Consider the following 228,180-nt stretch of genomic DNA (forward strand, 5'->3'; position numbering starts at 1 on the left):
CCGGCGCAGGCGCTCGGTGAAGAAGGTGAAGCCCCCGGACACCAGGATCGTCTTCAGGCCATGCGCGCGCGCGACCTCGATCAGGCGCTCGGCGCCCGGGTTCAGCCGCAGGCGTTCGGTGAAGACCCGCTCCAGCGCGGTTTCCGGCACGCCGCGCAGCAGGGCCACGCGGCGGCGCAGGCTCTCGGAGAAATCCTTGATCTCGCCGCGCATGGACGCCTCGGTGATGGCGGCGACCTCGGCCTTGCGACCCACCGCGTCGGCGATCTCGTCGATGCACTCGATGTTGACCAGGGTGGAATCCATGTCCATGGCCAGCACCCGGCAGTCCGCCAGGCGATGCACCGTGTCCAGCCAGGCCGCGTCCATGCGCGCGGCGGCGGCCTGGGCCAGGGCCTCGTCCCGGCAGTCCGGATCCACGTCCAGCAGGCGCACGGCAGTCGGTCCCAGTTCCTGGACCCCGCCCGCGCAGGCCACGGCCGCGAGCCGTTCGATATCCGCCGCCATCAGGCGCGGGGCCTGCAGGATGATGTGTGCCATGTGGAAAGTCCTCGGGATTCAGCGCGGCCATTTTACCGTCTGCCGGCGGCCCGCCTCGCGCCCGCCCGACGCGCGGGGACGCGGGGACGCGGGCGGCGCCGTTGCGCGCCCCGTCCCGGCGACTCTGTGGCATCCTTCGTTTTTCACTCCACGATCCGGAACCGCCCATGACCGCCCCCCTCTGCGCCCAGGACTACGCCGATCTGGCCCGCGCGCGCCTGGACCCGGCGACCTGGGCCTGGCTGGAATCCGGCGGCGCGGACGAGCTCACGGCCCGGGCCAATCTCGACGCCTGGCCGGCCCTGCGGCTGCGCGGCCGCGCGCTGCGGCCGCTGGCCGGCGCCCATACCCGCCTGGAACTGGGCGGCCAGGCCCTGGCGCACCCGATCCTGATCGCCCCCACCGCCTGGCACGGCCTGGTCCACCAGGACGGCGAGACCGCCACCGCCCTGGCCGCCGCCGCCACCGGCACGCCCTACGTCCTGAGCGCCCAGTCGGGCACGGCCATCGAGACCCTGGCCACCCTGCCCGAGCCGCCCCTGCTGTGGTTCCAGCTCTACGCCCAGGCCCGCCGCGGGGACACCCTGGCCCTGGCGGCCCGCGCCCTGCGGGCCGGCGCCCGCGTCCTGGTGCTGACCGTGGACGCGCCCGTCAACGGCGTGCGCAACGCCGAGCAGCGCGGCGGCTTCCGCGTGCCGGACACGATCCGCTCCGTCCACCTGGAAGGCCTGTCGCCACCCGCCGCCCGGCCCGCGCCCGCGGGCGGCAGCCCCCTGTTCGGCAGCGGCCTGCTGGAATCCGCGCCGACATGGGACGACGTGGCCTGGCTGCGGGAAAACCTGCCCGCCGGCACCTCCCTGTGGCTCAAGGGCATCCTGGATCCGGAGGACGCGCGCCTGGCCCTGGCGCACGGCATCGACGGCCTGATCGTGTCCAACCATGGGGGCCGCTGCCTGGACACCCTGCCGTCCACCTGCGAGGCCCTGCCGGCCGTGGCGCGGGCCGTGGCGGGCCGCATCCCCATCCTGGCCGACGGCGGCATCCGGCGCGGCACGGACATCCTCAAGGCGCTGGCGCTGGGCGCCCGGGGCGTGCTGATCGGCCGACCCGTGCTGCACGCCCTGGCGGCGGGCGGCGCGCCCGCCCTGGCGCACCTGATCCAGGTGCTGCGCGGGGAACTGGAAGTGGCGATGGCCCTGACGGGCTGCCGCACGCTGGCCGATGTGGACGCGGGCGTGCTCTATTGAAACCTAAAAGGCATAGCGCAGTCCGCCGTTGATCGAAGCGCCGCCGACCCCATTGCCCCCGATCTCGTGCCGGTACGCGACGCTGGCATGGAACGACAGCCTGTCCGAGGTCTTCGCATCGATCCCGAGCCGGCCTTCGAGCGACGTGCCGTAGTGGCCGAGCTGGAAAGCGTCGCCCAGGAAAATCCTGCCGCCGCCGCTCAAGCCATGCAGCACGTCCGCCTTGGCATACGCGGTGACGAGGCCGCCGCGGCCGGCCGCGAAATCGCGCGACAGCCGGGCCCCGAGACGGCCGGTCCACTGGTCCTGATTACCGAGATCGACCACGAAGCCATCGACATCGGATTGGCGATCGAACATCAGCCGCTGGTAGACGAGCTGCGCCTGCGGTTCGAGCACGAAGCCGCCGCCCAGCCGGACCGGATAGCCGGCCTCGAGCGAAGCGGCGAGGCTCGTACCCTTCAGGCTCGCGGTGCGCCCGCGCAGGCTGGTCGAGACGTCGCCGTCGAAAGCGCCCGCCGAGACGATGCCATCGACATACCCTCCGCCGGCATGCAGCCAGGTCGCATAGGCGGCCACCGACCAGGTATCGAAATCCCCCGACCCCGCGCCCTGGACATGCTTCGGGCGGTAGGACAGCGAGCCGATCGTGCCGGCGATGCCGAAGCGCGCGATGCCGGCGTCGTTCCCGAAAGCGAACAGGTTGCCGCCCATCTGCGCGGCGGAATAATCGAAGTCCGCATCGTAGCCATAGTCGGCCGCGCCGCGGTTCGATGAATAATCGTGCCGGCCGCCGTAGGCCCGCAGGAAGAACTCGCCAGTGTCCGCGCCGCTCCCGGCCGGGGCGCCCCGGCGGATCTCTCCCAGGCGGCTGTGCAGGTTAGAGACATCCTGCAGGCCGGCATCGAACAACGCCGTCGGCGCAACGATGTAGGCCGGCACCTGCGGCGCGACCTCCCGGGTGTGCTCGCCCGTGAAGGCGCTTTGCAGGCGATAGTCCCAGTAGGGCGAGGTGCCCGCCACCAGCCGCTGGCCGTCATCGGCGGCCCCGTGCTCCGAACCGGGCCCGTAGGCGTAGAGCCTGTACTGGTAGGGCATGCCGTCCAGGGCGACGTAATCGCCGCGCAGCCGGAACGACGTGGCGGTGGCGTTGCCGGCCACCTGGATCAGGGAGATGCCCTCGTCGGCGCGGTTGCCGCCGTCGGGGGACGTCGCGCCGCCCGGGCTGCCGGCCACGCCGTTCACCTCGACCTGGGTCGTGCCGGCCACATCGCCATTGATCAGCAGGCGGTCGGTCCGCTGGTTGGACAATGCGCCGCCCTCGTTGAGCCAGGTGTTCATCCGCAACGTCGCGCCGTTGGCGATGTATTGCGCCGTGCCGCCCGTGTTCCCGCCGCCTACCGTCAGGGTCTGGAAGGCGCCGGCCGCGGGCCCGGCGAAGGCGATGGCGCTGTGATCGACCGTCAGGTTCGACACCGCCGATTCCACCGACCCGTCCGCCGCCGCGGTCAGGGTCCACAGCGTGCCGTTGCGCAATTCGACGTCGGACCGCGACACCGCATCGACACGCGCCCCGCCGGTGAGCCTGGAGGCATCGGCCCTCATCCTGAAGAAGGCCGGGTTGACGACGGAGCCCCCTTCGGCGACATCGAACAGGGTCCCGTTGCCGGAAATCGTCGTGCCCGCCAGGGTCAGCGTATTGTCGGCGCCGCGCGCGGAGATCGCCGGCGCATCGGCGGCCCGGAGCACGCCGCCGGCGACGTCGATGGTATTGACCTGGCCCGCGTTGCCGAGCAGAACCAGCAGGCGGCCGCCCGCCCCGCTCGTCGTCGCATCGACGTTCTCGAGCGTGATGCCGCCGCCGTAGCTGGCGACGACGGCATACCCATCGGTACCGTGGGTCTCGATGGTGCCGTTGCGCATCGAAATCGTGGAACCGCCATAGGTGCGCAAACCGAAAGCCGATTGGCCGAGGGTCTTGACGCCGACCCCATCGAGAGCGATCGACGATCTCGGCATCGACGTCATGATGGCGGTAGCGCCATCGCCCGTCGTCTCGACGGCGCCATTCGTCAGGGAGATCCTGCCGCCCTGGTCCGCATACAGGCCGAAGGCGACATCGGTTTCGACCCGGGTATTGGTCAGGTCGACACTCGCCACCATGGCGCTGGAAGTGGCGGTGGCATAGACGCCATGGGCATTCAGGCCGGAGGTCTTGATGGCGAGCCGATCCCCCTTCACCACCGCCGCGCCGCCGGATGACGAGCCCGCGGCCCAGATGCCCGAGGCATAGGTTCCGCGCGTGGTGATGGTGCCGTTTTCCAGGTACGTGGTGCTGCCTACGTTGGCATTGACGCCATAGGCGCTGGCTCCGGTCGTATCGAGCGAGAAATTCTTGAGGTCGACATATCCCTGCAGATTGTGCACCGCCGTGCCCACCGAGTTGATCGCCACGCCATCGGCATGGATCTTTCCGCCCGATTGGGCGCTGACACCGAGCCCGGACGACGTGAGGGTCGAACCACCCAGGAAATTGATGGTGCCATTGTCGTATGCGAGCACTGTCTGGAAAGAGGTGCCGCTGCTGACCATGGCGACGCCATCCAGCGTCACCTGGCCGCCGCCGTGGGCGTAGACGGCCTGCCGCGAGGCATTGATCGTCCCGCCCACCATGCCGATCTCGCTGCCGGCGCCCTGGGCGCGCAATCCGTTGGCGCCGGAAACCGTGGTATCGCCGCCGAGGTGGATCTTTCCGCCGGACATGGCATGGACCGGAGTGCCGGAATCGTACCCGCCATCGGTGATGTCCAGGTTTGCGCCGGTGATCGTGCTGCCACCGCTCGCAAAGACGGCCGAGCCGGACGGCAGGTTCGACACGGAGGAAAAACTGCCGCTGCTGGCGGACGAGCTGCCGCCATCGGTCTTCGACAACTGGGCGGAAAGGGCCGGGCCCGACAGCAGAAGGATTCCGGCCGGCACGGAAGCGGAAAGAAGGAGTTTGTCTTTTAGTTTCATCGGGCTCTCGCGGGAAACGCGGATCCCGGAGGCTGCGATCCGCAAGGAACCGCGATGCGCAGGCCGGGTCCGGCACCCATGAGAGGCTAGGCGATGGATTCGACGTATTCGATAGGAGGATTCCGATTCGGCGGGTCCGGCCGACATGGATCAAGCGCTTGCCGGCATCGGGATACGGCGCCCCGCCGGCGGGCCGTCCATGAAAAAAAAGCCGGCAACCCTTTCGGGCGCCGGCGATTCAACAGGACGGTCCGGAGCGGTTCGCGCGTGGGCGCGCCCCGCGCGCCGGGCCCGATCGGGCGATGTGACTCAGGCGATCAGCGCGGATGGCGGCGCAGCATGTAGCGCCAGACGAAGCCGGGATAGCCCAGCACCAGGAACAGGGCCAGGGTCACGGCATAGAATTCCCAGCGCTGCGGAAAGGCGTTGCCCAGGTTCAGTTCCAGGGCGAAGCCCAGCGTGCCGACCAGCACGTAGCCCACCAGGACTTCCAGCAGGCGGTCGAAGAAGGACTTGACGCCCGCGCCGCGCGGCCGGGCGCCCGAATGGCGCGCCGCGGCGGCGCCAGCCGCCGCGTTTTCGGACGAGTCCGCCGCCGTCCGGCGCCAGCCCGGCAGCGCCAGCAGCAGGCCGGCCACCAGCAGGCTCGCCAGCAGTTTCAGGAGGAACAGCCCCGTCGTCGCGCCTCCGCCGGCGAAGGCTCCGCCCACCAGTTTCAGCGTGCCCCAGGACCACAGGGCCAGCCCCGCCAGGAAGGCCAGGCCCAGGCCCCAGCGCGCCAGGCCGGGCAGCGTGCCGCCCGGCGCCCAGGGCCAGGGGGCCAGCCGCCGCTCCAGCAGGAACGGCAGGTTGGCCATGACCAGGGCGCAGAAGATGACGATCCAGACCGCCGCCGTCAGGGACATGAAGACGGGCGCCCGTTCAGAAGGCCAGCGACTGGCGGATGACGTCCACGCACAGGGACATCAGGCCGCCCGGCAGGATCCCCAGGCCGATCACCAGCAGGCCGTTGATGGACATCACGCCGCGCGTGGCCAGCGTGCCGGAACCCAGCGTGACGCTGTCCTCGGGCTCGTCGAAGTAGGCCGTCTTCACCACGCGCAGGTAGTAGAAGGCGCCGATCAGCGAACACATCACCGCGAATACGGCCAGCCAGACATGGCCGGCGCCGACCACGGCCTGCAGCACGACCAGCTTGGCGTAGAAGCCCGACAGCGGCGGGATGCCCGCCAGCGAGAACATGGACAGCAGCAGCACGCCGGCCAGCAGCGGATTGCGGCGGTTCAGGCCCTTGAGATCCGAGATTTCCTCGCATTCGAAGCCCTGGCGCGACAGCAGCAGGATCAGGCCGAAGGTGGACAGCGTGGTCAGCACGTAGATGACCACGTAGAACAGCGAGGAACCGTAGGCCGCGGCGCTGGCGCCGGCCTGGCCTTCGTACACACCGGACATCAGGCCCAGGAACACGAAGCCCATCTGGCCGATGGTCGAGTAGGCCAGCATGCGCTTGAAGTTGGTCTGGGCGATGGCGACGATGTTGCCGATGGCCAGCGACAGCACGGCCAGGATCAGCAGCATCGGCTGCCAGTCCACCGCGATGCCGTGCAGGGCCTCGATCAGCAGGCGCAGCGTGATGACGAAGGCGGCGAACTTCGGGGCCGAGCCCACCAGCAGCGTGACCGTGGTCGGCGCGCCCTGGTAGACGTCCGGCGTCCACATGTGGAAGGGCGCGGCCGTCATCTTGAAGGCCAGGCCCGAGACGATGAACACCACGCCGAACACCAGCGGCATGCGGTCGGCGCCGCCCTCGCGGATCACCTGGGCGATCTCGGCCAGGCCGAGCTGGCCGGTGGCGCCGTAGATCATGGACATGCCGTAGAGCAGGATGCCCGAGGCCAGGCAGCCCAGCACGTAGTATTTCATCGCGGCCTCGGTCGAGGCCAGGTGATCGCGGCGCAGGGCCACCAGGCCGTACAGGGCGAAGGACATCAGTTCCACGCCCAGGTACACCGTCAGCATGCTGCCGGCCGAGATCATGACGAACTCGCCCAGCAGGGTCAGCAGCGCGAGCGAATACATTTCGCCGCCGCGCGCCACCATGTCGCGCTTTTCGGCGTAGGCGCGGCCGTAGATCAGCGTCACGCCGACGGCGATGGCCGACAGGATCTTCAGGAAATGGCCCAGCGAGTCGGCCACGTACAGGCTGCTGAAGGTGCGGCCCTGCGTGGCTTCGCCCCACTGCCCCCAGGACACCAGGATGACGACCAGCAGCGTGCCCATGGTCAGCATGAAGGTCATGCGCCGCGTGGGATCGTTGCCGAAGGCGTCGATCAGCAGCACGGCCCCGGTCAGCACCAGCAGCACGATCTCGGGAGTCGCCAGCGCGAAGTCGAAAAGATTTTGCATAGTGGTTCCGGCCTACAGTTTCGAGATGGACACGTGCTGCAGCAAGGCTTGCACCGAGGGATGCATCAGGTCCGTGAAGGGCTTGGGATAGATGCCCATGAACAGCGTCAGGATGGCCAGCAGGCCCAGGATCAGGAATTCGCGGCTGCACAGGTCGGACATGCCGTCGACCTGCTCGTTGGCCACGGGGCCGAAGGCCACGCGCTTGACCATCCACAGCGAATAGCCCGCGCCCCAGATCAGCGCCGAGGCGGCCAGCAGGCCGATCCAGAAGTTGTACTGCACCGCGCCCAGGATCACCGTGAATTCGCCGATGAAGCCGCTGGTGCCCGGCAGGCCCGCGTTGGCCATGGAGAACAGCACGAAATACGTGACGAAGCGCGGCATGCGGTGCACCACCCCGCCGTAGGCGTCGATGCGGCGCGTGTGCAGGCGGTCGTACATGACGCCGATGCACATGAACATGGCGCCCGACACGAAGCCGTGCGAGATCATCTGGATGATGGCGCCTTCCAGGCCGGTGACGTTGAACAGGAAGAAGCCCAGGGTCACGAAGCCCATGTGAGCCACGGACGAATACGCCACGAGCTTCTTCATGTCGTCCTGGACGATGGCGACCAGGCCGATGTAGATCACCGCGATCAGCGACAGCGCGATCATCAGTCCGGCCAGGCTGTGCGAGGCGTCGGGCGCGATCGGCAGCGAGAAGCGCAGGAAACCGTAGGCGCCCAGCTTCAGCATGATCGCCGCCAGCACGATGGAGCCGCCCGTGGGGGCTTCCACGTGGGCGTCGGGCAGCCACGTGTGCACCGGCCACATCGGCACCTTGACCGCGAAGGCCGCCAGCAGCGCCACGAAGATGAAGACCTGCTCGGTGTAGCTCAGGGGCAGCTTGTGCCAGGTCGCCACGTCGAAGGATCCGCCCGAGGCGTGCCACAGGTAGATGAAGGCGATCAGGGTCAGCAGCGAACCCATCAGCGTGTAGAGGAAGAACTTGAAGGCCGCGTACACGCGGTTCGGGCCGCCCCAGGCGCCGATGATGATGTACATCGGAATCAGGGTGGCCTCGAAGAACACGTAGAACAGCATGCCGTCCAGGGCGCAGAACACCCCGATCATCAGGCCCGACAGGATCAGGAACGCGGCCATGTACTGGGCCACGCGGGACTTGATGACTTCCCAGCCGGCCAGCACCACGATGATGGTGATGAAGGCCGTCAGCAGCACGAACCACACCGAGATGCCGTCGATCCCCAGGTGGTAGTTGAGGTTGAAGGCCTCGATCCACGGCGTCTTTTCGACGAACTGCATGTCGGCCGTGTCCGGGTTGAAACCGGTGTACAGGGGGATGGTCACCAGCAGCCCGGCGATGGAGCCGACCAGCGACAGCACCCGGGCCGGTCCCGGATTGTCGTCCCGGCCGACCAGCAGCACCAGCAACCCGAAGAAGATCGGGACGAAGATCGAGAGGGTCAGCCAGGGGAGTGTAGAGGACGCCATTTCGCTAGCCATCAGTGAACCATCAAGACGAAGAAAGTGAGAAACACCATGATGCCGATGATCATGGCGAAGGCGTAGTGATAGATGTAGCCGGACTGCAGCAGGCGGGCCGTGGCGGCCGCGGCCCCCACCAGCCGCGCGCTGCCGTTGATGATCAGGCCGTCGATCAGGCCGCGGTCGCCGCCCTGCCACAGGCCGCGCCCCAGGGCGCGGGCGAAGCGGGCGATGACGTTCTCGTTGAACCAGTCGAAGTAGTACTTGTTGTCCAGCAGGCGGTAGATCGGAGCCAAGCCGCGCGCGAACGCCGCGGGCACCGACGGGTTCACCAGCCAGCAGTACCAGGCGACCACGAAGCCGGCCAGCAGCAGCAGGAACGGCACCGAAGTGAAGCCGTGCAGCGCGAAGGCCACCCAGCCGTGCCATTCGTGGGCCAGTTCGGCCATGGCCGGATGATGGGAAGCCACCGTGATGGCCTTGCCGAAATAGCCGTCGAACAGCAGCGGATCGATGAACCAGACCCCGGCCACCACCGACATCACCGCCAGCAGCACCAGCGGCAGCGTCACCACCCAGGGCGATTCCTTGGGCAGGCCGCCGCCATGATGGTCGTCATGGCCATGACCGTGATCGTGGCCATGCGCATGCGTATCGTGGCCGTGGGCCGCCAGGGTGCGGCCTTCGTCATGATGGACGTGGGCCGGGCCGTGCACGGTGTCGAAGCGTTCCTTGCCGTGGAAGACCAGGAAGTACAGGCGGAAGGAATACAGCGAGGTCACGAACACGCCGCACAGCGTCGCGTAGTAGGCGAAGTTCGCCCCCCAGACGTTGGCCGCGCCGGCGGCCTCGATGATGTGTTCCTTGGAATAGAAGCCGGAGAAGAACGGCGTGCCCACCAGGGCCAGCGTGCCGATCAGCATGGTGATCCAAGTGATCGGCATGTACTTGCGCAGGCCGCCCATGTGGCGCATGTCCTGGTCGTGGTGCATGCCCAGGATCACCGAACCCGCGCCCAGGAACAGCAGCGCCTTGAAGAAGGCGTGCGTCATCAGGTGGAAGATTGCCACCGGGTAGGCCGAGGCGCCCAGCGCCACCGTCATGTAGCCCAGCTGCGACAGCGTGGAATAGGCCACCACGCGCTTGATGTCGTTCTGCACCACCCCGAGGATGCCCAGGAACAGCGCGCCGAAGGCACCGATCACGATGATGACCGACAGCGCCGTGGGCGACATTTCGAACACGGGCGAGAAGCGGGCCACCATGAAGATCCCGGCCGTCACCATGGTGGCGGCGTGAATCAGGGCGGAGATCGGCGTCGGACCTTCCATGGAGTCGGGCAGCCAGACGTGCAGCGGGGCCTGGGCCGACTTGCCCATGGCGCCCACGAACAGCGCCAGGCAGACCACGGTCAGCAGGTGCCATTCGGTGCCCGGGAACAGCAGGCCGGAGAGCCGGTCGACCTGGGCGAAGACTTCCGCGTAGTTCAGGCTGCCGGTGTAGGCGTACAGCAGGCCGATCCCCAGCACGAAGCCGAAGTCGCCCACGCGGTTCACCATGAAGGCCTTCAGGTTGGCGAACACCGCCGACGGACGGCCGTAGTAGAAGCCGATCAGCAGGTAGGACACCAGGCCCACGGCTTCCCAGCCGAAGAACAGCTGCAGCATGTTGTTCGACATCACCAGCATCAGCATGGAGAAGGTGAACAGCGAGATGTAGGAGAAGAAGCGCTGGTAGCCCGGATCGTCGGACATGTAGCCGATGGTGTAGATGTGCACCATCAGCGACACCGAGGTCACCACCACCATCATCAGCGCCGTCAGCGGATCGATCAGGAAGCCGATCTCGAACTTGACCGAGCCGATCATGGACCAGGTGTAGACCGTGCCTTCGAAGGTCTGGCCGTCGAGCACCTGCTGCAGCACCAGCAGCGAGCCGGCGAAGGAAACCGCCACCCCCAGGATGGTCAGCAGGTGCGAGCCGCGGCGCCCCAGCCACGACCCGAGAAAGCCCGTGCCGAAGAAGCCGGCGATCACGGCGGTGACCAGCGGCGCCAGGGCGATCAGGAGATACAGGTTTTGTGCGGACATGGCGTGACTACCCCTTCAGCGAGTCGAGCTTGTCGACGTTGATGGTGCTGAGATTGCGGAACAGCAGCACCAGGATCGCCAGCCCGATGGCGGCCTCGGCGGCGGCCACGGTCAGCACGAAGAACACGAAGATCTGCCCGGCCGGGTCGCCCGACCCGATGGAGAAGGCGACGAAGTTCATGTTGGCCGCCAGCAGGATCAGTTCGATCGACATCAGCAGCACGATCAGGTTGCGGCGGTTCAGGAAGAAGCCGAACACGCCCATGGCGAACAGGATCGCCCCGACGATCAGGTAATGGCTCAGGCCTATGGTCATTTTTCGGCTCCTTCGGATTGCGCGTCGGCCGTCTCGACCTGCGCGGGCATGCTCACCAGGCGCACCCGGTCGGCGGCGCGCACGCGCACCTGCTTGCCCGGATCGGTGCGCTTGTAGTCGGCGCGCTTGCGCATGGTCAGGGCGATGGCGCAGATCATGCCGACCAGCAGCACCACCCCGCCGATCTCGACGGCGTAGGCGTACTGGGTGTACATCGCCGTGCCCAGGGCCAGGGTGTTGTCGAAATCATCGGCCGGGACCGGCAGCGCCGGGGCACCGCCCCAGGAGCGCAGCAGCACGAAGGCCATTTCCAGCACCATGATCCCGCCGATGGTCAGGCCCAGCGGCAGGTAGACCTTCAGGCCCTGCTTCAGGCCCTCGGTGCGCATGTCCAGCATCATGACGACGAACAGGAACAGCACCATCACGGCGCCGACGTAGACGATCACCAGCACCAGCGCCAGGAATTCCGCCTGGATCAGCATCCACATCATGGAGGCGGTGAAGAAGGTCAGGATCAGGTGCAGCACCCCGGTCACGGGGCTGCTCGCCGTGATGACGCGGAACGCCGCCACGACCAGCACGATGGCCAGCAGGTAGAACAGAACGGTATCGAAACTCATGGTCGGGTTCCCGGCATCAACGGTAGGGCGCGTCGGCGGCGCGGCGGGCCGCGATTTCCGACTCGTAGCGGTCGCCCACGGCCAGCAGCATGTCCTTGGTGTAGTACAGGTCGCCGCGCTTTTCACCGTGGTATTCGTGCAGGTGGGTCTCCACGATGGCGTCCGTGGGACAGGCTTCCTCGCAGAAGCCGCAGAAGATGCACTTGGCCAGGTCGATGTCGTAGCGCGTGGTGCGGCGCGTGCCGTCCTCGCGCTGGTGCGATTCGATCGTGATGGCCAGGGCCGGGCAGACGGCTTCGCACAGCTTGCAGGCGATGCAGCGTTCCTCGCCGTTGGCGTAGCGGCGCTGCGCGTGCAGGCCGCGGAACCGCGGCGAGGCCGGCGTCTTTTCCATCGGATAGCGCAGCGTGATCTTGCGCTTGAAGAAGTATTTTCCCGTCAGGCGCATGCCTTCGAGCATTTCCTTCAGCATCAGGCTGCCGAAGAAATCCTTGATCGCTTCCATCTCGTACCCCTTACTGCCAGATGTTCCAGGGCGTCTGCATCCAGATCGCCACCACCACCAGCCAGATCCCCGTCAGGGGAATGAAGACCTTCCAGCCCAGGCGCATGATCTGGTCGTAGCGGTAGCGCGGGAACGTCGCGCGGAACCAGATGAACATGGACACCACCACGAAAGTCTTCAGGCCCAGCCACAGCCAGCCCGGCACCCAGGTGAAGGGCGCGAAGTCCAGCGGCGCCGCCCAGCCCCCCAGGAACATGATCGAGGCCATCGCCGACAGCAGGATCATGTTGGCGTATTCGCCCAGGAAGAACAGCGCGAAGCCCATGCCGGAATATTCCACCATGTGGCCCGCCACGATTTCCGATTCGCCTTCCACCACGTCGAAGGGGTGGCGGTTGGTCTCGGCCACCGAGGAGACGACGTAGATCACGAACAGCGGCAGCAGCGGCAGCCAGTTCCAGGACAGGAAGTTCAGGCCCATGCCGGCGAAGTGGCCGACGGTCTGGCCCTCGACGATGCCCGACAGGTTCAGCGTGCCCGACACCAGCAGCACCGTGACCATGACGAAGCCGATGCCCAGCTCGTAGGACACCATCTGCGCCGAGGCGCGCAACGCGCCCAGCAGGGCGTACTTCGAGTTCGACGCCCAGCCGGCCATGATGACGCCGTAGACTTCGATCGAGGTGATGGCCAGGATGAAGAGCAGGCCCGCGTTGACGTCGGCCAGGACGACTTCCGGCTGGAAGGGGATCACGGCCCAGGCCGCCAGCGCCGGCATCAGCGTGACCACGGGGGCCAGGATGTACAGCACGCGGTTGGCCTTGGACGGAACGATCAGTTCCTTGGTCAGCAGCTTGAACACGTCGGCGAAGGGCTGCAGCAGGCCGCGGTAGCCCACCCGGGTGGGCCCCAGGCGCACGTGCATGGCGCCGATCATCTTGCGCTCCCAGTACGTCAGGTAGGCCACGCACAGGATGATGGGCACGGCGATGACGACGATCTTCACCAGCGTCCAGACCACCAGCCAGGGGGTCTCGCCGATCAGGCCCGTGCCGAAGGCGTTGAGGGTGTTCAACCAGTCCATTAGCGACGCTCCACCTGGATTGCGCCCGAGCCCATGCCCAAGGCGGCGGTCTGTTCAAAGGCCCCGGCGATGCGCACGGCCCCGTCGGCCACCGTGTCGTCCAGGGCGGCTTCGAGTTCGGCCGAGCCGTGGACCGTGGACACGCGCACGGCGTCCCCGGCCGACAGGCCCTGCGCCCGCAGCGTGGCGGCGTTCATCGCCGCGCGCGGCGGCGCGGAATTGACGTGCTCCTGCAGCGGCTGCGAACGGCGCACCAGCGCGTCGGTGCGGTAGATGGGCAGCTCGGCCACGCGTTCCAGGCCGTCGGCCGGGGCCGGCACGGCCGGCGCCAGGCGGATCTCGTTGGACAGGCGGCCGTCCAGGCCCCCCACCATCACGGTGTCGCGCACCGATTCGGAGGTCTCGTCGTCGAAGCCCTGCAGGTCCATCAGGTTGCCCAGGACGCGCAGGACCTTCCAGGCCGGGCGGGTGTCGCCCACCGGGGCGGCCACGCCCTTGAAGCTCTGCACGCGGCCCTCGGCGTTGACGAAGGTGCCGGACGTTTCGGTGAAGGGCGCGATCGGCAGCATCACGTCGGCCCAGTCCTCGGCCGCCGAGCGGAAGGCCGTGAACGCCACCGCCATGGCCGAGCCCTGCAGCGCGCGCACGGCGCGCTCGCCCAGGTCGCTGTCCAGGCGCGGTTCGGCGTGCAGCACCAGGTAGGCCTTGAGGGGCTCGCCGCCCAGCATGCGCCGGGCGTCCAGGCCGCCGTCGGCCGGCACAGCACCGGCCAGGTAGCCGCCCACGGTGTTGCCGCCGGGGGTCAGGAAGCCGAAGCGCCCGCCCGCCAGCGCGGCGATGGCCTGGGCGTTGGCCGCCAGTTGCGCGGCCTGGTCATCGGCCAGGGCCAGGTTGCCCATCAGCACCGCCACCCGCTCGCCGGAGGCGAGGCTGGCGGCGATGGCGCGGGCCTGTTCGCCCGGCTGGACGCCGGACAGGCCCTCGGGCGCGGGCTGGGATTTGATTCCGGCCAGAGCGACGGCGATCTCGGCCAGGGCGGACGCCAGGGCGGAGGGCTTGACCGTCAGGCGACCGGCGACCGGCACCAGGGGATCGGCGGCGACGCTGTCCACCAGGGACAGCTGCATGCCGTGCTTGGCCGCCTGGCGCAGGCGCTGCGCCAGCAGCGGATGATCCTTGCGCAGGAAGGAGCCGACCACCAGGGTGCGGTCCAGGGTGTTCAGGTCGGCGATCGGCATGCCCAGCCAGGGGGCGCCCGTGCGCACGGCGTCGAAGGCCGCGCCGTCGCCGCGCAGGCGGAAGTCGATGTTGTCCGAACCCAGCGCGCGCGTCAGGCGCGCCAGCAGGGCGAGCTCTTCGAGCGTGGCGGTCTCGGTGGCCAGGGCGCCGATCTGGGCGCCGCCGCCGTCCTCACGCACCTGCTTCAAGCCGGTGACCACGGACTGCAGGGCGTCGGACCAGGAGGCCTCGTGCCACTGGCCGTCGCAGCCGCGCACCATCGGGTGCTGCAGACGGTCCTCGGTGTACAGGCCGGCGTAGGAGAAGCGGTCGCGGTCGCTGATCCAGCATTCGTTGACCGGCTCGTTCTCGAAGGGCACCACGCGCAGCACGCGGTCCATCTTGGTCTGCACCACCAGGTTGGCGCCCACGCTGTCGTGCGGGCTGACCGAACGGCGCCGGGCCAGTTCCCAGGTGCGGGCGTTCATGCTGAAGGGCTTGGACAGCAGCGCGCCCACCGGGCAGACGTCGATCATGTTGCCCGACAGCTCGGATTCCACGGCCTCGCCCACGAAGGTGGTGATTTCGGAGAATTCGCCCCGGTTCAGCATGCCGATTTCCATGTAGCCGCCGATTTCCTGACCCACGCGGATGCAGCGGGTGCAGTGGATGCAGCGCTGCATCTGTTCGGCCGAGATCAGCGGGCCCATGGGCTTGTGGAAGACCACGCGCTTGGGCTCCTTGTAGCGCGAGGCCGATTCGCCATAGCCCACGGCCAGGTCCTGCAGCTGGCACTCGCCGCCCTGGTCGCAGACCGGGCAATCCAGCGGGTGGTTGATCAGCAGGAATTCCATGACCGCGCGCTGAGCGTCGATGGCCTTGGGCGAGCGGGTGTGCACCACCATGCCGTTGGTGACCGGCGTCGCACAGGCCGGCAGGGCCTTGGGGGCCTTTTCGACTTCGACCAGGCACATCCGGCAATTGGCGGCGATGCTGAGCTTCTTGTGATAGCAGAAATGGGGGATGTACAGGCCCGCCGCGTGGGCAGCCTGGATGACCATGCTGCCTTCTGCGGCTTCGACCTTAAGCCCGTCGATGGTGAGTTCTACCATGGCGTGTCCTGACCCTACAGATACTTGGCAACCACGCAGTCCTTATGGTCCACGTGGTGCACGAATTCGTCGCGGAAATGCTTGATGAAGCTGCGCACGGGCATGGCGGCCGCGTCGGCCAGGGCGCAGATCGTGCGCCCCATCATGTTATGCGCCACGGAATCCAGGGTCTCGATGTCCTCCATCGTGCCCTGGCCATGTTCCATGCGGTTCATCATGCGGTACAGCCAGCCGGTGCCCTCGCGGCAGGGCGTGCACTGGCCGCAGGATTCCTCGAAGTAGAAATACGACAGGCGCATGAGCGACTTCACCATGCAGCGGGTCTCGTCCATGACGATGACCGCGCCCGAGCCCAGCATCGAGCCCGCCTTGGCGATGGAATCGTAGTCCATGTTGGTCTGCATCATGATGTCGGCCGGCAGTACCGGAGCCGAGGAGCCCCCGGGGATCACGGCCTTGAGCTTGCGCCCGCCGCGCATCCCGCCCGCCAGTTCCAGCAGCTTGGGAAACGGCGTGCCCAGCGGGATTTCGTAGTTGCCGGGGCGCTCGACGTCGCCCGAGATCGAGAAGATCTTGGTGCCACCCGCCTTCTCGACGCCGAGTTCGGCATAGGCCTGGGCGCCCATGCGGATCACCCAGGGCACGGCCGCGAAGGTTTCCGTGTTGTTGATCGTGGTGGGCTTGCCGTACAGGCCGAAGCTGGCCGGGAACGGCGGCTTGAAGCGCGGCTGGCCCTTCTTGCCTTCCAGGGATTCCAGCAGCGCGGTTTCCTCGCCGCAGATGTAGGCGCCGAAGCCGTGGTGCGAGTGCAGCTGGAAGCTGAAGCCCGAACCCAGGATGTTCTCGCCCAGGAAGCCGGCCTCGCGGGCTTCTTCCAGGGCCTGCTCGAAGCGCTGGTGGATCTGGAAGATCTCGCCGTGGATGTAGTTGTAGCCCACCGACGCGCCCATCGCGAAGCCGCCGATGATCATGCCTTCGATCACGGCGTGCGGGTTGTAGCGCAGGATGTCGCGGTCCTTGAAGGTGCCGGGCTCGCCTTCGTCCGAGTTGCAGACGACGTATTTCTGGCCGGGAATGTTGCGCGGCATGAAGGACCACTTCAGGCCCGTCGGGAAGCCCGCGCCGCCGCGGCCGCGCAGGTTCGAGGCCTTCAGTTCGGCGATCACGTCGTCGGCCGTCATGCCCGACAGGACCTTCTTCAGGGCTTCGTAGCCGCCGCGCGCCATGTAGTCGCGGATGCCCCAGTTGTGCCCGTCCAGGTCGGCCAGGATCTGCGGCTGGATGTGGCGGCCGTGGAAGATCATGCTGCGGGCGGGATCCCCGCCCAGATCGGGCGCGAACGCGTCCGTGGAGAATTTCTGCAGTACGTCCAGAGCGCTCATGCGGATTCCTTCAGTTCACCGATCAGGGCGTCGATTTTTTCCGGCTGCATGCGGCAGCACATGTGCGTGCCGTTGGCCAGCATCACCGGCGCATCGCCGCAGGCGCCCATGCATTCGCCCTCGATCAGGGTGAACAGGCCGTCCGGCGTGGTTTCATGGAAATCGATGCCCAGCGTGCGCTTGAGGTGTTCGGCCGCCTGCGTGCCACCCTGGAGCGCACAGGGCAGATTGGTGCAGATGGTCAGCGTGTAGCGGCCCACCGGCTTGGTGTTGTACATGTTGTAGAAGGTCGCGACTTCCTGGACGGCGACCGGCGGCATGCCCAGGTAGGCGGCCACGTCGCGGATCACGTCCGGCGACACCCAGCCTTTCTCGCCCTGGGCGATCGTCAGCGCCGCCATCACGGCGGACTGCTTCTGGTCCGCCGGATATTTGGCGATTTCCCGGTCGATGTTCCGGTAGGCTTGTTCGGAAAGCAGCATAATCAGATTCCCTGTGATGTCCGCGCGGCTAGCGATCGATCTCGCCGAACACGATGTCCTGGGTCCCGATGATGGTGACCACGTCGGCGATCATGTGGCCCTTGGACATTTCTTCCAGCGAGTGCAGGTGGGCGAAGCCCGGCGCGCGGATCTTCAGGCGATAGGGCTTGTTGGCCCCGTCGGACACCAGGTAGATGCCGAACTCGCCCTTGGGGTGTTCCACGGCGGCGTAGGCTTCGCCTTCGGGGACGTGCATGCCCTCGGTGAAGAGCTTGAAATGGTGGATCATGTCTTCCATGCCCGACTTCATGCGCTCGCGCTTGGGCGGGGCGACCTTGTGGTTGCCGGTGATGACGGGCCCGGGATTGTTGCGCAGCCATTCCACGCACTGGCGGATGATGCGGTTGGATTCGCGCATTTCCGCGATGCGGCACAGGTAGCGGTCGTAGCAGTCGCCGTTCTTGCCCACGGGGATGTCGAATTCCAGGCGATCGTAGACTTCGTAGGGCTGGTGCTTGCGCAGGTCCCATTCGATGCCCGAGCCGCGCAGCATGGGGCCGGTGAAGCCCAGCGCCAGCGCGCGTTCCGGCGAGACCACGCCGATGTCCACCAGGCGCTGCTTCCAGATGCGGTTGTCCGTCAGCAGGACCTCGTATTCGTCCACACAGGCCGGGAAGCGGTTGGTGAAGTCCTCGATGAAGTCCAGCAGCGAGCCCGAACGCGATTCGTTCATGGCGCGCAGTTCCTTGTCGGAGCGGTACTTCGAGCCCTTGTATTGCGGCATGGTGTCGGGCAGGTCGCGGTACACCCCGCCCGGGCGGTAGTAGGCCGCGTGCATGCGCGCGCCCGAGACCGCCTCGTAGCAGTCCATCAGGTCTTCGCGTTCGCGGAAGGCATACAGGAACACCGCCATGGCGCCCACGTCCAGCGCGTGCGAGCCCAGCGACATCAGGTGATTCAGGATGCGCGTGATCTCGTCGAACATGACGCGGATGTACTGCGCACGCAGCGGGATTTCGATGCCCAGCAGCTTTTCCACGGCCATGCAGTAGGCGTGCTCGTTGCACATCATGGACACGTAGTCCAGACGGTCCATGTAGGGCAGCGTCTGCAGGAAGGTGCGGGTTTCCGCCAGCTTTTCGGTGGCGCGGTGCAGCAGGCCGATGTGCGGGTCGGCGCGCTGGACGACTTCGCCGTCCAGTTCGAGCACCAGGCGCAACACCCCGTGCGCGGCCGGGTGCTGCGGGCCGAAGTTCAGGTTGTAGTTCTGGATTTCTGCCATGTCAGTACCGTTCTATGCCGTAGTGGTCTTCGCGCACGACGCGCGGGGTGACTTCGCGCGGTTCGATCGTGACGGGCTGGTAGACGACGCGCTTCTGCTCGGGGTCGTAGCGCATTTCCACGTGCCCGGAAATCGGAAAGTCCTTGCGGAACGGATGGCCGATGAAGCCGTAGTCCGTCAGGATGCGGCGCAGGTCGGGGTGGCCTTCGAAGACGATGCCGTACAGGTCGAAGGCTTCGCGCTCGTACCAGTTGACCGAGGGCCAGATGTCCACCAGCGAGGCGATCACCGGGAAGGCGTCGTCCGGCGTGTACGCCCGCACCCGCAGGCGCCAGTTGTGCGTCACCGACAGCAGGTGGATCACCACGGCGAAGCGCTGGGGATGCGGAGCGTGGGAAGCGTCGTAGGTGGGCGCCTTCCAGGCGGAATAATCGACCCCGCAGAGGTCGATGCAGGTCTCGAAGCGCAGGCTGGCGTGGTCGCGCAGCACGCGACAGGTTTCCACCCAGGTGTCGGCGGGCACCCGCAGCGTGAGTTCGCCCCGGTCCTCGGTCAGATCGGCCGAGGCCCCCAGGACCGCGCGCAGATTCGTGTCTAAAGTCTGTAGCCGTGTCATAGCGGTTGTATCAGCGGTGTTGGACGGCGCCGGGCGGGGCCTAGCGGGCGATGGTGTTGGTCAGGCGGATCTTGTTCTGCATCTGCAGCAGGCCGTAGACCAGGGCCTCGGCCGTGGGCGGACAGCCCGGCACGTAGACGTCCACCGGCACGATGCGGTCGCAGCCGCGCACCACGGAATAGGAATAGTGGTAGTAGCCGCCGCCGTTGGCACAGGAGCCCATGGACACCACCCAGCGGGGCTCGGGCATCTGGTCGTAGACCTTGCGCAGGGCCGGGGCCATCTTGTTGCACAGCGTGCCGGCCACGATCATCAGGTCGGACTGGCGCGGGCTGGGGCGGAAGATGATGCCGAACTGGTCCAGGTCGTAGCGCGCCGCGCCGGCGTGCATCATCTCGACCGCGCAACAGGCCAGGCCGAACGTCATGGGCCACAGCGAGCCCGTCTTTGCCCAGTTCAGGAACTTGTCCGCGCTGGTGGTGATGAAGCCTTTGTCCATGACACCTTCGATAGCCATGATGTACCCCCGTTTATTCCCAGTCCAGCGCGCCGCGCCGCCATTCGTAGATGAAGCCGACCGTCAGCACGCCCAGGAAGATGGCGACCGCCCAGAAGCCCGTCATGCCCACCGTGCCATTGGCCATGGCCCAGGGGAAGAGGAAGGCGATTTCCAGGTCGAACATGATGAACAGGATGGCCACCAGGTAGTAGCGCACGTCGAATTTCATGCGCGAATCGCCGAAGGTCTCGAAGCCGCACTCGTAGGCCGAGAGCTTTTCGGGATCCGGCACGTTCCTGCCCAGCAGACGGCCCGCGCCCAGCAGGGCCGCGCCGATCAGCGTGGCGACGATGATGAAAAGCAGCACGGGAAAGTACTGTGCCAGATTCATGAGCAGCCCCTGTTCCAGAAGATCAAACTACAGGATTGTAGCATTTCGACAAGCCCGATCGCCGGGAAAACCCGGGGTGGAAACATATCGGAGATCAAGAATTCAGAAGATCACAGGAACCCTTTCAGACGCCTGAAAACGCGCATCCCGCCTGGGAAAGCGGGATGGGGACGCGCGACGGACGAGCAGCCGGGCACAGCCGCCGGCGAGGCGTGACCGGTGTGCGGTCGGGGCGCCAGGTGTCACCCGGGCGAGACACCGCCGGGACGGCCTACGAACGTCCGTGGCGCGCGACGTCCGATTCCAGCAGCATGCGCACGTAGCGGGTGTAGGGAATGCCCCGGGCTTTCGCACGGGCCTTGACCGCGTCGAGCAGCGCGGCGGGCAGGCGCATGTTGAGCGACGCGGATTTGGGTTCGAGTTCGAAGCGCATGGGCTTGAACTGCGACAGGTCGTACTCCGACAGATCCTGGTCGAGAAACGCCTCTGCCTCCTCATCGCTGCGAAACGTGGGGATCGATTTCAATCTGGCGCTCATAGTGCGTAACCTCTTTTTCGTGCATGTACCGAGCACTGATCGGGCGTATTTTCAGCTGCCCGCCCGCCGTCCGCAGCACGAACACCAGGAAGACGTACCGTCCGGCGCGCGTCCTCCCGATTGCCCGCTGGCGCGGCTCGTCGGGCCAGGGGTCCGGCATGCAGGCAGGCGCTCCGGACATCACCTGCTCGATTTCTTCCCGGGACACGCCATGCTTGCCGCATTTCGGCCAATTCCCGGCATCCCAATCGAAACCTGCGATCTTCATTTCAGCTTACGCCTTTGTGTAGACAAAAGCAAAACAAACCCGCATGGGGTCAGAAGCGTCATGATGGCCGGATCGCAGGCGGGCGGCCAGATCGCAAAACTACGATGGAATGAAAACGTCCTATCCTCGCAGCCCGTATTTCCCCGCCATGGATGCGGTGCATGAAGGCGCCCGCGACCTGCATCGTCTGGGGTTCATCGACAAGCGCAAGATGCAGAAGTACGACCTGCTGTGCCTGGAACCGGTGCGGGACTACGATGCCGCCAGGATCAAGGCGCTGCGTGAGCGCCTGCAACTGAGTCAGGCCGTTCTGGCCTCGGTCCTCAATACCAGCCCGTCCACCATCCGAAAATGGGAAGTGGGCGACAAGCGCCCCAGCGGCCCGTCGCGAAAGCTGCTTGATCTCATCGAGCGCAAAGGACTGGAAGCCGTGCTCTGAATCGCATGGGCTCCTCGCGATGTCGAGCAATGACGCGCTGTGCGGCGCAACGCGGCGCTACCCTTGTGGGCGCGCCGCGCGCGGCGGCGAGCCAGGACTCAGAAGCTGTGGCTCAGGCCGACACCGGCTTCGGTGCCCTTCAGGTCCTTCACGTAGGCCAGGTTCTTGCCGTACGTGCCGTAGGCATAGACGCTGGTGCGCTTGGACAGCGGGTACACGTAGTTGAGGTGGTAGGTGCTGATGCTGCCGGAGAGGTCGCCGGCGGCTCCGCCCGGGGCCAGGTCGTCGGCGTTCGAGGTCGAATAGCCCCAGCCCGCATACACCGTTCCGCCCGCCACGGGCGCGCTCAGGCCCACGTGATAGTTGTTCGACTTGAAGTCCGTGCCGAAGAAGTTCCCCAGGCCCAGGCCCGCGAAGTCGGCGAAGTCTTCGACGCTGCCGCCCCAGCCGATCTTGCCGTGGCGGTCCTGGCCATAGGCCAGCGACAGCTTCACGACTTCGAAATCGTAGGCCCCGTTGACCTGCCAGTTCGTGGCCGCGCTGGCGTCACCCCCGTTCAGGTCGTTGCCGTACACGCTCTGGCGGTCATAGCTGGCGCCCGCGCTGATCGGCCCGTTGGCATAGAGCACGCCGACCGAGACGCGGGATCCGCGATCGTCGAACGACACGCCATTGGCGCGGCCCACCGTCGTCGAAGCCTCGTAGCCGTCGGCCGTCAGCCTGCCGCTGTCGCCCGTCCCATACATCACGATGGCCTGGAAGCCCGACAGGCTGGGCGTCGTGTACTTGAAGGAATTGTCGACGCGGTTGCCTTCGTTCATGCCCATGGAGCCGAAGACCTTGTCGGCATCGCCCATGTTGAAGCCGTTGTCCACCAGGAAGGTGTCCACCCCGGCGGAATACTGGCGGCCCATGGTGAACGTGCCCCAGGCGTCGCTGGACAGGCCGGCGAAGGCCTGGCGATGGAACTGGCGATCGCTGGAACCCTGGCCGGTGCCGATGTCGAAGCCCTGCTCCAGCTGGAAGACGGCGCGGAGGCCGTCGCCCAGGTCTTCGGAGCCCTTCAGGCCGAAGCGGCTGCCGTTGAGGGTCCCATCGCGCAGGCCCGAGGATTTCGAAGTGGCATCAGCGCCACCATGATCGTACTTGTAGTTCTGGTAGCCGTAGCCGGCATCCACGATGCCGTACAGAGTGACGGAGGTCTCAGCCCCCGCCGCGCCGCTGAACCCGGCCAGCAACGCCGCCACCAATAAGGTTTTCTTCATTGTTCAAGACTCCTTCCAGGCCTGGCGACATGCGTGAGCGGCGTGCGGGATCCCATCGTCAGGGCATCAACACAATAAACGGCACGGCGCTCTCCCGCTCGCCTGCCGCGAAATATATGACATCTCAAATATTAATGAGAATCATTCTCTAATTATACAGGTTCCACCGAATCCGCAGCGGGAAAATGCGCCGGAAATACCGGCGGCGGCACGGATCCGGCCCGCGAAAAATACGCGCGGCGCAGCGCGCTCGGAAGACACTCGCGGAAAGCAAAAAACCACCCCGGAGGGTGGTTTTTTGCATCGGGAGCCGAAGCCCCCGTCGTTCGTGACGGCCCGGCGAACCAGGCCGCATCGCAAGCGTGGACGAGCCACGCGAGGCGATTAGAACTTGTGGTTCAGGCCGATACCGGCTTCGGTACCCTTCAGGTCACGCACGTAACCCAGGTTCTTGCCGTACGAACCGTAGGCGTAGACGCCGGTGCGCTTGGACAGCGGGTAGAAGTAATTGACCTGATAGGTGCTGATGTTGTCAGCGTTGTCACCCCACTTGTCGCTGTCGTCCAGGTTGGACGTGGAGTAGTTCCAGCCAGCGTACAGGGTACCACCAGCCAGAGGAGCGCTCAGGCCGACGTGGTAGTTGTTGGACTTGAAGTCCTTAGCCAGAGCGGGGTTGGCATCGATACCAGTCAGATCACCGGCGGCACCAGCCCAGCCCAGCTTGCCATGGCGGTCTTGGCCATAGGCCAGGGACAGCTTCACGACTTCAAAGTCGTAGGCGGCGTTGACGGTCCAGTTGGTGATGGCGTCTTCGTTGGCGGTCCGGCCGCTACGGTCATAGCTAGCACCGGCGCTGATCGGGCCGTTGGCGTACGTGGCGCCCAGGGACACACGCGACGTGCGCTCCTTGGAACCAGCTTCGGCGTCAGTGATCTCACCGGTAAGCGGATCGAAGGTAGCCGGGGTCGCAGCCCAACCTTGTCCATTCGCGCGCTGAATCGTATCGTCGCCTTCAGAGCCGTACAGGGCGATGAACTTGAAGCCAGCCAGATCCGGCGTCACGTACTTGAAGGAGTTGTCGATGCGGTTGGCATAGCCATAGGCACCAAAGACCTTGTCCACGTCGCCCATGTTCCAGCCGTTGACGGTCATGTCGCCAACCATCACACCGGCGGAGTACTGACGGCCCATCGTGAAGGTACCCCAGGCGTCGCTGGACAGACCGGCGAAGGCTTGACGATGGAATTGACGGGAGGAAGAACCCTGACCGGTACCCAGGTCAAAGCCTTGTTCCAGTTGGAAGATGGCGCGCAGGCCGTCGCCCAGATCTTCGGAGCCCTTCAGGCCGAAGCGGTTGCCGTTGACGGTACCGCTGCGCAGACCGGAGGTCTTGGAGGTGGCGTCAACGCCATCACGATCCAGCTTGTAGTTCTGGTAGCCGTAGCCGGTGTCCAGAATGCCGTACAGCGTCACGGACGTTTCCGCTTGAGCAACGCCAGCGGTGGCAAAGCCGGCCAGCAGAGCAGCAGCGAGCAGAGTCTTTTTCATGTAAGAAATCTCCGTAGATTTGTGTGAATCAGAGCAGGCCAACAACATCCTTTGCTGCTGCTCTTCCAACTCCGCGATGGGAAGTTGTAGGTATTGCATCAAAAATCCGGAGCGAGCGCCACGTTGGGCGGGACAAAACGGCCAGTTTCCCAGGAAGCCGTTGCATGTCCGCAACATCGGTCCGAATGATCAAGACTTGAGTCGGGGATTACCCTGATGTTGTATCGGGATGTATGGATTGGATTCAGTCAGAGCCTGCCTTCGGCGACGGCTTCCTCGATGAGCCGATGCAGCCGGGACTGCCAGCCCTTGCCCGTCGCGCGCAGATACGCCAACAGCCGGGGATCCATCCGCATGGTCAGCGCCTGCCGACGCGCGGCGACGGGCGGCCGCCCCGGGCGACGCACGACAGCATCCACCGAATTCCAGTACGCCGCTACGGCGTCCGGATCATTGGGATCGTAGGGATCGACATCTGGATCGTAGACAACGGGCTTGTCCATCCGCACATCCTCCTGGACTCGCTTCCAGTTCGTCCGGGAATCAACTTTCCGTGTGTTCACGATATAACCTCCGCTCGACCTTTGAGGCACGCCGCAGTGAAATGGGTCGCAATGCGTCGCCCCGGACGGCATACACCAACATCAGGACGCCCCCGCACTTTCTACATGCGCAATGTCCATCCAGCGATGCTCACCATCACGCATGGTCGGCATAGTGACTTTTACTGGTGCGTCGTGCACCAGCAAGGCATCCGCCAAAGACAGGCCATGCTTAAGCACGTTGATTGCGTCCTTTACCGGGTCGAATTCAATCGCCTTCATTTATTGTATGTGCATCTATTATCTCCGTCCATCCATGGTGATGTGGCGGCAGCCGATCATCCGTCATGGGCCAACCCTCATCCTGCCGGCCTCGTCCCTCGGGGACCATTCGTACTTCATACAGACGACTGAAATGTCCGCCTGCCCTGATCGCGTCGTATCATCTCGGCCATTCCCCCCGCCTTCCGGAGCCTTCCCTTGCCCGCCCTGAACAAGATCACCTGCGTCGAGGATTTCCGCCGCATCGCGCGGCGCCGTGTGCCGCGCATGTTCTACGACTACATGGATTCCGGGTCCTGGACCGAGTCCACCTACCGCGCCAACGAGTCCGACCTGCAGGCGCTGAAGTTCCGCCAGCGGGTGGCGGTGGACATCGCCCGGCGCAGCCTGCGTGCGCGCCTGCTGGGCGAGGACGTGGCGATGCCGCTGGCCCTGGCGCCGACCGGGCTGACAGGCATGCAGCGCGCCGACGGCGAGATCCTGGCCGCGCGGGCGGCGGAGCGTTTCGGCGTGCCGTTCACGCTGTCGACGATGAGCATCTGCTCGATCGAGGACGTGGCGGCCCGCACCAGCCGGCCGTTCTGGTTCCAGCTGTACGTGATGCGCGACCGGGACTTCATCGGCCGGCTGATCGACCGGGCCCGCGCGGCGCGCTGCTCGGCCCTGATGGTGACGCTGGACCTGCAGGTGATGGGGCAGCGGCACAAGGACATCAAGAACGGCCTGTCCACGCCGCCGCGCCCGACGCTGGCCAACCTGGCGAACCTGGCGCTCAAGCCGCAGTGGTGCCTGGAGATGCTGCGCACGCCCCGGCGCGCGTTCGGCAACATCGTCGGACACGCGAAGGGGGTGGCGGACATGCGCTCCCTGGCGTCCTGGACGGCGGAGCAGTTCGACGCCACGCTGAACTGGGACGACCTGGCCTGGATCAAGGAACGCTGGGGCGGCACGCTGATCGTGAAGGGCATCCTGGACGAACAGGACGCCCGCCGCGCGGTGGACGCAGGCGCGGACGCGCTGGTGGTGTCGAACCACGGCGGACGCCAACTGGACGGCGCGCCGTCGTCGATCGCCGCCCTGCCCGCCATCGCCCAGGCCGTGGGCGACCGCATCGAGGTGCTGATGGACGGCGGCGTGCGCAGCGGCCAGGACACGCTGCGCGCCCTGGCGCTGGGCGCGCGCGGCGTGCTGATCGGCCGGGCGTTCCTGTACGCCCTGGCCGCCTACGGCGAAGCCGGAGTGCTGCGCTGCCTGGAGCTGATGGCCAACGAGCTGGACGTGTCCATGGCCTTCTGCGGCCGCACGCGGATCCAGGACGTGGACCGCCGCGTGCTGGTGAATCCGGAAGCCGCATGCTGAACATCCTCTGGCTCGGGTTCTTCCTCGTCGCGGCGGCCGCGGCGCTGTTCCAATGGCTCGTCCTGGGCGATCCGGGCGTGTTCGCCCGCCTGATCGCCAGCCTGTTCGACATGGCGGACCTGTCGGTCAAGCTGATGCTGCTGCTGTTCGGCACGCTGACGCTGTGGATGGGCTTCCTGAAGATCGCCGAGTCGGCCGGGCTGGTGGCCGGCCTGGCGCGGCTGCTGGGGCCGCTGTTCCGGCGCCTGATGCCGGAGGTGCCGGCCGGGCACCCGGCCCTGGGGCTGATCACGCTGAACTTCGCCGCCAACGCGCTGGGGCTGGACAACGCCGCCACGCCGATCGGCCTGCGGGCCATGCACGCGCTGCAGACGCTGAACCCGGAACCCAAGTTCGCCAGCAACGCGCAGATCCTGTTCCTGGTGCTGAACTCCTCGTCGCTGACGCTGCTGCCAGTGACGATCTTCATGTACCGGGCGCAGCAGGGCGCGGCCGATCCGACGCTGGTGTTCCTGCCGATCCTGCTGGCGACCTCGGCCTCGACGCTGGTGGGGCTGCTGTCGGTGGCCTTCATGCAGCGGCTGCGGCTGCATGATCCCGTGGTCCTGGCCTGGCTGGGCTGCGGCGCGCTGCTGCTGGGCGGCTTCATGGCGCTGCTGGCGTCCATGAGCGCGGCCGCCGTGGCCGCCCTGTCCTCGCTGCTGGGCAATCTGGTCCTGTTCGGCGTCCTCATCGCATTCCTGGCCGCCGGCGCGTGGAAACGCATCCCCGTCTACGAAAGCTTCATCGAAGGCGCCAAGGACGGCTTCGACGTCTGCAAGGGCCTGCTGCCCTACCTGGTGGCCATGCTCTGCGCGGTGGGCGTGCTGCGCGCCTCCGGGGCGCTGGACGCGCTGCTGGAGGGCATCCGCTGGCTGGTGCACGCGGGCGGCCTGGACGCGCGTTTCGTCGACGCGCTGCCGACCGCCCTGGTGAAGCCGTTCTCCGGCAGCGCGGCGCGCGCCCTGATGATCGAGACCATGCAGCACAGCGGGCCGGACAGCTTCCCCGCCCTGCTGGCCGCCACCGTCCAGGGCAGCACCGAGACGACCTTCTACGTGCTGGCCGTGTATTTCGGCGCGGTCGGCATCCAGCGCGCGCGCCACGCCGTGGGCTGCGCGCTGCTGGCGGACCTGGCGGGCGTGCTGGCCTCGATCGGCGTGTGCTATTGGTTCTTCGGGTAGGGTCAGGCTGCGACCGTGATCCCGGGTTCATGCGACCGTCGCACCGGCCGCACCACGATCTCGACCCGCTGGTCGAACGCGACCAATGCTCGCATCAGTCGTTCCAAAGAGATGTTCTGAAGCTTGTAGCGACGGACCTGAGAGACCTTGGACTGAGTCATGCCGGTGACCGCCGCGACCGCCACCTGGCTCAGGCCGCGCTGATCGATCAGGGCATTGAGCTTGAGGGCCAGCGCCGCCTTGGCAGTGAGCTCTTCCGCATCATCAAAACCAAGATCCAGCAAAACATTATCCGTGCCCCCGGAAAGCGTGTCGAAACTCATGACGTCCTCTCACCCGCCCCATGACGGGCCAATACGGCCTGCAGCCGCTTTCTGATCAGCTCCACACCGGGCCGGGGCGTGGCAATACCCGACTTGGACTTTTTCTGGAATGCATGGAGCACATGCACCGCATCGCCCAATCGGACGCTATAGACGGCCCTGAACGCATCGCCCCGATGACCCTCCACCAGCTCGTACACCCCCGGCCCCAGCCCTTCCAAGGCTTGACGGAATCCGGCGTCCCGCCCATCTGGACAATGAACAACGCCACACCCATGTCTTTTTGAACGTCCAGGGGAAATGTCTTGAAATCCTTCTTCGAGGATCCTTCCCAGTACAGGAGTTTGCGGCGCTGACCCATGATTATATCCGTTCGGATATAGATATCCAGAGATTGGAACTCGCATTCTGGATAAAGGGTCAGCCCTGCGCTAGATTGGAATTCTCACAATGGATGAAAAGATCCCGGTCCAGCACTGATCAAGCCCGCCCCGGCACCCCGACGCTGGCCAGCGCCCGCAGCGGGCCGGCGGTGCGGATGGCATCGATCTGGGCCGGGTCGCGCACGTAGATCGTGCCGCCGAAGGACAGGGCGTTCAGGGACACGCCCTGGAAGTGTTCCCGGCTGCGCGGCAGCACCAGCATCCAGCCGTCGCCCACCAGCATGTTGCAAGGCGGGAGCAGGCCATCCGCGCCGGGGCGCAGGTCGAGCGCGGCGCAGGCCTGTCCGAAAGCGATCAGCATGGCCCGGGCGCTGGCCCCGGCGTCGGCGCCCAGTCCGGCGTCCACACGCACGAAGCAATGCGCCAGGTCCAGCGCGGGATGGCGGACGATGGCGCCCTGCGCCCGGTCCGCCGGCAAGCCGGCCCCCAGGGCACGCAGCGAGGCGTTGCCCGGCGCGTCGGGTATCCACTGCACGTGCTTGTGCCGCTGGCTGGCGCCCGCGGCCGCGCCGCCGTTGTAGAAGCCCAGGCCGCCTTCCCTCGACAGGATGAAGGCCAGGGCCTGGAAGTCGATTTCTTCCAGCGGCGAGAGCTGCTCGGCGAACGCCCGCCGGGCCAGCACCAGGTGATGGAAGCACACGGGAAACTTGTTGAGGATGGCCGCGTGGTGTTCCCCCACCGGACCGACGAGCAGGGCGGGGTCGGGGTTCAGGAAGGGATTGAAATCGGGATCGCGCGGCCCGCCCGGCAGGATGATGGCCTGGTTTCCCGCGGATCGCGGCTGTCCGGCCGCGCCGTCCCGGGCCGCCGCGTCCTTGGCGGCCAGCGCGGCCACCCAGCGGACGATGAACGGCAGGCCCCGGTCCTCGATCACGACCTGTTCGGCCTCGATGGGTTGCAGGTCGCCCGAGGCGATGGCCTGGTCGCTGCGTGCGCGCACGGCATCCATGAAGTTAGAATGCATGTTCCTCCCCCTGCATGGGCGGTTCTCGTCCCGCCGGCCGCGCCGGCGGGTTTCGGATCTCGACGGCGAATTTCTCCGATTGTAGGAGATCACCGCAAAAGATGCCCGATCGGGGGATGAAAACCGCACATGGAGGCGTTTCATGTTTTCCTGCCCACGCATGCGGACATTCGTCCGAGGCGCCCTGGCGACGGGCGCGGGCCTCTGGCTGGCGGGCTGCGCCAATATCGCCGCCACCCCGCCCGGCACGCCGCTGGCCCAGGTGACGGCGCAATTCGGCGCGCCCACGCTGCAATGCGTCGACCGCCAGGGCCATGACCGCGTCGTCTGGTCGCGGCAGCCCCTGGGGCAATACGCCTGGGGCGGCACGGTGGACGCCCAGGGCCGCGTCCAGGGCATCGAGCCCATCCTGACCGACGAGCATTTCCAGGTCCTGAAGCAAGGCGAGTGGACGGCGGACCAGGTGCGCTGCGAATTCGGGCCGCCGGCCATCATCGACACGGCCGGCCTGCCCGACGTACGCCAGATCGTCTGGAGCTACCGCTACAAGCAGGACCACGTCTGGGACTCGCTGATGTACGTGTTCCTGGGCCCCGACGGCGACCGGGTGACGAAATTCCATCCAGGACCGGATCCGATGTACGACCAGGAAGATTCGTTCCCCAGGCACTGAGCCCGAATCCGACGCGCGCCGCCGTCAGCCGCCGGCCAGGGAAAAAACCTTGAGCGCCCAAGAAAAAACCCGCGGAATCAGGGTTCGGCGGGTTTCATGGGGTCCGGCGGGCGGGCGCCGGGATCTTGCTGGCGGAGACGGAGGGATTCGAACCCTCGATGCGGGTATAAGCCGCATGCTCCCTTAGCAGGGGAGTACCTTCAACCACTCGGCCACGTCTCCAGCAAGACCGGCATTCTAGCACAGGACACGGCGGAAGCCGGCAAGGCGCCACCGCGCCCGGGGCGCCCGGTCAGGCCTCGGCCTGGACGGATTCCTGGTCCAGTTCGAAGGCCTTGTGCAGGGCGCGCACGGCCAGTTCCATGTACTTGTCGTTGATCAGCACGGAGGTCTTGATTTCCGAGGTGCTGATCATCTGGATGTTGATGCCCTCTTCGGCCAGGGTGCGGAACATCAGGCTGGCGACGCCGACGTGGCTGCGCATGCCGATGCCGACGATGGAGACCTTGGCGACCTTGTCGTCGGAGACGATCTCGCCGGCGCCCACGGCCGGGCCGATCTGGTTCTTCAGCAGGTCCAGGGTGCGGGCGAAGTCGTTGCGGTTGACCGTGAAGGAAAAGTCGGTCATGCCCTGCTGGGAGATGTTCTGCAGGATCATGTCCACGTCGATGTTGGCGGCGGCGACGGGTCCCAGGATCGAATAGGCCACGCCCGGGGTGTCGGGGACGTTGCGCAGGGTGACTTTGGCTTCGTCGCGGCTGAAGGCGATGCCGGAGACAACGGCGGTTTCCATTTTCTGGTCTTCCTCGAAAGTGATGAGCGTGCCCGAGTGCATTTCCTCTTCGACCGGGATCATGGGATCGGTCAGCGAGGACAGGACCCGCAGCGGCACCTGGTATTTGCCGGCGAATTCGACGGAACGGATCTGCAGGACCTTGGAGCCGAGCGAGGCCATTTCCAGCATTTCCTCGAAGGAAATGACGTTCATGCGGCGGGCTTCGGGGACGACGCGCGGGTCGGTGGTGTAGACGCCGTCCACGTCGGTGAAGATGAGGCATTCGTCGGCGCCCATGGCGGCGGCGACCGCCACGGCCGAGGTGTCCGAGCCGCCCCGCCCCAGCGTGGTGATGTGGCCTTCGTCGTCGATGCCCTGGAAGCCGGTGATGATGACCACGCGGCCCGATTCCAGGTCGGCCCGGACCCGGGTGTCGTCGATGGAGCGGATGCGGGCCTTGGTGTAGGCGCTGTCGGTGCGCACCGGGACCTGCCAGCCGGCGTAGCTGCGGGCGGCCACACCCTGGCGCATCAGGGCGATGGCGAGCAGCGCGCTGCTGGCCTGTTCGCCGGTGGCGGCCAGCATGTCGAGTTCGCGCGGGTCGGGCTGGGGGGAGATTTCCTTGGCCAGGCCCAGCAGGCGGTTGGTTTCGCCCGACATGGCCGAGGGCACGACGACGACCTGGTGGCCGGCGGCGTGCCATTTGGCGACCCGCCGCGCGACGTTCTGAATGCGTTCGACGGAACCCATCGAGGTGCCGCCGTATTTCTGGACGATTAGCATGATGCCCTGACGAAGGTTGAAGCCCGGTGAACCAGCAAAACGGATTATTCTACCTGGGTTTTCGGAACGCAGAGGACGCGGCCGCGCCGCACCATGATCCAGACGTCCTCGTGGCGCAGCCGCACGGCGCGGTCGTGCCCCAGGGCGTGGACTTCGCGCAGCTGGCGCAGCCAGGCCCGCAGGCGGGCCTCGGTGGGCATCCGCAGGCCCAGGCCGCGCAGCCAGCAGCGCAATGCGGGGGCCTGGCGCGGGGCCGGCAGCGCGCGCCAGGCGGCGAGCGAGAATTCCCGCCCGTCGGGCGAGGGATCCAGTCCCAGCCAGTCGGCGCGGGCGGCCTCGTCCACCCAATCCGACAGTTCCCGCGCCTGGGCGGCATGGCGGGCCAGGGTCCGGCGCCAGGCGGGCCAGCGCGCGTCCAGCGCCGGGGCCAGCCCGGCGCGCAGGGCGGCCCGGGCATAGCGGTCGTCGGCGTTGCTGGGATCGCTGACTGGCCGCCAGCCGCTCAGCGCCTCGAAACGCCGGGCGCAATCCAGGATCGCGGCGCGGGGCTGGTCCAGCCAGGGCCGGATCCAGACCAGGCCGTCGCGCTCCGTCACGGGACGCATGGCCGCGAGGCCCAGCGGCCCGGTCCCGCGCAGCAGGCGCAGCAGCACGGTCTCGGCCTGATCGTCCTGGTGATGGGCCAGCAGCAGGTGTCCGACACCGGCATGGGCGGCCAGCTCGACCAGGGCGGCGTAGCGGGCATCCCGGGCGGCGGCTTCCATGCCCCGCCCGTCGACGTCCACGGCCACCCGGCGGCTGTGGCAGTCCGCCTGCAGCAGCCCCGCCAGCCGATGCGCCCGGACCAGCCAGTCGTCGGCGCCGGCCTGCAGGCCGTGATGAATGTGGAAACAGTGCAGGCGCCGGCCGCGGCGCCGGGCCGCGTGGGCGGCATGCAGGGCCAGCATGGCGGAATCGGCCCCGGCGCTCAGCGCCACGCCGGCGGGCGAGCCGGCCGGCAGCGCCGCCAGGGCGGCGTCGACCGCCCGCAGCAGCGCCAGATCGAGCGCCGTCCGCCAGGGGTCGGAGTCATCGTCGGACGCGGCGGCGGGCCGCTTCGGAGGGCGCGGGGCGGGCTCGTCCGGCGGCCGCGTCCCGCTGGCGCGCGTCGCGGGGCTAGCGGGCTTCCTGGAAGCGCCCATAGGCGGAGACGCGTTCGAGGCGGCGGCGCAGCAGCTCGTCCACGTCCATGCTGGAGAGCTCGCGCAAGGCGTCGGCTAGGGCGCGCTGGAGCTGGCGGGCCATGGTGGCCGGATCGCGGTGGGCGCCGCCCACGGGCTCGTTGACCACGCGGTCGATCAGGCCCAGGTCCTTCAGGCGCGGCGCGGTGATGGCCAGGGCCTCGGCCGCGACGGAGGCCTTGTCGGCGCTGCGCCACAGGATGGAGGCGCAGCCCTCGGGCGAGATGACGGCATAGGTGGCGTACTGCAGCATCATGACCGTGTCGCCCACGGCGATCGCCAGCGCGCCGCCCGAGCCGCCTTCGCCGATGATGGTGACGATGATGGGCACTTTCAGGCCGGCCATGGCGTACAGGTTGTGGCCGATGGCTTCGGACTGGCCGCGCTCTTCCGCCCCGACGCCGGGATAGGCGCCCGGGGTGTCGACGAAGGTGAACACCGGCAGGCGGAATTTCTCGGCCAGCTTCATCAGGCGCAGGGCCTTGCGGTAGCCTTCCGGCAGCGGCATGCCGAAGTTGCGCAGGGCGCGTTCCTTGGTGTCGCGGCCCTTCTGGTGGCCGATGACCATGCAGGGCGTGCCGTTGAAGCGCGCCAGCCCGCCCACGATGGACTGGTCGTCGGCGTACATGCGGTCGCCGTGCAGTTCGTGGAAATCCGTGAACAGCGCCTGGACGTAGTCCATGGTGTAGGGCCGCTGGGGATGGCGGGCCACCAGCGCGGTCTGCCAGGGCGTGAGCTTGGCGTAGATGCTCTTGGCCAGGGACTGGCTCTTCTGCTGCAGGCGGTTGACCTCTTCGGAGATGTCGACGGCGGAATCGGTCTGCACGTAGCGCAGTTCCTCGATCTTTTGGTCGAGCTCGGCCAGAGGCTGTTCGAATTCAAGAAATGTGTTTCGCATGGGAGCAGGGGTCCTAGGACGGAATTTCGGGATTCGATCAGTACTCGACGGCGGCGGCATCCATGCTGCGCCACAGATACCAGCTGGCGACCGTGCGCCACGGCGCCCAGGCCTGGGAGACTTCGCGGGCCTCGAAGCGCGAGACCGGCTCGCCGCTGAAGTAGTGATGGGAGATGGCCTTGAGCAGCGCCGTGTCGTCCAGCGGCAGGACGTCCGGCCGCCCGAGGAAGAAGATCAGGAACATTTCCGCCGTCCAGCGGCCCACGCCGCGGATGTCGCACAGCAGCGCCATCACGGCCGCGTCGTCGCGGGATTCCCACCAGGCCGGATCCAGGCGGTCGGGCTGGGCGAAGAATTCCGCCGCGTCGCGCAGGTACTGCGCCTTGCGCAGGGACAGGCCGAGCTCGCGCAGTTCGGCCTCGGAGAACCGGGCGATGCAGCCGGGCCGCATGTCGTTGCCGCAGGCCTGGACCAGCCGGGCCCAGAGCTTGCGCCCCAGGACCAGGGAGATCTGCTGGCCGACGATGATGCGGATCAGGGTCTGGAAGGGGCTCTGGCGCGCCTGGATGGACTCGTGGCCGTAGACCGGGATCAGCTTGCGCAGGATGCGGTCGCGCTGCATCAGGTGTTCGCAGGCCTGCGTCCAGTAGACGGGCCGCAGCGCGGCGGGGCTGTGATGCTGCATGTCCATGGTCACACCCGCCGCCATTGGGTGGCGCCGCCGGCCGCGTCGGCCAGCTCGACGCCCTGCTCGCGCAATTGGGCGCGGATGGCGTCGGCCCGGGCGAAATCGCGCGCGGCCTTGGCCCGGGTCCGCTCGGCGACCAGGGCCTCGATGGCGTCGGAGGACAGCGTGTCCGCCCGCGCGCCGCCCGCCAGGAAACGGGTGGGGGATTTCAGGTAGGCCCCGGGATCGGTCTGCAGCAGGCCCAGGATGCCGCCCAGGGCGCGCATCAGGCCGCTGGCCCGGGCGCTGGATTCGCGGTTGGCCCGGCCCGCCAGGTCGAACAGCACGGCCACGGCGCCGGCCGTGTTGAAGTCGTCGTCCATGGCGGCGCGGAAGGCCTGCGCGGCCGGATCGTCCCAGTCGACGGCGACGTCCGCGGGCGGCACGCTGGCCAGCGTCTGGTAGAGCCGGTCCAGGGCGTTCTGGGCGTCCATCAGGTTGTCGGGCGCGTAGTTCTGGGCGCTGCGGTAGTGGCTGCGCACCAGGAAGAAGCGCAGCATCTCGGCTTCGCGCGGGTTGACGGCGTAGTCCGCGCGGTCGTCGGCCGCGTCCAGCGCGACCGTGTCGCGGATGCGCCGGAAATTGCCCAGGGACTTGGACATCTTCTCGGCGTCCACCATCATCGGGCCGCAGTGCATCCAGGTCGTGGCCAGGGTGCCGCCGAAAGCGCCCTCGCTCTGGGCGATCTCGTTTTCGTGATGGGGGAATTTCAGGTCCGGGCCACCGCCGTGGATGTCCAGCGGCATGCCCAGCAGCGCGTGGCTCATGGCCGAGCATTCGATGTGCCAGCCCGGGCGTCCCGGCCCGTAGGGGGAATCCCAGCGGGTGTCGGCGGGTTCGTCGGGCTTGGCGGATTTCCACAGCACGAAGTCCAGCGGATCCTGCTTGCCGGCCGACACGGCGACGCGCTCGCCCGCGCGCAGGTCGTCGAGCGACTTGCCCGACAGCTTGCCGTAGCCGGGGAACTTGCGCACCGGGAAGTTGACGTCGCCGTCCGCGCCCTGGTAGGCCAGGCCCCTGGATTCGAGCGTGCGGATGATGTCGAGCATGCCGGCCACGTGTTCCGTGGCGCGCGGCTCGTCGTCGGGCGGCTGGACCCCCAGGGCGCGCTCGTCGGCGCGCATGGCGTCGATGAAGAATTCCGTGAGCGCGCGGATCGTCACGCCGCGCTCGACGGCGCGGCGGATGATCTTGTCGTCGATGTCGGTGATGTTGCGCACGTAGCGCACCCGGTAGCCCGAGGCCCGCAGCCAGCGCTGCACCACGTCGAAGCCGACCAGCATCCGCGCATGGCCCAGGTGGCAGAAGTCGTAGACCGTCATGCCGCAGACGTACATGCGCACCACCCCGGGCTCCGCCGTGCGCAGCGGAATTTTCTGGCGTGTCAGGGTGTCGTGGATATGGAGCATGTCGGACCGGATGAGACGAGCAAACCCGCCGCTCCGGACCATGCGGGCAGCGCGCGGGGATGTAAAATGGACTGACAAGTATACCGTCCCTAGGGAACCTCTGAACACGTCGGTTCCTTAGACCAATCCCAGAACCCCACCCATAGGCGCCCCGAGACGTGACCCGCCCCTTCCTTCCTGTTTTGGCCCTGTGCGCCTGCCTGGCGGCGGGTCCGGCCCTCGCGGCATCGCCGGGCGCCGGCGCCGACGCGGGCCCTTCAAGCCTGAACTACAACCCCGAGACCGGGGCGTTCACCGAGGTCCCGCCGCCGGAACGCGGCTGGCAGGCCTTCGCCGACCTGCTGAAAAAGGCCACGCCGTCGGTGGACACGGCCATTCCGCTGACACCCGCCCAGATCGCCGACCACGTGGCCGCGCTGATCGACGCGGGCCGCGCCGAGGAAGCCCTGGACATCATCGCCAAGCGCCAGGCCGCGCGCGACGAGTCTGTCACGCCGGGCACCGACGTCCAGCTGCGCTACCAGCAGGGCCGCGCCCTGGCGGCGCTGGGCCGGCACGACGAGGCCATGACCGTCTGGCGCCAGATGACCACCGACTACCCCGAGCTGCCCGAGCCCTGGAACGCCCTGGCGATCGAATACGCCCGCCGGGGTCAGCTCCAGCTGGCCCGCGACGCGCTGGACATGGCGCTGGTGTCCGACCCGTCCTTCGCCCCGGCGCTGGAAAACCTGGGACACGTGCAGATGCGCCTGGCCCGGGAATCCTTCGACCGCGCCCGGGCGGCGGGCGCGTCCCCCGCGCCGGCCGCCGCGCCCGCCGGCCAGCCCGCGCACGACAAAACCGCCGCCCCTAAGGCACAATAAGCCTTTTGCCCTGGACGCATCCATGTCCCATTCGCCATTCCTTTCCCGCGTCCTGTCCTGGACGCGGGCCTGCAGCCTGGGCTGCGCCCTGGTCCTGGCGGGCGGCGGCGCCGCCGCCGCGCAGGCCGATTCCAACCCCTCTACCCAAAGCACAGCCATGAGCACTCATCCGCACGTCAGAATGCACACCAACAAGGGCGATCTGCTGATCGAACTGGACGCCGAAAAAGCCCCCAAGACAGTCGAGAACTTCCTCTCCTACGTGAAGGAAGGCTTCTACGACGGCACGATCTTCCACCGTGTCATCAACAACTTCATGATCCAGGGCGGCGGCTTCGAGCCCGGCATGAAGCAGAAGCAGACCCACGCCCCCGTCGAGAACGAGGCCAACAACGGCCTGAAGAACGACCGCTACACGCTCGCCATGGCGCGCACCGCCGACCCGCATTCGGCCACGGCCCAGTTCTTCATCAACGTGGCCGACAACGATTTCCTGAACTTCACCGCGCCCACCTCCAACGGCTGGGGCTACGCCGTGTTCGGCCGCGTCATCGAAGGCACCGAGGTCGTCGATGAGATCAAGAAGGTCAAGACCGGCAGCAAGGGCTTCCACCAGGACGTGCCCGCCGAGGACGTCGTCATCGAAAGCGCCACGCTGGTTGAATAGACTGGCATTGCGAGGCACCGTCTGGGTCGCCTCGGACATCCACCTGGGCGAGGCCGTCCCGGAGACGGCCCGCGCCTTCTACGACTTCCTGGATCGGGCCCGGCGCCAGGCCGACGCCCTGATCCTGTGCGGCGACCTCTTCGACGCCTGGATCGGCGACGACCACGCCCTGCGCGAACCGCCGGCCTGGCTGGCCGCCGCCCTGCGCGAACTGGGCGCCACCGCCGGCGCCATCCCCCTGTGGCTGGCGCGCGGCAACCGCGATTTCCTGATGGGCCGCGCCCTGGCCGACGCGCTGGGCGCCCGGCTGCTGGACGCGCCCGCCGTGCTGGACACCGACGCCGGCCTGGTTCTGCTGGCCCACGGCGACGAATTCTGCACCGACGACCTCGCCTACCAGCGCTTCCGCCGCATCGTCCGCACGCCCTGGATCCAGCACGTCTTCCTGGCCCTGCCGCTGGGCGTGCGGCGGGCGATCGCGGCGCGCGCGCGCGCCCGCAGCCGGCAGGCCCGCCGGAGCAAGTCGATGGCGATCATGGACGTGAATCCGGCCGCGGTCGCCCAGGCCCTGCGCGCCGCCGGATGCGACACCCTGATCCACGGCCACACGCACCGGCCCGCGGTCCACACGCTGGACCTGGACGGCCGCGCGGCGCGGCGCTACGTGCTGCCCGACTGGGAATTCGACCACGATGCGCCCCCCCGGGGCGGCTGGATCGAGATCGACGCGGCCGGAATCCGGCTGGAACGGCTGTAGGAAAACGCCGGCCGCGGGCGTTCCGGCCCGGTGGCAGACGCGGCGCCGGCCCCGAGGGGCGGACCGCGCCCCGTCAGTCTTCCCGCGTCTCGGCCTCGGGGTCGAACGGATCGAGGCTGTCGATCTGGACGGCGGCGATGCGCCGGCCTTCCAGGGCGGCGACGGTGAAGCGGAAACCGCCGTAGCCGCGCGCGAGTTCGCAGTAGTCGCCGACGGCGGGCAGGCGCCCGAAACGGCTCAGCAGATAGCCTGCGATGGTGGAGTATTCCTCGTGCTCGTCCACCAGGCCGTCGGTGTGCAGGATCTGCTCCAGGTGATGCAGGTCGGCGGCGCCATCGACGCGCCAGCGGCCGTTGCCCTGGTCGATGATGTCGGGCGCCTCGTCCTCGTCGGGGAATTCGCCGGCGATGGCCTCGAAGATGTCGATCGGCGTCACCACGCCGACGATGGAGCCGAACTCGTCGGCCACCAGGACCAGCAGCCCGTGCGAACGCTTGAGCGTTTCCATGAGCTGCAGGATGGGGATGGTTTCGTGCACGATGATGGGCTCGCGCAGCCGGGTTTCGCGGATGCCGCCATGTTCGAGCAGGTCCAGCAGCAGGTCCTTGGCGCGGCCCACGCCCACGACCTCGTCCAGGGTGCCGCGGCACACCGGAAAGAAGCTGTGCGGCTCGCGGATCAGCTGGGCGCGCAGGTCTTCCGCCGGCGCGTCCAGGTTGATCCAGGACACGTCGGTGCGCGGCGTCATCACGGAGTGCACGTTGCGGTCGCTGAGCGTCAGCACGCCGCTGACCATGTTGCGCTCCTCGTCGCCGAAGGCTTCCACCGGCGCCGGCGCGTCCTGGGCGTCATCGGGTTCGGGGCCGTCCATGGGCTTGCGGCCCAGCATCAGCAGCACGGCCTCGGCGGTGCGTTCGCGCAGGGGCCGGCGCATCTCGGCCCGGCGCACGTTGCGCCGCGCCCACTGGTTCAGGGTCTCGATCAGCACCGAGAACACGATGGCGGCGTACAGGTACCCCTTGGGAACGTGGAAGCTGAAGCCGTCGGCCACCAGCGAGAAACCGATCGTCAGCAGGAAGCCCAGGCACAGGATCACCACGGTCTGGTGGGCGTTGACGAAGGCGGTCAGCGGCTTGGACGCCACCAGCATGATCGCCATGGCGATCACCACCGCCGCCATCATGATCGCCAGGTGATCGACCATGCCCACGGCCGTGATCACCGAGTCGACGGAGAACACCGCGTCCAGGATGACGATCTGGGTGACGATCACCCAGAATCCGGCGTGCAGGCGCGACCCGGAGGCGTGCTGGGTGCGGCCCTCGATGCGGTCGTGCAGTTCGAAGGTGCCCTTGAACAGCAGGAAGAAGCCGCCCACGATCAGGATCAGGTCGCGGCCCGAGAACGACAGGTCGCCCAGATGCACCAGCGGCTCGGTGAGCTTCACCAGCCAGGACATCAGCGTCAGCAGGAACAGGCGCATGATGAGCGCCAGGCTCAGGCCCAGGACGCGTGCCCGGTCGCGCTGCTTGGGCGGCAGCTTGTCGACCAGGATGGCGATGAAGACCAGATTGTCGATGCCCAGGACGATTTCCAGGACAATCAGGGTGAACAGGCCCACCCAGGCTGCCGGATCCAGCAACCATTCCATAGTCGTATCCCGTCAGGCGCGCAGATGGGCCATCATCTGGGCGAATATCTTGGGCGGCGCGGCCAACACGTTGCCCGTTTCCATCCAGCCCTGTTCACCCTGGAAATCGGCCATCAGGCCGCCGGCTTCCAGGACCAGCAGGCTGCCGGCCGCCATGTCCCAGGGCTTGAGCCCGACGCCGCAGAAGCCGTCCAGCCGGCCGCTGGACACCCAGGCCAGGTCCAGGACCGTGGAGCCCGTGCGCCGCGCCGCCGCGCTTTCGGCCAGCAGGGGCACGAAGGGCGAGGTCGCCGGCAGCGCCGTGGACTGGGGAATGTGCGAGGCCAGCAGGGCGTCGTGGTAGCGCACGCAGGTGGACACCCGCACCCGGCGGTCGTTCAGGAAGGCGCCGCTGCCCCGGCTGGCGGTGAACATCTCGTTGCGCGTGGGGTCGTAGACCACGGCGTGCGCGGCCTGGCCGCGATGCATCAGCGCGATGGACACGGCATAGTGGGCGAAGCCGTGGATGAAGTTGGTGGTGCCGTCCAGCGGATCGATCACCCACTGGAATTCCGCACCGGCCTGATCGCCCGTCGCCTGGTGGCGGCCGGATTCCTCGGCCAGGATGCCGTGGTCGGGATAGGCTGTGCGTAAAATGTCGATGATGGATTCCTCGGCGGCCCGATCGATTTCCGTGACGTAGTCCTTCGGCCCCTTGCGCGCCACGTTCAGGCGTTCCAGGTCGAGGCTGGCGCGGTTGATGATGGCGCCGGCACGGCGTGCCGCCTTGATGGCGGTGTTGAGCATCGGGTGCATAGGTTTCCAAAGATCACGGGTGACAGACCCCTATTTTAAATGACTCCGCCAGTTTCCTCCGACACGCCCCACAACACCCCGGATATTTTCAACCGGGTGCGCTTCGTCATGGTCAGCCCCAGCCATCCCGGCAACGTCGGTTCGGCCGCCCGGGCGATCAAGACCATGGGCTTCCACGACCTGCGCCTGGTGGCCCCCGCCGACCCGGACGTCCTGCGCCATCCCGACGCCCTCGCCCTGGCGAGCGGGGCCGGCGACATCCTGGAGCGGGCCCGCATGCACGCCGGCCTGGCCGACGCGCTGGGGTCCGCGACCCTGGCCTTCGCCCTGACGGCGCGGGCGCGGGCCATCGGCCCCCCGCCCTGCGACATCCGCGAAGCCGCCCTGCAGTCGGCCGCCGAACTGGCCCGGCCGGACGCGCGCATCGCCATCGTCCTGGGCACGGAGCGCACCGGCCTGTCCAACGAGGACATCACCCTGTGCCAGCGCGTCTGCCACATCCCCGCCAATCCGGCGTACAGTTCGCTGAACGTGTCCCAGGCGCTGCAGCTGGCCGCCTGGGAGATGCGCTACGCCCTGCTGCCCCTGGCCGGCACGGCGCGCCTGCCCGACACCCATGCCCGGCACGACCCGGGCGCCGACCCGGCCAGCAGCGAACGCGTCCAGGCCATGCTGGACCACTTCGAACGGGCCCTGGTGGCCGTGGGGTTCCTGGACCCCCGGCATCCGAAGAAACTCGTGCCGCGCATGCGGCAGATGTGGACCCGGAACCGGTTGAGCGCCGACGAGGTGGACATGGTGCGCGGCCTGTGCACCGCCATGATCCGCAGCGCCGAACACGCCGCGCCCGACGGCGCGCGGGTCCGGCACGATCTTTCCGATGAATACGAACAGGCCCCGAGCCCCGACCGACATGTTTGACCAGCTTCGCGAAGACATCGCCTGCATCCACGAACGCGATCCGGCGGCCCGCAGCCGCATCGAGATCCTGACCTGTTATCCCGGGCTGCACGCCATCCTGGTCCACCGCCTGGCGCACGGTCTGTGGCGGCGCGGCTGGTACTGGGCAGGCCGCTTCGTGTCCCACCTGGGGCGCCTGCTGACCGGCATCGAAATCCACCCCGGCGCGCGCATCGGCCGGAGGGTCTTCATCGACCACGGCTTCGGCGTGGTGATCGGCGAGACCGCCGAGATCGGCGACGACTGCACCATCTACCAGGGCGTCACCCTGGGCGGCACCCGGCTGTACAAGGGCGAGAAGCGCCACCCCACGCTGGAGGAAGGCGTGGTCGTGGGCGCGGGCGCCCAGATCCTGGGCGGCTTCACCGTGGGCGCCCATGCCCGGATCGGCTCCAACGCGGTGGTGATCAAACCCGTGCCCGCCGGGGCGACCGCCGTGGGCAATCCGGCGCGGGTGATCCTGCCGGAAGACCACGAGGCGACCGCCGCGGCTTCCGGCGATGCGCCGGGTTCGTCCGTATCGTCGGCCTCGCCGGCCGCGGCCCAGGCCGGGGCGGGCGTTTCCGGGTCGGGCGTTTCCGGGTCGGGCGTTTCCGGGTCGGCCGCCGCGCGCGCCGCCATGTCGCCCTGCCAGGAGGAAACCCCGCCCTCGCAATCCGAATGGGCCGCCCGGCCCCTGCAGGAACTGCTGCAGCGCGGCCGGCCCGACCCCGCGCCCGCCGACGGCGCGGTCCCGCAGGAGGACTTCGCCCCCTACGGCGTCGGCCGCGCGGACGACGATCCGCTGGTCAAGGTGCTGCACGAGCTGATCAACCACACCGCCCAACAGGACGCGCGCATCCAGCGGCTATGCTCGGCCCTGGAAGACCTGGGCCAGCGCATCGAGAACGGCCAGCGCCCGCTCGACGCGGAGCGGCTGAACCGAATGGTGGAGTAGGACGGGCTCAGGCGTTGGCGGCCTTGCCCTCCGCCGCCGGGACCGGGATCGCCTGGACCTCGCGCAGGGGGATGGGCGAGCGCAGGCCCGCCTGGCGCAGCGCCTGGGGCGCCCGGCGGTGCAGGTCGAAATACACGTCCCAGTACTTTTCCGCCGGGGTCCACACGCGGATGTTCACCATGATGGTGCTGTCCCGGTATTCCATCACCATGACCTGGGGCGCCGGATCGGCCAGGACGCCGTCGTGGCGATCCACCAGCGCCTGCAGCGTGCCCAGCGCCGCATCCAGGTCGTCGTCGTAGCGCACCCCCAGCATCATGTCCAGGCGACGGGTCTTGTTGCGGCTGTAGTTGGTGATCGGGCTGCCCCAGACCAGCGTGTTGGGCAGCAGGATCTGAATCCCGTCGGCCTGCACGAAGCGCGTCATGAACAGGCCGATCTCGTCCACCGTGCCGGAACCCTGGCCGCCGATGGCGACGAATTCCCCCGCGCGCACCGGCCGCAGCACCAGCAGCATGATGCCGGCGGCGAAATTCTGCAGCGTGCCCTGCAGGGCCAGGCCGATGGCCAGGGCGGAAGCACCCAGCATCGCGACCAGGCTGGCGGTCTGCACGCCCAGGCGGGCCAGCACGGCCAGCAGCACCACGATGCGCACCGCCCAGACGGTGACGCTGCGCACCATGGGCACGATGGTCGGATCGATCCGGGGCGAGCGGTCCGCGATGTGGCGCATCCAGCGCCCCAGCAGATTCGACACGGTCCAGCCGACCACCAGGATCGCCAGGGTCACGCCGAGATGGATCGCAATGCCGCTCAGATCGGGCAGGCGGGACAAGAAAGCCTGAAACTGTTCCATGGCGGAAACCTCCGGGAATGAAGCGAAAGGAACGCCGATTTTACGTCGGCCCGGATCTGCCCCGATCGGCCGTTCGGGCGGCTGGCGGGCCCGGCTTGCGCCATGGCCGTTTTATCCACGCGGATTGTGGACAATCCCATGGACAAGTCCTGAGGGACTTCGCTTCTTCTTTACAAATCAAAGAGATGGATTATCGGGCAGAAAAATGACCGTTTCATGAAAACGGCCGGCCGCGCCGATTTATCCACCCGGTCTGTGGACAAATCCATGGACAAGCCCCGAGCATCCCAGGGTTTTCCCTGCGCCACAAGGGCTTAGGCGCGACGGTCGGAAATCGTCCAGGACCGGTCCGGTCTTCGAGCCGCGTGATGATGGGTCTTGGCGGATGGAAATGTCCCGCCGTCCAAGCGGCCGAGTGCGGGCCCTGGCCCAGCGCAGCGCCACCACCGCGCGGCACAACGCCCGGCTCGTGCAGCAGGCCGCCGGCGCCACCGGCCTGCAGGAACGCCTGGCCGACGAAGCGAAGGATTCCCTGGCCGCCTACCGGCAGGACATGGCGGTTTTATCCACGGGGATTGTGGACAATCCCATGGACAAGTCCTGGGGGACTTGTTTTCCTCTTTTCGAATCAAACGGATAAGGTCTCGGGCAAAAAAATGACCGATCCATGACAAGGACCGGCCGCGCGAAATTATCCACCCTATCTGTGGACAAGCCCATGGACAAACCTCGGGCTTTCCCTGATTTCAACGATGGGGCAAAGGGTTACGCTGAACGGTTGATTTCCGTCCCCGGCTCCTCGTGCCCGCCGAAGCCCTTGCGCATCGCCGACAGCACCTTGTTGGCGAATTCCGCATTGCCACGCGACTGGAAGCGCTCGAACAGCGCCGCACTGAGCACCGGCACCGGCACGCCCTCGTCGATGGCCGCGTGCAGCGTCCAGCGCCCCTCGCCGGAATCGGACACCCGACCGGCGAAGCCATCCAGCCCCGGGTCGGCCTGGAGCGCCCGCGCCGTCAGGTCCAGCAGCCACGAACCGATCACGCTGCCCCGGCGCCAGAGCTCCGCGATTTCCGGCAGGTCCATGTCGTACTGATAGTGCTGCGGATCGCGCATCGGCGCCGTTTCCGCGTCGGCCGCGTGAGCGCCCTTGCCCACGTTCGCATGGCGCAGCAGGTTGAAGCCTTCGGCGTAGGCCTGCATGATCCCGTACTCGATGCCGTTGTGCACCATCTTCACGAAGTGCCCCGCCCCCGCCGGCCCGCAATGCAGATAGCCTTGTTCCGCCGTACCCGCGCCGTCACCGCGACCCGGCGTGCGCGGGGCGGCGTCCCGACCCGGCGACAGCGCCGCGAACACCGGATCCAGCCGCCCGACCGCGGCGGCGTCGCCGCCGATCATCAGACAATAGCCCCGGGCCTGGCCGTGTACGCCGCCGCTGGTGCCGACGTCCAGGTAATGGATGCCCCGAGCCGCCAGCGCCCGCGCCCGCCGGATGTCGTCGTGATAGCAGGAATTGCCACCGTCGATGACGACGTCGTCCACATCGAGCAAGGGGGTGATCTGGTCCAGCAAGCCGTCCACCAGCCCCGCCGGTACCATCAGCCAGACGGCCCGGGGGCGCGGCAGCCGTTCGACCAGATCCGCCAGCGAGGCCGCACCGACCGCGCCGTCCGCGACCAGCCGCGCGACGGCGTCTTCCTGCGGGTCGTAGACGACGCAACCAATATCCTTGTCCATGAGCCGGCGCGCCATCCCGGCGCCCATGCGGCCCAAACCTACCATGCCGATCTGCATGTGAATCTCCGTGATTTCCGAGCTGCCTGTACGGCAGCTTGCTTCAGCAAGATAGTACCGTCATCGTCCGGATTGTCATCAACGGCCTGTGCGCAAGACGGAAGGACCGCACACGGCATGACTCCGTTTCTCCACCATCTGTGCTCGCAGCGAGCTTGACCTGGTCGTCGCGCAGCGGCTCCTCGTATTTCTCAGCTGCTTATGCGGCAGCGAACGGCGGCGAAATACGGAAAGCTGGGCGCGGACTTTCCTCAGCTGCCTGTGCGGCAGCGAACTTCCGGATACTCGGGATCGTAGGGAGGGATCATTTTCTCAGCTGCCTGCGCGGCAGCGAACCCGGCCGCGTCCGCACTGCCGCCGGTGATCATTTTCTCAGCTGCCTGCGCGACAGCGAACCAGCTTCTGCGCCACCAGCGGCGGCACGATGTTTTCTCAGCTGCCTGCGCGGCAGCGAACCATGTCGGCCGCATCGGCGCGGCGGCGGTTTTTTTCTCAGCTGCCTGCGCGGCAGCGAACGGGTTATCCACGGCGGCTGTGGGCAAGTCGGTTTTCTCAGCTGCCTGCGCGGCAGCGAACAGCGATGATGCAGACATGCACCAGGACAATCTTTTCTCAGCTGCCTGCGCGGCAGCGAACGAAATGCAACGTCAAAGAATGAGCCAGATCTTGTTTCTCAGTTGCCTGCGCGGCAGCGAACGCTCACTTGCGGGAATTGTGTGGCGAGCTTGTTTTCTCAGCTACCTGCGCGGCAGCGAACGAGCGTGGAAATGGCGTGCCTGCTGTCCGAATTTTCTCAGCTACCTGCGCGGCAGCGAACATCAAGCGCCCCACGCTGGCCGCTATCGTCCATTTCTCAGCTACCTGCGCGGCAGCGAACATCGCCCGGTCGGGGTGGGTGTAGGGGCCCCATTTCTCAGCTACCTGCGCGGCAGCGAACTGTGCCCACCTGACGAGCATGTCCTCATCGCATTTCTCAGCTACCTGCGCGGCAGCGAACGTGGAGATCGACGCGGCGATCATGCGCGGCGATTTTCTCAGCTACCTGCGCGGCAGCGAACACCCAGGGCCCGTTCCAGCGTCTTTCGGAATCTTTCTCAGCTACCTGCGCGGCAGCGAACTCGGCCTGTTCCAGCATGTGGCCAAAGCACCATTTCTCAGCTACCTGCGCGGCAGCGAACTTCCGCATCGGCCGGGCCGCGCATCGACACCATTTCTCAGCTACCTGCGCGGCAGCGAACGCGCCTGGAGGCCGTCCGCGAGATCAAGGAAGTTTCTCAGCTACCTGCGCGGCAGCGAACACCTACCAGGAAGCCCTTGCCCTGTACGTTCATTTCTCAGCTACCTGCGCGGCAGCGAACGCGCAAAGCCCAAGGAAAAGCCCTACAAGCTCTTTCTCAGCTACCTGCGCGGCAGCGAACCCACTGGATGACCTTGGCATCCGGATAGCCCATTTCTCAGCTACCTGCGCGGCAGCGAACCCTGAAACTGGCCATCGAGACCGGCATGCGTCTTTCTCAGCTACCTGCGCGGCAGCGAACTGGTCGTTGTAGTTGATGCAGTAGGACGGCAGTTTCTCAGCTACCTGCGCGGCAGCGAACATCAGTGTCCTGTATCTGGACCAGTGCCCGAATTTCTCAGCTACCTGCGCGGCAGCGAACGCTGACGTGCCGGATGCGACCGCGTGGGTCGATTTCTCAGCTACCTGCGCGGCAGCGAACGTACGTTCCCACCAGCCGAGGATTCGCAGCAATTTCTCAGCTACCTGCGCGGCAGCGAACGCCGGCATCATTACGCTCAAGGCGCGCCACGCTTTCTCAGCTACCTGCGCGGCAGCGAACCAGGGCGTGGCGGACATCAGCCTGCTGGACCTTTTCTCAGCTACCTGCGCGGCAGCGAACTTTTCAGCCATGGTCGGCCCCTTTCGCCGCACTTTCTCAGCTACCTGCGCGGCAGCGAACACCATGGCAAGCCATCTTCATTCGCTTCCTCATTTCTCAGCTACCTGCGCGGCAGCGAACCGCGCCTGGTCGCGCTCCATGCCCGCGATCTTTTTCTCAGCTACCTGCGCGGCAGCGAACAGCCACTGACCAGCCACAACCCGAAACGTCGGTTTCTCAGCTACCTGCGCGGCAGCGAACGCGCAAGGCCTGGTGGTCCAGGTCGCCGACCATTTCTCAGCTACCTGCGCGGCAGCGAACTACGCCTGGAAATCCTCGCTGTTGGTGATCATTTTCTCAGCTACCTGCGCGGCAGCGAACGGTTCGTGGAAATTTGTGCCCAAGAAGGGTTTTTTCTCAGCTACCTGTGCGGCAGCGAACGGCACGATTCGCTTAGGCGCCTGCTTCTGATTTTTCTCAGCTACCTGTGCGGCAGCGAACCCCCCCTACCCCCCTTCCAGGGGGATCTGGATTTTCTCAGCTACCTGTGCGGCAGCGAACGGGCTGGCGGCAAAGCGATGGCCGGCTGTGGCTTTCTCAGCTACCTGTGCGGCAGCGAACCCCACCCTCGCCCAGGCCCTGGAGCGCTACCTTTTCTCAGCTACCTGTGCGGCAGCGAACGACCCTGCTACCGGCACCTGGGAAGTCATCGATTTCTCAGCTACCTGTGCGGCAGCGAACGTCTCTGTGACCGAGGATCTTCGCGAGTTTGTTTTCTCAGCTACCTGTGCGGCAGCGAACCACGGCCTGATCCGGGCCGAACCCGGGAACGTTTTCTCAGCTACCTGTGCGGCAGCGAACGCCTTGCGCTCGTCGCTCCAGCGGCGGATTTCTTTCTCAGCTACCTGTGCGGCAGCGAACTTTAAAATCAATACATTGTTGTGACAATTTCATTTCTCAGCTACCTGTGCGGCAGCGAACTAGAGGCAAAAAAACCTAACTTATTGATTTTTTAAAGATCTTCAGCAAGAAAGTACAAAACACCCAAATTCCTGGGTGTTTCGTAACCCACTGATTTATAAGGGTCTTAAAAACCCCTTCAGAAAAGGGTCAGAACCAGGGCAGTGTGGCCGTGCTGCTCAAGCCATAGGCGTTGAACACGCCGGCCACAGGCTGCGGTTCCGCGTCTCCCAAGGCCAGGAACAGGCAAAACCGCTGCCCCGTGCTGGCGCTGCGCAGCTGCACATAGGGGAGATCCGGCTGCCGTTCCACGCCATCGGGGATGGCCTGCACCGCCTGCTCATAGGTTTCCCCTTTTCTGCGCATCCGTCGATGACGCAGACGCTCCGCGCTGGTCTTGAACTGGCGACGCAACAGCCGCCGATGCTGGACATCCCGTGGCACGGCAGACAAAGCCCCCAACTCCACATGGTCACGCATCCCTCGCAGCCAGTCGGTGGACAGCAAGGTATTCAAGGCACTGTCGCTGCCATGCACCCGCATGATCCGCCCCAGGGTGCGCGGCTGCATGCTGTACTGAGGGAAACTGACTCCGATTGCATCCGTACCCAGTCCCACCAAGGCGCGGTGAAACTTGGCATACAGGGCTCCCAGCAGGTGGGCCTGGCTGAATTCGGGATCAGGCAGCAACCTAGCGTCGATGTAGTGGGTGCTCATGGGCATCACTTCCCGGCATCGCCGAACACGCCGCCCCGCACCAGCACCGCCATGACGAAATGCTGCTGCTCGATATCGGGGACCTTGTCCTTGAGCACCCAGTCATCGAACAGATTGTAGAAGTCGAGGCTCGGCTTGACCTTGGGCTGGCGATAGGCCTTGCCTTGCGTCGTGACGGAGCCATACGGCTCCACCGCGATGGGTCCCAGACTGTCCGCCCCGCTGTACCAATCATCGATGGTCCGGATGGCATTGCCCAATTTCTGGGAATGGATCGCGGCCACGCCACCCACATCGTAGAGCGTCTTGCTCTTGTCGCCCCGGCCCCGCTCCAGCACCAGCTCCTGGGAGGGGAAGACTTCCTGCCCCGCCCCGATCCGGGCGAAAGCCGTAACTTGCAGCAGGACATGGCGCTTGCCCGCCAGACCGTCCGCGATCAAGGCCGCCACGGCATCCCGGTCCGCCTGCGCGTCGCCCGCCTCGAAATTCCTCAGTCCCAAGGACAAGGCATCGAAGGTCCAGCTTTGCGTGACCCTCCCCCGCTCCAGCAGGGAGACGATCACGCTCACTTCTTCGGCACCGACCCGGTTGCGCCACAGGAAACGGCCATTGGCGAGGTTATGGGCATACCGGCGCGCCAGTTCGGTGAAGCCATTGGCCTCGACATAACCACCCACCACCTGCATCAGCTTGGCCTCATACTCCGCGCTATTGCAGGCGGAAGGTTTCCCGGTTCCGGGCAGCACGCGCAGCGTGAAGCTCACCTTCAGCGTATCCGCATCGGCCGGCAAGGCGGCCACGTCCACCGTCTGCAGATTCGGGTTCTCAATCGCGGCATCCAGCTTGGCGGGATCCTGCTCGGCGGCCTTCAGGCGGTTGGAAATCGTGCCGCGCACGGACTTTTCCTTGATGCCGACGGCAGGCCACTGGTCGGCTTCGGACTGATCATCCCACTGCCCCGCGGCGAACAAGGCATCGGACGGGTCCAGCTTGCGCTCAAACGCAAGGACGGAAGCGGTTTTCAAGGACATGGCAGATTTCCTTTCCTGATGAATAGTGGATTGCAATCAAAGGGTTTCCGCGCTCATCGGCGGGTGGGATGGATACTCGGCGTCATCTTCCTCCAGCAAGGGCTCATAGCCGTTGCAGCAGCGGTAGAGTCCGTCGTCATGCGCTTCGCCCCACCAGAGCAGGTCCTGTACGCGTTGCAGACGATGCGGGCCGACCCACTGGCCGATGGAATACACGCCCTCCACGAACCGGAACGGCGTGCTCTGGTCGCGCGCATTGGCGACCTGCCCACCCGCGTACAAATCCGACAAAGCGGCATAGCCGACAGGGATGGGCACGATCCAGCCCGACCCCTCGGGCCGATCATGGGTCCAGATGACACGATCTTTCTCGTCCCGGCCACTGCGGTAATTGAAACGGGACAGATCCAGCCAGGCGTCCAGCACGGTGGCCTCCGGATCCTGCAGGCGCAGTTGCTCCAGACGCCGCTGCAGCAAGTCATCCCGTCCCACCAGAGCGAATCCCGGCAGCCACTGGCGACGCAAGCGCCGGAACAGTACCTGCCGCTCCGCTTCCTGGTCGGGCCAACCAATCAGCGACGGCGTGACTCGAATACCGAGGCCAGGTTTTGGCGGCAACACCGACCCGCCGGCAATCCGCATGGCCCCCACCAGATTCCGAATATCCCAGGCGATTTTCTGGCGCAATGCCCCATCACTGTGAAACAGGGGATGCGTCTCGCCCTCTTGCTCGACCACGCCCAGCTGGAATACCAAGGTCAGGTCCAGATGGATGCGGCCTTCTTCAACGATGGCGGCCGTGCTGCCATCCTTGTCCACCGGATTACGAGTCAGGCGGAAAGTCCGCACGTAACCCTCCTGGGTCTGCTCCTGATGCCAGTGGCAGATCACCCCGATCTTTTCCAGCTTCAGGGGGATATCCGCCTGCGCCAGTTTGCGCCCCAGCGCCCACATGAAACCCAGAAAGGCCGTCATGGATGGGAAGCCATGCGTCAACGGGCTGGAAATCGCATTGGCATTCTGGACACGCACATGCGGCAGAACCAGCAAGCCGTCGGGTCCTCGGTCTTTCAGATTCATACGGTGCCCTCCCGCGTCGGGATGTAGTGCGGCGCATCCCGGTCTGTCCGCAGTTCATGCAAGGCACGCGCCCAGCCTGCTTCATCCTCATCGAGCAGCAGCTCTTTTTTCCAATGACGGTGCTCGATTTCTCCGACGTACTTGAAATGCTCCCTGAGCCGTTCGTTCAGCCAATTACCGAAGCGGTGGCCGATCTGCGCCGGCCAGTCCATGAACAACCAGCCGCTGCGAAACTCGCTGTCTTCTTCGGCGCGCCATGGATCGAACCAGAACCGCTCCTCACGGACCAGCACGCACCGAGGATCCGCCGTCCAGCCCGTGGGCAAGCTGCGCCGGATTTCGCTGGCCATGGCGACCAGTTCATCGATCAGACGATCCACATAGGCATCCACCCGATTTCTGGTTTCCATGTTGGATGGCGGGTCTTTCCGCAGGAAACGCAGGAATGCCCGAACGACTCCTCTGACATCCCCGTAGCGCATGAATACAGGACCAAATATGGAGGTCACGCCCCAGAGCTGGCGCGGCACGTTCTGATCCCAACGTGGGGGCAGTGAGCCCAGCAGATAGCTGACCCCGCCACGCTCGGAGTTGAGCTGAGAAATATTCTGGGGCTTCGTGCCGCCCAGCTTGCGCACAGCCAGCGCGGGATAGTCACGGAAGACACCCTCGTGCTCCCTGCCCTCCCTTCGTGCGGCCCGAGCGGCCTTGTTGGCTTCGCCAAACCGGTCTTCCTGGAGCATCTCGTGAACGGACTGAGCCAGGGATGTCGCATACAACGGGGCCAGCAGGTGATATTGCGCATCATCGGCGGCGTCTTCACCCGTCAGCCAATAGATCTGCTTGGCCAGGGCATGGCTTGCCACATCTTCATCGCGGGCTTGCACCAACCCCACAAACGCCGATTGCCACTCCCGCGCCTTGGTCTCATCATCATTCAGCGCCTGCAACACGGCCGGGTCATCCTCCGACAGCCAGTCCAGGAGCGTACGGCCATCGACCTCCAGTTTCAGGAATTTATAGACATCCAGCGCCGCCGCGTTGCCGACCACGTCGCTGGCAAACCCGGCTCCCAGCAAATGACTGCCCACCACCGCGTGAGGCGTCATCCTGGATGGCTCCACGAACAGGTTGGTGCCTCGCGCGTCGGGATGCACCGCCTTCAGAGCATGCGTTACCGCCTGGATCTGGCGGACACGCCGGGCGGCATCTTCCAGCCAGGCGGCGGGCTGGTATTGGGCGACCAGGTCCTCCCGCTTGGGGTCGTCCGTGGGAATTTTTGAGAGCTTGGCTTCCAGGCGTTCCTGCAAAAAAGCCGCGATCACTTCACGGATGTGATGAATTTGTCTTGCGAGGTCTTGTGCTTTCGACATGAATCCCCCAACATGGAACTATTTTATGTACACTACCACTGTACTTGATACTTTTCAATAAGCACTCTACTGAGCAAGTAGCTGAGAAAACTGTTCGTGAGACCTTCTCGTAACAGTCATCCTTTCTGCCGCACAGGCAGCATCCTCATCTGGACAGACGAAGGCCCGGCTGAAGTCGAGATCGTGGACTACCATTGACCGGACACCTCGCTGGAAATGGAACAATGCTTCGATAGAAGGACTCCGACATGATCAAAAACGGCATGCGCCCCGTACATCCCGGCGAAGTCCTGCGCGAGGACTACCTGATCCCCCTGGGGATGAGCGCCAACGCACTGGCTCGCCACCTGCTCGTCCCGGCCTCCCGCATCAACGACATCCTGCTCGAACGGCGAGGCATCACGGCAGATACCGCGCTGCGCCTGGCCCGTTATTTCGGCGGTGACGCGCAATCCTGGCTGAATCTCCAGGCCTCTTTCGATCTGCGAACCGCGGAACTGAACCCAGAGTTGCGGACGGCGCTGGCAACGCTTCGCCCCATGGAATCCGTTCCAGCATAAGCGGCGACCTGCCGATCCAGCTTCCAATCCCATCTCCCCCTCACCCCTTCACCGCAAACCCCAGCGCCGGATGCCAGAACCAGCCTTGCTCACTGGCGGGCAGCGTAGCGCGCGCATAGCGCTGGGCGAATGCACCCAGGGGCAGACCCAGAGCCTCGGCCTGATCCGCCATGCAGCGCGCGAAATCCTCCTCCACACTCCAGCAACCGATCCCCTCGCCCTGAACCATCGCGTCCGGCACATCCCGGCGCTGGTTGGCATCGATGCGGACATGAAGTTCCTGAAACTTCCGCTCCCCCTCCTCGACTCGGCACAAGCGGAGCACATCATCCTCATCGGGCAACCAGACCACCTCCACATCGGGCCGGGGCTGATCACGGAACGGCTGCGCCTGCTGCAGGAAAGCGGTCAGCCGCGCATGGTCCCGCAACCAGAAACTGGTGGCGTTCAATGCAGGCGCCCGCTCCGGCGGCAGCATCTGGTGCTCCATCCGGACATGTTCGAGATCGACCAGATTACCGGCAGGCTGGCGATCCGATCCGGCGCGCGCAACGATTCGCGGCCGCGCGTCGATGGGCATGCGCTGATCGCCATCCAGCCAGGGCGCCAACAGCGCCGTCAGACGGTGCGGCCGCAGGGGATAGTCCGGACTCTCGAAACCCGGTCGGCAAAAAGCAGGCTGGCCCGGCCTGTCGAAATGCTTCAGGTTGCTGTCGCACACCAGCAGATTGGGCTGTGACACGGCCTTGTCACGGCGATGACGCCACACCCGGCCCGCGAGTTGAATCAGCGACCGCATCGAAGAGGGCTCGACCACGGCCCAGTCATAGTCGTGATCCCGTCCGACCTCGGTCACGGGAGAGCCCAGCACGACGAACAATTGATCCCGGGCCTCCACCGCATCGATGCGCCGCCGCACGTCGGGCAGATCGAACACCGCGGCCTCCCGACGCCGATCCAAGGCGGTATCCAACAAATGTTCGATCCGGGACCGCAGGAACAACGGAAACTGTGAATGATAGACACAGAGATGGACGTGCACGCCTGGAGGCGCCCCCAGGCGGAACAAGGCCAGGGCCACCTCGAACAGCGGATCGATATTCGCCATGCGGATCAGGCCGAAGCTGATCCGCTTGCCACTATGCGGGTCTTCGGTGCAATGCAAGGCATGCAAGTCCAAAGCGGCATCCCGCAGAAGGCCGGCAAAGGCGCTCCGGCGGCCCGCCTGATCCAGCTTGCCCAGTTCCCCAGGTAACGGCAGCAGGCGAGCCATGCGACGTACCGCCTGCTCTCCCAGCCGCCGGGCACGGTCCGCAGCAAAAGCCTGGTGCGCCTGACCGAACCGTTCCGCATCCGGACAGTCCGCGTTGGTCTGCGCGAATTCATCGATCCAGAGGCAGCACACGGAGGGCGCTTCCGACGGCCGGGCACCGCGATTGCGCTGGAACCAACGGCGGCCCTCCAGGTAAGCCATAAACAAGCCCTGGATCAGTGCGGGCGGCAAGGTCGCCGAGGACACCAGGACACGCGCACCCAGCAAACCTGCCCAGTGCACGAGACGAGCCAGCGCCGGCAGGTCGGACAGATCGAAGTCGTCCGGCTCATCCAGCACCAGGTCCCCCGTCATCAAACGCAGCATGGGCACGATCTGGCGGCCGCCGCGCAAACCCTCCGTGGCCGGTGTCAGATGATCGACGGTGCAAACCAGCAAGGGCGCCGCGAGAAAGCGCCGGACGCCGGCATCCTTTCCCAGATGATCCAGCACCGGATGGCGGTCATCGCCGTCGTAGACGACATGGGTGGTCTCGTCCAGCAAGGATTGCCGGGAGGCGGAACCGCTGTCTTCGGCAAGCTGCGCGTAATACTCGAACAGCTCGCGGCTGGCCGCGCCCCCGACCCGGATGGCCAGTTCGTCATCCGGCAGGCCCAGGTCTTTCTGAAATACCCGGCCCGTCTGCAAGGTCAGGGTGCGCAGGCCGACGGCGAATGCGCAGCGCAGACCCAGCACGGGATCGGCCAGCGCATTCATGATCCGAGCGTTTCCCAGTGTCTTGCCGCAGCCGGTCGATGCCATGTTGACGATGAATGCACCCTGATCCGCCGCGCGCGAACGCACCCCGGCGGCGAGATCAGCCGCCTTGTCCTGCCAGCGGAACGCAGGATTCAGGCTGCGTTTTTTCAGCCCCCGGTGCCCGGCCAAATGGCGCAGATCCCGCGTCAGGACCGGCAGCGAATGCACGATCCGGCCCGCATGCAACTCGACGCCCAGCAGATGCTCGTCCAGCGGCTGCAACAATGCGCCGGTCTTGCGTTGGGTATTGGCGAACAAGGGAAAATCCTTCTCTCCCGTGGTTCGATCCTCTTCCGCTTCCAGGCTGGAATAGTGATGATCCCCCAGCATCAAGGCCAGACGCGATACATGCATGACGTAGGGATCGCCCAGGCAGCCCTCGATCCCCGGCAGATCCGCCAGCAGATCCCGGGCGATGCGCGCGGCCCGCTTGCGCCATTTCAAGGTCCTCACCGGCAAGCCATGGGGAAATTTCCAATAGGGTTCGATCTTCCTTTTGGATATCGCCGGCTGTTCGCCCCACGGCTCGTTCCAATCCGCGTCGATCTGGCTCAAGACGGCATCCAGGGTCCGGCCATTCACCCCTCGAGGTGATCGGCCATGCCATAAACGCGTCGACTCGAGGGACTCGCTTGCGCTGTACGGCAGGGCGGGCAGGCGGTGGTGCGTCAGCACCAGCCAGGCCACCGCCTGAGCCAGGGGAGGCAGACCCTTATCCGATGAAGCGAACGGCTTGTGGTCGCGCGCAGCCGCATCCAGGCCGTCACGCAGCAGGCGGCCTTTCCTATGATCCAGCCAGGGGGCCTCGAAACGCCCTCCGTCGGCGTTTTCCTCGCCCCCATCGGCCAAGCGCCGCAGCCACCCTGCGTCATCATCCTGGCCGACAAATGCCTGGAACAGGCGCACGGAGACCCACTCATGGCGATAGCGGTTCTTTTCCCGGGGTGCCGCGTGCCGCAAACGATCTTGAAAGGACTGGGTCGCCTTGCCCAGGTCGTGCAATAGCGCGGCCAGGGCGGCAATTCTGCGGATCGTCCGCAGGCTGTGCCAATCGTTCTCGTCGCCGCGCCGCAAGACGTCGCTTGCGGTCGTGTTCGTCGGCACGGCGCCTTCGGCGTTGAACTGCCGGGCATCACCGACGATCCACAGCAGTTCGCTATGATCACGGCCCCGGATCCAGTGACAGGCCACGGCCGTGTTCTTGCGCGCCGTCTGGCGCAGCAGTTTCCTCAGGGTATCCAGGCCTGCCCGGGTCATCGCGGTCTGCCAGGTCCGGTCGCCCCGCCGCTCGGCAAATTGATCCAGGATCCGGCGTGTTTCCGTCAAAGCCCGCTTGCTGCATTGGGAAACCAGCAGGACATTCATGTCTTGTCTTCCCGGCCCGAAGCGCCAGGGGCGGCCTGGCGGGCGGTCGTCATGGCGATTTCCTTGACCGTATCGATCATGAAATCCAGGGACTCGTCGCGCGTCAGCGCCTCGATGCAGTTGCGGCGGAACTGCTGCTCATCATCACCCCGCATGGCGGACAGGAAGGCCTGTGGCAGGATGCAGGCGTCCTTCACCAGGTCCGCCACGTCGAACACCAGCCCGCCGCGACGTGTCTTGCCGTGCAGGACCGCCAGGCCATGCGGCAAGCCCAGCACCCAGCATGCCGTGGCGCCCAGCCCGTAGGCAAGATAATTGCCATGATCCAGGAAACGGTTGGCGGGATCGACGCCGGACCCGCGCTTGGCCCGGGTGAAGTCTTCGCCATAGCCAACCGCGTCGACGGCCAGCTTGAACAGCGCCTTGGTCAGTCTGGCTTCCTCGGTCAGCAGATCGACTGTTTCACCGGCCTGGTCCACACGCCGCGCGCTCTGCGTCAGCAAGCCATCCAGCCGCTCGACATTCACATTGAAGCCGGACTCCCGCAAGCCCGCCTGGCGCCACTCTGCGTTCAGACGCCGGATGCGGGCCTGCTGCAGAGCCTTGGCGGCGGCCAGCCGACGGGCATCATCGAACCAGAATCCCACCCATGCCTGCAGGTATTCCGTCGGCCGGTATTCACTTTGCGGACTGAGCCAGGCGACCTCGACGTCGACTTCGTTGGCGGAGAACAAGGGCGTCCCGCCGCCTCCGCAGAAGCCCACCAGCACGCCGGCCTTGGCCAGTTCCCGCATCGCGGCCTGGGTGATGGATGTGCCTGTTCCCAGCAAAATGCTGGTGGTGTTGGCGATCGGTATGTTCCAGTACAGGGAACGCTTGCCCGCGTCCGTCACATACTCGACGCGGCCTCCATTGACCAGTACCCGGCAATGCTCCAGATAGTAGATATTGGCCCGCTTGGAGTGCAGGATCGTCTTGAGGTCGGAAGCCGCGATATCATCCATGAATCCTTTTGTAACATAAAGGACGAGGACCGCGTAGAAAACTCCAAGGACCAGGCCGTCCTGCAAGCTTCCACGAAACCCACAGGTCGACGCGGCGCCCTCACCTCGGCAATCTCACCCCTTCCCGGCCGCCCCTGCCGCCGCAAGCACGCGCCGCACGAACACGGCGCACATGAGGACGAAGGCCAGCAGCCCGATGACGGTGGCTGTCGCTGCGAACCCGGGACCCGCCACGGCCAGCGGCGCATCGCCGCCGCCGGATGCCATGGAACCCACGATCACGATGGCCAGCACGACGCCCACCAGGCTCTCGCCCACGATCAGGCCCGAGGCGAACAGCGTGCCCGTGCGTTCGCTCGCCTGCTCGCACCGGGCGCGGTCCGCACCGGACTGCAGCGCCTGGGCGCGGACGCGGCCCCGCACGAACCACGAGATCAAGGCGCCGACGAACAGCGCCGTGGCCACCGTGGGAGGCAGGTAGACGCCCATGGCCACCGCCAGCGGCGGCACGCGAAACCGGCTGCATCGGCCCAGGATCCGGTCGAAGACGATCAGCACCGCCCCCACCAGCACACCGATGCGGATGTACGTCCAGTCGAGCGTGTGGCTGAACAGGCCCTGCGCGATGGTGATCATGAGCGAGGCCTGCGGCGCGGCCAGGGCCTGGGCGGGATCCATGCTCTCGCGCGGCAGGCTGCCGATGAAGCCGTAGGCCTCGTAGAGCAGTTCCAGCACCGGCGGGATCGTCACCGCGCCGATCACGCAGCCGATGATCAGCGCCGTCTGTTGCCGCCACGGGGTCGCACGCACCAGCCAGCCCGTCTTCAGGTCCTGCAGGTTGTCGTTGGAAATCGCCGCCACGGCCACGACGACCGAGGTGCAGAACAACGCCAGCGCCGTCATGAAACGCACGGATTCGGGCCTGCCCAGCAGGTCCTGGGCCTGGCCGATACCAATGAAGAGCATGGATGAGGCCAGGATGGCGATCACGGCGATGCCGGAGATCGGGCTGGCCGATGAGCCCACCAGGCCCGCCATGTAGCCGCAGGCGGCCGCCACCAGGAAGCCGAAGACGAAAGCCAGCATGACGCCGGCCACCACCAGGGACCAGGCGGCCATCGTGGGCAGCCCGGAGTCCGCCACGAAAGACTGGAACGTTGCGCCCAGCAGCAGGATCATGAGCAGCGTCAGCTTCAGCAGCAGCCCGGGCGGCAGGTCGGCGTCGGTGCGGTCCTGCCCCGATTCGCCCGACCCGCGCTTCAGCACCGACAACGAAATCCGCATGCCTTCGATCATGGGCCGGATCAGCGTCAGCAAGGTCCAGACGGCCGCCACGGCGATCATGCCGGCGCCGATCAGGCGCACTTTGGAGACCCAGATGCCGGTGGCGAAGCTTGCCAGGCTGGCGCCGTCGGGCATGGGCGCGAGCGACGTCAGCCAGGGGACGGCGACGCCCCAGGACAGCACCACGCCCAGCAGCATCGCCACGCCGCCGACGATGCCGACCAGATACCCCGCGCCGACCAAGGCGAAGGACAGGCCCAGGGGCAACTGGAATACGGCGCGCCCGACGCTGAACCAATAGCCTACGCTGTCGCCGGCCAGCCGCAGGCCGCCCGTCAGCAGGCTGAAACCGCCCGCCAGCACACCGCCGGCCACGATGTCGCGCAATCCGCCGGATTGCCGGGTTTCCGCGCCCTCGCCCGGATTCTGCCCGACCTTGAGAATCTCGGCCGCGGCCACGCCTTCCGGATACGGCAGATCGCTGTTGACGACCAGCGCACGCCGCAGCGGCACGGTGAACACCACGCCCAGGATCCCGCCGCAGGCGCAGATCATGGCGGTCTGCATCAGGGGGAAGCCCGTCCAGTACCCCATCATCAGCAGCGCCGGCAGCACGAAAATGACGGCGGACAATGTGCCCGCCGCGGACGCCTGCGTCTGGACGATGTTGTTCTCCAGGATATTGGAGTCCCGGAACGCCCGCAGGACCGCCATGGAAATCACCGCCGCCGGGATCGAGGACGCGAAGGTCAGGCCCACCTTCAGGCCCAGGTAGACGTTGGATGCGGTGAACACCAGGGTGATCAAGGCACCCAGAACCACGCCCCGCAGGGTGAGTTCCTTCAGCGATGCGTGCGACTCGGGCATGATGATGTTCGATCCTCGGGGGAAAACAGACATCTGCGCATTGTATCCACCCGCAGCGACCCGCTGTGACACAGCCCTTTCCAACCGCCACCCGATCTTTGTCGAATGCCGGCTTTCTCCAGTTTCTATCGCCATTGTGTATTCTTATATGTTGTGTATAATTACACAAATGAACAGCACAGACCTTATCAAGCAACTGAAGGCCGACGGCTGGTATCTGGTGCATACCGTTGGGTCGCATCACCAGTTCAAGCATCCGACCAAGCCCGGCAAGGTCACGGTGCCCCACCCCAAGAAGGACCTGCCCCTACCGACACAACGCAGCATCCTCAAACAGGCCGGTCTCCGATAAACGACCCGGCCAGGAGAAACCCCCAATGCTCTATCCGATCCACGTGCACAAGGACCGCGACAGCGCCTACGGCGCGTCCTTCCCCGACTTCCCCGGCTGCTTTGCCGGCGCCGACGAATTGCAGGACCTGCCCCGCGCCGCCCAGGAAGCCGTCGAGGCGCATTTCCATGGCGAAACCGAAGCAATCCCCGGGCCCAGCGCACCCGAAGCCTGGGAAGGTCACGAGGACTTCGAGGGCGGCTTTTGGATGATGGTGGATATCGACCTGTCCAAGGTCAACACCAAGGCCGTTCGCCTGAACATCAGCCTGCCGGAAAACCTGGTGCATCGCATCGATGCCATGGCCAAGGCCCAGCATTTATCGCGCTCCGCGTTCCTGGCAAAAGCAGCCGAGCGAGAAATGGCGGAAGCTTGAAGTGAGGGCCTGAGTTCGGCACTCCTTCGCTGCTTGCACACATTACCGCCACGGCCCCAGCGCTGTCGCGCCCCCTGTTTTCTCAGCTGCCTGTGCGGCATCGAACGGCGCGATCAGCGGCGTGAAGTCGCCTGGCCATTTCTCAGCTGCCTGCGCGGCAGAAAACGGCCGACGAATGCCCACGCGACGAGCTTGAATTTTCTCAGCTGCCTGCGCGGCAGCGAACTTGCCGAACTCGATCACCTTGCCGCCATACATTTTCTCAGCTGCCTGCGCGGCAGCAAACACATCGAGCAGGGATGCGGGCAGCGGCGGAAGTTTCTCAGCTGCCTGCGCGGCAGCAAACCCCTGTTTCGTCAGCTCGGCGGTCATCGTCTTTTTCTCAGCTGCCTGCGCGGCAGCAAACGGCTTTCACAAGCGCCACATGGTCATCGAGCATTTCTCAGCTGCCTGCGCGGCAGCAAACCAAGTCGCCGGCCTGGAAGCCGAGCTTCTGATTTTCTCAGCTGCCTGCGCGGCAGCAAACTGGCTGCGCACCGGCCTGGTCAATCGCAACCTTTTCTCAGCTGCCTGCGCGGCAGCAAACTGGCTGCGCACCGGCCTGGTCAATCGCAACCTTTTCTCAGCTGCCTGCGCGGCAGCAAACTTTTCGTCTACGCGGGTCGGCTATGGAGCGCATTTCTCAGCTGCCTGCGCGGCAGCAAACATTTCGCCTCGGAAGCCAAGCCGGCCGATGGCTTTCTCAGCTGCCTGCGCGGCAGCAAACCGGTATTTCCAGGTCCGGCTGGTGATCGAGACTTTCTCAGCTGCCTGCGCGGCAGCAAACACTGCGAATCCGAGGCAAGTCGGAGATCTGCATTTCTCAGCTGCCTGCGCGGCAGCAAACTCAGGTAGGCCAGGTCCATGGCGTCTCGCAGGGTTTCTCAGCTGCCTGCGCGGCAGCAAACGACATGTTCGGCGAGGCCCTGCGCGCCTTCGTTTTCTCAGCTGCCTGCGCGGCAGCAAACGACCTGGTGACGATGCCGCCGAATCATTTTGATTTCTCAGCTGCCTGCGCGGCAGCAAACCTGCAGGACGCGGCCAGGTCAACCATCGTGCATTTCTCAGCTGCCTGCGCGGCAGCAAACGAGAAAGAAGACTCTGCGGCTCGCCCGGCCCATTTCTCAGCTGCCTGCGCGGCAGCAAACATCATCTGGTGCGCCGCCATCCCCGGCTTGCATTTCTCAGCTGCCTGCGCGGCAGCAAACTGCTCATGTATCAATCCCAATGCTGTTGTGCCTTTCTCAGCTGCCTGCGCGGCAGCAAACTACGGCAGCGTGCCCGAGGACTTCATCCCCTGTTTCTCAGCTGCCTGCGCGGCAGCAAACCGGCTACAACAACCTGGCGACGGCTCGTGCGTTTTCTCAGCTGCCTGCGCGGCAGCAAACGCTGGGCTTGTCCGGGCGGCTGGGCCGGCGCATTTCTCAGCTGCCTGCGCGGCAGCAAACGTTCCGGGAAGCGTGGGACGCCCTATCCGATAATTTCTCAGCTGCCTGCGCGGCAGCAAACCCTTGATACAGGGCTCATCCGTGCTATCACAATTTCTCAGCTGCCTGCGCGGCAGCAAACGCGCCCAGCTTCTTGCCACTCTTCGACCGAGATTTCTCAGCTGCCTGCGCGGCAGCAAACAACGCGATGGCGTCGTCGTGGAATGCCCGCATTTTCTCAGCTGCCTGCGCGGCAGCAAACGGTTCGTTCGTCCAGCGAGACAGGATCTTGATTTTCTCAGCTGCCTGCGCGGCAGCAAACTAGAGTAAAAACACCCTAACCATCTGATTCCTAATGATACTCACCTCCCATAACCCCCAAAACCCAATTTTTTAACGCTCGCCCAAGCCCTTGATTTTCAAGCCTTCCATGCAGGTCCGCGGAAAAAGGGTCCCCGTGCCGGAACCATCCCTCACTGACACGCCCCTCCCCCTGACACCCCCGCCCCATTGAACGATAATACGTACCTCCCCGTTCCACCCCCTGTCAGCATTCCGTCCATGTCCACCCCCGATCTCTCCGGCCACACCCCCATGATGCAGCAGTACCTCCAGCTCAAGGCCCAGGCCGGGTCGCATCTGCTGTTCTACCGCATGGGCGATTTCTACGAGATGTTCTACGACGACGCGGAACGCGGGGCGCGGCTGCTGAACCTGACGCTGACCAAGCGCGGCACGTCCAACGGCGCGCCGATCCCGATGGCGGGCGTGCCGCATCACGCCATGGAAAGCTACCTGGCGCGGCTGGTGGCGCTGGGCGAATCCATCGCCATCTGCGAGCAGATCGGCGACCCGGGCGCCAGCAAGGGACCGGTCGAGCGCAAGATCGTGCGGGTGGTCACGCCCGGCACGCTGACCGACGACGCGCTGCTGCCGGCCGACGACGACCGCCGGATCGCGGCCTGGGTCGTCGGGCGCGGCCATGGGCGCGAGACCGTGGGCCTGGCCTGGATGAACCTGGCCAACGGCGACTTCAAGGCCTGCGAATCGACATCGGAACTGCTGGATGCGGAACTGGGCCGCATCGCGCCCGCCGAGCTGGTCTGCGCGGAGCAGGCGGACACCGGGGCGCTGGAGGCCTGCGGGCTGGACGCGGCGATCAGCCGGGTGCCGGACTGGCACTTCGAGGCCGACGGCGCGCGCGACACGCTGCTGCGCCATTTCGGCGTGAACGACGTGGGCGCTTTCGGGCTGGACCATCTGCCGCTGGCGACGCGGGCGGCGGGCGCGCTGCTGCGCTACGTCGGAGCGACGCAGGCCCAGGCGCTCAACCACGTGCACAGCCTGTCGGTGGACGCGGGCGGCGACTACGTGGTGCTGGACCCGGCCACGCGGCGCAACCTGGAAATCACGGACACGCTGAACGGCGGCGACGGTCCGACGCTATTCAGCACGCTGGACCACGCCCGCACGCCCATGGGCAGCCGCCAGCTGCGCCGCTGGCTGCAGGCGCCGCTGCGCGACAACCCGCAGGCGCGCGCCCGACAGGACGTGATCACGCAGTTCCTGCGGGCGCCGGACGCCGACGGCGCGCTGCGCGCCCTGCGCGACGCGCTGCGCCCGCTGCCCGACCTGGAGCGCATGGCGACCCGCCTGGCGCTGGGCACGATCCGCCCGCGCGAACTCGCCAGCCTGCGCGAGGCGCTGGCTGGGCTGGACGCGCTGGCGCAGGCCACCGCATCCGCCTTCGATGCCCGGGGGCTGCTGGCCGACTGCCTGCGCGACGTGCCCGTGGACCCGGCGCTGCACGCGCTGCTGGCGCGGGGCATCGCCGCCGAGCCCGCCCCGATGGTGCGCGACGGCGGGGTGATCGCCCCGGGCTACGACGCCGAACTGGACGAACTGCGCCAGCTGGCGGGCGACAACGGCGCCTTCCTGCTGGAAGTCGAGGCTCGCGAACGGGAGCGCACCGGCATCGCCAACCTGCGGGTGGAATACAACCGCGTCCACGGCTTCTTCATCGAGGTCACGCGCGGCCAGGCCGACAAGGTGCCGGACGACTACCGCCGCCGCCAGACGCTGAAGAACGCCGAACGCTACATCACGCCCGAGCTGAAGGCCTGGGAGGACAAGGTGCTGTCGGCCCGGGACCGCGGCCTGGCGCGCGAGAAGCTGCTGTACGAACAGATCCTGGCGCAGGCGGCCGAACACGCGGCAGCCCTGGCACGCAGCGCCGCCGCCCTGGCGCGGATCGACGCGCTGGCCGGGCTGGCCCACCACGCGCGCGCCCACGGCTGGGTCGCGCCGGAACTGACCGACGACATCCGCCTGGACATCGAGGCGGGCCGCCACCCGGTGGTGGAGCACAGCATCGAATCCTTCACCCCGAACGACTGCCGCATGGACGAGGAACGCCGCATGCTGCTGATCACGGGGCCGAACATGGGCGGCAAGTCCACCTACATGCGCCAGGTGGCACTGATCGCGCTGCTGGCGCGCGCCGGCAGCTACGTGCCGGCCGCGCGGGCGAAGATCGGTCCGGTGGACCGCATCTTCACCCGCATCGGCGCGGCCGACGACCTGGCGGGCGGACGCTCGACCTTCATGATGGAGATGATGGAGGCGGGCGTGATCCTGGGGGCCGCCACGCCGTGCAGCCTGGTGCTGATGGACGAGATCGGCCGGGGCACGTCCACCTACGACGGCCTGGCGCTGGCCTGGGCCATCGCCCACCGGCTGCTGACGCACAACCGCGCCCTCACGCTGTTCGCGACGCACTATTTCGAGATGACCCGCCTGCCTGAAAAGACCCACGGCGTGGCCAACGTCCACCTGGCGGCGGCCGACGCGCCCGACGGCGTGGTCTTCCTGCACGAGGTCCGCCCGGGTCCGGCCAGCCAGAGCTACGGCCTGCACGTGGCCCAGCGCGCGGGCATCCCGCCGGTGGTGATCCGCCACGCGCGCAAGGAACTGGCCGAACTGGAAGCCCGCAACCGGGCGGACTCCCAGCTGGCGCTGTTCTTCCAGCAGACCGAGGAAGAATCCGGCGGCGACCCGGACGCGCCGCTGCGCGCCGCCCTGCAGGCGCTGGAACCGGACAGCCTCAGTCCGCGCGAGGCGCTGGAACTGATCTACCAGTTGCGCCGCGACTTCCTCTGATACGGATACGCACGGCGGACCGGACCCCGGGCCGCCACACCCACGGTGCACGGCCCGCCGGCCCGCCCGACACCCCAAGGACACTCCGCCATGCACTCCCCGATCCCCGAGCTCGCAATCCCCGACATCGATCGGCCCACGCCCCTGCTGGGCGGGCTGACCCCGCAGGAATTCATGCGCGACTACTGGCAGAAGAAGCCCCTGCTGGTGCGCCAGGCCATCCCGGACTTCCGGCCGCCGGTCACGATCCGCGACGTGCAGACGCTGGCCCGCCGGGAAGAGGTCGAGTCCCGCCTGATCACCCATGGAGAACGCGGCTGGTCGCTGAAGCGCGGGCCGTTCCGCCGGCTGCCGCCCGCCGCGCAGCCGAACTGGACGCTGCTGGTGCAGAGCGTGGACCTGCACGACGATGCCTCGGCCGCGCTGATGCGGCAATTCCGCTTCATTTCCGACGCCCGGCTGGACGATCTGATGATCAGCGTCGCCACCGACGGCGGCGGGGTCGGGCCGCACTTCGACAGCTACGACGTGTTCCTGCTGCAGGGCCACGGCCGGCGCCGCTGGCGTACCAGCCGGCAGGCCGACCGCGCCCTGGTGCCGGGGCTGCCGCTGAAGATCCTGGCCGATTTCCAGCCGGACGCGGACGACATCCTGGAGCCGGGCGACATGCTGTACCTGCCCCCGCACGTCTGCCACGACGGCGTGGCCATCGGCAACGACTGCATGACGCTGTCCATCGGCTTCCGCGTCCCCAGCCAGGCCACCCTGGCCCGGGGCCTGCTGGAAGCCGCCGCCGACCAGGTTTCGGCACAGCACCTGGGCGACCCGGGGCTGTACGGGCACCCCTGCCTGCCCGGCCCGGACCTGGCCACGCTGTACACCGACGCCGGCGCGCCCGCCACGCGCACCCCGGCGGCCCTGCCCGACTCGCTGGTGCGGGCCACGCTGGACACTCTGTCCAGGATCCGCCTGGACCACGCGGTGGCGGCCCGGTTCCTGGGCCAATGGCTGACCTCCCTGCCCGACAGCGCCCTGTTCGACCCGGCCGACGAGCCCCTTGCGCTGAGCGCCGGGGTGCCCGCATCGGGCCGCCTGGTCCTGGACCGCTGCACGCGGCTGATGTACTGCGACCGGCAGGTCTTCATCAACGGCGAGGTCGCGCCCCTGGCGGCCGAACCCGGCCTGGAGGCGCTGGCCGACCGGCGCGCGCTGGAGGCCGACGCGGTCCGCCGCCTGGCCCCCGGGACCCTGGCCCTACTCGACGAATGGCTGGCGGAAGGCTGGCTCCACTGGGAAGCGTGAACCCGGTCCACGCCGCGCCTCGCAAGGCGCTCCTATTCGTCAGGCAATTTGCTTATATCCGCATAAAAACATAAGCATCGGTTCGTTCACGGCATGAAGGAAGCGTCCCAGAATGGACGCTTCCTTCATTTCCACAAGACCCGTGCCATGCTCGCGCCGAATTACCTGCCCGAAGCCCATCATTCCCTGATCGCCGAACTGGCCGATTCCTTGGAATCTTCCAGCCTGCACTGGCTCTCGGGCTACTTCGCCGGCGTCGCCCAGGCGCGCCAGCCCGCGCGGGAGGCCGCGCCTCCGCTGACGGTGGCCGCGGTCGCCACGCCCGACACGGCCCGGCGCCTGACCATCCTCTACGGCAGCCAGACGGGCAACGCCAAGCGCCTCGCCACCGCGCTGCACGAACAGGTGCGCGCCCAGGGACTGGAAGCGCGCCTGGTGCGGGCCGACCAGTACAAGACCAAGGAATTGAAGGACGAGCAGCTGCTCTACGTGGTCATGAGCACCCAGGGCGACGGCGATCCGCCGGACGATTCCATCGCCTGGGTCGAATTCCTGCTGGGCAAGCGCGCGCCGAAGCTGCCGCGGCTGAAATACGCCGTGCTGGGCCTGGGGGATTCCAGCTATCCCTCGTTCTGCGGCATTTCGCAGAAGATCGACGCCCGCCTGGCCGAACTGGGCGCGCAGCGCCTGCAGGACGCGGGCGCGGCCGACCTGGACATCGAGACGGTCGCCGCGCCCTGGCAGGCCCGGGCCCTGGAACAGGCGCGCGAGGTCCTGAAGGCCGCCGCGCCCGCCGCCGCCCAGGCCACCGTGACGCCGCTGCGCCCCCAGGCCGAGAAGTTCACCCGCGACCATCCGTTCCAGGCGGAAGTCCTGCTGAACCAGCCCATCACGGGCCGCGACAGCGACAAGGACATCCGCCACCTGGAACTGTCCCTGGAAGGCAGCAAGCTGCAATACGAGCCCGGCGACGCCCTGGGCGTCTGGCCCGTGCAGGACGACACCCTGGTCGCCCGCGTCCTGGAAGCCACCGGCCTGAACGCCGCCGATGGCGTCGAGCACCAGGGCGTCCGCCGCCCCCTGGGGGAATGGCTGGGCCGCTACCGCGAACTCACGGTGCTGACCCGCCCCTTCCTGACGGCCCTGGCGGAACGCGCGCAGCAAGACGACCTGACCGCCCTGCTGGCGCCGGACGCCCGCGAGCGGCTGGCCGCCTATCTGGGCACGCACCAGCTGATCGATGCGCTAAGACGATGGCCGGCGCGCTGGACCGGACCTGAACTGGTGGCGGCCCTGCGCCCGCTGACCCCGCGCCTGTATTCCATCGCCTCCTGCGCGGCGGTGGCCGAGGACGAAGTCCACCTGACGCTGGGGCACGTCGCCTTCGAGCTGGAAGGCGAATCCCGCTGGGGCGTGGCCTCGCACTTCCTGTCCGAACGCGCCGAGGGCGACACGGTTCCGGTCTTCATCGAGGAGAACACGCGCTTCCGCCTGCCGGCGGACGCTTCCCGCGACATCATCATGATCGGCGCCGGGACCGGCGTCGCGCCGTTCCGCGCCTTCGTCCAGGCCCGCGCCGAGGCGGACGCCCCGGGCCGCAACTGGCTGTTCTTCGGCAACCCGCGCTTCACCAGCGACTTCCTGTACCAGACCGAATGGCAGCAGGCGCTGAAGGACGGCCACCTGGACCGCATCGACCTGGCGTTCTCCCGCGACCAGTCGGAAAAGGTCTACGTCCAGCACAGGCTGCTGGCCCAGGGCGCGGACGTGTACGACTGGATCCAGGCGGGCGCCCACGTCTACGTCTGCGGAGACGCCGACCGCATGGCCCGCGACGTGCATGCCGCCCTGCTGGAGATCGCCCGCGACCACGGCGGCCTGGACGAGGAAGGTGCCCGCCAATGGCTGGACGACCTCGCCGCGCAAGGCCGCTACGCGCGCGACGTCTACTGATACGGGCTTCCGCATCGAAACACCGCCCGGCCGGGGTTCGCGCCCCGGCCGTCCCGATTTCCACGGGCCGCCCGACCGGCCCTTCTTCCGACCTCGCATCCCCGACATGAGCGTTTCCCCCCTCTCCCCCCTGGAAGACATCAAGACCTCGAGCCGTTTCCTGCGCGGCACCATCGCCAAGGAACTGGAAAACCCGGTCACCGGCGCCATCCCCGAAGCCGACACCAAGCTGCTGAAATTCCACGGCAGCTACATGCAGGACGACCGCGACATCCGCGACGAGCGGCGCAAGCAGAAGCTGGAGCCGGCCTACGCCTTCATGGTGCGCGCGCGCCTGCCGGGCGGCGTGATCAGCCCCGACCAGTGGCTGGCGCTGGACGAACTGGCGCGGAAATACGCCACGCGCGGCCTGCGCATCACCACGCGCCAGACCTTCCAGTGGCACGGCGTCCTGAAGCGCAACCTGCGCGCCTTCATGCAGGGCATCCACGACGCCCGCGCCACCACGATCGCCGCCTGCGGCGACGTGAACCGCCAGGTGATCAGCTCGGTCAACCCGCACCTGTCCAGCCAGCACGCGCTGACGCAGCAATGGGTGCAGCGCCTGTCCGACCACTTCCTGCCGCGCACCAGCGCCTACGCCGAGATCTGGCTGGGCGGCGAACAGGTCGGCGAGGCGGTCGACGAGGAACCCATCTACGGCAACGACTCGGCCTACCTGCCGCGCAAGTTCAAGATCGGCATCGCCATCCCGCCGACCAACGACTGCGACGTCTTCGCCAACGACCTGGGACTGGTCGCCATCATCGAGCACGGCGAGCTGCAGGGCTTCAACGTCGCCGTGGGCGGCGGCATGGGCGCGACGGCGGGCGACCCGACCACCTACCCGCGCCTGGGCACGCTGATCGGCTTCACCCGGCCGGAACACGTGATCGCCGTGGCCGAGGCCGTGGTCACCCTGCAGCGCGACCACGGCGACCGCAAGGAGCGCCAGCACGCGCGCCTGAAATACACCATCGACCGCCTGGGCGTGGACTGGTTCCGCGAACAGGTCGGCCTGCGCGCGGGCGTCCCCCTGGAGCCCCTGCGCCCCTATCGCTTCGAGCACAACGGCGACCGCTACGGCTGGTCGCGCGGCGAGGACGGCCGCTGGCACCTGGGACTGTACGTCGCCTCCGGCCGCCTGTGGGACCAGGACGGCCTGCGCCTGCAGACCGGCATGCGCGAGATCGCCCGGGTGCTCAAGGGCGAGTTCCGCCTGACCTGCAACCAGAACCTGGTGATCGCCAACGTGGACGAGGCCGACCGCGCCGCCATCGACGCCCTGGTCGAAGAATACGGGCTGGACGGCTACAAGGAACAGAGCGGCATCCGCCGCCACCACATCGCCTGCGTCGCGCTGCCCACCTGCGGCCTGGCCATGGCCGAGAGCGAGCGCTACGCCCCCGTCCTGCTGCCCAAACTGGAGGCCCTGCTGGACACGCACGGCCTGCGCGACGCGCCCATCCTGCTGCGCCTGTCGGGCTGCCCGAACGGCTGTTCGCGCCCCTACCTGGGCGAGATCGCCCTGGTGGGCCGCGCCCTGGGGCGCTACGACCTGCGGCTGGGCGCCGATTTCATCGGCGAACGCCTGAACGTGGTCTACCGCGAGAACATCACCGAGGCGGAGATCCTGTCCGGTCTGGACGAACTGTTCGGCCGGTACGCCCGCGAACGCGTCGCGGACGAAGGCTTCGGCGACTTCCTGGTGCGCGCCGGCGTCATCCAGGCGGATGCGCGCGATCCGCACATCGCCGCCTCCGGCCGCAAGGCGGGCGCGGCATGAACCACTTCCCGCTGTTCGCCGACCTGAAGGACCGCACGGTCGTCGTCGTGGGGGCCGGCCTGGTGGCCGAGCGCAAGATCGCCTTGCTGCGCGCGGCGGGCGCCCGGGTCATCGTCAGCGCCCGCGCATGCCATCCCCAGGTGCTGGCGCGCGCCCAGGCCGGCGAGATCGAGCTGCGCCTGGGGGAATTCGACCCAGCCCTGCTGGACGAGGCCTGGCTGGCCGTCGCGGCCACCAGCGACCGCGCGCAGAACCGGCGGGTCGCGGACGCCGCCGCGGCCCGCCGCCTGTTCTGCAACGTCGTGGACGATCCGGAGCTGTCCAGCGTCCAGGTGCCGGCCATCGTGGACCGGGCGCCGCTCACCATCGCCATCTCCTCGGGCGGCGCCGCGCCCGTGATCGCCCGGCGCCTGCGCGAACGCATCGAATCGCTGTTCGACCCGGCCCTGGGCGCCCTGGCCGCGCTGGCGCGGCGCAAGCGGCCGGCCATCCGCCAGGCCCGGCCGCAGTTGCGCCCGCGCCGGGATTTCTACGACTGGCTGCTGGACGGTCCCGTCCTGGGCGCCCTGCGGCGCGGCCGCGCCGACGAGGCGGAATCCCTGCTGGACCAGGCGCTGGCGGCCGCCAATCCGCCCCCGGCGGGCCGGGTGCTGCTGGTCGGCGCCGGCCCCGGCGACCCGGGCCTGCTGACCCTGCGCGGCCTGCGCGCCCTGAACGAGGCCGACGTGATCCTGGCCGACCGCCTGGTCAGCCCCGCCGTCCTGGCGCTGGCGCGGCGCGACGCGCTGGTGATCGACGTGGGCAAGACGCCCGGCGGTCCGCACGAATCCACCCAGGCCCGCATCCACGCCCTGATGGTGTCGCACGCCCGCCAGGGACGCTGCGTGGTGCGCCTGAAAGGCGGCGACCCCATGGTCTTTGGCCGCGGCGGCGAGGAACTGCAGCACCTGAAGCGGCACGGCATTGCCTATGAAGTCGTGCCCGGCATCACCGCCGCCCTGGCCTGCGGCGCCTACGCCGGCATTCCGCTGACGCACCGCGACCACGCCCAGTCCCTGATCCTCGCCACGGCGCACCGGCAGGCGGACGCGGCCGGGCCGCAAGGCCCGGACGGCGCCGACGGCCGGACCCGGGTGTACTACATGGGCGTGGAACGCCTGCCGGCGCTCAGCGCCCGGCTGCTGGCCGAGGGCCACGCCGCCGACCTGCCCTGCGCTCTGGTGGAAAACGGCTCGCGGCCCGAACAGCGCGCCCTGCACGCCACCCTGGGCTCACTCGCGGAACAGGCGCGCCGCCACGCCATCCATTCCCCCGCCCTGGTCATCGTCGGCGAGGTCACCGCCCTGGGCATGGACCTGGCGTGGTTCGGCGAAACCCTGCGGACGGCGTCAGCCGGAGACCCCGCCATGCATCGGCAGGCCGTGGCCTGAGCGTTTCCCGTCCCCGGCCTCGAGGCCCGCCAGGGCCTGCTTGATCGCGCCGTAGGCGGGGCGCCCCTGCGCCGTGATCTTGTCCCGCACCGCGTCGAAGCGGCCGCGCCGGGCCAGGTCGAGGATTTCGCCGCGGATGGCGCGGTAGGCCCGCACGGCGGCGGAGAACCGCTCCTGGGCCGCCAGATCCTGCGCGCGGCGCCGGTAGCGCGCCCAGGTCTCGTCCATGATCCGGTCGATCTCGCCGATCCGCTCGACCACCGGCTCGATTTCCCCATAGTCGTCGGCATTCTTGATCAGGATGTTGCAGGCCCGCATTTCCTCGGCGCAGGCCGACAGCACCTCGAGTTCCGGCCGCCCCGGCAGCAGTTGCGCGGTGCCGCGCTTGAGCAGGCCGATCTGCCCCTGGACCAGGCGCAGGTCGACGTTGCTCCTGCCCACCCATTCGACGGATTGCCTGGCTGAGGCCGACAGGGATTCGATGTCCTGGCCGATCCGCCGGCTCAACCCGCTTTGCGTGCGCGCCGCCTCGGTCATCTGATCGGAGGCTTCCAGCGTGCGGCTGGAATGCTGGCTGATGTCGTTCAGGGCCCGGCCGGCCTCGCGCGCATGCCCGACCCCCGCCTGGATGTCGGCCAGCACAGTTTCGAGGAACCCGCCCGCCTCGGCCGTACTGGCCGAGATCGCCGAGATCATCTCGCGGATCTGCACGGTGGCCTCGTCGGTGCGGGCCGCCAGCTTGCGGACCTCGTCGGCCACGACGCCGAAGCCGCGCCCCTGCTCGCCCGCACGGGCCGCCTCGACGGCCGCGTTCAGCGACAGCAGGTTGGTCTGCATGGCGACGTGCCGGATCAGTCCCAGGATGCCCTCGATCTCCTGGGTCTGGCGCACGACCTCGCGAAAGCGGTCGCTCAGGCTGTCCGCCGACCGGGCCAGCGCGCCGAGCCGCGCCGTGGTCTCGCCCAGCAGGACGTCTCCCCGGCGCGCCAGCGCGTGCATGTTGTCGACGCCATCGCGCGTGATTTCCGCCGACTGCACGACGGTCTCGACACTGTGCGCCAGGGCGTCCATGCTTTCCCTCAGGCCGGCCAGGATGCCCGTCTGCTCGCGCGACAAGGCGACCACGTTGGTGAACGAGGACATCATGCTGGCATTGTTGACGGTGATGTCGAGCGCCTGGCGATCCAGGCTCTGGATGTCCTGCGCGACCCGCCCGCTCATCCAGCGTATCCGCATGCTCATGGCTGTCTCCTGTGATTTTGCTAACATATTAGCTTGAGACAGGCCCGGCAACAAGGGGCGCGGCGGGTACCCGCCGCGCACGACGAAGCGGCCATGGGCGGAAAAGCGGAAAGCCTCGCCGGCATGGCCGGCGAGGCTTTCCGTCCCGCGGGATCGGGCGGGATCCAGATCCCGTCCGAAAGCCCGGTCTTACTGGGTTTCCTTCAGGTTCTTCGCCAGAACCGACAGGATGCGCTGCGCCGTGGCGTCGGTCTTGGGCTGGCCGGCCTCGTCGCGCACGCTGACCTGGGTACCGCCGCCCTGCTGGGCCAGGTGGATGCGCAGCTTCTGGGGCTCGGCGGCGTTGCGGGTGCCGAACAGGCGGCCGAAGGCGGTCTGCTGCTCGATCTTTTCGCCCGAGTCGGTGTCCAGGTAGCGGATGTAGTAATCGCCCTGCTCGCGGTTGCGGTCCTCGACCGTGAAGCGGGCCGAATCGATGGCCACGCCCACGCGGCGCCACGCCCGGTCGAAGGGTTCGGCCACGGTCAGGGAGGTCTGGTCCTTGGCGAGCTGGGCGGCGGCGACCGTGCCGGCGCCGGTCTCGGCGGCCTTGACCTTCTGCGCGGCCTGCTGCTGGTCGGTGCCCAGGTAGACCATCAGGCGGGCCAGCATGGCGGCGTTCAGGCCCGGATCTTCCTTGCCGAAGACCCACTTGAACGCCGTGCCGTCGCCCGTGGGGGTTTCTTCCATGTGCTGGTGGCTGATGTAGACCTCGGTCTTGCCGTTCACGCGCTCAAGACGCGTGGTGAAGCGGTCGCGCTCGCCGCTGTCGAAGACCTGGTCCAGCACGCTGCCCAGGGCGCTGCGCAGCCAGCCTTCGGGGATCTTGGCGCGGTTTTCCGCCCAGTCGGTCTCGATCAGGCCGGCCTGCGCGTTCTGGGAATGGATGGTGAAGCCCTGCTCGCCCCAGAACTCGATGATCTTCGGATACAGGTTTTCGGCGGGTTCGCTGACGACCAGCCAGCGCAGCGTGCCGTCGCGCATGACCTCGACGCCGGGCGCCCTGGGCAGCACGCGGTCGGCCGGATTCACGCTCTGCGCGCCCTGGCTGGCCTGGTAGTCACTCAGGCGGGCGACGCCTTCGGGCGCCACGTAGTGCGTGTTCTTGTTGGCCTGGGTCAGATCGGGCGGAATCGACAATGGATCCCCCGTGACGGTGCTCTTGTATTCGATGGATTCGGTCTGGCCGGTCAGCTGGCCGATGGTCGAGCAGGCGGACAGGGACAGCAGACCCGCCAGCACCAGGCTGGTCCGGGCGAGCGGCATGCGTTTCATCATCACAGGGAACCTGCCTCAATCAGGGCTTGGCGCACAACGGTGCGTAACGAATCGGACAAGGGCGTCAGGGGCAGGCGGTAGCCCAGCTGGGTCAGGCCCATTTCGGCCACGGCCCACTTGACGGGGATGGGGTTGGCTTCCAGGAACAGCACGCGGTTCAGGGTCGCCAGCTTGTCGTTCAGGCGACGGGTCTCGGGCACGTCGCCCCGCAACGCGGCGGCGCACAGTTCGTGCATCAGGCGCGGCGCGACGTTGGCGGTGACGGAGATGTTGCCCCGGCCGCCCAGCAGGATCAGCGCCGCGGCGGTGGGATCGTCGCCGCTGATGACATGGAAGCCTTCCGGCGCCTCGGCGATCAGCTGGGCGCCCCGGGCGATGTTGCCGGTGGCGTCCTTGACGCCGATGATGCCGGGGACCTGGGCCAGGCGCAGGATGGTCTCGTTGGACAGGTCCGCCACCGTGCGGCCCGGCACGTTGTACAGGATGCTGGGCAGGTCGCCGGATTCGGCGATGGCGCGGAAGTGCTGGTAGAGGCCTTCCTGGGTGGGCTTGTTGTAGTAGGGCACGACGGTCAGGCCGGCGGCCGCGCCGGCGGCGTAGGCGTGGCGCTGCAGTTCGATGGCCTCGGCCGTGGAATTGCCGCCGGTGCCCGCGATCACGGGGATGCGCCCGTCGGCGTGGCGCACGGCCAGCTCGATGAGTTCGGCCTGTTCCTGGACGGTGACCGTGGGGGATTCGCCGGACGTGCCGACCACCACCAGGGCGTCGGTGCCCTGCTCGACGTGCCAGTCGATCAGTTTCCGGAAGGCCTCCAGGTCCAGCTGCCCGTCGGGATGCATGGGCGTGACCAGGGCGACCATGCTGCCCTGAAAGACTGGGGTCGATGAATCCGAACCGGCCATGATGAGGAATGCCTCCGCAAGACGCCCGGGAAAGCCCCCGGGCGAAACAAAAAGCCAAGTTTACCGGATTCGGACCGCCGATCTACAAAAATCCGCTGACGACCCATTGCCCCAGCTTCAGGAGCGGCAGCATCAGGGGCCAGAGCCAGCCGAGCATCATCAGCACGATCAGGATCACCAGCCCGTAGGGCTCGATGCGGCCGTAGCGCCAGGCCAGGCGCGGGGGCAGCAGGCTGAAGACGATCCGCCCCCCGTCCAGCGGCGGCAGCGGCAGCAGGTTCAGGGCCATCAGGATCAGGTTGACCTGGACTCCGGCATTGACCATCAGCGCCCAGAAATCCCGCGGGCCGCCGATCAGGTCCAGCATCAGCAGGACGCGCAGGAGCAGCACCCAGCCGATGGCCATCAGCAGGTTGGAAGCCGGCCCCGCCAGCGCCACCCACAGCATGTCGCGCTTGGGCCGGCGCAGGCGGCCCCAGTTCACCGGCACGGGCTTGGCCCAGCCGAACAGCAGCCCGCCGCCCATGAGCTTGGTGGCGAACAGCAGCGCCAGCGGCACGACGATGGTGCCCATCAGGTCGATGTGCCGCAGGGGATTGAGGCTGATGCGGCCGGCCTGCTCGGCCGTGGGATCGCCGAAATGGCGCGCCACGTAGCCGTGCGCGGCCTCGTGCAGCGTGATGGCGAACAGGACCGGCAGGGCATAGACCGCGATGGTCTGGATCAGATTGTCCACGGGAGCTCGGGTGAATGAAGCGCCGGCGGGCGGCCGGCAAACCCCGCAAGCATAACCGCTGTCCGAGCCGCGCGGCCAAGACCGCGTTCGGTCCCGCCGTGCGCGGCGAGGCCCGCGCGCCAGCGTGTGGTCACGACAGGCCCAGCGCGGCCGGATCGCCGCGCCCCACCCGCACGACCTTGGGCGCTTCTTCCGTCAGGTCGATGACGGTGGTGGGCTCGAAGGGGCAGGATCCGCCGTCGACGATGGCGGCCAGTTCGTGCTGGTAGCGGCCGACGATGTCCTGGGCGTCGTTCAGGGGCAGGGTTTCGTCCCGGGGGATGAGGGTGGTCGACAGCAGCGGCGAGCCGGCCGCCTCGATCAGGGCGAGCGCCACCCGGTGGTCGGGCACGCGGATGCCGATGGTCTTGCGCGAAGGGTGCGAGACGCGCCGGGGGACTTCCTTGGTGGCCTCGAGGATGAAGGTCCAGGGGCCCGGCGTGGCCAGCTTCAGCAGCCGGTACTGGGGATTGTCGACCTTGGCGAAATGGCTGATTTCCGCCAGGTCGCGGCACAGCAGCGTAAGGTGATGGCGTTCGTCCAGCCCGCGCAGCCGGCGTAGGCGCTCGGCGGCGTCCTTGTCGTCCAGGCGCGCCACGACGGCGTAGCTGGAATCGGTGGGGACGGCCACCAGCCCCCCCTGGGCCAACAGGTCGCCGGCCTGCTGGAGCAGCCTGGATTGCGGGTTTTCGGGATGGACGACGAAGATCTGTGCCATGAGCGTTCCTTATGGGAGGGGGTCCGGCCGCCCCGGATCCGGCCCGTCGCCAGGCCCGATTCCCGGGCGGCCCCGTGAACCGCTGAAATCAAATCCGTAGCCGATAACATGACCTAAAACGCAGTGGCGATCAAGGGCCGGGGCGCCGTCTGCAAAAGGATTCCAGTCATGCTAGAATTCCCGTTCTTTGAGTGGTGACCGTAGCTCAGTTGGTAGAGTCCCGGATTGTGATTCCGGTTGTCGTGGGTTCGAGCCCCATCGGTCACCCCAATATCCCTCTTTCTTTCCGGTTTCCCGGACTGGCGGGGACGGCCCCGTCCGATCGCATCCACGCGGTGACGACACCGCCGCAGCGAACCGCCTTCCCATGCACATCCACGACCGCCCGTTGTCCGAACGCGTCTTTCACGCGCTGGCGTTCGAGCTCCTCGCCATCGGCATCTCCGCCCCCCTGGCCGCCTGGATCACCGGGCGCGGCATCTTCGACATGGGCGTGCTCACCGCCGTCATCGCCACGATCGCGGTGCTCTGGAACATGCTCTACAACTGGCTGTTCGACCGCCTGCAGGCGCGCATCGGCTTCGACCGCACCTACGGCGTCCGGGTGGCGCACGCCTTCGGCTTCGAGGGCGGCCTGATCGTGATCGCCATTCCCTTCGTCGCCTGGTGGCTGGACATCTCCATCTGGCACGCCCTGCTGCTGGACATCGGCTTCGTGCTGTTCTACCTGCCCTACGGCTTTCTTTTCAACCTGGGGTATGACAAGATTCGGCAGAACCTGATCACAGCCGACTGACGGCCCGGCCCCGCGCCCGGGCCCACTCCGGAACGCAGCATGGACACGCCTCCCGACACGACCCCGGCGCCCCAGCCCCCCGACTGGTCCCTGGCCCCCGAAGGCTGGGACTGGTCCGCGCAGGACGCGGACGGGCGCTGGTACTGGTACCGCACCGAACCCGTGCCCGGCATCGGCGGCGGCGTCTGGCGCTCGAATTCCCGCAACCAGCAATACGCCGGGGCCGGCTGGCCCAATCCGGACTGGTTCGATTCCCTGCGCCGCCGGCCGGGCGCGGAAGACACGTCCAGCATTCCGCCGCACCCGGCCGGCCCCGGCGACACGTCCCGCCCATGAGCGTCCTCACCGACTTCCTGCACGAATACTGGCCGCACCTGGCCGCCCTGCTGTCGCTGGCCTTCAGCCTGGTCGTCGCGGCCCAGGCCGCCATGCAGAAGAACGACGTGCGCGCGGCGATCGCCTGGGTCGGCGTCATCCTGATGTCGCCGTTCTTGGGCGCCTTCCTGTACCTGGTCGCGGGCATCAACCGCATCCGCCACGACCAGATGTCCGTCCAGCGCAGCCGCCTGATCAAGGACTACGTCAACAGCGCGCACCCCGCCTTCGGCGACGTCGGGCCGGTGTCCGGCCCGCAATTCGACTCGCTGCGCGTCCTGTGCGACCAGGTCAGCCGGTTTCCATTGCAGGACGGCAACCACGTCACCCTGCTCGACGGCGGCGACCAGGCCTATCCGGCCATGCTGCGGGCCATCGACGAAGCCCATCATTGCATCGCGCTGCAAAGCTACATCTTCGACCACGACCGCATCGGCCTGCGCTTCGCCGACGCCCTGCGGCGCGCCCAGGAGCGCGGCGTCGAGATCCGGGTGCTGATCGACGCCGTCGGCGCGCGCTATTCCCACCCGCCCATCCTGCGCCTGCTGCAGCGCAACGGCATCCGCGCCGACCGCTTCATGACCAATCCGCTGGGCCTGCGCTCGGCCTACGCCAACCTGCGCAGCCACCGCAAGATCCTGTTCGTCGACGGCCACCTGGGCTTCATGGGCGGCATGAACATCCGCGAAAGCTTCATGGCGTCCCTGGCGGGAAAGCGGGCCGACAGCGACACGCACTTCCGCATCGAGGGTCCGCTGGCGACCCAGCTGTTCGCCGTCTTCGCCAACGACTGGGAATTCGCCACCAGCGAACGCCTGCGCATCGAGGACTGGGTCCGGATCACCCCGCTGGCACCTCCCCCCCGGGTCCCGGCGCGCTGCATCCGCAGCGGCCCCGACCGCTACATGGCGGCCACGCACCGCGTGCTGCTGGGCGCCCTGGCCGTGGCCCAGCGCCACGTGCGCATCCAGTCGCCCTACTTCCTGCCCGACCAGGTCCTGATCGGCGCGCTGAACACGGCGGCGCGGCGCGGCATCCAGGTCGACATCGTGATCCCCGGGCGCAACAACCTGCGCCTGGTGAACTACGCCATGACCGCCCAGCTCGCCGAAATCATCGAAGGCGGCTGCCGCGTCTGGCGCAGCCGCGGAAATTTCGACCACTCCAAGCTGCTCACCATCGACGACGCCTGGTCCTACGCGGGCTCGTCGAACCTGGACCCCCGCAGCCTGCGGCTGAATTTCGAGCTGGACATGGAAATCTACGACCGCGCCCTGGCCGGACAGATCGGACGGCGCATCGACGCGGCCATCGAGCAGTCCGAGCGCGTGACCCTGGAATCCCTGAACGCCATGCCCTACCTGAAGCGGCTGCGCAACCGGATCATCTGGCTGGCCAGTCCGTACCTCTGAATCCCCAAGGGCCCCGGGACCCCGCGCCCCGGGCGTATGATGGGCGCCTGTCCTCATTCTTGCGCAGGAGCCCGCTCCATGAACCCCTCCCGGCCCGATTCCCCCGACGCGTCCTGGCGCGAACAGACCCTGGTGCTGCACGGCGACGCCGGCTGCGGCCACGGGGCCGACGTGGTTTCGCCGATCCACTACAGTGCCACCTTCCGCGCCGAAACCGCCGAGCAGTTCTCGGAGATGGCCACCACCGTGCGGCCGGCGACCTTCTACACGCGCCACGGCAACCCGGTGAACAAGCGCGTCGAGGCCATCCTCGCCGGCCTGGAAGGCACCGAAAGCGCCCTGCTGACGGGTTCGGGCATGGGCGCCATCTGCACCACCATCCTGGCGCTGCTGAAGGCCGGCGACCACGTCGTGGCCCAGCAGCGCCACTACATGAGCACGTCCAAGCTGTTCTCGGAAGTCCTCACCCGCTACGGCGTGCAGGTCAGCTTCTTCGACCAGACGGACCCGGACAGCCTGCGCGCCGCGCTGCGCCCGGACACGAAGCTGATCATGGTGGAAACGCCGGTGAACCCCAGCCTGTCCATCACGGACCTGGCGGCGGTGGCCGACATCGCCCGGCCGCGCGGCATCCTGACCGTGGCCGACAACACCTTCGCCTCGCCGCTGAACCAGCGCCCCCACGACCTGGGCATCGACATCGTGGTGCACAGCGCCACCAAGTACCTGGGCGGCCACCACGACCTGATGGCGGGCGCCATCTGCTGCAGCGACGCGCTGGCCGAGACCATCTGGAAGATGCACGTCACCCTGGGCGCGGTGCTCTCGCCCATGGACGCCTGGCTGCTGCTGCGCGGGCTGCGCACACTGTCGCTGCGCATGGAGCGCATCAACGCCAACGCCCTGGCGCTGGCGCGCTGGCTGGAAACCCGCCCGGAAATCGAGCGGGTCTTCTATCCCGGCCTCGAAAGCCACCCGCAACATGCCCTGGCGGCCCGCCAGATGCGCGGTTTCGGCGCGGTGGTGGCGTATTCGATCAAGGGCGGCTACGCCGCCACGCAGCGCTTCGTGACCGCGCTGAGACTGGCCACCCAGGCGGTCAGCCTGGGCGGGGTCGAGACCCTGGCGGTGCATACCGCTTCCATGTGGGCCAGCTCCATGACCGAGGCCGACATGCGGGCCGCCGGCATCGAACCGAACTTCATCCGCATGTCGGTCGGCGTGGAGCACGTCGACGACCTGAAGGCCGACCTGGCCCAGGCGCTGCAACGGTCGCAGAAGGCCCGGGAACCCGCCTGAGCGGGGCTCAGGCCGGCACCAGGGGGCGATGGGGCACCGCCTGCAGGATGAACCGCTCGTGCGCGCGGCGGGCGGAGGCCGCCGCGGCCAGGGCCGCCAGGCCGCCCACCCCCGCGACGACCAGGGCCGCCAGTTCCGGGGACAGCTCCGTGGAACCCGCCCAGCGCTGCCAGAAGACGCCCGCCGACACCAGGATGCACAGCGCCGTGAACGCATTGCGCCCGCCCAGCCGCAGCCCGGCGCGCAGCGCGGCGCCCGGCGTCGCCGCCGTCCAGCCCCGGTAGCGGCGGAAATGCGTCAGGAACCGCGACAGGCTCAGGAGCAAGGCGATCACCACGGCGGCCACCACCGCCAGCCCCATGGCCGACTCGACGGGCATCGAGATGCTATCGTGGGTCATCGGCATGGACTCCAGGTGCCGCCACTCCAGCCAGGCGGTCGTCGCCACGAAAGCCCCGGAGAACCCGGCCAGCTTCCAGTCAGATACAGAAATGTGTGCCGTCATGACTTCCTCTCGTGAAAGACTCCCGCCCACCTTATCCGAAAGCCGCGCCGCCGTGACGCCGGAGGACGGCGATTCCGCCCAAAATGGGCGGACGGCGCGCGACCCCCGCTACGACAGGGCCTTCGCCGCCCTCAGCTTCGTCATGAACCGGCACTTCATCGACCACTTGCTGCGATCGATGCGCGAACTCGACATGGACGCCGAATCCCTGGTCCTCCTCGGGCTGGTGTCCCACCTGGGGCTGGCCCGGCTGATGACGCCGGGCGGAGCGGGCGGGGACGCCGTCCCTTCCCGCAAGGAACCCCAGCCCGTCCGCCTGCGGGACCTGACGGTGGTTTCCCGGCTGCCCCGGGAAACCATCCGCCGCAAGCTCCTCGGACTGCGGGACGCCGGCTATATCGAACAGCGGGGGCGCGGGTGGATCCTGCTCCCCGGGCGCATCGACGAGCGGATACGCGCGTTCAACTACCAGACCCTGCGGCGCCTGCTGACGACGGCGCGCGAACTGGAAGCGATCCTGGTCCAGGCTGGGCGGCGGCCCGCCGCGTTCATGGATGGACCGGCCGGAGGCGCGGCGAGCCCGGGGCAAGAGATCGGCCAGGAAGCGGCGATCGGCCCGGAAGGCAAGACCGGTCCGGCAGCCACGGCCGACCCCGGGCAAGCGCTCAGCTCAGGCCCGCCTTGTCCAGCCCGAACAGGGCGTCGGACGAGCCGGGCACCGCACGGAAAGCCACCCCCAGGCGGTTCCAGCCATTGATGCCCACGACCAGGAAGCTCAGGTCGGCCAGTTCCTTTTCCGACAGCTGTTCGCGCACCCGCTGGAACAGTTCGTCGGGCACGCCTTCGGGCGACAGCCGCGTCAGGGCCTCGGTCCATTCCAGGATGGCCTTTTCCTTGGCCGTGAACAGGGGCGATTCGCGCCACACGGCGACGTGGTGCAGGCGCAGTTCGCGCTCGCCGGCGATCTTGGCTTCCTTGACGTGCATGTCCACGCAGAAGGCGCAGCCGTTGATCTGCGAGGCCCGCAGAGTGACCAGGTGGCCGATTTCGGCCAGGAAGGGATTGGCGTGCAGCAGTTGGCTGAATTCGCCGTATTTGCGGGCGGCCTCGGGCGAGGCCTGGTAGTAGTTCAGGCGTTGTGTCATGGTGAGAGAGGTCCAGGAAAAACGTAATGAAGGGGCGCTTTTTTGCCGTGGGACAGTCCGGCGGCAAAAAGGGTCGCTTTCCATTGTGCACCGTTTTGGTACTGATTGTCAGGCGGTCCACGGCCCGGTCCACGGTCCGGTCCGCGCCCTGGCCTGCGGCCGGAGCCGCGCGCCCGGGAACCAAAAGAAACACCCCGGCGGCCGGATCACGGCCACCGGGGTGGAGAGCACCCGGAAATCGCCGCAGGCAGCGCCTGCCGGCCACGGGTCGGGTCGCATGGCGGCGGCCTGGCCGGCCGCCGTTCATCGCGGGATCAATGCGCGCTGGCGGCGGATGCCCCGATCCCGGTTTCGCTGCGCACGGTCTGGGCCTCGAAGCCGGCCCGGTCGATACGGGCGCGTTCGCTGCGGTCCGTCACCGAGAACAGCCAGATCGACACGAAACCGATCGTCATGGAAAACAGCGCCGGGGACGCGTAGGGGAACCAGGCCGAGCCGGCCGGATTGCCCAGCGTGGCCTCCCAGACGGACGGCGACACCACCGTCAGGACCACGGCGCTGATCAGGCCGGCAAAGCCGCCGATCATGGCGCCGCGCGTGGTGCAGCCCTTCCACAGCACCGACATGAACAGCACCGGGAAGTTCGCCGACGCCGCCACGGCGAAGGCCAGCGACACCATGAAGGCGATGTTCTGCTTCTCGAAGGCGATGCCCAGCACCACGGCGACGATCCCGAGGATGACCGTGGTGATCTTGGCGACCTTCATTTCCTGTTCGCGGGTGGCATTGCCGTCCTTGACCAGGGTCGCATAGATGTCGTGCGACACCGCCGAAGTGCCCGACAGCGTCAGGCCGGCCACCACCGCCAGGATCGTGGCGAAGGCCACGGCCGACATGAAGCCCAGGAACACGTTGCCGCCCACGGCGTCGGCCAGGTGCACCGCCGCCATGTTGCCCCCGCCGATCAGGGCGCCGGCCGCGTCCAGGAACTGCGGATTGGTTGACACCAGCACGATCGCGCCGAAGCCGATGATGAAGGTCAGGACGTAGAAGTAGCCGATCCAGGACGTGGCCCAGAACACGGACTTGCGGGCCTCGCGCGCATCGGGCACGGTGAAGAAGCGCATCAGGATGTGCGGCAGGCCGGCGGTGCCGAACATCAGCGCCATGCCGAAGGAGATCGCGCTGATCGGATCCTTGATGAAGTTGCCCGGCCCCATGATCGACTGTCCCAGCACGCCGGCCTGGGCGGCGTCCTTGCCGGCGTTCAGGGCGGCCAGCGTCTTGACCTCCACCGCGGCGGCGAACAGGCGCTCGGGCGAGAAGCCGTAGTGCGCCAGCACCATCAGGGCCATGAAGGTCGCGCCGCCCAGCAGCAGGGCCGCCTTGATGATCTGCACCCAGGTGGTGGCCGTCATGCCGCCGAACAGCACGTAGACCATCATCAGCACGCCGACCACGACCACGGCGATCCAGTACTCCAGGCCGAACAGCAGCTTGATGAGCTGGCCGGCGCCGACCATCTGGGCGATCAGGTAGAACGCCACCACCACCAGGGTGCCCGAGGCCGCGAAGGCGCGGATCGGTCCCTGCCTGAAGCGGTAGGCCGCCACGTCGGCGAAGGTGAACTTGCCCAGGTTGCGCAGGCGTTCGGCCATCAGGAAGGTCAGGATGGGCCAGCCCACCAGGAAGCCGATGGAATAGATCAGGCCATCGTAGCCGTTGATCATCACGGCGGCGGAAATCCCCAGGAACGAGGCGGCCGACATGTAGTCCCCGGCGATCGCCAGGCCGTTCTGGAAGCCGGTGATGCCCCCGCCGGCGGTGTAGAAGTCGGCGGCGGAACGGGTCCGGGCCGCGGCCCATTTCGTGATCCACAGGGTCAGGAGCACGAACAGGCCGAACATCGCGATGGCGGTCCAGTTGGTGGGCTGCCGCTGCAGCTCGCCCAGGTCGCCGCCCGCGGCCTGCGCGGTCGAGGCCAGGGCCGCCAGGGCCAGCGCGCCCAGCGCGCGTAAGGTCATGCGGTTCATCATTGTCCGGCCTCCTGGACGATTTCGCGGGTTAGGCGGTCGAATTCGCTGTTGGCGCGGCGCACGTACAGCCCGGTGATCAGCACGCTGAACACGATGACGCCGAAGCCGACCGGGATCCCCCAGGTCATGACGCCTTCGCCCAGTTTCAGGGCGAACAGTTCCTTGTCGAACGCGATCACGCCGATGAAGCTGTAATACACCAGCAGCATGATCACGGCCAGCGTCCAGCCGTAACGCAGTCGCGTACGCCGCAGATGCTGGTATTTCGGGTTCGACACGATGGCTTGTGTCTGCTTGTCTCCCATGTCTGTCTCCTGATGGGTCGTATGATGCAGTGCAAGATAGAAACCCGACCTTACGAGGGCCTTACAGGCGCCCCGATCCCTCGATCCCTCAGGGAAAACACCGACGCCTGGAATGCACGTTAGAATCCAGGATTCGCGGACGTCCGACGCCGCCGCGCCGCCCGCGATCGTGCCCGGACCCGCCGGCGCGACACCCGACCGCCCTTAGCTCAGCCGGATAGAGCAACGGCCTTCTAAGCCGTAGGTCACTGGTTCGAATCCAGTAGGGCGGGCCACCGCCGGTCGCACGGCGCGAGGCGGCGGACTTCGGATCCCACGGGAGGACAGCGCATGGCCTGGTCGGCAACCCAATACACGATGTTCGAGGCCGAACGCACCCGGCCGGTCAGGGACCTGCTGGCGGCGGTCCCGACGCGCGACCCCGCCCGGCTGGCCGACCTGGGCTGCGGCCCGGGCAATTCGACCGAAGTCCTGCGGGCGCGCCATCCGGACGCCCGCGTCGTCGCCCTGGACAGTTCCGCCGAAATGTTGGAAGCCGCCCGGAAACGCTTGCCGGACATCGATTTCCTGCAGGCCGACATCGCCGCCTGGACGCCCGACGCCCCCTTCGATCTCATCCTGGCCAACGCCTCGCTGCAATGGATCCCGGATCATGCCGCCCTGTTTCCGAGACTGGCCGGCTTCCTCGCGCCCGGCGGCAGCCTGGCCATCCAGATGCCCGACAACCAGGACGATCCCGTCAAGACCCTGATGCGCAAGACGGCCGCCGATCCCCGCTGGTCGGACCGCATCGGCGACGAGCGCAGCACCCGCTTCCCCAGCCACCCCGTCCCCTGGTACTACGACCTGCTCAAGCCGCGGTGCGCGCGCGTGGACATCTGGCGCACCCGGTACTGGCACGTGCTGCCCGACGGCGTGGACGGCATCGTGGCCTGGTTCAAGGGCAGCGCCCTGCGCCCCTTCCTGGCGCGGCTGGACGCCGCCGAACAGGCGCGCTTCCTGGCGCAGTACCGCGACGAACTGGCCCGGGCCTACCCGGCCCAGGCGGACGGCTCGGTGCTGCTGCCCGTGCCCAGGCTGTTCATCGTCGCCACCCGCTAGGGCGGCCTTTTCCAGGCCGAAGGCCGCCCGCAGGCCGTGCAGTCCCGGGGAACCGCACGGACACACCAGGAAACGTGCGCCCCGGCCGCAAATGCTAAAGTTCCGGGCACGACCTTGCCTTTGGTTTCAACATCATGCCTTGTTTCCACTACACAGGCTTGCGCCACGCCTTTTTCCTCGCCATCGGCTGCCTCTGCCTGGCGGCCGGCACCGCCCACGCGGGCCTGACCTACCGCCTGACCAGCCCGCAGGCCAGTCCGGGCGGCCCGATCGAACTGGAAGGCCTGCTGACGAACGACACCGGCACGGCGCTCTCCAGCCCGGTCGCCCGCGAACTGAGCGGACAGTGGGTGGACGCCCAGGGGCACGCCACGCCCGCGCATTTCCAGCTGCGGACCTCGCCCGACGCCATCGACCTGCCCGCCAACACCTTCACCCGCATGGCCTGGAGCGGCCGGGTGCCGGAGGGCGCGCGCGGCCTGCTGACCCTGCGCCTGGACGGCGCGGCCGACACCCTGCTGGCGCTGCAAGTGGATGCGGGCAGCCTGCACGGCACGCGGGTCGCGGCGAGCGCCGAGACGGGCGCGGCCTTCGTCCCGCCGGCCGACACGGCCTCCGCGGCCGCCCCGGCGCCCGCCAGCGGCCTGTCCCCCTTCGACACGTTCCGCAACGCGATTTCCTCCTACGAGCCGATCTACTTCGCGGTGGGCAACCGCGACGGCGCCGACGCCCGCTTCCAGGTCAGCTTCAAATATCGCCTGTTCAGCCCGAAGGATCCCGCCCGGCCGGACTTCATGGACAACTGGTATTTCGGCTACACCCAGACCGCCCTGTGGGACCTGCACTCGGACTCCATCCCCTTTGTAGACACCACCTACAACCCCAGCCTGTTCTGGGCGCGCGACTCGATCTGGTCCACCGGCGACAAGCGCTGGTCCCTGGGGTTGAACACGGGCTTCGAGCACAAGTCCAACGGCAAGGAGGACGAGGATTCCCGGTCGCTGAACGACCTCTACGTCCAGCCGGAAGTCAACTACCGCTTCGACGGCGGCAGCACGCTCAGCTTCCAGCCGCGCTTCAAGTACTACGTCTGGACCGACTACGACATGGGCTACCGGGACTACATGGGCTACGTGGACTGGAAACTGCGCTGGGCGCAGGACGACGGCCTGATCCTGTCGGGCCTGTACCGCCAGGGCGCGAGCGGGCGCAACGCCACCCAGCTCGAAGCCGCCTGGCCCCTGAAGCGGACCTTCCTGCACATGAACGGCCACCTGTACGTGCAGTATTTCCGGGGCTACGGCGAGACGCTGCTGGGCTACGACCAGAAATCCGGTCCGCAAGTGCGCATCGGCATCGCGCTGGTGCCCTGAGGAACCCATCCCATGCTCACCCAGATCGGGGTTTTCGTCCTCGCGTCCCTGGCGCTGCTGACCCTCAGCCGCGCTCTGCTGACCGCCTGGCTGTGGCCCCGGGTCCGGGCGGCCGGCGGCCCCTGGCCGATCTTCCGCTGGGGACTGCGCATCGACCTGAACCAGATCGCCATGTGGGCCGGGATCCCGCTGCTGCTGGCGCCCTGGCTGGGCGACCGCCCCGCCGCCATCTTCCTGACCGGGCTGTGGCTGCAGGCCGCCTGGCTGCTGTTCGTGCTGCTGGAGGTATCCACGCCCCAGTTCATCCAGGAATACGACAGCCGCCCCAACCGCCTGTACATCGAATACCTGAAATACCCCAAGGAAGTCTTCGGCATGCTGTGGAAGGGCTACAAGCCCGTCCTGCTGGCCGCCGCGCTGAGCCTGGGCCTGGCCGCCTGGCTGGGCCATGCGCTGTTCGCCGGGGCCCGGCCCGATGCCCTGCCCGCCTGGCCCTGGCGCGTGCTGGTCACGCTGATCTTCGCCGCCGCCATCGCGCTGGCCATCCGGGGCACGCTGGGCCACCGCCCGATCAATCCGGCCTCGGCGGCCTGGTGCGGCGACAGCCTGCTCAACACCCTGCCCCTGACGTCCCTGTACAACGTGCTGTTCGCCCTGTACGCCATCAAGAACGAACGCTCGGCGGCCGACGTCTACGGCGACCTGCCCGATCCCGAACTGCACGCGATCATCCAGGAGCAGGCCGGCATCCCGCCCGGCCCGGCCGAGATCCCCACCCTGCACCGCCAGCCCGCCAGCCAGCGGCCCGCGCGGCCCCGCAACCTGGTGCTGATCGTCGAGGAAAGCCTGGGCGCCCAGTACGTGGGCAACCTGGACGGCGCGGGACTGACGCCCCGCCTGGACGCCCTGGCGGCCGAGGGCTGGAACTTCACCCGCGCCTACGCCACCGGCACCCGCTCGGTGCGCGGCCTGGAGGCCGTCACGGCGGGCTTCCCCCCCACCCTGTCGGACGCCGCCCTGCGCCTGGGCGACGCCCAGAGCCGGTTCTTCACCCTGGCCCAGCTGCTGAAGCGGCACGGCTACCGCTCGCGCTTCATCTACGGCGGCGAAGCCCACTTCGACAACATGAAGAGCTTCTTTCTGGGCAACGGCTTCGACGAGCTGCACGACCTGCCAACCTTCGAATCGCCGGCCTTCGTCGGCACCTGGGGCGCCAGCGACGAGGACATGTTCGACAAGCTGCACGCGCTGCTGTCGCAGGGCGGCGATCAGCCCACCCTGCACCTGGCCTTCTCCGTCAGCAACCACACGCCCTGGGAATACCCGTCCGGCCGCATCCCGGTCGAGGGCGACCCCGCCACGGTCGAGAACACCGTGCGCTACGCGGACTGGGCCATCGGCCGCTTCTTCGAGCAGGCGCGCGCCAGCGCCTACTGGAACGACACGGTCTTCCTGATCGTGGCCGACCACGACGCGCGCGTCGGCGGCGCCCAGCGCATTCCGCTGCGCCACTTCCACATCCCCGCTCTGATCCTGGGCGCGGGCGTCGAGGCGCGCCGCGACGAACGCATCGTCAGCCAGATCGACCTGCCGCCGACCCTGCTGTCGCTGATCGGCGTCGACGACGCCCACCCCATGATCGGCCACGACCTGACGCGCGCGGACGCGGGCGGCCGCGCCATGATGCAGTACGAGGAGCACTACGGCTACCTGCGGGGCGACACCCTGGCGGTGCTGGAGCCCCACCAGCCCGCGCATTTCTACCGCTACGCCGCGCCGGACGGCTACGCGCCGCTGGAGCCGGACCCGGAACTCGGCCGCATCGCCCTGGCCCACGCCCTGTGGCCCACCTGGGCCTACCGCCATCGCGCCCACACGCTGCCGGAGCTGCGCCTGCCCGGCTAGGCGATTTTGCCCCTACACCCCATGGTAGAATCTGCGGTCCAGTCGGGGCGTAGCGCAGCCTGGTAGCGCATCTGCTTTGGGAGCAGAGGGTCGCATGTTCGAATCATGTCGCCCCGACCAACTACGAACGAGGAAATCCCATGTCTTCTTCCACGTACGACGATCTGGGCAAGCTGATCCTGCGCCTGGGCCTGGGCATCCTGCTGCTGCTGCACGGCCTGTCCAAGCTGGACGGCGGCGTGGGCTGGCTCGTGGACATGCTGGGCCAGCGCGGCCTGCCCGGCTTCGTGGCCTACGGCGTCTACATCGGCGAAGTCCTGGCCCCGATCCTGATCATCCTGGGCGTGTTCTCCCGCCTCGGCGGCCTGATCGTCGTGGTCAACATGCTGTTCGTCTTCGGCCTGGTCCACATGCACCAGCTGTTCGAACTGGGCAAGAGCGGCGGCTGGGCGCTGGAACTGCAGGGCCTGTTCCTGGTCGGCGGCATCGCCATCACCCTGTTCGGCGCGGGCGCCTACAGCCTGGGCGGCCGCAACGGCCGCTGGAACTGACCCCCGCCTGAAAAGACCTAGGCGGCCGGCAGGGTGATCACCACCCGCGCGCCGCCCAGGTCGCCGGCCTCGATCCGCGCCCATCCACCGTACAGGTCGGCCAGGTCGCGCACGATCCCCAGCCCCAACCCCGAGCCGGGCGTGCGCTCGTCGGCCCGCCTGCCGCGCTCGAAGACCATCTCGGCGCGCTCGGAACTCAGGCCCGGGCCGTCGTCCTCCACCTGGATCGACAGCTCGCCGTCCGTGCGGCGGGCGGTGACGCACACCTGCCGGCGCGCCCATTTTCCGGCGTTGTCCAGTACGTTGCCCAGCATTTCCTGGAAATCCTGGGCCTCGCCGCGAAACGCCAGCTCGCCGGGCACGCCGCTCAGGTCGTAGACCAGCCCGCGCTCGGCGTGGACGCGCTCCATGACCCGCACCAGGCCTTGCAGCAAGGGCAGGATCGGGCTGCGCAGGCCGGTCACGCGCACCGCCGCCGCGGCCCGGGCGCGGGCCAGGTGATAGTCCACCTGCCGCCGGGCGGCCTCGACCTGCTCGGCCACCAGGCGCGGCAGCGCCGGATCCCCCGCCCGCGCGGCGTTGGCCATGACCGCCAGCGGCGTCTTCAGGGCGTGCGCCAGGTTGCCGGCCTGCATGCGCGCCCGCTCCAGGCCCTCCGCGTTGCGGCCCAGCACCAGGTTGAAATCCTCGACCAGCGGCTGGACTTCCATGGGGAATTCGCCTTCGATCCGGTCCGCGCGGCCCTCGCGCAGGGCAGCCAGGCGCTCGCGCAGCCGCGCCAGGGGCCGCAGGCCGAAGCCGACCTGCATCCAGGCGGCCACCCCCATGCCCAGCGCCAGGATGCCCAGGGCCACGGCCAGCATGCGGTCGAAGCGGCCGACGGGTTCGGCCCACAGGGCCTCGTCCGCGGCCACCGCCAGGATCAGCGTATCGATCGGGCCTTCGGCGGGATGGACCTCGCGCAGCCGCATCCGCAGCGGTTTTCCGCCCGGGCCGGGCGCCTGCGTTTCCGTGTCGCTGCCCGGAGTCAGATCGCCGGCCGGATACGGCAGATGCGCGTCCCACAGGGACCGCGAGCGCAGCAGCTGGGCGAACCGCGATCCCGACGAAGGCACCGAGATCTGCCAGTACAGGCCGGAGAACGGATGGCCGAAACGCGGATCGGTCGGCTGGGCGGCCAGGGATACCTGGCCCTGGCCATCGACCTGCAGCGAGGCGGTCAACTGGTCCAGGTGGATGTTCAGCTCGGACTGCAGCTGGGCCTGGATGTGCTGGCGGAACAGGCGCTGGATGCCCCAGCCGGCCAGCGCCACGCTCAGCAGCGTCCAGGTCAGAGTGACGACCAGCAGGCGCAGGCGCAGCGACGGATGCGGCGCCGTCATCGCGGGTCGGCCGACAGGCGGTAGCCCAGGCCGCGCACCGTCTGGATCAGGCCCGGCGGGATCTTGCGCCGCAGGCGGGCGACGAAGACCTCGATGGTGTTCGAATCGCGGTCGAAATCCTGGGCATAGATGTGCTCCACCAGCTGGCCGCGGGACACGACCTCGTCCTGGTGCATCAGCAGGTAGGCCAGCACCCGGTATTCGTGGCTGGTCAGCTCCAGCGGCGCGCCGTCCAGCAGGATGCGCGACTGGCGCGTGTCCAGCAGCAGCGGCCCGCAGCGGATGTCGGCCGTGGCGTGCCCGCCGGCGCGGCGCAGCAGCGCGCGCACGCGGGCCTCGAGTTCTTCCTGGTGGAAGGGCTTGGTCAGATAGTCGTCGGCGCCCGCGTCGATGCCCGCCACCTTGTCGTGCCAGTTGTCGCGCGCCGTCAGGATCAGCACGGGCATCGCCCGCCCCGCCTCGCGCCAGGCCCGCAGCACCGACAGGCCGTCGCGTCCGGGCAGGCCCAGGTCCAGCACCACCAGGTCATAGGGTTCGACCAGCCCCTGGTGCTCGGCGTCCAGGCCGTCGGCGGCCACGTCGACCACATAGCCGGATTTCTCCAGCGCCGTCTTCAGCTGCGAAGCCAGCAGCGGCTCGTCCTCGACGACCAGCAGCCTCATGGATGCCCTCCTTCGCGGCGCAGCGGCCTCGTGCCCACCCACAGCGTCTCGCCCGTGCGGGCGTCGATCTTCAGCTTGGTCAGCCGGCCCTGGTCCTGCAGCAGCTTCAATTCATAGATCCAGCGGCCGCGGCACGCGCCGCAGTCGTCATCGTCGTCTTCCCGTTCGAACTCGACCTTCAGGACCTGGCCCGGATAGTCGCGCGCCACCCGCGCCAGGACGTCCTGCAGCGGCAGGACTTCTCCCAGGGCCTGGAGCCGTTCGGCCATGTCCCGGTCGTGGTTGTGCGCCCCGGCGCCCCCGGCCCAAAGCCCCAGGGCCAGCGCGCCCGCCAGCATGTCTCGGCGACGCATGGCAGACTCCTCGTTCGATCGATGGGCCCTACGATATCAGGAAGCGCATGAACCCGGAATGAATGGCGCGGCCTGGCAGGCGGATGTGCGCCGCTGTACCATGATTCCCATGCCCCGCCGGCGTCGCGGGGCGGGCAAAGAGAAGACAAAAGACGAGGAGACAACATGCTGCACGCGCAAGGCGACTACCGGCAAACCCGCGATGCATTCACCTGGGCGGTGCCGGAGCGCTACAACATCGGGGTGGACGTCTGCGACCGCTGGGCCGACGGCAGCGGCCGCCTGGCCCTGGTCGTGGATCGCGGGGACGCCACGGCGCAACGCCATACCTTCGACCAGCTCAAGCTCTGGTCCGACCGGCTGGCGCTGGCGCTGCGCGCCCGGGGCGTGTCCCGGGGCGACCGGGTGGGCATCCTGCTGCCGCAATCGCTGGAAACGGCGCTGGCCCACCTGGCCGCGTACAAGCTGGGCGCCATCGCCGTGCCCCTGTTCACGCTGTTCGGCACCGACGCCCTGCGATATCGCCTGGGCGATTCGGGCGCCCGCGCACTGATCACGCACACCGAGGGCCTGGGCAAGATCGCCGCGATCCGCCAGGACCTGCCGGAACTGGGCTGCGTGCTGGACGTGGACGCGGATGCCGGAGACGCCTCGTTCTGGGAGGCGATCGAATCGCAGGACAGCCTGGGCTTCACGCCCGCGGACACCGCCGCCGACGATCCGGCGATCATCATCTACACCTCGGGCACCACCGGCAAGCCCAAGGGCGCGCTGCACGCCCACCGGGTACTGCTCGGCCACCTGCCGGGGGTGGAGATGTCCCACAATTTCTTTCCCGAGCGCGCCACCCTGATGTGGACTCCGGCCGACTGGGCCTGGATCGGCGGCCTGCTGGACGTCCTGATGCCGTCCTGGCACCACGGCGTGGCCGTGCTGGCCTGCCGCTTCGCGAAGTTCGACGCCGCCGTCGCCTGGCAACTGATGTCCAGGCACAAGGTCAGCCACACCTTCCTGCCGCCCACGGCCCTGAAGATGCTGCGCACGCTGCAGGATCCCGAACGCCACGGCCGCCTGGACCTGGCCTCGGTGGCCAGCGGCGGCGAATCCCTGGGGCCGCAGCTGATCGACTGGGGCCGCCGGGCGCTGGGCGTGACCATCAACGAGTTCTACGGCCAGACCGAGTGCAACATGATCGTCTCGTCCTGCGCCGCCCTGTTCGAGCCCCGCATCGGCGCCATGGGGCGGCCGGTGCCGGGCCACGAAGTCCGCATCATCGACGAGGCCGGCCAGGTCCGGCCGCCCGGGGTCGAAGGCCACATCGCCGTGCGCCGGCCCGACCCGGTGATGTTCCTGCAATACTGGCAAAACCCGGAAGCCACCGCCCGCGCCTTCATCGGCGACTGGCTGGTGACGGGCGACCGGGGCGTGTGCGACGAGGACGGCTATCTCTGGTTCAAGGGCCGGGGCGACGACGTGATCACCAGCGCCGGCTACCGCATCGGCCCGGGGCCGATCGAGGACTGCCTGCTGGGCCATCCCGCCGTGCGCCTGGCGGCGGTGATCGGGGTGCCCGACCCGCAGCGCACGGAAATCGTCAAGGCCTGCATCGTGCTGAACGAAGGCTACACGGGCGACGCCGCGCTGGTCGCGGACATCCAGGACCACGTGCGCCGCAAGGTCGCCGCGCACGAATACCCGCGGCTGATCGAATTCATGGACAGCCTGCCCATGACGACCACGGGCAAGGTGCAGCGGGGAGTATTGCGGGCGCGGCATGATGATCTCAAGCCGTAGCAGCTCTCCACCTCGCGGCTTGCAAGCCGCTCGGATTCGATCGGCTCAGGATGGTCCGCAGGGACCATCCTGAGTCCGATCTCATCCAAATCTTCCCGTGATGTAGTCCTCGGTTTCCTTGCGGGCGGGCTTGATGAAGACCTGGTCGGTGGGGCCGAATTCCATCAGCTCGCCCAGATACATGTAGGCGGTGTAGTCGGAACAGCGCGCCGCCTGCTGCATGTTGTGGGTGACGATGACCACGGTGTAGTCGGACTTCAGTTCCGCGATCAGTTCCTCGATCTTGGCCGTGGAGATCGGGTCCAGGGCGGAGCACGGCTCGTCCAGCAGCAGGACCTCGGGCTTGATCGCCACGCCGCGCGCGATGCACAGGCGCTGCTGCTGCCCGCCGGACAGGCCGTGGCCGCTCTGCCCGAGCTTGTCCTTGACCTCGTTCCACAGGGCCGCCTTGGTCAGGGCCCATTCCACGCGCTCGTCCATCTCGCCCTTGCTCAGGCGCTCGAACAGCCGCACGCCGAAGGCGATGTTGTCGTAGATGCTCATGGGAAACGGCGTGGGCTTCTGGAACACCATGCCGACCTTGGCGCGGATCAGGGAAATGTCCAGCCGGGAATTAAGCAGGTCCTCGCCGTCCAGCTCGATGACGCCTTCGGCGCGCTGGCCCGGATAGAGCTCGAACATGCGGTTGAAGGTGCGCAACAGCGTGGACTTCCCGCAGCCGGACGGGCCGATGAAGGCCGTGACCTTGTTTTCCGCGATGTCCATGTTGATGTCGCGCAGGGCGTGGAAGCCGCCGTAGTAGAAGTTCAGGTTGCGCACGGCCAGTTTCGTGCGTTCTCGGGCGGCGGACGGATGCAGGGTCATGGTCGGAATCGATTATTTGCGAAACAGGCTGCGCGCGGCGATGTTGATCCCCAGCACCAGCAGGGTGATCAGCGCGGCGCCCGCCCAGGCCAGCCGGTTCCAGTCCTCGAAGGGACTGGCGGCGTACTGGAAGATCACCACGGGCAGGTTGGCGATGGGGGCGTTCATGTTCAGCGACATGAACTGGTTGTTCAGGGCGGTGAAGAGCAGCGGCGCGGTTTCCCCGGCGATGCGGGCCACGGCCAGCAGGATGCCGGTGAGGATGCCCGAGCGCGCGGCCCGGTAGCAGATGAAGACGACGACGCGCCATTGCGGGCATCCCAGGGCGGCGGCGGCCTCGCGCAGGCTGTTGGGCACCAGGGACAGCATGTTGTCCGTGGCCCTGACCACCACCGGGATGACCAGGATGGCCAGCGCGAACGCCCCCGCCCAGCCGGAATAATGGCCGACCTGCGCCACGTAGATGGCATAGATGAACAGGCCGATGATGATGGACGGCGCCGACAGCAGCACGTCGTTCAGGAAGCGCGTGGCCGGCGCCAGCCAGCCGCGGCGGCCGTATTCGGCCAGGTAGGTGCCCGCCAGCACGCCGATGGGCGTGCCGATCAGCGTGCCCACGGCCGACATCAGCACGCTGCCGACGATGGCGTTCAGCAGGCCGCCGTCGGCCCCGGGCGGCGGCGTGCTTTCCCAGAACAGCGTCAGGGACAGGGCGGAACCGCCCTTGAGCAACAGCGTGAGGATGATCCAGGCGAGCCAGAACAGGCCCGAGCCCAGGGTCAGGCCCGAAAGCGTCAGCATCACGCGGTTGAACAGGCGCCGGCGCCGGTAGACGGGATTGCCGAGGGCGATGGAGGAATCGGAGAGGGCCATCAGTGTTTCGTGCCTTCTTTGCGCGCCAGTTTCAGCAGCATGAACTTCGACAGGGCCAGCACCACGGTCGTGATCAGGAACAGGATCAGGCCCAGTTCCAGCAGGGCCGATTTCTGCAGGCCGCCGGCCTCGTTGAATTCGTTGGCCAGGGCCGAGGCGATGGAGTTGGAGGGCGAGAAGATCGAGGAAGGCAGGTTGAAGGCGTTGCCGATCACGAAGGTGACCGCCATGGTCTCGCCCAGCGCGCGGCCCAGGCCCAGCATGATGCCGCCGATGACGCCGTGCTTGGTATAGGGCAGCATGATCTTCCAGACGACTTCCCAGGTGGTGCTGCCCAGGCCGTAGGCGGATTCCTTGAGCATGGGCGGAACCTGCTCGAACACGTCGCGCATCACCGCCGCGATGAAGGGGATGATCATGATGGACAGGATCAGGCCCGCCGTGAACAGGCCGATTCCCATCGGCGGTCCGCCGAACAGGTGCTCCAGCACCGGAATGCCCTCGAAGAAGTCCACCAGGTGCGGCTGGACGTATTCCTGGAACAGGGGCACGAATACGAACAGGCCCCACATGCCGTAGATGATGGACGGGATCGCGGCCAGCATCTCGATCGCCACGCCCAGCGGACGGCGCAGCCAGACGGGGGCCAGTTCGGTCAGGAACATGGCGATGCCGAAGGACACCGGCACCGCGATCAGCAGCGCGAGAAAGGCGCTGATCACCGTGCCCAGCATCGGCACCAGCGCGCCGTAGCTGTGGCGCACGGGATCCCAGTCGTTGGTCCACAGGAACGGCAGGCCGTATTCGGCCAGGGAATCCCGGCTGCCGTAGACCAGGGACGCCAGGATCCCGGCCAGCAGAATGAAGACGAAGAACGCAAACAGGCGGGTCAGGTGCCGGAAGCCGGCATCCACCAGAAGGCTGCGCTGCGTATTGGCCATAAGGGATTCATCCGTGACGACAGGATCCCCGGCGATGCCGGGGATCCGCATCGGAATTCGAAAACCGCTATTTTCCCACAGGCGGGGCGGCGGCGCGCCGCCCGCGGGAGTGACTTCGAGCTTACTTCCAGACGGCCGAGCCGTCTTCGCCGCGCACCTTCTCGGCCCAGACGCCGCGGATCTTGGCGGTCACGTCGTCGGGCAGCGGCACGTAGTCCAGTTCGCTGGCCATGGTGCCGCCTTCGCGCCAGGCCCAGTCGAAGAAGGCCAGGACTTCATGGGCGCGCTTGGGGTCGGCCTGCTTGCCGTGCACCAGGATGAAGGTCGCCGCCGTGACCGGCCACGAATCCGCGCCCGGCTCGTTGTTCAGGACCAGGCCCATGCCCGGCGCCGAATCCCAGTCGGCGTGCGAAGCCGCCGCCGCGAACGCCTGCTGCGAGGGCTGCACGAACCGGCCTTCGCGGTTCTGCAGTTGCGCCCAGGCCAGGCCGTTCTGATGCGCGTAGGCGTATTCCACGTAGCCGATGGAGTTGGCCAGCTGGCGCACGTAGGCGGCCACGCCTTCGTTGCCCTTGCCGCCCTGCCCGGTGGGCCACTTGACCGCCTTGCCCTGGCCGACCTGTTCCTTCCAGGCGGGAGACACCTGGGACAGGTAGTTGGTCCAGCCGAAGGTCGTGCCCGAGCCGTCCGAGCGGTGCACCACCACGATGCCCTTGGCGGGCAGCTTCAGGTCCTTGTTCAGGTCGGCGATCGCCGGATCGTTCCACTTCTTGATCTTGCCCAAGAAGATGTCCGCCAGCACCGGACCGGTCAGCTTGAGCTGGCCTTCCTTGATGCCTTCGACGTTGACGACCGGCACGGTGCCGCCGATGACGGCGGGGAACTGGACCAGGCCGTTCTTTTCCAGGTCCTCCGGCTTCATCGGATCGTCCGAAGCGCCGAAATCGACCGTCTTGGCGATGATCTGCTGCTGGCCGCCGCCCGAGCCGATGGACTGGTAGTTGACGCGGTTGCCGGTGACTTCCTGGTACTTGGCCGCCCACTTGGCGTAGATCGGATAGGGGAAGGAGGCGCCCGCCCCCGTCAGGTCGGCGGCGTGCGCCGCGACGCCCGCGGCGGCCATCATCGCCAGGCCGGCGGCGCATTGCGTCAGAATCCGTTTGAGCATGTCGTAAACCCTTTGTGGTTTGCAATGTTCGGCGGCCCGGAAGAATTTCACTGGACCGTCAGGACGACATGGTAGAGGGTTGAAGTGACAGTTTAATGACAACGGATTCCCCACCTCACGCCTTGCAAGGCGCTCCGATTCGATCGGCATGAAAGGGTCCGCAGGGACCCTTTCATGTCCGATCTCATCCCACCTCGCGGCTTGCACGCCGCTCGGATTCGACAGGCACGAAATAGTCCGCAGGGACTATTTCGTGTCCTGTCTCATCCCAACCTCGCCATCAGGTGCTGGTGCAGGTTGAAGGCGGCGCGGCGGTTGCGCACGCGCAGGTAGCGGCCGTCGGGCTGGGCCGCCCAGGCGAGCTGGTTGTCCCGCCAGGCGAAAGTGAAGGCCTCGTCGATGACCCGGCGCCGCAGGGTCTTGTCCAGCACCGGGAAGGCGAGCTCGACCCGCCGCAGGAAATTGCGGTCCATCCAGTCGGCGGAGGACAGGTACAGGGGCTCGGCGCCGTCCTGGTAGAAATAGAACACCCGCGAATGCTCCAGGAAGCGGCCGATGATGGAGCGCACCCGGATATGGTCGGACAGCCCCGGCACGCCGGCCTGCAGCGCGCAGGCCCCGCGCACGATCAGGTCGATGCGCACCCCCGCCTGGCTGGCCTCGTACAGGGCCCGGATCACCTCGGGCTCCAGCAGGGAGTTCATCTTCGCGCGGATCCGCGCGCGCTTGCCCGCGCGGGCGAATTCGGTTTCCGAGCGGATCAGGCGCAGCACCGTCTCGTGCAGGGTGAAGGGCGACTGCAGCAGCAGCCTGAGCTCGCGGCGCGCGCCCAGGCCAGTCAGCAGGGAGAACACCTGGTCCATGTCCTCGCACATCTGCTGGTTGGCCGTCAGCAGGCCGAAATCGGTGTACAGCCGCGCCGTGCGCGGATGGTAGTTGCCCGTGCCCAGGTGCCCGTAGCGGCGGATGCGGCCGTCCTCGCGGCGCAGCACCAGGGCCATCTTGGCGTGCGTCTTGTGCCCCACCACGCCGTAGCTGACGTGGGCGCCGACTTCCTCCAGGCGCGCGGCCCAGTTGATGTTGGTCTGTTCGTCGAAACGCGCCATGAGCTCGACCACCACCGTGACTTCCTTGCCCGCCCGGGCCGCCGACAGCAGCAGCCCCATCAGTTCGGAATCCTCGCCGGTGCGGTAGATGGTCTGCTTGATGGCCACGACCTGGGGATCCAGCGCCGCGCTGCGCAGGAACATCAGCACGGGCTGGAAGGACTGGTAGGGATGGTGCAGCAGGTGGTCGCGCGCCGCGATGGCCGCGAACAGTTCTTCGGGCCGCTCCAGGCCGCCGTCGAACGGCGCCGGCATGCGCGGCCGGAAGGCCGGGTATTCCAGATCGGGACGGTTGACCCGGTTGCACAGCTGCATCAGCCGGGCCAGGTTGACCGGACCGTTGACGCGATAGGTGTCGGCCGCCCCGAGGCCGAATTCGCGCTGCAGGAACAGCTCCAGGTCGGGCGGCATGGCGTGCGCGATCTCCAGACGCACCGAGGCGCCGAAATTGCGCTGCGAGAGTTCGCCCTGGAGCGCCTGGCGCAGGTTGGTGATTTCTTCCTCGTCCACGAACAGGTCGCTGTTGCGCGTCACCCGCCATTGGTAGCAGCCCTGGACGTTCATCCCCGGGAACAGGTCGCCGACGAAGGCGTTGATCAGGGTGGTGAGCAGCATGAAGCCGTCCGGGATGCCGGCGATCTCGGCGGGCACCTTGATCATGCGCGGCAGCGCGCGCGGCGCCTGGACGATCGCGATGTGGCCTTCGCGGCCGAAGGCGTCCTCGCCGCTGAGCGAGACGATGAAGTTCAAGCTCTTGTTGTAGACGCGCGGAAAGGGATGCGCCGGATCCAGGCCGATGGGGGTCAGCAGCGGCATCACGTCGCGGCGGAAGATGCCGTAGGCCCATTCCCGCTGCAGGTCGGTCCAGCCCGTCGAATAGATCAGGCCCACCCCGTGTTCCATCAGCTTGGGCATGACCTCGCCCGTCAGCAGGCGGTTCTGGCGGTCCACCAGGGCGTGCGCGGCCCGCTGCACCCGGTCGAAGGCCTCGTCGGGCGTCATGCCGTCCACGCCCCGCAGTTCCGGCGTCTGGCGCTGCTGTTCCTTGAGGCTGGCCATGCGGATCTCGAAGAACTCGTCCAGGTTCGAGCCGACGATGCACAGGTAGCGCAGGCGCTCCAGCACCGGCACGTCCGTGCGCTCGGCCATGGAGAGCACCCGCTCGTTGAATTTCAGCACCGACAATTCACGGTTCAGGAGAACCGGCATTTCCTCGACGGCCCGCATGCGCGCCTCACAATCCTGTCATGAATCGGCCACTATAATCGCACAGTGTGACATTCTCTGGTGTGAACAGGTCCTAAATCATGGTGGATAACCGGCTCGCCTCGATCGACCTGGGCTCGAACACCTTCCGGCTATCCATCGGACGCATCGTGCGCCACGGCGGCGGCGCCCAGATCTACGCCGAAGACAAGCTGCGCGAGCTGGTCGCCCTGGCCAACGGCCTGGACGAACACAAGCGCATCGACGCGGCCACCGTGGACCAGGCCCTGGCGGCGCTGCGGCGCTTCGGCGAACGTCTGCGCGGCTTCTCCCCCGCCAACGTCCGCGCCGTGGCCACCAACACCTTCCGGGTGGCGCGCAACGCGGCCGAGATCCTGCCGGCGGCGGAACGCGCCCTGGGCTTTCCGATCGAAATCATTTCCGGCCAGGAAGAGGCCCGCCTGATCTACCTGGGCGTGATCCAGGACCTGCCGCCATCGGACCACCGCAGACTGGTGATCGACATCGGCGGCGGTTCCACCGAATTCATCATCGGCCAGCACGACCAGCCCCTGGAGCTGGCCTCGTTGGAACTGGGCTGCACCACCTGGACGCGGCAGTTCTTCCCCCTGGGCCGCATCACGGAGGCCCGCATGCGCCAGGCCGTCCTGGCGGCGCGCGGCGCCATCGAAACCATCGCCAGCCGCTACCGCGGCACGGGCTGGCAGGAAGCCTACGGTTCGTCGGGCACCGCCAAGGGCCTGCTGGCCATCCTGGTCGAGAACGGCCTCAGTCCCCGCGACATCACCCTGGACGGCATGGAGCGTCTGCGCGCCGCCCTGGTGGCCGCCGGCCAGGTCCGCCTGCAGGACTGGGCGGGCCTGAAGCCGGAACGCGTGCCGGTGCTGCCCGGCGGCCTGGCCATCATGATCGCCGCCTTCGAGGAACTGGGCATCGAACGGATGCGGGCAGGCGACGGCGCCCTGCGCATCGGCGTGCTGCACGACCTGCTGGGCCGCGATTCGCACCAGGACCGGCGCGACGAGACCGTGCGCCAGATGCGCGGCCGCTACCAGCTCGACACGGCCCAGGCCGGCTTCGTGCGCAACCTGGCGCTGCAGCTGTTCGACCAGCTCGGCCTGGGGGCCGAACCCGACACGGCCGAACTGCGGCGGGCGCTGGCCTGGACGGCCGAGCTGCACGAAATCGGCCTGGCGATCGCCCGCGACGACTACCACAAGCACAGCGCCTACATCCTGGAACACGCCGACATGCCGGGCTTTTCGCACGACGACCAGCGGCTGCTGGCCTTCCTGGCCCTGGGCCATCAGGGGCGCCTGGCCAAGGTCCGCCGCTACGCGCCCGACCGCGCGCGCTGGCTGGCCCTGTGCTGCCTGCGCCTGGCGGTCCTGCTGCTGCGCCGCCGGGAGCCCCTGGGCCCGCTGTCCCTGCGCCTGCAGGCCCAGGACCTGCGCATCGCCCTGCGCATCCCGTCGGGCTGGCTGGCCGCCCGCCCCCTGAGCGGCTTCCAGCTTAAAAAGGAAGCGGCGATCTGGCGCAAGGCCGGCTTCGCGCTGGACATCATCGAGGCCTGAAGGCCCGGTGCGGCGCGCCTCCGGCGCACGGCTGCCGGACGGGGCCGCTAGGCGATTCCGAAATGCCGCCGGTAGCGGGGATCCAGCCGTTCCAGGTCCAGCAGGATCGGAAAATCGGCGGTATGGAAATCGGGGTCCCAGGCCGGCGCGCCGCAGATCGTGGCGCCCAGGGCCAGGTAGCCCTTGATCAGCGGCGGCACCCGCGCCGGCAAGGCGCTGTCCAGGTGGTCCACCGGATAGGGATGCAGGGGCCGGATGCGCGGCGCGCCGGGATCGCGCGCCATCAGCGCGCGCGCCTGGCGCCAGACTTCCGAGGCCGTGGCCCCGCCGTCGCGCAGGCTGACGCTGGCGCAGCCCAGCATGTAGCGGTAGCCCCCCTGCTTCATGACCTGGGCCAGCCCCGACCACAGCAGCATGATGGCCGTGCCGTGCCGGAATCCGGCATCGATGCAGGAGCGCCCGACCTCGACCAGCCACGGGCGCAGCGCCGCCAGGGGGCCCAGGTCGAATTCGGATTCGGAATAGTAGCCGCCCGCCTGGCGCGCGGCTTCGGGCGTGAGCAGCCGGTAGGTGCCCACCACCTGGCCCGTGCCCGTGTCGCGCACCATGAAATGCACGCACCAGGGATCGAAGCGGTCGACGTCGCGGTCGCCCTCGGCCTGGGGGAACACCGCGCCCATGTCCTCCGTGAACACCCGGAACCGCAAGCGCTGCAGGGCTTCCAGCTCCGCCTGCGTATGGGCGACGGTCAGGGCCAGTCCACCGGCCTCGGCCCCGGGCCAGTCTATGCGTTTCATCGATCCCGCGTGCAGGGAAGGGCTTTGAACGAGCATGGCGGACTCCCGAAAGTCACGATATCGGGGACATTCTGCCGATGCTCTGTGTGAATCATGTGACAGCGGCGCTCAGGCCAGCTTGACCGCCACGAGCCGGCGCACGCCTTCCTCCGCCAGCGCCTCGTCGTCGGCCTCGACCATGAGGCGCAGCTTGGGCTCGGTGCCCGAGGCCCGGATCAGCACCCGGCCCCGATCGCCCAGCGACGCGCGCACCGCGTCCGAGGCCTCTTTCAGGCCGGCATGCGTCTGCCAGTCCAGCCCGGGCGCGAGCGGCACGTTGACCATCTTCTGGGCATACATGGACAGATCGGCCACCAGGTCCGCCAGAGGCGCGCCGGCGTGCCGCATGGCCGCCAGCACCTGCAGGGCGGCGACGATGCCGTCGCCCGTGGTGTGGCGATCCAGGCACAGCAGATGGCCGGAGCTTTCGCCGCCGTACAGCCAGCCGTGCTGGCGCAGGACTTCCAGCACGTAGCGGTCGCCGACCTTGGCCCGCTCGAACGGGATGCCCAGCTCGCGCATGCGGCGCTCGAAACCGAAATTCGTCATCAGCGTGCCGACCACCCCCTGGATGGGCTGCGCGCGGGCGCGGTCGCGCACGATGGCGTAGAGCAGCTCGTCGCCGTTGAACAGGCGGCCGGAGGCGTCCACCATCTGCAGGCGGTCGGCGTCGCCGTCCAGGGCGATGCCCAGGTCCGCTCCCTGGGCCGCCACGGCGGCGACCAGGGTCTCGGGGTGCGTGGCGCCGACCTTTTCATTGATGTTGAAGCCGTCGGGCTCGCAGCCGATCACGGAAACCTCGGCCCCCAGCTCGCGGAACACGTGCGGCGCGATGTGGTAGGCGGCGCCGTTGGCCGCGTCCACCACGATCTTCAGGCCCTGCAGGTCCAGTTCGTTGGGGAAGGTGCTCTTGCAGAATTCGATGTAGCGGCCCGCCGCGTCGTTGATGCGCCGCGCGCGGCCCAGCCCGGCCGAATCGGCGCAGCCCAGCGGTTCGTCCAGCAGCGCTTCGATGGCCTCTTCGGTCTCGTCGGGCAGCTTGGCGCCAGCCCCGGAAAAGAACTTGATGCCATTGTCGTAGTGCGGGTTGTGGGACGCGCTGATGACGATCCCGGCCGCCAGGCGCCAGGCGCGGGTCAGGTAGGCGACCGCCGGCGTCGGAATGGGGCCGGCCAGCATCACGTCCACCCCGGCGGCGGACAGGCCGGCCTCCAGCGCGGATTCCAGCATGTAGCCGGAAATGCGGGTGTCCTTGCCGATGACCACGGTCGGCCGCCCGGCCGATACGGCGCCGCGCGCCAGCACGCGACCCGCCGCATAGCCCAGCCGCAGGGCGAACTCCGCGTTGATCCGATCGCCGCCGACGATGCCGCGCACCCCGTCGGTCCCGAAATATTTGCGTGCGCTCATGCACGGACTCCTCGTTCGACGGCCGACCATACCCGCAGGGCATCCACGGTGTCGGCCACATCATGGACGCGCAGGATGTGCGCGCCCCGCATCGCGCCGGCCAGGGCCGCGGCCACGCTGCCGCCCAGGCGCCGGGACGCGGGGCGGCCCGTGACGGCGCCGATCATGGACTTGCGCGACAGGCCCAGCAGGCTGGGGTAATCCTGTCCCACGACCTGCGGCAACCGCCGCAGCAGGGTGTAATTGTGCTCCGCGGTCTTGCCGAAACCAAATCCGGGATCGAGCACGATGCGGTCGGCCGCGATGCCCGCCTGGCGCAGGCGCCGGGCGCCCTGGTCGAGATAGTCGCGGACTTCCGCGACCACGTCCTCGTAGGCCGGCGCGTCCTGCATGGTGCGCGGCTCGCCGCGCATGTGCATCAGGCACAGCGCGCAATCGGAATCCGCCACGGCCTCGACCGCCCCCGGCGCCGAAAAGCCGCCGATGTCGTTGATCATGTCGGCTCCCGCCTCCAGGGCGGCCCGCATCACGGACGGCTTGCAGGTGTCCACGGACAGCGGCACGCCGCAGTCGCGCAGGGCTTCGATCACGGGCAGGATCCGGCGCAGTTCCTCGTCGGCGGGGACCGCCCGGGCGCCGGGGCGGGTGGACTCGCCGCCGATGTCGAGCAGGTCGGCGCCTTCCTCGACCAGGAGGCGCCCATGGGCGACCGCCTCGTTGGCACGGAAGTGCGCGTTGCCGTCGGAAAACGAATCCGGCGTGACGTTGACGATCCCCATGACCAGGGGGCGTTCCAGGGACAAGCGGAAACGCCCGCACTGGACATGTTGAAGAACCCCGGCCTGGGGGCCGGAGTGCTCCAGCCCCCCGACAGGGGCGCCTTCGGCACCGGATGGCGATGGCCGCGCTTGGCCTCGCCCTGAAGGGCGAGGCGTGCGCTCTGGCGCGTGGTCAGGCATAGGAAAAGCCGCCGGGCGGATCAGACCGGCGTCGCGGCGGGGCCCTTGTCGTTGCTGGCGGCCGGCTGGCCGGCCGACGGGGCCTGCGGCGGCGTGTCGCCCCCCGAGGACGGCGGCTGCGGCGCGCGCGGCGGACGGCCGGACATGATGTCGTCGATCTGCTCGGCGTCGATGGTTTCCCATTCGAGCAGGGCCTTGGCCATGGCGTGCATCTTGTCCTGGTTGGATTCGATCAGGTTGCGCGCCACGCCGTACTGCTCGTCGATGATGCGGCGGATCTCGGAATCGACCTTCTGCATGGTGGCCTCGGACACGTGCGTGGTCTTGGTCACGCTGCGGCCCAGGAAGACTTCACCCTCGTTCTCGGCGTACACCACGGGCCCCAGGGAATCGGTCATGCCGTAGCGCGTGACGATGTCGCGGGCGATGGCGGTGGCGCGTTCGAAGTCGTTGGAGGCGCCGGTGGTCATCTGGCCCATGAAGACTTCTTCCGCGATGCGACCGCCGAACAGCACCGCGATGGTGTTCAGCAGGCGTTCCTTGTCCATGCTGTAGCGGTCGCCCTCGGGCAACTGCATCGTCACGCCCAGCGCGCGGCCGCGCGGGATGATGGTGACCTTGTGCACCGGGTCGGTCTTGGGCAGCAGGCGCGCCACCAGCGCGTGGCCGGACTCGTGGTAGGCCGTGTTGCGGCGTTCTTCTTCCGGCATGATCAGGGAGCGGCGCTCCGCGCCCATGATGATCTTGTCCTTGGCCTTTTCCAGGTCGGACATGTCCACGGTGCGGCCGTTGCGGCGCGCGGCGAACAGCGCGGCCTCGTTGATCAGGTTGGCCAGGTCGGCCCCGGAGAAGCCCGGGGTGCCGCGCGCCAGCACGTTCGGATCGACGTTCTGGGCGATGGGAACCTTGCGCATGTGGACCTTCAGGATCTGCTCGCGGCCGCGGATGTCGGGCAGCGACACGACCACCTGGCGGTCGAAGCGGCCCGGGCGCAGCAGCGCCGGGTCCAGCACGTCGGGCCGGTTGGTGGCGGCGATCACCAGCACGCCCTGGCCGGTCTCGAAACCGTCCATTTCGACCAGCAGCTGGTTCAGGGTCTGCTCGCGCTCGTCGTTGCCCCCGCCCAGGCCGGCGCCGCGCTGGCGGCCCACGGCGTCGATTTCATCGATGAAGATGATGCAGGGAGACTGCTTTTTCGCGTTCTCGAACATGTCGCGAACGCGGGCGGCGCCCACGCCGACGAACATTTCGACGAAGTCCGAACCGGAAATGCTGAAGAACGGGACCTTGGCCTCGCCGGCGATGGCCTTGGCGAGCAGGGTCTTGCCCGTGCCCGGAGGGCCGACCATCAGCACGCCGCGCGGGATGCGGCCGCCCAGGCGCTGGAACTTGGTGGGGTCGCGCAGGAAATCGACCAGTTCCTGGACGTCTTCCTTGGCCTCGTCGCAGCCGGCGACGTCGGCGAAGGTGATGTTGTTGTTGTTTTCATCCAGCATGCGCGCGCGCGACTTGCCGAAGCTGAAGGCCCCGCCCTTGCCGCCGCCCTGCATCTGGCGCATGAAGAAGATCCAGACCCCGATCAGCAGCAGCATCGGGAACCAGGAAATGAACAGGCTGGTCAGGAAGGAAGGTTCCTCGCGGGCCTTGCCGGAGACCTGGACGCCGTTCTTCACCAGTTCGGGCACCATCCACAGGTCGCCCGGCGAGGTCAGGCTGTAGGAACGGCCGGATTCCGGGGACACGTAGATCGTGTCGCCCTGAATGTCGACCTTGTTGATGCGGCCGGCGCGCGCGTCGTTCATGAATTGCGTGTAGCTGACCGAATCCCCGCTCGCGACCGGATGTCCGTCGAACTGCTTGAACACCGTGAAGAGCACGAGCGCGATCACCAGCCAGACCGCAACCTTGGAAAACGAGTTGTTCAAAGCCAACCTCCTGGGTATGTACCGCTGCCCGCCCGCTGTCCGGGCGCCGCATCCGGCGGCGCGCAATTACAACAAGCTGACAAATACGTCAATGCTTCATTCTACCTGAATCCGCCGCCCGGACGCGGGAGCCTCTTTCAAGCCGCGCCCCACGAGAAAGGTCTCGGAGGACTCGTCCCGGGACGCCTTGGGCTTGCGTTCGACCACCCGGACGAAGCGCTGCTTGAACATCTGCACGATCTGGGAAAACCCGCTGCCGTGGAAGGCCTTGACGATCAGGGCGCCGTCCGGCTTGAGGTGATCGCAGGCGAATTCCAGCGCCAGTTCGCAGACGTGGGCGATGCGGGCGGAATCCGCCGAGGCCACACCCGATAGATTGGGGGCCATGTCGGAAATCACAAGGTCCACGGCCCGTCCTTCCAGCCGCTCGTGCAGCTGCGCCAGGATGGCGTCCTCGCGGAAGTCGCCCTGGATGAATTCCACCCCGGCGACGGGTTCCATGGGCAGCAGGTCGAGCGCCAGCACGCGGCCGTCGATCACGCCGCCGGCCGCCAGCAGGCGCTCGCGCACGACCTGCGACCAGCTGCCCGGGGCCGAGCCCAGGTCCACGACCACGTCGCCGCGCCGCAGCAGTTTTTCCGCATCCAGGATTTCGACCAGCTTGAAGGCGGCGCGGGCGCGGTAGCCCTTCTGTTGCGCCATTTTGACGTAAGGGTCGTGAATATGCCGCTGGACCCAGGCTTTGGAGAATTTTTTCTTGGCCATTCTCGTACAATTCCACTATGCCGAAACTCGAACTGACCTCTCAGCAGCGCAGCGCCCTGCGCGCCGCCGCCCATCCCCTGCATCCCGTCGTCCTGATCGGCGACCGCGGCCTGACCGCCGCTGTGCTGGAAGAAATCGACCGCACCCTGGCGGCCCATGAACTGATCAAGATCCGTGTCGCCGGCGCCGAGCGCGACGAACGCGACGCGATGCTGGCGGAAATCTGCGAAACGCTGTCCTGCGCCGCAGTGCATCATCTCGGCAAAACGCTGATTATCTATCGGCCCGATCCGCTCGCGCAACAAGCCGCGCAGGCGGCCGAAAACGCCACCCGGGCCGTGCGCCGGAAATCCGAGCCCTACGTACCCAAGAAACAGGCGGCGCAGCCGCGCGCCGCCCGCCCCGCCCCGCAGCGCGCCGCCGGCGCGGCCCGGGACGACGCGGGGAAACGGCCCGCGGCGGACGCGGGTCGGAAATCCCGCCCGGCCGACAGCCGGGGGGCCGGCAAGCCGGCGCGGGGCGGCCGCGCCACGACGGACGCGGGCCACGGCATCCCGCGCCGCAGCGGCAGCGCGCTGTCGCTGCGCGCCGGAGCGCGCCGCGGCCGCACGAGCCGCGGATGATCATTCGTAGCTGACGGAACAGACTTCGTATTCGCGCACGCCGGCCGGCGCGCGCACCTCGACCACGTCGCCTTCGCTCTTGCCGATCAGCGCCCGGGCCACGGGGCTGGACACCGAAATCATGTTGGCGCGGATGTCGGCTTCCAGGTCGCCGACGATCTGGTAAGTCAGGCGTTCGCCCGATTCCAGGTCCTCGATCTCGACGGTCGCGCCGAACACGGCCTGGCCGGACACGTCCAGGTCGGCCGGATTGATGATCTGGGCGTTGGACAAGGTGCCTTCCAGTTCCTGGATGCGGCCCTCGATGAAGCCCTGGCGCTCGCGCGCGGCGTCGTATTCCGCGTTTTCGGACAAATCGCCCTGGGCCCGCGCCTCGGCGATGGCGTTGATGACTTCGGGGCGCTCGACCGTCTTCAGACGGTGCAATTCAGCCTGTAAGCGCTCTGCCCCGCGAGCTGTCAAAGGGATCGCAGCCATAGTTCCTGACTCAAAAGTAAAAGACGCCCCATGCGCGGGGCGCCTGACAACGAAAGAAGGTGGGCGAAATGTGGTGGTTCCGGCCCGCTGGGGGCTGCCTGGCCATGTGCGCCCGCGTATGGGCTTATGAGGGACGGTCGTGGCGTGGCGCCATCCGCATCCCGACCAGGTGGCCTGCCGGCTCGCCCGTGAAAAACCCCGGCCGAAACCGGGGTGCTTGAGGGGTATTGTGGGCAATCCGGCAAGAAAAAGCAAGCCCCGCCCGATCAGATCACGGCCGGCCGCTTTCCCCCGCGCAGCAGCGCGTGCAGCAGGATGGCGCCGAAGGTCGCGGTGCCGATGCCATCGAGCTTGAAGCCGCCGATGGCGATGGAAAAATTGCCCGCGCCCAGGATCAGCGTGACGGCCGCGACGATCAGGTTGCGGTTGTCGCTGAAATCGACCTGGTTGACCACCCAGATGCGGGCGCCCGCGATGGCGATCAGGCCGAACACCACCACCGACATGCCGCCCAGCACCGGGGCCGGGATGGCCTGGATCACCGCGCCGAACTTGGGCGAAAAGCCCAGCACCAGGGCCACCAGGGCGGCCACCACGAACACCAGGGTCGAATAGATCTTCGTCGCGGTCATCACGCCGATGTTCTCCGCGTAGGTCGTCACGCCCGTGCCGCCCAGGGATCCGGAAATCATCGTCGCCACCCCGTCGCCCATGAAGGCGCGGCCCAGATAGCGGTCCAGGTTCTGCCCGGTCATGGCGCCGACCGCCTTGATGTGCCCCAGGTTCTCGGCCACCAGGATGATGGCCACCGGGGCGATCACGCTGATGGCGTGCGCCTCGAACACCGGCGCCGTCATCCTGGGCAGCCCGAGCCAGGGCGCGGCGGAGATGGCGGCGAAATCGATCGGCTTGCCCAGCCCCAGGCCGTTGGCCAGGATCAGGTAGATCACGCAGGCGGCGAACAGCCCCACCAGGATCAGCAGGCGCTGCACCAGGCCGCGCGTATAGACGGCCACTCCGCCGACGCACAGCACGGTCACGAGCGCCATCACGGACTCGAACAGCGAGCCGCCCATGGCGCCCTTGGCCGCGATCGGCGCCAGGTTCAGGCCGATCACGGCCACGACCGCGCCGGTGACGACCGGCGGCATCCAGCGGTCGATCCAGTCGGCCGCCCCGCCCTGGCGCGCGTTGATCAGCGCGGTCAGCAGGCCGATGCCGGTGTAGATCAGGCCGCAGACGATGATGGCGCCCAGCGCCACGCCCATGTTCAGGTTCGGCCCGCTGCCCGAATAGCCGCTGACGGCGATCACGCCGCCGATGAAGGCGAAGCTGGAGCCCAGGTAGCTGGGCACCCGGCCGCCGACGAACAGGAAGAAGATCAGCGTGCCCACCCCCGACATCAGGATGGCCATGTTGGGGTCGAAGCCCATGATGAGCGGCGCCAGGATGGTGGAGCCGAACATGGCCACGACGTGCTGCGCGCCCATGGCCACGGTCTGGGGCCAGGGCATGGTTTCGTCGGGCTGGACAACGGCGCCGTCGGCGGTGCCGGACACGCGGCGCCACTGCGGGAAATAGGAAGTCGTCATGGAGGAATCACGGCCGGGAGGCCGTCCGGAGGAGGAAGATGGAGGGTTGAATGAAATCGCGTCGCAAGTGTAAGTCGGCACCCCATCCCCGGCAAGATGGCGTCATCCCGGATGACGTCCCGGTCAGGCGCGCGGCTCGGCGTCCAGCGCCCAGGGCTCCCTGACGAAGGACGCGGCCAGGTATTCGATCAGGGCCTGGACGCGGGCCGGCATCAAGGCGTCGGCATTGTTGATCCGCGGCAGGATCGGCACGACCCGGGGAAATTCGCCCTGCCCGGGATGGCGGAAATGCCAGGTCGAGCCGCCGCGCGCGTAGGCGTACTGCAGGACCTGGTGGCCCACCAGGTCGCGCGGATGGCGCGGCTGGCGTCGGGGCGGCCCAGGGGCCGCGCCATGCGATGCCGCTACACCACCGAACGGTGCCGCTGGATGCAGGTGTCCAGGACGTCTCCGCCGGGACGGCTCCACCAGTCCTCGGAGAAGATCTCGACCTCGCACAGGCCGGCGTAGCCGGCCGCCTCCATCTCGCGGCGGATGGCCTTGAGCTCGATCACTCCGTCGCCCATCATGCCGCGATCGTTCAGGAGGTCGCGCGTCGGCGCCAGCCAGTCGCAGACGTGGTAGGCCAGCAGGCGTCCGGCGCCCGCGCGCCGGATCTGCTGATGCAGCTTCGGGTCCCACCAGACGTGGTAGACGTCGACGGCCACGCCCAGCATGCCGGATCGGCCCGGGTCCAGTTCGTCGCACAGGTCCAACGCCTGCTCCAGCGTGTTGACGCAGGCGCGTTCGGCGGCCTGCATGGGATGCAGGGGTTCGATCGCCAGCGGCATGCCGACCGTGCGGGCGTATTCCAATGTGGCGGCGATGCCGTCGCGCACCTCGCCGCGCGCCCGCGCGATGTCCGTGTAGGCCGGCGCCCCCTGCAAGGCGCCCGGCAGCGAGCCCACCACCAGGACCAGGCAGGGCGCGTCCAGCGTCTTCGCCTCGTCCACGGCGCACCGGTTGTCTTCCAGCGCAGCGGCCAGGCCGCCGGCGTCGGCCGCCGGAAAGAAGCCGCCCCGGCAATAGCCCGACAGGCGCGTGCCGGTGTCCCGCAACCGGCGGGCGATGGCGTCCAGCCCGACGGCGGCCACCTGGTCGCGCCAGGGCGAGATCGCCCGGATGCCGCGCCGGGCGCACTCGTCGATGATCGTGTCCAGCCGCCACTGCTTGCGCACCGTGGCGGTGTTCAGGGACAGGGCCTCATGGTCATTTGAAAAATCCCGCATGCCGCGCTCCTCAGTCCTGATGGACGCCGTGCACGGCCAGCCATTGCGACAGGCGCGCGACAGCCAGATCCGGCCGTTCGAGCACGCCGGCCTGGTCGGCCAGGCGGAACAGTTCGGCCACGTGCTGCACGGAACGCGCGCTCTGCTGCCCGCCCACCATCGAGAAATGGTCCTGGTGGCCGTTGAGCCAGGCCATGCAGACCACGCCCGTCTTGTAGAAGCGCGTGGGCGCGGCGAAGATGTGGCGCGACAGCGGCACGGTCGGCGCCAGGATTTCGTGGAAGCGCGCGGCGTCGCCGGCGCCCAGCGCGGCCAGCGCGGCACTGGCCGCCGGCGCGATGGCGTCGAAGATCCCCAGCAGCGCGTCGCTGTGCCCGTGCGCGGGCAGCTCGCCCGCGCCGTCGCCCGCGATCAGCTCGGCATAGTTGAAATCGTCGCCGGTGTACATGCGCACGCCCGCTGGCAGGCGGCGGCGCATTTCGATCTCGCGGTCCTTGTCCAGCAGCGAGATCTTGATTCCGTCCACCTTGTCCGCATGGGCGGCGATGACGCCCAGGGCGGTGTCCATGGCGCGAGAGAGGTCCTCGTCGCCCCAGTAGCCCCGCAGCTGCGGGTCGAACATGTCGCCCAGCCAATGCAGGATGACCGGCTCGCGCACCTGTTCCAGGATGCGGCCGTAGACTCGGGCATAGTCGTCCGGCCCGCGCGCCACGCGCACCAGGGCGCGGCTGGCCATCAGGATCAGCCGGCCGCCCAGGGCCTCGATCGCCGCGGCCTGTTCCTCGTAGGCCGCGACCACGTCGTCCACCGTGCGCGCCGCCTCCGGCGCCAGGTGGTCCGTCCCGCAGCCCGAGGCCACCCGGGCGCCGGGCACGTCGCGCGCCGCGTCCAGCGAGCGCCGGATCAGCTCGAGCGAAGTCGCCCAGTCCAGGCCCATGCCGCGCTGCGCGGTGTCCATGGCCTCGGCCACCCCCAGGCCCAGGGACCACAAGTGGCGGCGATAGCCGATCGTGGCTTCCCAGTCGATGGCGCAATCGATCCAGGGATCCACGGCGGCCAGCGGGTCGGCCACCACGTGCGCCGCCGAATAGGCGATGCGGTTGAAGGCCGCGCCGCCGGCCGGCCGGGGCGCGGGCTCGCCGCGCAGGACATAGGGTTCAAGCCCGCCGGACGGCGTGGGCAACAGGATGCGACCGCTCATGACCCCGCCTCCTCAACGCTTCGGGAACAGCGCCGGCACGTCGACCCAGCGGCGTTCCCGCCAGCTCTGCAGCGCCGTCTCGACCAGTTGCACGCCCTTGGCGCCCTCTTCCAGCGTCCAGCGGAAGGGCTCATCGGCCACAACGTGGCGGATGAAATGTTCCCACTGGATCTTGAAGCCGTTGTCGCAGGACTCGGTATCGGGCACCGTCTGCCACTGCTCCATGAAGGGCATCTTCTGCTTTTCGTCCGGATTCCAGACCGGGCGCGGCGTGGAAACCCGGGGCTGGACCACGCACTCGGTCAGGCCCGCGACGGCGGACCCGTGCGTGCCATCCACGTGGAAGGTCACCAGGTCGTCGCGGCGCACGCGCGTGGTCCACGAACTGTTGACCTGCGCGATGACCGGCTCGCCATTGTGTCCCTTGAGCTCGAAGGTGGCGTAGGCGGCGTCGTCCGCGGTGGCTTCGTAGGTTTTGCCCTGCTCGTCCAGGCGCTCGGGGATGTGCGTGGCGCCCAGGCAGGACACGGACTGGACCTCGCCGAAGAGATTGTCCAGCACGTAGCGCCAATGGCAGACCATGTCGAGGATCATGCCGCCGCCGTCCTCCTTGCGGTAGTTCCAGGAGGGGCGCTGGATGGGCTGCAGATCGCCTTCGAAGACCCAGTAGCCGAACTCGATGCGCACCGACAGCATGCGGCCGAAAAAGCCCGAACGACGCAGCATGTCGAGCTTGCGCAGGCCCGGCAGGAACAGCTTGTCCTGCACCACGCCGTGCTTGATGCCGGCGTCCTGCGCCAGGCGGCAGACCCGCAGGGCCTCGTCCAGGCCGGTGGCGATGGGCTTTTCGCAGTAGATGTGCTTGCCGGCGGCGATGGCGCGCGCCAGCAGGTCCGGCCGCATCTGCGTGGTGCCGGCGTCGAAGAACACCGTGTCGTCCGGATTGGCGAGCGCCGCGTCCAGATCGTCGGTGCAGCGCTCGATTCCGTGCGCCCGGGCCAGGGCCCGGACCTTGTCCAGGTTGCGCCCCACCAGGATCGGATCGGGCATCACCCGGTCGCCGTTGGCCAGGGCCACCCCGCCCTGCTGGCGGATCGCCACGATCGAGCGGATCAGGTGCTGGTTCATGCCCATGCGTCCCGTGACGCCATGCATGATGATTCCAAGACGTTGCGTGCTCATGGAAGTCCTTTTCGTTCAGATTCAATAAACGGAACGCATCGCGTCCCAGGAAACGTGGCCGTCGGCCGTGCCGGTCGCGAAACCGGCGCAGTCAAGACCGCTCAGATCGATCCCGCCATCCTCGATGCGCAGGCGGACGGCGCCGTCGGAATGCTCGTAGAGCGTCGGAAACCCCTGCAGGAAACCTCGCTGTTCGGCCTGCGGCGCAGCCGCCAGGCCATTGACGTAGTGATGGCCGTTGCGTTCCACATGGGCCAGCCCCAGCCAGCCCGCCAGCGCCAGATCCTGCTGGACGCCCAGCCCCGCCTGCATCGTCAGGTCCTCGCCCGACAGGAAATAGGTCCGGCCGGTGTCGCGCGACCAGGCCGCGCAGCGCGCCGCGTTGAGCACGGACTTGTAGAAGCCCTTGCAGCTCTTGCTGGACACGCCGGTGTAGCCCGCCGCCCGTGCGCGGGGAAACGCATCGATCGTCGCATCCGACTCGTCGATCAGCAGGGGCACGCGCGGGCTCAGGGCCGAGACGTCCGTGTCCAGCGCCTGCGCGCGCGCCAGAGGCTGCTCGATGAAGGCCAGGCGCGCCCGCAGGGGCGCCAGCGCGGGATCCCGCTCCAGGCGATCGAGGAATTCGGCCAGATGCGCCGCATCGCGGTACTGTTCATTGCCGTCGAGCGTCACCACCGTCATGACGTCGAGGATCACCGGAACGATCTCCGCCAGGCGGCGCGCATCCGCCCGCGCGTCGCCCGCGAGCTTGAGCTTGAAGTGGCGATGGCCGTAGCGGGCGACGGCCTGCGCCAGGCTGACGGGCAGGCCGTCGTCCGGCGCGCCGGGCGGCGGTTCGACCAGCGCATCGGCCAGCCCGACCGTGTGCCGCGCCGCGATCCGCCGGCCGGCCAGGGACGCGGGGTGGGCGGACAGGAAGGCGTCCAGGTCGAAATCCAGCAGATCGTCGGCCAGGCCGGTGCCCGCCAGGCGCATGCCCGCTGCGTTGGCCGACAGCGCCGCGGCGAAGCCCATCCCCAGCGCATGGCAGACCGCGTCGAACACTGCCCGGTCCACCAGGGCGGGACCGTAGGACGCCACCAGGGGCGGCAGGCCGCGCCGCGCCGCCGCTTCATGAACGGCGCGGTAATGACGGGCGGCATGCCCCCAGGCGGTGTCCGGCCGGGCGTCCGACCGATAGGCCTCGCGGGCCAGGAACAGGGCCTCGCGCAATTGCTCGAAATTGCGCGCCTGGGTCAGTTCCGGGCGCTTGTCGAACCATTTGGGGATCATCATTTCAGCCGCGCAGCCTGTCGCCGTCCGACCGTCTTCCAGGCGGATGCGCGCCCTGGCGTAGGCCTGCGGACAGGCGTTCACGGTGGCGCCGCCGAATCTGAAAGGCAGCCGAAGGGTGACATCGCGCTCGGCGAAGCCGATGTCCTCGATCACAAAACGGATGGCGTGCATGTCTCGCGCCCGGATCGGGCCTCAGTGATCCAATATGCCTTCGGAATAGAAGTGCGCGCGGATCCGCCTGGCGTACTTCGCGAACTCGGGAGAGCCCATGACGTCCAGCGAACGCATGCGCGGCAGGTCGATGTCGTAGATCGCCGCGATGGAGCCGGGGCGTTCGCTCATGACGATGACCCGGTCCGACAGAAAGATCGCCTCGGGGATGCTGTGCGTGATCAGGAGGACCGTCTTGCGGGATTCGGCCCAGATCCGCTGCAGTTCGAGGTTCATTTTCTCGCGCGTCATGGCGTCGAGCGCGCCGAAGGGCTCGTCCATCAGGAGCAGCGCCGGATCGTGCAGCAACGCCCGGCAGATCGAAGCGCGCTGCTGCATGCCGCCCGAGAGCTGCCAGGGATACTTGCGCTCGAAGCCCGACAGGCCGGCCATGCCGATGAGTTCCAGCGCGCGTGCGCGTGCCGGCCCCATCGGCATGTGCCGCATCTCGGCCTGCAGCAGGATGTTGTCCAGCACGTTGCGCCAGGCCAGCAGGACCGCGCTCTGGAAGACGATCCCCACGTCCTTGCGCGGTCCGGCGACGGGCTGTCCCGCCAGGGACAGCCTGCCCTCCGTGATGGGCAGCAGGCCCGCGACCATCTTCAGCAAGGTGCTCTTGCCGCAGCCCGAGGGTCCGACGACGGATACGAACTCGCCCGCGCGGATGCTGAAGTCCAGCGGCTTGAGGGATTCGACGGCGCCATCGCGGGTCTGGTAGACCTTGGTGACGCCGGAGGCTTCGATCAGGATGTCGTCAGGCATGGCGGGTCCGGGGCGGCTTCAGTTCTTGGGGAGATAGTCCAGGGTCACGTAGTCGCCCGGCTTGCCGCGGTGCGCGGGATCGACCCCGCCATACTCCACCAGCATGTCCAGGGACTTGTCCACGTTGTCCATGGCGACGCGGAACGGCCGCTCGTTCTTCGTTTCCGGGGTGTGGTAGAGCTCGATGCTGCGCTTCAGGCCGACCAGCAGCGTCTCGGACACGCCGGCCTTGGGCTTGGCTTCCAGCATGGCGTCCACGGCGGCCTGCGGGTCCTTTTCCGCCGCCTCGACGGCGCGCGTGGAGGCGCGCATGAAACGACGCGCCAGGTCGGGGTGCTCGGCGAGCCAGTCCTTGTTGACGATGATGCCCGAGCTGATCTGGTTGACGCCGGAATCAGCGAAGCGGATCGGATGGACCGGCTTGCCGGTGGCGTCCTGCAGCTTGATGGCCTGGTCCATGACGTAGCCCAGCAGCATGTCGGCGCGCCCCGTCATGACCGCGTTGAGCTTGGTCTGGGCATCGCCCGAGACGATCTTGATCTGAGCGGGATCGATCTTGTTGGCCTTGAGAAAGATCGGCCACATCTGCGACATCGAGTCGCCCGGCGTCACCGCGACCGTCTTGCCGATGATCTGCTGCGGGGTCTTGATGCCCTTTTCCTCGAAGCCCATGACCGACATCGGGTTGAGCTGGAACAGGACACCGGTGGAGATCAGCGGCGCGCCCTTGGCCGCCGCCTTGATCATGGTGGTGACGTCGATGTAGCCGAAATTCACGGACCTGGCGGCGACCGCCTGTGCGGTCACGGCCGAACCCCGGCCTTCCTGGATGTCCAGGTTGATGCCTTCCTCGGCGTAGTAGCCGAGCTTCTTGCCCAGGAAGAAGGGCGCGTGCTCGCTGTACAGATACCAGTTCAGCATCAGCGTCACGTCATCCTTGGGCTTGTCCTGCGCCCGGACGGGCGCGGCACCGAGCATCGTGGCGGCCAGGGCCAGGCCCAGCCCCGCTTTGAGCAAGTCGCGAATCATGCATGTCTCCTTCGGGCGCTGCCGGCCCCTTGTCGTCCAACCCGCCCTTGGCGGTCCGAAAAGAATCCCCTAGCGCTGCGAGGCATGCCAGGGAATCATCATGCGCTCGATCAGATCCACGACCGCGAACAGCAGCACGCCGATGATCGAAAGCAGTACCAGGCCCGCAAACATCAGCGGCAGGTCGAAATTGCCGTTGGCCACTTGCAGGACGTAGCCGATGCCGGAGTTCGAGCCGACGAACTCGCCAACCACCGCGCCGACGACGGCCAGCGTGACCGAGACCTTCAGGCCGCTGAACATCGCGGGCAGCGCCGCGGGCAGGCTGATCTTGAGAAAGGTCTGCAGGCGGCTCGCCCCCATGGAGCGCGCCAGGTCGAGCATGTCGGATTCGACCGACTTGAAGCCCATGACGGTGGACACCACGACCGGGAAGAAGCCCAGCAGGAAGGCCGTGATGACCTTGGGCAGGATGCCGAAGCCGAACCACACGACGAACAGCGGCGCGATCGCCACCTTGGGCACGCTCTGCGAAAACACCAGCAGGGGGTAGACGTAGGATTCCACCACCCTGGAATAGGCAATCACCATGGCGATGGGCACGCCGACCACGATGGACAGCAAAAAGCCCCAGACGGTCGCCTGGGTCGTGAACCAGCTTTCGGACAGCAGCATGGGCCACTGCTGGACGAGCTGGACCATGACCTTGCCGGGCGGCGGGATGAGATACGCGGGAATGCCGAAGAACCGGATGGTCAGGTCCCAGAGCGCCAGCAGGAACAGCACCAGCAGGAATGGCCGCAGGGCCGGGGACAGAATCAGCTTGCGCAACATCCGGGTCTCCCGCGGTGCCGCGCGCCGGGATTCCGGCAGGCCGCACTCGCATGTTTTTCATAATTCACTGATTGGTGAATTATGGACACGGCCTGATTGAGGTGTCAATGACGAGGCGGCTTAGGAATATCCCTAGGAGGTTTTCTGCCGCGCCCGGCCGGCGTCCGTCGGGCTGGACGCGTAGCCGACGACCAGATCCGTCATGTGGGCCAGGCGCTCGTCGAGGGCTTCGGCCGCGCGCAGGTCGCGCCCGAAGATCACCGACAGGGTGTGGTTGTTGGCCAGGTAGAAAAAGCCGAGGGAAGCGATGGAGATATAGAGCTGGACGGGGTCGATCCCGGCGCGGAACAGGCCCTGGGCCCGGCCGCGCTCGAGCAGCCGGTCGAGCAGTTGCACCAGTGGCGAATGCATCTCGCGGATCTTGCCCGATTGCTTCAGGTGGCTGGCGCGCGAGAGGTTCTCGCTGGCCAGCAGGGAGAGGAATTCCGGATGATCCAGGAAGTAGCGCCACGTGAAGCGCACGAGCGTGCGCAGGGCCTCGACCGGTTCGAGCGCATCGAGATGCAGGCCCTGCTCGGCCTGGCGAATGTCGGCGTAAGTGTGTTCCAGGACGGAGAGGAAGAGCTCGTCCTTGTTGCCGAAGTAATAGTAGATCAGGCGCTTGTTCACGCCCGCGCGCACCGCGATGCGGTCCACCCGCCCTCCCGCGAATCCGTGTTCGGTGAATTCGTCGCGGGCGGCTTTCAGGATCGCCGCCTGGGAGCGGTCCGTGTCGCGCGAGACGGGCGCCTGCCGCGTGTTCGGTTTCTGTGTCATGGCCCGATTTTATGGGCGTTCGCCCATTCGCGGCTTGCGCTTGCGCCGGGCGGCGACCCGGTCGTACAGGACGTCGGGCACCAGGCGCAGCAGCCGCGCCACCCAGGCCATGGGCCGGGGGATGACGCGGTAGGACACGCCGTCGTCGATCGCCCGCACGGCCTGCCCGGCGAAGCGTTCGACGGGCATCAGGAAGGGCATGCGATAGGGATTGCGCGCCGTCATGGGCGTGGCGATGAAGCCCGGCGCCAGCGTCACGACGCGCACGCCGGTGCCGCGCAGTTCGACCCGCAGGCTTTCGCAGTACGCGCGCACGGCCGCCTTCGAGGCGCTGTAGGCGCCCGCGCCCGGCAGGCCGCGCACCCCCGCCACGCTGCCGATGCCCACCAGCGTGCCCCGGCCCCGCGCGCGCATCGGCGCGACGAAGGGCTCGAAGGTCGCCACCATGGCTAGGACGTTGGTGTCGAGGATGGCTTCGAAGACCGCGTGATCCTCGGGCGCGTCGGTCAGGGTGCCGGCGCTGATCCCGGCGCTGGCGATCGCGAGGTCCACCGGGCCGTGCGCCAGGAAATCGCGCGCCGCCGCGTGCAGCGCCGCCCGGTCGCGCACGTCCAGCGCGTAGATCCGGTGCCCCTGGCCCGGCAGGCCGTCGCACAGGGCCTGCAAGGCGTCGCGCCGGCGGCCGACCAGCCCAAGCACCGCGCCGCGCGCCGCGTACCGGCGCGCCAGGGCGGCGCCGATGCCGCTGCTGGCGCCCGTGATGAACACGCGTTCAGGATGTCCGGCGGGAGGCGCCGCCCCGGGCACCGGGGCGGCCGGGCGGGCGGAACCGGAACGATCTCCCGCCACGCGGGCCTCAGGCCGCGGTCGCGGCGTGCATGGCCTGCAGCGAGTAGACCTTCAACCCGCCGCCGTGGCGCAGGTACTGCAGGCCTTCGACGGCGGCGCGCGCGCCCGCGATGGTGGTGAAGAAGGTCACCCGGTTGGCCAGCGACTGCGTGCGGATGGCGCGCGAATCGGCGATGGCGTTGCGGCGTTCCTCGACCGTGTTGATGACCATGGCGATCTCGCCGTTCTTGATCATGTCGACGATGTTCGGGCGGCCCTCGGTGACCTTGTTGACGACCTGGACCGCCAGGCCGGCGGCCTCGATCACGGCGGCCGTGCCACGCGTGGCGATCAGCTGGAAGCCCAGCGCGGCCAGGCCGCGCGCGACTTCCACCGCGCGCGTCTTGTCCTGGTCGCGCACGCTGATGAACACGCGGCCGGATTCCGGCAGCCAGGCGCCCGCGGCGATCTGGGACTTGACGAAGGCCTCGCCGAAGGAATCGCCCACGCCCATGACTTCGCCCGTGGACTTCATTTCAGGTCCCAGGATGGTGTCCACGCCGGGGAACTTGACGAAGGGAAACACGGCTTCCTTGACGCAATAGCGCGCCGGCGCCGGGATCGAGGCGACACCCTGGGCGGCCAGGGAACGGCCGGCCATCACGCGCGCGGCGATCTTGGCCAGCTGGCGGCCGGTGGCCTTGGACACGTAGGGCACGGTGCGCGAGGCGCGCGGATTGACTTCCAGCACGTAGACGTCGCCGTCCTGGATGGCGAACTGCACGTTCATCAGGCCCTTGACGTTCAGGGCGCGGGCCATCAGGGCCGTCTGGCGCTCGATCTCGGCGACGATTTCGGGCGAGAGCGAATACGGCGGCAGGCTGCAGGCGGAATCGCCCGAGTGCACGCCGGCCTGCTCGATGTGTTCCATCACGCCGCCGATGATGACCTGCTCGCCGTCGGCCAGGCAGTCCACGTCGACTTCCGTGGCGTTGTTCAGGAAGTGGTCCAGCAGCACCGGGGAATCGTTGCTGACCTTGACCGCTTCGCGCATGTAGCGTTCCAGGTCCTGGGGCTCGTGCACGATTTCCATGGCGCGCCCGCCCAGCACGTAGCTGGGGCGTACCACCAGGGGATAGCCGATCTCGCCCGCCAGGGCCAGGGCCTCGCTTTCGGTGCGGGCGGTGCGGTTGGCCGGCTGGCGCAGGCCCAGCTTGGTCAGCAGCTTCTGGAAGCGTTCGCGGTCCTCGGCCACGTCGATGGAGTCGGGGCTGGTGCCGATGATGGGCACGCCGTTGGCCTCCAGGGCGCGGGCCAGCTTCAGCGGGGTCTGGCCGCCGTACTGGACGATGACGCCGGCCGGGTTTTCCTTGTGGACGATCTCCAGCACGTCCTCGAGCGTCAGCGGCTCGAAGTACAGGCGGTCGGAGGTGTCGTAGTCGGTGGAGACGGTTTCGGGGTTGCAGTTGACCATGATGGTCTCGAAGCCGTCCTCGCGCAGGGCCAGGGCCGCGTGCACGCAGCAGTAGTCGAATTCGATGCCCTGGCCGATGCGGTTGGGCCCGCCGCCCAGGACGACGATCTTCTTGCGGTCGGTCGGCGCGGCCTCGTCCTCGTCCTCGTAGGTCGAATACATGTAGGCCGTCGTGGTGGCGAATTCGGCCGCGCAGGTGTCGACGCGCTTGTACACCGGGCGCACGTTCATCTGGTGGCGCAGCTTGCGGACCTCGGCCTCGGTGGTGTCCAGCAGGAACGCCAGGCGCCGGTCGGAGAAGCCGCGCCGCTTCAGTTCGCGCATGGTGCCGTCGTCCAGTTCGGACAGGGTGCGCTGTTCGAGCGCCAGTTCGATGTCGACGATTTCCTTGATCTGCGCCAGGAACCAGGGGTCGATCTTGGTCAGGTTGTGGACCTCTTCCAGGGAGAAGCCCTGGGCGAAGGCGTCACCCACGTACCAGATGCGTTCCGGACCGGGCTCGCCCAGCTCGACCTGCAGGCGCTCGCGGTCGGTGGTCTTCTGGTTCAGGCCGTCTACGCCGACTTCCAGGCCGCGCAGGGCCTTCTGGAAGGATTCCTGGAAGGTGCGGCCGATGGCCATGACCTCGCCCACGGCCTTCATCTGGGTCGTCAGGCGCGAATCGGCCTGGGGGAATTTCTCGAAGGCGAAGCGCGGCACCTTGGTGACCACGTAGTCGATGGTCGGCTCGAACGAGGCCGGCGTCGCGCCGCCGGTGATCTCGTTGCGCAGTTCGTCCAGGGTGTAGCCCACGGCCAGGCGGGCCGCGACCTTCGCGATGGGGAAGCCCGTGGCCTTGGACGCCAGCGCGGACGAACGCGACACGCGCGGGTTCATCTCGATGACGATCATGCGGCCGTTGGCCGGGTTGACCGCGAACTGGACGTTCGAGCCGCCCGTGTCCACGCCGATCTCGCGCAGCACCGCGATCGACGCGTCGCGCATGATCTGGTATTCCTTGTCGGTCAGCGTCTGCGCGGGCGCGACGGTGATCGAGTCGCCGGTGTGCACGCCCATGGGATCCAAGTTCTCGATGGCGCACACGATGATGCAATTGTCGGCGCTGTCGCGCACGACCTCCATCTCGAATTCCTTCCAGCCCAGCAGGGATTCCTCGATCAGCAGTTCGCTGGTCGGCGAGGCCTCCAGGCCGCGGCGGCAGATGGTCTCGAATTCCTCGGCGTTGTAGGCGATGCCCCCGCCCGTGCCGCCCAGCGTGAAGCTGGGGCGGATGACCGCCGGAAAGCCGGACGTGCCCAGTTCCGAGGCGATGCGCTTCTGCACGGCCCAGGCCTCGTCCATGCTGTGGGCGATGCCGGACTTGGCCGATTCCAGGCCGATGGAGGTCATCGCGTCCTTGAACTTCAGGCGATCCTCGGCCTTCTCGATGGCGTGGGCGTTGGCGCCGATGAGCTCCACGCCGTGCTTGGCCAGGACGCCGTGGCGGTCCAGGTCCAGCGCGCAGTTCAGCGCCGTCTGGCCGCCCATGGTGGGCAGGACGGCGTCGGGCTTCTCGACCTCGATGATCTTTTCCAGGGCCTGCCAGGTGATGGGCTCGATGTAGGTGACGTCGGCCGTTTCCGGGTCCGTCATGATGGTGGCCGGATTGCTGTTGACCAGGATGGTGCGGAACCCGTCGGCCTTCAGGGCCTTGCAGGCCTGGGCGCCGGAATAGTCGAATTCGCAGGCCTGGCCGATGATGATCGGGCCGGCCCCGATGATGAGGATACTTTTGATGTCTGAACGCTTGGGCATGGGAGGCGGGCTCTTTTTATTTGGACGACCGGGCTTTGTGCTGCGCCATCAGGTCGATGAATTTGTCGAACAGCACCAGGATGTCGTGCGGGCCGGGACTGGCTTCGGGGTGGCCCTGGAAGCAGAAGGCCGGACGGTCGGTCAGTTCGAAGCCCTGCAGGGTGCCGTCGAACAGCGACACGTGCGTGACGCGGGCGTTGGCCGGCAGGCTGTCGCCGTCCACGGTGAAGCCGTGGTTCTGGCTGGTGATGAACACCCGGCCGGTGTCCAGGTCCTGGACCGGGTGGTTGGCGCCGTGGTGGCCGGTCTTCATCTTGATCGTGCGCCCGCCCAGCGTCAGGCCCAGGACCTGCTGGCCCAGGCAGATGCCGAACAGGGGGATGCCGCGGTCCAGCACGGCGCGGCAGGTCTCGGCGGCGTAGTCGCAGGCCGCCGGGTCGCCGGGGCCGTTGGACAGGAAGACCCCGTCGGGCGCCTGCGCCAGGACGTCGGCCACGGGCGTGAGGGCCGGCACCAGGGTGATGCGGCAGTCGCGGTCGGCCAGCAGGCGCAGGATGTTGGACTTGATGCCGTAGTCGTAGGCGACGACGTGGTACTGCCCCTGGTCCCGGCGGCTGTAGCCGCGCCCCAGGTGCCAGGTGCCCTGCACCCAGGCGCCGGGCTGCTTCGTGGAGACTTCGACCGCCAGGTCCTGGCCTTCCATGCCGCCGAAGCCGCGCGCCAGTTCGACGGCGCGGTCGGCGTCCTCGCCCACCAGGATGCAGGCGCCCTGGGCGCCGCGTTCGCGCAGGATGCGGGTCAGCTTGCGGGTGTCCACGCCCGAGATCGCCACGATGCCCTGGGACTTCAGGTAGTCGGGCAGCGACTGGGTGGCCCGGAAGTTGGACATCAGCGCCGGACAGTCGCGCACCACCAGGCCGGCGGCGTGCACCCGGTTGGACTCGACGTCCTCGGGGTTGACACCGGTGTTACCGATGTGGGGATAGGTCAGGGTGACGATCTGGCCGCTGTAGCTGGGATCGGTGAGGATCTCCTGGTAGCCGGTCATGGCGGTATTGAAGACGATTTCGGCCACGCTGGTCCCGTCGGCGCCGATCGAAACGCCCCTGAATACGGTACCGTCAGCCAAGGCGAGAATTGCTGGTGCGAGTCCTGCGGACCCCTCGGGAAAGATTGACGGCAGCAAAATGGAACCCCGGTTAAGAAGAATCCCCGCGCTGATTCAGGGGATCCTAAAAGTCGATATTCAAACCTTCCCATTATACAGCGGGGCGGGTACCGCTCTCCATGCGCCGCATCCGGCGCGCCGGGGCGCCCCTCCCGGCGAACGCCCGCCGCCGCGCCCGGCCCCGCCGGGAAATGGTCTACAGTAGGGTTTTCACAACCCTGCTTTCACTGGAATCATCGCCCTCATGAGCAATCAACTCGACGCCCTGCGCGCGCTGACGACCGTCGTGGCCGACACGGGGGATTTCGAAACCATGCGGGCCTACCAGCCGACCGACGCGACCACCAACCCCTCGCTGATCCTCAAGGCCGTGGGCCAGGCGGCCTACCGTCCCCTGCTGGACCGGGTGCTGCGCGACCACCCGAACGCCCCGCTGGCGGAGCAGGTCGATCGCCTGCTGACGGCCTTCGGCCACGAGATCCTGTCCATCGTGCCCGGCCGCGTCTCGACCGAGGTCGACGCCCGGCTGTCCTTCGACGCCCAGGCCAGCATCGAGCGCGCCCGGCAGATCATCGCCCTGTACGAAGCCGGCGGCATCCCGCGCGAGCGCGTGCTGATCAAGCTGGCCTCGACCTGGGAAGGCATCCAGGCCGCCCGCGCGCTGGAGGCCGAAGGCATCCGCTGCAACCTGACGCTGCTGTTCTCCCTGACCCAGGCGATCGCCTGCGCCCAGGCGAAGGTGACGCTGATCTCGCCTTTCGTGGGCCGCATCTACGACTGGCACAAGAAGGCGGCCGGCGCCGATTGGGACGAAGCCGCGAACGCCGGGGCCAACGATCCGGGCGTGCGGTCCGTGGCGCGCATCTACCGCTATTTCAAGGCCTACGACATTCCCACCCAGGTGATGGGAGCCAGTTTCCGCAACATCGGCCAGATCCGCGCGCTGGCGGGCTGCGACCTGCTGACGATCAGCCCCGCCCTGCTGGGCGAGCTGGCGGCGTCGGACGAGCCCCTGGAACCGGGCCTGTCGGCGGCCGCCGCCAAGACGGACGCGCCGGAATGGATCGCCAGCAACGAAGTCGCCTTCCGCACGAACCTGAACGAAGACGCCATGGCGACGGAAAAGCTGGCCGAGGGCATCCGGATCTTCACGGCCGACGCGCTCAAGCTGGACGCGCTGGTCAGCCAGGCCGGGACCTGAGACGTCCGGGCGGCCCCGCCAGCCGCCTGCGCGGCGGCATTCAGGTCTTGCCCGACTCCCCGGGCCCGGGCTGCCAGACCAGCAGGCGGCGTTCCACCAGCGACACGATCCCGTCCAGCAGCAGGGCGAACACCGTCAGCACGACGATGCCGGCGAACACGGTGTTCACGTCCAGGGTGCCCTCGGCCTGCAGGATCAGGTAGCCGACCCCGGCCGCCGAGCCCAGGTATTCGCCCACCACCGCCCCGACGAAGGCCAGGCCCACGGACGTGTGCAGGCTGGAGAACACCCAGCTGGTGGCCGAGGGGATGTAGACGTGGCGCAGCAGCTGGCGGCGGCCGGCGCCCAGCATGCGGGCATTGTCCAGCAAGGTCGGGCTGACCTCGCGCACGCCCCGGTAGACGTTGAAGAAGACGATGAAGAACACCAGCGTCACGGCCAGGGCGACCTTGGACCAGATGCCCAGGCCGAACCACATGCCGAAGATCGGCGCCAGGATGACGCGCGGCATGGAATTGGCCGCCGTGACGTAGGGTTCGAGCAGGGCGCTGGCGCCGCGCGACAGGCCCAGCCACAGGCCGAAGCCCAGGCCGCCGATGGTTCCGATGACGAAGGCCAGCACGGTCTCGGACAGGGTGATCCACAGATGGCGGTAGATTCCGGCGTCGGTGACGAACCAGGCCCAGACGACCTGGGCCACGTCCAGCGGACGGCCGAAGAAGAACGCCACGTTGCGGTTCAGCGAAGCCCAATGCCAGACCAGCAGGATGGCGGCCAGCAATGCCAGCTGCAGCACGCGCAGCACGGGTTTGGGCAGGTCGGATTTCATCGTTGCAAGCGCTCCGGTGGATGGCTCGGGTCGGAGGGGGTTGGCGGGCCGGCCATGGGATCAGGCGCGCCGCTGCCGCTCATAGCCCTTCAGGACTTCGTCGCGCAGCACCGCCCAGATGGCCTGGTGCAGTTCGACGAAGCGCGGCTGCATGCGGACTTCGGCCACGTCGCGCGGACGCGGGATGTCGATGACGAATTCCCCGATCGGGCGGGTCTCGGGACCGGCCGACAGCACCACCACGCGATCGCTCATGGCGATGGCCTCGTCCAGGTCGTGGGTGATGAACAGCACGGCCTTGCGCCGGGCCATCCACAGGTCCAGGACCTCGTTTTCCATCAACTGGCGGGTCTGGACGTCGAGCGCCGAAAACGGTTCGTCCATCAGGATGATGTCGGGATCGCGGATCAGGGTCTGGGCCAGCATGACGCGCTTGCGCATGCCGCCCGACATCTGGTGCGGATAGCGGTTCTCGAAGCCGCCCAGCCCGACCCGGCGCAGCCATTCGCGGCTGCGCTCGGCGGTCTCGGCGGCGGGCACCCCGGCAAATTCCAGCCCCGCGGCGACGTTGGCCTGGGCGCTGCGCCAGGGCATCAGGGCCTCGCCCTGGAACATGTAGCCCGCCCGCGCGTTGACGCCGCGCAGCGCCTGGCCGAACACCCGGACCTGGCCGGACGTGGGGCGCAGCAGCCCGGCCGCCATGTTCAGCAGGGTCGACTTGCCGCAGCCCGTGGGCCCCACGACCGAGACGAACTCGCCGGGCGCCACCGCGAGGGTGGCGGCGCGCATGGCCGTATACGGCACGCCGCCGGGCGAGGCGAAGGTGCAGGTGACCTGGTCCAGCAGCAGGGCCGGATGGTCCGCCCCGCCGCCGGGCTGGCTCGCGCGCTCAGGCATGGGGATATTTCTGGTTGGCCTTGGCGGCGAACTGGTTGGTCCAGATGCGGGAGATGTCGATGGCCGTGCGGTCGAAATTCGGCACGAACTCGGCCAGGGCGTTGAGGGCTGTCTGCGGGCCGTCTTCCGGCACCAGGCCGTCGGGCGACAGCGCCTCGCGGTTGCCCTTGAGCGCGAGCTTGTACAGGTCCGGGTCGCCCAGCAGGTAGGACTCGGGCACCAGCCTGGCGATGTCGTCGACGGACGAGGCCTGGATCCACTTGTCGGCCCGCACCATGGCGTTGGCCAGCGCCTGGGTGGTGTTCGGATGGGCGTCGATGAAAGCCTGGGCCGTGTACAGGCAGCCCGACGGCATGTTGCCGCCGAAGATCTTCTGCGCGTCTTCCAGGGTGCGGGTGTCGGCGATGATGCGGAGGGCGTCTTCCTTGACCAGGGTGCTGATCACCGGGTCCAGGTTGGCGATGGCGTCGATCTGGCCGGACCGCAGGGCCGTGACCGCCCCGGCGCCCGCTCCCACGCCGATGAAGGATACGTCGGTGGGCTTGAGCCCGTGCTGCGCCAGGAAGAAGCTGGCCATCATGTTGGTCGAGGAGCCCGGCGCCGTGACACCGATCTTCTTGCCCTTCAGGTCGGCGGGCGACTGGTAGCCGGCCAGGGTCTTCTTCGAGACGCCCAGCACGATCATGGGCGCCCGGCCCTGCAGGGCGAAGCAGCGGTAGAACTGGCCCTTGGCCTGCAGGTTGATGGTGTGCTCGAAGGCGCCGGACACCACGTCGGCACTGCCGCCCACCACGGCCTGCAGGGCCTTGGATCCGCCCGCGAAATCGGCGATGGTGACGTCCAGGCCCTCGTCCTTGAAGTAGCCCTTCAGGTGCGCCACCGACAGCGGCAGGTAGTAGATCAGCGGCTGGCCGCCCACGGCGATGGTCACGGCCTTCTTTTCGGGGGCGCTGGCCGCGTCCTGCGCGAAGGACAGTCCGGGCACCGCGCCCAGCAGCCCCGCGGCGCCGGCGGTCTTGAGCAGTTCACGACGTGAAATCGACATGATGGCTTGTCTCCCTGGTGGTCATGCTGCGTTTGAAGTTTCGATGATAGCGCAGTGAGAGGAGCCGGGCCCATCGGACCGCGCGCCGGAAACGGGATTGCGGCGGGCGGAGGCGGCCAATCAGCCGGGCCGGCGTTCCATCAGGGCCCAGGCGATCGTGCCGGCGTCGACGTATTCCAGTTCGCTGCCGCTGGGCACGCCGCGCGCCAGCCGGGTGACCTTGACGCCGCATTCGCGCAGCATCTCGGCCAGGTAATAGGCCGTGGTCTCACCCTCGGCGGTGAAGTTGGTGGCCAGGATGACCTCGCGGACCCGCCCGTCCCGGACCCGCTCCCGCAGGGGGGCGAACCGGACCTGGTCCGGACCCACGCCTTCGAGCGGCGCCAGCCGGCCCATCAGCACGTAGTACAGGCCCTGGTAGCCGTGGCTGGCCTCGATCATGTTCTGGTCGGCCGGCGTCTCGACGACGCACAGCACGGACGGATCGCGGTCGGGATTCTCGCAGGTGGCGCACACCGGCGTCTGGGAGAAGGAGTTGCAGCGTTCGCAGTGGCACAGCCCGCCGACCGCGTCGCGCAGCGCGTCGCCCAGGCGCAACGCGCCGTCCGGATCATGCTGCAGCAGATGATAGGCCATGCGCCGGGCGGTGCGCACGCCCACGCCGGGCAGCCCCCGCAAGGCGTCGATCAGGGCGCGCAGGGGTTCCGGTTCGGGCAGGCCGGCGGCCATCTGGGTCCGTCCCTGTCAGAACGGCAGCTTCATGCCCGGCGGCAGGGACAGGCCGGCCGTCACGGCGGACATCTTTTCCTGGGCGGTGGCCTCGGCCTTGCGCTGGGCGTCGTTGAAGGCCGCCGCGACCAGGTCCTCGATCATGTCGCGATCGTCGTCGAACAGCGACGGATCGATGGCCACGCGCTTGACATCGTACTTGCAGCTCATGGTCACCTTGACCAGGCCGCCGCCCGCGGCGCCCTCGACCGTCAGGTCGGCCAGGGCGTCCTGGGCCTTCTTCATGTTTTCCTGCATCTGCTGGGCCTGGCGCATCAGCCCGGCGATCTGACCTTTCATCATGGCGGTGTCCTGGTGTTCGGTGGATTCAAACGAAGAGTGGGACTATACCGCAGGCGGACCTGCGGGCGGGCGGACCGAGCCCGGCACCACGCGGGCGGAAAAGCGCTGCGCCAGCGCGCGGACCAGTTCGTCCCGCTCGACCGCCTGCTCGGCGGCCTGCTGCCGCCGGCCGCGTTCGGCCTGGTCGACGGCATGGGCGGTATCGTCGCCCGTCTCGCCGTATTCGACTTCCAGGCGCAGGACGCGGCCGAAATACTCGGACAGGACCGTGCGCAGCCGGTCGTGGCCGCCGCCGTCCGCGTAGGTATGGATGGCCACCCGCAGGCGGATCTGGTGGTCGTCGCCGGACAGCCATTCGCTGTTCAGCGCCAGCGCCCGGGCCGCGCCGCCGACCGGCAGGCCGGCGGCCACCGCCGGCCAGGCCTGGGCGGTCATCCGGCCGGGGTCGGGTGTCTCGGTCCGGGGCGCGGGCGGCTCGGCGGACAATCCGGCGATCGCCCCGGCCGCGCCGGGATCCATGCCCAGGTCGTCCAGCGAGGCGGCGGCGTCGAAGGGTTCGGCCAAGTCGTCGGGCACGGCGTCCGTCCAGTCGTCCGAGGCGGACGCGGCCTCGTCGGGAGGCGCGGGCGGAGCCGGGTCGGGATCCGGGATCGGATCGCGGTCCGGCGCCGGATCGGGATCGGGCGCCGGCACCGGCGGCCGGGGCGACGCGGCCTCCCAGGCCGGCGGCGCTTCGGATCCGGCGGCCGGTGCCGGGGCGGAGGGCGCGGGCGCCTCGGCGGCCCGGACCGGTTCGGACGCGGACGGGAGCTCCCACGCGGGGAGCTCGGCGGCGGGGACGGCGTCGGCCGGGGGCGGCGGCACAGGCGCGGGAGCCGCCGCCCGAGGCTGGACGGCGGAAGCCGGCGCGGCCATGGAGGAGGCCGGCGCGGCAGCCTCGACGGCCGTCGGCGCCACCGCCGCGGGCGCCTCGGCCGCCCGGGCCACCGGCGGCGAGCCCATCGTCACGGGAGGCACGCGGCCTTCCGGCAGCAGGGCCAGCATGCGCAGGCAGGCCATGACGAAGCCCGCCTGCTCGTCGGGCGCCAGGGCGAGTTCCTGGCGGCTGTGCACCGCCACGGCATAGAAGAGCTGCACGTCGTCCGGCGTCAGGGCGCCCGCCAGGGCGGTGACGTCTTCCGCCAGGGGATCGTCGGCCTGGGCATGGCCCAGGCGCTGGGCGATGGCCACCCGCGACAGCAGCACGGCCAGGTCTCCCAGCGCCGCCTGGAACGACAGGCCGCGCGCCGCCAGATCGTCGGCCACGGCCAGGATGCCGGGCGCGTCGGCCGCGGCCAGGGCCCGCAGCAGGTCCAGCAGATGCCGCTGGTCCAGGGTGCCGAGCATCTCGCCCACGGCGGCCGCGGTCAGGTTGCCCGCCGAGAAGGAGATGGCCTGGTCCGTCAGGGACAGGGCGTCGCGCATCGAGCCGGCCGCCGCCTGGGCGATCAGGCGCAGCCCCTGGGGATCGGCCGGCACGGATTCCTGCGCCAGGATGTCCTGGAGGTGGTCGACGATGGCGGGCACCGTCATCTGCTTCAGGTTGAACTGCAGGCAGCGCGACAGCACCGTGACCGGAATCTTCTGCGGATCGGTGGTCGCCAGGATGAACTTGACGTGTTCGGGCGGCTCTTCGAGCGTCTTGAGCATGGCGTTGAACGCATGCCCGGTCAGCATGTGGACTTCGTCGATCATGTAGACCTTGAAGCGGCCGGACGACGGCGCGTAGACCGCCTGTTCCAGCAACTGGGTCATTTCATCGACGCCCCGGTTCGAGGCGGCGTCGAGCTCGATGTAGTCCACGTAGCGGCCGGCGTCGATTTCCGTGCAGGCCTGGCAGTGGCCGCAAGGCGTGGCGGTGACGCCCTGGGCGCAATTCAGGGACTTGGCGAGGATGCGCGACAAGGTGGTCTTGCCCACGCCGCGCGTGCCGGTGAACAGCCAGGCATGATGCAGCCGGCCGGACGACAGCGCATGGGTCAGGGCACGCACCACGTGATCCTGGCCAATCAGCGTATCGAATGAACGGGGGCGCCATTTGCGCGCCAAGACGAGATAGCTCATAGGCCGCCCTGGAGGGGGAAAAGGAAAGGCGAGCCTGACTTCGGCACTGGTTCCGCGCGGCTGTGGCTGCTTCGTTCCCGACCTGACCAGGTTCACCGCCGAACCATGCGAAGGGGCCCGCCTCTGGCATTCTAACAGGGTTTCGGCGGCGGGAACCTCTGAATCCGTCGAGCGGAAAGCGGACGCCGCGATTCGGGAAGAGAGGCAAGGCGCGAACCGCGGCGGTGGCCGGGCCTTCGCGCATCAGGGCCGCCGATAGAACCGGGAGAAGCGCTCCACGACGAAGTCCAGGAAGGCCCGCATCAGCGCCGTCTGGTGCCGGCGGGAAGCATAGACCGCGTGCACGCCCAGGGACGGGGGCTCGAACCCGGGCAGCAGCGCGACCAGTTCGCCGCGCGCGATGGGACCCGTCACCGCATGCTGCGGCTGCATGCTGATCCCCGCTCCGGCAATGGCCGCCGCCAGCAGGGCCATGCTGTCGTTGGCGCTGAGGTTGCCGGCGACCGGCACGTCCACCTGTTCCTGGCCGGGAGTCGTGAACCGCCACAGGCTGCGGCCGAAATGCGTGTAGGACAGGCAGTTGTGCCCCATCAGGTCCGACAGGATGGCTGGCGTGCCATGGCGCGCCAGATAGTCCGGAGAAGCGCAGATCACCGAGCGGCAGACGCCCAACGGCCGGGCGATCACCCCCTGGGGCAGGGTGTCGGTCACCCGGATCGACAGGTCGATGCGCTCTTCGACCAGGTCGACGATGCGCTCGGCCGCCAGCAGGTCGATGGCGGATTCCGGGTGCCGGTCCAGGAACCGGGCGACCACGTCCGCCAGCAGCGTCTGGGCCAGCGATTGCGAGCAGGTGACGCGCAGCACGCCCGGCATGCCGGCGTCGCCGCCCGGCGGCTCGGGCAATTGTTCCGCCAGTGACAGCAGCTCGCGGCTCTGGGCCAGGATGCGTGCCCCGGCGTCCGTCAGGCCGACGCGCCGGGTGTTGCGGTGGAACAGGCGCGTGCCCACCCAGGATTCCATTTCGTTCAGATACCGCGTCACCATGGCGCGCGACATGGCGAGCGTGCCGGCGGCGGCCGTCAGGCTGCCGCGCTCGGCGATGGTGACGAAAACCCGGGCTGCCGTCAATCGATCCATGGGCCTGCTCGCTTCACGCAACACTGTGTTGATCATGACGAAGTTTCCCGCACGGCACAAGTGCCGTACAGTAGCGCCGAAACCCGGATCCCCCTCGACCCGCCGGCCGCTCCCGCCCCTCGCGGCGCGCGGGATCCGCCTGATCCACGAAATGACTCTTCATCACATCTTCGACCCCCTGTGCGGCTGGTGCTACGCCGTCACTCCGCTGGTGCAGGCCGCCCACCGGACGCCCGGCGTGCGCATCGAACTGCACGCCGGCGGCATGCTGTCCGGACCGATGCGCCGCCGCGTCAGCGCCGACTGGCGCGCCCACGTCATGGGCCACGACCGCCGCATCGCCGCCCTGTCGGGGCAGCCGTTCGGCGACGCCTATTTCGACGGCCTGCTGCGCGACGAGACCGTCTGGCTGGACTCGATGCCGCCGACCGCCGCCATCCTGGCCGCGGAGGAAATCGCCGGCCGGGGCGTAGACATGCTGGCGCGCATCCAGCACGGCCACTACATGGAAGGCCAGCCCGTGGCCGATCCGGACGTGCTGCACGGCTTCGCGCGCGACCTCCATCTGCCTGGGGAGGCGTTCGGCGCGGGCTTCGAGTCCTGGTCGGGCGCCCGCTGCCAGGCCCACGTGGACGAAACCCGGCAGCTGATGGAACGCTTCGGCGTCGCCGGCTTTCCCACCCTGCTGTCGCAGGACGGCGGGACCTGGAACCAGATCCCCATCCAGCGCTACCTGGGCCGCCCCGCGCTCTGGCGGGAAGTGCTGGAAACCGTGGCGGTCTGAAGCCCGGGGCCTAAAGCCCGGGACGCGGCAGCACGACCCAGCGCTGGACCGAGGGCCGGTGCCACTGGCGGTCGGCATAGTCCGCCAGCCGCCGGGGCACGGCGTCGCCGCACAGCGCCAGCCGGTTGAGCATGAACGCCAGCTCGAAATCCGCGATGCTCCACGCCCCGAACAGTTCGCCGGCCCCCTCGGGCAGCAGGCGATCGGCCACCGAGAACAGCTTGTCGGCCGCCTGCCGCGCCGCCTCGGACAGGGGCGCGAGCGGCGGCGGACGGCGGAACAGATTTTCCGACGAACGCTCCTGCCGGATCGGCATCAGATCGGTGCGCAGCCAGGCCTGGATCTGGCGCGCCCGCGCGCGCTGCGGGGCGGCGGACGGATAGAGCGCGGCGCCGGGAAAGACTTCGTCGATGTATTCCGTGATCGCGGACGACTCGGCCAGGGCGAACGACCCATGCACCAGCATGGGCACCTTGCCCGTCAGGGACAGGGAGACGTAGCCCGATTCGCGCTGCGCGCCCCGGTCGAGATCGACCGGCGACAGTTCGAAGGGCACGCCCTTTTCCTCCAGGGCGACGAAAACCGACATCGCGTACGGGCTGATGAAATTCGCGTCGGTGTACAAGGTGAGTGGATTCGACATTCCGGGGGCCTCCTTTCGCCGCTTTTGCCGTGGGCGCGGTCCGGCGCTTCGTCACCGGACCGCTGGAAGGATGTTAGTCCCGCCGCGCCGTCCCCGTCCGATCAATTCTTTAGATATATACAATCCAGGACTAAAACCGCCCGTAATTCCGCATTGACAAGCGCGTCCCCACAGCGTGAAACTGAATCCGCCCCCCGTTGCGATGGATTTGCGAGGGACATCCGTTTCATCAGCACCAGTTGTTTTCGAGCTTCATCTCACCTGCGCCACCTTCGGTAGGCGACGCACGTCACCCAGACGTTACCAGAGGAGATTTGCATGAACGACAATCATGGCAGCACGGGGGCAATCAGTCGCCGCACGCTACTGAAGGCAGCGGGGGCGGCGGGCATCGCCGGGCTGGCCTATCCCCAGATCATCATGGCTCAGGGCGACCAGCCGGTCAAACTGGGAGTGGACAACCCGCTCACCGGCACCTACGCCATCACCGGCCGCAATGAACTGCACGGCATGGAACTCGCCGTCGAGGAAATCAACGCCAAGGGCGGCATCCTGGGCCGGCCGGCGCAGTTGATCGTCGAGGACTCCACCAGCGGCGACGCGGGGGTCGCCGTCCAGAAGGCCCGCAAGCTCATCGACAAGGACAAGGTCGATTTCCTGGTCGGCAACGTGAATTCCGGCCTGACGATCGCCATGTCGGCGGTCGCCTACGAAAAGGGCGTCTTCATGATGGATCCGGGCGGGCACGCCGATCCCATCACGGGCACCGAATGCCACTGGAACGTCTATCAGGTCGACCCTTCCACGACGCTGCTGGTCAACGCCATCGCTCCGTCCCTGGTCAAGCGCTTCGGCAAGAAATTCTATTTCCTGGTCCCGGACTACGCCTTCGGCCACGGCCTGCTGGACGCCTACAAGGTCAACCTGCAGAAACTGGGCGCGAGCAACCTGGGCGCGGACCTGATCCCCCTGGGCACGGCCGAATATTCGTCCTACCTGATCAAGGCGCAGGCGGCCAACCCGGACGTCATCGTGATCCTGCAGAACGGCGAGGACCAGACCAACGTGCTCAAGCAGGCCGTGCAGTTCGGCCTGGACAAGCGCTTCCACATCGCCGGGGCCAACATCGAGCTCGAAACCCTGGAAGCCCTGCCGCCCACCGCACGCATCGGCAACTGGGTCATCGAATGGTACTGGAACCAGCCCGACGTCCCGCACGTCAAGGAATTCACCGCCGCCATCACCAAGAAAACCGGCCGCGTCCCGACGGCGCGCACCTGGTTCGGGCATACCGCCATCCACGCCTGCGCCCTGGCCGCCAACACCGCCAAGTCCCTGGACGCCGTCAAGATGGCGCGTGCGCTCAACGGCCTCACGCTGCCGCCGGAAGTCGCCCTGCAGCCGCATCCCGCCACGTTCCGGGCCGATCAGCACCTGCTGATCGGCACGCTCTGGGCCGGCCATGCGCAGACGCAAGGCGACGCCGGCGCGGACGACCTCTTCAAGATCGACGAAGTCATCGACAGCAAGACCATCGCGCCCTCGGTCGCCGAGACCGGGTGCAAGATGACCTGGCCCACCTGATCCGCCGCATGCGGCCACGAGCCGGGGGCCTCGCGGCGCGGGGCCGCCCGACCGGTTCTCCCTGGCCACACGCCGAACCGGGCCGCCGCACCGCCCGGCCGGGATTCCTTTCGTCGAACGGAGGCATGACGTGACTCAGCTGGTGCTCTTCAACGTATTCAACGGGCTGGTGATCGGCGCGTTCTACGCCCTCATGGCGCTGGGCCTGTCGCTGATCATCAACCTGACCAACGTCATCAATTTCGCGCACGGCGGGTTTCTCGCCCTTGGGGCCTACATCGCCTACACCCTGCAGCCGTACCTGGGATTCTGGGGCGCCCTGCTCGTCTCGCCCTTCCTGACCGCCCTGATCGGGATCCTCGTGGAACGCGTGCTGATCCGCCCCCTGTACTCGCGCGATCCGCTCTACAGCCTGCTGCTGACCTTCGGCCTGGCCTTCGTGCTGCAAGACTCCGTGCGCTACATCTGGGGCGCGCAAGGCCTGCCCGTGCAGGTGCCGGCCGCCCTGGAATCCTCGCTCAGCCCCACCCTCTTCTTCCTGACCGGCTACCGGGTCTTCATGGTGGCCCTGGTGGCCATCGCCGTGGCCGTCCTGTTCTTCATCCTCAAGAAGACGCGCCTGGGCATGCGCATCCGCGCCGGGACCCTGGACCTGGAAATGGTCTCGGCCCTGGGCGTCGACGTCCGCATCCTGCGCAACCTGAACTTCGGCCTGGGCATCTTTTTCGCCGGCCTGGCGGGCGTCCTGGCCGCCGGCATGCTGGGCCTGACGCCCACGATCGGCGACCAGCTGATCATGCCCAGCTTCGTCGCCGTCATCGTCGGAGGGCTGGGCAGCCTGGTCGGCACCCTGTTCGGCGGCCTGCTCATCGGGATCGCCGCCGGGGTGGTGACCGTGTTCTACCCCTCGGCGTCCGAGGCGACGATCTACGTCATGATGGCGCTCGTGCTCCTGGTCCGTCCGCATGGCCTGTTCGGCGAGGAAGGAGGGACCAAGCTGTGAACAACCATACCGTTGGCAAATCCATCAGCCTGATCGTCGTCTGGGCCATCCTGCTGACATTGCCCTCCTGGGTCGGCGCCGTCGGCGGCTATACCGACCTGGCATCCCGGGTGCTCATCATCGGCCTGGCGGCCATGGCCACCAACCTGCTGGTCGGGCATTCCGGCGTCATGGCCTTCGGGCATGCCGCGTACTTCGGACTCAGCGCCTACGGCACGGGACTGGTCATCAAATATCTCGTCCCCAGCACGCCCATCGGCTTCATCGCCGGCATCCTGGCGGGGGCGCTGGGCGGCGCCCTCATCGGCTACCTGCTGGCGAAGCTGCGCGGCATCTACTTCGCGCTGGCCACCATCGCCTTCGGCCAGGTGTTCTACTTCATCGCCTTCCGCTGGAACTCGGTCACCGGCGGCGACAACGGCCTGACCTTTCACCGGCAGCCCATCGACCTGGGCTTCGCGCAGATCGACCTGTCCTCCAGCCTGGTGTTCTATTACACGGCCCTGGCGGTCTTCGCCGTCTGCGCAGCGCTGATGGCCATCCTGCTGCGCTCGCCTTTCGGCCACACCCTGCTCGCCATGCGCGAAAACGAACGGCGGGCGCGGTTCCTGGGCATCCCGGTCAACCAGCACCTGTGGCTGGCCTATACCCTTTCCTGCACCTTCGTCGCGGTGGCCGGGTCGCTGTACGGCATGCTGAACAACTTCGTCAGCCCCCACAACCTGCACTGGACCCAGTCGGGCGATTTCGTGCTGATGGCGGTCATCGGCGGCATGCGGTCTTTCTGGGGGCCGCTGCTGGGGGCCGCCATCTTCGTGGTGCTGCAGGACTATCTGTCCAGCATCACCGACAGCTGGATGTTCTTCATCGGGCTGATCTTCGTCCTGGTCGTGCTGTTCATCCCCCGCGGCATCGTCGGATTGTTGCAAAGGAAGACATCATGAGCCTGCTCGAAGTCCACGGAGTCACGCAGCGCTTCGGCGAACTGACGGCCGTCAACCAGGTTTCGCTGAACGTCGAGGAAGGCGAGCTGCACGCGATCATCGGCCCCAACGGCGCCGGGAAGACGACGTTCTTCAACATGATCAGCGGCTTCTACCGGCCCACCAGCGGCCGCATCGTCTTCGATGGCGGCGACGTCACCGGCCTGCCCCCCCACGACCGCGTCGGCCTGGGCATGGCGCGCACCTTCCAGATCACCGAGGTCTTCCCGGAACTGAGCGTGCGCGACAACCTGCGCATCGCGGTCGAGGTCACGGAGGGCCTGCGGCTGAAGCTGTACTCCACCCGCCGGCAGGCGGCGCGGACCGCCGCGCGGGTGGACGAATTGCTCGAAACCGGCGGGCTGACGGCGAATGCCGACCGCCTTGTCGGGGAACTGTCGCACGGCGACCAGCGCTCCACGGAAATCATGATGGCGCTCGCCCTGAAGCCCAGGCTCCTGCTGCTCGACGAACCGGCCGCCGGCATGGGCAGCCAGGAAACCTACGACACCGCCGTCCTGATCCGGAAACTGCACCGCACGCAGAAGCTCACCATCGTCCTGGTGGAACACGACATGCGGGTCATTTTCAACCTGGCGGACCGCATCACGGTCCTGACGGAAGGCGAAGTCCTGGAAGTCGGGACCCCCGACGAAATCGCCGCCAGCGAAAAGGTGCAGGTGGCCTACCTGGGGGAAAAACGTGAAGGCGCTTGAAATCCAGCAATTGCACACGTACTACGGCAAGAGCCATATCCTGCAGGGGATCGACCTGGAGGTCGGCGAAGGCGAACTGGTGACCCTGCTGGGCCGCAACGGCGCGGGCAAGTCCACGACCCTGCGCAGCATCATGGGCCTGACGCCCGCGCGCGACGGCCACATCCGGGTCTTCGGGACGGAATCCACCCATCTGCCGCCCTTTCGCATCGCCCGGCTGGGTGTCGGCCTGGTACCCGAGGGGCGCCGCGTCTTCGCCAACCTGACGGTGGACGAGAACCTGAAGGTGCCCGTCGACAGCCCGGGCCATTGGAACATCCCGCGGATCTACGAACTGTTTCCCCGCCTGGCGGAACGCAGGCGCCACAAGGGCAAGCAGCTCTCGGGCGGCGAGCAGGAGATGCTGTCCATCGCCCGCGTGCTGCTGCTGAACCCGCGGCTGCTGCTGCTCGACGAACCTTCCCAGGGGCTGGCGCCGCTGATCGTCAAGCACGTCTTCGAGGTCATCGTCGCCGCGCGCGACGCGGGCACGTCGGTGCTGCTGATCGAGCAGAACGTCCGCGCCGCCATCGGGATCGCGGACCGGGCCTACGTCCTGGACCGGGGACAGATCACCCATGCGGGATCGGCCGCCGAATTCGGCCAGGACGAGCAGCGCGTGCAGGAGCTGGCCGGCGCCAGCGCCCAGAAGTGGGAGTTCACGGACTGAGGGCCACGCCACGTGCGCCCTCCGCATGAACCGCCGGAACGCGGCGGATGCAGCGCCGCCGTGGGCCTGCCGGCGTGGGCCGGGGCAGGCCAGAGGTGCGGCCTGATCCTTAATGAAGAATAATCTATGGCTTTTCCCGTTGCGCCATTCCCGAGCCGCAGGCATTTCCTTTCGCGAGACGAAAGACTGAAAGCGGGGAACCGGCGCGAAGCATGCCGGGCGCGGGCCCTGGGCCCGAGGCTCCGAGGCTCCGAGGGATGAAAAGCACATCGAAAACAGGAGGAATGATCAAGCATGCCGGCACGAAAACGAACAGCATGGCGCGCACCGGTGATGGCATTTTTGCTGGCCAGCGCGGGATTGAGCGCGCATGCGGCGCCCGAGACCATTTTCGTGAACGCGAACGTGTTCACCGCGGATGAAACCCGGCCTTCGGCCCAGGCTTTCGCGGTCGAACACGGACGCATCCTGGCCATCGGCGATCGGGACGAAGTGCTGGCGCACCAGGGACCGCGGACGCGGATCGTGGACCTGCGCGGCCGACGTGTCCTGCCTGGTCTGATTGATGCGCACACCCATGCGGTGATTGGCGCTTTGGCCGCCCTGTCGCCGAATCTGCACGACGAAGAGCTGGACATCTCCACGATCAGACGGCGCATACAGGCCTGGCGCGATGCGGCGCATGGCGATATGGGTCAGCCCCTGGTGGTTTTCGGCGTGAACCCGGGTACCTGGAAAGACCCGCGGGCGCTGGCAAAGATCTTTGATGCGAACAGTTGGGCATCGCAGTCCTTGCTGCTGATGGGGTCGGACCTGCACACCGCCTGGGCCAACCGTGCCATGCGCGCCAGGTCCGGCATCGACGCGGCGTATGCGCGAGGCCTCTCGACAGCGCAAAAGCATACCGTGGGCGTGGATGCCGACGGCGAGCCGGACGGCATCCTGGTCGATGCGGGCGTCGATCTGGCCACCGTGCGATTGCCCAAGCCGGACAAGAACCTGTTGCTGCGGGCCGGCAAGTTCGCGGTGCGTGCCAACCACCGCTACGGCATCACGGCCTGGATGGATCCCGCGGCCAATGCGGGGCCGGGAGAGGCGCTGTTTTCACGTGCGCCCGGCAGCACGGGAACGGGCATATTGCCAGCCTATCGGGCCGTGGCCGAAGAAGAAGGCCTGAACGCGCACGTGGTGGCCTTGCTGGTGGCCAGCCCCCTGAGCGACGCGGCGGATCTCGATCGCCTGCATACCGTCCGCGAGCAATTCCAGGATGTCCCGAACCTGACCATTCCAGGCATCAAGATCTTCGCCGACGGCGTACTGGAGTACCCGGCGCAAAGCGCGGCATTGCTGGGCCAATACAGCAATTCGGGCAAGCGGGGCGAGATGCTGCTGACCCGCCAGGGTTTGCAGGCCCTGGTCGATGCGGCCGACGCGCGAGGCTGGCTGGTGCACATCCACGCGCTGGGCGACCGCGCCGTTCGCGAATCCCTGGACGCCTTCGAGGTGGCCCGTCACCATCGCCACAGCGGCGTGCGCCACTCCATCACCCACCTGCAACTGGTGGATCCCGACGACTATCCGCGCTTCGCGCGCCTGGACGTCATCGCCGTCATGCAATTGCACTGGGCGGAGATGGACAATTACCTGCTCGATCTGGTCAAGCCGTATCTGAGCCCGGCGGCGTTCATGGGACAGTATCCGGCGCGCTCGCTGCAGCGGCAAGGCGCGGTGATCGCGGGCGCCAGCGACTGGCCGATCTCGACGGCCAATCCCTGGGAAGCCATGCATCACGCGATGACGCGCCAAGGGCCGGACGGCGGTTTGAACCCCGCCGAACGCATGGACAAGATCAGCATGTTGCTGGCCTACACGCGCCATGCCGCGCAGGCCATAGGACTGGCGGACCGGATAGGCTCTCTGGCGCCGGGCAAGCAGGCGGACTTCATCGTCGTCGACCGCGATGTACTGAATGTGGACGCCGAGTCGCTGAAACAGACCCAGGTGCTGGAGACTTATTTCGCGGGCGCCAGAGTGTACGTGACGCGCTAGATTCGTGGTGCCCGGGGCCCTGTCCAATATCAGATGAGTCTGAAGGGGGCTTGGTGTTTCCAACATCAGATGAGGCAACTGGCGGCCTTGAACCCCAAGGCCGGCCCAGTCGCAATCCCCAAGGATCAACCCAAACGCGCTGCCTTGCCGCCAGAGCTGCCGCGCATCGAGATCCGCCACGAACCGCACAGCATGAACTGCACCTGTGGGTGTCAGTTGAAGTTCGTACGCGACGAGGTCAGCGAGAAGCGGGACTACACGCCCGGCACCTTTACGGTAGAGCGCCATGTGCGTCCGATCCTGGCCTGTCCGCAGTGCGAGACGATCATCCAAGCCCCAATGCCTGCCTATGTGATCGACAAGGGCCTGGCCACGCAGGGTCTGTTGGCTCATGTGCTGGTGGCCAAGTATGCCGATCACCCGCCGCTATACCGTCAGGAAGGCATCTTTGCCCGGGCAGGTCTGAAGATCGCCCGCTCGACCCTGGCCGAGTGGGTCGGTGCCTGTGGCTTCGCGTTGCAGCCGCTGGTGGCCGCTCTGCGAGACGAGATCCTGGCGCACCGGGTGCTGCATGCCGACGAGACCCCGGTCAAGTTGCTCAAGCCCGGCAGCCGTGCCACCCACAAGGCCTATCTGTGGGCCTACACCCCGGGTGGGTTCGAAGGCCTGAATGCCGTCGTCTATGACTTTACCGAAGGCCGTGCCGGGACACATGCCCGGGAGTTCTTCGGAGACTGGACGGGTAGCCTGGTCTGTGACGATTACGTTGGCTACAAGGCCTGCTTTACCCAGGGCATCGTTGAGGTCGGCTGCATGGCGCACGCCCGGCGCAAGTTCTTCGACTTGCACGCGACCAGCCAGAGCCAGGTGGCTGCACAGGCGCTGGAGTCCATCGACGGCCTGTACGCCATCGAGCGTGAGCTTAAGGACCTATCCCCGGATGAGCGCTTGAGACAACGCCAGCAGGTCGCCAAGCCCTTGGCAGACTAATATCACGAGTGGATGCTGGCCCAGCGCCAGAGGGTGCCGGAGGGTTCGGGGACAGCCCGGGCGCTGGACTACAGCCTGAAGCGCTGGGAGGCGCTGACGCGCTACCTGGATTGCAGTCGGCCAAACTCAATGGCCATGATCCGTATGCCTATCTGAAGGACGTGCTCACGCGCCTGCCCACGCATCCGAACAGCCGCATCGGGGAGCTGTTGCCGCATCGCTGGCAGGCTGCGTGACGCCGTTGATCATCGTCGGTTGAAAACTGACCCACCGGCATCCCTTCTGCGCCAACATCAGAGGAACGCTATGGCATTGAGTGAACTGGAACTTGCAGGGGTGCATCGCACCATGGCTATATATATTGCACGCCGTCGTCCTCGTCCAGAAATCCGGGATAGATTGGATATTGGCTACTCCGTCGAAAACCAATCCATCATCCTCCATGAGGATCGCCGGTCATACGATGGTTCGCGGCTGATTGCGCCAGTAGCCAAGGTGACGTGGATCAAAGCACAAAGTACGTGGAAAGTCTTCTGGATGCGCGCCGACCTTCGGTGGCATCGCTATGAACCGCTTGTCACAACACGGACTCTGGATAACGTGCTGGATGAGATCGATGCAGATCCCTACGGTTGCTTCTGGGGTTAAGCATCAATCAGAACCTCAAGGTGTGTTCGCCGGACGCTAACGGGCCTACGTCCTGGACCGGGGACAGATCACCCATGCGGGATCGGCCGCCGCATTCAGCCAGGACGAGCAGCGCGTGCAGGAACTGGCCGGCGCCAGCGCCCAGAAATGGGAATTCACGGATTGAGGGCTTCGCCCACGCACGCCCGCACGAATTGCCGGAGCAGGTCCCGGGCTACCGGGGTTTCGCGCAGGCCGCCCAGGATCGCATCGGGATCGCGGCCTTCGGCGCGCAGCGCATCGGCGCGGCGGCGCACGCACGCCGCCAAAATGGCGGGTGTGAATTCCGGGTGGAACTGGGTCGACAAGGCGCGCGGGCCATAGCGCACGATCTGGTGGGCGTCGTGCGCCGACCGCGCCAGCACCCGGGCGCCCGGAGGCGGCACCAGCACAGTCTGCATGTGGGTCAGATGGGCCATGAACCGCACGGGCAGGGTAGCGGCGAGCGGATCGGACGCCGCGTCGGGCAGGCATTCGATTTCCTGGCAGCCCACCTCGATGCCATCGGGGTGATAGCCGACCTGGCCGCCCAGGGCGTGGGCCATCAACTGGTGCCCATAGCATACGCCGAACAAGGGCATGTCGATGCGCATCGCCCGGCGGATCCAGTCCGCCGCGGCCTCGCTCCAGTCCAGCCGGTCCGTGACCATGGCCCAGGAGCCCGTGATGATCGCCGCCCGGTGCTCGCCCGGCGCCGGCAGGGCCTCGCCCTCGAACACCCGCACGGCCTGGAGCGCGTCGCCATCGGAGCCGAGTGCCCGGCCGAACCAGGCCGGCAGATCGCCTTCGCTGGCGCGCACGTCGTCGGGCGGCGTGCCGACCTGGATGAGGAGCAGGGGCTGGGAGGACATGGAGGCGATTATAGGGCTCAACGCCAGTCTTCCATCCGCACGACCTCAGCCATCATGAGCCGTCGTATTGACTGCGACGGCGGCCTGGATAAGCTTCCTGAAAGCCGCTTCGTCGAGGCTGTCATGCTCATGGATGTCGATGGCGCGCCGCACCCCCGCGTCCAGACTGGCATTGAACAGTCCGTCCGGGTCGTGGATCGACGCGCCCCGGGCGAATGTCAGCTTGACCTTGGATCGGTACGATTCGCCGGTGCAGACGATGCCATGATGCGACCAGACCGGCACCCCGGCCGGGTTGGTCGGTTTGACCCATTTCACTTCTTCGACGATATCCGGGTCCGCCGCGCGGATGAGCCGCCGGATCCTTGCCAGGACATCACCTCTCCAATCCCCGAGTCCGGCGATGATGGCGTCGATCTTCTGCGCTGCGGGCGTATCGGAACCAAGGCGGGATTGCGGCATGGTGTGCGCCGATTATGGATGGTGCCCGGGGCCGGAATCGAACCGGCACGCCTTGCGGCGGGGGATTTTGAGTCCCCTGCGTCTACCAATTTCACCACCCGGGCGGGGTCGGCGCGACAGGGCGTCGCTCCGGAAAGAGGACCGTCATTATACGGTGTTTTCCTTCTTCTCCCGCCGCCAGGCGCCGGGCGCCATGCCGTGCTCGACCCGGAAGACGCGCGCCATGTGGGCCGCGTCGGAAAAACCGCAGTCGGAGGCGATGGCGGCGATGCTTTTATCGGTGTGGCGCAGCATCCAGGCCGCCTGTCGCAGGCGCACGGCGCGGGCATAGGCCTGGGGCGTGGTGTCCAGGTGCTGGCGGAACAGCCGCTGCAACTGGCGCGGCGACAGGCCCAGGCGGTCGGCCAGGTCGCCCAGGCCGGGAATCTGGCCCGCGTACTGTTCGATCACCAGCGCGGCGCGGCGCAGGGCGGGCGGGCTTTCGGCCGGGACGCCGGGCGGCGGGGGCTGGATCTGCCCGCCCTGCCCGCCGGCCGCGTCGATCTGCAGGCAGCGCAGGGCGCGGCGGACGTCGGCCTCGGGCAGATGGCGGCGCAGGATGCGCACGGCGACGTCGGTGACGGCGGCTCCGCCGGCGCAGGTGATGCGGCGCCGGTCGAACACCGAGGGTCGGTCGGTGACGATCCGTTCGGGCGCGATGGAAGGAAAACGGTCGGCGAAGTCGCGGTACTGGTCGCCGCCGACGCACAACCGATACCCGGCCAGCACCCCCGCCCCGGCCAGGGCGTGGACCCCATTGCACAGCCCGACCAGATGGCGGCCGCCCCGGGCCGCCTGGCGCAGCCAGGCCAATAGCGCCGGGCTCGCATCGGCCGCGGGCGACAACGGCCCACCGACGACCACGATATAGCCGAACCGCAGGGGGTCGCCCAGCAGGTCGGTCGGCACGACCTGGATGCCGCTGGCCGAGCGCACGGGGATCAGGGTGTCGGCGACGACTTCCCAGGCGCAGGGGCCGGGCGTGTCGGTCTGGGCGTCCAGCAGCCCCAGCAGATCGGCGAAGGCGGCGAATGCCCCCATGGCGAATTGAGGCAGCAGGACGAATCCGATCCGGACGGATATGTCGCTTTCATTCATTCCTATGCGCTTTTATGTCGTATATGTTCAATTTGTGAATGATAGCATCGGTCTCGATGTCGGATTCCGATACCGGAAAATCCATTGGAATGGATTCCATTCCTGATGAATGTCGTTTCCATTCAATCAGGAATCCGTCAAATCACTAGAATCTGAAAAAAACGCCCTGGCACACAGAAGGGCCGGAATCATCCGGCCGCCGCCAGGACACGCCCAGCCACCCACGCGCACAGGAGGACGATCATGGCGCTGTCGGTCTTCGACATTTTCAAAATCGGCATCGGGCCTTCCAGCTCGCATACGGTGGGGCCGATGCGGGCCGCCCGCAATTTCGTCCGCAATCTGGACGCCCGCGGACTGCTGCCCCGGGTGGCGGGCCTGAACATCCATCTCTACGGCTCCCTGGCGGAAACCGGGGCGGGCCACCGCACCGACATGGGCATCATGCTGGGCCTGATGGGCGAAGCGCCGGACACGGTCGATCCCGCCGCGATCGGCGGCCTGATCGACGCCGTGGCGCGCGACCACCGGCTGACGCTGTGGCAACGGCACACGATCGCCTTCGACCCCCGGCGCGCCTTTTCCGGACGGGTCAAGCCGATGCCGGAACACCCCAACGGCATGCGCTTCGTCGCCCTGGACGCCGAAGGCGACACGCTGCTGGACGAACGCTACGTGTCGATCGGCGGCGGTTTCATCCGCGCGCTCGACAGCATCGAGACGGACGAAACCGTGCCCGAGCACGCGCCAATGCCCTACCCCTTCGCCACCGGGGCCGAACTGATGGCCGCCTGTCAGCGGCACGGCCTGACGATCGCCCAATTGATGATGGCCAATGAGTCCATCCTGCGCCCGCCCGAGGAGGTCCGCGCCGGCGTGCTGCGCATCGCCCAGGTGATGGACGAGGCCATCGACCGGGGCTGCGGCCTGCAGGGGCCGGTCGCCGACGAGATCCTGCCCGGCGGCCTGAAGGTCCGCCGCCGCGCCCCGGCGCTGTATGCTCAGTTGAAGGCGGGGCCGAAAAAAGAGGACGACGTCATGTTCGCCATGGACTGGGTGAACCTGTACGCCATGGCCGTGAACGAGGAAAACGCCGCCAGCGGCCGGGTGGTGACGGCGCCGACCAACGGGGCCTCGGGCCTGCTGCCCGCCGTGCTGCGCTACTACCGCGCCTTCATCCCGGGCTGGTCGGAAGACGGCGTGGTGGACTTCCTGCTGACCGCCGCGGCGATCGGCTTCCTGTACAAGGAAAACGCCTCGATCTCGGGCGCCGAGGTCGGCTGCCAGGGCGAAGTCGGCGTGGCCTGTTCGATGGCGGCGGCCGGGCTGACGGCGGTGCAGGGCGGCACGGTGGCCCAGGTCGAGAACGCGGCGGAAATCGGCATGGAGCACAATCTGGGCCTGACCTGCGACCCCGTGGGCGGCCTGGTGCAGATCCCCTGCATCGAACGCAACGCGATGGGCGGCAACAAGGCCATCAACGCCTCGCGCCTGGCGCTGCACGGCAACGGCAAGCACCACGTCTCGCTGGACACGGTCATCGAAACCATGCGCCAGACCGGGGCCGACATGAAGTCGAAATACAAGGAGACTTCGCGCGGCGGTCTGGCCGTGAACGTGGTGGAATGCTGAAACCCGCCGTCACCTCGCGGCCCGCACCACCCCGACGCTGGCGGCGACCACCAGGCCGGTGCCCAGCATCTGGCTCGCGCCCATGCCCTGGCCCAGGAAGATCCAGCCGGTCGTCGCGCCGACGGCGGGCTCCAGGCTCATCAGCACGCCGAACGTGGCGGCCGGCATGCGCCGCAGGGCGGTGATCTCCAGGATGTAGGGCACCAGCGGCACCAGCACCGCCAGTCCCGCGGTGAAGGCAAGCTGCTCCCACGGAAACCGGATCGTGCCGGCCTCGGCCGCCGCGAAGGGCAGGGACAGCAGCGCCGCGACCGCCAGCGAGACGGCCAGCCCCTGCAGGCCGGGAAACGCGGGGCCGATCTTCTTCATCATGACGATGTAGACGCCCCAGCCGGCCGCCGCCAGCAGGGCGAAGGCGATGCCGGCCGAATCCGCGCCGCCGGCCGCGTGCGCATCGCCCCGCACGAGCAATCCGATCCCGGCCGCCGCCAGCAGCGGCCAGGCCAGCGCCCGCCAGCCGCGCGCCCCCAGCGCGGCGACCGCCAGGGGGCCGCAGAATTCCAGCGCCACGGTCAAGTGCTGGGGCAGGCGTTCGATCGCCAGGAAGAAGGCCAGGGACATGACGGCCATGCCCGCTCCCAGGACCAGGGCCGCCCGCCACTGCGCGGCGCCATAGCGGTGCAGCGGCGGGCGCACGAACAGCAGCAGCGCCAGCGCGGCCCAGCACAGGCGCAGGCTGGACGTGGAAAGCGCGCCGTATTCATGGATCACCGGCACGGCCAGCGATACGCCGGTCTGCACGCTGACCATGGCGGCCACGGCCAGGCAGACCGCCAGTCCGATGCCCGGACCGGGCCGTCCGTCGCCCGGGCGGCCCGGGTCCGGGTTTTGGGGTGCGGGAGAAAATGGCTTATCGTAGGGCACAGCGAGGATTGCTTCCGATTCCGGGATGCTTGCGACTCACGACTATACAGGACCACCCATGACGACATCGACCGCCGAGCCCGGCACGCCGGACACCGCCGCCCTGCTCGCCCGCATCCGGGACAGCTTCGACCGTTCCGGCCTGATGCGCCACCTGGGCGCCCGCCTGGGCGACGTCGCCCCGGGCCGGGTGCACATCCACCTGCCCTACGGCCCCGACCTGACCCAGCACCTGGGCTATTTCCACGCCGGCGCAACGGCCTCGATCGCCGACGCCGCCGGCGGTTTCGCGGCCATGACGCGGGCGCCGCAGGGCCATACGGTGCTGTCGGTCGAATTCAAGATCAACCTGCTGGCCCCCGCGCAGGGGGAATCCCTGGAAGCCGTCGGCCGGGTCATCCGTTCCGGCCGCACGCTGACCGTGGTCCAGGTCGACGTCTACGCCCTCAACACGGGCGAGAAGACGCCGGTGGCGCTGATGCAGCAGACCCTCATCACCCTGCCGGAACCCGCATGACACGCCTTTCGATCCCGTTCTCGGTCCTGGACCTGGCCCCCATCGCCGAAGGCGGCTGCGCGGCCGAGTCTTTCACCCACACCGCCGACCTGGCCCGCCACGCCGAATCCCTGGGCTACCGGCGCTACTGGATGGCCGAACACCATGGCATGCCCGGCATCGCCAGCGCGGCCACCGCCGTGCTGATCGGCCACGTCGCGGCGGCGACCTCGCGCATCCGCGTGGGCGCAGGCGGCATCATGCTGCCCAACCATTCGCCGCTGGTGATCGCCGAGCAGTTCGGCACGCTGGAAACCCTGTACCCCGGCCGCATCGACCTGGGACTGGGCCGGGCGCCCGGGTCGGACCAGGCCACCGCGCGGGCGCTGCGCCGCACGCTGGATTCGGATCCCGACGCCTTCCCGCGCGACGTGGCCGAACTGATGGACTATTTCGACGGCCGCGGGCCGGTGCGCGCCGTGCCGGGGGAAGGCTGCGGGGTGCCGGTCTGGATCCTGGGATCCAGCCTGTTCGGTGCGCAGCTGGCCGCCCTGATGGGCCTGCCCTACGCCTTCGCCTCGCATTTCGCGCCGGCGCAGATGATGGACGCCATCGCCCTGTACCGGCGCCATTTCCGGCCCTCGCGCCACCTGGACCGGCCCTACGTGATGCTGGGCTTCAATGTGTTCGCCGCCGACACGGACGAGCAGGCCCGCTTCCTGGCGACGTCCTGGCAGCAGTCCTTCGTCAACCTGCGCACCGGCCGGCCGGGGCTGCTGCCGCGCCCCGTCGAGGGCTATCTGGAGTCCCTGCCGCCGCCCGCCCGGGCCCTGCTGGACCACATCCTGTCCTGCGCCGCGATCGGCGCTCCGGACACCGTCGCCGCGCAGGTCCGCGACTTCGCCGAGCGCACCGGCGCGGACGAGCTGATGATCACCTGCAACATGCACGACCACGCGGCGCGCCTGCGGTCCTACGAAATCGCGGCCGGGCTGATGGCCACGTCGGCCTGACGGGCCGGAGAAGCCTCAGGGCGCGATCGGCAGGGCGCGCTTGTGGGCGCTGCGCCTCCAGGTGGACACGATGATGTCGAAGGCTTCCGGCGCGACGTCCCGGCCTTCCAGGAAATCGTCGATCTGCTCGTAGCTGACGCCGAAGGCGTCCTCGTCGGGCTTGAGCGGCTTGAGCAGTTCCAGGTCGGCGGTGGGGACCTTGAACACCAGATCACGGGGCGCCCCCATGGCGGCGGCCAGCGCCCGCACGCGGCGCTTGTTCAGCCCCGCCAGCGGCGTGACGTCGGCTGCCCCGTCGCCGAACTTGGTGAAGAAGCCCATCAGGGCCTCGGCGGCGTGGTCGGTACCGACCACCAGCCCGCCGCGCGCCCCGGCCACGGCGTATTGCGCGATCATGCGCTGGCGGGCCTTGATGTTGCCATGCAGGAAATCCTGCTGGGCGTCGTCGCGGAAGGCCTGGCCGGAAGCCCGCACCGCATCCAGCATCGCGTCCGAGGCCGGACGCACGTCCACGGTCAGCGTTTCGTCGGGCCGGATCACCGCCAGGCCCGCCTGGGCGTCGGCCTCGTCCAGCTGGACGCCGTAAGGCAGGCGCATGGCCACGAAACGGGCCTCCCCGCCCTGCGCGCGCACGCGTTCGACGGCCCGCTGCGACAGGCAGCCCGCCGTCAGGGAATCGACGCCGCCGCTGATGCCCAGCACCAGGGCGCGGGTGCCGGTGGCGCGCAGCAATTCGGCCAGGAAGTCCACCCGCCGCTCGATCTCGGCCTGGGCGTCGAAGGCGTCGGCCACGCCCAGGGCGAGGCGGATGTGCAGTTGCAGGGCGTGTTGCTCGTCATTCATTCAGCGGTCCTCGAAATTCAACGGTCTTCGATCCGGCGGTCCTCGATCCGGCATCCTTGTTTCAGCGGTCCTCGAAACGGTCCAGCACCGCGCCGGTGCTGGCGTCGGAACAGTTGAAGGCGAACTTGGCCTGCACGCCGCGCGTGTAGCGCGGCGCGGGCGGCGTCCAGGCGGCGCGCCGGGCGGCCAGGACATCGTCCGGCACGTTCAGTTGCAGCAGCTGGCGGCGCGCGTCGATGGTGATGGAATCGCCTTCCTCGACCAGCGCGATGGCGCCGCCCACGGCGGCCTCTGGCGCGACGTGGCCCACGACCATGCCCCAGGTGCCTCCGGAGAAGCGGCCATCGGTGATCAGGCCCACCGAATCGCCCAGGCCCTCGCCCACCAGGGCGCTGGTCGGGGCCAGCATTTCCGGCATGCCCGGCCCGCCCTTGGGGCCCAGATAGCGCAGCACCATCACGTCGCCCGCGTGGATGCGGCCCGCCAGGATGGCCTCCATGGCGGAGGGCTCGTCGTCGAAGACCCGTGCCGGGCCGGTGATGGCGGGATTCTTCAGGCCGGTGATCTTGGCCACCGCGCCCAGCTCGGCCAGGTTGCCCTTGAGGATCGCCAGGTGGCCTTCCGGATACAGGGCATCGTCCAGCGCATGGATGACGTCCTGGTCGGCGCGCGGCGCGTCGGGCACGCCGGCCAGGGTCTCGGCGATGGTCTTGCCGGTGATGGTCATGCAGTCGCCATGCAGCAGGCCCGCGTTCAGCAGCAGCTTCATGACCTGGGGAATGCCGCCCGCCTTGTGGAAATCCACCACCAGGTACTTGCCGCTGGGCTTCAGGTCGCAGATGACCGGCACGCGGCGGCGGACGCGTTCGAAGTCGTCGATGGTCCATTCGACCCCGGCCGCGTGGGCGATCGCCAGGATGTGCAGCACGGCGTTGGTCGATCCCCCGGTGGCCATGACCACCGCCACGGCGTTCTCGATGGACTTGCGCGTGACGATGTCGCGCGGCTTCAGGTCGAGTTCGACGGCCTTGAGCAGCACGCGGGCCGACTCGGCGGCCGAGTCGGTCTTTTCCTGGTGCACGTTGGCCATGGTGGAGGAATACGGCAGGCTCATGCCCATGGCCTCGAAGGAGGAGCTCATGGTGTTGGCCGTATACATGCCGCCACAGGACCCGCTGCAGGGAATGGCATGGGTTTCGATGTTGCGCAGGTCGGCATCGGACATGCGCCCGGCCGCGTGCTCGCCCACCGCTTCGAAGACGCTGACGATGTTCAGGTCCTGGCCGCAATAGCTGCCCGGCAGGATGGTGCCGCCGTAGACGTAGATCGAGGGCACGTTGGCGCGCAGCATGCCCATCATGCCGCCGGGCATGTTCTTGTCGCAGCCGCCGATCACCAGCACGCCGTCCATCCATTGGCCCTGGACGCAGGTTTCCACGCAGTCGGCGATCACTTCGCGGGACACCAGGGAATATTTCATGCCTTCCGTGCCCATGGCCATGCCGTCGGAAATCGTCGGCGTGCCGAACATCTGGGGATTGCCGCCCGCTTCCTTGATGGCGGCGGCGGCCGCGTCGGCCAGGGGCTGCAGGCCGCTGTTGCACGGCGTGATGGTGCTCTGGCCGTTGGCGATGCCGATCATGGGCTTGTCGAAGTCGGATTCCGTGTAGCCGAGCGCGTAGTACATCGAGCGGTTCGGCGCCCGGGCGACACCCTGGGTGATGTTCGAGGAGCGCAGCGGTTTGGCCATGACGGGATCCTTTCGGGAAGTCGGTGAGGAATCCTTCAGTTTAAAACTTCTCCGCGCCGGCGGACCGGACACGCGCACGCCGGGCGCGGGTATTGGAGCCGGGCCATGGAGCCGGCCCGGGCGCCCCGGCGCGCGCTCAGAAGCTGCGCCGGGCCGGCTGCGCCAGGTCGTCGAGGAAGGCCGGGTCGTGCAGGATCCAGTCCCGGCGCGCCCCGGAGATGCGGCCCTGCGCCACCCAGTCGGCCAGCAGCCGGCTCAGGGTTTCCGCGCGCACGCCCAGATGCGCCGCGAGCTGGCGCTGCGTCAGGGGCAGGCGCACGGACGACCCCGCGCCGGGCCGCAGACGCAGCAGGTAATCGGCCAGGCGCTGCGCGGCCGTGCTGTCGCTGAACCATTCGACCTCGTTGACCCGCTGGTAGACCCGGTCGCTCAGGCGCGCCAGCAGCCGCATGGACAGGTCCGGCCAGGCGCGGCAGGCCGCCTGCAGGCCGGCCCGCTTCAGGCACAGCGCGATCGCGTCGCCATGCGCCCGGGCGTTCATCGGATAGCGGCCATGGGTCATGAACATGGCCGTCTCCGCCAGCAGCTGGCCGACACGGAAGATGTGGAACACGCGCTCCTGGCCGTCCTGGGTGTGGCGCAGCACTTCGATGCCGCCGCTCAGGACGTACAGGTATTCGATGGCGTCCTCGCCCTCCCGGAACAGCGGGTCCCCGTCCTCGACATGCAGGATCGCGGCGTCGCGCAGCAGCAGGCGCGCCACCTCCGGCGGCGCGTCCCGGAACAGCGGGTGTCCCAGCACCCGGGCGGGAGAATCCTCGGTCGGATTGACTTTTGTCATTGGCACTCAACGATTCGGGATGAGACGATACGAGATTGATAATAATTCGCATTCAGTTATGTGGGAATCCCTTCGTGCATCATACCGCCTGGCGCGGCTCTGCCTGCTGGCCGCCCTGCTGAGCACGGGCCTGTCCGTCTCGGCCGCGCCGCGCGACCGCCTGGTCCTGGCCGGCCCCACGGCGGCCGTCAGCTTCCCGCTCATCCACATGGCCGAGACCGGCGCCCTGGCGGACTGGGCCGGCACGGTGGAATTCCGCCACTGGAAAAGCCCCGACCAGTTGCGCGTGCTGCTCGCCAAGCAGGAAGTCGACTTCAGCGCCACGCCGGTGAACCTGCCCGCCATCATGGCCAACCGCGGCATGCCCGTGCGCCTGCTGAACGTCTCCGTCTGGGGGCTGCTGTGGTTCGTCAGCACCGACCCTGACGTGCGCACGGTCGCCGACCTGGCAGGCAAGCCGCTGCTGACGACCTTCCAGCGCGACCTGCCCGCCCTGCTGCTGGAACGCCTGCTGGACGCGCAGGGCCTGACCGGCGAACGCGCGCCGGCCATCCGCTACGCACGCGACGCCCAGGACGCCATCGCCCTGCTGCTCACCGGCGAAGCCCGCAGCGCCCTGCTGCCCGAACCCTCGGTCTCGCTCCTGCTGGCGCAGAATGCCCGCCAGGGCGGCGCGGCGCTGCACCGCGTGCAGAGCCTGGAGGACGCCTGGCGCGGGACCTTCCCGGACCATCCAGACCTGCCGCAGGCAGGCATCATGGCCAATGCCAATGTGGCCGGCGACCGCGCCCTGGGCGAGGCCGTCGCCCAAGCCTACGACCGGTCGGCGCGCTGGTGCAAGGCCGAACCGGCCGAATGCGCCCGCCTGGTGCACAAGCACCTGGACTTCCTGCCGGTCGAGGCCATCGAGGCCTCGATCCGCGTCACCCGCCTGGAAAGCCGTGACGCGCGGGCCGTGCGTCCCGCCCTGGAAGCCCTCTACGGCCTGATCCTGAAACACAACCCCGAAGCCGTCGGCGGCCGCCTGCCCGACGCCGGCTTCTACGGGCCATGAGAGAGATGAGCGCGCCGGGCCGCCCCAGGCGCACCTCCCGGCTCTGGTCCGCGCTGGGCGTCGTCCTGATCTTCGCCGGCTGGGAACTCGCCGCCCGCCTGATGGGGCCGATGCTGATGGCCACGCCGCTCGAAGCCCTGCGCTCGATCGGCGTCCTGGCCGGCGACCCGGGCTTCTGGGCGCACAGCCGCGACAGCCTGATGCGCATCGCCATCGGCGTGGGCACGGGCTGCGGCATCGGCTTCGCGCTGGGCGTGCTCGCCGGCCACGACGCGCGCCTGCGCGGCCTGCTGGAGCCGCTGCGCTGGCTGCTGATGGCCATTCCGCCCGTGGTCGTGGTCGTGCTGGCCATGCTCTGGTTCGGCCTGGGCTCGGGGATGGTGATCTTCATCACCGTCCTGATGATGGCGCCCGGCATGTACGTCAACACGGTCAAGGGCATGCGCATGATCGATGCCGGCCTGCTGGAAATGGGCCAGGTCTACCGCTTCGGCGCCTGGACGCGGCTACGCCACATCTACCTGCCCGCCCTGGCCGCGCCCCTGACGGCGGCGCTGCTGATCGCCGCCTGCGGCGGCGTGCGGCTGGTGGTCATGGCCGAGGTGCTGGGCGCCGAAAGCGGCGTGGGCTACGCGCTGGCCAACGCGCGCAGCACTTTCGACAGCGGCCGGCTGTACGCCTGGGTGCTGCTGATCCTGGGCCTGGTGGCCCTGCTGGAATTCCTGCTGCTGCAGCCCATCCAGCGCCGCCTGACCCGCTGGCAGGAGCCCAGCCATGCTTGAGATGCGCGACCTCAGCCTGTCCTTCGGCCCGCGCGCCGTGCTCGACGGCATCCGCCTGGACGTGCGCCCCGGCGAGCGCATCGGCGTCATCGGCCCGAGCGGCGCCGGCAAGAGCACCCTGCTGCGCCTGGCGGCCGGCCTGCTGCGGCCGGACAGCGGCACCTGCCGCAACGCCTTCCTGCGCACCCGCCTGGTTTTCCAGGAGCCCCGGCTGCTGCCCTGGCGCAGCGTGGCCGACAACCTGGACATCGCCTTGCATGCGGGCGGCGTCCCCGCCGGCGAAATCGCCGCGCGGCGCGACCGCTGGCTCGCCCGCGTGGGGCTGGCCGACGCGGCGCGCGCCTGGCCGGGCGAACTGTCCGGCGGCATGGCCCAGCGCGCCGCCCTGGCCCGCGCCCTGGCGCTGGAGCCCGACCTGCTGCTCCTCGACGAACCCTTCAGCGCGCTGGACCCGGCGCTGCGCGCCGACCTGGGGCGGCTGTGCGCCGACCAGGCGCGCGCCACCGGCGCCGCGCTGGTCTGCATCAGCCACCAGCCCTGGGAACTCGCCGGCCTGGTGGACCGCATCCTGTGCGTGGCCGACGGCCGGATCCAGGAACAGGCCGCCCCCTTCGGCCGTCCGGACGAACCCGCCGCCGGCGCCCCGCCGGGCCCGCCGGCCGGCCCATAGCCCGATTTCACGCCCCTCTCTTCCACATCTCCTTCGACCGAGGAACTCCCCATGAGCGTACGACACGCCCGCACTCCCCTGGCGCTGGCCCTGGCCCTGACGGCCGCCGGCCTGACGCCCGTCCAGGCCCAGGAAGTCACGAGCCTCAAGCCCATCACCGTCAGCGGCGACGCCCAGGCCACCCCGCTGAATCCCGGCGTGAAGGCCGAACGCGCCCGCCTGGACGACGTGGCCGGCGGCACCAACCTGATCGAGCCGCAGAAGGAGACCCGCCTGGCCACGCTGAAGGACGCCCTGGACTACCAGCCCGGCCTGGTGGTGCAGGAATTCTTCGGCGGCCTGGACCAGCCGCGCCTGAACATCCGCGGCTCGGGCATCCAGAGCAACCCCGTGAACCGGGGCGTGCTGCTGATGCAGGACGGCCTGCCGCTGAACGAGGCCGACGGCTCCTTCGTGATCGGTTTCCTGGAACCGCGCAACGCCCGCCTGATCAGCGTCCGCCGGGGCGCCAACGCCCTGTCGCCGGCCGCCACCACCCTGGGCGGCGAGCTGGACTTCCAGTCCCTGACGGCCACGGAAGGCGACGTGCTGCGCGTGGAAGGCGGCAGCTTCGGCCGCTTCGGCGCCCAGGCCGCCAAAGGCTTCCGCAGCGACAACCTGGACGGCCGCCTGAGCGTCACCCACGACAAGTACGATGGCTACCGCAACCACTCCGGTTCCGAACGCACCAGCGTGCAGGGCAATTTCGGCGTCCAGGGCGACGGCTTCGAGAACCGGACGTACCTGTCGTACGTGGACCTGGACGTGGACATTCCGTTCGTCGTGACGCGTTCCATGATGGAGGACGATCCGACCAGCGTGATCGGCGACGGCAACACCGCCAACCACCCCCTGAACGTATACAAACGCGATCCGCACCGTACGTCGCGCCAGTTCCGCGCCGCCAACCGCACATACTGGGGCACGGAAACCCTGAACAACACCTTCGGCGTCTATGCCCAGAACATCGACGATACCTTCCAGGATCCATTGGTATCGACCGTGACCGATGGCATGACCTACGGCGCCCAATGGCAGCTCGCGGGCAAATACCGCTCCATCGACTACCGCGTCGCCCTGGACTGGTCCCACAGCGACATGGACCGCGACCTGTACGCCGTCAACCCCCAAAACGGCAGCAAGCTGCGTCGGTTCGGCACCTACGACCTGCAGGCCGAGAACCGCAACGCCCTGCTGGGCTTCGCCTGGCACGTCGCGCCGCAATGGACGGTCGTGGGCGACGCCAAGTTCACCCAGGCGATCCGAGACGCGCGCGAGCGCGGCTCGGGCGATAGTCTCGACCAGGACTGGAATTACGTCAGTCCGAAACTGGGCCTGGTCTGGCAGCCCGCCGAGGACCAGCGCTTCTTCATCAACGTCAGCCGCAGCAACGAGGCGCCGACCTACTGGGAAATCATCACCAACAACGCCGCCGCAAACAATGCGTCGACCATGACGTCGAACCTGAGCGAGCTCAAACTGCAGCGCGCCGACACCGTCGAGATCGGCGGCGAAGGCCGCCTAGGCGCCGGATCCTACGCGCCACACTGGGCGCTGACGCTCTACCACAGCGACGTCAAGGACGAACTGATGTCGGTCAGCACCGCCAACGGCACCGCGGCGGGCACCTACAACTACCAGGGAGGCACCCGCCATCGGGGGATCGAGCTGGGCCTGAACGGCAGCCTGCCCGCGCCGGGGGAAGGCACTGCCTTCGACTACCGCGTCGCCTACACCTTCAGCGACTTCCGCTTCAAGGGCGGCGAGTACGCCGGCAACCGCATCGCCGGCGTGCCGCGCCACCTGGTCAGCGCCGAGGTCCTGTACCGTGTCGGCGGCCTGCGTTTCGGCCCGAACGTGCGCTGGATGCCGACCGCCACGGAGACCAACCACGCCAACCAGCCCGACTCCCAACAGGACAGCTACGCCCTGCTCGGCTTCAAGGTGGACTATCAGATCGACAAGCACTGGCAGGCCTACGTGCAGGGCGACAACCTGACCAACAGAACCTACGCCAGCGCCTTCGTCATCCGCAATTCGACCTTGCCGAACCCGCCAGCCGCGACTCCCACCTTCCTGCCCGGCAACGGCCGCAGCGTGACGGCGGGCGTGAGCTACAAGTTCTGATCCCGGAAACGCCCGCGCCCGGGACTCCCGGGCGCGTAGCGTGCGCCGCCCCGGCGGGGCGGCACCGAAAACGGGAACGTCAGTTCCCGTTGGCCAGGACCTTGGGACTCAGGTCGCTGCCGTGGTATTTCTTGTAGGCCTCGTTCAGGCGGCCGTTCTTCAGGTTGGTCCGGACCCAGCCGTCCACCCATTCCTTCAGCTTCGGCGTCTGCTTGGGCATGGCGATGCCCAGCATGAATTCATGCTGCACGAACTTGGTCTCGTAGGGGTCGGCCTTCAGCTTCTTGTTGACCTCGGCCACGTTGGGCCACTGCGACGAGATCGCCTGCACCTGCTTCGAAGCCGCGGCCGTCACCAGCGTCGCGTCATCCTCGAAGCGGCGGATGTTGGCGTCCGGCGCGTTCTTCGTGATGTCGGTGTCGTTCACCGTGGCCCGGGTCACGCCGATCTTCACGCCCTTCAGGTCCTGGTAGCCGGCGATCTTCATTTCCTTGGGCGCGGCCACGATGATCTGCAGCGAGGCATAGGGCACCGAGAAATCGATGACCTTGGCGCGCTCTTCCGTGATCGACAGGTTGGCCACGGCGAGGTCCGCCTTGCCCGTCTGGATCGTCGGCACGCGGGCGGCGTTGGTGATGGGCACCAGCTCCAGCTTCACGCCCAGGTCCTTGGCCAACATCTCGGCCGTGGACACGTCCGAGCCCTCGGGCTGCATCTGCGCGTTGGCGTAGCTGAACATGGGCACCCCCATGGCGATGGCCACGCGGATCACGCCATCCTTCTTGATCTGGTCCAGGTCGCCCGCCTGGGCGGCCGCGCCGAAGGCGCACAGCCCGAATCCGACGGCGGCGGCCAGCATGGTTTTCTTGAACATCATTGAAGTCTCCTTCTGGTTGTGGTTCCGGGAACGAACCCGGACGCGGGCAAGGCCCACGCGGCGCGGGGATGATTCTTCATAGGCCGTTGCCTATGAAATCCTGCAGTTCCCGCGTCTGCGGGTGAACAAGGATGTCGGGTCCGCCGGTCTCCCAGACCTGCCCCTGGTGCATGAACACGATCCGGTCGGCCACGCGCCGGGCGAAGGCCATCTCGTGCGTCACCAGGACCATGGTCATGCCGCCCTCGGCCAGCTTCTCGATGACTTTCAGGACCTCGCCCGTCAGCTTCGGATCCAGGGCCGAGGTCACCTCGTCGAACAGCATCACCTGGGGCTCCATCGCCAGCGAGCGCGCGATCGCCACGCGCTGCTGCTGGCCGCCCGAGAGCTGCTCGGGATAGCTGTCGTACTTTTCCAGCAGGCCGACGGTTTCCAGCACCTGGCGGGCACGCTCCTCGCAGGCCTTGCGCGGCAGCTTGCGCACGTGGCGCAGGGCCAGGGTGATGTTGCGGCCCACCGTCAGGTGGGGGAACAGGTTGTAGCTCTGGAAGACGATGCCCACGTCCTTGCGCAACTGCCCCAGATCGACCTTGCCGCCGTCCAGCTGGTGGCCGCACACCTGGATGCGGCCCTCGTCGATCGACTCCAGGCGGTCGATGCAGCGCAGCGCCGTGCTCTTGCCCGACCCGCTCTGGCCGATGATGGCCACCACCTCGCCCCGGGCGATGTCGAAGGACACGCCCTTGAGGACCTGGTTCGAGCCGAAGGACTTGTGGACGTTCTGCAGACTAACGACGGCCGACATTGAGCTTTTTCTCCATGGTTCGGCTCCACTTGGACAAGGGGTAGCACAGCAGGAAATAGAACCCGCCCACCAGCGCGAACACCAGGAACGGCTGGAACAGGGAGTTGTTGATGATCTGCCCGGCGCGGGTCAGTTCCACGAAGCCCACCACCGAGGCCAGGGACGTGGACTTGATGACCTGCACCAGGAAACCCACGGTGGCGGGCAGCGACAGGCGCACCGCCTGGGGGATGACGACCAGGATCAGCGACTGCCAGCGGGAGAATCCCAGGCATTCCGCGGCTTCCCACTGGGTCTTCTCGATGGACTCCACGCTGCCGCGCCAGATTTCCCCCAGGAAGGCGCTGACGTACACCATCAGGGCGATGCCGGCGGCGAACAGCGGCGGCACGTCGATGCCGAAGATGCCGACGCCGAAATACACCACGAACAGCAGCACCAGCAGCGGGATGCCCTGGATCGTCTGGATGAACAGGGCCGCCGCCGCCCGGACCGCCAGCAGGCGCGAGACGCGCGCCAGCATCACGCCGAAGCCGGCGAACGAGCCCAGGACGAAGGACAGGGCCGACAGCACCAGGGTCCAGCCCAGGCCCTTGAGCAGATAGACGAACTGCACCAGGCTGAATTCATCCACGGCGATCTCCTAGGCGGTCCCGCGCGGCGCGACGGCCTGGCGGCGCGCCGCGGACCCGGGGCGCCCCCCGGCCGTGCGCGTGGCCCGCGCGGCGCGGGCCACGGCCCGGCGGCGCCGGAACAGCATCACTCCACCCAGCCAGAACAGCGCCTTGAGCAGCACGGCCAGGCACAGGTACAGGAAGGCGACGACGATGTAGGTTTCCAGCGACAGGAAGGTGATGGACTGCACATTGTTGGCCACGCCGGTCAGCTCCTCGGCCGAAATCTGCGAGGTCACCGAGGACATCAGCATCATCAGGACGAACTGGCTGGTGATGGAGGGATAGACCTTCTCGAAGGCCGGCAGCATGACGACGTGCCAGTAGATGCGGGCGCGCGACAGGCCCAGGCATTCGGCCGCCTCGATCTGGCCGGGCGGCACCGCGTCCATGCCGGCGCGGATGATCTCCGCCGAATACGCGCCCACGTTGATGACCATGGTGATCACCGCCGCCACCGCGGCCGGCATGGTGTAGCCCAGGCTGGACAGGCCGAAGTAGAAGATGAAGATCTGCACCAGGAACGGCGTGTTGCGCACGGTCTCGATGTAGGCCCCGCACAGCCCCGAGAGCCAGCGGCTGCGGCCGCGCCGGCCGATGGCGCACAGGATGCCCAGGATCAGGCCGAACACGGTCGAGGCCAGGGTCAGTTCCAGGGTGGTCAGCGCGCCGTCCAGAAACATTTCCCAATACGGCGCCAGGCCGGAAAAATTGAAGGTGTAGCGCACGCCTGGCCTCCCGCTGTACGTCTTAAAGATAAGACATCGTATATTCAGGAAGGCGCATCGACCGGATCGAAAGGCCCCTGGGCCGTGAAGACCCCGCCCTGCCAGACCATCACCGGGTCGTCGGCCGCCGGCATGGGCTGGCGCTCGATCGACGCGCGGAAGGCCTCGGACGTGTCCCTGGGCTCATAGCCCAGGTGCGCCGCCAGGCGGTTGTCCCACCAGGCATCCTTGTTGCCGGACATGCCGAAGACGATGGTGTGGCCGATGCCGGGCGTGAACAGGCCCCGGCGGATCAGCTCGGTCAGGTCCCGGTAGCTGAGCCAGATGTGCATCATGCGGCGGTCCCTGGGCTCGGGAAACGACGAGCCGATGCGGATGGACAGCGTCTCGATGCCGTAGCGGTCGTGATAGAAGCTGGCCATGCCCTCGCCATAGACCTTGGACAGGCCGTAATAGCCGTCGGGGCGCGTGGGCATGGCGGCGTCGATCGTCTCGGATTGGCGATAGAAGCCCACCGCATGGTTCGAACTGGCGAAGATCACGCGGCGCACGCCATGGCGGCGCGCGGCCTCGTAGATGTGGAAGACGCCCTTGATGTTGGCCTCGAGGATTTCCTCGAAGGGCCGTTCGACCGACACGCCGCCCATGTGCACGATGGCGTCGCAGCCCCGGACCAGTTCGTCCACGGCCCGCCGGTCGGCCAGGTCGCAGGGATGCAGTTCCTCGCCCTCCCCGGCCTCGCCCAGCGGCTGGACGTCGGACAGGCGCAGGACGCGCGCCATCGGCTTGAGCGTTTCGCGCAGCACGCGCCCCACGCCGCCGGCCGCGCCCGTCAGCAAGAGCCGTTCGAACCTGTTTTCGCCCACGCTGCCTCTCCATGCGATTCAAGATTGCTTGACCGCATTGTGATACGTCATCGTATGACTATGAATCGGGAATTACCCTGAATACCGTGGCGGCGGTCCATGGACCGCCGCCACACGGACCGCATCAGCCCAACTGCCCGACGTCGCGCACCGCCCCCCGGTCGGCCGAGGTCGCCAGCGCCGCGTAGGCCCGCAGCGCCTGGGAGACTTCCCGCTGGCGGTCCACGGGCTTCCAGGCCTTCGGACCGCGCGCCTCCATGGCGGCGCGGCGCGCCGCCAGAGCTTCCTCGCTGATCGCCAGGTGGATGCGGCGATTGGGAATGTCGATCTCGATGGTGTCGCCGTCCTCGACCAGGGCGATGTTGCCGCCTTCGGCCGCCTCGGGCGAAGCATGGCCGATCACCAGGCCCGACGAGCCGCCGGAGAAGCGGCCGTCCGTCAGCAGGGCCGCGCACTTGCCCAGGCCCATGGACTTCAGGTAGGACGTGGGATACAGCATTTCCTGCATGCCAGGGCCGCCCTTGGGGCCTTCGTAGCGGATGATGACCACGTCGCCGGCGCCGACCTCGCCGCCCAGGATGCCCGCGACCGAGGTTTCCTGGCTTTCGTAGACGCGCGCGCGGCCGGTGAAGGTGAGAATGCTTTCGTCCACCCCGGCCGTCTTGACGATGCAGCCGTTGGGCGCCAGGTTGCCGTACAGCACGGCCAGGCCGCCGTCCTGCGAATAGGCGTGCGCGCGGTCGCGGATGCAGCCGCCCTCGCGGTCCAGGTCCAGGGTCTCGTAGTAGCGGTCCTGGCTGAACGCGGTCTGGGAGGGCACGCCGCCGGGCGCCGCGCGATAGAAGTCCGCCACGCCGGCGCCATGCTCGCCGCGCACGTCCCAGCGGCGGATGGCCTCGCCCAGGGTGCCGGCATGCACGTTGCCCACGTTCAGGTCCAGCAGGTCCGCGCGGGCGAGTTCCGCCAGGATGCCCATGATGCCGCCCGCGCGATGCACGTCCTCGATGTGGTAGTCGGGCGTGGCCGGGGCGACCTTGCACAGGCAGGGCACGCGGCGCGAGATCCGGTCGATGTCGGCCATGGTGAAGGCCACGCCGGCCTCCTGGGCGGCGGCCAGCAGGTGCAGCACGGTGTTGGTGGAGCCGCCCATCGCCACGTCCAGCGTCATGGCGTTGCTGAAGGCTTCGAACGTCGCGATGCCGCGCGGCAGGACGGAGGCGTCGTCCTGCTCGTACCAGCGCTTGCACAGCTGCACGATCAGGCTGCCCGCCAGTTCGAACAGCCCCTTGCGCCGGGCATGCGTGGCCACCACCGTGCCGTTGCCCGGCAGCGACAGGCCCAGCGCCTCGGTCAGGCAGTTCATGGAATTGGCCGTGAACATGCCCGAACAGGACCCGCAGGTCGGGCAGGCGCTGCGCTCGACGGTCTCGGCCTGCTCGTCGGTGATGTCGGGGTCGGCGGCCTCGATCATGGCGTCGACCAGGTCCAGCTTGCGCACCACGGTCTTGCCGTCCTTGGCGATGACCTTGCCGGCTTCCATCGGACCGCCGGACACGAACACGGTGGGGATGTTCAGGCGCATGGCGGCCATCAGCATGCCCGGGGTGATCTTGTCGCAGTTGGAGATGCAGACCATGGCATCGGCGCAGTGCGCGTTGACCATGTATTCGACCGAATCGGCGATCAGTTCGCGCGAAGGCAGCGAATACAGCATGCCGCCGTGCCCCATGGCGATGCCGTCGTCCACCGCGATGGTGTTGAATTCCTTGGCCACGCCGCCGGCCGCCTCGATCTGGCGCGCGACCAGCTGGCCCATGTCCTTCAGATGCACGTGGCCCGGCACGAACTGGGTAAAGGAATTCACCACGGCGATGATGGGCTTGCTGAAGTCCCCGTCCTTCATGCCGGTGGCGCGCCAGAGGGCGCGGGCGCCGGCCATGTTGCGGCCGTGGGTCGAAGTGCGGGAACGGTAATGCGGCATGGCGGCTGTCCTGGAAACTGAAGGGGCAAAAGCGCTTATCATAAAGGATCCTCTGAACCAGTCCTCACGCCGCATGCATCTGCGGCTTCGGGCCGTCCGCAGCGCCCGCTTTCCGCCCGACTGATTCAGAGCATCCTGGTTCCTCCCGTCCGGCAACACGGGGCGGGCAGGCCGCGCATGACCTGATTCCGACGATGGAGACCCCGTGAAGCCCGCAACCCCGAACGAAACCATTTCCCCCCTGCGACAAGACATCCGGATGCTGGGCCGGACCCTGGGGGAAGTCATCCGGGACTGCGAGGGCCGCGCCGTCTACGACGTGATCGAAAAGCTGCGCCGCGCCGCCGTGAAGTTCCGCCGCGAGGGCCAGGACCGCGACGGCCGCATGCTGGAGCGCCAGATCCGCCGCCTGGCCGACGGCGAGGCCAATTCCGTGGCGCGCGCCTTCAGCTACTTCCTGCACCTGTCCAACATCGCCGAGGACCGCGACCAGACCCGCCGCCAGCGCCGGCAATGGCAGGCCGAAGGCCCTGCCGTCCCGGGCAGCCTGCGGCACGCCGTCGACCTGCTGCAGGCCGCCGGCCTGTCCGGTGCGCGCATCCGCCAGCACCTGGCCTCGGCCTGCATCGTGCCGGTGCTGACGGCGCACCCCACCGAAGTCCAGCGCAAGAGCACACTGGACCTGCACCAGGCCATCGCCCGGCACCTGCGCCAGCTGGACACGCCGCACGCGCCGCTGGAAGCCGCCCGGCTGCGGGAACGCCTGACCGGGCTGATCGCCGCCCTGTGGCAGACCCGCATGCTGCGCCAGAGCAAGCTCACCGTGCTCGACGAGATCGACAACGCCCTGTCCTACTACACCAGCACCTTCTTCAGCACCCTGCCCCAGCTCCACCTGGACATGGGAGCGCTGCTGCGCAAGCCGGCGCGCACCGTGTTCGACGTGGACAACACGCCGCTGCCGCCCTTCGTCCACATGGGCAGTTGGATCGGCGGCGACCGCGACGGCAACCCGAACGTGGACGCAGGCACGCTGGAACAGGCGCTGCTGCGCCAATGCGTGCATGTGCTGCGCTACTACCTGACCGAGGTCCACGCCCTGGGCGCCGAACTGTCGGTCTCGCAGTCCCTGATGCGCGTCACCCCCGCCCTGGCCGAACTGGCCGCCGCCAGCCAGGATCCGTCGCCCCACCGCCAGGACGAGCCCTACCGGCGCGCCTGCATCCACATCTACGCCCGGCTCGCCGCCACCGCGCGGGCCCTGACCGGCCGGCGCCTGGCCCGGCGCACCATCTACGACGCCCCGGCCTACGGCACGGCCGCCGAACTGGCCGAGGACCTGCGCATCGTGGCCGAATCGCTGGACACGCACCACGGCGCCCTGGTCGCGCGGCTGCGCCTGACGCACCTGCGCCAGGCAGTCGGGATCTTCGGCCTGCACCTGGCCACGGTGGACTTGCGGCAAAGTTCCGACGTCCACGAGCGCGTGCTCGACGAGCTGATGCGCCATGTCCACGTGACCCTGGACGGCAAGCCCGTGCGCTACGCCAGGCTGTCCGAGGCCGACCGCGTCCGCGTGCTGCGCCAGGAACTGCGCGAGCCGCGCCCCCTGGTCTCGCCCTGGATCGAATATTCGGCCGAGACGACCAAGGAACTGGCCATCCTGCGCATGGCCGCGGACTGCCGCCGCCGCTTCGGCGCCGCCGCCCTGCGCCAGACCATCGTGTCCCACACCGAGACCCTCAGCGACCTGCTGGAAGTCCTGGTGCTGCAGCAGGAAACCGGCCTGATCGCCCCCACCACGGCCAGCGACGCCACTCCCGACAGCGGGCTGATGGTGGTGCCGCTGTTCGAGACCATCCCCGACCTGGAGCGCGGCCCGGACATCATGGACGCCTGGCTGTCGCTGCCCGAGGTCGCCGCGCGCGTGCGCCACGCCCAGCACGGCATCCAGGAAGTCATGCTCGGCTATTCCGACAGCAACAAGGACGGCGGCTACCTGACCTCGAACTGGTCGCTCTACCAGGCCGAGCGGCGCCTGGTCGAAGTCTTCCGCAAGCACCGCACCCGCCTGCGCCTGTTCCACGGGCGCGGCGGCTCCGTGGGCCGGGGCGGCGGTCCCAGCTACGATTCCATCCTGTCGCAGCCTCCGGGCACCGTGAACAACCAGATCCGCCTCACCGAACAGGGCGAGATCATCCAGGGCCGCTACAAGGACGCCGAGGTCGGACGCTCGCACCTGGAGCTGTTCGTCGCCGCCACCCTGGAGGCCAGCCTGGCGTCCGGCTCCCCGGCCTCCCGGGCCGAGGACGACCACGCCGCCCGCTACGGCGAGGCCATGGCCTGGATGTCGGAAACCGCCCGGCGCGCCTACCGCGACCTGGTCTACGGCACGGAAGGCTTCACGGACTATTTCTTCGCTTCGACGCCGATCCGCGAAATCGCCGGCCTGAACATCGGCTCGCGCCCGTCCTCGCGCAAGACCCTGCAGCGCATCGAGGACCTACGCGCCATCCCCTGGTCGTTCTCCTGGGCCCAGTGCCGCCTGCCCCTGCCCGGCTGGTACGGCATGGGCACGGCGCTGCGGCGCTACCTGGCCGAGGGCGGGCCCGACCAGGCCCTGTCGCCAGAGGAACGCCTGGAACGCCTGCGGGCCATGGCGCGGGACTGGCCGTTCTTCCGCACGCTGCTGTCCAACATGGAGCAAGTGCTGGCCAAGACCGACCTCGCCATCGGCCGCGCCTACGCCGAACTGGTGCCCGACAAGGCCCTGCGCAAGCGCATCTTCGAACGCATCGCCGCCGAATACCAGGCCACGCTGGACGCCTTCCGCACAGTCACCGGCCACGACCTGCTGGCGCACGACGAGCCCCTGCGCAGCGCCCTGGCCGAACGCTTCGCCTACATCGACCCGCTGAACCACCTGCAGGTCGAGCTGCTGCGCCGCGTGCGCTCCGGCCACGCCTCCGCGCGCCGCGCCGACGAGCAGGAATCGCGCGACCAGCGCGCGATCCACATGACCATCAACGGCATCGCCGCAGGGCTGAGGAACTCGGGATGAGGCCGGACACGAAATAGTCCCCGCGGACTATTTCGTGCCTGCCGAATCGAAGCGGCCTGCAGGCCGCGACGTGGGGAGCTGCCCCAATCCTCGACGATCCGTGCCTGCCGAATCGGAGCGGCCCGCAGGCCGCGACGCGGGCACTGCGTCAGTGCCGCTTCGAATACGCCAGCAGCACGATGCCGCCCAGCACCACGGCGCCGCCCAGCAACTGCAAACCGCCGAAGACCTGATCCAGCATCAGCCAGCCGAACAGCAGGCTGGCCACGGGCTCGATGTTCATCACCGGCGCATTGCGCGCCATGTCCAGGCGCGGCACGAACACGAACAGGACCGTGAACGCCGTGGCGTACAGGACCGACAGGGAGGCCAGGGCGGCCCATCCCTGGCCGCTGGCCGGCGGATCCATGCCGCCGGGCACCACGCCCGCCGAACCGGCCGCCAGCATGCCGCAAAAGACGATCAGGATGGTATAGAGGCTGCGCACCGCGCCCGGCAGGGCCGAGAGGCGATGCTCGGTGATCCACAAGCCGCCGGAGAACACGCAGGCGGCCATGAAGGCGAAGCCGATCCCCGCCTTCCAGGCCGGCGCCATGGAATCCGCCGTCGACAGCCACGCCGGCAGGTCCAGCACCAGCACCAGGCCGCACAGGATCAGTCCCATCAGCAGGCAGGCGCGCCGCGTCGGTGGCGAACCGCCGAGCGCCCAGGTCAGCAGGGCCAGCAGGATCGGGAACGTATTGCCGATCAGCAGCGCCAGGGCGACCGGGATGCGGGCCACGGCCGAGTACAGGCACAGGCTCTGCGTCGCGATCAGCAGGCCGAGCACGATCTGCCATTTGGCCAGGCCGGGCGCCAGGCGCAGACGCGGCTGGCGCCATAGCACGAACCCCGCCAGGGCCAGCAGGGTCAGGCCCGAACGGCAGACGATGGCCAGCAGCAGGCCGGCCTGGTCGTCGAAGGCGAGGCGGGCCGCCACGTGGTTGGCGGCGAACAGCGCGCCCACGGCCAGCAGGGTCGCCACGGCGGCGCGCCGCGGCAGCACAGCGGTAGACGTCATGCGGGAAAGCTCCGGAAGAAGATCAGGACAGCAGGAGACCGGGCAGCCACAGGGAGAAGCCCGGCACGTAGGTGACCAGCGCCAGGGCCACCAGCAGGGCGCCATAGAAGGGCCAGATCGTGCGCATCACCGTCCCCACCGACACCTGCCCGATCGCGCAGCCGATGAACTGGGTGGTCCCCACCGGGGGCGTGTTCAGTCCCAGCGCGCAGTTCAGCAGCATCACGATCCCGAACTGGACCGGTCCCATGCCGTACTGCATGCAGATGGGCAGAAAGATCGGCGTGCAGATCAGGATCGTGGCGGCCATGTCGAGAAAGGTACCCAGCACGAACAGCGCGATGTTCACCATCAGGAAGATGGCCCAGGGACTGTCCGAGACCGAGGCCATCAACGCCCCGGTCTTTTCGGCCACGCCATAGAAACCGATCAGGTAGCCGAAGGTCGCCGAGATCCCGATCAGCAGCAGCACCACGCCGGTCGTCTTGACGGCCTTGGCCGCCGCCGCGACGAACTGCCGCCACTTCAGGGTGCGGTAGACCAGCGCGGTCAGCAGCAAGGCATACAGGGCCGCCACGGCCGCCGATTCCGTCGCCGTGAACACGCCGCTCAGGATGCCGGCGATGATCAGCACGATCACCAGCATGCCGGGCAGCGCCGCCGCCAGCGAATGCAGCACGATCGACCACCCCGGGAACGTGCCGGCCGGATAGCCGCGCTTGCGCGCGACCAGATAGGCGGCCACCAGATTGCAGAACGTCAGCAGGATGGCGGGCACGACCCCGGCGGCGATCAGCGCGGCGATGGACACCTTGCCGCCCGCCGCCAGCGTGTAGATGATGATGTTGTGGCTGGTCGGCATCAGCGCGCCGACCAGCGCGGCGTGCGTGGTCACGTTGACGGCATAGTCCGCGTGATAGCCCTCGCGCTTCATCATCGGGATCATGACCGACCCCATGGCCGACACATCGGCCACCGGCGAGCCCGACACCCCGCCGAACAGGGTGCAGGCCAGCACGTTGGACATGCCCAGGCCGCCGCGCACATGCCCCACCAGCGCCTTGGCAAAGGACACGATGCGGTCGGCCACCCCGCCATACAGCATCAGCTCGCCCGTGAAGATGAAGAATGGAATCGCCAGGAACGAAAAGGCGTTCATGCCCGAGGTCATCTGCTGGAACGCCACGGCGATGGGCAGATCCTCGTAGACGATGGCGGTGATCGAGGCCAGCCCGATCGCGAAGGCGACCGGCACGCCGATCACCAGGAAGACCGTGAAGGCCAGGGAAAGAATGGTCAGCGCCATGAGGGTTCCACCTTCTTGTTGCGCAGGACTGCGATGATGTGTTCGGCGGAAAAGAGCATGATCAATCCGCCCGCGATCGTGGCCGGCATGTATTTCCAGCCTTCGGACAGGCCCAGGTTGGGAATCTTGTAGGCATGCACGGATTCGGCCAACAGGGCGCAGTTCCAGGCCATGAGCAGGCCGAAGACCAGCACCAGCGCGTGGATCGCCACGAGCATGACACGGCGAGGCTCGGCGGGCACCATCTGCAGCAGGGACTCGAAACCGATGTGGGTGCCGTCACGCACCCCCACGGCCGCGCCCGTCATGGTCACGTACAGGACCAGCAGCAGCGACAGGCTTTCGGCCCAGGTCGGCGTGTCGTTGAGCACATGACGGCCGAAGACCTGGAACAGGACGGCCGCCAGCAAGGCGATGATGCCCGCGACGCTGAGCATCATGCACAGGCGCGCCAGGCGGGCGCAGGCCCGCGTGTAGCCGTCGGACCATCGGGTCCACCTGCCCGGCGCGGCGGAGGCGCGGCCGGCGGCCGCCTCCATGCCGGCCAGGCCGGAATCGGAGGCGCGCCCCACTTTACTTCACCGCCTGGATGCGCTTGACCAGGTCACGCATCTCGTCGGTCGTGACGAAGCGGTCGTAGACCGGCTGCATCACGCTCTGGAACGAGGCCTTGTCGGTCTCGACCACCTCGGCGCCCGCCTTCTGCACGATTTCCAGGGACTTTTTCTCGCGTTCGGCCCACAGCCGGCGCATGTAGGGCACGGACTCGCGCGCCGCGTCCAGAATGATCTTGCGATCGGCCTCGGGCAGCTTGTCCCACTGGCGCTTGGAGAACAGCAGCATCTCGGGCGTCATGGTGTGCTCGGTGCGGGAGAAGTACTTCGCCACTTCGTAGTGGTGCCCGCTTTCGTAGCTGGGCGAGTTGTTCTCTGCCGCGTCGATCAGGCCGGTCTTCAGCGAGGTGTAGACCTCGCCCAGGGGCATGGGCGTCGCATTGGCGCCGATCGCCTCGATCATGGCCACCGACAGGTCGGACTGCTGCACCCTGATCTTCATGCCCTTGGTGTCGGCCACGCTGCGCACCGGCTTGGGGGAATACATGGAACGCGCGCCGCTGTCGTACCAGGCCAGGCCGACGAAACCGGCTTGCTCGCAGGATTTGAGCATCTGGTCGCCGATGTCGCTGTCGAGCACCTTGTGCAGGTGTTCCGTCGAGGTGAACAGAAACGGCAGGGACGGCACGCGGGTGACTTCGCAGATGTTGTGCATGGCCGCGCTGCTGACGCGGGCCATGGTCAGCGCGCCGAGCTTGACCTGCTCGATCGAGTCGTTCTCGCTGCCCAGCGCGCCGCCGGAGAATACCTTGACGGTGATCCGCCCGTTGCTGCGTTCCTTGATCAGCTCGCCCATCTTCTTGACCGCCAGCACCGTGGGATAGTCATCGGGATGAATGTCGGCCGAGCGCAACTCCAGTGCCCGGGCCGTCCCGGCGGACAGCAGCATGCCGGCGGCGACGGCCAGCGCCGCGCGTTTCAGATTCAAGTAGGTCATGTCTTCCTCTCTTCGTTCGAAGTATGGTTTTGTGTTTTGGAACTGCTTTTTGGCACTGCTTCAGGGACCGCGGGACACTGTGGCAAAAGCGCCCGCAAAAACAAGGCGGCCCGCAAATGCGGGCCGCCGGGTGAATCAAAGGGCGTAGGCGGATTCCTCGACCCCGGTGACGCCGGGCCGCAGGGCGAACACCGCGCCGTCCAGCGCATGCGGGGCCGCATCCGGCAGACGGATCGAGGTCACGAACAGGGTATCCAGGCCATCGCCGCCGAAGGCGCACATGGCGGGCTTGGCGACCGGCACCCGCAGGCTGCGGTCCAGCCGGCCCTCGGGCGTGTAGCGGTGCACCATGCCCGCGTCGTTGCCGCAGATCCAGTAGCAACCCTCGGCATCGATGGCCGCGCCGTCGGGCCGGCCGCCGGCCAGCGCTTCGATGAACAGGCGGCGGCCGCTGGGCACTCCGGTGTCGATGTCGTAGTCGCAGGCCCAGACGCACTGCCGCGACCCATGGGAATCGGACAGGTACATCGTGCGCCCGTCGGGGCTGAACGCGGTGCCGTTGGGCACGATCAGGTCTTCGCCCATGCGATCCAGACGCAGTCTTTCGCCGCGGCCGGTCATGCGGTACAGCGCGCCGACCGGGGCGCCCTGCGCCATGTCCATCAGCATGGAGCCGACCCAGAAGCGTCCTTGACGGTCGCAGCGGCCATCGTTGAAGCGCATGCCGGGCCGCGCATGATCGACGCCCGTCCAGCGCTCCGTCGCCAGGACCTGGCCGGCGTCCAGGCTCAGGCGATAGATGCCGTCTTCCATGGCGCCGATCCAGCCACCTTCGCACAGCCGGGCGATACAGCCGATCTGCTGGCCGGCGCGCCAGCTGGTGTGCTGCTGGTCGCGCAAGCGCCAGCGATGCACGGCGCCGGCCTGCACGTCGATCCAGTACAGGGCCTGCTCGCCCGGGTGCCAGACCGGGCTTTCGCCCGTCTGGTTGCGCAGGTGCACGACCAGTTCGGCCTCGCCCGCGGAGCGCGTGGCGCGCCGCGCGGGCGGCGTCTTTTCATAGGGACCGGCGGCGGTGAAGGCGCCACCCTGATAGACCATGTCGGGATCGTCGGCCGGCGGCGCCGGCTGGCGCTCGACTTCGGCACGGAAGGGCTCGGAACTGTCCTGCGGGACATAGCCCAGGATGGCGGCGCCGGAGTTGTCCCACCAACCGTCGCGGTTGTCCGAGGCGCCGTAGACCACGGTGTGGCCCACGCCCGGAGTGAACAAGCCGCGCCGCACCAGATCGGTCAGGTCGCGGTAGCTGAGCCAGGTGTGCATCATCCGGCGATTGCGCGGCGCCGGAAAGGACGAGCCGATGCGCACGCTGACGGTCTCGATCCCATAGCGGTCGTGATAGAAGGACGCCAGGTCCTCGCCGAAGGACTTGGACAGGCCGTAATAGCCATCGGGACGGCGCGGCGACCTGCTGTCCAGCCGCACGCCCTGCCGATAGAAGCCGATCACGTGGTTGGAACTGGCGAACACGATGCGGCGCGCCCCGTGCCGGCGTGCGGCCTCGTAGATGTGGTACGTGCCCCGTATGTTCGCCTCGATGATTTCCTCGAAGGGCCGTTCCACTGAAATGCCGCCCAGGTGCACGACCGCGTCGACGCCTTCCATGAGGGCATCCACCGCGTCCTTGTCCGACAGATCGCAAGCCACGATCTCCTCGTGGGGCCCCTCGGACGGCGCCATCGGGGCGATGTCGGACAGCCGCAGGACCCGCGCATAGGGCCGCAGCGTCTCGCGCAGCACCTTGCCCAGGCCGCCGGCCGCGCCGGTCAGCAGGATGCGGTCATAGGTTCGCGCGGCGCCGGTATCGTCTGCCATGTTCGCCGTCCTTCGTTCAGAGCGCCTCGATCAATTCGCGCAACGCGGCCTCTTCCTGGGGATTCAGGTCCATCAAGGGCGCGCGCACCGGGCCGGCTGGATGCCCGACGATGCGGGCGCCGGCCTTGACGACGCTGACCGCGTACCCCTGCTTGCGATTACGGATTTCCAGCATGGGCAGGAAGAAGGTGTCCAGCAGACGGCCGGTGGTCTCGTGATCCCCGGACCGGACCGCTTCGTAGAACTTCATGGCCGTGGCGGGAATGAAATTGAACACGGCGGAAGAGTACACCGGCACGCCCAGAGCGCGGTAAGCCTCGGCGAAGACTTCGGCCGTCGGCAGGCCGCCCAGATAGGCGAAACGGTCGCCCAGCCGGCGGCGCACCCGGACCATGTTCTCGATGTCGCCCACGCCGTCCTTGAAACCGATCAGGTTCGGGCACTCGTCGGCCAGCTGTTCCAGCACGGAGGCCGACAGGCGGCACTGGCCGCGGTTGTAGATCACCACGCCGATCTCGACGGACCGGCAGACTTCCTTGACGTGCGCGGCGATGCCGTCCTGCGGCGCCTCGGTCAGGTAGTGCGGCATCAGCAGAATACCGGCTGCGCCCTGGCGCTGGGCTTCCTGGGCGAAGGCGATCGCCGTGCGGGTCGGGCCGCCCGCCCCCGCCAGGATCGGCGTGTGCCCCTGGCAGGTGCGCACGGCCGTGTCCACCACCCGGGAAAACTCATCCAGCGTCAGAGAAAAATACTCGCCCGTGCCGCCGGCCGCGAACAGGGCGCGGGCGCCGTAGGGCATCAGCCATTCCAGGCGGGCCTGGTAGCCCTTGGGGTCGAAATCCCCCTGGGCGTCGAAATCCGTGACGGGGAACGACAGCAGCCCGTCCCTCAGGATGTCCTTCAATTCCTGGCAAGTCGTCATATGCGTGGTGTCCTCTGATCCGGGATGGCGCGTCTCGCTCCATCCTCTCTTGTTCATGTCGTACGTTATCATATGACATCAGATGACAAGGAACAAGCGGAATCCATCCGGACTAGTACATACCCTGATATAGGAGTGGAATACGTGGCGATTTCACCAAAAAATCGATCGGCATCCGGATCATTCCTTCTTATACGATGACATATCTATGAGAAGTCCGGACAGATGCCAACCGCGCATGCCACGCAGCCCCGCTGCCGGCGCGGGGCTGCGGCGGGGATGACGGATGGCGGCGGCGGGCCGGGCCGGCCTCAGGCGCCCTGCTCGGCCGCTTCCTGGGCGCGGCGCAGGCGTTCCCGGCTGTTGGTGAGATGCGTGCGCATCGCGGCGCGGGCCGCGTCGGGATCCTTGCGGACGATGGCGTTGTAGATGTCCTCGTGCTCGACGTGGACGCGGCCGAGATAGCCGGTGCGGTCGTCTTCCGCCAGGGCCGCCGAATCGACGCGCGTCCGGGGAATGATGGCCTTGCCCAGCTGCTTGAGGATGTCGTGGAAATAGCGGTTGCCAGTCGCCGTCGCCACCGTCAGGTGGAAGGCCACGTCCGAGACCACCGCGTTGCCGGTCTTCTTGCGCACGTGTTCGGCGAATTCGTCCAGGATGCCGCGCAATTGCTGGACCTGGGCGTCGGTGCGCCGCAGCGCGGCCAGCCCCGCCGCCTCGGTTTCCAGGCTGATCCGCAATTCCAGGATCGCCAGGACGTCCAGCATGGTCAGGATGTTTTCCGTGCGGATGCGCAACTGCTGTTCGTTGCGCGGTTCGAGCAGGAAGGTCCCGATGCCGTGCCGGGTCTCGACCAGGCCGGCGGCCTGCAGGCGCGAGATCGCCTCGCGGATGACGGTCCGGCTGACGCCGAAGGATTCCATCAGCGCGGACTCCGTCGGCAGCTTCTCGCCGACGTGGAATTCGCCGTGGCGGATGCGCTCGGACAGCGCGGCCACGACATTCTGGGTGAGATTGCGCGAACGGCGGGCAGGGACGGAGGCCATGGGCGGAGTCTATGGATGCGGACAATTCATGATACTGCATTCTCGAAGAGATAACTCATACGATGACATATTATTATTCTTGTCAATTAATGAACTCCAGAAGCCTACCACCGTAGTACAAGGGTCTTGATCATCAGGCTTCGCAGGATTGTCAGTGGAAATCACAAGTTGTATGATGAGATCATCATAAGGAGACTCTTCGTGCATTCCCCCAAACCGACCGTCCAGGTCCCCCGCATGATCCGCATGCGCGCGGGCGACAACGTCGCCATCGTCGCCAACGACCGGGGGCTGCCCGCGGGCGCCCGCATCGCCGACGGTCCGACCCTGCTCGAAGCCATCCCGCAGGGCCACAAGGTCGCCCTGTGCGACATCCCCGAGGGCGGCGCCATCGTGCGCTACGGCGTCGTCATCGGCCACGCGACCAAACCGCTGCCCGCCGGCAGCTGGGTCTACGAGGCCGTGATGCGCATGCCGCCGGCGCCGTCCCTGGACGACCTGCCCATCTGCACGGCCCCGGTCCCCGACCTGGAGCCCCTGACCGGCTATACCTTCCAGGGCTACCGCAACGCCGACGGTTCCGTGGGCACCCGCAACATCCTGGCCATCGCCATGACGGTGCAATGCGTGGCCGGAGTGGCGGACATCGCCCTGGACCGCATCCGCCGCGAACTGCTGCCCCGCTATCCGAACGTGGACGGCGTCGTGGCGCTGCACCACGGCTACGGCTGCGGCGTGGCCATCGACGCCCCCGGCGCCTCCATCCCGGTGAAGACCCTGCGCCACATCGCGCAGAATCCGAACTTCGGCGGCGAAGTCATGCTGGTCAGCCTGGGCTGTGAAAAACTGCAGCCCGAGCGCCTCATGCCCGAGCGCTTCAAGGACCACGGCGAGACGCACCCGGACCTGGTGCGCCTGCAGGACGAGCGGCACGTCGGCTTCGGCAGCATGATCGACGACATCCTGGCGATGGCGGAAACCCACCTGGAACGCCTGAACCGGCGGCGCCGGGAAACCTGCCCGGCCTCCGACCTGGTGGTGGGCGTGCAGTGCGGCGGCAGCGACGCCTTTTCGGGCGCCACGGCGAACCCGGCGGTGGGCCACGCCGCCGACCTGCTGGTGCGCGCGGGCGCCACCGTGATGTTCTCCGAGGTCACCGAAGTCCGGGACGGCATCGACCAGCTGACGGCGCGCGCGGCCACACCCGAGGTCGCCCGCGACCTGATCCGCGAAATGGCCTGGTACGACGATTACCTGCGGCGCGGCCAGGCGGACCGCAGCGCCAACACGACCCCCGGCAACAAGCGCGGCGGCCTGTCGAACATCGTCGAGAAGGCCATGGGCTCCATCGTCAAGTCCGGCAGCACGCCCATCCGCGGCGTGGTGCCCCCGGGCGAACGCGCCCAGGGCAAGGGACTGCTGTACGCCGCCACCCCGGCCGGCGACTTCGTCTGCGGCACCCTGCAGCTGGCGGCCGGCATGAACGTCCACATCTTCACCACCGGCCGGGGCACGCCCTACGGCCTGGCCGAAGTCCCGGTGATCAAGGTCGCCACGCGCTCGGACCTGGCGCGCCGCTGGCACGACCTGATGGACATCGACGCCGGCCGGATCGCCACCGGCGAGGCCGGCATCGAGGACCTGGGCCAGGAATTGTTCGAGCGCATCCTGGAGGTCGCCAGCGGCCGCAAGACCTGGACCGAGCACTGGGGCATCGTCAACGATCTGGTGCTGTTCAACCCCGGCCCGGTCACCTGACCGGGACGGCCGTGCATCAGAAGCGCGGCGCCTTGCCGCTCCAGCCAGGCTGGTACTTGCGCATCTGCGCGGCGTCGTCGCGCGAGCGGATGCCGCAGCTCAGGTACTGCTCATGCAGCCGCGCCAGGGCGTCCTGGTCGATTTCCAGGCCCAGGCCGGGAGCGTCGCCCAGCACGATGGCGCCGTCATGGAAGCTCAGGTGCCCCCCCACGATGACTTCCTCGTCGGGATCCAGCCAAGGATAGTGCGTGTCGCAGGCGTAGCTCAGGGTCGGCACGCTGGCGGCCACGTGCGCCATGGCCATCAGGCTGATGCCCAGGTGCGAATTGGAATGCATGGACAGGCCCATGCCGAACACCTCGCACATGCGCGCCAGCAGCTGCGTGTCCCGCAGCCCGCCCCAGTAGTGGTGGTCCGACAGGATGATCTGGCAGCCGTTGGCGGAAACGTTGTCGCGGAACTGGGCCATGTCCGTGACCACCATGTTGGTCGCCAGCGGCAGGCCGGTCGCCCGATGCAGCGCGGCCATGTCGGCCAGCGTCGGGCAGGGATCCTCGTAGTATTCCAGCAGGCCGTCCAGCCGCTTGCCCATCTCGATCGCGGTGGCCAGCGACCAGTTGCCGTTGGGATCGATGCGCAGCGGCATGCCCGGGAAGCGGGCCGCCAGCGCCTTGACGCATTCGACTTCCTGTTCGGGCTCCAGCACCCCGCCCTTGAGCTTGATGCTCTGGAAACCATACCGGCCGATCATGGTCTCGGCCTGGGCCACCAGTTGCGCGGGCGTCAGGGTCTCGCCCCAGGCGTCATCCGCATAGGTCGGATCGACGTGGTGGGCATACTTGAAGAACAGGTAGGCGCTGAAGGGCACCGCGTCGCGCGCGCGGCCGCCCAGCAGGTCGACCAGCGGCGCGCCCAGATGGCGGGCCTGCATGTCCATCAGGGCGACTTCCAGCGCGGAATAGAGCTTCTGGACGTTCTTGGCCGGGTCGGTCCCGGGCGCGAGCTTATAGGCCGTGTTGGCGCTGACCTGGGTGCGGGCCACGGTGTCCTGGACACGCCGGCGCAGGCCGTTCAGGTCGAAGGGATCCAGGCCGATCAGGCTCGGTTCCAGGGCCCGCAGCAGTTCGATGATGGGCGCGTCGCCATAGGTTTCGCCCAGGCCGGTCAGGCCGGTGTCGCTTTCCAGTTCGATGATGGTGCGCAGCGCATAGGGCTCGTGGATGCCGGCGGCGTTCAGCAGCGGGGGATCCTTGAATGCGATGGGCGTGATCTTGACAGTCTTCAGTTTCATGGGAGGCCTTGCGGGGACGGAAAGAAAGCATGTTGTCGTATGACATGGAGACTGTAGATTCACCCGGAAATCCAGCACTACTAGGGAATATACTGATACGCAAGGCGTGCTCTTGCTTTTATCCATATTAATCAATTGATTATATGGATTTCTTATTTTTTCCACATCATCTTCCAGACCCTCCCCGTGCAAAAAAATGTTGTCCTCCGAACCCATCAACTTATATGATGACTTACGAGAAGAACGACCCGGCCCCATGGGTCGCGGCCGGACCGGGCGCCACCGCCCGCCGGCTCCTTCCACGCACAGGCGAACACCCTAGGAGACAATCCATGAAAGGCATCAAGCAGTCCCCGCGACTGGGACGATTCCACGCGCTGGCGGGCGCCCTGGCCCTGACCGGCGCCGCCCTGTCGGCCCACGCCGCCCCCGTCACGCTGAACGTCGTCGACGTGGCCGGCAACCTGGCCCTGACGCAGAAGGCCCTGGAAGCCTTCCGCGACCAGCATCCCGACCTGGTCTCGAACATCACCTTCACCAACGCCCCCTCGCCGCAGCTGCCCGGCAAGATCAAGGCCATGCAGAAGGCCGGCCGTTCGGACATCGACCTGGTCCTGACCGGCACCGACGCCCTGGCCGCCGGCATCGAGCAGGATCTCTGGCTGAAGCTGCTGCCCGACCACGAAGCCGAATTCAAGGGCATCCTGAACCAGTACGCCCGCGGCCCCGCCCGCATGCAGGAACTGGCCCAGGGCTACGGCCTGGAGGTCACCTTCATGCCGGCCGGCCCGCTGCTGGAATACAACCCGGCCAAGGTCCAGAATCCGCCCAAGACCCCGGCCGAACTGCTGGCCTGGTGCAAGGCCAATCCCAACAAGCTGATCTACGCGCGGCCGGCGAACTCGGGCCCGGGCCGCACCTTCCTGATGGGCCTGCCGTACCTGCTGGGCGACAAGGATCCCTACGACCCGATCAACGGCTGGGACAAGACCTGGCAGTTCCTGAAGGAACTGAACGACTGCGTGCCCTACTACCCCGGCGGCACCTCGGCCGTGATGAAGGAACTGGGCGAAGGCAGCCGCGACATGACGGTGACCGTCACCGGCTGGGACATCAACCCGCGCGCGCTGGGCGTGGTGCCCGCCGAGTTCAAGATCCAGGCCTTCGACAACTTCACCTGGGTCAACGACGCGCACTACATGGTGATTCCCAAGGGCGTCTCGGCGGAAAAGCAGCAGGTCCTGTTCAAGCTGCTGAAGTTCATGCTCGAACCCAAGCAGCAGGCCATGACCTATGACTCGGGCTACTTCTACCCGGGTCCGGCCATCCGCGACGTGCCCCTGTCCGCCGCCCCGGCCGAAAGCCAGGAAGTCATCAAGAAGTTCGGCCGTCCGGAATACGACGAGCTGATCGCCCGCCGCCCGAACGCCGTGCCGCTGAACGCCAAGGCCATGGTCGACGCCTTCCACAAGTGGGATACCGAGATCGGCGCCCTGAAGAAGTAAGCAGTCGCTTTCCCGTGAACGGCCGCCCGCCTGCCCCTCCCGGGCGCGCGGGCGGCCCGACCTCCCTGGATCAAGGATCATGAATCATTCTTTTCAACAGCTGCGTCTGGACGCCGTGGGCCGGAAGTTCGACACGGCATCCGGTTCGGCCGTCGCCGCCCTGAGCGGCCTCAGCCTCGACATCCAGCGCGGCGAGTTCATCGCCCTGCTGGGACCGTCGGGCTGCGGCAAGTCGACCGCCCTGAACTGCCTGGCGGGCCTGACTTCGCTCAGCGAGGGCAGCATCTGGCTGGACGATACCCGCATCGACGTGCTGCCGCCGGAACGGCGCGGATTCGGCATGGTGTTCCAGAACTACGCGCTGTTTCCCCACATGTCGGTGCGCGAGAACGTGGGCTTCGGACTGCGGATGCGCGGCGTGCGCAAGGACGAGATCGTCCGCCGCGTCCAGTCGGCCCTGGCCCTGGTCCAGCTGGAAGGCCACGAGCACAAGCTGCCGGGCCAGCTGTCCGGCGGCCAGCAGCAGCGCGTCGCCATCGCCCGGGCCATCGTCATCGAACCGCCCGTGATCCTGATGGACGAGCCGCTGTCGAACCTGGACGCCAAGCTGCGCATCGAGATGCGCGCGGAAATCCGCCGCATCCACCGCCAGCTGGAACGCGCCACCATCTACGTCACGCACGACCAGGACGAGGCCCTGTCGATGGCCGACCGGATCGTGGTCATGCGCGCCGGCTCGGTGCAGCAGATCGGCGCCCCCCGGGAAGTCTACGGCCGGCCGCGCAACCTGCACGTGGCGCGCTTCATGGGCTACCGCAACGTGGTCGACTTCCGCGTCGTGCGGCGGGTCGACGACGGCGTGTCCATCGAACGCAGCCAGGTCCAGCTGAACGCCACGGCCATCGGCGACCTGGCCGGCCGCCAGGAAGTCGCCGTCGCCATGCGGCCCGACGATTTCCAGATCGCCGCGGCGGGCCAGGCCAACAGCATCGACGCCACGGTCCGCTCCCTGGAATTCGGCGGACGCGATTCCCTGCTGTCCGTCGCCACCGCCCTGGGCGACCTGTACGTGCGCCTGCCGGGCGCCTTCGCGCCGGGCGACCGCATCCGGCTGCACATCCCGGCCGACCGGGTCCTGGCCTACGCGGAGGCCGCATGAGTTCGACCACCCTGACCGTCGCGCCCACGGGGGACCGGCGCGGCTGGCTGGTGGCGCCGGCCGTCCTGGTGCTGCTCGCCCTGTTCGTCTACCCCTTCATCTACGGCGTCGTCATTTCGACGCAGCCGCTGGAAGGCGGCGGCTTCTGGGCCAACTACACGCACTTCTTCACCACGCCATCCCAATGGGGCACGCTGTGGGTGACGCTGAAGCTGGCCGTGCCCGCCACGCTGATCAACGTCGGCCTGTCCGTGCCGGTCGCCTTCGCCCTGCGCCGCAACAGCCGCTCGCAGCGCATCGTCACGACGCTGCTGGTGATTCCGATCACCCTGGGCACCGTGCTGGTCGCCGACGGCATGCTGACCTTCTACGGCCCGGCGGGCTGGTTCCCGCAATTCCTGCAGGGCCTGCACCTGTACATGGACGAGGTCCGACTGACCCATAATTTCTGGGGCGTGCTGATCTCCCTGGTGATCTCCGGCTTTCCCTTCGCCTTCCTGCTGACCCTGTCCTACATCTCGGGCATCGACCCGACGCTGGCCCGGGCGGCGGGCACGCTGGGCGCGGGCCCCTGGAACCAGTTCCGCCTGATCTACCTGCCCCTGCTGGTGCCGGGGCTGTCGATGGCCGCCGCGCTGTCCTTCGTCCAGGCCTTCGCCGTGTTCCCGTCGGCCATCCTGCTGGGCGCTCCGGCGGGACCGACGCGAGTGATCTCCATCGCCGCCTACGAGGCGGCCTTCGAACAATACGACTACGGCATGGCCTCGGCCATCGCCATCGTCATGGGATTCGTGCAGCTGCTCATCGTCTGCGCGATCTTCGCGTTCCGGCGCGCTTTCTACAGCGGGCCGGCCACCAGCGGCAAGGGTTGACGATCATGAACGCACAAACACTCCCGACGACTTCCCGGACCGGCCTGCCGGCCTCCGCCTCGCCCTCGCGGCGCTGGGGCTGGCTGTGGCGCGCCACGATCTGGACCGTCATGGGCTTCTTCCTGCTCAACGTCGTCTTCATGATCGCCACCGTGGTGGTCAATTCGGTGGCGACGCGCTGGTTCGGCACGCCGCTGCCCGAAGGCTTCACGCTGTCCTGGTACGGCCGCGCCTGGGACGACTTCCAGCTGGCGCACGTCCTGGTGGTGACGCTGGAAGTCGTCGCCGCCACGGTCCTGCTGTCGATCCTGCTGGGCGTGCCCGCCGCCTACGCGCTGGCCCGCGCCCGGTTTCCGGGCAAGCGCCTGGCCATGCTGCTGATCCTGCTGCCCATGATGGTGCCGCCGGTCACCTACGGCATTCCCATGGCCACGGCGATGTACCAGATCGGCGTCGGCGGCACGCTGACGGGCGTCATCCTGTCCAACCTGGTGCCCGCCCTGCCCTTCGTGATCCTGGTGATGACGCCCTTCATCGAGCAGATCGATCCCGGCCTGGAATCCGCCGCGCGCATCTTCGGCGCCAACACCTACCAGTATTTCCGCCACGTGCTGCTGCCCCTGCTGGTGCCGGGCATGCTGGCGGCGGGCCTGCTGGTGCTGGTGCGCACCATCGGCATGTTCGAGCTGACCTTCTTCACGGCGGGACCGGATTCCCAGACCCTGGTCGTGGCGCTGTACTACGCGGTGTTCTCCACCGGCGTGCGCGCGCCGCAGGCGATCGACGCGATGGCGATGATCTACATGGCCATCACCCTGCTGTGGGTCTTGATCGCCCTGCGCTTCGTCAGCCCGACGCAACTGGTCAGCCGCGTCAAGGAAGCGCCCCGCGAGGCATGAGCATGCCGGCGGGAACCGCTTCCCTGTACGCCGCCTGGATGGACGCGGCCGGGCCGGCCCGCCTGGACCTGCGCCACGGCCCCCACCGGGCCGTGGTCGCGCCGGCGGCCGGCGGGCGCATCCTGCGCTGGACCACGGACCTGGCCGAGGGGCCGCGCGACTGGCTGGCGCCGGTCGAAATCGAGGGCTGGCCCGCCCACGCCTGGCCCAAGGGCGGCCTCTTCCCGCTGGCGCCGTTTTCCAACCGCGTGCGCGACGCCCGGCTGCGCTGGGGATCGCGCACGCTGGCGCTGGAAGCCCTGCCCGGCCATCCGCACGCCTTGCACGGACAGGCCCAGGCGATGCCCTGGACGGTCCTGGAGGCCGGCGGCAGCCATGCCGAACTGGTCCTGGACCATCCGGCCGGCGTCGGCGGCTGGCCCTGGGCCTGGCGGCTGCGCCAGACGATCCGGCTGGAGCCCGCCGGCCTGCGCATCCGCCTGTCGCTGCGCAACCGGTCGGACGCCCCCATGCCTGCCGGCCTGGGGCTGCACCCCTACTTCACCGCGGCCGGCGTGCGCCTGAGCGCCGCCACCGAGTGGACCCACGAAGACGAGCTGGCGCGCTTTCCTCAGGCCAACCGCCGCGCGGACTGGGCGCGCGGCACGCGGACCTGGACCGCGTTCCTGGGCGGCTGGGACGGCCGCGCCCGGGTGGACTGGAACCGGGGACCGGGCCTGGACCTGCGCGCCGAAGGCCCGCTGGAACACCTGGTGCTGCACGCCAACGCCGGACGCTACCTGTGCGTCGAGCCCGCCACCCACGTCTGCGACGCCGTCAACCTGAGCGCGGACGGGCAGCCCGGCACGGGGCTGCGGGTCCTGGCGCCCGACGAATCCCTGGACATCGGCCTGCGGCTCGATGTCCGCCCGACCCCGGCCCGCCGCGAAGACGGCGCGGCCCCGACAGACGACTGACACGAAGGATCCCATCATGCAAATCACCGGTACCCAATTGATCGGCGGCCAGGACATCCCCGGCACCGGCGCCGCATTCCACGCCATCGACCCCGCGACGGGCGAGGCGCTGGCGCCCGCCTGGCGCGGCGCGGACGCCGGCCAGGTGGACCGGGCGGCGCGGCTGGCCGAAGCCGCGTTCGCGTCCTACCGCGAAACCAACCCGGAAGCGCGCGCCGCGTTCCTGGAAGCCATCGCCCAATCGATCCTGGACCTGGGCGACGCGCTGATCGAGCGCGCCATGCGCGAGACCGGTCTGCCCCGGCCCCGCTTGGAAGGCGAGCGCGGCCGCACCGTGAACCAGCTGCGCCTGTTCGCCCGCGTCGTGCGCGACGGCGACTGGGTCGGCGCCCGCGTCGACCGCGCCCTGCCCGAACGCACGCCGCTGCCGCGCGGCGACATCCGCCTGCGCCACATCCCCGTGGGGCCGGTGGCCGTCTTCGGCGCCAGCAACTTCCCCCTGGCCTTCTCGGTGGCGGGCGGCGACACGGCCTCGGCCCTGGCCGCCGGCGCGCCGGTCGTCGTCAAGGCGCACCCGGCGCACCCCGGCACCTCGGAACTGGTGGGCCGCGCCATCCGCCGGGCCGTCCAGCGATGCGGCCTGCACGAAGGCGTCTTTTCCCTGCTGGCCGGAGCGGGCCACGACCTGAGCCTGGCGCTGGTCGGGCACCCCGCGATCCAGGCGGTCGGCTTCACCGGCTCCCGCCAGGGCGGTCTGGCCCTGATGCGGGCCGCCGCCACGCGCCCCGTGCCCATCCCCGTCTACGCCGAAATGAGCAGCACCAACCCGGTGTTCCTGCTGCCCGGCGCCCTGGCCGCGCGCGCCGAGGACATCGCCCGGGGCTTCGTCGCCTCGCTGACGGGCAGCGCGGGCCAGCTCTGCACCAACCCGGGCCTGATCATCGGCCTGGACGGGCCGGACCTGGACCGCTTCGTGCGCCTGGCCGCCGAAGGCGTGGGCGCCGCGCCGGCCGCCACCATGCTGACGGCCGGCATCGCCCGGTCCTACCGCGAAGGCGTCGAACGCCTGCACGGCCACGCGGGCGTCGAGCCCCTGGCGCGCGGCGCGGCGGGCGAAGGCCCCGCGCCCTGCCAGGCCGGCCTGGCGGCGACCACGGCCGAGGCATTCCTGGCGGACCCGGCCGGCCTGGGCGCCGAGGTGTTCGGCGCCAGCGCCCTGGTCGTGCGCTGCGCGTCCCCCGAGGAACTGGCGGCCGTCGCCCGGGCGCTGGAAGGCCAGTTGACGGCCACCCTGCACCTGGAAACCGGCGTCGACGACGCCCTGGCGGCCGGGCTGCTGCCGGTCCTGGAACTGAAAGCCGGCCGCATCCTGGCCAACGGCTTTCCGACCGGCGTCGAAGTGTGCGACGCCATGGTCCACGGCGGGCCGTTCCCCGCCACTTCCGACCCGCGCACGACTTCGGTGGGCACGCTGGCGATCGCGCGCTTCCTGCGCCCCGTGTGCTACCAGGACATCCCCGACGGCCTGCTGCCGCCGGCGCTGCGCCAGGCCAACCCCTGGGGCATTCCCCGCGCCGAGCGCTAGGCCGCGCGCCGCCCGGACGCGCGTCCGGGCGGGATCAGACTTCCAGCGGCAGCCAGCGGCCGCGCTCGTAGCGCCGCAGGTCGTCGCCCTCGTAGCGCCACAGCAGCATCCAGCCGTTGTCGCACAACTGGCCCAGCACGGCATGGCGCGCGATGACGCCTTCGATCGAGGCCGCCGGCGCGTCGATCACGACGGTCAAGCGCACGGGCTGGTGATACCAGCCATCGCCGTCGTGCAGGGACTGCCGGGGCAGGCCGATGCGCAGGTCGCCGCCGTTGCCCTCGAACACCCCGACGTGGCCGTCCACGACGTTGTGCAGCACCTTGTTGCCGGAACCGTAGTGCACGGGATCGCAGGTCGAGGCGTGATACTGCCAGGACAGCCAGTGGGTGACAACCATCGGTCCGGTCATGAGCGCCTCGAGGACCGTACCGTCCGTGTCGGACCGCGCATCGTAGTCGTGCAGGTAGACGCGGTCGAGCACCCGGCCCCGGCTGCGGCCACGCGGGCCGATGATGAACGCGGCATTGCGGGTGAGCCCCCACTCCGGCCGGGTCTGGGAACCATCGTTGGCCCGGCGGCGGAACGCCGCCAGCAGCGCCTCGGGCGCCAGGCTGGCGTCCATCCACAGCGCCGGCGCGCGCTCGCGGCGAACGCGGTCGCCGGCCTGCGCGAAGATCTGCTCCATCCTTTCCCAGCGCGCCCGCGCCGCCGGCGGCAGGAGATCGAGGTCGAAGCCGGTCACTTCGTCGGTGGTCGTGTTGTGCAAGGCGCCCATGAAGACCGTGCCGGGCGGGATGTCGAGCCCGCGCGAACGCAGGCCCGCGCGTACCCGCGGGTCGTTCAGCAGATGCGCCAGGGCGCGCGCGTTGGCCTCGCCGGAGCGCCCGTGGCAGGCGCCGCAGTCCAGCGTCGAGGCGTGCGCGTTGTTGGTGCTGTGTCCGGCATGGCCGCACAGGATCACCAGCGGCGCCAGCCGATCGCCGAGCCCCATCGTGCGCAGGATGCCGGCGGCCAGATCGGCCCGCCGCTCGACGTCGAGCCCGACGATCATGGGCCGGCACCGCTCCTCCACGGCGGCCGGCATGCCCAGGCGCTCCATCGCGACGCGCGGAGCGGCCGGCGGCCTGATCCAATGCGCGATCTTGCCGAGATACGCCACGCCCAGCGCCTCGACGAAGGAAAAGGTGGCATTCGGCCAGCGTACGGCGCCCAGCCCCTGGTCCAGCCGCGCCAGCCGCCGCCGGCGCGCCGCACGGATCCGGGTCGACCGCGCCCCGTCGGCCGCCACCTCCCCGGGGGCGGTCGCCACATCCCGCACGGCGACCGTCGGATAAGCCGGCCCCGGCAGCTGTGGCCGGCGGACGTCGGTTCCCAGCGGGGCGTAATGCGCGGGAATCCCGAAGAAGCCCGCACAGGCCCGCGTCTGCACGCCCGGCCACAGGGCCTCCAGCGCGCGCCGCATGCGTTCGCTGCGCGTATCGATGCAGAAAACGGCCTGGACCTCGTGCGCCGCGGCCGCATCGGCCGGCACCGGCGTGCGCAGGGTCCGGGCAAAATCGCGCTGGAAGCCGATCTCCAGCGCTTCCTGCCAGAGCTCGTCGACCTCCAGCTCCGCGTCGGCCTCGGCGACCCGCCGCGGGAAATCCAGCCAGGCCGCCGCCAGCGCGGCCGCCGCCGGTCCGCGCGCCGCGGGCGGCGCGGCGCATGCCAGCACCGCCTCCCATGCGATCCGGCAGGCCAGCAGATCGCTCAGGCGGGCGTCGTCCTGCCCGGCGGGAACCTTCTGCCAGCCGACGTAGGCGCACCACGCAGCCCAGCCATTGATCGACAGCAGCAGGGCTTCGAAATAATCCCGCCAGACCGGCGCGTCCAGCCCCAGTTCGGCCAGCGCCCAGGACATCGCGTCCTCGGCCCGCAAGGGCAGCCGGCGCACGTGCCGCATGAGTCCGGGCAGCCCCAGCCGCGCGCTCAGGCCATGGTCGCCGGCCATGCTCTCGCGCCAGAAGCCGTACAGGTCCGGGCTGCCCGATGCCCGCCAGTCGGCCTGGTGGCGGTCGAAGTAGGTCGCGCAGGCCTGGCTCATCTGGAAGACGATGGCCTCCCGCCACGGCCAGCGCCTGTTCTTCTGCACCGCGTCGTCGAGCAGGTCCACCAGCAGCGGCGCCCGGCGCACCCGGGGCGCCGCCTCCAGCCCGGCGATGCAGCGCTCGGCCGCCACGGCACGGCCGTCGCGCTCCGCGCGGATTTTCAGCGCGGCATCCAGATCGGCGCGCGTGATCCGGCCGGCGTCCCACTCGCGCCGGATGTAATCCCGGGCGGGGAACACCCGGAAATCGCCCAGCACCGCCAGCCGCGCCGCCACGCGGCGGATCGGCACGCCGACCCGCCGCCAATGGGGATTGACCGCCACCGCCTGGTCCAATGGCCAGGCCGGCATGATGCCGGAACAGGCGCGCGCGACGGCGTCGCGCAAAGCCGCGCCATCGAAGGGCGCGGCCATCGCAATGGCCTCATCCGCGGCCGGCAGGACGGCGCTCACGATCCGGACCTCCCCCAGGCCGATCCTCCGCGCAGGCCCCAGGGCGCCGGCGCGGCTTCGCGGCCGGCCCCGGCCCAGCGCGCGGGCCACAGCCGCAGCACCCAATGGGTATAGCCCTCGTCCATGTAGAAGCCGGCGTACACCCAGCGGCGCAGGGCCACGACCGATCGCGGCCACAGCTGGAACGCCACCATCCCGAAGTACATCGCGCTCATGCCGATCAGGGCGACGACGCCGGCGGACGCCAGCGGATCGTTGTCCGCGCCGATCGGCGCATGATCGATGACACCGGCCGCGAGCGTCAGGAAGGCGGCCATCGCCACCGCCGTCGCCGCCCTTGCGAGCACCGCCCCGGAACGATCCGACTCCGTTTCCGGCACCCACAGGAGCGGCGCCCAGGCCAGCGCCAGCACCGCGCTCCACCACCACGGCCAGGCGCCATCGCCCAGGACCGCCTGGAGGGCGAACACGATCGCCAGCGCCACGGGCACGGCGATGGCCATGCTGAGGCCCGAATTGCGGGCCTCGCCCGTGAAGAGCTTGCGCTCGCATTCCCGGACGGCGCTGGAGGCGTTCAGGAAATTATGGGCCTTGTAGAGCGAATGCCCGAGCAGGTGCAGGGCCGCGAAGAGGTACAGGCCCAGGCCGCACTCCAGCAGCATGAAGCCCATCTGCGCGATCGTGGACCAGGCCAGGTGCACTTTCTGGCTGACCCGCGTCAGCAGCACCAGCCCCGCCACCATCGCCGACACCAGCCCGGACACCACCAGCAGCCAGCGCGCGGCGGGCGACACGCCCAGCAGGGGCGCGAACAGCACCAGCACGTACCCGCCCAGGTTGACCACCCCGGCATGCAGCAGCGCCGAGACCGGCGTCGGCGCCTCCATCACCTGGACCAGCCAGCCGTGCACCGGCATCAGCGCCGTGCGCGCAATGACCGCCAGCGCCAGGCAGACGCCGCTCCAGGCCAGGGCCGTGGAGGCATGGCCGGCCGCGATATGCGCCCACAGGACGGAGAAGGATCCGCTGCCCGTCCCGGACCAGGCCAGAAGGGCGGCGGCGATCAGGAGCAGGTCGGCCGCGCGGTCCGTCACGCGTTTCTTGTGCGCGGCCAGCAGCGCGAACGGCCGGTCCCGGTAGAAGCACAGCAGCGCGTGCATCGCATGCCCGATGGCGGCCCACGCCGCGATCAGGACGATCCAGTGGTTGGCGAGCAGCAGCAGGTGCACGGCGGCCAGCACGGCGGCCAGGGCGGTCACGTAGACCGGCTGGCGCGGCTCGCCCCGGAGATGATTGGAGGAATAGACGCCGATGGCGGCGCCCAGCAATTGCACCAGCAGGCTGACCCAGGCGCCGAACGAGTTCACGGCCAGCCAGGCGTCCACGCCGGCCCCCGCCGCGCCGCGCGCATGCGCAAGCGCCAGCTGCGAGACGAGTCCGGCCAGCGCGAAGGCCAACGCGGCGAACGTCAGCGCATTGAACCGCCGCCACAGTCGCTCGACCGTCGCCCGGCCGCGCCACGCCCACAGCGCCGCCGCCGACATCAACAGCGCCGGCGCGAGCGCCAGCATGAAATTCAATGCGTACGAATATGACGAATCCAACACGGAGACTCCAGAAAACGACGTGCGTATTCTTGGAGTTTTCGTATGTTCTGTAAATTACATTTATAATATCGAAAGGTTCTCTAAAACAGAACGATGGACATCAACCAGCTCAACTTCAAGCATCTGTTCTACTTCTGGCGCGTGGCCAGACAGGGCTCCCTCACGCATGCGGCCGAACAGATCCATACGTCCCAGTCGGCCCTCTCCACGCAGATCCGGCAACTGGAAAACCGCCTGGGCACGCCCCTGTTCGACCGCCAGGGCCGCCACCTGGAACTCACCGCGACGGGCCAGCAGGTCTTCGCCTACGCCGAGAGCATCTTCGGGCTGGGCGAGCAGATGCTCGGATGGCTCGAAGGCCGGGACGAAGGCGCCACCCGCGTGCGCGTGGGCAGCGTCTCGACCATGTCGCGCAACTTCCAGGTCAACTGGCTGCGTCCCCTGCTGCGCGACCCGACGGTCGTGCTTTCCGTGGATTCCGGATCGCTGGAGACGCTGGTGGAACGCCTGCTGCGCCATCAGCTGGACGTGGTGCTGGCCAACGAGCCGGTCCCGTCCGACCCCACCCGGCCGACGTCTTCGCGATTCCTCGGCAGCCAGGTCATCTCGCTGGTCGGCCGGGCCGACCGCTGGTCGGGTACCGCGCTGCGGGTCCCGGAAGACCTGGACGCGGTCGAGATGGCCATGCCGAGCGCGCGCCACGGCGTGCGCCTGCAGTTCGACGCCCTGTGCTTCTCGGCCGGAGTGCAGCCGAGGCTGCGCGCCGAGATCGACGACATGACGATGCTGCGGCTGATCGCGCGCGACAGCGGCTGGATCACGGTGCTGCCGGAAGTGGTCGTGCAGGACGAACTGCACTCCGGCGAACTGGTCCACATCGGGCAGTCCTCGCAGCTGACCGAACACTTCTACGCCATCACGGTCCGCCACGGACACCTGGCGGGCCCGCTCAGCCAGCTGCTGTCGCGCGAGGCGGCCGGGGACATCTTCACCGACGCATCCGACCCCATCCAACCCACAAGGACTTCATCGTGTTCCCTCAACGACTGACCGACGGCTACCGCTCCTTCCTGCACGGCCGGCTCGCCACCGAACGCGCGCGCTACCTCGAACTGGCCGAGAAGGGCCAGCACCCGGACATCATGGTGATCAGCTGCGGCGATTCGCGCGTGGCGCCCGAAACCATCTTCGACGCGGGCCCGGGCGAAATGTTCGTGGTGCGCAACATCGCCGGCATCGTCCCGCCCTGCGACGAGGACCCGGAAACCGCCTTCCACGGCACCAGCGCCTGCGTCGAGTTCGGCGTCAACGCCCTGGAGGTCGGCCACATCGTGATCATGGGACACGCCAGCTGCGGCGGCGTCGCCGCCTACGCCAACCAGGCCGCCCCCCTGTCCAAGCGCGACTTCATCGGCAAGTGGATGTCCCAGATCAAGCCCGTGGCCGACGCGGTCGGCCCCCGCACGGGCGACTACGCCGACTGGATCCGCCGGATGGAATGGGGCGTGGTGGAATACAGCATGCGCAACCTGATGACCTTCCCCGCCGTGCGCGAGCGCGTCGAGGCCGGGAAGCTCGCCATCCACGGCGCGTATTTCGGCGTCGCGACGGGGGTGCTGTTCGTGCGCGACCCGGCGACCGGACAATTCGAGCCCTACGCCGAGTCCTGATCCCCCGGACCGGCATGCGGCCGGCTGACGTCGTTGGTTCGCCTCGCCGTGCAACAGCACTGTCTTCGGCTTCCCGCCTCGTCAGCCGGCCACATGCCGGTCCGGGTCCGGATTGGGGTGCCAGTCCAGTTCCCAGTGCCCGCCGCGCACGTTCTGCAGCCACAGCAGGCAGGTCAGGGTCTTGGCGTCGGTCGCCGCGCCGGCGCGGGCGGCATCGAGCAGGGCCTCGTCCGACAGGATGCGGACGTCCAGGAATTCATCCGCGTCCAGGTGCCGCTCACCGGCCGCCAGGCCCCGGGCGAAGAACACGTGGATGATCTCGGTGGAATAGGCGATGGCCAGGTGCATGTCCCCGGCATGGGCCCACTCCCGCGCCGTGTAGCCGGTTTCCTCCCGCAGCTCGCGCCGGGCGCAGGTCCAGGGATCCTCGCCCGGATCGAGCTTGCCGGCCGGGAACTCCGTCATGACGCGGCCCACGGGGTAGCGGAACTGGCGCTCGACCAGCACGTGGCGCTCGTCCAGCAGGGGGATCACCACCACCGCCCCGGGGTGCACGATGTACTCGCGCGTCGAGACGCCGCCGTCGGGCATGCGCACCGTGTCGCGGCGCGCCTTCAGGAAATCGCCCTCGCACAGGGGTTCGCTGCGGATCAGGGTCTCGGTCAGGTGCGCGTCGGAAGTATCGGTCATGGCGTAAAGGAATCGGTCATGGCATGAAGGCGCCGGGGTCGGGTGGCGGAAACGCGCAGCGGCGGACCCGCCGGGCGTACGGCCTTCATCATACGGCGAGGCGCGGCCGCGCGCCGGATCAGAAGACGGGCCCGCCCGTTCCCATCCGACCGGCCCGCCAGTCCCGCGCCGCCGCGTCCAGCTCGCCCCAGGTGCGCAGTCCCCGCCGTTGCGCGCGCCGCAGCGCCACCAGGGCGAGCTCCGCCGTCAGCATGGCGTCGACGACCGCCGCGTGCCGGGCGGGCGCGACCAGCCCGAACGCCGCCGCCCACTCGTCCAGCCCGGCATGCGGGCCAGCCCGGTCCGGAAACAGCATCGGCGCCAGCACCGCCAGGTCCAGCACCGCGCCATCCCAGCGCCGTCCCAGGTGCGCCTTCAGCGCCCGGACCAGCAGCGCGCGGTCGAAGCCGGCATGGAAAGCCAGCCACACCGCGTCGCCCGCGAAATCCAGCAGGCCCTCCAGGGCATCGCCCGGCGCCGTCCCGCGATCGAGGTCGGCCCGCGTCAGGCCGTGGAACAGCCGGCTGGCGAGTCCCAGAGGCCCCGGCGTGCGCAAGACCCGGTCGTACTGGCGGCCCAGCGGGATCGCCAGGTCTTCGATGCGGACCGCGCCGATGGACAGGATGCGGTCCCGCCGCGGATCCAGGCCGCTGGCCTCCAGGTCGAAGACGACGGCCGGCTGGCTGCGGAAATCCCGGTCGCGCCAGGCTTCCCGCTTCATCCACATCGCCGGCTCCGCACGCGCGCGGCGGCCGCGCGGTTCTCCAGGTCCGTGCGCGCGCCGTTCATAGCTGGTAGCTGTAGCGCAGCAGCTTCTGCAGGTCGGCGGCCTGGCGCAGGGCCTCGCGCAGGATGCGCCGGTCCAGGGCGTTGAGCGCGCCCGGCAGGATCTGGTTGGAAGCGGGCTCGCCCGCGTGGATCTGCGCCTGGTGCTGCCGCAGGCGCAGCAACTGCAGGTAGCGATAGGATTCGACGTAGGCATCGACGTCGCGCGCGTTCAGCACCCCGCGCTCGGCCAGCGCCCGCAGGCGGTCCGTCGTGGAAGTGTCGGCGATGCCGTTGGACAGGGCGAGCACCCGGGCCGCGTCCACGAAGGGCGTCAGGGCCTGCGTCTTCAGGTCGAAGCCCGACGCGCCCGCCCTCCAGGCGCCGCCCGCGACCTCGAACAGGCCGCCGGACGGCGGCTGGTTGCGCAGGGCCGTCTCGGCCAGCATCCGCTGGAACTGCGGGCAATCGGCCACCTGGTCCAGCAGGAACCGGCTCAAGGCCTCGAAGCCATTGTCCTCGCCCCACAACAGCCGCAGGTCGAAACAGATCACCGCCTGGAGGATGTGCTCCGGCGTGGGCCGCCGGATGATGTCGGCGAACCAGCGTTCCCATTCCCGCGCCGACAGCCGCAAGGCCGGATTGCCGGCCATGACGTTGCCCCTGCACAGTGGCAGGCCGCAGCGGTCCAGTTCCTGGTTGATCGCCTCGGCCAGCGGCCGCAGCGCCTCGCGGCGATCGCGCGCCTCGGCGTCCGACGCCGCCTGGAACAGCATGCCGTTGTCCTGGTCCGTCAGCAGCGTCTGCTCGCGCCGGCCCTCGCTGCCGAAGGCCAGCCAGGAAAACGGCACGCCGGGGTCGCCCAGGTCCCGCAGGACCAGCTCGATCACGCGATGCGTGGCATGGTCGTTCATCTGCGCGATCAGGCGCAGCACCTGCAGGGCGTCGACGCCGTGCGCCAGCATGCCCGCGACCGCGCGCGACAGGTCCGCACGCAATGCCCCCAGGGCCTCGGCGCTCTCGGCCTGGCGCATCGCCCGCGCCAGGTGCACGATGCCGATCCGCTGCAGGGCGAACAGGTCGCGCTCGGACACCACGCCGGCCAGGGCGCCGGCCTGCGCGACGCACAGGTGGCCGATGCGATGGCGCGTCATCAGCAGGATCGCATCGAAGGCCGTGGCATCGGGCGGCAGGCACACGGGATCCCGCGTCATGACCGTCTCGATCGGGGCATCCAGCCGGATCGCCGCGCCCGCCACCTCGCGGCGCAGGTCGCGCAGGGTGAAGATCCCCACGGGCCGGCGGCGCTCGTCCGTGACGACGATGCTGCCCACCCGGCGCTCGTGCATCCGCCGCACGGCCTGGGACAAGGGCAGGTCCGGCGCGCAGGCCACCGGGTCGCGCGCCATGATCGACGCCAGCGCCTGGTCGAAGACGTAGCCTTCGCCCTGGACCGTGGCGGCCTCCTGCCGCGTGAGCTGGTGCAAGCGCCCGAGCAGGCTGCCCGCGCCGCGCAGGACGAAGGCGCGAAAGGGTTCGGATCGCTCCAGGGCCTCGATGAAATCCGGCCGGTCCATCTGCAGGCAGAAGGTATCCTGCAAGGCGCGGTAGCGCGTGCGGGTGGGCCGCCCCCCCAGCAGCGCGGCCGCCGGAAAGGCGTCGGCCGGCCCCAGGACGAAACTGTCGTCCGTGCCGGAACCGGGGGACGGTTCCCCCGCCGCGCCGGGGCCGGGGCGGCGCCCCTCGACCGCGCCCTGGCGGATCAGGTACCACGAACCGGCGGGCCCGTCGCCGGGGGACGCGATGTCCTGCCCCTCCTCGAAGAAGCGCAGCCGCATCCGCTCGATCAGCCGGCGCACATGCGGCGGCTCCATCTGGTCGAAGGGCGGATGTTCCCGCAGGAACCCCATCAATCCCTGCACGTTCTGGTTCACGGCGTCCCTGTCCGCCGCATTCCGTCTTGCTGGCATGGCACCGCTCCCTCGCCCGTCATCGATATCCGATTCATACCACGTTTCCCGGCGCCCCCGGTCGACCGGCGTCAAAGGGCCGCGCGGGGCGTCAGCGGCCGCGCAGCCAGGCCTCGGCGCTGGACTCGGGCGCCGGATGGCCGACGAAGTAGCCTTGGCCGACATCGCAGCCCATGTCCCGCAGCAGGTCCAGCGTTTCCCGCGTTTCGATGCCCTCGGCGATCACCATCAGGCCCAGCGTGTGGCTCATCTCGATGATCGAGCGCACGATGGCGCGCATGTCCGGATCGGCGGCCATGCCGGCCACGAAGGACTGGTCGATCTTCAGCGCGTCGACGGGCAGCCGGTTCAGGTAGGCGAACGAGGAATAGCCGGTGCCGAAGTCGTCGATCGACAGCCGCACCCCCAGGGCGTTCAGGGCGTGCAGGGTATCCAGCGCCCGGGCGGGATCGGCCATGATGGCGCTTTCCGTGACTTCAAGCTCCAGCAGCGCGGGGTCCAGACCGTGGCGCAGCAGGGCGTCCCGGACCTGGCTGGGGAAATGGCCGTCCAGCAGGTTCCGAGCGGACACGTTCACGGCCATGCCGACCCCGGGATGGACGGCCTGCAGCCTGGAGCAGCAGGCCACCGCCTGATCCACGACCCAGAGGGTGAAGGGGTGGATCAGGTCGCTGACCTCGATGACGGGAATGAACCGGCCCGGCGGAATCAGGCCCCGCTCCGGGTGCAGCCAGCGGGCCAGGGCCTCGAAGCCCATCGGCGAACCCGAGGCCCGCGGACCGTCGCCCAGGAAGATCTTGGGCTGCAGGTGCAGCAGGAACTGGCCCTGCGCCAGCGCCGTGCGCAGCTCGCCCCGCAGCAGCAGGTGGTCGTGGACGCTGGCGCGGTCCTGGGGATTGAACACGGCGATCCCCAGGCCGTCGCGCTTGGCCCGGCGCATCGCGGTGTCGGCGCAGCGGACCAGCTCGTCCGGATCGCGGGCGTGCCCGGGATGCACGGCCAGGCCGAAGCTGCAGCTGATGCGGATCTGCAGCTCGTTCAGCGCGAACGGATCGCGCAGCGCGGCCAGCAGGACGCGCACTTGCTCCTGGGCCTGGTCCTCGTCGCCCGTGTCCAGCAGGAAGGCGAATTCATCGCTGCCCAGCCGGGCCAGCACGCACGCCGGGCCCAGCAGTCCCTGGAGCCGCTGCGCGACCGCCTGGAGCAGCCGGTCGCCCGCGTCGTGCCCCAGCGCCTCATTGACTTCCTTGAAGCCGTCCAGGTTGGACATGACCAGAGTCCAGGGCGCCTCGGGGGCCTGCTCCGACCGCGCCTGCAGGCGCCGCAGGATGTCGCCCCGGTTCAGCAGTCCCGTCAGGGGATCGTGGGCGGCCTGGTAGGCCAGCGCCCGCTGCTGGGCCCGGCGCTCGCTGATATCCAGGAAGGTCACCAGGCAGAACTCCAGCCGGCCGTCCTGCCAGATCGGATAGGACCAGTATTCGGCGGGGAAGCAGGTGCCGTCGCGGCGCCACAGGACCTCGTCGTCCACGTGGATTCCCCTGCCCGCCTCCAGGGCCAGGTGCATGCGGCATTCTTCGAGGGGATAGGGGCGGCCGTCCTCGTGCTGGTAATGGATCAGGCTGTGGAAGTGTTGCCCCACCAGCTGGTCGGGGTGGTCGTATCCCAGCAGGTGCGAGCAGGCCTGGTTGGCGAAGATGCAGCAGCCCGTCGCATCCAGTCCGTAGATGGCTTCCGCCGTCACGTCCATCAGCTGGCTGATCAGGCGCTCGCGTTCCTTCAGCCCGCGGCTCAGCGTCTCGCGCTCGGTCAGGTCGCGGATGACCAGCACGTGGGCCATCTGGCCGGTGAACATCAGGGACAGGCTGCGCACTTCGACGAACAGGGGCTGCCCGTCCCGGCGGCGATGGCGTTCGTAGGAAAAGGCGGTGTCCGGCTGATGATCGAGCACCTCGATGCGCAGGTCGTCGAGGGTCAGCCGCAGGAAATGGTCCCGGTCGTAGCCATAGCGGCGCATCGCCTCGTCGTTGACGGCCAGGAAGCGGCCGCTGTCCAGGCTCAGCACCATCATGGGGTTGGGACTGCCCTCGAACAGCAGCCGGTAGCTCTGCTCGGACTGGGCCAGGGAACGCTGGTACGACTGCAGGGCGTCGGCCATGTCGTCGAACTGCTGGCCGATTTCGCGCAGGTCCCGCCCCTGCAGCCGCTCGGCCACGCGTCCGGAGAAATCCTGGGACGCCAGCCGCCGCACGGCGTCGCGCAGATGTTCGAGGCTGCGTCCGGCCGCCAGCTGCATCAGGTTCCAGGCCGCCAGCGCCGCCACGCACAGCAGCAGCGCGATGATGAACACCCCGATCCACAGGGCGCGGCGCGCCTCGGCGTAGAGCGCCGATTCCGGCACCTCGTAGCGCACGGACAGTCCGTGCGGATCCCCCCGGGGCCCCGCGGTCATGGACAGCACGACCCAGCGGCGGCCGTCCGCGTCCGTGTGCGTGCCGCGCATCAGGCCGGCCACGTCGGCCGGATGCGGATCCAGCCGTTCGCCCAGGTGACTGGTGTCGCCCGGCACGCGCTGCAGCACGTGTCCCTGGCGGTCCAGGATCCACAGGCGTCCCCCGGGCAGCAGGTCGGGGATGGCCGCGCCGGCCCGCAGGTAGCCCAGGTTCATGCCCCCGAAGACCACGCCGCCGTTGACCCCGGAATCCCCCGGCACGCGCACCGCCAGGACCAGCGTGGGCAGATTGGACATCCGCCCGATGATGAAGCCGCCCAGCGTGACGTCGGCCTGCTGGATGGCCTTGCGGAAGTAGTCCCGGTCGCCGAGATAGACGCCGTCGGGATCCGGATCGGGCAGCCCCGAGCAGACCTGGTGGCCGCGGGCGTCGGTCACGCCCAGGTTCAGGTAGCGCGGCAGGCGCGCCAGCAGGGAAGCCAGGTATCCGCGGCATTCGCCCCATCGCTCGTGGCGCAGGACGGGGGAGTTCGCCAGGGTATGGAGCACATCGCTGGCGTCGTTGATCAGGGCCCGGTCGTAGGCCGCCGTCACACTGACCAGGCTTTCGGCCGCGCGCTCGCTGCTGGCCGCCAGGCTCCGGTACTGGTGCCAGACGTAGTAGCCCAGGCCGCAAAGGATCGGCACGATGACTGCCAGGACCGCCAGGAACAGGCGCGCCCGAAGGCTGTCGAGCAATCCTGCGCGGGGACCCGTGCCGCGAGAATCGGACAATCCGTGCCTCCCTTGCGTGTCTGTCCGGCTCCAGGAGCAGTGCCGTCAGAAGGAAATATACACGGAACCGGCGGAGATCAATCCGCCGAAAATCAGCCGACTCAGCGGGTCATGCCGACGATCACGCGGGCCATGTCTTCTTCTCCCAATGAATGAAGGCCCACCGCATCGGCGCACCGCCTCGGGCCGCGCGCGCGGGGTCGGCATCGTACCAGGCGCGCAGGCGCGCCCGCTCCGAGTCCCCGAGATCCGGGTAGGTCCAGGACACCCGCTCGGCGAAGGCCTCGAACGAGGCCGTCCCCGCCAGGCGGCTGGGTATCTCAATATAGTCGATGCGGGGGTGGATGCCCTTGCGATGCAACAGGTTGACGACGTAGATGTAGTCCGGAAACCCCTGGTGGCCGCGCCCGACGACGTCCGCGATGGCGGGGTCCATGAAATGGCCGCCCACCAGATGGGTCATGTAGACGCGCAGGCGGGCATGGGCCGACAACTTGTCCAGCGCGGCATCCAGGTCGGCCACGTTCGACGCCCGCGAGGCCACGGCGATGTCGCAGACCGGCACGTCGGACCAGTCGTCCTCCCAGGCGCGGTGGATCGCCGCGACGTTGCCGGCGCCCTGCCGCGCGGCCTGCCCGCGCAGGGCGTCGAGCATGGCCGTGCTGTAGTCCAGGCCATGGACGCGCTCCAGGCGCGCGGCCAGCGGCAGGCAGATGGTGCCGGGACCGCAGCCCACGTCCAGCAGCGTGCGCGCGCCGCTCAGGTCCATGCGCGAGAGGAATTCGCCGGCATAGCCGCTCGTGCCGGCCAGGGGCATGCCGCTCTTCCTGACCCGGGCGTCCCACTCGCCCGCCTGCTTCGGCGGACGGCCGCTGCGGGCCATGTGGTTGCGGTACATCCGGGCGAAATCCAGGTCCTCGATCGTCAAGGCGTCGTCATTCATGCCATCATCCATCAGTTCCGTGCGGGCATCGCGCACACCCGCGCGCCCCATTCGTTCAACAGACCGGCATCCACCGGCAGCTCCACGCCCAGGCCGCCGGTGAAGCGCCGCCAGTCCTCCAGGAATTCCCCGGCGACGATGGTCAGCACCGGAATGCCCTCGGTCATCAGGGCGAGGAACTCCGCGGCGAAACCGCCGCCGCCCGCTTCCTGGCGGCCATATCGGCTCACGACCACCAGGTCCGGGCGGTCATTCCCGGCCACACGCAGCGCGGCGCTGGCCGCCGCCAGCCGGAAGACGTCCAGGCAACACGCCCGGGACCCCGCGCCCAGGTCCTGGAAAATCTCGAAGGACTCGCCGGTCCGGACGTCGCGCAGGCGCCGCCGGGACCGGCCCGCCTCCTCGCCGCCCGGCTCCGTCACGAGGCCGCGCACGTCCAGCCCCGCGCGGGACTGGCGCTCGACGAAGGCGCGCATCAACGCATCGGCCCCGTCCTCGTGGTCATGGACGATGGCGGCGATCGGCAGCGTGGTCATGGGCGGTTCTCCTGGCGTCGGATCCGGCGGCGACAGGCGCCATGCCACGCCGCCGACATTGTCATGCGGAGACCGGACACCCGGCCTTGATGCCGCGCAAACGTCCCCCGGCCCAGCATAAGCCAGTCGGGCACACATTCGCTATATACACAAGATTATAACGACCATCACGCCGCGGTCCGGCCGGCGGGCGTCCCGCCCTACAATGAAGCCTTTCTCCGATAGTCCCTGGAATCCCCGATGTTCACATTCGCCCCCCGGACCTACGCCAGCAAGGCGGAACACTACGCCGACCTGGCCGCCCAGGCGCGCGGCCTGATCGCGGGGGAACCCGACCTGATCGCCAACGCGGCCAATTTCAGCGCCCTGGTGTTCCACGGCCTGCCACAGCTGAACTGGGCGGGCTTCTACCTGTACGACGGCACGGAACTGGTGGTCGGCCCCTTCCAGGGCAAGCCCGCCTGCATCCGCATCGCCCTGGGATCGGGCGTCTGCGGCACGGCCGCGCAGACGCGCCGGACCCAGGTCGTCCGCGACGTCAACGCGTTCGCGGGGCACATCCCCTGCGACTCCGCCTCGCAATCGGAAATCGTCGTGCCGCTGGTGCGCGCGGACGGATCGCTGCTGGGCGTCTGGGACGTCGACAGCCCCGTCACGGACCGCTTCGACGAGGACGACCGGCGCGGGATGGAGGCCCTGTGCCGGGTCTTCATGAACCACCTGAACGGCCGGGACTGATCCCGGCCCGGAACGGCCGCCGCCCTACCAGTCCAGCGGCAAGGACAGGCGCGCGCCCAGACCGTAATCCCCGGACGTCAGGTTGCGGTTCGTTTCCAGGCGCACCCGCAGGTGCGGGCCGTAGCGGAAACCGTGGACCAGGCCGACCCGTTCGTCCAGCCCGCCCCCCGCATCCAGCCGCCGCTCGAACGACCCGCTGAACGAGCCCCAGCGGCCCGCCGCCAGGTCCAGCTGCCATTGATTGCTGACGCAATCGCACCCTGGATCGCCGCCGTACGCAGCCAGGTCCGCATAGCCGGGCCCCTGCCGCGCGTTCACCCAGGACAGGTCCCAGCCCGGCACCAGGCCCAGGGTGTAGCCCAGCTGGCGGCGCCAGCCCTCGGCCAGCGGCTGGCGCGATCCGGACACCCCGAACCGCCAGGCGCCCGCGCCGCCCATGGAATAGTCCCCGCCCAGCCCCAGCGCCGTCAGGCCCGGGGCGCCTTGCAGCCGCGAGCCCAGGATCAGGTCGCGGTCCAGCGCGTAGCGCGTGGTCGCATCGACCGCGACCGGTCCGTACGCCAGGTCGCCCTCGGCGGCCGCGCGGCCGGCCGGCCCGTCCAGGGCGCCGGCCGCCACGGCATAGTCCCACGATCCGGACGGCAGGCGCCCCTGGGAAACGGAACGGGACAGGCCCACGCCCGCGAGGCGCACAGGCCGCCCCCAGCCGGGCGCGCCCGCCGCCGTATTGCCCAGCGTCACGCCATACCCGGCGGAACTGCGGTAGCGCCAGTTCCGCGCGCCGAGGGACCAGGCATCCAGGCCGCCGGAGGCCACCGGGCCGAGCCGATCCGGCGGCGCCGCCGGATCGGCGGCATCGCCGAACCAGCGCAGGCCGGTCCCGCCCGGCCGATAGCCATATCCATCCACCGGCCCGTTCAGGGACAGCAAGTCGTAGCGGAGTCCGGGAGCGGTGCCGTCGGACACCGTGCCGGCCGCGTCCGGCGCGACGTCCGACGGGACGTCGCGGGGCACGTCGGGGACGGCATAGCGCTGGGGGGCCAAGTCGATGAGCGCCGGATCCGGGTCGGCCGCCTGCCAGGCCAGGGCCGGCGCAAGGCCGGCGCCGCACAGCAGGGCCGACGCGGCCAGCGGCCGGACGATCCTATTCATGACGGGATGACGCACAGGGTTCCCCGGGCCATGCGGACCCGGGCGATGAATCCGGGGATTCCGCGGTCCGGCGGACCGCCGCAAAACCCCTGAAGCGGACCAGGGTACCACGATGCCCAGGACACTTGAAACCTCGAAAATGTTTCAGGCAAAAAATTGAAACCGCGCTTGATCACACCATATATTGTGTTTATCATTTCCAGCCACACTACATGTAGAAAACAAAGCACTTCCACCAAGGACCGCAGGCCGTGATCAAGAACATCGTCAAGCGTGACGGACGCATCGAACCCTACATCCCCAGCAAGCTCAATGGCTGGGGCCGATGGGCCGCCGCCAACCTGGGCCACAAGGTCGACTGGAGCAGCATCGTACTGCAAGCCGTCAGCACCATGCCCGAGACGGTCTCCACCGCCGACCTGCAGGAAAAGCTGATCCAGAACTGCCTCGACAAGGACACCTGGTCCTACTACCTGATGGCGGGCCGGCTCTACGCGTCCCACCTGCACAAGATCATCCACGGCCCGGGCATCCCCACCGTCAAGGCGCTGCACGACCGCATGGTGGCCGACGGGGTGATGGTGCGCATGAACTACACCGACGCCGAATACGCCGAGATCGAGACCTTCATCGACCACGAGCAGGACTACGACACGCCGCACTTCTCGCTGCACTACATCCGCAAGAAGTACAGCCTGCAGAACCGCGTCACCCGGCAGGAATACGAGACCCAGCAGTTCGTCTACATGCGCATGGCCATGGCCCTGTCGGAAAACGAGCCCGCCGAGCGCCGGATCGACCTGGTGCGGCGCTTCTACACCGAATTCTCCGCCAAGCGGATCTCGGCGCCCACGCCCAACTACGTGAACCTGGGCACGAAGCTGCGCGGCTTCGCCTCGTGCTGCCTGTACGTGGTGGACGACAACGAGGCGTCCCTGGCCATCGGCGACCACATCGCCTACCGCATGACCGCCGCCTCGGCCGGGATCGGCAGCCACCTGATCACCCGCAGCAAGGGCGACCCGGTGCGCGGCGGTCTGATCCAGCACCAGGGCAAGCTGCCCTACCTGGCCTCCCTGGGCAAGGCGGTCCACGCCAACATGCAGGCCGGCCGCGGCGGCGCCTGCACCACCTACTATTCCGGCTTCGACCCCGAGGCCGAGGTCATCGCCTACCTGCGCAATCCGCGCAGCACCGAGGACCGCAAGAACCGCGACCTGCACTACGCGCTGGTCACCAACAAGCTCTTCGCCGAAAAGGCCGCCCGCAACGAGGAAGCCTTCTCGTTCAACGTGCGCACGGCCCCCGAGCTCACCCGGCTGTTCTTCGGCCCCGACTCGGCCGCCTTCAAGCGCGAATACGAGCGTCTGGAACGCGACCCGTCCTTCAAGAAGGAATACTTCAAGCCGCGCGACCTGATCCTGACCTCGCTGAACGAGGCGCTGGAAACCGGCGTGGCCTACCTGGCCAACATCGACGAGATGAACCGCCACACGCCCTTCAAGGAGCCCATCCATTCCAGCAACCTGTGCCTGGAAATCTGCGAGCCCAACCGCCCCTACCAGGACATGCGCGACCTGTACTCGGACCACGAGGTCGGCCACATCACGGTCGAGCTCGCCGACGGGACGACGCAGACCTTCGACTACAACGCGCCGCTGACCGTCGCGGTCGCCGACTCCACCCTGCCACGCGTCATCTTCGCCGGCGAGCTGAAGGCGGGCGACGACATCCTGTCCGACGAGCCGGGCCGGGGCGGCCGGGTCGCCCGCGTGGTCGAGATCCACGAAGAACCCGAGATCGCCCTGTGCTCCCTGGGGGCCATCGCCTACGACGCCATCGGCGAGGACGACGACGAGGCCTACCAGGAAGCGATGTACCTGACGTTGAAGATGATCGACTACTGCATCCTCAACTCGCACTACGTGCTGCCCCACGTGGCCGTGACCGCCAAGGCCCGCATGAACGCCGGCGTGGGGCTCATGGGCGTTGCCACCCACATGGCCCGCAAGGGCCTGAAGTACGACACCGACGAAGGCCGCGAGGAACTGCACCGCATCGCCGAGCGCCACATGTACCACGCCATCCGGGCCTCGCTGCGCATCAGCAAGGAACGCGGCGTCGCGCCCTGGATGCACAAGACCCGCTGGCCCGACGGCTGGCTGCCGATCGACACCTACAACCGCAACGTCGACGAGTTGGGCGACTTCCACAACCGCTACGACTGGGAAGCCCTGCGCACGGAGATCATGCAGAACGGCGGCATCGCCCATTCGTGCCTGGTGGCGTACATGCCGGGGGAATCGTCCTCCAAGGCGCTGGGCAAGCCCAATTCGCTCTATCCCGTGCGCGACGTCACGCTGAACAAGACCGACGGCTCGGTCACGATCCGCTGGGCCGCGCCCGACAGCGACAACCCGGCCTACTTCTACCAGTCGGCCTGGGACATTTCCGAAGTCGACATGATCAAGGCCTACGCGGTGTTCCAGAAGTTCACCGACCAGGGGATTTCCGCCGACCTGTGGCGCCGGATCAAGGACGACGACAAGGTGTCCAGCCGGGAACTGCTCACCCACTACTTCACCATGGTGAAGTACGGCATGAAGACCCGCTACTACTACAACTCGAACGTGGCCTCGGACAAGACGCTGGACAACGCCGGCAGCATCCACGGCGGCGTGGAAGAAACCGCCTGCGAAGGCTGCACGATGTAAACACCACGGCCCCGGACGGCGGCCGTTCCGGGGTCGCCGACCGACCCGCCACAGGCATCAAGGATAAAAATGACCCAAGCATTGCCCACCAAGATCTTCAACGCAGAAAAGTCCGACTACGCCTTTCCGGAAATCATTCTGGGCCAGGACCAGGGCCTGTTCGACACGATCAACAAGTTCTACCCCGAAATCTGGAAGCTCTACAAGACGCTGAAGAACCAGGACTGGGACGAGAACGAGTTCGACTATTCCACCTGCAACGTGCAGTTCAAGACCTGCGACCGCCATACCTACGACATGATGGTCAAGACCCTGGCGTGGCAATGGGAGGCCGACAGCGTCGCGTCGCGCTCCATCGCCGGCGTGCTGGCCCCGGTCTGCACCAGCAGCGAAGCCTGGTCCGGCTGGGTGGAAATCACCAAGAACGAGATCGTCCACGCCGCCACGTACTCCGAAATCGTCCGCAACAGCTTCGACAACCCGGACGACATCCTCAACGAGATCCTGTCGGTCAAGGAAGCCATCAGCCGCCTGCGCGTCGTCAGCGAGGTCTTCGGCCGGGCCTTCGAAGTCAGCTACGACTACGCCCGGGGCCGGCGCGAGAACGACCAGGAAACCTACAACGCCATCTACCTGTTCATCGTCGCCGTGCTGTGCATGGAGCGCATCCAGTTCCTGGCCTCGTTCGCCGTGACCTTCGGAATCTGCGACGGCACGGGCCTGTTCCAGCCCATCGGCAAGGCGGTCCAGAAGATCGCCCAGGACGAGTTCGAGGTCCATGTCCAGTACGGCAAGGAGGTCCTGCGCGCGATGTTCAAGACCGAGCGCGGCCGCATCGCCTTCGAGCAATGCCGGGACAAGATCGTCCAGATGATCGACGAGGTCGACGCCAGCGAGGTCGAATGGACCGACTATGCCTTCTCCGAAGGCCGCGAGCTCACCGGCGTCACCTGCCAGATGATGAAGGACTGGGTCCACTTCAGCGCCACCGACGTGGCCCGCTTCTTCGGCGTCGAGGACCGGGTGTCCTTCCCGATCATCACCGAGAACCCCCTGAAATACATGGAGAACTGGCTCAACATGAGCAAGGTCCAGGCTTCCAACCAGGAAGAGGACACCGCCCAGTACAAGGTCGGCGTGATGAAGCGCGACGACGAGAACGAAGTGTTCGACGTGGATTTCTGAATCCGCGCCTCCTGCCATACCTCCCGATCAAACCCCGACCGACAAAAAAGGATCCGACATGTCCATCACCGTCTATTCGAAGCCCAACTGCCCGCAATGCGAACTCACCAAGCGCGACATGGACATCCTGGGCATCGAGTACGAAACCGTGGACCTGACCCAGCGCCAGGACCAGCTCGAACGCCTGATCGGACTGGGCCACCGCAGCGCGCCCGTGATCGAGACCGACCGCGAGACCTGGTCGGGCTACAACCAGGAAAAGATCAAGGGGCTGGTCTCGTACGCCTGATCTCATGCACGATACGAACGACACCGCCTCGCTGCTTCCGTCCGACGCCGGGCAGGCCCTGCTGATCGGGCGCATCCATGATCCACACGACCAGGGCCCCAGCGTGGTCGCCCTCAGGAATGGGGTCCTGGTCGACCTGACCAGCCGGTTCCCGACGGTCTCCGAACTGCTGGACCAGGACGATCCGGCCGCGGCCGTGGCGCAGGCGGCCCCGGCCCGCTGGCAATTCGACACGGTGGCGCGCGCCACCCTCGCCGGCGACCGGACCGCGCCGCGCTTCGTGGCGCCCTGCGACCTCCAGGTCATCAAGGCCTGCGGCGTCACGTTCGCCGACAGCATGCTCGAACGCGTCATCGAGGAAAAGGCGGGCGGCAACCCCCAGGACGCCGCCCGCATCCGCCACGAGATCGGCCAGGCGATCGGCACGGCCATCTCCAGCATCCGCCCCGGATCCAGGGAAGCCGAAGAGGCGCGCCGATATCTGATCCGGGAAGGCCTGTGGTCGCAATACCTGGAAGTCGGCATCGGTCCGGACGCCGAAGTCTTCACCAAGGCTCCGGTGCTGTCGGCCGTGGGCAGCGGCGAACCGATCGGCATCCTGAAGGCCTCGCAATGGAACAACCCGGAACCGGAACTGGTCCTGGCGGTGGACTCCAGGGGCCGGATCCTCGGCGCCACGCTGGGCAACGACGTGAACCTGCGGGACATCGAAGGCCGCAGCGCCCTGTTGCTGGGCAAGGCCAAGGACAACAACGCCTCGTGCGCGATCGGCCCCTTCATCCGGCTGTTCGACGCGCGCTTCACCCTGGACGACGCCCGCCGGCTCGAAATCCGCCTGAACGTGACCGGCGAGGACGGCTTCGTCCTGGACGGCCACAGCTCCATCCGCCGGATCAGCCGCGACCTGGCGGACCTGGTGGCCCAGACCTGCGGCCGGCATCACCAGTATCCGGACGGCTTCATGCTGTTCACCGGCACCCTGTTCGCCCCCACCGAAGACCGCGACGCCCCAGGCCAGGGCTTCACCCACAAGCCGGGCGACGTCGTGCGCATCGGTTCGCCCCAACTAGGAACGCTCATCAACCGCGTGACCTACAGCGAAGAGGCGCCGCCCTGGACGGGCGGCATCGCCTGGCTGATGCGCAACCTGGCCCGGCGCGGCCTGCTGTCCGCCTGAAGCGAGGCCCCGCCGGCGGGATCAGACCGTGGCCCCCATCTGCCACGGCGCGAACTCGTTCTGGCCATAGCCGTGCAGTTCGCTCTTGCTGGGCGTCCCGGAAGCGGTTTCCAGGATGAGCCGGTAGATCTTCTCGCCCAGCCCCTCGACCGTGTCCTGCCCGGTGACGATCGTCCCGCAGTTCAGGTCGATGTCCTCGCCCTGCCGCTCCCAGCAGGCATTGTTGGTGCTGAGCTTGAGCGAAGGCGCCGGCATGCAGCCATAGGCCGACCCGCGCCCGGTCGTGAAGCAGATCAGGTTCGCGCCCGAGGCCACCTGCCCCGTCGCCGAGACCGGATCGAATCCCGGGGAATCCATGAAGACGAGCCCGCGCGCGCGGACCGGCTCCGCGTAGCACAGGACGTCGTTCAGGTTCGTCGTGCCGGCCTTGGCGACCGCGCCCAGGGATTTTTCCAGGATGGTCGTCAACCCACCCGCCTTGTTCCCGGCCGACGGATTGTTGTTCATCTCGGCATGGTTGCGCACGCAATAGTCCTTCCACCACTCGATGCGGGCGACCAGTTTCTCGCCCACCTCGCGGCTGGCCGCCCGCTGGGTCAGCAGATGCTCGGCGCCATAGATTTCGGGCGTCTCGGACAGAATGGCCGTCCCGCCGGCCCGCACCAGCCGGTCGACCGCCGCCCCCAGGGCCGGATTAGCGGTGATGCCCGAATAGCCGTCCGAACCCCCGCACTGCAGCCCGACCACCAGGTGCGAGGCGGACACGAGCTCCCGCCGCACGGCGTTGGCCGCCGGCAGCATGTCCCGGATCCTGGCGACGCCCTGCGCCACGGCCTTGCCCGTGCCGCCGGCGTCCTGGATCGAATAGGCATGGAGCTGGGGCCCCTCCCGCAATTCGCCCGCCGCCATCACGCCGGATATCTGGTTCGTCTCGCAGCCCAGGCCGATCAGCAGGATGGAATGGAAGTTCGCATGGCGCGCGTAGCCGGCCAGGGTCCGGCGCAGGGTGTCGATGGCCTCGCCCTGCGAGGCCATGCCGCATCCCGTGGCGTGCGTCAGCGCCACGACCCCGTCCACCTGGGGATAGTCCCGCAAGGCCGCCGGATTGATGTCCCGGCGGAAATGGTCGGCCACGGCGCGCGCCACCGTGGCCGAACAGTTGACCGTGGTCAGGATGCCGATGTAATTGCGCGTCGCCACGCGTCCGTCGGGACGGCGCAGGCCCATGAACACGTCCCGCCCGGGATCGACCGGACAGTCCCTTTTCCGCCGGCAGAACTCGTATTCGCGATGCAGGTCGACCATGTGCAGGTTATGGACGTGGACGTGCTGTCCGGCCTGTATGTCGCAACTGGCCACGCCGATGGCCTGGCCGTACCGGTAGACGGGGCTGCCGGCGGCGATCGCCCGGGCAGCCAGCTTGTGGCCGGCCGGCACCAGCCCCCGGACCTCGACGTCCTCGACCCGGTCGCCGGGCATGAGCTGCTCGGCGGCGATCAGGACATTGTCCGCCTCGTTCAGGCGGATGACGTGTTTCTGCATGTGTGCCTCGCTGGATCAATGGGCCGGACACGACGGATCCGGCCGGTACGCTAGCCGATCACGGCCATCAGGCGGGCATGGGCCCGCGTCAGGTGCCGGTACATGGCGGCCTGGGCCTGCAACGGATCGCGGGCCGCCACGGCATCGTAGATTTCCTGATGCTCCTGCACGGCGTCCAGCCAGACCGACTCGGTGTCGAACAGGCGGTGCATGGAGCCGCCGATCGGGGTGTAGCGCTGGTCGAACAACTCTTCGAGCGTCTGGATCAGCAGGCGGTTGTGGGTCGTGGAGGACAGGGTGACGTGGAACAGGCGGTCGGCGTCGGCCAGGGGCTTGTCCCCGGTGCGGTCGCGCGTGCCGACCGCCCGGCGCATGGCCTCGACGCTGGCGCCCAGCGTCCTGAGCTGCTCCCGGGTGATGAATCGCGCCGCGTGCGCGGCCACCCCGCCCTCCAGGAAATACCGGGTCTGGCTCACGTCCTGCGGACTGTGGCCCATCAGCGAGACATCATGGTCGGCGACCAGGGCCGCCGCGCCGGCATCGGCATCCCCCGCGGAGGCGTCCCGCTTCAGGTAGATGCCCGACCCCACCCGGATCTCGATCTCGCCCTGCAGTTCCAGCACGATCAGGGCCTCGCGCAGGCTGGGGCGGGAAATCCTGAGCTGCTGCGCGAGCTCCCGCTCGGACGGCAGCCGCGCGCCCGCCGGGATGTCCATCCGGCGGATTTCCCGGCGCAGGGCGTCCGCCACCTGCATGTACCCCCGCGTGCGATCCACGACGTGAATCGAAACGTCCGCTGCCTTTTCCATGAAGGATCTCCACTCCCCGGCGAAATCCGCCGACAGCTCATTTTATCTGGTCAGACCGGTAATACAAAAATCAGGGAAATCCATAACTGGTTTTACCGGTCAGTCCTTTTAGACTATCACCAGCCATCGAAACCCTTCACCGGCCGCCGGCCGGCCAGCGAGGCCCCGAGCATGACCTATCAATTCGATTTCGGCGCGGTGCTGCAGTACTGGCCCCTGTTCCTCCAGGGGGTCGAGACCACGCTCCTGATGTCATTCTGGTCCACCCTGGCGGGGTTCGTCATGGGCGTGGGCTGCGCCATCGCCCGCAGCTCCGGCGGCCCCCTGCTGCGGCGAGTCGTGGGCGCCTACGTCGAAGTCATCCGCAACACCCCCCTCATCATCCAGAGCTATTTCCTGATCTTCGGTCTGTCCAGCGTCGGCCTCACCCTGTCGATCCTGACCGGCGCCATCCTCGCCCTGGTGATCAACATCACGGCCTATACCTGCGAGATCGTGCGCGCCGGGATCGAATCCGTCCCCCGCAGCCAGCGCGAGGCCGGCGAATGCCTGGGTCTGTCCCCCTTCCAGGTCTACTGGCACATCATCCTCGTGCCGGCGCTGGAGCGCGTCTACCCCGCCCTGACCAGCCAGTTCGTGCTGCTGATGCTGGTGACCAGCCTGCTGTCGGCCGTAGGGACGGAAGACCTGTTCGGCATCGCGGGCAACATCCAGGCGCTCACCTTCCGCAACTTCGAAGTCTTCGTCGTGCTGTGGGTGGTGTACCTAGCCATGTCGGCCCTGGTGCGGGGCGCCTTCGCGCTGGCCGGCAAATTCATGTTCGTGCGCAAGCGCAAGCTCGGCACCCTGCTCTGAGGCATCGCCATGAACCAGGAACAAGCACTGTATCTGCTGGCCGGCGCGTGGGGCACCGTGCTGCTCTCGGCCCTGACCTTCGCCTGCTCGGCCCTGCTGGGCCTGGCCATCGCCCTGATGCGAGTATCCGGCAGCCGTGCCGTCAGGAGCACCGCCTTCGGCTACATCAATGTCATCCAGGGCACGCCGCTGCTGGTGATCATGGGCATCTGCTTCTACGGGCCGTCGATCTTCGGCGCCGCGGAGACATCGCCGCTGTTCGCGGCCGTCCTGGCCCTGACGGTCCACGCGGCCGCGTTCCTCGGGGAAATCTGGCGCGGCTGCATCGAGTCCGTGCCCCGCAACCAATGGGAAGCCGCCGAATGCCTGGGGCTGAATCGCATCCAGCGCATGTTCAAGGTCATCTTGCCGCAAGCCTTCAAGATCGCCGTGCCGCCCACGGTGGGCTTCATGGTCCAGATCGTCAAGAACACCTCGTTCGCGTCCCTGGTCATCGGTTTCGCCGAGCTGTCCTACAACGCCAAGATCCTCAACAATTCGACCTTCAAGCCCTTCCTCTATTTCGGCGCGGCGGCGGTCCTGTATTTCCTCATCTGCTACCCCCTGTCCTGGTTCAGCCTCCGGCTCGAACGCAAGCTGACCATCGCGCGCAGCTAAGACACGGATCTCCGAAGGAGCCCTCCCATGACGGAAGTCGTACGCCTCAGCAACGTCCACAAGCGGTTCGGCGACAACCATGTACTCAAAGGCATCGACCTCAGCATCCAGAAAGGCGAGATCGTGGCCATCATCGGCCAGAGCGGCTCGGGGAAAAGCACCGCCCTGCGCTGCATGGACCACCTGGAAATCATCGACGAGGGGGAAATCACGGTCTGCGGCCATACCTTCGGGAAGGGGATCTCCAGCGCCGACCTGAAGAAGCTGCGCCAGGACGTGGGGATCGTGTTCCAGAGCTACAACCTGTTCCCTCACCTGACGGCCGAGCAGAACATCACGCTCGCGCCCCGCTCGGTGCGCAAGCTGCCCGCCGCGCAGGCCAGAAAGATCGCCGCCGACGTGCTCGCCCAGGTCGGGCTGAGCGACAAGGCCGGCTGCTACCCCGAGCAACTGTCGGGCGGGCAGCAGCAGCGCGTGGCCATCGCCCGCTCGCTCGCCATGGACCCCCAGCTCATGCTGTTCGACGAAGTGACCTCGGCACTGGACCCGCAACTCACCGGCGAGGTGCTGCGGGTCATCGAAAAGCTCGCCGCGGGCGGGATGACCATGGTGCTGGTCACCCACGAAATGGCCTTCGCCATGAAAGTCGCCCATCGGGTGATCTTCATGCACGAGGGCAGGATCCACGAACAGGGCGGCGCGGAAATCCTGCGCAACCCCCAGACCGCCGAATTGCGGCAGTTCGTCAGCAACGGGCTCTGACCGGCCCAGGCGCCAGGATGGCGCCGACCATTCCTACAGGAGACACACCATGATCACCTCATTCCCCCTGAACCGCGGCATGGCCGCCCTGGCCGTGACCACCGCCGCGCTGCTGGCCGCCCAGGCGCCTGCGCACGCCAACACGCTGGAACAGATCCAGCAGCAGAAGACCCTGCGCGTCGCCATCGATCTCAACGCGCCGCCCTACGGCATGAAGGACGCCAGCCTCAAGGAGACCGGCTCGGACGTCGAGACCGCGCAGCTGCTGGCCAAGGACCTGGGCGTGCGGCTCGAGATCGTGCCCACCACGCAGGCCAACCGCATCCCGTTCCTGCTGACGAACAAGGCCGACGTGGTGATTTCCAGCCTGACGATCACGCCGCAGCGCCAGGAGGTCGTCGATTTCACCATTCCCTACGCGGCCATCCAGTCGGTCATCGCCGCGCCGGAAAGCGAACCCATCTCGTCGATGAAGGACCTGGCCGGCAAGACCGTGATGACCGCGCGCGGCACGACCAACGACGCCAACGTCACCAAGCTGGCGCCCGCCGGCACGAACATCGTCCGCTTCGAGAACGACGCCACCGCCATGACCGCCGTCACCAGCGGCCGGGGGGACATCTATTCCGGCGCGCCGGCCATCATCGCGTCGCTGAACAAGCAGCTGGCGGCGAGCGGCAAGCCGCCACTGGTCACCAAGGTCGTCATGGCCACCTCCATGCTGGGCATCGGCGTGGCGAAGAACAACCCGCAGCTCCTCGAGAAGATGAACGAGCTGATCCGCAAGACCCTGAAGAGCGGCGAACTGAACGCCATCTACAAGAAATACCACGGCGCCGATCTTCCGGCCGAAGTCGTGGCCGAAGGCAAATAGGCGCTCAGCCCGGCGCGATCTCCCCAAACAGTGTGAACAGGCCCCAACCATGACCCTCATCCAATCCATCGAAGTACTGGACGTCCGCTTCCCGACGTCCGCTCATCTGGACGGCTCGGATGCCATGAACCCAGACCCGGACTATTCGGCCGCCTACGCCATCCTGCGCACGGACGTCGACGGACTGGAGGGCCATGGCCTGACCTTCACGATCGGGCGCGGCACGGAAATCTGCTGCGCCGCGATCGAGGCCCTCAAGCCCAGGCTGGTCGGCCTGGACCTGGACTGGATCACCGAGGACATGGGGCGTTTCTGGCGCCACATGACCTCGGACAGCCAACTGCGCTGGATCGGCCCCGACAAGGGCGCCATCCACCTGGCCACCGCGGCGCTGGTCAACGCCGTCTGGGATCTCTGGGCCAAGGCCGAGGGCAAGCCGGTCTGGCGGCTGGTGGCCGACATGACGCCGGAGCAGATCGTCCGGCTGATCGACTTCCGCTACATCACCGACTGCATCACGCCGGACGAGGCGCTCGAACTGCTGACGCAGCGGGCCACCGATAAGGCCGGGCGCCTGGAGACGCTGGAACGCGACGGCTATCCCTGCTACACGACCTCCGCCGGATGGCTGGGCTACGACGACGACAAGCTGCGCCGCCTGGCCACGCAGGCCGTACAGGCCGGCTTCTCGCACATCAAGCTCAAGGTGGGGCGCGACCTGGAGGACGACATTCGCCGGGTGCGGATCGCCCGCGAAGTCCTTGGAGACGACCGCCACCTGATGATCGACGCCAACCAGGTCTGGGAAGTCGACCAGGCCATCCCCTGGCTGGAACGCCTGGCCTTCGCCAGGCCCTGGTTCATCGAGGAGCCCACCAGCCCGGACGACGTCGCGGGACACCGGCGCATCCGCCAGGCCATGCGGGGCCGCATGCAGGTCGCCACCGGCGAGATGTGCCAGAACCGCGTGCTGTTCAAGCAGTTCATCATGGAATCGGCGGTGGACGTGGTGCAGATCGACGCCTGCCGGCTCGGGGGCGTCAACGAAGTACTGGCTGTCATGCTGATGGCCGCCAAGCATGGACTGAAGGTCTGCCCCCATGCCGGCGGCGTGGGCCTGTGCGAATACGTCCAGCACCTGTCGATGATCGACTACCTGTGCTTCGCCGCCACCAAGGAAGGCCGCGTCATCGAATACGTCGATCACCTGCACGAGCACTTCGTCGATCCCTGCCGGATCCGGCGGGCCGCCTACATGCCCCCGACCCGCCCCGGCTATTCGATCGAGATGAAGCGGGAATCCCTGGAGCGCTACCGCTTCCGCCCGGCTCAGTGACTCAGGATCTGCCCGAGGAACGCCTGCGCCTTGGGGTGCCGGGGCGCGCCGAAGAACTGGTCCGGCGCCGCCTGTTCGAGGATCTCGCCATCCGCCATGAAGATGACCCGGTCGGCCACGCTGCGTGCGAAACCCATTTCATGGGTGACGCACAGCATGGTGATGCCGTCCGAGGCCAGCTCGATCATGGTGTCCAGCACTTCCTTGACCATCTCGGGATCCAGGGCCGAGGTCGGTTCGTCGAACAGCATGATCTCCGGCTTCATGCACAGCGCCCGCGCGATGGCCACGCGCTGCTGCTGCCCGCCCGACAGCTGGCTGGGATACTTGCCGGCCTGGTCGGGAATGCGCACGCGCGACAGGTAGTGCATGGCGATCTCGCGCGCCGCGGCCTTGTCCAGGCCCTGGGACTTCATGGGTGAAAGAATGCAGTTCTCCAGCACGGTCAGGTGCGGGAACAGGTTGAACTGCTGGAACACCATGCCGACGTGGCGCCGGATCTTCTCGGCGTTGTGGCGGTCCCCGGTGATGTCGATGCCGGCCACGACGATATGGCCCCGCTGGATCGTCTCCAGGCCATTGATGCAGCGGATCAGCGTCGATTTGCCGGAACCCGACGGCCCGCAGATGACGATGCGCTCGCCGGCCGCGACCTCGAGGTCGATGTCCTTGAGCACCTTGAACTGGCCGTACCATTTCTCGACCCCGGAAAACCGGATGATGGGCTGATTGTCTTTCATGAGCGGCGGTCCTGGGCGGCGCGCGATCGTCCGCGCGCCGCGGCATGCGGGTGGATCATTGGGCGGGATGGGTGACCGATTCGGGCAGGGGGGTATGCAGCCACTGCTCGAACAGCGCGTTCAGCTTGCCGTTGGCCAGATCGGCGGCGATGAAATCGTTCATCGCCTTCAGCAGTTCGGGCCGGTCCTTGCGCATGGCGATCGCCATGCGCTGTTCGTTGATCACGTACAGGACCTTGTACTTCCCGGGAAAGCGCTTCTGCACGTCGGCGGCGATCACCGACGAAGTGCCGACCGCGTCGATCTGGCCGACCAGCATGGCCTGCAGGGCCGAGGCGTCGTCGTCGAAGCGATGCAGCTTCGTGCCTTCGGGCGCGACCTTGGTCACGCCGATGTCCGTCGTGCTGGCGCGAGGCACGCCGATCTTGTACTTGGGGAAATCCGCCGGAGACGAAATGCCCACGTCCACGGGCCCCAGCAGGACCATGCTGGCCGCCGAATAGGGCCGGGAGAACTGGACCTGCTTTTCGCGCTCGGGCGTGATCGCCAGCGAAGCCACCAGCACGTCGGCCTTGTCGGTCAGCAGGAACGGAATGCGGTTGGGGCCCGTCATGACCACGTATTCCAGCTTGAGGCCATAGTGGTCCGCCAGCAGCTTGGCCACCCCGCCGTCGTAGCCGCTGGGCTGGTTCTGGGCGTCCGCGGCCGCGTAGGGGGGCCAGTCGACCAGGACACCGACCCTGATGGTGCCGCGGTCCTTCACCTGCTGCCAGTAGCTGTCGGCCGCGGCGGCGGAGCCCGCCGAAGCCGCCAGCAGCGCGCCCAGGACCGGGACCAGCAGCCTTTTCAGGATTTTCGACAGAGCCAGACTTTGCATGATGATCTCCTTTGGTGGTTCATTGTGTGAAACGCGGCGATCAGCGCAGGGAGGCCGACAGCCGGTACTCCAGGCGCCGCGACAGCCGGGACAGCGGCCAGCACATGCAGAAGTACAGGAAGGCCACGAACGCGAACACCGCGACCGGGGCGAACGTGGCGTTGTTGATGATCTGGCCGGTGCGGGTCAGCTCGGTGAAACCGATGATGGCCGTCAGGGACGTGCCCTTGATGATCTGCACCATGAAGCCCACGGTGGGCGGCACGGCGATCTTGAACGCCTGCGGCAGCACCACGTACCGGAGCCGGTCGAAATCGCTCAGGTTCAGGGCGCAGGCGGCCTCGGTCTGGCCCCGGGGCACGGCTTCGATGCAGCCGCGCCAGATGTCGCCCAGGAAGGCGCTGGTGTTCAGGATCAGCGCCACCCCGGCGGCCAGCCAGGGGTCGACGTCCAGCCCCAGGATCGGAAAGCCGAAGAAGATCAGGAACAGTTGCATCAGCAGGGGCGTGCCCTGGAACAGGATGATGAACGCGCGCGCCGGGTGGACGAGCCAGCGGCTGCGCGCCGTCCTGGCCAGCGCGACCGCCAGCCCCCCCAGGCTGCCGCCGGCCAGCGCGATCGCCGCCAGGGCCAGCGTCCAGCGCGCCGACATCAGCATCGACTCGAAATCCATCGCGGAAAGTTCGCGCATTTCAACGGCCCTCCGGGTAATAGAGGCAATTGCGCCAGATCAGCCGGAACAGGCCCATGAACATCAGGGACAGGGCGAAGTAGATGATGGTGACCGTGATGTAGATCTCGAAGCTGCGGAAGGTCTCTGACTGGATGTTGGCCGCCACGGAAGCCAGGTCGTCGGCGGAAACCGCCGACACGATGCTGGACGTCAGCATCAGCAGGATGAACTGGCTGGACAGCGCCGGGAAGATCGTCTTCAGCGCGGGCCGCAGCACGACGTGCAGGAAGACCTGGTAGCGCTTCAGGTTCAGCGCCAGGCCGGCCTCGACCTGCCCCTTGGGGACGGCCTCGATGCCCGCGCGCAGGATCTCGGTCGCGAACGCGCCGAGATTCACGAACATGGTCACCAGGGCGGCCGTCGTCGCGGTCATCCGCACCCCCAGGGACGGCAGGGCGAAAAAGAAGAAGAACAGCTGGACCAGGAACGGCGTGTTGCGGATGACCTCGATGTAGGCGTCGATCGCCAGGCGCAGCAGGCGGCCGCCATGGCTCTTGCCCCAGGAGCAGAAAATGGCGATCAGCAGGCCGATCACCATGGCCCCCAGGGAAAGCTCGATGGTGTTCAGCGTCCCCCGCAGCAGCAGGGGCCACGAGTCGAGGACGGCGTCGAACTGGAACTGGTAGTGCATGACGGTCAGTCGAGCAGGGACGCGTCCCAGGCCAGCACCCGCTGGCATTGTTCGCCCAGGCCCTCGATGCCGAGCCGGACCGTGTCGCCCGGCTTGAGATAGACCGGCGGCTTCTGCCCGAGCCCGACGCCCGGAGGCGTGCCCGTGGAGATGATGTCCCCCGGGTACAGGGTCGTGAAGCGGCTGATGTAATGCACCAGCGTGGCCACGTCGAAGATCATGGTCCGGCTGCTGCCGTCCTGGTAGCGCTTGCCGTTGACTTCCAGCCACATGGCCAGGTTCTGCGGATCGGCGATTTCATCGGCGGTCACCAGCCAGGGGCCGACGGGGCCGAAGGTGTCGCAGCCCTTGCCCTTGTCCCAGGTGCCGCCGCGTTCGAGCTGGTATTCGCGCTCGGACACGTCGTTGATGACGCAATAGCCGGCCACGTGCGACAGCGCGTCTTCCTTGGACACGTAACGGGCCTTGCTGCCGATGACGACGCCCAGTTCGACTTCCCAGTCGGTCTTGACCGACCCCTGGGGCATGACGATGGGATCATGGGCCCCCGAAGGACGCGACCACTTGTTGAACAGCACCGGTTCCGCGGGCACTTCGGCGCCGGTCTCGGCGGCGTGATCGCTGTAGTTCAGGCCCACGCACAGGAACTTGCCCGGGCCGCGGAACGGCACGCCGATCCGTCCCGGCGCCTCGACCAGGGGCAGCGATTGCGGATCGACCGCCCGCAGGGCGGCCAGCGCGGCGGGCCGCAGGGTCTCGGCCGTGATGTCGTCGATGACGGGAGACAGATCGCGGATGCGGCCCTGGGCATCGACCAGAGCCGGTTTTTCCTGGCCCACCGGGCCGTGGCGCAACAGTTTCATTCGAATCCTCCTGGAATGGCGGTGGCGGGGAACGTCAGTTGACCCAGCCGCCGTCGATGATGTGGATGGCGCCGGTCGTATAGCCGGACTCGTCGCCGGCCAGGTAGACGGCCAGCGCGGCGATTTCCTCGGGGGTGCCCAGGCGGCCGATCGGCTGGCGCGCCACGAAGGCGTCGCGCACCTGGTCAAGGGAGGCGGTCTGCGCCTGCGCCTGCTCCCGCATGCGGTCGCGCAGCGACGGCGATTCGACCGTGCCCGGGCAGATGGCGTTGCAGCGGATGCCCCGGCCCACGAAGTCGGCGGCGATGGCCTTGCTCAGGCCGATGACCGCCGCCTTGGTCGTGCCGTACACGAAGCGGTTGGGCACCCCCTTGATGCTGGAGGCGACCGACGACACGTTGACGATGGACCCCGCCCCCTTGTCGAGCATGCCCGGCAGCACGGCGCGGCACATTTCATACATGGACGTGACGTTCAGTCCGAACGAGAAATCCCAGGCCTCGCGGCTGCATTCGAGGATGGAGCCGCTGTCCACGTAGCCGGCGCAGTTGAAGAGCACGTCGAGCGGGCCGACCTCGGCCACCAGCGCGGCGATGGCCGCCGGGTCCGTCACGTCGAGCCTGCGGGTCTCGCAGCCCGGCAGCGCGCCCAGCGCCTCTTCGTTGATGTCGGTGGCGATGACCCGGGCGCCTTCGCTCTGGAAGCGCTGCGCCGTGGCCTTGCCGATGCCATTGCCCGCCGCGGTGACGAGCGCGGTTTTCCCGGAAAGACGACCTGCCATTGTTCATGCTCCTTGTCGTGCGAGCCGGAGGACCGGTCCACGGACTTCCATGGATCGAACCGCCGGTTCAGTGCGTGGCAGAAACCATTTCCTTGTATGAAAATGAATTTCTTATTTGAATTGATGACTATGTTTACCTATAAGTCATTTATGAACAAGAAGATAGAGCAGGTCCTGTGCTCAGTATTTACCCTATAAATTGTAAATTCCCAGTAAAAACCCGGTTTTTTATTTTCTATATGAATTTATAATTTTTCTGGTAAAAATAAAGATGCCGAGTGGATCGCCGTGCGAATGCGCCAGCGGCCCCATGCTCAACCGGAAACGATGCCTCGAATGGACATGACCGACCCGCCGGACGATCCGGCCCCCGCCGGGGAAACCGTGCGCTACAGCGCCCCCGCCCTGGACAAGGGGCTGGACATCCTGGAAGTCCTCAGCAGGACGGCCGAAGGCTGCACGCTGAAGGAGCTGGCCGACGCCCTGAACCGCAACGTCAGCCAGATCTTCCGCATGGTGGTGGCCCTGCACCGGCGCGGCTACATCCAGTCCGACGCCAACGACCGCTACACGCTCACGCTGAAGATGTTCTGCCTGGCGCATCGCCAGCCGCCCCTCAAGCGCATGATCCAGACGGCGCTGCCGCTGCTCAACGAACTGGCGGAACGGGCGCGCCAGTCCTGCCACCTGGCCGTGTACGAACAGGGATGCAGCGTGGTCATCGCCCAGGTCGACGGCCCCGACCGCTGGTCCTTCGGGCTGAAGACCGGCTCGTTCATGGGGCTGACGGACACGTCCTCGGGGCACATCCTGCTGGCCTACCAGGACGAGGCCGGCCGGGCCCGGATGCTGCGCAACCACAGCAAGGTCGAAGGCGAAATCGACATGGACCCCGGCCACCTGCTTTCCCTGCTCGCCGACGTGCGGCGCGCGGGCTGCTCGGTGATGCCCAGCAAGCAGATCCAGGGCGTCACCAACATCGCCTTCCCCGTGCACGGCCTGAACCACAAGGTGGTGGCCGCCGTCAACGTGCCGTACATCGCGCGCATCGACGCGGCCGCCACACCGTCCATCGAAGAGGTCAAACGCATCCAGGCCGACATCTGCGCGCGCCTGTCGCGGCGGCTGGGCGCCGACGAGGACGCCTGACCGCCGCGGCGGGGAATCAGATCCCCACGGCCGACACCGCCTTGGTGTTCAGGTAGGCCTCCAGCGCCTCGGGGCCGCCTTCCGAGCCGTAGCCGGAATCCTTCACCCCGCCGAACGGCAGCTCGGCCGAGGGCGTGGCCGGCTGGTTGATCCACAGCATGCCGGCCTCGACCCGGCTCATCAACTGCTGCGCATTGCGCAGCGAACGGGTGAAGGCGTAGGCGGACAGGCCGTAGGCCAGGCGGTTGGCCTCGGCGATGGCCTCGTCCAGGTGGTCGAAGGCGCGGATGCCCGCCACCGGTCCGAAGGGCTCGTTGTTGAACAGGTCGGCCTCGGTGGTGAGCCCGGAAATCACGGTCGGGGCGAAGAAATTGCCCGCGTCGCCGACGCGCTCGCCGCCCGTCAGGATCTCGGCGCCGCGGCGGCGCGCGTCCTCGACCACCTGGGAGATCGCCGTGACGCGGCGCGCATTGGCCAGCGGCCCGAGGGTGGTGCCCTCGGCCAGGCCGTCCCCCAGCGTCAGGGATTCGGCGCGGCGCACGAAGGCCCGGGAGAATTCATCGACCAGGCTGCGGTGCACCAGGAAGCGCGTGGGCGAGATGCAGACCTGGCCGGCGTTGCGGAACTTGCCGGCGGCGGATATCTTGGCCGCCAGCTCGACGTCGGCGTCCTCGGCGACGATCACCGGCGCGTGGCCGCCCAGTTCCATGGAGACCCGCTTCATGTGGGCGCCCGCCAGCGCCGCCAGCTGCTTGCCGACCGCCGTCGAGCCGGTGAACGTGACCTTGCGGATGACGGGATGCGGGATCAGGTAGCCGGAGATCTCCGCCGGATCGCCGTACACCAGGCCCACCACGCCGGGCGGCAGGCCGGCATCCACGAAAGTCTGCAGCAGCGCGGCCGGCGAGGCCGGGGTTTCTTCCGGCGCCTTGCACAGGAAGGAGCAGCCGGTCGCCAGCGCGGCGCCCAGCTTGCGCACCACCTGGTTGATGGGGAAATTCCAGGGCGTGAAGGCCGCCACCGGCCCCACCGGTTCCTTGATGACCAGTTGCAGGGCCGAAAGATTGCGCGACGGCACGATGCGCCCGTACACGCGCAGCCCCTCGTCGGCGAACCATTCGATGAGCGTGGCGCCGGCCAGGGTTTCGGCCCGCGCCTCGGCCAGCGGCTTGCCCTGTTCGAGCGTCAGCAGGCGGGCGATGTCCTCCGCGCGTTCGCGCAGCAGGGCCGCCGCGCGGCGCATCAGGGCGGCGCGCTCGTGCGCCGGCGTATCGCGCCAGGTCTCGAAGCCCCGCCGGGCGGCGGCCAGCGCGCGGTCCAGGTCGGGGACGCCGGCGTGGGCCACCCGGCCGATCGCCTGGCCGGTGGCCGGGTTGAGCACGTCGAGCGTCCGGCCGTCGGCCGCGTCGACCCATTGATTGTCGATCAGGAGCCGGGTATCGGGATAGGCGGGAGAGGTCATCGTGGAAGTCGTCATCGTTCGGAACCGGAAGATTGAGGGGGGATGGGACGAGATGCCGTCCGATCCGATGAGTATAGACCCCCGCCGAGCACCTTGATGGCCTCGCGTCCGCCGACTATAAATCCGGAATGGAACCCCGATCGGACGATCCCCGGAAGGCATGCCCATGATGGCGAACCGCTCCCTCCTCTCCGCCGCGCTGGCGCTTGCCGCGCTGCTGGCCCTGGCGCCGGCCGGCGCCCGCTGCGCCGCCCCGGCGGCCGCCGCGCCCGGAAACGCCGGCCCGATCCCGGCGCGGGACGACGTCCCGTTCACGGTCCGGCGGATCGCCGGATTCGACCGCCCCTGGGCGATCGCCTTCCTGCCCGACGGGCGCCTGGTCCTCACCGAAAAGGCCGGCCGCATGTTCCTGGTCACGCAGGCCGGCGCCAGGACCGCCATCGACGACGTGCCGGCGGCCTACGACCGGGGCCAGAACGGCCTGCTGGACGTGGCCCCCTCGCCTGGCTTCGCCCGCGACCGCCTGCTGTATTTCACCCGCGTGGCGCCCGAGGACGGGGGCGGCGTCCTGATCCTGGCCCGCGCGCGGCTGGAAGAATCCGGCGGCCGGGCGCGCCTGCGCGACCTGGAGACCCTCTGGCGCCAGCGGCCCGCCAGCCGCGGCGGGCAGCCCGGCGGCATCATCGCCTTTTCGCCCGACGGCCGGCACCTCTTCCTGACCGTCGGCGACCGGATGGAACCCGACACGGCCCAGGATCCCGATGCCGCTCGGGGCAAGATCCTGCGCCTGGACCCGGACGGATCCGCGCCGCCGGACAACCCCATGGCCGGACAGGGCGGGATCCGCGCGCTCACCTGGAGCACAGGCCACCGCAACCCCTACGGCCTGGCCTTCGCTCCCGACGGCGCGCTCTGGGAACACGAAATGGGGCCGCGCGGCGGCGACGAGCTGAACCGCATCCGGCCCGGCGGCAACTATGGCTGGCCGGAAGTCTCGAACGGCGACCAGTACAGCGGCTGGCCCATCCCCCGGCACGCCACCCGCCCCGAATTCGACGCGCCGGGCCTGTACTGGACCCCGGTGATCGCACCGGCCGGGCTGGCGTTCTACCGGGGGACGGAATTCCCCGCCTGGCAGGGCTCGGCCCTGATCGGCGGCCTGCGCGCCGAAGGCCTGGTGCGAGTGGTGTTCGATGCGGACGGCGCCGCTCGCCAGGCGGACCGCTGGTCGCTGGGCCGCCGCATCCGCGACGTGGCGGTGGCCGCCGACGGCGCGGTCTGGCTGATCGAGGACGGCGCCGGAGGCGGATTGCTGCGGCTCACGGCGAAGTGATCCATCCGGCCGCCCGGAAACAAAAACGCACGGCCGAAAAGCCGTGCGTTTTTGCGGAATGAATGGTCGGGGTGACATGATTCGAACATGCGACTCCTACGTCCCGAACGTAGTACTCTACCAGGCTGAGCTACACCCCGACGGTGCTGCTAGGCAAAGTCGTCGTCCGGCCAGAAGCCAGGCAACCACCCCGCCAACGGGAAGATTTCAACGGTCGCGCTCGACCGCGAAAGCACAGAATTTTAGCAGAGTTTCCCGATAAACGGAATCCGGGAAGGCGGACAGCGCCTCGCGGGCCAGATCGGCCTCGGCGCGGGCCGCCTGGCGGGTGTAGTCCAGCGCATCGGTGGCGTGGATGGCGCGCGCCACGGCCTCGAAGTCGGCGTCGCCGGTCTCGATGGCGCCGCGGACCAGGGCGCGCTGTTCGGGGGTGCCGGTTTCCAGGACCCGGATCAGCGGCAGGGTGGGCTTGCCTTCGCGCAGGTCGTCGCCCACGTTCTTGCCCAGGGCCTGGACGTCGCCGCTGTAGTCCAGCACGTCGTCGATCAGCTGGAAGGCCGTGCCGATGTGCCGGCCGTAGGCGGCCGCGGCGGCTTCCTGCGCCGGCGTCGCGCCGGAAATGATGGCCCCCACCTGGGCGGCGGCCTCGAACAGCTTCGCGGTCTTGTAGCGCACGACCTGCAGGTAGCGGTCCAGGGATACGTCCGGGTCGTGCACGTTCAGCAGCTGCAGGACTTCGCCCTCGGCGATGATGGTGGTGGCCGCCGACAGCACCGCCATGGCGGCCATGGAATCGGATTCGACCATCATCTCGAACGAGCGCGAATACAGGTAGTCGCCCACCAGCACGCTGGCGGCGTTGCCGAACACGGCGTTGGCCGTCTCGCGGCCGCGCCGCATGTCGGACTCGTCCACCACGTCGTCGTGCAGCAGGGTGGCGGTGTGGATGAATTCCACCACGGCCGCGAGGCGATGGTGGTTGTCGCCCCGGTAGCCCAGCGCCCCCGCCACCAACAGCACCATGGCCGGGCGCATGCGCTTGCCGCCGGCGCCGACGATGTAATCGCCGATGGTGCGGATCAGGACGACTTCGGAATCCAGGCGGGCGCGGATGACGGCGTCGACCGCCCGCATGTCGGACACGATGGGAGCGAACAGTTCTGAGAAGTTCAAGACGGACCCGGATGCTGATGGGCAGCCGCCTGCGGCGGCCGCAAAGAGCCAGATTATACTTTCCGCATCACATTCAGGAGAATTCCGTGGCAGATTCCGTGGCAGACGATCGATTGCAGGCGCTGATGGACCGGGCGATGGGCGTGCTGGCCCAGCTGGAAGCCTGGCTGCCGCCCGCCCCGCCCGCCATCGACTGGACGGCCCACGCCTACCGCTGGCAGCGCCGGGGCCAGCGCGGCTGGCTCGAAGCCGTCCGCCGCATCGCCCCCATCCACCTGGACGACCTGCGGCACGTCGACCGGCAGAAGGCCATCCTCGAACGCAACACGCTGGCCTTCCTGGACGGCAAGCCGGCCAACAACGTCCTGATGACCGGCGCGCGCGGCACGGGCAAGAGCTCCCTGGTGCGCGCGCTGCTCGACGCGCACGCGGACCGGGGCCTGCGCCTGATCGAGATCGACAAGTCCGACCTGGGTGACCTGGGCCAGATCATCGAGCTCATCCACGGCCGCCCGGAACGCTACATCGTGTTCTGCGACGACCTGTCCTTCGAGGAAGGCGAGGCCGGCTACAAGGCGCTGAAATCGGCGCTGGACGGCTCGGTGGCCTCGCCGGGCGACAACCTGCTGATCTACGCCACCTCGAACCGGCGCCACCTGATGCCGGAATACATGCACGAGAACCTGGAGGCCCAGCACCAGCCCGACGGCGAGATTCACCCCGGCGAAACCGTCGAGGAAAAGATCTCCCTGTCGGAACGCTTCGGCCTGTGGCTGTCCTTCTACCCCTTCGCCCAGGACGACTACCTGGACATCGTCGGCCACTGGCTGCGGGCCCACGGCTGCGACGACGCCCAGGTCCGCGAAGCGCGCGCCGAGGCCCTCCAATGGGCGCTGGAGCGCGGCTCCCGGTCCGGGCGGGTGGCGCGCCAGTTCGCGCGCGACTGGATGGCCCGCCATGTCTGAGGCCGCATTCCCCACCTGCTTCGCATCGTTTCCGATCCGCCATGACTGACTCCAAACCCTACATCCGCGTGGCCGCCGGCCTGATCATCGACTCCCGCGGCCGGCTGCTGCTGGGCCAGCGCCCGGAAGGCAAGGCCTGGCCCGGCTGGTGGGAATTCCCCGGCGGCAAGATCGAGGCCGGCGAGACCGTCGAGCAGGCGCTGGTGCGCGAGCTGGACGAGGAACTGGGCATCCGCGCCACCCGCGTCTACCCCTGGGTGGTGCACGTGCACGAATACCCCAAGACCATCGTCGAGCTGGCCTTCTGCCAGGTGACCGCCTGGGAAGGCGAGCCCCACGGCCGGGAGAATCAGGCGCTGGACTGGGTGGACCCCTGGGAAATCCGCCTGGACGAATCCGAACATCCCATCGGCCCGGGCGGCGGCTCGCTGCTGCCGGCCGCCGCGCCGCCGCTGCGCTGGCTGCGCCTGCCCACGCGCTACCGCCTTAGCCGGATCGGCCAGCCCGGGCGGCTGTCCGGCTGGCTGGCCGGACTGCGCCAGGAGCTGCTGCGCGGGCTGCAGCTGGTGCAGTTCCGTGAACCGGACTGGCAAGGCGACCCGGCCTCGCTGCGCGAGGCCTGGTCGGCCACCCTGGCCCTGTGCCGCCAGCACGGGGCCCGCTGCCTGGTCAACAGCGTCCACCCGGCCGCCTGGTGGTCCGAGGCCGACGGCGTGCAGTTGCGGGCGGCCGACGCGGCCCGCGTCCTGCGGGACGACACGCGGCCGCCGGGCTGGCTGGGGGTATCCGCCCACACGGCGGAGGACATCGAATGCGCACGCCAGCTCCAGGCCGATTTCGTGGTGCTGGGGCACGCGCTGGACACGGACAGCCACCCGGGCCAGCCGGCCCTGGGCTGGGACCGTTTCCGCGTCCTGGCGGACGCCGCCGGCCGGCCGGTCTTCGCCATCGGCGGCCAGTCGCTGGATACGCTGGACGCCGCGCGCCGGCACGGCGCGCACGGGATCGCGGCGATCCGCGGCCGACTGGTCAGTTGACCGCGGCGGCCGGACCGGCCGGAACCGCTGCTGAATCAGCCGGCCCCGCCTGCGCGGCCGAAGGCGCCGAATCGGCCGGATCGGCCGAATACCCGCCGCCCAGGGCGGCGATCAGCTGCGCCGATGCCGTCAGGCGCTCGGCGCGCACGTCCAGCGAGGTCTGCTCGGCGCTCAGGGCGCTGGTCTGCGCCTGGACCACGCTCAGGTAATCGACCAGGCCGGCCCGATACTGGTTGGTGACCTGGCGCAGGGTCTCGCGGGCCGCCGCCAGCGCGCGGTCCCGGGCGGCCTGTTCCTCGGCCAGCGCCTGCGACTGGACCAGGGCGTCTTCGACCTCGCGCAGGGCGTCCAGCACGGTCTTGCGGTAGGCGGCCGCCTGGGCGTCGTAGGCCGCGCGGGCGGAAGCCACGGCGGCGGCGCGCGCGCCGCCGTCGAACAGGCTCGCCGCCAGGGCCGGCCCCAGGGTCCAGAAACGGGCGGGCGCCATGATCCATGAAGCGAACTCCGCCGCCCGGTAGCCGCCCTGGGCGCTCAGGGTCAGGTCGGGGAACCAGGCGGCCTGCGCCACGCCGATGCGCGCGTTGGCCTGCGCCGTCCGCCGCTCGGCGCCCGCCACGTCGGGGCGGCGCAGCAGCAGGGCCGAAGGCACGCCCACCGGCACGTCGGGCACCGCCGGCAGGCCGGCGCCGCCGGACAGGCGGAAACTGGCCGGCACCTGGCCCAGCAGCACCGCGATGGCGTGGATCTGCTGCTCGCGCTGCCAGCCCAGGCGGATGCGCTGGGCGCGGGCCTGGTCCAGCTGCGCGGATGCCGCCGCCACGTCGGCCGGGGACGCCACGCCCGCCGCCAGGCGGTTGCGCGTCATCTCCAGCGCGCGGGCGTATTCGTCCAGCGTGCGGGCCAGCAAGGCGTCCTGTAACTGGCTGGAACGCACGCCGAAATAGGCCTGCGCCAGGGTGGAGCGCAGGCTCAGGCGCATGGCGTCCAGGTCCGCCGCGCTGGCCTGCTCGCCGGCCCGGGCCGCCTCGACGTCGCGCCGCACGCGGCCCCACAGGTCGACTTCCCAGCTGGCGGTGGCCGACAGGCTGTAGGTGTTGCCGGGATTGCCCGGCCCGGACACGCCCTCACCCGCCCGGTTCATGGAGCCCGACACGCCCAGCGTGGGGAACAGGCCGGCGCGCGCCGAATCCAGCGCGGCGCGGGCTTCCCGGAACTGGGCCTCGGCCTGGGCCAGGTCCAGGTTTCCCCGGGGCATGCGATCCATCAGGTCGTCCAGGACCGCGTCACCGAACAGGGTCCACCAGTCGGCGGGCAGCGCGCGCGGCTGGGTGTCGGCCGGGATCCAGCGGCCTTCCGGCGCGTGGGCGTAGGCCGTCCCGACGTCCTGGACGGGACGCCGGTAGTCGGGGCCGACGGCGCAGGCCGACAAGGCCAGGGCCGCCGCGGCGGCCATCAGCGCGCGCGCGGCGCGGCGCGGGGAGCGGGCGCCCGGACGCCCCGGGGCGGGGTCCGGATCACGACGCGGGGACACGCGATCAGCCATGGGGGGCAGGTTCCTGTTGCGGCGGGGGAGAGGCACGGCGGCGGGATCCACGCAGGCGATCCAGGCTCAGGTAAACGACGGGCGTAGTGTAGAGCGTGAGCACCTGGCTGACCAACAGGCCGCCGAAGATCGTCAGCCCCAGGGGCCGGCGCATCTCCACCCCCGCCCCCGTGGCCAGCAGCAGCGGCAGCGCGCCCAGCATGGCCGACAGGGTGGTCATCAGGATCGGGCGCAGGCGCGCCAGACAGGCGCGGTAGATGGCCTCGCGCGGGTCCAGGCCCTCGCGCCGCTGCGCCTGCAGGGCGAAGTCCACCATCATGATGGCGTTCTTCTTGACGATGCCGATCAGCAGGAAGACGCCGATCAGCGCGATCAGGGTGAATTCCATGCCCACCAGCCGCAGGGCCAGCAAGGCGCCGACGCCGGCCGAGGGCAGCGTGGACAGGATGGTGATCGGGTGGATGGTGCTTTCGTACAGCATGCCCAGCACCAGGTACATGGCCACCAGCGCCGCCGCCAGCATCCAGGGCTGCTGCGCCACCGCGTCGCGCATCATGCCGGCGCTCTGGTCCAACCCCGCCTGCAGCTCCTGCGTCGGCATGCCGATGCGCGCCACGGCCCGGTCGATGGCCGTCAGCGCCTGGTCCAGGGACACGCCGGGCGCCAGGCCGAAGGACACCGAATCGGCCGCCAGCAGGCCCTCGTGGTTGACCGCGCGCGGCGCGGTGCCCTCGGTGATCCGGGTGAAGGCCGTCAGGGGGACGCGCTCGCCGGCGGCGTTGATCACCTGCAGGGCCTGCAGCGAATGCAGGTCCTGGGCGTACTGGGGCTGCACCGCCATGACGACGTGGTACTGGTTCAGGACGCCGTACAGCACGGCCGCCTGCCGCTGGCTGAAGGCGTTGTTCAGCACCCCCGCCAGGTCCGCCATCTGCACGCCCAGGCGCCGGGCGGCTTCCCGGTCGACGACCAGCTCCACCCGGCGGCCCTTGTCCTCGACGTCGTCGTCGACGTCCACCAGCTCGGGCAGCGCGGCCAGGACGTTGCGCACGCGCGGCAGCCACTGGCCCAGCAAGGCCAGGTCGCTGCCCATCAGCATGTAGGAATAGGAGCCGGACCGCGAGGAATGGCCCACGAAGATGTCCTGCTGCGGCACCAGGAACATGCGCGCCCCGGGTGTGTGCTCGAAGCGGGGCCGCAGGCGGTTGACAACGTCGTTGGCGCTGGCCGTGCGCTCGCCCAGGGGCTTGAGCTGGACCTGGATGAAGCTGGAATTGCTGCCGCCGCGCCCGCCGGCGTAGGCGGTGACGGTATCCACCGCCGGGTCGGCCAGCAGCACGCGGCGGAACGCGTCCAGCCGGGCCTGGGTCTCACCGAAGGACGTTCCGGTGTCGACGCGGAAGAAGCCCATCAGCTGACCCGTGTCCTGCTGCGGGAAAAAGCCTTTGGGGATGCTGGCGTACAGGTACACGTTCAGGCCCACCGTGGCCAGGAGCAGCAGCAGCACGATGCGCCCGTGGTCCAGCGACCAGCGCAGCGACCGCCGGTAGGCGGCCTCGCCCGCCTGGCCGCAGCGGCGCAGCCACCGCCGCAGCAGGCCCCGGGGCGGCGGCTCGTGCGCGGCCGGCGCGCGCAGCAAGCGCGCCGCCATGACCGGCGTCAGCGTCACCGACACCAGCAGGGATACGCCGATGGCCACCGACAGGGTGACGGCGAATTCCTTGAACAGCCGCCCCACCAGGCCGCCCACCAGCCACAGCGGGATGAACACGGCGATCAGCGACAGGCTCATGGCCAGCACGGTGAAGCCCACCTCGGTCACGCCGCGCAGGGCGGCGCGCGCAGGGCGCATGCCGCGCTCCACGTGGCGCATGATGTTTTCCAACACCACGATGGCGTCGTCCACGACGAAGCCGGTGGCCACGATCAGGGCCATCAGGGAAATCGTGTTCAGGGTGAAGCCGAACCACCACATCAGGCTGAAGGTGCTGACCAGCGAGGCCGGCACGGCGACGGCCGGAATCAGGGCGGCGCGCCAGTTGCCCAGGAAGGCCAGCACCACGGCCACCACCAGCACGACCGACAGCACCAGGGTCAGTTCGGCCTCGAACAGCGAGGCCCGGATGCTGGGCGTGCGGTCCTGGGCCACGGTCAGGCGCACCTGCTCCGGCAGCAGCGCCTGGAATTCCGGCAGCAGCGCGCGGATGGCGTCGACGGTCTCGATGATGTTGGCGTCGGCCTGGCGGCGGATGATCATCAGCACGGCGGGGCGGTCGTTGAAATAGCCGACCTGGTTGGTGTCCTCGACCGAGTCCTCCACCCGCGCCACGTCGCTCAGCCGCACGGGGCGGCCGTCGCGCCATTCCACGACCAGGGGGGCGTAGTCGGCGGCCTTGCGCAGCTGGCCGTTGGAGTGGATCTGCCACTGGGTGTCGCCGCGCCGCGCCAGCCCGCCGGGGCGCAGCGAATTCACGTCCTGCAGGACCTGGCGGACGCGGTCCAGCGGAATCCCCATGGATTCCAGCGCGCGCGGGTCCACCAGCACGCGCACGGCCGGCAGCGAGCTGCCCCCCAGCGTCACCTGGCCCACGCCGTTGACCTGCGCCAGCTTCTGCGCCAGCACAGTGGACGCCAGGTCGTAGAGCTCGCCGCGGGTGGCGGTGTCCGAGGTCAGCGCCAACGTCATGATGGGCGAGGACGAGGAGTTCACCTTGCGGTAGGTGGGATTGTTGCGCATGCCCGAGGGCAGCATGGGCCGCGCGGCGTTGATGGCGGCCTGGACGTCGCGCGCGGCGCTGTTGATGTCGCGGTCCAGTTCGAACATTAGGGAGATGTCGGTCTGGCCCTCGCTGCTGCGCGAACTCATGCTGTCCAGCCCGGCGATCGCGCCCAGCGACTGCTCCAGCGGCATGGCCACGCTGGAAGCCATGGTTTCCGGGCTGGCCCCCGGCAGCGAGGCCGAGACCGAAATCATCGGGAAATCCACCTGCGGCAGCGGCGCCACCGGCAGGAAGCGCAGCGCCAGCGCCCCGGCCAGGACCAGCGCCAGGCACAGCAGGGACGTGCCCACCGGCCGGCGCAGGAACAGGGCGAAGAACCTCATGCCGGCTCAGCCGCCCGCCGTCCGCCGCCGGCTCAGGCGTTCGAACAGCAGGTAAATCACGGGGGTGGTGAACAGCGTCAGCACCTGGCTGCACAGCAGCCCCCCCACCATGGCCAGGCCCAGCGGCTGGCGCAGTTCCGCCCCGGACCCCGACGCCAGCATCAGCGGGATGGCGCTGAAGAAGGCCGCCAGGGTCGTCATCAGGATGGGCCGGAAGCGCAGCAGGGCCGCCTCGTGGATCGCGGCCTGGGGACCCAGGCCGCGCTCGCGCTGGGCGTCCAGCGCGAAATCGATCATCAGGATGGCGTTCTTCTTGACGATCCCGATCAGCAGGATGATGCCGATCACGCCGATCATGTCCAGTTCCGCCCCGCCCAGCCACAGCGCCAGCAGGGC

General features: G+C 68.2%; 198 protein-coding genes, 6 tRNA genes, 1 other RNA gene, 4 pseudogenes and 2 CRISPR repeat arrays (2 of these 211 cut by a window edge). Of the genes and pseudogenes, 75 read left to right on the plus strand and 134 right to left on the minus strand.

The window, feature by feature from the left end:
• A protein-coding gene (serB, locus tag ACFO27_RS01955) for a phosphoserine phosphatase SerB (RefSeq protein ID WP_376815770.1) crosses the window boundary here: on the minus strand, nt 1–540 show its 5' portion. Its footprint begins 312 nt before the window's first position; 540 of the gene's 852 nt are visible here — the first part of the coding sequence; it begins with the start codon at nt 538–540; its stop codon lies off the left edge, out of view.
• 167 nt (nt 541–707) lie between these two features.
• Between serB and ACFO27_RS01960 the strand changes: the two genes are divergently transcribed.
• Nucleotides 708–1,787, plus strand: a complete 1,080-nt coding sequence (locus ACFO27_RS01960; RefSeq protein ID WP_376815771.1) for an alpha-hydroxy acid oxidase — start codon at nt 708–710, stop codon at nt 1,785–1,787.
• Nucleotides 1,788–1,790: 3 nt separating this feature from the next.
• Here the strand turns inward: ACFO27_RS01960 and ACFO27_RS01965 are convergent, their stop codons facing one another.
• The 18 genes from ACFO27_RS01965 to ACFO27_RS02050 form a co-directional block, all read right to left on the minus strand.
• Nucleotides 1,791–4,802: an autotransporter family protein gene (locus ACFO27_RS01965; protein WP_376815772.1), complete on the minus strand. Its 3,012-nt coding sequence runs from the start codon at nt 4,800–4,802 to the stop codon at nt 1,791–1,793.
• Nucleotides 4,803–5,119: 317 nt separating this feature from the next.
• Nucleotides 5,120–5,707 carry a DUF2818 family protein gene (locus tag ACFO27_RS01970; RefSeq protein ID WP_376815773.1) on the minus strand — a complete coding sequence of 196 codons (588 nt, stop codon included), beginning with the start codon at nt 5,705–5,707 and terminating at the stop codon, nt 5,120–5,122.
• Nucleotides 5,708–5,723: 16 nt separating this feature from the next.
• Complete coding sequence (gene nuoN, locus ACFO27_RS01975) at nt 5,724–7,208, minus strand: NADH-quinone oxidoreductase subunit NuoN (protein WP_376815774.1); 1,485 nt, start codon at nt 7,206–7,208, stop codon at nt 5,724–5,726.
• Nucleotides 7,209–7,220: 12 nt separating this feature from the next.
• Nucleotides 7,221–8,723: an NADH-quinone oxidoreductase subunit M gene (locus tag ACFO27_RS01980; RefSeq protein ID WP_376816382.1), complete on the minus strand. Its 1,503-nt coding sequence runs from the start codon at nt 8,721–8,723 to the stop codon at nt 7,221–7,223.
• Complete coding sequence (nuoL, locus tag ACFO27_RS01985; protein WP_376815775.1) at nt 8,720–10,792, minus strand: NADH-quinone oxidoreductase subunit L; 2,073 nt, start codon at nt 10,790–10,792, stop codon at nt 8,720–8,722. The genes ACFO27_RS01980 and nuoL overlap by 4 nt, the downstream gene beginning before the upstream one ends.
• 7 nt (nt 10,793–10,799) lie before the next feature.
• A complete protein-coding gene (gene nuoK / locus ACFO27_RS01990; protein WP_043680720.1) occupies nt 10,800–11,108 on the minus strand; it encodes an NADH-quinone oxidoreductase subunit NuoK in 309 nt (102 codons plus the stop codon).
• Nucleotides 11,105–11,731 carry an NADH-quinone oxidoreductase subunit J gene (locus ACFO27_RS01995; RefSeq protein WP_376815776.1) on the minus strand — a complete coding sequence of 209 codons (627 nt, stop codon included), beginning with the start codon at nt 11,729–11,731 and terminating at the stop codon, nt 11,105–11,107. The genes nuoK and ACFO27_RS01995 overlap by 4 nt, the downstream gene beginning before the upstream one ends.
• A gap of 16 nt (nt 11,732–11,747) precedes the next feature.
• On the minus strand, nt 11,748–12,236 hold the full coding sequence (nuoI, locus tag ACFO27_RS02000; RefSeq protein ID WP_269357307.1) for an NADH-quinone oxidoreductase subunit NuoI: 489 nt from the start codon (nt 12,234–12,236) through the stop codon (nt 11,748–11,750).
• Between the two features lie 10 nt (nt 12,237–12,246).
• Nucleotides 12,247–13,320 (minus strand): NADH-quinone oxidoreductase subunit NuoH, encoded by a 1,074-nt coding sequence (gene nuoH, locus ACFO27_RS02005; protein ID WP_043680711.1) that lies wholly within the window; start codon nt 13,318–13,320, stop codon nt 12,247–12,249.
• Entirely contained in the window at nt 13,320–15,650 is a 2,331-nt protein-coding gene (gene nuoG, locus ACFO27_RS02010; RefSeq protein WP_376815777.1) for an NADH-quinone oxidoreductase subunit NuoG, read from the minus strand. Before nuoG ends, nuoH begins: the two co-directional genes overlap by 1 nt.
• A 14-nt stretch (nt 15,651–15,664) precedes the next feature.
• Nucleotides 15,665–16,954, minus strand: a complete 1,290-nt coding sequence (nuoF, locus tag ACFO27_RS02015) for an NADH-quinone oxidoreductase subunit NuoF (RefSeq protein ID WP_376816383.1) — start codon at nt 16,952–16,954, stop codon at nt 15,665–15,667.
• A 74-nt stretch (nt 16,955–17,028) separates the two neighbouring features.
• Nucleotides 17,029–17,514, minus strand: a complete 486-nt coding sequence (gene nuoE / locus ACFO27_RS02020) for an NADH-quinone oxidoreductase subunit NuoE (protein WP_376815778.1) — start codon at nt 17,512–17,514, stop codon at nt 17,029–17,031.
• 28 nt (nt 17,515–17,542) lie between these two features.
• The gene (locus tag ACFO27_RS02025; RefSeq protein ID WP_376815779.1) at nt 17,543–18,796 is read right to left on the minus strand and encodes an NADH-quinone oxidoreductase subunit D; all 1,254 of its coding nucleotides are present in this window, start codon (nt 18,794–18,796) and stop codon (nt 17,543–17,545) included.
• A gap of 1 nt (nt 18,797) precedes the next feature.
• A complete protein-coding gene (locus ACFO27_RS02030) occupies nt 18,798–19,412 on the minus strand; it encodes an NADH-quinone oxidoreductase subunit C (RefSeq protein WP_376815780.1) in 615 nt (204 codons plus the stop codon).
• Nucleotides 19,413–19,452: 40 nt separating this feature from the next.
• Nucleotides 19,453–19,929: a NuoB/complex I 20 kDa subunit family protein gene (locus ACFO27_RS02035; protein WP_043680684.1), complete on the minus strand. Its 477-nt coding sequence runs from the start codon at nt 19,927–19,929 to the stop codon at nt 19,453–19,455.
• 13 nt (nt 19,930–19,942) lie between these two features.
• Nucleotides 19,943–20,302 carry an NADH-quinone oxidoreductase subunit A gene (locus tag ACFO27_RS02040; RefSeq protein WP_323025519.1) on the minus strand — a complete coding sequence of 120 codons (360 nt, stop codon included), beginning with the start codon at nt 20,300–20,302 and terminating at the stop codon, nt 19,943–19,945.
• A gap of 271 nt (nt 20,303–20,573) precedes the next feature.
• On the minus strand, nt 20,574–20,828 hold the full coding sequence (locus tag ACFO27_RS02045) for a CopG family antitoxin (protein WP_376815781.1): 255 nt from the start codon (nt 20,826–20,828) through the stop codon (nt 20,574–20,576).
• Complete coding sequence (locus ACFO27_RS02050) at nt 20,797–21,108, minus strand: BrnT family toxin (protein ID WP_376815782.1); 312 nt, start codon at nt 21,106–21,108, stop codon at nt 20,797–20,799. The genes ACFO27_RS02045 and ACFO27_RS02050 overlap by 32 nt, the downstream gene beginning before the upstream one ends.
• A gap of 109 nt (nt 21,109–21,217) precedes the next feature.
• On the opposite strand from ACFO27_RS02050, the gene ACFO27_RS02055 reads away from it, so the two are divergent.
• Nucleotides 21,218–21,547: a helix-turn-helix domain-containing protein gene (locus ACFO27_RS02055; RefSeq protein ID WP_376815783.1), complete on the plus strand. Its 330-nt coding sequence runs from the start codon at nt 21,218–21,220 to the stop codon at nt 21,545–21,547.
• A 98-nt stretch (nt 21,548–21,645) separates the two neighbouring features.
• Here ACFO27_RS02055 and ACFO27_RS02060 read toward each other — a convergent pair whose 3' ends face one another.
• The 4 genes from ACFO27_RS02060 to ACFO27_RS02075 all read right to left on the minus strand — a co-directional run bounded on the left by ACFO27_RS02060 (nt 21,646) and on the right by ACFO27_RS02075 (nt 25,184).
• Entirely contained in the window at nt 21,646–22,812 is a 1,167-nt protein-coding gene (locus ACFO27_RS02060; RefSeq protein WP_376815784.1) for a porin, read from the minus strand.
• A gap of 384 nt (nt 22,813–23,196) precedes the next feature.
• Nucleotides 23,197–24,360: a porin gene (locus tag ACFO27_RS02065; protein WP_376815785.1), complete on the minus strand. Its 1,164-nt coding sequence runs from the start codon at nt 24,358–24,360 to the stop codon at nt 23,197–23,199.
• A 248-nt stretch (nt 24,361–24,608) separates the two neighbouring features.
• A complete protein-coding gene (locus ACFO27_RS02070; protein WP_376815786.1) occupies nt 24,609–24,863 on the minus strand; it encodes a BrnA antitoxin family protein in 255 nt (84 codons plus the stop codon).
• 141 nt (nt 24,864–25,004) lie between these two features.
• The gene (locus ACFO27_RS02075) at nt 25,005–25,184 is read right to left on the minus strand and encodes a BrnT family toxin (protein WP_376815787.1); all 180 of its coding nucleotides are present in this window, start codon (nt 25,182–25,184) and stop codon (nt 25,005–25,007) included.
• Between the two features lie 198 nt (nt 25,185–25,382).
• Between ACFO27_RS02075 and ACFO27_RS02080 the strand changes: the two genes are divergently transcribed.
• Both ACFO27_RS02080 and ACFO27_RS02085 read left to right on the plus strand, forming a co-directional pair.
• Nucleotides 25,383–26,543, plus strand: a complete 1,161-nt coding sequence (locus ACFO27_RS02080; RefSeq protein WP_376815788.1) for an alpha-hydroxy acid oxidase — start codon at nt 25,383–25,385, stop codon at nt 26,541–26,543.
• Complete coding sequence (locus ACFO27_RS02085) at nt 26,537–27,766, plus strand: nucleoside recognition domain-containing protein (protein ID WP_376815789.1); 1,230 nt, start codon at nt 26,537–26,539, stop codon at nt 27,764–27,766. Before ACFO27_RS02080 ends, ACFO27_RS02085 begins: the two co-directional genes overlap by 7 nt.
• Nucleotides 27,767–27,768: 2 nt before the next feature.
• Here the strand turns inward: ACFO27_RS02085 and ACFO27_RS02090 are convergent, their stop codons facing one another.
• The 3 genes and pseudogenes from ACFO27_RS02090 to ACFO27_RS02100 form a co-directional block, all read right to left on the minus strand.
• A complete protein-coding gene (locus ACFO27_RS02090) occupies nt 27,769–28,089 on the minus strand; it encodes a helix-turn-helix domain-containing protein (RefSeq protein ID WP_323025529.1) in 321 nt (106 codons plus the stop codon).
• Nucleotides 28,086–28,450 (minus strand): annotated as a pseudogene (locus ACFO27_RS02095) (type II toxin-antitoxin system RelE/ParE family toxin). The gene ACFO27_RS02090 and the pseudogene ACFO27_RS02095 overlap by 4 nt, the downstream one beginning before the upstream one ends.
• A gap of 119 nt (nt 28,451–28,569) precedes the next feature.
• On the minus strand, nt 28,570–29,496 hold the full coding sequence (locus ACFO27_RS02100; RefSeq protein ID WP_376815790.1) for an ATP adenylyltransferase family protein: 927 nt from the start codon (nt 29,494–29,496) through the stop codon (nt 28,570–28,572).
• Nucleotides 29,497–29,638: 142 nt separating this feature from the next.
• Here ACFO27_RS02100 and ACFO27_RS02105 point away from each other — a divergent pair, with 142 nt between their 5' ends.
• Complete coding sequence (locus ACFO27_RS02105) at nt 29,639–30,169, plus strand: hypothetical protein (RefSeq protein ID WP_376815791.1); 531 nt, start codon at nt 29,639–29,641, stop codon at nt 30,167–30,169.
• A 129-nt stretch (nt 30,170–30,298) separates the two neighbouring features.
• Here ACFO27_RS02105 and ACFO27_RS02110 read toward each other — a convergent pair.
• The 6 genes from ACFO27_RS02110 to cysS all read right to left on the minus strand — a co-directional run bounded on the left by ACFO27_RS02110 (nt 30,299) and on the right by cysS (nt 35,981).
• Nucleotides 30,299–30,391, minus strand: a tRNA-Ser gene (locus tag ACFO27_RS02110).
• A gap of 70 nt (nt 30,392–30,461) precedes the next feature.
• Nucleotides 30,462–31,730, minus strand: coding sequence for an aspartate kinase (locus tag ACFO27_RS02115; RefSeq protein ID WP_323024528.1), 1,269 nt, complete (start codon nt 31,728–31,730; stop codon nt 30,462–30,464).
• A 41-nt stretch (nt 31,731–31,771) separates the two neighbouring features.
• Entirely contained in the window at nt 31,772–32,908 is a 1,137-nt protein-coding gene (gene tilS, locus ACFO27_RS02120; RefSeq protein WP_376815792.1) for a tRNA lysidine(34) synthetase TilS, read from the minus strand.
• Nucleotides 32,883–33,845, minus strand: coding sequence for an acetyl-CoA carboxylase carboxyltransferase subunit alpha (locus ACFO27_RS02125; RefSeq protein WP_323024519.1), 963 nt, complete (start codon nt 33,843–33,845; stop codon nt 32,883–32,885). The genes tilS and ACFO27_RS02125 overlap by 26 nt, the downstream gene beginning before the upstream one ends.
• A gap of 37 nt (nt 33,846–33,882) precedes the next feature.
• Complete coding sequence (locus ACFO27_RS02130) at nt 33,883–34,536, minus strand: DNA-3-methyladenine glycosylase family protein (RefSeq protein WP_376815793.1); 654 nt, start codon at nt 34,534–34,536, stop codon at nt 33,883–33,885.
• 2 nt (nt 34,537–34,538) lie between these two features.
• Nucleotides 34,539–35,981: a cysteine--tRNA ligase gene (gene cysS / locus ACFO27_RS02135; RefSeq protein ID WP_376815794.1), complete on the minus strand. Its 1,443-nt coding sequence runs from the start codon at nt 35,979–35,981 to the stop codon at nt 34,539–34,541.
• Nucleotides 35,982–36,139: 158 nt separating this feature from the next.
• Here cysS and ACFO27_RS02140 point away from each other — a divergent pair, with 158 nt between their 5' ends.
• The 3 genes from ACFO27_RS02140 to ACFO27_RS02150 all read left to right on the plus strand — a co-directional run bounded on the left by ACFO27_RS02140 (nt 36,140) and on the right by ACFO27_RS02150 (nt 38,268).
• Complete coding sequence (locus tag ACFO27_RS02140; RefSeq protein ID WP_376815795.1) at nt 36,140–36,844, plus strand: tetratricopeptide repeat protein; 705 nt, start codon at nt 36,140–36,142, stop codon at nt 36,842–36,844.
• A gap of 157 nt (nt 36,845–37,001) precedes the next feature.
• A complete protein-coding gene (locus ACFO27_RS02145) occupies nt 37,002–37,511 on the plus strand; it encodes a peptidylprolyl isomerase (protein ID WP_376816384.1) in 510 nt (169 codons plus the stop codon).
• Nucleotides 37,504–38,268, plus strand: a complete 765-nt coding sequence (locus ACFO27_RS02150; RefSeq protein WP_376815796.1) for a UDP-2,3-diacylglucosamine diphosphatase — start codon at nt 37,504–37,506, stop codon at nt 38,266–38,268. Before ACFO27_RS02145 ends, ACFO27_RS02150 begins: the two co-directional genes overlap by 8 nt.
• Nucleotides 38,269–38,341: 73 nt before the next feature.
• Here the strand turns inward: ACFO27_RS02150 and ACFO27_RS02155 are convergent, their stop codons facing one another.
• Nucleotides 38,342–39,919, minus strand: coding sequence for a TerC family protein (locus ACFO27_RS02155; RefSeq protein WP_376815797.1), 1,578 nt, complete (start codon nt 39,917–39,919; stop codon nt 38,342–38,344).
• A 12-nt stretch (nt 39,920–39,931) separates the two neighbouring features.
• Entirely contained in the window at nt 39,932–40,714 is a 783-nt protein-coding gene (locus ACFO27_RS02160) for an inositol monophosphatase family protein (protein ID WP_376815798.1), read from the minus strand.
• Nucleotides 40,715–40,753: 39 nt separating this feature from the next.
• Here ACFO27_RS02160 and ACFO27_RS02165 point away from each other — a divergent pair, with 39 nt between their 5' ends.
• On the plus strand, nt 40,754–41,635 hold the full coding sequence (locus ACFO27_RS02165) for an RNA methyltransferase (protein WP_376815799.1): 882 nt from the start codon (nt 40,754–40,756) through the stop codon (nt 41,633–41,635).
• Nucleotides 41,628–42,158: pseudogene (gene cysE / locus ACFO27_RS02170) on the plus strand (serine O-acetyltransferase); the annotation flags it as partial. The gene ACFO27_RS02165 and the pseudogene cysE, both read left to right, overlap by 8 nt.
• A gap of 460 nt (nt 42,159–42,618) precedes the next feature.
• Here cysE and ACFO27_RS02175 read toward each other — a convergent pair.
• The gene (locus ACFO27_RS02175) at nt 42,619–43,467 is read right to left on the minus strand and encodes a mechanosensitive ion channel family protein (protein WP_376815800.1); all 849 of its coding nucleotides are present in this window, start codon (nt 43,465–43,467) and stop codon (nt 42,619–42,621) included.
• A gap of 391 nt (nt 43,468–43,858) precedes the next feature.
• On the opposite strand from ACFO27_RS02175, the gene ACFO27_RS02180 reads away from it, so the two are divergent.
• Nucleotides 43,859–44,107, plus strand: a complete 249-nt coding sequence (locus tag ACFO27_RS02180) for a hypothetical protein (RefSeq protein WP_376815801.1) — start codon at nt 43,859–43,861, stop codon at nt 44,105–44,107.
• 125 nt (nt 44,108–44,232) lie between these two features.
• Here the strand turns inward: ACFO27_RS02180 and gnd are convergent, their stop codons facing one another.
• From gnd to csy1, 5 genes are all read right to left on the minus strand, one after another.
• Nucleotides 44,233–45,264: a phosphogluconate dehydrogenase (NAD(+)-dependent, decarboxylating) gene (gnd, locus tag ACFO27_RS02185; RefSeq protein WP_376815802.1), complete on the minus strand. Its 1,032-nt coding sequence runs from the start codon at nt 45,262–45,264 to the stop codon at nt 44,233–44,235.
• 187 nt (nt 45,265–45,451) lie between these two features.
• Nucleotides 45,452–48,122: a CRISPR direct-repeat array (repeat unit 28 nt; unit sequence TTTCTCAGCTACCTGCGCGGCAGCGAAC).
• Between the two features lie 129 nt (nt 48,123–48,251).
• A complete protein-coding gene (cas6f, locus tag ACFO27_RS02190; RefSeq protein WP_376815803.1) occupies nt 48,252–48,818 on the minus strand; it encodes a type I-F CRISPR-associated endoribonuclease Cas6/Csy4 in 567 nt (188 codons plus the stop codon).
• A gap of 5 nt (nt 48,819–48,823) precedes the next feature.
• Nucleotides 48,824–49,849, minus strand: a complete 1,026-nt coding sequence (gene csy3, locus ACFO27_RS02195) for a type I-F CRISPR-associated protein Csy3 (RefSeq protein ID WP_376815804.1) — start codon at nt 49,847–49,849, stop codon at nt 48,824–48,826.
• Nucleotides 49,850–49,885: 36 nt separating this feature from the next.
• Complete coding sequence (gene csy2 / locus ACFO27_RS02200) at nt 49,886–50,929, minus strand: type I-F CRISPR-associated protein Csy2 (protein ID WP_376815805.1); 1,044 nt, start codon at nt 50,927–50,929, stop codon at nt 49,886–49,888.
• Nucleotides 50,926–52,302 carry a type I-F CRISPR-associated protein Csy1 gene (gene csy1, locus ACFO27_RS02205; RefSeq protein WP_376815806.1) on the minus strand — a complete coding sequence of 459 codons (1,377 nt, stop codon included), beginning with the start codon at nt 52,300–52,302 and terminating at the stop codon, nt 50,926–50,928. The genes csy2 and csy1 overlap by 4 nt, the downstream gene beginning before the upstream one ends.
• Before the next feature lie 248 nt (nt 52,303–52,550).
• Here csy1 and ACFO27_RS02210 point away from each other — a divergent pair, with 248 nt between their 5' ends.
• The gene (locus ACFO27_RS02210) at nt 52,551–52,862 is read left to right on the plus strand and encodes a HigA family addiction module antitoxin (RefSeq protein ID WP_376815807.1); all 312 of its coding nucleotides are present in this window, start codon (nt 52,551–52,553) and stop codon (nt 52,860–52,862) included.
• Nucleotides 52,863–52,902: 40 nt separating this feature from the next.
• On the opposite strand, the gene cas3f is transcribed toward ACFO27_RS02210, so the two are convergent.
• The 3 genes from cas3f to ACFO27_RS02225 form a co-directional block, all read right to left on the minus strand.
• The gene (gene cas3f / locus ACFO27_RS02215; protein WP_376815808.1) at nt 52,903–56,298 is read right to left on the minus strand and encodes a type I-F CRISPR-associated helicase Cas3f; all 3,396 of its coding nucleotides are present in this window, start codon (nt 56,296–56,298) and stop codon (nt 52,903–52,905) included.
• The gene (cas1f, locus tag ACFO27_RS02220; RefSeq protein WP_376815809.1) at nt 56,295–57,302 is read right to left on the minus strand and encodes a type I-F CRISPR-associated endonuclease Cas1f; all 1,008 of its coding nucleotides are present in this window, start codon (nt 57,300–57,302) and stop codon (nt 56,295–56,297) included. The genes cas3f and cas1f overlap by 4 nt, the downstream gene beginning before the upstream one ends.
• 114 nt (nt 57,303–57,416) lie before the next feature.
• A complete protein-coding gene (locus tag ACFO27_RS02225) occupies nt 57,417–59,453 on the minus strand; it encodes an OPT family oligopeptide transporter (protein ID WP_376815810.1) in 2,037 nt (678 codons plus the stop codon).
• Nucleotides 59,454–59,622: 169 nt separating this feature from the next.
• On the opposite strand from ACFO27_RS02225, the gene ACFO27_RS02230 reads away from it, so the two are divergent.
• The 7 genes from ACFO27_RS02230 (at nt 59,623) to cysG (ending at nt 71,355) form a co-directional block, all read left to right on the plus strand.
• The gene (locus ACFO27_RS02230; protein ID WP_376816385.1) at nt 59,623–59,805 is read left to right on the plus strand and encodes a type II toxin-antitoxin system HicA family toxin; all 183 of its coding nucleotides are present in this window, start codon (nt 59,623–59,625) and stop codon (nt 59,803–59,805) included.
• A 25-nt stretch (nt 59,806–59,830) separates the two neighbouring features.
• Nucleotides 59,831–60,220 (plus strand): type II toxin-antitoxin system HicB family antitoxin, encoded by a 390-nt coding sequence (locus ACFO27_RS02235; RefSeq protein WP_323000491.1) that lies wholly within the window; start codon nt 59,831–59,833, stop codon nt 60,218–60,220.
• A 78-nt stretch (nt 60,221–60,298) separates the two neighbouring features.
• A CRISPR array of direct repeats spans nt 60,299–62,008; the repeat unit is 28 nt; unit sequence TTTCTCAGCTGCCTGCGCGGCAGCAAAC.
• A gap of 239 nt (nt 62,009–62,247) precedes the next feature.
• A complete protein-coding gene (gene mutS / locus ACFO27_RS02240) occupies nt 62,248–64,845 on the plus strand; it encodes a DNA mismatch repair protein MutS (RefSeq protein ID WP_376815811.1) in 2,598 nt (865 codons plus the stop codon).
• Nucleotides 64,846–64,935: 90 nt separating this feature from the next.
• The gene (locus ACFO27_RS02245) at nt 64,936–66,147 is read left to right on the plus strand and encodes a cupin domain-containing protein (protein ID WP_376815812.1); all 1,212 of its coding nucleotides are present in this window, start codon (nt 64,936–64,938) and stop codon (nt 66,145–66,147) included.
• Between the two features lie 147 nt (nt 66,148–66,294).
• Nucleotides 66,295–68,100, plus strand: coding sequence for an assimilatory sulfite reductase (NADPH) flavoprotein subunit (locus ACFO27_RS02250; RefSeq protein WP_376815813.1), 1,806 nt, complete (start codon nt 66,295–66,297; stop codon nt 68,098–68,100).
• Nucleotides 68,101–68,206: 106 nt separating this feature from the next.
• Nucleotides 68,207–69,925 carry an assimilatory sulfite reductase (NADPH) hemoprotein subunit gene (cysI, locus tag ACFO27_RS02255; protein WP_376815814.1) on the plus strand — a complete coding sequence of 573 codons (1,719 nt, stop codon included), beginning with the start codon at nt 68,207–68,209 and terminating at the stop codon, nt 69,923–69,925.
• Nucleotides 69,922–71,355 (plus strand): siroheme synthase CysG, encoded by a 1,434-nt coding sequence (gene cysG, locus ACFO27_RS02260; RefSeq protein WP_376815815.1) that lies wholly within the window; start codon nt 69,922–69,924, stop codon nt 71,353–71,355. Before cysI ends, cysG begins: the two co-directional genes overlap by 4 nt.
• On the opposite strand, the gene ACFO27_RS02265 is transcribed toward cysG, so the two are convergent.
• The 5 genes from ACFO27_RS02265 to ACFO27_RS02285 form a co-directional block, all read right to left on the minus strand.
• Nucleotides 71,314–72,597, minus strand: coding sequence for a methyl-accepting chemotaxis protein (locus ACFO27_RS02265; RefSeq protein WP_376815816.1), 1,284 nt, complete (start codon nt 72,595–72,597; stop codon nt 71,314–71,316). The genes cysG and ACFO27_RS02265 overlap by 42 nt on opposite strands.
• A gap of 189 nt (nt 72,598–72,786) precedes the next feature.
• A complete protein-coding gene (bamC, locus tag ACFO27_RS02270) occupies nt 72,787–73,911 on the minus strand; it encodes an outer membrane protein assembly factor BamC (protein WP_376816386.1) in 1,125 nt (374 codons plus the stop codon).
• Between the two features lie 2 nt (nt 73,912–73,913).
• A complete protein-coding gene (gene dapA, locus ACFO27_RS02275) occupies nt 73,914–74,816 on the minus strand; it encodes a 4-hydroxy-tetrahydrodipicolinate synthase (RefSeq protein WP_376815817.1) in 903 nt (300 codons plus the stop codon).
• Nucleotides 74,817–74,898: 82 nt separating this feature from the next.
• Nucleotides 74,899–75,552 (minus strand): site-2 protease family protein, encoded by a 654-nt coding sequence (locus ACFO27_RS02280; RefSeq protein WP_376815818.1) that lies wholly within the window; start codon nt 75,550–75,552, stop codon nt 74,899–74,901.
• Between the two features lie 130 nt (nt 75,553–75,682).
• Nucleotides 75,683–76,309, minus strand: a complete 627-nt coding sequence (locus ACFO27_RS02285; protein ID WP_376815819.1) for an L-threonylcarbamoyladenylate synthase — start codon at nt 76,307–76,309, stop codon at nt 75,683–75,685.
• 194 nt (nt 76,310–76,503) lie between these two features.
• Between ACFO27_RS02285 and ACFO27_RS02290 the strand changes: the two genes are divergently transcribed.
• The 5 genes from ACFO27_RS02290 to ACFO27_RS02310 all read left to right on the plus strand — a co-directional run bounded on the left by ACFO27_RS02290 (nt 76,504) and on the right by ACFO27_RS02310 (nt 80,191).
• Nucleotides 76,504–76,579: transfer RNA gene (locus ACFO27_RS02290), tRNA-His, on the plus strand.
• A gap of 97 nt (nt 76,580–76,676) precedes the next feature.
• The gene (locus ACFO27_RS02295; protein ID WP_376815820.1) at nt 76,677–77,105 is read left to right on the plus strand and encodes a multidrug/biocide efflux PACE transporter; all 429 of its coding nucleotides are present in this window, start codon (nt 76,677–76,679) and stop codon (nt 77,103–77,105) included.
• A 39-nt stretch (nt 77,106–77,144) separates the two neighbouring features.
• Nucleotides 77,145–77,441, plus strand: coding sequence for a hypothetical protein (locus tag ACFO27_RS02300; protein ID WP_376815821.1), 297 nt, complete (start codon nt 77,145–77,147; stop codon nt 77,439–77,441).
• Nucleotides 77,438–78,892 carry a phospholipase D-like domain-containing protein gene (locus ACFO27_RS02305; protein WP_376815822.1) on the plus strand — a complete coding sequence of 485 codons (1,455 nt, stop codon included), beginning with the start codon at nt 77,438–77,440 and terminating at the stop codon, nt 78,890–78,892. Before ACFO27_RS02300 ends, ACFO27_RS02305 begins: the two co-directional genes overlap by 4 nt.
• 78 nt (nt 78,893–78,970) lie before the next feature.
• Nucleotides 78,971–80,191 carry a trans-sulfuration enzyme family protein gene (locus ACFO27_RS02310; RefSeq protein ID WP_376815823.1) on the plus strand — a complete coding sequence of 407 codons (1,221 nt, stop codon included), beginning with the start codon at nt 78,971–78,973 and terminating at the stop codon, nt 80,189–80,191.
• A gap of 7 nt (nt 80,192–80,198) precedes the next feature.
• Here the strand turns inward: ACFO27_RS02310 and ACFO27_RS02315 are convergent, their stop codons facing one another.
• Nucleotides 80,199–80,696 (minus strand): hypothetical protein, encoded by a 498-nt coding sequence (locus tag ACFO27_RS02315; protein ID WP_376815824.1) that lies wholly within the window; start codon nt 80,694–80,696, stop codon nt 80,199–80,201.
• On the opposite strand from ACFO27_RS02315, the gene ACFO27_RS02320 reads away from it, so the two are divergent.
• Nucleotides 80,695–81,453 (plus strand): hypothetical protein, encoded by a 759-nt coding sequence (locus ACFO27_RS02320; RefSeq protein WP_376815825.1) that lies wholly within the window; start codon nt 80,695–80,697, stop codon nt 81,451–81,453. The genes ACFO27_RS02315 and ACFO27_RS02320 overlap by 2 nt on opposite strands.
• On the opposite strand, the gene ACFO27_RS02325 is transcribed toward ACFO27_RS02320, so the two are convergent.
• The 3 genes from ACFO27_RS02325 to ACFO27_RS02335 all read right to left on the minus strand — a co-directional run bounded on the left by ACFO27_RS02325 (nt 81,362) and on the right by ACFO27_RS02335 (nt 84,182).
• A complete protein-coding gene (locus tag ACFO27_RS02325) occupies nt 81,362–81,841 on the minus strand; it encodes a carboxymuconolactone decarboxylase family protein (RefSeq protein WP_376815826.1) in 480 nt (159 codons plus the stop codon). The two genes, ACFO27_RS02320 and ACFO27_RS02325, sit on opposite strands and share 92 nt — an antisense overlap.
• Before the next feature lie 314 nt (nt 81,842–82,155).
• Nucleotides 82,156–83,874 carry a cation acetate symporter gene (locus ACFO27_RS02330; RefSeq protein WP_376816387.1) on the minus strand — a complete coding sequence of 573 codons (1,719 nt, stop codon included), beginning with the start codon at nt 83,872–83,874 and terminating at the stop codon, nt 82,156–82,158.
• Nucleotides 83,874–84,182: a DUF485 domain-containing protein gene (locus ACFO27_RS02335; RefSeq protein WP_376815827.1), complete on the minus strand. Its 309-nt coding sequence runs from the start codon at nt 84,180–84,182 to the stop codon at nt 83,874–83,876. Before ACFO27_RS02335 ends, ACFO27_RS02330 begins: the two co-directional genes overlap by 1 nt.
• A 198-nt stretch (nt 84,183–84,380) precedes the next feature.
• Between ACFO27_RS02335 and ACFO27_RS02340 the strand changes: the two genes are divergently transcribed.
• The 6 genes from ACFO27_RS02340 (at nt 84,381) to ACFO27_RS02365 (ending at nt 89,112) form a co-directional block, all read left to right on the plus strand.
• A tRNA-Arg gene (locus ACFO27_RS02340) sits at nt 84,381–84,457 on the plus strand.
• Nucleotides 84,458–84,512: 55 nt separating this feature from the next.
• Nucleotides 84,513–85,283: a trans-aconitate 2-methyltransferase gene (gene tam, locus ACFO27_RS02345; RefSeq protein WP_376815828.1), complete on the plus strand. Its 771-nt coding sequence runs from the start codon at nt 84,513–84,515 to the stop codon at nt 85,281–85,283.
• Nucleotides 85,284–85,417: 134 nt separating this feature from the next.
• A complete protein-coding gene (locus ACFO27_RS02350; RefSeq protein ID WP_376815829.1) occupies nt 85,418–86,656 on the plus strand; it encodes a phospholipase A in 1,239 nt (412 codons plus the stop codon).
• A 12-nt stretch (nt 86,657–86,668) separates the two neighbouring features.
• A complete protein-coding gene (locus ACFO27_RS02355) occupies nt 86,669–88,561 on the plus strand; it encodes an LTA synthase family protein (protein WP_376815830.1) in 1,893 nt (630 codons plus the stop codon).
• Nucleotides 88,562–88,604: 43 nt separating this feature from the next.
• Nucleotides 88,605–88,681: transfer RNA gene (locus ACFO27_RS02360), tRNA-Pro, on the plus strand.
• A 20-nt stretch (nt 88,682–88,701) separates the two neighbouring features.
• Entirely contained in the window at nt 88,702–89,112 is a 411-nt protein-coding gene (locus ACFO27_RS02365; RefSeq protein ID WP_376815831.1) for a DoxX family protein, read from the plus strand.
• A 17-nt stretch (nt 89,113–89,129) separates the two neighbouring features.
• On the opposite strand, the gene ACFO27_RS02370 is transcribed toward ACFO27_RS02365, so the two are convergent.
• The 3 genes from ACFO27_RS02370 to ACFO27_RS02380 are packed head-to-tail and all read right to left on the minus strand — an operon-like array spanning nt 89,130 to nt 91,509.
• On the minus strand, nt 89,130–90,494 hold the full coding sequence (locus ACFO27_RS02370) for an ATP-binding protein (protein ID WP_376815832.1): 1,365 nt from the start codon (nt 90,492–90,494) through the stop codon (nt 89,130–89,132).
• Entirely contained in the window at nt 90,491–91,156 is a 666-nt protein-coding gene (locus ACFO27_RS02375; protein WP_376815833.1) for a response regulator transcription factor, read from the minus strand. Before ACFO27_RS02375 ends, ACFO27_RS02370 begins: the two co-directional genes overlap by 4 nt.
• Complete coding sequence (locus ACFO27_RS02380; protein WP_376815834.1) at nt 91,153–91,509, minus strand: PepSY domain-containing protein; 357 nt, start codon at nt 91,507–91,509, stop codon at nt 91,153–91,155. Before ACFO27_RS02380 ends, ACFO27_RS02375 begins: the two co-directional genes overlap by 4 nt.
• Before the next feature lie 165 nt (nt 91,510–91,674).
• Between ACFO27_RS02380 and ACFO27_RS02385 the strand changes: the two genes are divergently transcribed.
• On the plus strand, nt 91,675–93,303 hold the full coding sequence (locus ACFO27_RS02385; protein ID WP_376815835.1) for an acyl-CoA synthetase: 1,629 nt from the start codon (nt 91,675–91,677) through the stop codon (nt 93,301–93,303).
• Nucleotides 93,304–93,384: 81 nt separating this feature from the next.
• Here ACFO27_RS02385 and pstB read toward each other — a convergent pair whose 3' ends face one another.
• The 5 genes from pstB to ppk1 all read right to left on the minus strand — a co-directional run bounded on the left by pstB (nt 93,385) and on the right by ppk1 (nt 99,482).
• A complete protein-coding gene (gene pstB, locus ACFO27_RS02390; protein WP_323024473.1) occupies nt 93,385–94,167 on the minus strand; it encodes a phosphate ABC transporter ATP-binding protein PstB in 783 nt (260 codons plus the stop codon).
• A gap of 12 nt (nt 94,168–94,179) precedes the next feature.
• On the minus strand, nt 94,180–95,040 hold the full coding sequence (pstA, locus tag ACFO27_RS02395; RefSeq protein WP_376815836.1) for a phosphate ABC transporter permease PstA: 861 nt from the start codon (nt 95,038–95,040) through the stop codon (nt 94,180–94,182).
• Nucleotides 95,040–95,981 (minus strand): phosphate ABC transporter permease subunit PstC, encoded by a 942-nt coding sequence (gene pstC, locus ACFO27_RS02400; protein WP_376815837.1) that lies wholly within the window; start codon nt 95,979–95,981, stop codon nt 95,040–95,042. Before pstC ends, pstA begins: the two co-directional genes overlap by 1 nt.
• A gap of 121 nt (nt 95,982–96,102) precedes the next feature.
• Nucleotides 96,103–97,149, minus strand: a complete 1,047-nt coding sequence (gene pstS / locus ACFO27_RS02405; protein WP_376815838.1) for a phosphate ABC transporter substrate-binding protein PstS — start codon at nt 97,147–97,149, stop codon at nt 96,103–96,105.
• A gap of 263 nt (nt 97,150–97,412) precedes the next feature.
• Nucleotides 97,413–99,482 (minus strand): polyphosphate kinase 1, encoded by a 2,070-nt coding sequence (gene ppk1 / locus ACFO27_RS02410; protein ID WP_376815839.1) that lies wholly within the window; start codon nt 99,480–99,482, stop codon nt 97,413–97,415.
• Nucleotides 99,483–99,565: 83 nt separating this feature from the next.
• Here ppk1 and ACFO27_RS02415 point away from each other — a divergent pair, with 83 nt between their 5' ends.
• Nucleotides 99,566–101,056, plus strand: a complete 1,491-nt coding sequence (locus ACFO27_RS02415; protein WP_376816388.1) for a Ppx/GppA phosphatase family protein — start codon at nt 99,566–99,568, stop codon at nt 101,054–101,056.
• Nucleotides 101,057–101,103: 47 nt separating this feature from the next.
• On the opposite strand, the gene ACFO27_RS02420 is transcribed toward ACFO27_RS02415, so the two are convergent.
• The 5 genes from ACFO27_RS02420 to ACFO27_RS02440 all read right to left on the minus strand — a co-directional run bounded on the left by ACFO27_RS02420 (nt 101,104) and on the right by ACFO27_RS02440 (nt 106,951).
• Nucleotides 101,104–101,853, minus strand: coding sequence for a GNAT family N-acetyltransferase (locus ACFO27_RS02420; protein WP_376815840.1), 750 nt, complete (start codon nt 101,851–101,853; stop codon nt 101,104–101,106).
• 108 nt (nt 101,854–101,961) lie between these two features.
• A complete protein-coding gene (gene glmM / locus ACFO27_RS02425) occupies nt 101,962–103,302 on the minus strand; it encodes a phosphoglucosamine mutase (protein ID WP_376815841.1) in 1,341 nt (446 codons plus the stop codon).
• Nucleotides 103,299–104,081 (minus strand): dihydropteroate synthase, encoded by a 783-nt coding sequence (folP, locus tag ACFO27_RS02430; RefSeq protein ID WP_376816389.1) that lies wholly within the window; start codon nt 104,079–104,081, stop codon nt 103,299–103,301. Before folP ends, glmM begins: the two co-directional genes overlap by 4 nt.
• Nucleotides 104,082–104,281: 200 nt before the next feature.
• Nucleotides 104,282–106,186 carry an ATP-dependent zinc metalloprotease FtsH gene (gene ftsH / locus ACFO27_RS02435; protein WP_376815842.1) on the minus strand — a complete coding sequence of 635 codons (1,905 nt, stop codon included), beginning with the start codon at nt 106,184–106,186 and terminating at the stop codon, nt 104,282–104,284.
• 96 nt (nt 106,187–106,282) lie between these two features.
• Nucleotides 106,283–106,951 (minus strand): RlmE family RNA methyltransferase, encoded by a 669-nt coding sequence (locus ACFO27_RS02440; RefSeq protein ID WP_376815843.1) that lies wholly within the window; start codon nt 106,949–106,951, stop codon nt 106,283–106,285.
• Between the two features lie 17 nt (nt 106,952–106,968).
• On the opposite strand from ACFO27_RS02440, the gene ACFO27_RS02445 reads away from it, so the two are divergent.
• Nucleotides 106,969–107,574 carry a YhbY family RNA-binding protein gene (locus ACFO27_RS02445; protein ID WP_376815844.1) on the plus strand — a complete coding sequence of 202 codons (606 nt, stop codon included), beginning with the start codon at nt 106,969–106,971 and terminating at the stop codon, nt 107,572–107,574.
• Here the strand turns inward: ACFO27_RS02445 and greA are convergent, their stop codons facing one another.
• The 14 genes from greA to carA all read right to left on the minus strand — a co-directional run bounded on the left by greA (nt 107,575) and on the right by carA (nt 123,505).
• The gene (gene greA / locus ACFO27_RS02450) at nt 107,575–108,051 is read right to left on the minus strand and encodes a transcription elongation factor GreA (protein WP_376815845.1); all 477 of its coding nucleotides are present in this window, start codon (nt 108,049–108,051) and stop codon (nt 107,575–107,577) included. It abuts the gene before it with no gap.
• Between the two features lie 266 nt (nt 108,052–108,317).
• Nucleotides 108,318–109,643, minus strand: coding sequence for a solute carrier family 23 protein (locus ACFO27_RS02455; protein WP_376815846.1), 1,326 nt, complete (start codon nt 109,641–109,643; stop codon nt 108,318–108,320).
• Between the two features lie 123 nt (nt 109,644–109,766).
• Nucleotides 109,767–109,985, minus strand: coding sequence for a type 2 periplasmic-binding domain-containing protein (locus ACFO27_RS02460; RefSeq protein WP_376815847.1), 219 nt, complete (start codon nt 109,983–109,985; stop codon nt 109,767–109,769).
• A 62-nt stretch (nt 109,986–110,047) separates the two neighbouring features.
• Nucleotides 110,048–110,911: a sugar phosphate isomerase/epimerase family protein gene (locus ACFO27_RS02465; RefSeq protein WP_376815848.1), complete on the minus strand. Its 864-nt coding sequence runs from the start codon at nt 110,909–110,911 to the stop codon at nt 110,048–110,050.
• 10 nt (nt 110,912–110,921) lie between these two features.
• Complete coding sequence (locus tag ACFO27_RS02470; RefSeq protein WP_376815849.1) at nt 110,922–112,112, minus strand: dihydrodipicolinate synthase family protein; 1,191 nt, start codon at nt 112,110–112,112, stop codon at nt 110,922–110,924.
• 12 nt (nt 112,113–112,124) lie between these two features.
• Nucleotides 112,125–113,294, minus strand: coding sequence for a Gfo/Idh/MocA family protein (locus tag ACFO27_RS02475; RefSeq protein ID WP_376815850.1), 1,170 nt, complete (start codon nt 113,292–113,294; stop codon nt 112,125–112,127).
• A 21-nt stretch (nt 113,295–113,315) separates the two neighbouring features.
• Nucleotides 113,316–114,743 (minus strand): enolase C-terminal domain-like protein, encoded by a 1,428-nt coding sequence (locus ACFO27_RS02480; RefSeq protein ID WP_376815851.1) that lies wholly within the window; start codon nt 114,741–114,743, stop codon nt 113,316–113,318.
• A 21-nt stretch (nt 114,744–114,764) separates the two neighbouring features.
• The gene (locus ACFO27_RS02485) at nt 114,765–115,544 is read right to left on the minus strand and encodes an ABC transporter ATP-binding protein (RefSeq protein WP_376815852.1); all 780 of its coding nucleotides are present in this window, start codon (nt 115,542–115,544) and stop codon (nt 114,765–114,767) included.
• An 18-nt stretch (nt 115,545–115,562) separates the two neighbouring features.
• Nucleotides 115,563–116,573, minus strand: a complete 1,011-nt coding sequence (locus ACFO27_RS02490) for an ABC transporter substrate-binding protein (protein ID WP_376815853.1) — start codon at nt 116,571–116,573, stop codon at nt 115,563–115,565.
• A gap of 69 nt (nt 116,574–116,642) precedes the next feature.
• A complete protein-coding gene (locus tag ACFO27_RS02495) occupies nt 116,643–117,407 on the minus strand; it encodes an ABC transporter permease (protein WP_376815854.1) in 765 nt (254 codons plus the stop codon).
• Nucleotides 117,408–117,539: 132 nt separating this feature from the next.
• The gene (locus ACFO27_RS02500) at nt 117,540–118,223 is read right to left on the minus strand and encodes a TetR/AcrR family transcriptional regulator (protein WP_376815855.1); all 684 of its coding nucleotides are present in this window, start codon (nt 118,221–118,223) and stop codon (nt 117,540–117,542) included.
• Between the two features lie 9 nt (nt 118,224–118,232).
• Nucleotides 118,233–118,991, minus strand: a complete 759-nt coding sequence (locus tag ACFO27_RS02505; RefSeq protein ID WP_376815856.1) for an SDR family oxidoreductase — start codon at nt 118,989–118,991, stop codon at nt 118,233–118,235.
• Nucleotides 118,992–119,079: 88 nt separating this feature from the next.
• A complete protein-coding gene (carB, locus tag ACFO27_RS02510; protein ID WP_376815857.1) occupies nt 119,080–122,319 on the minus strand; it encodes a carbamoyl-phosphate synthase large subunit in 3,240 nt (1,079 codons plus the stop codon).
• A 16-nt stretch (nt 122,320–122,335) separates the two neighbouring features.
• Nucleotides 122,336–123,505, minus strand: coding sequence for a glutamine-hydrolyzing carbamoyl-phosphate synthase small subunit (gene carA / locus ACFO27_RS02515; protein WP_376815858.1), 1,170 nt, complete (start codon nt 123,503–123,505; stop codon nt 122,336–122,338).
• A 226-nt stretch (nt 123,506–123,731) separates the two neighbouring features.
• Here carA and tal point away from each other — a divergent pair, with 226 nt between their 5' ends.
• Entirely contained in the window at nt 123,732–124,688 is a 957-nt protein-coding gene (tal, locus tag ACFO27_RS02520; protein ID WP_376815859.1) for a transaldolase, read from the plus strand.
• 40 nt (nt 124,689–124,728) lie between these two features.
• Here tal and ACFO27_RS02525 read toward each other — a convergent pair whose 3' ends face one another.
• The 8 genes from ACFO27_RS02525 to ACFO27_RS02560 all read right to left on the minus strand — a co-directional run bounded on the left by ACFO27_RS02525 (nt 124,729) and on the right by ACFO27_RS02560 (nt 131,773).
• Nucleotides 124,729–125,517, minus strand: a complete 789-nt coding sequence (locus ACFO27_RS02525) for an ABC transporter permease (protein ID WP_376815860.1) — start codon at nt 125,515–125,517, stop codon at nt 124,729–124,731.
• A 60-nt stretch (nt 125,518–125,577) separates the two neighbouring features.
• Complete coding sequence (locus ACFO27_RS02530) at nt 125,578–126,414, minus strand: ABC transporter ATP-binding protein (protein ID WP_323024446.1); 837 nt, start codon at nt 126,412–126,414, stop codon at nt 125,578–125,580.
• Nucleotides 126,407–127,459 carry an ABC transporter substrate-binding protein gene (locus ACFO27_RS02535; protein ID WP_376815861.1) on the minus strand — a complete coding sequence of 351 codons (1,053 nt, stop codon included), beginning with the start codon at nt 127,457–127,459 and terminating at the stop codon, nt 126,407–126,409. Before ACFO27_RS02535 ends, ACFO27_RS02530 begins: the two co-directional genes overlap by 8 nt.
• Before the next feature lie 120 nt (nt 127,460–127,579).
• On the minus strand, nt 127,580–128,188 hold the full coding sequence (gene recR, locus ACFO27_RS02540; RefSeq protein ID WP_323024444.1) for a recombination mediator RecR: 609 nt from the start codon (nt 128,186–128,188) through the stop codon (nt 127,580–127,582).
• Between the two features lie 15 nt (nt 128,189–128,203).
• Nucleotides 128,204–128,530, minus strand: a complete 327-nt coding sequence (locus ACFO27_RS02545) for a YbaB/EbfC family nucleoid-associated protein (RefSeq protein ID WP_323024443.1) — start codon at nt 128,528–128,530, stop codon at nt 128,204–128,206.
• Nucleotides 128,531–128,572: 42 nt separating this feature from the next.
• Entirely contained in the window at nt 128,573–130,633 is a 2,061-nt protein-coding gene (locus ACFO27_RS02550; protein ID WP_376815862.1) for a DNA polymerase III subunit gamma/tau, read from the minus strand.
• A 24-nt stretch (nt 130,634–130,657) separates the two neighbouring features.
• An RNA gene (ffs, locus tag ACFO27_RS02555) (signal recognition particle sRNA small type) lies at nt 130,658–130,755 on the minus strand.
• A 121-nt stretch (nt 130,756–130,876) separates the two neighbouring features.
• Nucleotides 130,877–131,773 (minus strand): LysR family transcriptional regulator, encoded by an 897-nt coding sequence (locus tag ACFO27_RS02560; protein ID WP_376815863.1) that lies wholly within the window; start codon nt 131,771–131,773, stop codon nt 130,877–130,879.
• Nucleotides 131,774–131,924: 151 nt separating this feature from the next.
• On the opposite strand from ACFO27_RS02560, the gene ACFO27_RS02565 reads away from it, so the two are divergent.
• Nucleotides 131,925–132,557, plus strand: a complete 633-nt coding sequence (locus ACFO27_RS02565) for a DsbA family protein (RefSeq protein WP_376815864.1) — start codon at nt 131,925–131,927, stop codon at nt 132,555–132,557.
• Between the two features lie 10 nt (nt 132,558–132,567).
• On the opposite strand, the gene yfcF is transcribed toward ACFO27_RS02565, so the two are convergent.
• On the minus strand, nt 132,568–133,200 hold the full coding sequence (gene yfcF / locus ACFO27_RS02570; RefSeq protein ID WP_376815865.1) for a glutathione transferase: 633 nt from the start codon (nt 133,198–133,200) through the stop codon (nt 132,568–132,570).
• Nucleotides 133,201–133,518: 318 nt separating this feature from the next.
• On the opposite strand from yfcF, the gene ACFO27_RS02575 reads away from it, so the two are divergent.
• The 8 genes and pseudogenes from ACFO27_RS02575 (at nt 133,519) to ACFO27_RS02610 (ending at nt 141,882) form a co-directional block, all read left to right on the plus strand.
• Nucleotides 133,519–134,784, plus strand: a complete 1,266-nt coding sequence (locus tag ACFO27_RS02575) for an ABC transporter substrate-binding protein (RefSeq protein WP_323024439.1) — start codon at nt 133,519–133,521, stop codon at nt 134,782–134,784.
• A gap of 130 nt (nt 134,785–134,914) precedes the next feature.
• On the plus strand, nt 134,915–135,787 hold the full coding sequence (locus ACFO27_RS02580; protein ID WP_376815866.1) for a branched-chain amino acid ABC transporter permease: 873 nt from the start codon (nt 134,915–134,917) through the stop codon (nt 135,785–135,787).
• On the plus strand, nt 135,784–136,731 hold the full coding sequence (locus ACFO27_RS02585; RefSeq protein WP_376815867.1) for a branched-chain amino acid ABC transporter permease: 948 nt from the start codon (nt 135,784–135,786) through the stop codon (nt 136,729–136,731). The genes ACFO27_RS02580 and ACFO27_RS02585 overlap by 4 nt, the downstream gene beginning before the upstream one ends.
• Complete coding sequence (locus tag ACFO27_RS02590; RefSeq protein WP_376815868.1) at nt 136,728–137,486, plus strand: ABC transporter ATP-binding protein; 759 nt, start codon at nt 136,728–136,730, stop codon at nt 137,484–137,486. The genes ACFO27_RS02585 and ACFO27_RS02590 overlap by 4 nt, the downstream gene beginning before the upstream one ends.
• Nucleotides 137,473–138,195 (plus strand): ABC transporter ATP-binding protein, encoded by a 723-nt coding sequence (locus ACFO27_RS02595; protein ID WP_376815869.1) that lies wholly within the window; start codon nt 137,473–137,475, stop codon nt 138,193–138,195. The genes ACFO27_RS02590 and ACFO27_RS02595 overlap by 14 nt, the downstream gene beginning before the upstream one ends.
• Nucleotides 138,196–138,489: 294 nt before the next feature.
• Nucleotides 138,490–140,244 (plus strand): amidohydrolase, encoded by a 1,755-nt coding sequence (locus tag ACFO27_RS02600; RefSeq protein ID WP_376815870.1) that lies wholly within the window; start codon nt 138,490–138,492, stop codon nt 140,242–140,244.
• A gap of 99 nt (nt 140,245–140,343) precedes the next feature.
• Nucleotides 140,344–141,470: pseudogene (tnpC, locus tag ACFO27_RS02605) on the plus strand (IS66 family transposase); the annotation flags it as partial.
• Nucleotides 141,471–141,546: 76 nt separating this feature from the next.
• Complete coding sequence (locus ACFO27_RS02610) at nt 141,547–141,882, plus strand: DUF3024 domain-containing protein (RefSeq protein WP_376815871.1); 336 nt, start codon at nt 141,547–141,549, stop codon at nt 141,880–141,882.
• A 155-nt stretch (nt 141,883–142,037) separates the two neighbouring features.
• Here ACFO27_RS02610 and ACFO27_RS02615 read toward each other — a convergent pair whose 3' ends face one another.
• From ACFO27_RS02615 to ACFO27_RS02630, 4 genes are all read right to left on the minus strand, one after another.
• The gene (locus tag ACFO27_RS02615) at nt 142,038–142,772 is read right to left on the minus strand and encodes a glutamine amidotransferase (RefSeq protein ID WP_376815872.1); all 735 of its coding nucleotides are present in this window, start codon (nt 142,770–142,772) and stop codon (nt 142,038–142,040) included.
• 45 nt (nt 142,773–142,817) lie between these two features.
• Nucleotides 142,818–143,234, minus strand: coding sequence for a DUF1801 domain-containing protein (locus ACFO27_RS02620; RefSeq protein WP_376815873.1), 417 nt, complete (start codon nt 143,232–143,234; stop codon nt 142,818–142,820).
• A gap of 19 nt (nt 143,235–143,253) precedes the next feature.
• Nucleotides 143,254–143,338, minus strand: a tRNA-Leu gene (locus tag ACFO27_RS02625).
• Nucleotides 143,339–143,381: 43 nt separating this feature from the next.
• A complete protein-coding gene (locus ACFO27_RS02630) occupies nt 143,382–144,371 on the minus strand; it encodes a GlxA family transcriptional regulator (RefSeq protein WP_376815874.1) in 990 nt (329 codons plus the stop codon).
• Nucleotides 144,372–144,614: 243 nt separating this feature from the next.
• Here ACFO27_RS02630 and ACFO27_RS02635 point away from each other — a divergent pair, with 243 nt between their 5' ends.
• Entirely contained in the window at nt 144,615–146,003 is a 1,389-nt protein-coding gene (locus ACFO27_RS02635; RefSeq protein WP_376815875.1) for an L-serine ammonia-lyase, read from the plus strand.
• 9 nt (nt 146,004–146,012) lie between these two features.
• Here ACFO27_RS02635 and ACFO27_RS02640 read toward each other — a convergent pair whose 3' ends face one another.
• The gene (locus tag ACFO27_RS02640) at nt 146,013–146,927 is read right to left on the minus strand and encodes an EamA family transporter (protein WP_376815876.1); all 915 of its coding nucleotides are present in this window, start codon (nt 146,925–146,927) and stop codon (nt 146,013–146,015) included.
• A 58-nt stretch (nt 146,928–146,985) separates the two neighbouring features.
• On the opposite strand from ACFO27_RS02640, the gene ACFO27_RS02645 reads away from it, so the two are divergent.
• Both ACFO27_RS02645 and ACFO27_RS02650 read left to right on the plus strand, forming a co-directional pair.
• Nucleotides 146,986–147,444 (plus strand): PaaI family thioesterase, encoded by a 459-nt coding sequence (locus tag ACFO27_RS02645; RefSeq protein WP_376815877.1) that lies wholly within the window; start codon nt 146,986–146,988, stop codon nt 147,442–147,444.
• On the plus strand, nt 147,441–148,436 hold the full coding sequence (locus ACFO27_RS02650; RefSeq protein WP_376815878.1) for an LLM class flavin-dependent oxidoreductase: 996 nt from the start codon (nt 147,441–147,443) through the stop codon (nt 148,434–148,436). Before ACFO27_RS02645 ends, ACFO27_RS02650 begins: the two co-directional genes overlap by 4 nt.
• A gap of 15 nt (nt 148,437–148,451) precedes the next feature.
• Here ACFO27_RS02650 and nadE read toward each other — a convergent pair whose 3' ends face one another.
• The 3 genes from nadE to ACFO27_RS02665 all read right to left on the minus strand — a co-directional run bounded on the left by nadE (nt 148,452) and on the right by ACFO27_RS02665 (nt 151,870).
• Nucleotides 148,452–149,279 carry an ammonia-dependent NAD(+) synthetase gene (nadE, locus tag ACFO27_RS02655; RefSeq protein ID WP_376815879.1) on the minus strand — a complete coding sequence of 276 codons (828 nt, stop codon included), beginning with the start codon at nt 149,277–149,279 and terminating at the stop codon, nt 148,452–148,454.
• 61 nt (nt 149,280–149,340) lie between these two features.
• On the minus strand, nt 149,341–151,029 hold the full coding sequence (ilvD, locus tag ACFO27_RS02660) for a dihydroxy-acid dehydratase (protein WP_376815880.1): 1,689 nt from the start codon (nt 151,027–151,029) through the stop codon (nt 149,341–149,343).
• A 136-nt stretch (nt 151,030–151,165) separates the two neighbouring features.
• Nucleotides 151,166–151,870, minus strand: a complete 705-nt coding sequence (locus tag ACFO27_RS02665; RefSeq protein WP_376815881.1) for a Crp/Fnr family transcriptional regulator — start codon at nt 151,868–151,870, stop codon at nt 151,166–151,168.
• Nucleotides 151,871–151,928: 58 nt separating this feature from the next.
• Here ACFO27_RS02665 and ACFO27_RS02670 point away from each other — a divergent pair, with 58 nt between their 5' ends.
• Genes ACFO27_RS02670 through ACFO27_RS02685 form a run of 4 tightly spaced genes read left to right on the plus strand, consistent with a single transcriptional unit; the run spans nt 151,929 to nt 156,542 of the window.
• Nucleotides 151,929–152,924: an ABC transporter substrate-binding protein gene (locus tag ACFO27_RS02670; protein WP_376815882.1), complete on the plus strand. Its 996-nt coding sequence runs from the start codon at nt 151,929–151,931 to the stop codon at nt 152,922–152,924.
• Between the two features lie 5 nt (nt 152,925–152,929).
• Nucleotides 152,930–153,706: an ABC transporter permease gene (locus tag ACFO27_RS02675; protein ID WP_376815883.1), complete on the plus strand. Its 777-nt coding sequence runs from the start codon at nt 152,930–152,932 to the stop codon at nt 153,704–153,706.
• Nucleotides 153,699–154,376 carry an ATP-binding cassette domain-containing protein gene (locus ACFO27_RS02680; protein ID WP_376815884.1) on the plus strand — a complete coding sequence of 226 codons (678 nt, stop codon included), beginning with the start codon at nt 153,699–153,701 and terminating at the stop codon, nt 154,374–154,376. The genes ACFO27_RS02675 and ACFO27_RS02680 overlap by 8 nt, the downstream gene beginning before the upstream one ends.
• A gap of 51 nt (nt 154,377–154,427) precedes the next feature.
• Entirely contained in the window at nt 154,428–156,542 is a 2,115-nt protein-coding gene (locus ACFO27_RS02685; protein WP_376815885.1) for a TonB-dependent receptor family protein, read from the plus strand.
• A gap of 79 nt (nt 156,543–156,621) precedes the next feature.
• On the opposite strand, the gene ACFO27_RS02690 is transcribed toward ACFO27_RS02685, so the two are convergent.
• From ACFO27_RS02690 to ilvD (ACFO27_RS02715), 6 genes are all read right to left on the minus strand, one after another.
• Nucleotides 156,622–157,419, minus strand: a complete 798-nt coding sequence (locus ACFO27_RS02690; protein WP_376815886.1) for a transporter substrate-binding domain-containing protein — start codon at nt 157,417–157,419, stop codon at nt 156,622–156,624.
• A 76-nt stretch (nt 157,420–157,495) separates the two neighbouring features.
• The gene (locus tag ACFO27_RS02695; RefSeq protein ID WP_376815887.1) at nt 157,496–158,224 is read right to left on the minus strand and encodes an amino acid ABC transporter ATP-binding protein; all 729 of its coding nucleotides are present in this window, start codon (nt 158,222–158,224) and stop codon (nt 157,496–157,498) included.
• Complete coding sequence (locus ACFO27_RS02700) at nt 158,208–158,858, minus strand: amino acid ABC transporter permease (protein WP_376815888.1); 651 nt, start codon at nt 158,856–158,858, stop codon at nt 158,208–158,210. Before ACFO27_RS02700 ends, ACFO27_RS02695 begins: the two co-directional genes overlap by 17 nt.
• A 9-nt stretch (nt 158,859–158,867) precedes the next feature.
• The gene (locus tag ACFO27_RS02705) at nt 158,868–159,626 is read right to left on the minus strand and encodes an amino acid ABC transporter permease (protein ID WP_376815889.1); all 759 of its coding nucleotides are present in this window, start codon (nt 159,624–159,626) and stop codon (nt 158,868–158,870) included.
• 44 nt (nt 159,627–159,670) lie between these two features.
• Nucleotides 159,671–160,492, minus strand: coding sequence for an NAD-dependent epimerase/dehydratase family protein (locus ACFO27_RS02710; protein WP_376815890.1), 822 nt, complete (start codon nt 160,490–160,492; stop codon nt 159,671–159,673).
• A gap of 124 nt (nt 160,493–160,616) precedes the next feature.
• A complete protein-coding gene (ilvD, locus tag ACFO27_RS02715) occupies nt 160,617–162,473 on the minus strand; it encodes a dihydroxy-acid dehydratase (protein WP_376815891.1) in 1,857 nt (618 codons plus the stop codon).
• A 205-nt stretch (nt 162,474–162,678) separates the two neighbouring features.
• On the opposite strand from ilvD (ACFO27_RS02715), the gene ppc reads away from it, so the two are divergent.
• On the plus strand, nt 162,679–165,534 hold the full coding sequence (gene ppc / locus ACFO27_RS02720) for a phosphoenolpyruvate carboxylase (RefSeq protein WP_376815892.1): 2,856 nt from the start codon (nt 162,679–162,681) through the stop codon (nt 165,532–165,534).
• 148 nt (nt 165,535–165,682) lie between these two features.
• Here the strand turns inward: ppc and ACFO27_RS02725 are convergent, their stop codons facing one another.
• From ACFO27_RS02725 to ACFO27_RS02760, 8 genes and pseudogenes are all read right to left on the minus strand, one after another.
• Nucleotides 165,683–166,594: an EamA family transporter gene (locus ACFO27_RS02725; RefSeq protein ID WP_376815893.1), complete on the minus strand. Its 912-nt coding sequence runs from the start codon at nt 166,592–166,594 to the stop codon at nt 165,683–165,685.
• 22 nt (nt 166,595–166,616) lie between these two features.
• Nucleotides 166,617–167,900 carry a TRAP transporter large permease gene (locus ACFO27_RS02730; RefSeq protein ID WP_376815894.1) on the minus strand — a complete coding sequence of 428 codons (1,284 nt, stop codon included), beginning with the start codon at nt 167,898–167,900 and terminating at the stop codon, nt 166,617–166,619.
• A complete protein-coding gene (locus tag ACFO27_RS02735; RefSeq protein ID WP_376816390.1) occupies nt 167,891–168,340 on the minus strand; it encodes a TRAP transporter small permease in 450 nt (149 codons plus the stop codon). Before ACFO27_RS02735 ends, ACFO27_RS02730 begins: the two co-directional genes overlap by 10 nt.
• Before the next feature lie 133 nt (nt 168,341–168,473).
• Nucleotides 168,474–169,451 carry a TRAP transporter substrate-binding protein gene (locus tag ACFO27_RS02740; protein WP_376815895.1) on the minus strand — a complete coding sequence of 326 codons (978 nt, stop codon included), beginning with the start codon at nt 169,449–169,451 and terminating at the stop codon, nt 168,474–168,476.
• A gap of 135 nt (nt 169,452–169,586) precedes the next feature.
• Nucleotides 169,587–170,459, minus strand: coding sequence for an SMP-30/gluconolactonase/LRE family protein (locus tag ACFO27_RS02745; protein WP_376816391.1), 873 nt, complete (start codon nt 170,457–170,459; stop codon nt 169,587–169,589).
• Between the two features lie 48 nt (nt 170,460–170,507).
• Nucleotides 170,508–171,326, minus strand: a pseudogene (locus ACFO27_RS02750) (NAD-dependent epimerase/dehydratase family protein); the annotation flags it as partial.
• Nucleotides 171,327–171,342: 16 nt separating this feature from the next.
• Nucleotides 171,343–172,248, minus strand: a complete 906-nt coding sequence (kdgD, locus tag ACFO27_RS02755) for a 5-dehydro-4-deoxyglucarate dehydratase (RefSeq protein ID WP_376815896.1) — start codon at nt 172,246–172,248, stop codon at nt 171,343–171,345.
• 311 nt (nt 172,249–172,559) lie between these two features.
• Nucleotides 172,560–173,294, minus strand: coding sequence for a FadR/GntR family transcriptional regulator (locus ACFO27_RS02760; protein ID WP_376815897.1), 735 nt, complete (start codon nt 173,292–173,294; stop codon nt 172,560–172,562).
• Between the two features lie 237 nt (nt 173,295–173,531).
• Between ACFO27_RS02760 and garD the strand changes: the two genes are divergently transcribed.
• Nucleotides 173,532–175,052, plus strand: a complete 1,521-nt coding sequence (gene garD, locus ACFO27_RS02765; RefSeq protein ID WP_376816392.1) for a galactarate dehydratase — start codon at nt 173,532–173,534, stop codon at nt 175,050–175,052.
• Between the two features lie 16 nt (nt 175,053–175,068).
• On the opposite strand, the gene ACFO27_RS02770 is transcribed toward garD, so the two are convergent.
• Nucleotides 175,069–176,343 (minus strand): glucarate dehydratase family protein, encoded by a 1,275-nt coding sequence (locus tag ACFO27_RS02770; RefSeq protein ID WP_376815898.1) that lies wholly within the window; start codon nt 176,341–176,343, stop codon nt 175,069–175,071.
• Between the two features lie 332 nt (nt 176,344–176,675).
• On the opposite strand from ACFO27_RS02770, the gene ACFO27_RS02775 reads away from it, so the two are divergent.
• The 6 genes from ACFO27_RS02775 (at nt 176,676) to ACFO27_RS02800 (ending at nt 183,319) form a co-directional block, all read left to right on the plus strand.
• Nucleotides 176,676–177,848, plus strand: a complete 1,173-nt coding sequence (locus tag ACFO27_RS02775; RefSeq protein WP_376815899.1) for an extracellular solute-binding protein — start codon at nt 176,676–176,678, stop codon at nt 177,846–177,848.
• 79 nt (nt 177,849–177,927) lie between these two features.
• Nucleotides 177,928–179,007, plus strand: coding sequence for an ABC transporter ATP-binding protein (locus ACFO27_RS02780; protein WP_376815900.1), 1,080 nt, complete (start codon nt 177,928–177,930; stop codon nt 179,005–179,007).
• Nucleotides 179,004–179,879: an ABC transporter permease gene (locus ACFO27_RS02785; RefSeq protein WP_376815901.1), complete on the plus strand. Its 876-nt coding sequence runs from the start codon at nt 179,004–179,006 to the stop codon at nt 179,877–179,879. The genes ACFO27_RS02780 and ACFO27_RS02785 overlap by 4 nt, the downstream gene beginning before the upstream one ends.
• A 5-nt stretch (nt 179,880–179,884) precedes the next feature.
• Nucleotides 179,885–180,778: an ABC transporter permease gene (locus tag ACFO27_RS02790; RefSeq protein WP_376815902.1), complete on the plus strand. Its 894-nt coding sequence runs from the start codon at nt 179,885–179,887 to the stop codon at nt 180,776–180,778.
• A 2-nt stretch (nt 180,779–180,780) separates the two neighbouring features.
• Nucleotides 180,781–181,734, plus strand: a complete 954-nt coding sequence (locus ACFO27_RS02795; RefSeq protein WP_376815903.1) for an aldose epimerase family protein — start codon at nt 180,781–180,783, stop codon at nt 181,732–181,734.
• A 16-nt stretch (nt 181,735–181,750) separates the two neighbouring features.
• On the plus strand, nt 181,751–183,319 hold the full coding sequence (locus ACFO27_RS02800) for an aldehyde dehydrogenase (NADP(+)) (protein WP_376815904.1): 1,569 nt from the start codon (nt 181,751–181,753) through the stop codon (nt 183,317–183,319).
• A gap of 34 nt (nt 183,320–183,353) precedes the next feature.
• On the opposite strand, the gene ACFO27_RS02805 is transcribed toward ACFO27_RS02800, so the two are convergent.
• Both ACFO27_RS02805 and ACFO27_RS02810 read right to left on the minus strand, forming a co-directional pair.
• Complete coding sequence (locus ACFO27_RS02805; RefSeq protein WP_376816393.1) at nt 183,354–185,822, minus strand: YbcC family protein; 2,469 nt, start codon at nt 185,820–185,822, stop codon at nt 183,354–183,356.
• A 35-nt stretch (nt 185,823–185,857) separates the two neighbouring features.
• Nucleotides 185,858–187,468 carry an NADH-quinone oxidoreductase subunit L gene (locus tag ACFO27_RS02810; protein ID WP_376815905.1) on the minus strand — a complete coding sequence of 537 codons (1,611 nt, stop codon included), beginning with the start codon at nt 187,466–187,468 and terminating at the stop codon, nt 185,858–185,860.
• A gap of 93 nt (nt 187,469–187,561) precedes the next feature.
• Between ACFO27_RS02810 and ACFO27_RS02815 the strand changes: the two genes are divergently transcribed.
• Both ACFO27_RS02815 and ACFO27_RS02820 read left to right on the plus strand, forming a co-directional pair.
• Nucleotides 187,562–188,518: a LysR family transcriptional regulator gene (locus ACFO27_RS02815; RefSeq protein ID WP_376815906.1), complete on the plus strand. Its 957-nt coding sequence runs from the start codon at nt 187,562–187,564 to the stop codon at nt 188,516–188,518.
• Nucleotides 188,500–189,138 (plus strand): carbonic anhydrase, encoded by a 639-nt coding sequence (locus tag ACFO27_RS02820; protein ID WP_376815907.1) that lies wholly within the window; start codon nt 188,500–188,502, stop codon nt 189,136–189,138. Before ACFO27_RS02815 ends, ACFO27_RS02820 begins: the two co-directional genes overlap by 19 nt.
• An 81-nt stretch (nt 189,139–189,219) precedes the next feature.
• Here ACFO27_RS02820 and ACFO27_RS02825 read toward each other — a convergent pair whose 3' ends face one another.
• The 6 genes from ACFO27_RS02825 to ACFO27_RS02850 form a co-directional block, all read right to left on the minus strand.
• The gene (locus ACFO27_RS02825; RefSeq protein ID WP_376815908.1) at nt 189,220–189,828 is read right to left on the minus strand and encodes an NUDIX domain-containing protein; all 609 of its coding nucleotides are present in this window, start codon (nt 189,826–189,828) and stop codon (nt 189,220–189,222) included.
• 118 nt (nt 189,829–189,946) lie between these two features.
• Nucleotides 189,947–190,588: a 3'-5' exonuclease gene (locus ACFO27_RS02830; protein ID WP_376815909.1), complete on the minus strand. Its 642-nt coding sequence runs from the start codon at nt 190,586–190,588 to the stop codon at nt 189,947–189,949.
• Between the two features lie 64 nt (nt 190,589–190,652).
• Entirely contained in the window at nt 190,653–192,566 is a 1,914-nt protein-coding gene (locus ACFO27_RS02835; RefSeq protein WP_376815910.1) for a DUF294 nucleotidyltransferase-like domain-containing protein, read from the minus strand.
• Between the two features lie 127 nt (nt 192,567–192,693).
• A complete protein-coding gene (locus ACFO27_RS02840; protein WP_376815911.1) occupies nt 192,694–195,789 on the minus strand; it encodes a bifunctional diguanylate cyclase/phosphodiesterase in 3,096 nt (1,031 codons plus the stop codon).
• 157 nt (nt 195,790–195,946) lie between these two features.
• On the minus strand, nt 195,947–196,768 hold the full coding sequence (locus ACFO27_RS02845) for a class I SAM-dependent methyltransferase (RefSeq protein ID WP_376815912.1): 822 nt from the start codon (nt 196,766–196,768) through the stop codon (nt 195,947–195,949).
• Between the two features lie 11 nt (nt 196,769–196,779).
• Entirely contained in the window at nt 196,780–197,304 is a 525-nt protein-coding gene (locus ACFO27_RS02850) for a DUF2478 domain-containing protein (protein WP_376815913.1), read from the minus strand.
• 240 nt (nt 197,305–197,544) lie between these two features.
• Between ACFO27_RS02850 and ACFO27_RS02855 the strand changes: the two genes are divergently transcribed.
• Complete coding sequence (locus tag ACFO27_RS02855; protein ID WP_323024388.1) at nt 197,545–198,042, plus strand: GAF domain-containing protein; 498 nt, start codon at nt 197,545–197,547, stop codon at nt 198,040–198,042.
• Nucleotides 198,043–198,066: 24 nt separating this feature from the next.
• Here the strand turns inward: ACFO27_RS02855 and ACFO27_RS02860 are convergent, their stop codons facing one another.
• Nucleotides 198,067–199,194: a fimbria/pilus outer membrane usher protein gene (locus ACFO27_RS02860; protein WP_376815914.1), complete on the minus strand. Its 1,128-nt coding sequence runs from the start codon at nt 199,192–199,194 to the stop codon at nt 198,067–198,069.
• A 251-nt stretch (nt 199,195–199,445) separates the two neighbouring features.
• Here ACFO27_RS02860 and ACFO27_RS02865 point away from each other — a divergent pair, with 251 nt between their 5' ends.
• The 4 genes from ACFO27_RS02865 to ACFO27_RS02880 all read left to right on the plus strand — a co-directional run bounded on the left by ACFO27_RS02865 (nt 199,446) and on the right by ACFO27_RS02880 (nt 204,559).
• Entirely contained in the window at nt 199,446–201,908 is a 2,463-nt protein-coding gene (locus ACFO27_RS02865) for a ribonucleoside-diphosphate reductase subunit alpha (RefSeq protein WP_376815915.1), read from the plus strand.
• Between the two features lie 69 nt (nt 201,909–201,977).
• Nucleotides 201,978–203,093: a ribonucleotide-diphosphate reductase subunit beta gene (locus ACFO27_RS02870; RefSeq protein WP_376815916.1), complete on the plus strand. Its 1,116-nt coding sequence runs from the start codon at nt 201,978–201,980 to the stop codon at nt 203,091–203,093.
• Between the two features lie 58 nt (nt 203,094–203,151).
• Complete coding sequence (locus tag ACFO27_RS02875; RefSeq protein ID WP_376815917.1) at nt 203,152–203,382, plus strand: glutaredoxin family protein; 231 nt, start codon at nt 203,152–203,154, stop codon at nt 203,380–203,382.
• 4 nt (nt 203,383–203,386) lie between these two features.
• Nucleotides 203,387–204,559, plus strand: a complete 1,173-nt coding sequence (locus tag ACFO27_RS02880; protein WP_376815918.1) for a fumarylacetoacetate hydrolase family protein — start codon at nt 203,387–203,389, stop codon at nt 204,557–204,559.
• Nucleotides 204,560–204,580: 21 nt separating this feature from the next.
• Here ACFO27_RS02880 and ACFO27_RS02885 read toward each other — a convergent pair whose 3' ends face one another.
• Both ACFO27_RS02885 and ACFO27_RS02890 read right to left on the minus strand, forming a co-directional pair.
• A complete protein-coding gene (locus tag ACFO27_RS02885) occupies nt 204,581–206,101 on the minus strand; it encodes a UxaA family hydrolase (protein WP_376815919.1) in 1,521 nt (506 codons plus the stop codon).
• Between the two features lie 50 nt (nt 206,102–206,151).
• On the minus strand, nt 206,152–206,910 hold the full coding sequence (locus ACFO27_RS02890; RefSeq protein WP_376815920.1) for a FadR/GntR family transcriptional regulator: 759 nt from the start codon (nt 206,908–206,910) through the stop codon (nt 206,152–206,154).
• Between the two features lie 171 nt (nt 206,911–207,081).
• On the opposite strand from ACFO27_RS02890, the gene ACFO27_RS02895 reads away from it, so the two are divergent.
• From ACFO27_RS02895 to ACFO27_RS02915, 5 genes are read left to right on the plus strand one after another with little or no spacing between them, the layout of a single operon-like run.
• Nucleotides 207,082–207,765, plus strand: a complete 684-nt coding sequence (locus tag ACFO27_RS02895; RefSeq protein WP_376815921.1) for an amino acid ABC transporter permease — start codon at nt 207,082–207,084, stop codon at nt 207,763–207,765.
• A 9-nt stretch (nt 207,766–207,774) separates the two neighbouring features.
• Nucleotides 207,775–208,422: an amino acid ABC transporter permease gene (locus tag ACFO27_RS02900; RefSeq protein ID WP_376815922.1), complete on the plus strand. Its 648-nt coding sequence runs from the start codon at nt 207,775–207,777 to the stop codon at nt 208,420–208,422.
• A 27-nt stretch (nt 208,423–208,449) separates the two neighbouring features.
• Nucleotides 208,450–209,184, plus strand: coding sequence for an amino acid ABC transporter ATP-binding protein (locus ACFO27_RS02905; RefSeq protein WP_376815923.1), 735 nt, complete (start codon nt 208,450–208,452; stop codon nt 209,182–209,184).
• Between the two features lie 49 nt (nt 209,185–209,233).
• A complete protein-coding gene (locus ACFO27_RS02910; RefSeq protein ID WP_376815924.1) occupies nt 209,234–210,058 on the plus strand; it encodes a transporter substrate-binding domain-containing protein in 825 nt (274 codons plus the stop codon).
• Nucleotides 210,059–210,107: 49 nt separating this feature from the next.
• Nucleotides 210,108–211,394: an L-fuconate dehydratase gene (locus ACFO27_RS02915; RefSeq protein WP_376815925.1), complete on the plus strand. Its 1,287-nt coding sequence runs from the start codon at nt 210,108–210,110 to the stop codon at nt 211,392–211,394.
• Here the strand turns inward: ACFO27_RS02915 and ACFO27_RS02920 are convergent.
• The 6 genes from ACFO27_RS02920 to ACFO27_RS02945 are packed head-to-tail and all read right to left on the minus strand — an operon-like array spanning nt 211,388 to nt 216,019.
• On the minus strand, nt 211,388–212,134 hold the full coding sequence (locus ACFO27_RS02920; protein WP_276809101.1) for an amino acid ABC transporter ATP-binding protein: 747 nt from the start codon (nt 212,132–212,134) through the stop codon (nt 211,388–211,390). The genes ACFO27_RS02915 and ACFO27_RS02920 overlap by 7 nt on opposite strands.
• Nucleotides 212,135–212,189: 55 nt before the next feature.
• On the minus strand, nt 212,190–213,011 hold the full coding sequence (locus tag ACFO27_RS02925; RefSeq protein ID WP_276809100.1) for a transporter substrate-binding domain-containing protein: 822 nt from the start codon (nt 213,009–213,011) through the stop codon (nt 212,190–212,192).
• A gap of 40 nt (nt 213,012–213,051) precedes the next feature.
• Entirely contained in the window at nt 213,052–213,702 is a 651-nt protein-coding gene (locus tag ACFO27_RS02930) for an amino acid ABC transporter permease (protein WP_276809098.1), read from the minus strand.
• Nucleotide 213,703: 1 nt separating this feature from the next.
• Nucleotides 213,704–214,375, minus strand: a complete 672-nt coding sequence (locus ACFO27_RS02935; protein WP_276809096.1) for an amino acid ABC transporter permease — start codon at nt 214,373–214,375, stop codon at nt 213,704–213,706.
• A 5-nt stretch (nt 214,376–214,380) separates the two neighbouring features.
• Nucleotides 214,381–215,238: a fumarylacetoacetate hydrolase family protein gene (locus tag ACFO27_RS02940; RefSeq protein WP_376815926.1), complete on the minus strand. Its 858-nt coding sequence runs from the start codon at nt 215,236–215,238 to the stop codon at nt 214,381–214,383.
• A 34-nt stretch (nt 215,239–215,272) separates the two neighbouring features.
• The gene (locus tag ACFO27_RS02945) at nt 215,273–216,019 is read right to left on the minus strand and encodes an SDR family oxidoreductase (RefSeq protein WP_276809093.1); all 747 of its coding nucleotides are present in this window, start codon (nt 216,017–216,019) and stop codon (nt 215,273–215,275) included.
• 336 nt (nt 216,020–216,355) lie between these two features.
• Here ACFO27_RS02945 and ACFO27_RS02950 point away from each other — a divergent pair, with 336 nt between their 5' ends.
• Nucleotides 216,356–217,168, plus strand: coding sequence for an IclR family transcriptional regulator (locus ACFO27_RS02950; protein WP_376815927.1), 813 nt, complete (start codon nt 216,356–216,358; stop codon nt 217,166–217,168).
• 16 nt (nt 217,169–217,184) lie between these two features.
• Here ACFO27_RS02950 and ACFO27_RS02955 read toward each other — a convergent pair whose 3' ends face one another.
• On the minus strand, nt 217,185–218,630 hold the full coding sequence (locus ACFO27_RS02955; protein WP_376816394.1) for an NAD-dependent succinate-semialdehyde dehydrogenase: 1,446 nt from the start codon (nt 218,628–218,630) through the stop codon (nt 217,185–217,187).
• A 166-nt stretch (nt 218,631–218,796) separates the two neighbouring features.
• On the opposite strand from ACFO27_RS02955, the gene ACFO27_RS02960 reads away from it, so the two are divergent.
• Nucleotides 218,797–219,963: a PQQ-dependent sugar dehydrogenase gene (locus tag ACFO27_RS02960; RefSeq protein ID WP_376815928.1), complete on the plus strand. Its 1,167-nt coding sequence runs from the start codon at nt 218,797–218,799 to the stop codon at nt 219,961–219,963.
• 63 nt (nt 219,964–220,026) lie between these two features.
• Here ACFO27_RS02960 and ACFO27_RS02965 read toward each other — a convergent pair.
• Together ACFO27_RS02965 and ispB are read right to left on the minus strand one after the other, a co-directional pair.
• Nucleotides 220,027–220,103: transfer RNA gene (locus ACFO27_RS02965), tRNA-Pro, on the minus strand.
• Nucleotides 220,104–220,170: 67 nt separating this feature from the next.
• Nucleotides 220,171–221,136, minus strand: a complete 966-nt coding sequence (gene ispB / locus ACFO27_RS02970) for an octaprenyl diphosphate synthase (protein WP_376815929.1) — start codon at nt 221,134–221,136, stop codon at nt 220,171–220,173.
• A 125-nt stretch (nt 221,137–221,261) separates the two neighbouring features.
• Here ispB and ACFO27_RS02975 point away from each other — a divergent pair, with 125 nt between their 5' ends.
• On the plus strand, nt 221,262–222,101 hold the full coding sequence (locus ACFO27_RS02975) for an ATP-binding protein (RefSeq protein ID WP_376816395.1): 840 nt from the start codon (nt 221,262–221,264) through the stop codon (nt 222,099–222,101).
• A 41-nt stretch (nt 222,102–222,142) separates the two neighbouring features.
• Complete coding sequence (locus ACFO27_RS02980) at nt 222,143–223,138, plus strand: Nudix family hydrolase (protein ID WP_376815930.1); 996 nt, start codon at nt 222,143–222,145, stop codon at nt 223,136–223,138.
• Here the strand turns inward: ACFO27_RS02980 and ACFO27_RS02985 are convergent.
• The 3 genes in view from ACFO27_RS02985 to ACFO27_RS02995 are tightly spaced (at most 6 nt apart) and all read right to left on the minus strand, a layout consistent with a single transcriptional unit that may run on beyond the window.
• A complete protein-coding gene (locus ACFO27_RS02985) occupies nt 223,131–224,681 on the minus strand; it encodes an efflux transporter outer membrane subunit (protein ID WP_376815931.1) in 1,551 nt (516 codons plus the stop codon). The genes ACFO27_RS02980 and ACFO27_RS02985 overlap by 8 nt on opposite strands.
• Nucleotides 224,674–227,784: an efflux RND transporter permease subunit gene (locus tag ACFO27_RS02990; RefSeq protein ID WP_376815932.1), complete on the minus strand. Its 3,111-nt coding sequence runs from the start codon at nt 227,782–227,784 to the stop codon at nt 224,674–224,676. The genes ACFO27_RS02985 and ACFO27_RS02990 overlap by 8 nt, the downstream gene beginning before the upstream one ends.
• Nucleotides 227,785–227,790: 6 nt before the next feature.
• On the minus strand, nt 227,791–228,180 hold the end of the coding sequence (locus ACFO27_RS02995) for a multidrug efflux RND transporter permease subunit (protein ID WP_376815933.1). 2,688 nt of this gene lie beyond the right edge of the window; only the last 390 of its 3,078 coding nucleotides appear in the window; its start codon lies off the right edge, out of view; the stop codon is at nt 227,791–227,793.

Origin of the sequence: Castellaniella denitrificans (assembly GCF_042653765.1) — a bacterium.
Lineage (GTDB): Bacteria > Pseudomonadota > Gammaproteobacteria > Burkholderiales > Burkholderiaceae_B > Castellaniella > Castellaniella denitrificans.

Bases quoted from the DNA above. Each gene is read 5' to 3' on its own strand.
- ACFO27_RS01970 (WP_376815773.1), bottom strand. From the start codon at position 5,707: ATGTCCCTGACGGCGGCGGTCTGGATCGTCATCTTCTGCGCCCTGGTC.
- ACFO27_RS02465 (WP_376815848.1), bottom strand. From the start codon at position 110,911: ATGCGGGATTTTTCAAATGACCATGAGGCCCTGTCCCTGAACACCGCC.
- glmM (WP_376815841.1), bottom strand. From the start codon at position 103,302: ATGAGCGCACGCAAATATTTCGGGACCGACGGGGTGCGCGGCATCGTC.
- ACFO27_RS02470 (WP_376815849.1), bottom strand. From the start codon at position 112,112: ATGAGCGGTCGCATCCTGTTGCCCACGCCGTCCGGCGGGCTTGAACCC.
- ACFO27_RS02210 (WP_376815807.1), top strand. From the start codon at position 52,551: ATGATCAAAAACGGCATGCGCCCCGTACATCCCGGCGAAGTCCTGCGC.
- cas6f (WP_376815803.1), bottom strand. From the start codon at position 48,818: ATGAGCACCCACTACATCGACGCTAGGTTGCTGCCTGATCCCGAATTC.
- ACFO27_RS02385 (WP_376815835.1), top strand. From the start codon at position 91,675: ATGCTGCACGCGCAAGGCGACTACCGGCAAACCCGCGATGCATTCACC.
- tal (WP_376815859.1), top strand. From the start codon at position 123,732: ATGAGCAATCAACTCGACGCCCTGCGCGCGCTGACGACCGTCGTGGCC.
- nuoH (WP_043680711.1), bottom strand. From the start codon at position 13,320: ATGGACTGGTTGAACACCCTCAACGCCTTCGGCACGGGCCTGATCGGC.
- ACFO27_RS02070 (WP_376815786.1), bottom strand. From the start codon at position 24,863: ATGGACAAGCCCGTTGTCTACGATCCAGATGTCGATCCCTACGATCCC.
- nadE (WP_376815879.1), bottom strand. From the start codon at position 149,279: ATGAATGACGAGCAACACGCCCTGCAACTGCACATCCGCCTCGCCCTG.
- ACFO27_RS02285 (WP_376815819.1), bottom strand. From the start codon at position 76,309: ATGGCACAGATCTTCGTCGTCCATCCCGAAAACCCGCAATCCAGGCTG.
- ACFO27_RS02905 (WP_376815923.1), top strand. From the start codon at position 208,450: ATGACGGAAGTCGTACGCCTCAGCAACGTCCACAAGCGGTTCGGCGAC.
- ACFO27_RS02775 (WP_376815899.1), top strand. From the start codon at position 176,676: ATGAAAGGCATCAAGCAGTCCCCGCGACTGGGACGATTCCACGCGCTG.
- ACFO27_RS02060 (WP_376815784.1), bottom strand. From the start codon at position 22,812: ATGAAGAAAACCTTATTGGTGGCGGCGTTGCTGGCCGGGTTCAGCGGC.
- pstB (WP_323024473.1), bottom strand. From the start codon at position 94,167: ATGACCCTGCATCCGTCCGCCGCCCGAGAACGCACGAAACTGGCCGTG.
- ACFO27_RS02980 (WP_376815930.1), top strand. From the start codon at position 222,143: ATGACTGACTCCAAACCCTACATCCGCGTGGCCGCCGGCCTGATCATC.
- ACFO27_RS02125 (WP_323024519.1), bottom strand. From the start codon at position 33,845: ATGCGAAACACATTTCTTGAATTCGAACAGCCTCTGGCCGAGCTCGAC.
- ACFO27_RS02790 (WP_376815902.1), top strand. From the start codon at position 179,885: ATGAACGCACAAACACTCCCGACGACTTCCCGGACCGGCCTGCCGGCC.
- ACFO27_RS02075 (WP_376815787.1), bottom strand. From the start codon at position 25,184: ATGAAGGCGATTGAATTCGACCCGGTAAAGGACGCAATCAACGTGCTT.
- ACFO27_RS02680 (WP_376815884.1), top strand. From the start codon at position 153,699: ATGCTTGAGATGCGCGACCTCAGCCTGTCCTTCGGCCCGCGCGCCGTG.
- ACFO27_RS02855 (WP_323024388.1), top strand. From the start codon at position 197,545: ATGTTCACATTCGCCCCCCGGACCTACGCCAGCAAGGCGGAACACTAC.
- ACFO27_RS02695 (WP_376815887.1), bottom strand. From the start codon at position 158,224: ATGTCGGCCGTCGTTAGTCTGCAGAACGTCCACAAGTCCTTCGGCTCG.
- ilvD (WP_376815891.1), bottom strand. From the start codon at position 162,473: ATGCCGCATTACCGTTCCCGCACTTCGACCCACGGCCGCAACATGGCC.
- ACFO27_RS02445 (WP_376815844.1), top strand. From the start codon at position 106,969: ATGCCGAAACTCGAACTGACCTCTCAGCAGCGCAGCGCCCTGCGCGCC.
- ACFO27_RS02590 (WP_376815868.1), top strand. From the start codon at position 136,728: ATGAGCCTGCTCGAAGTCCACGGAGTCACGCAGCGCTTCGGCGAACTG.
- ACFO27_RS02250 (WP_376815813.1), top strand. From the start codon at position 66,295: ATGCTCGCGCCGAATTACCTGCCCGAAGCCCATCATTCCCTGATCGCC.
- ACFO27_RS02225 (WP_376815810.1), bottom strand. From the start codon at position 59,453: ATGCCCGAGTCGCACGCATCGCTGAAGGAACTCACCCTGCGGGGCGTG.
- pstC (WP_376815837.1), bottom strand. From the start codon at position 95,981: ATGGCCAATACGCAGCGCAGCCTTCTGGTGGATGCCGGCTTCCGGCAC.
- ACFO27_RS02910 (WP_376815924.1), top strand. From the start codon at position 209,234: ATGATCACCTCATTCCCCCTGAACCGCGGCATGGCCGCCCTGGCCGTG.
- ACFO27_RS01960 (WP_376815771.1), top strand. From the start codon at position 708: ATGACCGCCCCCCTCTGCGCCCAGGACTACGCCGATCTGGCCCGCGCG.
- ACFO27_RS02040 (WP_323025519.1), bottom strand. From the start codon at position 20,302: ATGAATCTGGCACAGTACTTTCCCGTGCTGCTTTTCATCATCGTCGCC.
- ACFO27_RS02480 (WP_376815851.1), bottom strand. From the start codon at position 114,743: ATGCACGCCATCCGTTTTGTGATCGAGGACATCGGCTTCGCCGAGCGC.
- ACFO27_RS02295 (WP_376815820.1), top strand. From the start codon at position 76,677: ATGCACATCCACGACCGCCCGTTGTCCGAACGCGTCTTTCACGCGCTG.
- ACFO27_RS02305 (WP_376815822.1), top strand. From the start codon at position 77,438: ATGAGCGTCCTCACCGACTTCCTGCACGAATACTGGCCGCACCTGGCC.
- ACFO27_RS02300 (WP_376815821.1), top strand. From the start codon at position 77,145: ATGGACACGCCTCCCGACACGACCCCGGCGCCCCAGCCCCCCGACTGG.
- folP (WP_376816389.1), bottom strand. From the start codon at position 104,081: ATGGGGATCGTCAACGTCACGCCGGATTCGTTTTCCGACGGCAACGCG.
- ACFO27_RS02165 (WP_376815799.1), top strand. From the start codon at position 40,754: ATGACTCCGCCAGTTTCCTCCGACACGCCCCACAACACCCCGGATATT.
- ACFO27_RS02035 (WP_043680684.1), bottom strand. From the start codon at position 19,929: ATGGCTATCGAAGGTGTCATGGACAAAGGCTTCATCACCACCAGCGCG.
- ACFO27_RS02155 (WP_376815797.1), bottom strand. From the start codon at position 39,919: ATGGAATGGTTGCTGGATCCGGCAGCCTGGGTGGGCCTGTTCACCCTG.
- ACFO27_RS02315 (WP_376815824.1), bottom strand. From the start codon at position 80,696: ATGACGGCACACATTTCTGTATCTGACTGGAAGCTGGCCGGGTTCTCC.
- ACFO27_RS02630 (WP_376815874.1), bottom strand. From the start codon at position 144,371: ATGAATGAAAGCGACATATCCGTCCGGATCGGATTCGTCCTGCTGCCT.
- ACFO27_RS02760 (WP_376815897.1), bottom strand. From the start codon at position 173,294: ATGGCCTCCGTCCCTGCCCGCCGTTCGCGCAATCTCACCCAGAATGTC.
- ACFO27_RS02050 (WP_376815782.1), bottom strand. From the start codon at position 21,108: ATGAAGATCGCAGGTTTCGATTGGGATGCCGGGAATTGGCCGAAATGC.
- gnd (WP_376815802.1), bottom strand. From the start codon at position 45,264: ATGCAGATCGGCATGGTAGGTTTGGGCCGCATGGGCGCCGGGATGGCG.
- ACFO27_RS02725 (WP_376815893.1), bottom strand. From the start codon at position 166,594: ATGACGTCTACCGCTGTGCTGCCGCGGCGCGCCGCCGTGGCGACCCTG.
- ACFO27_RS02180 (WP_376815801.1), top strand. From the start codon at position 43,859: ATGTCCCGCCGTCCAAGCGGCCGAGTGCGGGCCCTGGCCCAGCGCAGC.
- ACFO27_RS02960 (WP_376815928.1), top strand. From the start codon at position 218,797: ATGATGGCGAACCGCTCCCTCCTCTCCGCCGCGCTGGCGCTTGCCGCG.
- ppk1 (WP_376815839.1), bottom strand. From the start codon at position 99,482: ATGCGGGCCGTCGAGGAAATGCCGGTTCTCCTGAACCGTGAATTGTCG.
- ACFO27_RS02600 (WP_376815870.1), top strand. From the start codon at position 138,490: ATGCCGGCACGAAAACGAACAGCATGGCGCGCACCGGTGATGGCATTT.
- cas1f (WP_376815809.1), bottom strand. From the start codon at position 57,302: ATGGATGATATCGCGGCTTCCGACCTCAAGACGATCCTGCACTCCAAG.
- ACFO27_RS02895 (WP_376815921.1), top strand. From the start codon at position 207,082: ATGACCTATCAATTCGATTTCGGCGCGGTGCTGCAGTACTGGCCCCTG.
- ACFO27_RS02490 (WP_376815853.1), bottom strand. From the start codon at position 116,573: ATGATTCGCGACTTGCTCAAAGCGGGGCTGGGCCTGGCCCTGGCCGCC.
- ACFO27_RS02030 (WP_376815780.1), bottom strand. From the start codon at position 19,412: ATGACACGGCTACAGACTTTAGACACGAATCTGCGCGCGGTCCTGGGG.
- ACFO27_RS02990 (WP_376815932.1), bottom strand. From the start codon at position 227,784: ATGAGGTTCTTCGCCCTGTTCCTGCGCCGGCCGGTGGGCACGTCCCTG.
- ACFO27_RS01965 (WP_376815772.1), bottom strand. From the start codon at position 4,802: ATGAAACTAAAAGACAAACTCCTTCTTTCCGCTTCCGTGCCGGCCGGA.
- ACFO27_RS02685 (WP_376815885.1), top strand. From the start codon at position 154,428: ATGAGCGTACGACACGCCCGCACTCCCCTGGCGCTGGCCCTGGCCCTG.
- csy2 (WP_376815805.1), bottom strand. From the start codon at position 50,929: ATGAATCTGAAAGACCGAGGACCCGACGGCTTGCTGGTTCTGCCGCAT.
- ACFO27_RS02870 (WP_376815916.1), top strand. From the start codon at position 201,978: ATGACCCAAGCATTGCCCACCAAGATCTTCAACGCAGAAAAGTCCGAC.
- ACFO27_RS02325 (WP_376815826.1), bottom strand. From the start codon at position 81,841: ATGACACAACGCCTGAACTACTACCAGGCCTCGCCCGAGGCCGCCCGC.
- ACFO27_RS02575 (WP_323024439.1), top strand. From the start codon at position 133,519: ATGAACGACAATCATGGCAGCACGGGGGCAATCAGTCGCCGCACGCTA.
- ACFO27_RS02950 (WP_376815927.1), top strand. From the start codon at position 216,356: ATGGACATGACCGACCCGCCGGACGATCCGGCCCCCGCCGGGGAAACC.
- ACFO27_RS02670 (WP_376815882.1), top strand. From the start codon at position 151,929: ATGTGGGAATCCCTTCGTGCATCATACCGCCTGGCGCGGCTCTGCCTG.
- ACFO27_RS02650 (WP_376815878.1), top strand. From the start codon at position 147,441: ATGACACGCCTTTCGATCCCGTTCTCGGTCCTGGACCTGGCCCCCATC.
- cysG (WP_376815815.1), top strand. From the start codon at position 69,922: ATGAACCACTTCCCGCTGTTCGCCGACCTGAAGGACCGCACGGTCGTC.
- ACFO27_RS02235 (WP_323000491.1), top strand. From the start codon at position 59,831: ATGCTCTATCCGATCCACGTGCACAAGGACCGCGACAGCGCCTACGGC.
- nuoF (WP_376816383.1), bottom strand. From the start codon at position 16,954: ATGATCTTCCACGGCCGCCACATCCAGCCGCAGATCCTGGCCGACCTG.
- ACFO27_RS02100 (WP_376815790.1), bottom strand. From the start codon at position 29,496: ATGCATTCTAACTTCATGGATGCCGTGCGCGCACGCAGCGACCAGGCC.
- nuoI (WP_269357307.1), bottom strand. From the start codon at position 12,236: ATGGAAGCGATCAAGGATTTCTTCGGCAGCCTGATGCTGAAGGAAATG.
- kdgD (WP_376815896.1), bottom strand. From the start codon at position 172,248: ATGACGACTTGCCAGGAATTGAAGGACATCCTGAGGGACGGGCTGCTG.
- ACFO27_RS02940 (WP_376815926.1), bottom strand. From the start codon at position 215,238: ATGAAACTGTTGCGCCACGGCCCGGTGGGCCAGGAAAAACCGGCTCTG.
- ACFO27_RS02440 (WP_376815843.1), bottom strand. From the start codon at position 106,951: ATGGCCAAGAAAAAATTCTCCAAAGCCTGGGTCCAGCGGCATATTCAC.
- ACFO27_RS02935 (WP_276809096.1), bottom strand. From the start codon at position 214,375: ATGCACTACCAGTTCCAGTTCGACGCCGTCCTCGACTCGTGGCCCCTG.
- ACFO27_RS02925 (WP_276809100.1), bottom strand. From the start codon at position 213,011: ATGCAAAGTCTGGCTCTGTCGAAAATCCTGAAAAGGCTGCTGGTCCCG.
- ACFO27_RS02830 (WP_376815909.1), bottom strand. From the start codon at position 190,588: ATGAAGCGGGAAGCCTGGCGCGACCGGGATTTCCGCAGCCAGCCGGCC.
- mutS (WP_376815811.1), top strand. From the start codon at position 62,248: ATGTCCACCCCCGATCTCTCCGGCCACACCCCCATGATGCAGCAGTAC.
- ACFO27_RS02900 (WP_376815922.1), top strand. From the start codon at position 207,775: ATGAACCAGGAACAAGCACTGTATCTGCTGGCCGGCGCGTGGGGCACC.
- nuoN (WP_376815774.1), bottom strand. From the start codon at position 7,208: ATGCAAAATCTTTTCGACTTCGCGCTGGCGACTCCCGAGATCGTGCTG.
- ACFO27_RS02890 (WP_376815920.1), bottom strand. From the start codon at position 206,910: ATGGAAAAGGCAGCGGACGTTTCGATTCACGTCGTGGATCGCACGCGG.
- ACFO27_RS02690 (WP_376815886.1), bottom strand. From the start codon at position 157,419: ATGATGTTCAAGAAAACCATGCTGGCCGCCGCCGTCGGATTCGGGCTG.
- ACFO27_RS02945 (WP_276809093.1), bottom strand. From the start codon at position 216,019: ATGGCAGGTCGTCTTTCCGGGAAAACCGCGCTCGTCACCGCGGCGGGC.
- ACFO27_RS02920 (WP_276809101.1), bottom strand. From the start codon at position 212,134: ATGAAAGACAATCAGCCCATCATCCGGTTTTCCGGGGTCGAGAAATGG.
- ACFO27_RS02090 (WP_323025529.1), bottom strand. From the start codon at position 28,089: ATGAGTTTCGACACGCTTTCCGGGGGCACGGATAATGTTTTGCTGGAT.
- ACFO27_RS02085 (WP_376815789.1), top strand. From the start codon at position 26,537: ATGCTGAACATCCTCTGGCTCGGGTTCTTCCTCGTCGCGGCGGCCGCG.
- ACFO27_RS02780 (WP_376815900.1), top strand. From the start codon at position 177,928: ATGAATCATTCTTTTCAACAGCTGCGTCTGGACGCCGTGGGCCGGAAG.
- ACFO27_RS02335 (WP_376815827.1), bottom strand. From the start codon at position 84,182: ATGGGAGACAAGCAGACACAAGCCATCGTGTCGAACCCGAAATACCAG.
- ACFO27_RS02635 (WP_376815875.1), top strand. From the start codon at position 144,615: ATGGCGCTGTCGGTCTTCGACATTTTCAAAATCGGCATCGGGCCTTCC.
- recR (WP_323024444.1), bottom strand. From the start codon at position 128,188: ATGGCCGCCGGCCTGCCCGAACCGGAACCCCTGCGCGCCCTGATCGAC.
- ACFO27_RS02800 (WP_376815904.1), top strand. From the start codon at position 181,751: ATGCAAATCACCGGTACCCAATTGATCGGCGGCCAGGACATCCCCGGC.
- ACFO27_RS02245 (WP_376815812.1), top strand. From the start codon at position 64,936: ATGCACTCCCCGATCCCCGAGCTCGCAATCCCCGACATCGATCGGCCC.
- ACFO27_RS02065 (WP_376815785.1), bottom strand. From the start codon at position 24,360: ATGAAAAAGACTCTGCTCGCTGCTGCTCTGCTGGCCGGCTTTGCCACC.
- ACFO27_RS02665 (WP_376815881.1), bottom strand. From the start codon at position 151,870: ATGACAAAAGTCAATCCGACCGAGGATTCTCCCGCCCGGGTGCTGGGA.
- ACFO27_RS02025 (WP_376815779.1), bottom strand. From the start codon at position 18,796: ATGGCAGAAATCCAGAACTACAACCTGAACTTCGGCCCGCAGCACCCG.
- tilS (WP_376815792.1), bottom strand. From the start codon at position 32,908: ATGGGCGCTTCCAGGAAGCCCGCTAGCCCCGCGACGCGCGCCAGCGGG.
- ACFO27_RS02485 (WP_376815852.1), bottom strand. From the start codon at position 115,544: ATGCCTGACGACATCCTGATCGAAGCCTCCGGCGTCACCAAGGTCTAC.
- ACFO27_RS02105 (WP_376815791.1), top strand. From the start codon at position 29,639: ATGTTTTCCTGCCCACGCATGCGGACATTCGTCCGAGGCGCCCTGGCG.
- ACFO27_RS02915 (WP_376815925.1), top strand. From the start codon at position 210,108: ATGACCCTCATCCAATCCATCGAAGTACTGGACGTCCGCTTCCCGACG.
- ACFO27_RS02675 (WP_376815883.1), top strand. From the start codon at position 152,930: ATGAGCGCGCCGGGCCGCCCCAGGCGCACCTCCCGGCTCTGGTCCGCG.
- ACFO27_RS02145 (WP_376816384.1), top strand. From the start codon at position 37,002: ATGAGCACTCATCCGCACGTCAGAATGCACACCAACAAGGGCGATCTG.
- nuoG (WP_376815777.1), bottom strand. From the start codon at position 15,650: ATGGTAGAACTCACCATCGACGGGCTTAAGGTCGAAGCCGCAGAAGGC.
- csy3 (WP_376815804.1), bottom strand. From the start codon at position 49,849: ATGTCCTTGAAAACCGCTTCCGTCCTTGCGTTTGAGCGCAAGCTGGAC.
- ACFO27_RS02845 (WP_376815912.1), bottom strand. From the start codon at position 196,768: ATGAATGACGACGCCTTGACGATCGAGGACCTGGATTTCGCCCGGATG.
- ACFO27_RS02375 (WP_376815833.1), bottom strand. From the start codon at position 91,156: ATGAGGCTGCTGGTCGTCGAGGACGAGCCGCTGCTGGCTTCGCAGCTG.
- bamC (WP_376816386.1), bottom strand. From the start codon at position 73,911: ATGAAACGCATGCCGCTCGCCCGGACCAGCCTGGTGCTGGCGGGTCTG.
- ACFO27_RS02495 (WP_376815854.1), bottom strand. From the start codon at position 117,407: ATGTTGCGCAAGCTGATTCTGTCCCCGGCCCTGCGGCCATTCCTGCTG.
- ACFO27_RS02160 (WP_376815798.1), bottom strand. From the start codon at position 40,714: ATGCACCCGATGCTCAACACCGCCATCAAGGCGGCACGCCGTGCCGGC.
- ACFO27_RS02320 (WP_376815825.1), top strand. From the start codon at position 80,695: ATGACTTCCTCTCGTGAAAGACTCCCGCCCACCTTATCCGAAAGCCGC.
- ACFO27_RS02805 (WP_376816393.1), bottom strand. From the start codon at position 185,822: ATGGCCGCGCCCTTCGATGGCGCGGCTTTGCGCGACGCCGTCGCGCGC.
- ACFO27_RS02370 (WP_376815832.1), bottom strand. From the start codon at position 90,494: ATGACGGCGCCGCATCCGTCGCTGCGCCTGCGCCTGCTGGTCGTCACT.
- csy1 (WP_376815806.1), bottom strand. From the start codon at position 52,302: ATGTCGAAAGCACAAGACCTCGCAAGACAAATTCATCACATCCGTGAA.
- ACFO27_RS01995 (WP_376815776.1), bottom strand. From the start codon at position 11,731: ATGAGTTTCGATACCGTTCTGTTCTACCTGCTGGCCATCGTGCTGGTC.
- cysI (WP_376815814.1), top strand. From the start codon at position 68,207: ATGAGCGTTTCCCCCCTCTCCCCCCTGGAAGACATCAAGACCTCGAGC.
- ACFO27_RS02175 (WP_376815800.1), bottom strand. From the start codon at position 43,467: ATGGAACAGTTTCAGGCTTTCTTGTCCCGCCTGCCCGATCTGAGCGGC.
- ACFO27_RS02550 (WP_376815862.1), bottom strand. From the start codon at position 130,633: ATGAGCTATCTCGTCTTGGCGCGCAAATGGCGCCCCCGTTCATTCGAT.
- ilvD (WP_376815880.1), bottom strand. From the start codon at position 151,029: ATGGCCAAACCGCTGCGCTCCTCGAACATCACCCAGGGTGTCGCCCGG.
- ACFO27_RS02880 (WP_376815918.1), top strand. From the start codon at position 203,387: ATGCACGATACGAACGACACCGCCTCGCTGCTTCCGTCCGACGCCGGG.
- ACFO27_RS02740 (WP_376815895.1), bottom strand. From the start codon at position 169,451: ATGACCTACTTGAATCTGAAACGCGCGGCGCTGGCCGTCGCCGCCGGC.
- ACFO27_RS02645 (WP_376815877.1), top strand. From the start codon at position 146,986: ATGACGACATCGACCGCCGAGCCCGGCACGCCGGACACCGCCGCCCTG.
- ACFO27_RS02735 (WP_376816390.1), bottom strand. From the start codon at position 168,340: ATGATGCTCAGCGTCGCGGGCATCATCGCCTTGCTGGCGGCCGTCCTG.
- ACFO27_RS02350 (WP_376815829.1), top strand. From the start codon at position 85,418: ATGCCTTGTTTCCACTACACAGGCTTGCGCCACGCCTTTTTCCTCGCC.
- yfcF (WP_376815865.1), bottom strand. From the start codon at position 133,200: ATGTCGAATCCACTCACCTTGTACACCGACGCGAATTTCATCAGCCCG.
- cysS (WP_376815794.1), bottom strand. From the start codon at position 35,981: ATGCTCCATATCCACGACACCCTGACACGCCAGAAAATTCCGCTGCGC.
- ACFO27_RS02475 (WP_376815850.1), bottom strand. From the start codon at position 113,294: ATGAGCACGCAACGTCTTGGAATCATCATGCATGGCGTCACGGGACGC.
- ACFO27_RS02975 (WP_376816395.1), top strand. From the start codon at position 221,262: ATGGACCGGGCGATGGGCGTGCTGGCCCAGCTGGAAGCCTGGCTGCCG.
- garD (WP_376816392.1), top strand. From the start codon at position 173,532: ATGATCCGCATGCGCGCGGGCGACAACGTCGCCATCGTCGCCAACGAC.
- ACFO27_RS02730 (WP_376815894.1), bottom strand. From the start codon at position 167,900: ATGGCGCTGACCATTCTTTCCCTGGCCTTCACGGTCTTCCTGGTGATC.
- tam (WP_376815828.1), top strand. From the start codon at position 84,513: ATGGCCTGGTCGGCAACCCAATACACGATGTTCGAGGCCGAACGCACC.
- nuoE (WP_376815778.1), bottom strand. From the start codon at position 17,514: ATGCTGCTTTCCGAACAAGCCTACCGGAACATCGACCGGGAAATCGCC.
- cas3f (WP_376815808.1), bottom strand. From the start codon at position 56,298: ATGAATGTCCTGCTGGTTTCCCAATGCAGCAAGCGGGCTTTGACGGAA.
- ACFO27_RS02055 (WP_376815783.1), top strand. From the start codon at position 21,218: ATGAAAACGTCCTATCCTCGCAGCCCGTATTTCCCCGCCATGGATGCG.
- ACFO27_RS02770 (WP_376815898.1), bottom strand. From the start codon at position 176,343: ATGAAACTGAAGACTGTCAAGATCACGCCCATCGCATTCAAGGATCCC.
- ACFO27_RS02265 (WP_376815816.1), bottom strand. From the start codon at position 72,597: ATGAGCATGCGGATACGCTGGATGAGCGGGCGGGTCGCGCAGGACATC.
- ACFO27_RS02230 (WP_376816385.1), top strand. From the start codon at position 59,623: ATGAACAGCACAGACCTTATCAAGCAACTGAAGGCCGACGGCTGGTAT.
- ACFO27_RS02850 (WP_376815913.1), bottom strand. From the start codon at position 197,304: ATGACCACGCTGCCGATCGCCGCCATCGTCCATGACCACGAGGACGGG.
- pstS (WP_376815838.1), bottom strand. From the start codon at position 97,149: ATGCTCAAACGGATTCTGACGCAATGCGCCGCCGGCCTGGCGATGATG.
- ACFO27_RS02955 (WP_376816394.1), bottom strand. From the start codon at position 218,630: ATGACCTCTCCCGCCTATCCCGATACCCGGCTCCTGATCGACAATCAA.
- nuoK (WP_043680720.1), bottom strand. From the start codon at position 11,108: ATGACCATAGGCCTGAGCCATTACCTGATCGTCGGGGCGATCCTGTTC.
- ACFO27_RS02985 (WP_376815931.1), bottom strand. From the start codon at position 224,681: ATGGCTGATCGCGTGTCCCCGCGTCGTGATCCGGACCCCGCCCCGGGG.
- ACFO27_RS02560 (WP_376815863.1), bottom strand. From the start codon at position 131,773: ATGGATCGATTGACGGCAGCCCGGGTTTTCGTCACCATCGCCGAGCGC.
- ACFO27_RS02825 (WP_376815908.1), bottom strand. From the start codon at position 189,828: ATGACCGATACTTCCGACGCGCACCTGACCGAGACCCTGATCCGCAGC.
- ACFO27_RS02930 (WP_276809098.1), bottom strand. From the start codon at position 213,702: ATGCGCGAACTTTCCGCGATGGATTTCGAGTCGATGCTGATGTCGGCG.
- ACFO27_RS02535 (WP_376815861.1), bottom strand. From the start codon at position 127,459: ATGTCGATTTCACGTCGTGAACTGCTCAAGACCGCCGGCGCCGCGGGG.
- ACFO27_RS02330 (WP_376816387.1), bottom strand. From the start codon at position 83,874: ATGAACCGCATGACCTTACGCGCGCTGGGCGCGCTGGCCCTGGCGGCC.
- ACFO27_RS02860 (WP_376815914.1), bottom strand. From the start codon at position 199,194: ATGAATAGGATCGTCCGGCCGCTGGCCGCGTCGGCCCTGCTGTGCGGC.
- nuoL (WP_376815775.1), bottom strand. From the start codon at position 10,792: ATGTCCGCACAAAACCTGTATCTCCTGATCGCCCTGGCGCCGCTGGTC.
- ACFO27_RS02620 (WP_376815873.1), bottom strand. From the start codon at position 143,234: ATGCCGCAATCCCGCCTTGGTTCCGATACGCCCGCAGCGCAGAAGATC.
- ACFO27_RS02565 (WP_376815864.1), top strand. From the start codon at position 131,925: ATGACTCTTCATCACATCTTCGACCCCCTGTGCGGCTGGTGCTACGCC.
- ACFO27_RS02420 (WP_376815840.1), bottom strand. From the start codon at position 101,853: ATGAAACGCATAGACTGGCCCGGGGCCGAGGCCGGTGGACTGGCCCTG.
- ACFO27_RS02615 (WP_376815872.1), bottom strand. From the start codon at position 142,772: ATGTCCTCCCAGCCCCTGCTCCTCATCCAGGTCGGCACGCCGCCCGAC.
- ACFO27_RS02500 (WP_376815855.1), bottom strand. From the start codon at position 118,223: ATGACACAGAAACCGAACACGCGGCAGGCGCCCGTCTCGCGCGACACG.
- ACFO27_RS02380 (WP_376815834.1), bottom strand. From the start codon at position 91,509: ATGCGTCGCCGAGACATGCTGGCGGGCGCGCTGGCCCTGGGGCTTTGG.
- ACFO27_RS02310 (WP_376815823.1), top strand. From the start codon at position 78,971: ATGAACCCCTCCCGGCCCGATTCCCCCGACGCGTCCTGGCGCGAACAG.
- ACFO27_RS02130 (WP_376815793.1), bottom strand. From the start codon at position 34,536: ATGGACATGCAGCATCACAGCCCCGCCGCGCTGCGGCCCGTCTACTGG.
- ACFO27_RS02785 (WP_376815901.1), top strand. From the start codon at position 179,004: ATGAGTTCGACCACCCTGACCGTCGCGCCCACGGGGGACCGGCGCGGC.
- ACFO27_RS02875 (WP_376815917.1), top strand. From the start codon at position 203,152: ATGTCCATCACCGTCTATTCGAAGCCCAACTGCCCGCAATGCGAACTC.
- dapA (WP_376815817.1), bottom strand. From the start codon at position 74,816: ATGGCCGGTTCGGATTCATCGACCCCAGTCTTTCAGGGCAGCATGGTC.
- ACFO27_RS02455 (WP_376815846.1), bottom strand. From the start codon at position 109,643: ATGACGACTTCCTATTTCCCGCAGTGGCGCCGCGTGTCCGGCACCGCC.
- ACFO27_RS02525 (WP_376815860.1), bottom strand. From the start codon at position 125,517: ATGAAATCCGACCTGCCCAAACCCGTGCTGCGCGTGCTGCAGCTGGCA.
- greA (WP_376815845.1), bottom strand. From the start codon at position 108,051: ATGGCTGCGATCCCTTTGACAGCTCGCGGGGCAGAGCGCTTACAGGCT.
- ACFO27_RS02885 (WP_376815919.1), bottom strand. From the start codon at position 206,101: ATGCAGAAACACGTCATCCGCCTGAACGAGGCGGACAATGTCCTGATC.
- ACFO27_RS02355 (WP_376815830.1), top strand. From the start codon at position 86,669: ATGCTCACCCAGATCGGGGTTTTCGTCCTCGCGTCCCTGGCGCTGCTG.
- ACFO27_RS02530 (WP_323024446.1), bottom strand. From the start codon at position 126,414: ATGCCTGAGCGCGCGAGCCAGCCCGGCGGCGGGGCGGACCATCCGGCC.
- ACFO27_RS02795 (WP_376815903.1), top strand. From the start codon at position 180,781: ATGCCGGCGGGAACCGCTTCCCTGTACGCCGCCTGGATGGACGCGGCC.
- ACFO27_RS02365 (WP_376815831.1), top strand. From the start codon at position 88,702: ATGTCTTCTTCCACGTACGACGATCTGGGCAAGCTGATCCTGCGCCTG.
- carB (WP_376815857.1), bottom strand. From the start codon at position 122,319: ATGCCCAAGCGTTCAGACATCAAAAGTATCCTCATCATCGGGGCCGGC.
- pstA (WP_376815836.1), bottom strand. From the start codon at position 95,040: ATGGCCCTCTCCGATTCCTCCATCGCCCTCGGCAATCCCGTCTACCGG.
- ACFO27_RS02815 (WP_376815906.1), top strand. From the start codon at position 187,562: ATGGACATCAACCAGCTCAACTTCAAGCATCTGTTCTACTTCTGGCGC.
- ACFO27_RS02545 (WP_323024443.1), bottom strand. From the start codon at position 128,530: ATGATGAAAGGTCAGATCGCCGGGCTGATGCGCCAGGCCCAGCAGATG.